Below are 230686 nucleotides of genomic sequence, written 5' to 3' on the forward strand. Positions count from 1 at the left end.
TGCCTCATCGCTGGGCGCCGATCACCGCCTGATCGCTGGTAGGCACTCCCCAGGGTGCCATTGCCGGGCGCTTACGCTATGGCGACCTTCACCGCGGTTGAGCTGCGTCAACGTACCTCTGCGCTTGGCTTCGTCGTCGATATAGGTCAGCGTGTGCAGGGTCTTGTCGATGCGACCGAACTCGGCGACGGCTTGCGCGAGTCGGGTCGGTCGGTCGCCAACCTGGAGCGTGCGCATGATGCCCGCGGCAGACACCCGGCCGAGCTTGAGCGAGCCGGCCAGGCGCAGCATGTCATCCCAATGCGGCTCGATCTTCTGCAGGCTGAGGTGATGCGCAGAGATTGGATTGAGCAGGCCGTAATCCGCCTGTGCGTCAAGCCGCCAGAAGCGTGTGCCGCCGACGTCGGCAAGGCGCGGGCTGAATCGGTAGCCGAGCAGGCGGAACAGCCCGAACACCACGTCGCTGTAGGCGCCGGTGTCCGTCATGATCTGCGTCGGCTGGAGGTCTGTCTGCTGGTCGAGCACCACGGCCAGCAAGATCAGGCTGTCGCGCAGCGTGCCGGGCACGGTAATGTCGTTCAGGCCCGAGAACTGGTTCGACAGCAGGTTGTACCAGGTGATGCCTCGGCCGACGCCGAAGTATTTGGGGTTGGGGCCGGCATGTACCGTGCGTACCGGGACCACGAAACGCATGCCGTCGGCCGAGGCTACTTCGCCTCCACCCCATAAATTGGCCAGCGCAAGACGACTTTGCGCGGCGACCAGCGTCGCGTTGGCGGCGGTCAGCGTGTCGTCGCGCAGGTAGTTCTGGTCCACCCAGGACAGCCGATCGCGCCTGACCGCCGGCACGTCGTTGCGAACCAGCGGCTCCAGCCCGGTGTTGAAGGCCTCGGCCATCAGCACCGCGCACAGGCTGATGTGCAGGTCGGTCGCGCGCGCGGTGCGTTCCGAGATGTGGGTAAAGGCGTCGGTGACGCCGGTGCGCGACGCAATCTCCAGAATCAGTTCCGGCAGATCCACGCGCGGCAGCATGCCGGCCACCTTCTCGCGCAATTCGAGCAGCGAGGCTGGCTCGTCCAGTTTGTCCAGCGGACTGAGCACCAGTTCGCGCTTGTCGCCCGCCACGTCGAAGCGTACTGCAGGGTTGTCGGGCAATCTCGCTGCCACCGCCCGGTAGGTACGGTCCAGCTCGGAGGCCAGGGCGGTCAGCGTCGGTTCGGGGTCGGCCGACAGGCCCAGGGTCCGGCAGATGATCGGTCGGGTAGCGTCCCATTCAACGCCGTCGAGCAGACCGGTGCGCGGATCGGCATAGCGCCAGCTCGGTGCCACGAACACGTCGCGCCGCTTCAGGGCAATCTGTAGTTCTTCCAGCACGCAGAAGGTGTACGCGTGGAAATCGACGGCGCCGTCTTCGTTCACAACATGCCGCTGCCATGACTTGCCGACGATTTCGCGCGGAGCGTCGTTGCCAGGCTTCTTCCGTGTGATGTTGGCCTGCAGCCATTCGAAGGCGGCGACCACCGGCTTGCCTTCAGCATTCGCGCCGAAACGGATATGTTCGACCAACGCCGGCAGGTAGTGGCGCACGGTCCTGTATCTGGCATCCAGCTCCCGGAAGTATACGTTGTCAGCGGGCCGGATCAGGGCGTTGACACCTTCGAGTGCGCGCGTGAGGGTATCCCGCGGAATCCTCTCAAACAACGTGATGCGCAGCGCGGCATCCGGCACGCTCGTATCCAGCAGCAGTTGACACGCGTGGGCCAGGGTCGCCGCTGCCTGATCCAGATCCTTAAGCGTGCGCAGTCGTGCTTTTTTGTCGGCCTTGATGGCGTCGCCGAACAGTTCGCGCAGGAGCGCTTCAAGCACTTCAAGGGCGTCGTCCTGCGCAGTCGCTTCCAGGCAGTGCGCGAAGGCAACCAGCGTGGCCAAGCGGCGCGGATTCGGCAAGCGCAGAACGGCACTCGCCTTGGCGGCGCCAGCGAACCGCGCCAAAGCCGCCACACGAGTCGCAGGGATGCGCGCGGCGGCTGGCAGCTTGATGCCCAGTTCGCGTACCGAGCGCAGCCGCACCAGGGCCTGGACCAGCGATGGACCGCTGACTGTCACGGGCCCCGTGCGCAGGCGATCCAGTTGCGAGCTGCGGCTGCCGGAGGGCACGGCCAGCAGGCCTTCCAGCCTTGCCTGCTGTTCACTGCCGATACCGTGGGCGAGCGAGCGCCACAGCCTTTCCTCCACCCGGCTGCGCAGGCGCGCGATGTAGCGTTCGAGAGTGCTGCAACCGGGCAGCAGCACCTTGTGCGTCACCAGCCATGCAGTCGCCCGCTCGAACAATACACTTGGCCGGTCGGTGCCGGTCCAGCACAACGCGTATAGCCAGCGGGTAAGGCGAAAGCCAGCCCGGAGCTCGGTAATCTCGACGTAGCCGTAAGCGGCGCGGATTTCGATCGCGTGTTCCCAGCGCTGCTCGCCGGTGCTGTAGTCGCGTGTGCCGTCGATCACCTCGATTCGCAATTGCCTGGCCAGGGTATGCAGTACCGGCGCGGGCACCGCGAGCGGGTCGTCAAGGAAAGTACCGAGATACCGCACTGTGCCGAGCTGCGCGGCGAAACCGAGCCGGTTGTGCTCGCCGCGCTTCTTCGCGATCAGCGCATGGTCGGTATCGTCCAGGTGAAAGTAACGGGTCAGGTCGTGCGGCGACGGCACTCCGGTATAGCGGCCGTAGTTCTTGCGCTGTTCGTCAGAGAGGAAGCTGACGGGCACCGGCGTTACCTTTTCCCTGAGGGGGCATTGTCCCCTGCGTCGTTCGCGTGGTCGGAATTGGCCAGATGGATTGCCCAGATCCGTTTTACCTGGCTCTCGCTGCACCCGGTCAACTCGGCGGTTCGCTTGATGGTCTGACCGGTGCCACGAAGCGCGACGATACGCTGATGCGTCGCGGTGTCGGCCACGCGGCCGACGTACTTGCCCGCGGCCTTGGCGAGCTGAACGCCCTGGCGTTGCCGCTCGCGCCGCGTCTCTTGTCGGGATCAGAGGTGAGACGCAAGTCCGGGCGACTTCGGAATTCGGACAATAAAGCGCACTAACGTAGCCGCGCGCGGCAGCCGAGGCGCGGCCAAGGAGATAGCGACCTACTGGTTTGAATGACGCTGATCGACCCGAAAGCGACGGCGACCGCAGTGCATTGAAAGGCCATTGCCAGCGAATAGCGGCCGATTACCCCGCCGCGTGGTCGCGACTCGGTGCCGTCACTCCGTTGACTAATCGTTCTCCCGCGAGACCCTGCGACTACCATAGCTCGCTATGCAGCAAGCGCAATGGCAAGCATTTTCTGCCACGTGTTGACTGACGTGCACGCGGCAATGAGCCGAACTGATGGCGTAAAGTGGAGGCCAATAAACGTTGATCGCCGAAGGCTCGGCCTCACTCAATGATCAGAAGTTATGGATCAGGCCGATGCCCGCACCGAACTGGCTACGCGATGACGACGGCGAGTTGTTGAAACCGTTGCCGATCGATGCCGTTGCGTCGATGATCTCCCCGCCATTGAGCGTCATGCCGTTTGCGCGCTGGTAAGCCTCGACTGCGTAGAGGCCCGTGCGCTTCGACAGGTTGTAGAACTGTGACAGCGTGAACTGGTGGTACTGCGCTGCGCTCGTGATGCCGTTCGACCGGGTTGCGCGTGTGTAGCTGTAGCCACCCGCGAGGGCCCACTGGCCCACAGGCTTCCATCGAACCACGGCGCCTGCCGTGTTGAATGTCGCCTGGTTGCGGAATGTCGAGCCGACGCCCGGGATGTACTGCACGTTCGAGTACGACGCGGTGATGTCCCACTCGGATGTGAGGTAGCCCGCCGTCACAGCCACGCGCTGCTGCGCTTGCGCCGTCTTATACCCGTTGTTGATCGCCGACACGGCTGTCTGAGCGCCGCCGTTCGACAATGTGGATTCCGCCCCCCAGACACCGCCGCCCGGCGTCGAGTTATTCACACGCTGGAAGCCCGCAGCGATGCCATAGGGGCCGTGGACATACCGGACGCCCGCGCTCCAGTTCGAGCCGGCGTTCAGGCTGCCCGGCACGCCACCGAACGCGTACGATCCTCCGACGGTGAAGCCGTAAAACTCCGGCGACATGTAGACGAGCGAATTGTTAGCGCGGTAGTCGACGTCGAGCGCGTCGATGTCGCCAGGGTGCGCGCCGAAGTAGCCGGTCAGCCAGTTGTTCGGAGTGTACGGCGACAGCAGCGTGTAGTACGCCGTGTACTGGCGGCCTGCCGTCAGCACGCCGTAGCGCGGGTCGGACAGTCCCACCCACGATTGACGCGTGAACATGCCGCCGCTGAATTGCGAGGTACCGTTATTGGTGTTCACGCCCGCTTCGAGTTGAAAGATGGCCTTCAAGCCACCGCCCAGGTCCTCAGCACCCTTCAGACCGAACCGGCTTCCTAGCCAGACGCCCGTCGACATCTTCACCGCCGAGCGACCGCCGGTCGTCGAGCCGAGCGACGTGCTACTGCTTTGATAGGTGATGCCGTTATCGACGAGCCCGTAGAGGACCACGCTGCTTTGAGCGCAAACAGTGCCGGACGCAAGACCTGCGGCCGTCATGGCGATCGCGACGCATTTCTTCATCGATTTTCTCCGTCTTCAAATTCTTCCTTGACGCGGCCATACAACCAGGACATGAGACCAAAGCCTCAACGTGGTACCGCTTGCACGCTAGCCCTGCTCCTTTCTGGCAAGGAACAGCCCGACGGCGATGAGCACCGGTGGCACGGCAAAACTCCAGTGACCGGCAAGCCGGAACATGCCTGCTGCCGCACCGCATCCTGTTGCGAAGCTCGCGACACTTTCCGCCATCCGCACGAGCGGCGACGGTCCGCCGGACGCCGCAGGCTGAACCTTCCAGAAGCGGTCAGCCAGCTGCAGCATGAACTGGGTGACGGTACCCGTCATGAGCGTCGATGGCGGCGCATCCGACAGATGGGGCCGGTGCAGCGCATTCTGAATCGACATTGCGGCGACAAGCGTAAGGCCAGTAGCGACTGCCGTCCAGTCGTCTCCGTCGGTGAGCGGACCAAGCCGGATCGCCATCGCCGCGCCGAGCGCGAGCAACAGCACCTGAACGCCGAGCATCACGCGCAGTACCGGCGCGCCGGCCTCCGACAGCCGATAGCTCATAGCGCCCGCCAGCATGACCGTCAGGCAAAACACCGGCAACGCTAGCAGTTTCGCGACGGCGCCCGTCGTGCCAAAAGCGAACGTTGCCCCCAACGTGACGAAGTTTCCGGTCACGTGCGCCGTAAACAGGCCATGCGGCGCGAGAAAGCCTGCCGTGTCGACATAGCCTCCGTTAAAGCTCAGCAACGCCGGTAAATTCCGCCTCATCGAGCGATCCTTCATGATCTTTCGCAATCGCCGCGAGCATTGCATGCGAACAGCTTCTCCGCTAGCGATGGCATAGCGTGAATCGGGCTCACCTGGCTGGCAGATCCATCAATTGTGAAGCCATACCCTTTCGGCAACAGCAGACCGTGAACGAGTCCTTGCCCCTGCCGACGGCGCCGGTGTGCAATACAGGTTCAGCAGGCGCCGGCGCGTCGAATCGTGGTTATCGCGGCAACTACGCTGAGCGCTGCCGCGAGAAGGATGGATCAAATTTGCATTGAGCGCACTCCGCTGAGAATTATCAGTCTTGCCGTGCATCGGGCCGACGGACACGCTTGTCGGCGAAGTCGTGCCAGGCGACCAGCAGAAATCCGCCCACGAGACCGAGGTGTTCGAAGAACGCATTAGCTGTCGGCGTACGGTTGGGTGGCGCCATTTCCCAGAACCGGTTGACGAGGAACGTCGCCATCAGCGTGAACGCAGCCAGCGCGAGCGCACCGAGCCAGCGAAAACGGCCTGTGAGGATCGCGAGCGGCGCGGCCAACTCCAGCACGATGGTCGCGGCGGCCAACGGTGCGGCAGGCGCAAGTCCGGCATGAGCCATCTCCGCCACCGCCCCGCTGAAATCCAGGGCCTTCACAAGGCCGCCCTGCAGATAGGCCGAGCAAAGCCCGAGCAATGCGATCCATCTCACCGCAAGGACGCTCTTTGACGAGCGTGTCCATTCGACGGACGTTGAGCCGGAGCGCCGCGTCCTTGCCTCTTCGTCGCGCTCCATCTCATACCGCCCAGCAAGCGCATCCGAGCGCACCCCAGAACTCTTTCAGATCCGACGCCGGAATCTTGCTTGACCACGCACGCGCGTGCGAGTGGCCGTGCACGCTACATGCGCTCGCGCAGCCGCAAAGCTGCGCAGCGACGCGCTGCAGCGGTGCACCATTGCCGCCTTGCGGCGCGCCCCAGCCGGCGTAGCCGCCGTACGTACGCACCGGCGACCAGTCGGGCATGGCAGGCGGTACCGGTGAATCAAACTCCGCAAAAGGTCCGGCAGCAAACACGATCTTGCCGCCTACCAGAGTCAGCAGCGACGTCGTGTCGGGGATGTCGGCTTCGGGGCACGACATGTAGTCGCGATCTGGCACGATCAGGTCCGCGAACTGCCCGGCTTCGATTCGGCCTTTCCTGCCTTCTTCGTTCGAGAACCACGTGACGTTATCGGTCCACATGCGCAGGGCAGTCTCACGGTCAAGGCAGTTACGTTGCGGGTAGAGCCTCATGCCCGCCACGGTCCGTCCCGTTACGAGCCAGGCAAGCGACACCCACGGGTTGTACGAGGCGACACGCGTCGCGTCGGTGCCCGCCGACACCCTGACACCCTTTTCAATCATGCGTGCAATCGGTGGCGTTGCCTCGGCTGCCTGCGCGCCGTAACGTTCGACGAAGTATTCACCCTGGTACGCCATCCGATGCTGCACCGCAATGCCACCACCGAGGGCGGCGATGCGGTCCATTGAGCGTTCCGAGATTGTTTCCGCATGGTCGAAGAACCAGTTCAGGCCTGCGAGCGGAGTATCGCTGTTCACGCGCTCATACACATCGAGGGCACGGCTGATCGTTTCGTCGTAGGTGGCGTGCAGGCGCCACGGCCAGCGGTTCTGCGCAAGGATGCGCACGACTTCTTCCAGTTCGCCTTCCATCTCGGCAGGCATGTCCGGGCGCGGCTGGCGAAAGTCCTCGAAATCGGCAGCGGAAAACACGAGCATTTCGCCCGCACCGTTATGCCTGAAGTAGTCGTTGCCCTGCTTGTAGCTCGAGGTCTTCGTCCAGTTCAGGAAATCTTCCTTCTCGCCTTTGGGCTTTTGCGTGAAAAGGTTATAGGCGAGCCGGATGGTGAGCTGGCCGTCGTCGGAAAGCTTCTGGATAACCGCGTAGTCGTCCGGATAGTTCTGGAAGCCGCCGCCGGCGTCGATCGCGCCAGTCACGCCCAGGCGGTTCAGTTCCCGCATGAAATGGCGCGTGGAATTGAGCTGGTACTCGAATGGCAGCTTCGGGCCTTTGGCAAGCGTTGCGTACAGAATGGCGGCGTTGGGTTTGGCGAGCAGCAGGCCTGTCGGATTGCCAGCCCGGTCGCGCACAATTTCGCCTCCCGGTGGCTCGGGTGTGTCCTTCGTGTAGCCCACCACGCGCAGCGCCGCAGCATTGAGGATCGCGCGATCATACAGATGCAGGATGAACACTGGCGTGTCCGGTGCAATAGCGTTGATCTCGTCGATCGTGGGAAGGCGCTTTTCATCGAACTGATGCTCCGTGAAGCCACCCACCACGCGCACCCACTGCGGCGGCGGGGTGATCGCCACCTGGTGCTTGAGCATCGCCATGGCCGTGGCGAGCGAGCGCACGCCGTCCCAGCGCAACTCCATGTTGAAGTTCAGGCCGCCGCGAATGATATGAAGGTGGTTGTCGATGAGCCCCGGCAGCACGGGCTGTCCCTGCAGGTCGATCACCTGTGTGGCATCGCCGGCAAGCGGCAAAATATCCGCGTCGCCGCCTACCGCCGTGAAGACACCATCCCGGATCGCCACCGCGCTTGCCAGCGGGCTTTGCCGGTCCAGTGTCGTGAAGCGGCCATGGTGAAGGATCAGATCGGGGGCGTTCGTTGCGGGGCGGCTCATGAGCGTTTCTCCGGTAGGTTCGCGGAGGCGACACGCGTGGTATCGCCCGTATTGCGGCCAGGCAGGGAGCCGAACATGTGCTGGGTGCACTTCGACTGTTGCCAGGCAGTGTGAAAGGCGCTACCCGAGAGCATTTGTTTGGCAACCGGGACGATCTGCTCGCCGGCGAGAATGCCGAGTAGCCCCACCAGCGCGACGAGCGGTGGTGCTGGCGAGCGCACGTGAAGCAGGCTATAGATCACGCCGACCACCACACCGGCGAGCAGGGAAAAGAGATAGAGCTTCATCGGCTTGCCTCCTTGACGTTGCGCCTGCGAAGGACAGCGAGCGCATCTGATAGAACAGGGTTGCGCTCCAACATCCCAGCACGACGGTGGGTTGAAAAATCAGGAGAAGGCGGCCACCAGGTGGATGGGGCGGTGGGCGGAAAGCCATGGCCAAAGGTCTGCGGTACGCCGCATAAGCATGAATGAAAAGTAGTTCATTTGGAACGGTCCCGCCAGAAATTTGGACAGCCACCGCGTCCGCCCGGGATTCCTGATATCGGGAATCACTTGATTTTTCGCTGCTCGATTTATAGGCTTGTTCGTAGACTCGCCATGCTGCCGATAGCGTTCCCGCACGTTGATCCTGTCGACTCGACTCGAGCGGTGCAACATTCGCGTTTTCTCATCGATGTGGCCTTTACGCCCGGCGCTTAATTCAAAGTGCCGTTCATGATCGGATGTCTGGCCATTTGAAGATGTCCGAATTATCGACAGATTGGATGGATCAAACCATGAGCAATCCTAAACTTGAAGTACTGACACCTGAAAACTGTCAGCTGATTTTTATCGATCAACAGCCGCAGATGGCATTCGGCGTCCAGTCGATCGACCGCCAGGTGTTGAAGAACAATGTCGTGGCCCTTGCCAAGGCGGCAAAAGTCTTCAACATTCCGACCACCATCACGACAGTGGAGTCTGAGAGCTTCTCCGGCTTCACGTACCCGGAACTTCTGGATGTGTTCCCGGGGCAGAAGGTGCTCGAACGCACGTCGATGAATTCGTGGGATGACCAGAAGGTGCGTGACGCGCTGGCCGGCAATGGACGCAAGAAAGTCGTAGTCTCGGGCCTGTGGACCGAGGTCTGCAACAACACTTTCGCGTTGTGCGCGATGGACGAAGGCGGCTATGAAATCTATATGGTGGCCGACGCGTCAGGCGGCACCTCGAAAGACGCACACGACTTTGCGATGCAGCGCATGATCCAGGCGGGCGTCGTACCGATGACGTGGCAGCAGGTGTTGCTGGAGTGGCAACGCGACTGGGCGCGCAAGGAGACATACGACGCGGTGATGGCCATCGTCAGGGAGCATTCCGGCGCGTACGGCATGGGCGTGGACTATGCCTACACGATGGTTCACAAGGCGCCGCAGCGCACCGCAGGTGCGCATGAGGCACTTGCACCCGTGCACGCCGGATAGCCTGTCGCAAACGCGCTTCACCATACTGGGTCACGCCGGATATCTGGCGCCAGCTGTTCCGGCTTGCCTCAGCACAAAATGACGTTGGTCCGTGGACGGCGCTGAGAGGCGCGCGGCCGCGCCCGACTTGTTGCGCACGGCGGTGGGCGAAGTAAGACAGGCCGGTGTGTGTGGTCCTCGTCACGCACCGGCGCGCCGCACGGGACGGATCTTTCCGCCCGTCGTTCCGGAGCGATTCGATTGGGCAACATCAAAGCGACACCGCCGTCGGAGGGCGCCGCGGCTGGCGGCCCAAGCACACCGCGTGCGCCCTTCGGCTACCGGACCTTCACCGTGCTGTGGCTTGCCACGGTACTTTCCAATATCGGTACATGGATGCACGATGCTGGGGCCGGCTGGTTGATGACCAGCCTGTCGCCATCACCGGTATGGGTGGCGCTCGTGCAGACGGCGACTACGCTGCCAGTGTTCCTGCTGGCGCTTCCCGCTGGAGCGCTCGCCGACATCGTCGACCGGCGCAGACAGCTGCTCGTCGTGCAGTGCGTGCTCGCGATCGTCGCCGGCACACTTGGCACTGTAGTTTACCTTGGGGTCGCCAGCCCGTTGCTGCTGCTCTCCTTCACCTTCGCGATGGGCGTCGGCACTGCGGTCACGGCGCCCGCATGGCAAGCCATCGTGCCCGACCTCGTGCCACGCGACGTGCTGCAGCAGGCGGTGGCGACCAACAGCGTGGGCGTGAACATCAGCCGTGCGATCGGCCCCGCACTCGGCGGCTACGTTATCACCGTGATCGGTCAGGCAGCGCCGTTTCTGATCAACGCCACGAGTTACGCGCTCGTGGTTGCCGCGCTCACATGGTGGCAGCCTCAGCCGAAACCTGCGCGCAGGCTGCCGCCTGAGGACCTGCTGGGTGCGATGGTGGGAGGCCTGCGGTACGCGTGGCACAGCCGTCCATTGAAGGCCACCCTGACACGGGCCGCAGGCTTCTTCCTGTTCGCGAGCGCATACTGGGCCATGTTGCCGTTGGTTGCACGCAAGGTGCTCGGCGGCGGCGCCGAACTCTATGGCATCCTGCTTGGAAGCGTCGGCGTCGGGGCAGTGCTGGGAGCCTTCGCGCTACCGGCGCTGCGTCGCTCGCTGAACCCGGACAGGGTGGTTGCGCTCGGCACGCTCGGTACGACGCTCGCGCTGATGGCGTTTGCCGCCGTTCGCAATCCGGCGCTGGCGAGCGCTGCCAGCTTCATCGCAGGCGCATCGTGGCTTGCCGTGCTGACCACGCTCAACCTTTCCGTTCAGGTGAGTTTGCCCGAATGGGTGCGAGCACGGGGACTTTCGATCTTTGTGATGGTCTTCTTCGGCTCGATGAGCGCGGGCAGCGTGGTGTGGGGTCAGGTGGCGAGTCATCTCGGGATTCCTGTTGCCCTGTTCGCAGCGAGCGCGGGTGCACTGCTCGCCATTCCCGTGACGTGGCGCTTCAAGTTGCAGCAGGGCGATTCGCGCGGCCTCGCGCCCTCGATGCACTGGCCCGAGCCAATCGTCAACGCGACGGTAAACCACGACCGCGGTCCCGTGATGGTGACGATCGAATATCGCATCGACGCGTCGCGTGTAGGTGACTTCGTTGCGACACTCGATCAACTGAGCCAGGCGCGCCGGCGGGATGGCGCGTACGCGTGGGGCCTTTTCGAAGATGCTGCACAGCCGGGCCGCTTTCTGGAGTATTTCCTCGTTATGTCGTGGCTTGAACACCTGCGTCAGCACGAACGCTCCACGCTCGCCGACCGCGACGTGCAGCAACAGGCTCTGGCGTTTCACATCGGTGATTCGCCCCCCGTTGTTAACCATTTTCTTGCTCCGGTCGAGGTGCGAGACAGGCACGACGAGTCGTCCCCCTTGTCAACTTCAGCGAACTGAGGGTGCCTGGATCGCTTTCTCGTCGCTGGTTCCCAGCATTGCTGCTCCCTGTTCGGCGAATGTCCGAAAGGCATGAAACGACCCGTCCAGACTTTCCCGCTTGCTCATCACCGGCCATCAATTTCTTTGTTCCCCCAAAACCCTGGGCGATGCGCCGCCCGCGTTTGAGCCAGAACCGCATCAAGGGTATTCGCAAGCGAAGTCGTCCCGTCGGTGAAGAATGACGTCGCTATCACCGCACTCCACGGGGTCTGTTCGCGGCTCCAGGCAAAAGCCAGTCTGAGCGTGCGATGCACAAGGGACCATTTCGACCGGACCTGCTGCCACCAGCCGCCCTTTACGCCGGGACGGCAGGCATCGTTTCCTTAAGTCACGAATGGCAACACACACCCGAACCCGACAATTGCCGGCGCCGTGCCGGGTGTAGACGCACCCAACCATGTCGTCGATCTCAACGCGGGCACCCATAGCCTGCTGGGCGATGAGAGACCGCACGAATGCGGCCAGAATCGTGGGGTCGTTCCTTGTTCCTTTCGGGTTTGTGCTCGCCGTTGTCGCGGCGTGCACGGCGGCGACGCTCAGAATTTACATACGGCAAAAAGACTGGCCGCCCGGCCGTATCGCTGTCGATATGGAATTGCGCATGGAACCGGGATCGTGACCAATATATCCCGCGTGTGGTGTCCGTCGATGCGCCATCGATGGCAGTCAGCGAGCCCGTCTCGCCGAAATTTGCGAGAAAACACCCGTCACGCTGTTTATCAAGCAAGGTACGCGCATCGACACCACCACGCGACCATAGCCCGAAACCGACGGCGAACGTACAACAAATGTCCTGATCCGTTGCACGCACAATTCGGCGCGCTGCGTGCTCGGCGAGGCGATGTTCAGCAACAGCTTTGCCGGCATCGCACCGGTCAGCGCGCCGGGCTTTGTGCTTGCCGAACTGGTCGGTGCGGCGATCGGTCTGACTCTCCACACTGTTTTTGAATCGGGAGGGCAGCGTAAAGGCCAGCCGAACGTGCCTGAGTCTTCGGGAGAGAAAAAGAAGATTTACTGATGCGCGGCTTTGGGCACTCGCTCGCGAGCAGAGACGTAGCAGGCGCGGCACGAATGTCTGCGGCCAGCTTGCAAGCGGACATTTTCAGATCTAGTTCGAACGTCCTGTGGCCGGTTTGCGACGATGCTTTCCTACTGAACTGCGCTGGGCAGTGCTGCTGGCGCTTTATTGTCCGTGTTCTCAAATCTGAAGCCGGCGCAAACCCTGTCCGAGTTACCCGAATTCCCGCCGCACGCGGCGAACACTCACGCTTAACCCGGTTTTCCGTTCCACTGCGCCTCAAACCCCGTTTACGGCGCCGAAAAACCAGCGTGCCCCTTGAAATGGCGCATGAACACAGCGGTTCAGTTCCTGCCCGGTCGAAGCGTATTTGCAATCAGGCCGTAGCCGTCAAACCGGCCGGTCAGTTCGCCGCCCCAGGTCACCGCACCCCTACGGTAGTGCGGCGGAAGGCGACGCATACATCGTCGCCTTACAAATCTTTCGAGAAAATTAAGCCCGTCTCCGCACCGGCATCTGGTGCGACATACCCGCAGTAAAGCGATCGAGCCGTTCACTGGCATCGGTGATCGCCCAAAGCGGCGCGCGGTGCAGTTGCTGGTCATAATTCGTCGCGATTGTTGCGAACAATTCGAATGCTGCACTATCCAGCCGCCACGCGCCGGTCTCCCGGCCGATATCGAAAACCGCCGACACCGCACGCTCGGCCGCCTGCAACTGCTCGCTGGTTGCGGAGCCGAAGCCAGATTCAGCCAGAAAACCGCTCAGCAGCATGATTTGCGTGAGCGTCTGCGCATCGGTCACACTGCCGGTGCCACGCCGCAATGCGTCGAGCGCCAGATGGACACGCAGCGCGAGCTCATCGGCGATCTGCCGGGCGATCGGCAACAGCATCACCTTTGCATGCCGCGCACGCGCAGCACCGGTGTGACGGGAAAACGGAATAGCTTGTGCCATGAAGGTCCACTGTTTGTGCCTTTGCAGATGCAATAACGGCGCGCGCGGTAAAAGGTTGAGCCCTTTGGCGTACCTTGGCCGGCGATAGCTCGATTCTCCCGCCCAACCGCCCGATTGGCGTCGTGCAGGGCGCGCTCGGGCAACGCTGGTACGACGTCACGGTGCACGGCATGGAAAGCGCACGCGGGGCCCACGCCGATGGAACTGCGTCGCGATGCGCAGCTGGTCGCGGCCGATCTGATTCATACTGTCAATCGCACCGCACTCGATCGCGCGCCGCAGCCGTTCGCCGCGAAACTGGTCGAAGCGGTTCAGCAGGGCGCGGATGCGTTCGCGCTCGGTTTTTCGTCGATGGATGTCATTAGCGGTGCAGGTCATGACGCCGTCTATCTCGCGCGAGCCGCGCTGGCGGCGATGATTTTCGTGCCGTGCAAAGACGGCATCGGTCACAATGAAATCGAGGACGCGCGCGCCGACCATCTGGAAGCCTATCGCAGCGCGCTGCTACAGGCGATGCTGAATGCCGCGCAAACGGCAGGGAGCGCTAAGACATGAAAATCCTGATTGCAAGGATGAACCACGAGACCAACACCTTCTCGCCGGTCGACACACCGCTCGCAGCGTTTGGCCGCAACGGCCCGAGCTATGGCGAAGACGCGTTCAAAGAGAACAAAGGCATGCAGACGGCAATGGCCGCGTTCATCGACGCAGCCGAGCGTGAGAACGCGGAAATCGTGACGCCGATTTCCGCATCGGGGAATCCGAGCGGTCCGGTCGCCGTCGCTGCCTATGACGCAATTTGCAACGCGATCGTGGCGGCTGCATTCGGCTGCGACGCAGTCATGCTCGATCTGCACGGTGCGATGGTCGCGGAGAATTCGAACGACGGCGAGGGTGATCTTCTCGAGCGCGTGCGCGCCGCGTTGCCCGACGCACCGATCGCAGTCGCGCTCGATCTGCACGGCAACGTCACGCAGAAAATGATCGACAACGCCGATGTGATCGTCAGCTTCAAGACCTATCCGCATGTCGATATGTATGAGACCGGCGCGCATGCGGCGCGTCTGATGTTCGACCTGGTTCATGGCAAGGCGCAGCCGGTGATGGCATGGCGTCAGCCGCCGCTGCTCACGCATACGCTGCGCAGTGCGACAGCCGAAGGTGCGATGAAACGCGCCGTCGATGCCGCGCGTGCGGCCGAGGCCGACGGCATGCTCGCGGTGTCGGTGCTGTCCGGCTTCTCGCTCGCCGATATCGAGGCGCCGTGCATCAGCGTTGTCGTCGTGGCAAATGGCGATCGCGCGAAGGCGGAAGCGGTGGCTGAGCGCATCGCGCGGCAGATCTGGGACGAACGCGAAGATTTCGTTTACCGCAGCGCACCGCTCGCGGAGTCGGTCGCGCAGGCGGCGGCGCTCGCGCAGGGTGCCGACAAGCCGGTGCTGCTGCTCGATCACGGCGACAACTGCATGTCGGGCGGCACGTGCGACACGATGGATCTGTTCGAGGAAGCGCTGAAGCAAAATCTCGAAGGCGTCGTAAGCGGACCGTTGTGCGATCCGCAAGCGGTCGCGGCACTGATGGTGGCGGGCGTCGGCAGCACGGTGACGGTGACGATCGGCAATAAGCTCTTCGGTAAAGCAGTGGTGCCAAAGCCGCCGGTTGCCGTAACCGGCGTAGTGCGCGCGCTGACCGACGGCGAATACGTGATCAGCGGTCCGACCTACACCGGCCAGCGTGCATTCATGGGGCGCGCGGCGGTGCTCGACACCGGCACGGCGAAGCTCGTGATGACTGAACGTACGCACGAACCGTGGGACCTCGGTGTGTTCGAGAGCGTCGGTATCGATCCGCGCCGCGCGCGTTTTCTGTTGCTCAAGTCGCGGATGTATTGCCGGCCGGTTTTCGTGCCGATCGCCGCGGCGCTGGTGGAATGCGATAGCCGCGGCGTGACGAGCTCGGACTTCGGACTCTTTGCGTTCGAGCATGTCAGGCGGCCGGTCTATCCGTTGGATGCGCGGGCCGAATGGTCGCCACCGCGTTGAACAAGACACACGCCAGCGAGTAAGAAAGAGGGCTTGTGCTACGCGTACCGAGTCTCTATAATTCGCGCCTCTAAAGGCTCGTAGCTCAGTTGGTTAGAGCACCACCTTGACATGGTGGGGGTCGTTGGTTCGAATCCAATCGAGCCTACCAACGCATATGTGACGTAGACGGAAGCGACCCAGCTTTCGTCTACTGTCATGTTCTCGCATCGCATCGGCGCACATCGTCATCATCGTGCGTTCGTCCCGTCAGTGCTCTCCTTTTGTATTTCCTCGCAGCCTGTCTCGCTCGCTTATGCATTTGCACGAGCAGGGGCAAGCGCGTCACGTCATGTCCAGAAATGCCGGATGCGCGTCGCGCTCGCGCGTGCGGACGTCGGCGTGACCGGACTTGCCGAAAGTCAGGCGCTCTGCTGACCGATTTCGTGATTGGCGAGTATTTCGAGTGCGCGCACCATCGCGGAGTGGTCCCATGCTTTGCCGCCGTGCGCGACGCATGCGTTAAAGAGCGCCTGGCAGGTGGCGGTATTGGGCAAGGACACACCGAGCGCTTGCGCCGTGGAGAGCGCGAGATTCAGGTCCTTCTGGTGAAGTTCGATCCTGAACCCCGGGTCGAACGTGCGTTTCGTCATCCGCTCGCCGTGCACTTCGAGGATGCGCGACGATGCAAACCCCCCCATCAGCGCTTCGCGCACGCGCGCCGGATCGACACCTGCCCTGGAGGCGAGCAGCAGGGCCTCGCCGACCGCCTCGATCGTCGCCGCGACGATGACCTGGTTGGCCACTTTACACACCTGTCCGGCACCGACATCGCCGATCAGCGTGACGTTCTTGCCCATCATGTCGAACAGCGGCTTGACGTTGCCGAAGGCGGTTGTCGTGCCGCCGACCATGATGGTCAACGAACCGGTTTTTGCACCGACCTCGCCGCCTGAAACCGGCGCGTCCAGATATTCCGCGCCGCGTTCGCGCACACGTGCGGCGAAGTCCCGGGTGGCCATCGGCGAAATCGAACTCATGTCGACGACGGTTTGCCCCGCGCGTAACGCGCCGGCGAGTCCCTGCTCGCCGAACAGAACGCGCTCGACGTCCGGCGTGTCCGGCACCATGATGAAGATCACGTCGGCTTGCTCTGCAACCGCTGCCGGGCTATCGCATGCAATTGCGCCTGCCTGCTTGAGATCGTCGGGTACGCCGCTGCGCGTGAATGCGGCGAGGGTGACGCCATTCTTGAGGAGGTTGGCGGCCATGGGCTTGCCCATGATGCCGAGTCCGATAAAGCCTGCTTTTTGCATGATGTTCTCCGGGGATGTGATGGCGGCCGCGGTTGCCGGCCCGCTCATTTCTGCATGAAGTGTTTTTGAACCGTCTGCGCCGCGCCTTTCAGCAGTCCCATGTCCGCGCAGACCGCGACTACGCGGCAGCCCATCGAGATATAGCGCTCCGCATCCGTCTGAACGGGCGCGAGGATTCCGCTCGCCTTGCCGGCGGCCTGCGCACGTTCGAACACGCGCGCGATCGCCTGTTGCACGTCGGGATGGCCGGCGTTGCCGATGTGGCCGTAAGCGGCGGCGAGATCGGATGGTCCGACGAAAACGGCATCGACTCCGTCGACGGCGAGGATCTCGTCGATCGCCTCGACTGCTTTGCGGCTCTCAATCTGGACGATGACGCAGACATTGTCGTTAGCGATGTCGAAGTAGTTCGGCACGCTCGCGTAGCGATTGCCCCGTTGGCTCACCGAGACGCCGCGAATGCCCTGCGGTGGGTAGCGGGTTGCCGAGACGGCGCGGGCCGCGTCCTCGGCGCTGTCGACAAACGGCACGAGGAAGTTCGAAAAGCCGCTATCGAGCAGCCGCTTGATGAAGACGCTGTCATTGGCCGGCGGCCGGACGACGGGCGCGCTCGGGCTGTCCTTGAGCGCCATCAGTTGGGGAATCAGCGTCAGCACGTCGTTTGGCGCATGCTCGGCATCCAGCAGCAACCAGTCGAAGCCGATAATGCCGAGCAGTTCAGTGGTGATCGGACTCGCTAGCGAGGCCCAGCAGCCGACCAGGGTTTCGCCGCCGCAGACCGCGCGGCGGAAGGTGTTGGGTAAGGGCTGATATGGCGTTGCGGCTGTCATGGCTGTGTTCCTCAAACTGCGATTGATGGGGACAAGCTCCGACGTGTATCTCAATTATATGTTATAGGTCGTCGTATGTCTTAATCAAGATTAGCACCATGCAGGATTCGTGCGGCAGGCGCGTAAACCCGGATCCAAACAAAGCGCACGCGAGGCAGGTTGCGGCTGTGCTGTTTATGTTATAGGATGACCGATATCAAACGCAGTCATCCAAGGAAGCGAAATGTCTATCACCGGCGAAATGCTGATTGGCCGCAGGGCGGTACGCGGCGACGAAAAACCATTGCGTGCGTTCAATCCGACCACGGGCGCCGAGATCGCCGAGCCGGTCTTCGCTTCGGGCGCGGTCGCGAATGTGGACCTCGCCTGCGAACTCGCGCAGAAAGCATTCGACCCTTGCCGGCAACTGCCGCTCACGGTGCGCGCCGAGTTTCTCGAGCGCATCGCCGACGGCATCATGGCGCTCGGTGACGCATTGATCCAGCGCGCGCACGAAGAGTCCGGTTTGCCGAAGGCGCGTCTCGAAGGCGAGCGTGGTCGTACGACGGGGCAGCTCAAGCTGTTTGCGCAAGTCATACGGGCGGGGCAATGGCTCGCTGCAACGCTCGATTCGCCGTTGCCGGAGCGCAAGCCGTTACCGCGCTCGGACCTGCGTATGCAGAAGATTCCGCTGGGCCCGGTCGCTGTGTTCGGGGCCAGCAATTTTCCGCTCGCGTTTTCGGTGGCGGGTGGCGATACGGCCGCGGCACTCGCGGCAGGTTGCCCGGTGGTGGTGAAGGCGCATCGGGCCCACCTCGGCACGTCGGAGATGGTCGGCCGCGTGATTCAGCGCGTCGCACTGGAAATGGGCTTGCCGGAGGGCGTCTTCTCGATGATTGTCGGCGCCGGCAATTCGGTCGGTGAAGCGCTGGTCGCGCATCCGGCGATCAAGGCGGTGGGCTTCACGGGTTCGCGCGCCGGTGGTACCTCGTTGATGCGCGTGGCAGCCGCTCGTGCCGAGCCGATTCCGGTCTACGCCGAAATGAGCAGCATCAATCCGGTTTTCCTTCTGCCGAACGCACTTTCTTCGCGCGGCGAGGGGATCGCGCGTGGCTTTGTCGATTCGCTCGTGCTTGGCGCAGGGCAGTTCTGTACCAACCCGGGTCTCGCGATTGCCGTCGACAGCGATGCACTCAAAGGCTTTGTTGCAACGGCATCCGATGCGCTGAATTCCAAGCCTGCGCAGACTATGCTCACCGCGGGTATTCATGCCGCCTATGAAGAGGGTGAAGGCAAGCTGGCGGCTACCAGGGGTGTCGAGGCGGTTGCGCGCGGCATTGACACCACGGGCCCGACGCAAGCACGCGCCGCGCTGTTCGTGACCGACGCTCAAACGTTCCTCGCGACGCCCGAACTGGAAGACGAAGTCTTCGGCCCCGCGTCGACCATCGTGCGCTGCAAGGACGAACAGGAAATGCTGGCGGTGGCCGAGCACTTTGCCGGCCAGCTCACCGCCACGCTGCAGATGGACAGCGGTGATCTGTCGACGGCGAAAAAGCTGGTCCCGATCCTCGAGCGCAAAGCCGGGCGGATTCTGGTCAATGGTTTCCCGACGGGTGTCGAGGTTTCGCACGCGATGGTGCATGGCGGACCGTTCCCGGCCACATCCGATAGCCGTGCCACGTCGGTCGGTACGACATCCATCGAACGCTTCCTGCGTCCGGTGTGCTATCAGGATTTCCCGGCCGACCTGTTGCCCGAGTCGTTGGCAGACAGCAATCCACTGGACCTGTGGCGTCGCCGCGATGGCGAGATGACGCGCAGCTAAGCAGCGAGTTGGATAAAAAAATGGCCGGGGATTCCCGGCCATTTTTCTTGAGCGGCGACAGTTCGAATCAGCTGTTCGCTTCAGCAGCGTCGTTGGCGCGCCTCAGCCGCTCGCGGCTATTGGACAGGTGCATGCGCATCGCCGCGCGCGCGCCTTCCGCATCGTGCCGTGTGATCGCCTCGAGGATGCTTTCGTGTTCGAGGTTCACGAGCGACAGGTAAGCGTCCGGGTCCGCATGCGCGATTCCCGCCGAGTCGAGCCGGTTGCGCGGAATGAGCGCGCTGCCCATCTGCGTGAGGATGTCGACGAAATACCGGTTACCGGTTGCGCGAGCTACGGAGATATGGAACTGGAGGTCGGCATCGACGCTGTCGCGCCCATTGCGGCGGGTCGCCTCGATCGCGTCGAGCGCGGCGCGCATGCGTGCGAGGTCATCCGGTTTGGCGCGTTGCGCTGCCAGACCCGCGCACTCCGTTTCGAGGCTGATGCGCAGTTCGAGTATCGACAGGACGTCGCGCAAGGTGGTGGCCGGCACCATGTCGATACCCAGTTTTTCGCGCGGCGGCTCCAGCACGAAGCTGCCGATGCCGTGCCGCGTCTCGATGATCTTGCCCGCCTGCAAGCGCGAAATGGCCTCGCGGATGACGGTGCGGCTCACGCTCAGCGTGACCATCAACTGCGATTCCGTCGGTAGTTTGTCGCCGGGCTTCAAGGCGTTGGACGTAATCTGTTCAGTCACGTAGCTGACGACAAACTCGGCGAGATTACGAGCGCGTCGCGGCTGTGCTGCGGAAGCCATGGGTGTAGCCATCGAAAACGCCCCTCAAATCAAATAGTTGCAGACACTCTTTGCGTTTCATTATAGCGTTGTCTGACGACTGATTATACAAGCGCGCGATCATTTTCGACGCCGGCGCATGGCATCGCATGCGCCGGCTGCACGCTAGCGCCGGCGCAACTCGACCCGTTTGATGTCTTTCACGATCACGAGGTAGCTGAACACGGTCAGCAATGCATTCAGGCCCACGAAGACCAGCGCGCCATTGAACGATCCGGACTTCGCGACGAGATAGCCGATCACGATGGGCGTCACGATGCCGGCCACGTTGCCGAACATGTTGAAGATGGCGCCCGAAAGGCCGAGGGCTTCTTTAGGCGACGTATCGGCGACGACAGCCCAGCCGAGCGCGCCGAGGCCTTTGCCGAAGAATGCGAGTGACATGAGCGCGACGACGAGCCAGTCGGCGCTCACGTAGTTGCAGCCGATGATGCACACCGACAGCAGCATGCCGCCGACGATCGGCGCCTTGCGCGCGATCGTGAGCGAATGGCCGCGCCGGATCAGCGAGTCGGACAGGATGCCGCCGAGTACGCCGCCGGAGAATCCGCAGATGGCAGGCAGCGATGCCACCAGGCCGGCCTGCAGAATCGTCATGCCGCGAGCCTGCACGAGGTAGATCGGAAACCAGGTCAGGAAGAAGTAGGTCAGCACGTTGATGCAGTACTGGGCGAGATAGACGCCGAGCAGCATGCGATTGGTCAGCAACTGGCGCACGAGAAACCAGCCCCCGGCGCTGGCGACGTCGGCGGGTTGGGCCCTCTTGTGTCCGTTGACCACGCCGCCGCCCTGTTCGATGTGCTCCAGTTCGGCGCGCGAGACGCGTGGGTGGTCGGCGGGATTCTTCATCACCTTCAGCCAGGTGAGGGCAAGTATGAACCCGGCCACGCCCATCACGATGTAGACCTGATGCCAGCCGAATGCGTGAGTGAGCCAGGCCATCAGCGGCGTGAAAATAACCGCTGCGAAGTATTGGGCCGAATTGAAAATGGCGGATGCCGTTCCGCGTTCGGTCGTCGGGAACCAGCTGGCGACGACCTTGGCATTGGCGGGAAACGCCGGCGATTCGGCGGCGCCCATGGCGAAGCGCAGCACGAACAGCGCCGTGACCGCGGCGGCGGCACTTCCCAGCAAACCGATCGAGCTTTGCAGCAGCGTAAACAGCGACCACAGGAAAATGCTCGCTGCGTAGACGCGCCGCGCGCCGAACCGGTCGAGCAGCAAGCCGGCCGGCAGTTGCGACAGAACGTACGCCCAGCTGAACGCGGAGAAGATGTATCCCATCCTGATCGCGTCGAAGCCGAACTCGGCGCGCATCGCGGAGCCGGTCACGGAGAGCGTTGCGCGGTCCGCGTAATTGAACGTCGTGATGATGAAGACCAGCAGCAGAATCGTGTAGCGGACTCTGGTGCGCTTCGCGGCGTGAGCGGGACTCGCCGTGCGGCTCATTTCCATGGTCATCTCCTGAATCTTGTGCAGGGGAGAGGGCTCCCAGGCTTTGTGGTGCAGTCAGCCGCGGCGGTTCTTGCCGATCAACCGGATCGGCCGGTGCTTCGCGGGAAGCGTCAGGTGGCGATCCGGCGCTTTAAAGAACGCCCGGCGACGTTGCCGTCCCGGGCGCTATGGGCGGTGCCATGTGCGCGACCAGGCTCGCACGGTGCGCAGGGCGCTTACTGCGAGCCGAGCTTCTTGATGAGCGCGTCGAGCTGGCTCATTTCTTCTTCGGTCAGATCGGTCAGCGGCGCGCGCACCGGGCCGGCGCTATGGCCGACCAGCTTCGCGCCGGCCTTCACGATGCTGACCGCGTAGCCCGCGCGATGATTGCGGATCGCCAGATACGGCAGGAAGAATTCGTCGATCAGCTTGCCCACCGTGGCGTGATCGTCCGCGGCGATTGCGCGGTAGAAGTCCATCGCCGTCTTCGGGATGAAGTTGAACACCGCCGACGAGTACACCGGCACGCCCAGCGCCTTGTAAGCGGCTGCGTAGACTTCGGCCGTCGGCAACCCGCCGAGGTACGAGAAGCGGTCGCCCAGGCGGCGGCGGATCGACACCATGTTCTCGATTTCACCGACGCCGTCCTTGAAACCGATCAGGTTGGGGCAGCGTTCGGCGAGGCCTTCGAGCATGTCGGCGTTAAGCCTGGAATTCGCGCGGTTGTAGATGATCACGCCCATGTTCGGCACGGACTTGCACACCTCTTCAGCGTGCGCCGCGATGCCCTCCTGGCAGGCTTCGGTCAGATAGTGCGGCATCAACAGGATGCCGTTCGCGCCGTGACGCTCGGCTTCCTGCGCGTAGGCGATCGCCACGCGCGTCGGACCGCCCGCGCCGGCGAGGATCGGCACCTTGCCCTTGCAGACTTCGGTTGCCGTGCGCACAACGTTCGAATAGTCGTTGTGTGTCAGCGAAAAAAATTCGCCCGTGCCGCCTGCGACGAACAGCGCCGAGGCGCCGTAAGGAGCAAGCCATTCGAGGCGCTCGGCGTAAGTGTCGGCGCGAAAATCGCCCTGTTCGTCGAAGTCGGTCACGGGGAAGGAGAGAAGGCCTTCCGAAACGATCTGCTTCAGTTCCTGCGGTGTCGTCATGATGAGTATCCTGGGCGTTAAGTCTTGGAAATGGAGATTTCTTATATGTCATCGTACAACAAGAAATCGGCTAACTCAACGGTGATTTCGCGGCATAATGCAGGTTATAGGGTAAATACGGAACGCCTGCTTAAGCTTTCATGTTGTAGGATGACGTATGAATTTGGCATGATAGGCGTGAAATCGCCGCAAGGATCGATGCAATGGAACATTCCCCGCTCTACATTCGCGTTCATCCCAACGACAACGTCGCGATCGTCGTCAACGACGGCGGCCTGGGTGAGGGCGCTGTATTTCCCGATGGCCTGGTGCTGCGCGAGCGTGTGCCGCAAGGGCACAAAGTGGCGCTTGCGGATCTCCTGGAAGGCGACGAAGTCATTCGCTATAACGTGGTGATCGGCTACGCGCTCAAGGCTTTGCCGAAGGGAAGCTGGATCAACGAACACGTGATCCGGATGCCGAGTCCGCCCGGACTCGAAGATCTGCCGATCGCGACCATCAAGGCGCCGGACATGCCGCCGCTCGAGGGTTTCACGTTCGAGGGCTACCGCAATGCAGACGGCTCGGTCGGCTCGCGCAACATTCTGGCGATTACGACCACGGTGCAATGCGTGGCCGACGTGGTAACGCACGCAGTGACGCGGATCAAGGCCGAGTTGTTGCCGAAGTACCCCAATGTCGACGATGTCGTCGGTCTGGGCCACACCTATGGTTGCGGCGTCGCGATCGACGCGCCTGATGCGATGGTGCCGATCCGCACCGTGCGCAACATCAGTCTGAACCCGAATTTCGGCGGCGAAGTGATGATGGTCAGTCTCGGCTGCGAGAAATTGCAGCCGGAGCGTTTGATGCCGCCTGGCACGATCCCCATTGCTGCGGCCGCCAATGTCGCTGAAGTCGCTGACATTGGCGACGTTGAGGCGGACCTGAACGGCGACGTCGTCGTGCTTCAGGACGAAGCGCACGTCGGCTTCCAGTCGATGATCGAGTCGATCATGAGAATGGCCGAAGGGCATCTGAAGCGGCTGAACAATCGCCGTCGCGAGACCTGCCCGGCTTCCGACCTCGTGATCGGCGTGCAGTGCGGCGGCAGCGACGCTTTTTCCGGGTTGACCGCGAATCCCGCGGTGGGCTTCGCGACGGACTTGCTGGTGCGCGCCGGTGCGACGGTGATGTTCTCCGAAGTCACCGAAGTGCGCGACGGTGTCGATCAACTGACGGCACGCGCGGCAAACCCGGAGGTCGCCGCGGCGATCATCCGCGAGATGCAGTGGTACGACGATTATCTGAAGCGCGGCGGCGCTGACCGCAGCGCCAACACGACGCCGGGCAACAAGAAAGGCGGCTTGTCGAACATCGTCGAAAAAGCGATGGGCTCGATCATCAAGTCAGGCAACTCGGCGATCTCGGGCGTGCTGTCGCCGGGCGAAAAGGTCCGGCAGAAAGGCCTGATTTACGCGGCAACGCCCGCGAGCGATTTCATTTGCGGCACGCTGCAAGTCGCCGCGGGTATCAACCTTCACGTGTTCACGACCGGCCGCGGCACGCCGTACAGTCTCGCGGAAGTACCCGTCATCAAGGTGGCGACGCGCTCGGATCTCGCCCGCCGCTGGCACGACCTGATGGATATCAACGCCGGCACCATTGCAACCGGCGAGGCAACCATCGAAGACGTGGGTTGGGCGCTGTTCCGCCTGATGCTCGACGTGGCGAGCGGCCGCAAGCAAACCTGCGCGGAGAAACTCAAGCTTCACAACGCGTTGACGTTGTTCAATCCGGCGCCGGTGACCTGATTGCCGTATCGGTGTACGCACGGCCGGTATTTGCCACTCGAAGCAAATACGGAATCAAGCATGCAGGCCGCGCCGGTAGTCAGGTAGCGAGCAAAAAGTAATCACAAAACAGACAAAGACATGACCGATTCGACTCTTGAGCGCCCCGTGACGCAAAAACCCTTCCGGCGTCTTCTGCTAACCGGCGCGGCCGGAAATCTGGGGCAGCAGTTGCGCGGCGCGCTCGCCGCGTGGGCCGACATCGTGCGTGTGACCGACATCGCGCCGCTTGGCGACACGGCCGCGCATGAAGAAGCATCGATCGTCGACCTCGCAGATGAGAAGGCCGTTCACGCGCTGCTGGAAGGCGTCGACGCCGTCGTTCATCTTGGCGGCATTTCCGTCGAGGCGCCGTTCGAAGATCTGCTCGAAGCGAACATACGTGGCCTGTACAACCTCTATTCGGCCGCGCAGAAGCAGGGCGTGAAGCGCGTCGTGTATGCCAGTTCGAACCACGCGGTGGGGTTTCATCCGGTGACGTCGGTGCTCGATATCGACGCGCCGCTGCGCCCCGACAGCCTGTATGGCGTGACCAAGTGCTTCGGCGAATCGTTGTCGCGCTATTACTTCGACCGCTTCGGTCTCGAGACGGTGTGTCTGCGGATCGGCTCGTCGTTCGAGCAGCCGAAAAATCCGCGCATGCTCGTAACCTTTCTGAGCTATCGCGACCTGATCGAACTGGTGCGCTGCTCGCTGTTCACCAACCGGGTGGGGCACGCGATCGTCTATGGCGTGTCGGACAACCGGACCAGGTGGGTGGACAACACCAAGGCGGCGTTCCTCGGCTTTCGCCCGCAGGACAGTTCGGTCGAGTTCGAGCACCTCTTTCCGGCCAATGCGCCCACAGCGGACCTGGATGACCCGGCGCAGCGTTTTCAGGGCGGCCCGTTCGTGCTTGCTGGTCCGATGGAACCGAAACGGTGAGCGCGATGGAAAACGCACGAGCGGAGAGGGTCGAGGCAGCAGGGCAGTTGCCAGCACTGGTCGGCGAGAGCCCGGTGTGGCGCGCGGCGGAACAGGCGCTGTACTGGGTGGATATCCCCGCGCAGAAGATCGTGCGGTTGCGTCTCGACGCGGGCGAGCGGTCCGAATGGGTATTGCCGGAGAAGGTGGCGTGTCTCGCGTTCGATCATCGCGGTACGGTGCTGGCCGGCTGCGAGACGGGGCTCTTTGCGATCAGGTTGATTGAAAGCGCAGCCGGCGGTGAGCCGGTTGCGGTGACGGGAAACAAGCTTGCCGCGCCGGTCTTTCCGCTTGCCGGCATGCGTTTTAACGACGGCCGCTGTGATCGCCAGGGGCGCTTCTGGTCCGGCACGATGGTGCAGGACATGGCGGCGGCCAACCCTGCCGGTGCGCTGTATCGTTTCGATGCGCGCGGGGTGCTGTCGGCGCCGGTCGTCGACGCGCTGATCGTGCAGAACGGTCTTGCGTGGTCTCCCGAGGGCACGACGATGTATCTGTCCGACTCGCACCCTTCGCGCCGGCTGATCTGGGCCTTCGATTACGACATGGAGACAGGCGAGCCGCGCAACCGGCGTGTGTTTGCCGATCTGCATCGCTATTGCGGCCGTCCTGACGGCGCAGCTGTGGATGCCGACGGTTGCTACTGGATTTGCGCGAACGACGCCGGCCTGCTGTTGCGCTTCACACCGCAAGGCAAGCTGGACCGGCAGATTGCCGTACCGGCCGCGAAACCGTCGATGTGTGCATTCGGTGGCCGCGATATGGATACGTTATTCGTGACGTCGATCCGTCCCGCTGCGGGCGCGACCGAACACGACGGACATCTGTTTGCGGTTCGTCCTGGCGTGACCGGAATGACCGAGCCCGAATACGCAGGCAAACTATGAAACGCCGAGTAAACAGGGCGCCGGTCGTTGCCGCATTAAAGTGTTCGCGGCAAGTCGGGTCGGATATCAAGAAAACTCAAATTGGCCCAGCGCTTTTTTTCAATTTCTTTTAGATCACTATTTTGAACGCTTTTAGCGTCGCATTCTCGGCGGTTCTCAATAAATGAAATTGCGGGCCGGCGGCAGGGTTGATTTGTTTGCTCGGGCAATCTCGCGACGCCTTTCTCGACGGTCGTTCAAGTCCTCCGTTTCGTCGAATATCTAATTATTCATCACTTGTCGTACAACTTAACGGAAGCCGACGCCACTGTGCGGTCTCGACTGGATCTACGAAAAAATAGAGTATTCAGCGCACCTGGCGGGCTTGACGATCGACGCAGCACGCCTGCTGTCCCATGGCAGCATGCTGCCAATTCATCTTGCAGAACGCTTACCGTGCGGGTAAATACCGTCTGTACAACGACAACCTGGTTTTATAGACTTCATACGTCGTCGTACAACAAGCCGGTTTGGTGTTTCTTATCTCAAAAGTGTTTGAGCTGCTGAACAGGTGGGTAGTGCGCGTGTGTCCGCGATGTCGAACACGTCGACACGGCAAAGACCTCGTCACCCGAGAAGGTGGCGATCGTATGGCTGATAAAACAAAAAGCGGATTTTTCTGAGACCGAAATACGCGTTAAAAACCATCCCGCAGCATACGTAATCGATCGGATGGTCTATTTTTCAAGGAATGTCACAATGAAAAAGAAGTTTGCCTCTTCCCATGTTCCGATGATCATCGCGGCCTCTGTGCTGGCATTCAGTACCGCGTCGGCACACGCGCGTGTGTTCCGCGTGTCGGACGTGCATGGCGACACTTATCCGACCAACATGGCCGTGAAGTACATGGGCGAAGAGATCAGCAAGGCGACCGGTGGCAAGGATTCGGTGAAGGTCTTCGGCAATAGCGCTCTGGGTTCCGAAAACGATACGATCGATCAGGTGCGCATTGGCGCACTGGACATGGCCCGCTGCAATGGTGCAGCGTTCAACGAGATCGTTCCCGAGTCGATGATTCCGTCGCTCCCCTTCCTGTTTCGCGACATCGACCATTTCCGCAAGGTGATGTACGGCCCGGAAGGGCAGAAAATTCTCGACGCCTTCAAGGCGAAAGGCATGATCGCGCTGACGTTCTACGAGAGCGGCGCGCGTTCGATCTACACCAAGAAAGCCATCCACTCGCCGGCCGACATGAAGGGCCTCAAGGTGCGCGTTCAGCCGTCTGACCTGATGGTCGACGAGATCAAGGCGATGGGCGGCACCCCGACGCCGATGCCGTTCGCCGAGGTTTATACGGGATTGAAGACGGGGCTGGTCGATGCAGCGGAAAACAACCTCCCGTCTTACGAAGAGACCAAGCACTTCGAAGTAGCCCCCGTGTATTCCGAGACCCAGCATTCGATGACCCCGGAAGTACTGGTGTTCTCCAAAAAGGTCTGGGATACGTTGGCGCCTCAGGAACAGGACGTCATCAAAAAGGCCGCGGCCGACTCCGTGCCGTACTACGTCAAGTTGTGGACCGCGCGCGAAAACGATGCGAGCAAGACCGTCACCAAGGGCGGTGCGACGATCCTCGCGGCGTCGCAGATCGATCGTGCTGCTTTCGTCAAGGTCATGCAGCCGGTATGGGCCAAGTACGAAAAGACGCCGCAGATGAAGCAGCTTGTCGACGAAATCCAGGCGGTCAAATAAGGTTCGGAAACCAGGTGGCGGTGAACAGGCCGGCAGAATGATCTGCCGGCCTGTTCACCGCGCGGTTTCATGAATCGATGAAGTAGAACAGGATTCCTGAAGATTAAGGATAAGTCCGTTGTTTGCAAGGATGGGGTCAATGAGATTCATGAAACGCCCAAACGATTTTCTCGTCCGCGTGCTGGGTATCGTCGCGTCGGTAAGCCTGGCCGCGCTCTGCCTGCTTGTCGTCTACAGCGTCGTGATGCGCTATGTCTTCAGCGATGCACCGGATTTCGTCGAACCCATTGCCTTGCTGCTGGTGATCGTCATCGCCATGTTCGGCGCCGCGCTCAAAGTTCGCGAGAGCGGCCATATCGGGCTCGACTCGCTCGTCAAGAAATTGCCGCCGAAAGGTCAGGTCATCGCGGAGGCCTTCCAGCAGATTTGCCTGATCGCATTGTCCGTGGCAATTTTCCTGGGCTGTTTGCAGATGGCGGAAACCACGCTGGAAGACCGGATCCCGATTCTGGGCTTGCCCGAAGCTCTGCGGTACTTCATTCCGGTCATTGCCAGCGCCTGTATCGCGCTGTTCTCGTTCGAGCACCTTCTGGCGCTTTTCGCACGGAAACAAAAATAGAACATCATGGAACTTGCCATCCTCTCCGTCAGCTTCCTCGTTTTCCTCGTTTTCGGGGTTCCTGTTTCTTTCGCGTTGGGATTGTCGTGTGTCCTGACCTATCTGTATGAAGGCCTGCCGGCTGCCACGGCGATGCAGTCGATGATTTCGGGCATGAACGCGTTTTCGTTCCTCGCGGTCCCGTTCTTCATTTTCTCCGGCGAGTTGATGTTGCACGGTGGCATCGCCGATCGCATCCTGCGTTTCGCGCAGGCCACGGTGGGGCACTTTCGCGGTGGCCTCGGCATGGCCAACGTGGTCGCGTGCACGCTGTTCGGCGGCGTGTCCGGTTCGCCTACCGCGGATACGTCCGCGATGGGCGGCGTCGTGATTCCGCTGATGAAGCGGGAAGGCTATAGCGCAGCTTATGCGGTCAATGTCACCACGCACTCGTCGCTGGCCGGCGCGCTGATGCCGACGTCGACGAACATGATCATCTATGCGTTCGCCGCCCAAGGGATCACGGGAACCTTGAACGGGCACCCGATGAGCGGCGTCTCGATCGGCGATCTGCTGTTCTCCGGCCTGCTGCCGGTGCTGTGGGTGATGGGCTTCGTGCTGATTGCCGCTTACTGGCAAGCGGTTCGCTACGGCTATCCGCGACGCCCCGACGGCTCGACCGAATTGCAACGGTTTCCGGGCTGGTTCGCGGTGGGCCGCACATTCCTCGGCGCATTGCCCGGCCTGATGGTGATCGCGATCATCCTGGTCTGCGTGGCCAGAGGTATTGCGACCGCGACGGAGGCGGCAGCGATTGCCGTGGCTTACTCGCTGGTATTGACCATCATCGTTTATCGCACGATGACGCTGAAAAAGCTGTTCGTGGCGCTCTCCAAGGCGGCTAAAACCACTGGCGTGGTGCTGCTGCTGATCGGCGTGTCGAATATGCTGCGCTACCAGATGGCGTATCTGGAGATTCCCGACGCCATCGAACGTCTGCTCGACGGCGCGACGACCATCCCCTGGCTGATGCTGTTGTACATCAACATCATTCAGATTTTTCTCGGCACGTTTGTCGACATGGCGGCGCACATCCTGATCACCACGCCGTTGTTCCTGCCGATGGCGATGCATAGCGGCGTAGGCCCCGTGCAGTTCGGCATCATGATTCTGCTGAACTGTGCGTTGGGGCTCGTTCATCCGCCCATCGGGTCGGTGCAGTTCATCGGCTGTGCAATCGGCAATGTGTCGATTGGTGAAACTACCAAGGTGGCATGGCCGTATTACCTGGCTATCTTCAGCGCGATCAACATCGTGACCTATGTTCCGATGTTTTCAACGTGGTTGCCCAGCCTGATCAATGGACATCCGGTGTTTTGACGCGCGGATCTGGAATCGGCGATGTCGAGACAACGCCAGAGATGAACAATAAGTTTTTTAAAGAGGAGCAGAAATGAAAAAGGCATTGGCAACCTCCGCCCTGGGATTGGTCGCCCTCGGTGCGCACGCTCAGAGCAGCGTGACACTGTACGGGATCGTCGATACGGGGATCGGCTATCAGAGCAGCCAGACCTCGCTCGGTTCGACCTCGGGCGGCCGCTCGGTCGTCAAGATGGTCAACGGCATTTGGGCCGGCAGCCGCTTCGGCCTGAAGGGCGGCGAGGACCTGGGCGGCGGCACGAAAGCGATTTTCCAGTTGGAAGAGGGCTTTAACAGCGCGACCGGCGCACAGTCCGTTTCCGGTCTGGCGTTCAACCGTCAAGCGTATGTCGGTGTGACCAATACCACCTACGGTACGCTGACGGCAGGCCGCCAGTACACGTCGTACTACACGCTGCTGTCGCCGTATAGCCCGACCACGTGGCTGACCGGCGCGTACGGCGCACACCCGGGCGATATCGATTCGCTCGATACGCTGTACCGCGTGAACAATTCGCTGGTGTACACGTCCCCGAGCCTGCACGGCCTGACCGTGAGCGGATCGTATGCGCTAGGCGGCGTGGCGGGCAGCACGAATGCCGGTTCGACGTGGAGCGCGGCAGTGCAGTACCTGAACGGTCCGTTCGGTATCGCGGCAGGCTTCCAGCGCATCAATAACTCGACGCCGGGCGGCGGCGCGTGGGGCGCGGACTCCACCGCGTCGAATGCGGGCGCGCAGCCGGGTGTGTCGGGGATTAACAACGGCTACCAGACCGCGCAGGCGCAACAACGCGTCGCAGTGACGGGTGGTTATGCATTCTCTTCGCAATGGGACGTCTCGTTCTCGTATTCGAACGTGCAATACATCCCGGGCATCCACTCGGCGTTCCACAACGAGGCGATCTTCAACACCGCCGGCGCGGTGCTGCACTTCAAGCCGATCACGGTGCTGGATCTCGCCGCGGGCTATAGCTATACGCGTGCAACGCAGTCGAACGGCATCTCGAGTTCGGCTCGCTATCAGCAGTTCAACCTCTCGCAGTACTACAGCCTGTCCAAGCGTACCGGTCTGTATGCGCTGGAGGCCTATCAACGTGCGAGCGGCCAGACCCTGGTCCCGAACAAGGCCGGTACAGCCACGAGCATCATCAACGCAACTGCGGATATCGGCGATGGCCAGAACAGCGCGCCGTCGTCGTCACGCAGTCAGTTTGCTGCGGGTGTAGGCATCATTCACCGGTTCTAATCGGGTAGTGTGGTGGCGGCGTCTATTGACGCCGCCACGTTCAGGCGAACCGCTCCCTGCGCTTGCTTTAGGGGCGGAACAGATCGAAGCCGGCCAGCGCGACGACCCCACTTACGACGATCATCGACACCGAGTGCTGCCCGAAGTAAAGAATGGCCGCGGCCGACCAGGCCGCGATAGAGAAAGCTGCGATGTGTTTCATGAGATCAAAACCCCAAGGCTATCGCCAATAATCCACTCACGATCCCGCAAGCGACCACCGCCAACGCCACCACGGTCAACACGCGCTTGGGGAACGAACGCCCGAGCATAGCCATAGACGGCACGCTGATCAAAGGCAGCGTCATGAGCAAGGCGCCAGCCGGGCCGGCCGCCATGCCGAAGGCAAGCATCGCCTGAATGATCGGCACTTCGCCCGCAGTCGGAATCACAAACAATGTCCCTGCGATGGCGAGCCCGACGATCCACAGCAGACTGTTATCGATGTCCGGTCCAATGTGCGGAAACAGCCACGTCCGCGCGGCGCCCAGAATCAACACCAGCACGATGTATTCAGGAACCAGCCGGATCGTCATTCTTCCGAGGATTTTCACCCAGCGCGTGAAAGCGGTACCGGGATCGTCGTTCGCAACGAGTTGTGCCATGGCTTCGCGCGATGCCTGGGCTTCCTTCGGCGTGACCATTCTGTTCACGAGGTAGCCGAGGCCGAACACCATCACGAGGCCCAGCGCCAGCCGCAAGCCCATCCATTGCCAGCCGAGCACGAAGCCCATGAAGATCAGCGTGGCCGGATTGAGCGCTGTATTGCCAAGCCAGAATGCGATTGCAGCGCCCGGCGCAGCCTGACGGGCGCGCAAGCCCGCTACGACCGGTGCCGCGCAGCACGTACACATCATGCCGGGCAAGGACATCAGCCCGCCGTTGACCACGCTGCTGAAATCAGTGCGGCCGAGCACGCGCGCAACCCACTGCGGCGGAATCAGCGCCTGCACGGCCGAGCCCAGCAGAAGCCCCAGCACCATCGCTTGCCAGATCGCCTTGCCGTAGGCCAGCGCGTAATCGATGGCGGCCTGCCACGATGCCGCCGGCGCGCTCGACGACGTGCCCATCAGGATCGACTTGCCGATGGCGTGCTGGCTCGCGGCGACGAAAGCGCGGTTGTAGTAAGGGAACCACTTCACATAGAAGAGGCCGATCACGGCGATCAACAGGAACACGATCCAGCCGAGCGCGACACGGGGTTGCCGAAGCGTTGTTTGCATAGGGGCGTTCACTATAAATTTGAATCAGATCGAGGCGAGGGCGCTGCTGTCCAGCCGGGCAAGGAGTGCCTTCGCCTGTTCAACGACGTCGGCGTCATTGGGCCGAAAATTCATTTGCATCGCGTGCGGCAGTTGCACGAAATGTTGGTGGCTGCTGCGCGCGTACGCCGGATCGTAATGCCGTTCGATCAACTCGCTAGCGAGGTCGGCGCGCCTGTTTTCGTCGACGAGCTGCTGCCAGCTCGTCACACGCTCGCGGCTGTGCAGCCCGATCAGTTTTTGAAGCTGTCCTTTCAGCGATTCGGGATTGTCGAACAGATGCGCATAGTCATGCAGCAGAAATGCCGCACGATCTTCACGGTTCGACAACACCTCGATGCATGCACCCTGATGAAACGTCTCAAGGAGCGCGGGCGGCAACGTAATTGAACCGATCCGCCGGCTCTCCGCTTCGACGAACACCGGCTGCTCGGGATCGAACGCGCGCAGTGCAGTCACCAGCAGCGTATCGAAGCGCTTTTGCGAAGGCTGTGGGACGCCCGCCAAGGCGCCGAGCACGGACCCACGGTGCGAAGCCAGCGCTTCGAGGTCCAGCGTTTGAGCGCCAGCCTGGCTCAACGCGTCGAGCAGGCGGGTCTTGCCGCTGCCGGTCGGGCCCACCAGCGCGATATATTTGAACGTCTTCGGTAACGAGGCAAGGGTGTCGAGCGTTGCCCGTCGATAAGCCTTGTAGCCGCCGTCGAGCTGCCGCGCCGGCCAGCCGATCATGTTGAAGAGCGTCGTGACCGAACCGGAACGCTTGCCGCCGCGCCAGCAATAGATCAACGGCCGCCAGTTGCGCGGCCGGTCGGCGAAGGTCGTTTCCAGATGCCGCGCGATATTGCGTGCCACCAGCGCCGCGCCTACCCGGGTGGCTTCGAAAGGCGACACCTGTTTATACATGGTGCCGACCAGCACACGCTCTTCGTTACTCAGCACAGGCGCGTTCAGCGCGCCTGGAATGTGGTCTTCAGCAAATTCAAGGGGCGTGCGCACATCGATGATTTCATCGAAATCACCTGATTTATCGAGGCTGACGAGAAGATTTTTCAAGGGGAATACGGTCGATGCAGGCCGGCGGGCGGAGTCAAATTATCGCACGCGGCGTCATTGCCGCCGCGAAGCGCCAAAAGGAGCAGCGCCGGACCGGCAGCGCGCATCACCCGTCGCCCGTGACGGGCGCTTGCTCAGATCACTTCGACGCGGCTTGCGCCGTCGACCATCTCGCCGATGACGCACGCTTGACCGAATCCATCGGCGCGGAAGATGGCAAGAACGTCGTCGACCGCTTCCGCTGCGCACGAAACCAGCAGGCCGCCGGAGGTTTGCGGATCGGTGAGCAGGGTGCGGGCCGTCGGCGGCAAGGACGATGTCAAGGCGATAGCGTCTCCGTACGCAGCCCAGTTGCGTCCCGAAGCGCCGGTGAAAATCCCGGCCTCCGCGAACTCGACCACGTCGGGCAGCCAGGGTAAGTCTGCATAGCACACGCGCGCGGTCAGATTCGATCCGCGGGCCAGCTCCAGCGTATGGCCCAGCAGGCCAAAACCGGTGATGTCGGTGAGGGCATGGACGCCGTCCAGCGCTGCCAGCTCGGCGCCCGGCCGGTTGAGTTTGGTCGTGGCCGCGATCATGGCGGCGTAGCCATTTGAATCGAGCCGGTCTTTTTTCAATGCGGCCGACAGCACACCCACGCCCAGCGGCTTGCCGAGAATCAGCACATCGCCCGCCTGAGCCGCTGCGTTGCGTTTGACGCGCTGGGGATGAACCACGCCGAGCGCAACCAGGCCATAGATGGGTTCCACCGAATCGATGGAATGGCCGCCCGCGAGCGGAATGCCGGCTTCGGCGCACACGGATTCGCCGCCTTTCAGCACAGCCGCGATCACGTCGTGCGGCAAGACGTTGATCGGCATGCCGACGATCGCCAGCGCCATGATGGGCTTGCCGCCCATCGCGTAAACGTCGGACAGGGCATTGGTCGCGGCGATACGGCCGAAGTCGAACGGGTCGTCGACGATCGGCATGAAAAAGTCGGTCGTGGCGACGATCGCCTGCTCGTCGTTGAGCTTGTAGACGGCGGCGTCGTCGGCGGTATCGTTGCCGACCAGCAAGTCGGGGAAGAAGGGCAGTGGTGCGCTGCGCTTGAGCAGGTCGGCGAGCAGGCCGGGGGCGATCTTGCAGCCGCAGCCTCCGCCATGTGAAAGGCTGGTCAGGCGCGGGGAATGGGTCGCGTTTGCGGTGGTATCGGTCATTGGTGCGGATTTCGGGCGTGGTAGGACCACATTATGATGGTTGTTTCGGCCCGGCGCAGGGGTGGCGGACATACGTCGCCGGGCAATTCAGCAAAATACAGCAATACAGTCATGCGGCAATTCAGCTTCAAGTGCCCAAGGGGTTCGCTGCACAATTCGACATGGAACCCCATAATCAATTTCAGTACCTCAAAAAGCCGAGGCCATCAATGTCCCACATGTCCCGGCGACAGTTTCTGAAAGTCTCCGCCACCACGCTCGCCGGATCGAGTTTGGCCCTGATGGGCTTCTCACCGGCACCCGCGTTGGCGGAAGTCCGTCAATACAAACTGTCGCGCACAACTGAAACCCGCAATACTTGCCCGTACTGTTCGGTCGGTTGCGGCATCCTGATGTATGGGCTCGGCGACAACGCCAAGAACGCCAGGTCCAGCATCATCCATATCGAAGGCGATCCCGATCATCCGGTGAATCGCGGCACCTTGTGCCCGAAGGGCGCGAGCCTGATCGACTTCATTCATAGTCCGAGCCGTTTGAAGTATCCGGAATATCGCGCGGCTGGGTCGAAAGAATGGACGCGGATTTCGTGGGACGACGCGCTCGATCGCATCGCCAAACTGATGAAGGAAGACCGCGACGCCAATTTCGTCGAGACGACGGAAGACGGCAAGAAGGTCAACCGCTGGCTGACCACCGGCATGCTCGCCGCATCGGCCGGCAGTAACGAAGTAGGCTATTTGACGCACAAGACTGTCCGCAGTCTTGGCATGCTCGCATTCGACAATCAGGCACGTGTCTGACATGGCCCGACGGTGGCAGGTCTTGCCCCGACGTTTGGCCGTGGCGCGATGACGAACCATTGGGTCGACATCAAGAACGCGGACGTGATTCTGGTAATGGGCGGCAATGCGGCCGAGGCGCATCCGTGCGGTTTCAAGTGGGTCACGGAAGCGAAGGCGCATCGCAAGGCAAGGTTGATCGTGGTCGATCCGCGCTTTACGCGGACGGCATCGGTTGCGGATTATTACGCGCAGATCCGGACCGGCTCGGACATCGTGTTCCTCGGCGGGGTGATCAACTATTTGCTCACCAACGACAAGATCCAGCACGAGTACGTCAAGAATTACACGGACATGCCGTTCATCGTCCGCGAGGATTTCTCGTTCACGGATGGCCTGTATTCCGGCTACGACGCCGACAAGCGCAGCTACGACAAGAGCTCGTGGGACTACGAACGCGGCGACGACGGCTTTGCGAAAGTCGATCCGACGCTGCAGCATCCGCGCTGCGTCTATCAGTTGATGAAGCAGCATTACTCGCGCTATACGCCCGAGCAGGTTGAAAGGATCTGCGGCACGCCCAGGGACAAGTTCCTGAAGGTTTGCGAGATGCTCGCGTCGACGGCCGTTCCCGGACGCGCCGGCACGATCCTGTACGCGCTCGGCTGGACGCATCATTCGGTCGGCTCGCAGATTATCCGCACCGGCGCGATGGTGCAGTTGCTGTTGGGCAATATCGGCATTGCGGGCGGCGGCATGAATGCGCTGCGCGGTCACTCGAACATTCAGGGGCTGACCGACCTCGGCTTGATGTCGAACCTGTTGCCGGGCTATATGACGCTGCCGATGGAAGCGGAGCAAGACTTCGACGCCTTCATCAAGAAGCGCGCGAGCCAGCCGCTGCGGCCGAACCAGCTCAGCTACTGGCGCAACTATCGCGCGTTCCATGTCAGCTTCATGAAGTCATGGTGGGGCGATAACGCAACCGCCGAGAACAACTTCGGTTTCGACTATCTGCCGAAGCTCGACAAATCGTACGACATGCTGCAGGTTTTCGAACTGATGAACCAGGGCAAGATGACCGGCTATATCGCGCAGGGCTTCAACCCGCTCGCCGCGGCGCCGAACAAGGCGAAGATCGGCGCGAGCCTGGCCAAGCTGAAGTGGCTCGTCATCATGGATCCGCTCGCCACCGAAACGTCCGAGTTCTGGAAGAATTTCGGCGAGTTCAACGACGTCGACTCGTCGTCGATCCAGACGGAAGTCTTCCGTCTGCCGACCACGTGTTTCGCGGAAGAGCGCGGCTCGCTGGTCAGCTCGAGCCGGGTGCTGCAGTGGCACTGGCAGGGCGCGGCTGGCCCGGGCGAATCGAAGAGCGATCTGGAAATCATGTCGGGGCTGTGGCTGCGCATCCGCAAGGCTTATAAGGAGAAAGGCGGCAAGTATCCCGATCCGATTCTCAATATGAGCTGGCCTTATGCGGACCCGGAAAGCCCGACGCCTGAAGAAATCGCCATGGAGTTCAACGGCAAGGCGCTCGCCGACGTCACCGATCCAGTCGACAAAACCAAAGTGCTCGCTAAAAAAGGCGAACAGTTGCCGGGCTTCGCGCTGTTGCGCGACGACGGCAGCACGGCGAGCGGCTGCTGGATCTTCTGCGGAGCGTGGACCCAGGCGGGCAACCAGATGGGCCGGCGCGACAACGCCGACCCGACGGGCATCGGGCAGACGCTCGGCTGGGCATGGGCATGGCCGGCAAACCGGCGCATTCTGTACAACCGGGCGTCATGCGACGTCAGCGGCAAGCCGTTCGATCCCACCCGCAAGCTGATCGCGTGGAACGGCAAGACGTGGACAGGGGCGGACATTCCGGACTTCAAGGTCGATGAACCGCCGGAAAACGGCATGAATCCGTTCATCATGAATCCGGAGGGCGTCGCGCGTTTCTTCTCGCGCGACGGTCTGGTGGAAGGACCGTTCCCCGAGCACTACGAACCGTTTGAAACGCCGCTCGGCTACAACCCGCTGCATCCGGACAACAAGGCAGTCGTCAGCAATCCGGCGGCGCGCGTGTTTCCGGACGACCGTGCCGCGTTCGGCACGCACGAGAACTTTCCGCATACGGCCACCACCTATCGTCTGACCGAACATTTCCACTACTGGACCAAGCACGCGCGCCTGAACGCGATCGTGCAGCCGCAGCAATTCGTGGAAATCGGCGAGGATCTGGCGAAGGATATCGGCGTGGTCGCGGGGGATCGCATCAAGGTGTCGTCCAATCGCGGGCATATCGTGGCTGTCGCGCTGGTGACCAAGCGCATCAAACCGCTGATGATCGAGGGGAAAAAAGTCCAGACAGTCGGGTTGCCGTTGCATTGGGGCTTCAAGGGACTCACGAAACCGGGCTATCTCGTCAATACGCTCACGCCTTCCGTGGGCGACGGGAATTCGCAGACACCCGAATTCAAGTCGTTCCTCGTCAAGGTCGAAAAGGCTTAGGGAGCTGAGATGGCACTGCAATCACTGGATATCAAACGCCTCTCGGCCACCACCCTGCCGGAGCCGCAAGTCCGCGAGCCGGCTACAGGGACGGTCGCCAAGCTCATCGATGTTTCGAAGTGCATCGGCTGCAAGGCGTGTCAGACGGCGTGTATGGAATGGAACGATCTGCGCGATGAAGTGGGTGAAACCACCGGCATCTACGACAACCCGCGCGATCTGAGCGAGCATTCGTGGACCGTCATGCGCTTTTCGGAGTATGAGAACACGGAAGGCGATCTCGAATGGCTGATCCGCAAGGACGGCTGCATGCATTGCGAGGATCCCGGCTGTCTGAAGGCCTGTCCTTCGCCGGGCGCGATCGTGCAGTACACCAACGGCATCGTGGATTTTCACGAGGAAAACTGCATCGGCTGCGGCTATTGCGTGACCGGCTGCCCGTTCAACGTGCCGCGCATTTCGAAGAAGGACAATCGCGCGTACAAGTGCACGCTGTGTTCGGACCGTGTGGCTGTCGGCCAGGAACCTGCTTGCGTGAAGACCTGCCCGACCGGCGCGATCATGTTCGGTACCAAGGAGGACATGAAGCAGCAGGCGGCGGATCGGATTGTCGATCTGAAGGAACGGGGTTTCCAGAACGCGGGCCTGTACGACCCGGCCGGGGTGGGCGGCACGCATGTGATGTACGTGCTGCATCACGCCGATAAGGCGAACCTCTATCACGGCTTGCCGCAGAATCCGAAGATCAGTCCGATGGTTATGCTCTGGAAGGGGCTCGCGAAACCGCTGGCGCTGGCAGGCATCGCGCTTGCGGCCGTGGCGGGTTTCTTCCACTACACGCGCGTGGGTCCGAACGAGGTGACCGAGGCGGAAGAAGCCGAAGCCCAGCGCGAAGCCGACGAAGCACGCCGTTCCCGGGAGTCGTCTGATGAAACACACTGACCTGAAAGACGTGAAGGGCAACAGCCGGATCGTGCGCTACACGCCGAATGAGCGTACGAATCACTGGATCACCGCCATCACGTTCATTTTGCTGGCGCTCTCCGGACTCGCCATGTTTCATCCGGCGATGTCCTGGCTCTACGCGATCTTCGGTGGCGGGCAATGGACGCGGATCTTGCATCCGTTCGTCGGTTGCGTGATGTTCATCTCGTTCCTGATTCTTGCGCTGCGCTTCTGGCATCACAACTACCTCGACCGCGCCGACATTCAGTGGATGAAACAGATCGGCGACGTGCTCAACAATCGCGAGGAAAAACTCCCGGCGATCGGAAAGTACAATGCCGGTCAAAAGCTGCTATTTTTCACTATGGTGGTCTGTTTGCTGCTGTTGCTGGCAAGCGGCATCGTGATCTGGCGGCGGTATTTCTCGATCTATTTTCCGATCGATATCATCCGCTTCGCGGCAGTTGTGCACGCGGCGGCTGCGTTCGTGCTGATTGTCGGCATCGTCGTGCATATTTATGCGGCCTTGTGGGTCAAGGGATCGGTCGGCGCGATGACACGCGGCACCGTGACGTACGGCTGGGCGAGAAAGCATCATCCGAACTGGTTCAAGGAGATAATCGGCAAGTAGCGCTGCGCGTTTTTTACCGCACTGCAACCGGGCCGCCGTCTTTGTTCGATGAACTGCGGCGGCTCTTCAGTTTTCAGAGGTCGATACTTTGGTTCAACGCATCCTTGAAGCCGGCGATATCGAGTCGCTCGATCACTCGGCCATTCCTCGCATTCGTACACCTGAGCGCCTGGCGGTATTTTCGGCTCGTGCCGCGCGGCTGCGCCAGCTGGCGGCGCTCGGCAATCCGATCGCCGGCTACTTGCGGCTGATGGCCGCGCTTGCCGACGCGCAGCAAGCAGTCATGACAGGCTTCAAGGCAAAGCCGCCCGGCGCCGAATTGATCGCGAGCGCGCAACAGCATTCGATGCCGCTGATACCGGCGCTGTCCGGTGTGCGCGATCCGGCGTGGCACGAGGTTCTGATTCAGTTGCTCGACAAGCTGCAAGCCGCCGGCCCGCTCACGCCACCGCTCGAAGCGCTCATCGCAAAGCTTAGAACGCTCGATGCCGCCACGCTCGAATCCCAGGCTGACGCGATCTTCGCGCAGCGTTTCGCCGAAGTCGATCCGGCGAGTGCGCCGTTCATCATGGCCGCGCTCCAGGTGGTCTGGACCGACCTCGCTGCCGATATCGACAAACGCGACGTCCCGTACCTCGAAACGCTCGGTCTGTGTCCCGTTTGCGGCGCTCATCCGGTGGCGAGCACGGTTCGGATAGGCGGCGCTTACGACAACTACCGCTACCTGCAATGCGGCCTGTGCGCTACCGAATGGCACATGGTCCGGACGAAATGTTCGAATTGCGACTCGACCAAGGGCATTGCGTATCACACGCTCGGGTCGCCGGACGCCGATGCCGCCACGAAAGAAGCCGAATCCGGCAAAGCGGCTTTGAAGGCGGAATCGTGTGACGAATGCCATACTTACCGGAAGATTGGCTATCAGTCGAAGGACTACGATTTCGATCCTTTCGCGGACGATCTCGCCAGCCTCACGCTGGACTTGCTGATGGGAGAGGAAGGTTACAGGCGGGCGTCGCCGCACCCGTGGCTCTGGCCGGAACAGGCCGACACCGCTGCCGACCCTTCCAGCGAGTCCGACTAGAAACAGGATGATCTTGTGAGCGATGTAACGAGCGCTGAATTGCGGGCACTGATGGGTCGTGTGCCATCGGTGGAGAAGGTGATGGCGTCGGCCGAGTTTGCGCCGCTCGTGGTCGAGTTCGGCCGCTCGCAGGTTTTGAATGCGTTGCGTCACGCGCTCGACAGCTGGCGCGCGAGCGTGCAGTCGGGAGACGCGTCGGTCAGCGCGCTCGATGCGGCGCAACTCGCGATGTCGGTCAAGGGGGCGCTTCGCAAGCGCAACCAGGCCCGCTTGCGCAGCGTCTTCAATCTGACCGGCACGGTGCTGCATACCAATCTCGGCCGCGCGTTGCTGCCTGACGAAGCGGTGCACGCCGTCGTGAAGGCGCTCACGCAACCCGCCAACCTCGAGTTCGATCTTGCGACAGGCAAGCGCGGCGATCGCGACGATCTGATCGACGAACTCATCTGCGAACTGACCGGCGCGGAAGCGGCGACCGTGGTCAACAACAACGCCGCGGCTGTGTTGCTCACGTTGTCGGCGCTCGCGTCGAAGAAAGAAGTGATCGTGTCGCGTGGCGAGCTGGTTGAAATCGGCGGCGCGTTTCGCATTCCCGACATCATGAGCCGCGCGGGCGCGAAGCTGCGCGAAGTCGGCACCACGAATCGCACGCATCTGAAGGATTACGAAGAAGCAATCAGCCCGCGCACCGCGCTGCTGATGAAAGTCCACACGAGCAACTACGCGATCAACGGCTTCACCAAAGAGGTCGGTGTCGGTGAAATCGCGCCGCTCGCCCATTCGCGAGGTCTTGCCGTTGCCGTGGATCTCGGCAGCGGCACGCTGGTCGATCTGGCGCAATGGGACTTGCCGCGCGAAACCACGGTACGGGAGACCATCGAAGCCGGCGCCGACCTCGTCACGTTCAGCGGCGATAAATTGCTCGGCGGCCCACAAGCCGGCTTGATCGTCGGCCGGCGCGACCTGATCGCGCGAATCAAGAAGCATCCTCTCAAACGTGCTCTGCGGGTCGGCAAACTGACGCTTGCAGCGTTGGAGCCGGTGCTGCAACTCTATCGCGCGCCGGAGCGGCTCGCTGAACGGTTGACTACGCTGCGCTTGCTCACACGTCCCGCCGACGATATCCGGCTTGTGGCGGAACGCATGCAACCCGCGTTGCAGCGTGCAATCGGCGAGCGCTACGCGGTGGCGGCGGAACCGATGTTCAGCCAGATCGGCAGCGGCGCGTTGCCTGTCGACGTGCTGGCGAGCTATGGCCTTGTCGTGAGGATGGCTGATGGAAGGCGCGGCGGCCGTCAGTTGCTCGCGCTGGAGAAGGTGCTGCGCGAGATGGCGCGGCCCGTCATCGGCCGAATCGCGGTCGACGCGTTGCGCCTCGATCTGCGTTGTCTCGAAGCCGCCGATGAAGCGCAACTACTCGAGCAACTGCTTGAGCAATCGAAGGGCGCGCGCGCATGATCGTCGGTACGGCGGGACATATCGATCACGGCAAGACGAGTCTGGTAAGAGTGCTTTCCGGCGTCGATACCGATCGGTTGAAGGAAGAAAAGGCGCGCGGCATTTCGATCGAACTTGGCTATGCGTACGTGCCGCTCGAGAACGGCGACGTGCTCGGCCTGATCGATGTTCCGGGTCACGAAAAACTCGTCCACACGATGACCGCCGGCGCGAGCGGTATCGATTTCGCGCTGCTCGTGATCGCCGCCGACGACGGCGTGATGCCGCAAACGCGCGAACATCTGGCCATTGTGCAACTGCTCGGCATCGAGCGTGGCGCGATAGCGTTGACAAAGGTCGATCGCGTGGACGCGCAGCGGTTGCAGGACGTGCGTCGGGAAATCGCGGCGTTTCTGCGCGGCAGCGTGCTGCAGGACGCGCCTGTTTTCGACACCTGCGCGATGCGTGCCGACGATTCCGGCGTCGCTTCGTTGAAGGCACATCTGCTCGCTGCCGCCGCGGACTGGCGGATGAAACGCGACGATGGCCTGTTCCGTCTCGCGGTCGACCGGGTCTTCACGCTCGCGGGGCAAGGGACGATCGTGACGGGGACGGTAGTGGCGGGGCGCGTCGATGTCGGCGATACGATGCTGCTCGCGCCAAAAAATCAGCCCGTGCGCGTGCGCAGTATTCATTCGCAGAATCGTCCGGCCACAGCCGGGCGGGCCGGGGAGCGCTGCGCGCTGAATCTTGCGGGCATCGAAAAGAGCGCGATCGATCGCGGCGACTGGATCGTCGATCTGCGTCTGTCGCAGGCGTCGGAACGTATCGATGCGATGTTGACGCTGCTTGCCGATGCGCCGTTCACGCTGGAGCACTGGGCGCCGTTGCACGTGCATCTGGGCACGCAGCATCAGGTTGCGCATGTCGCGTTGCTCGACAGTGCGACGCTTGCCGCCGGTCAGCGCGGGCGTGTGCAATTCGTGTTCGAGCGCCCGGTTTGCGCGCTTCCCGGTGACCGCTTCGTCGTGAGGAATGCGCAGGCTAGTCGCACCATCGGCGGCGGTCATGTGCTCGATCCGTTTGCGCCGGCGCGCAAGCGTCGTTCCGCTGAACGCCTCGCATGGCTCGATGCGATGCAGGCCATGCTGGAGACTGGAACGCTCGACGCCATGTTTGCTTGCGCACCTCACGGCCTGTCACGCTCCTTGCTGGAGCGTTTAACGGGCATGCCGGCCGCGGCGCTTGATTTGCCGCTCGACACACGCGTGGTCGAGCTTCCCGGCGACGCCGCGTTGCTCGTCGCAAACGCCGCATGGCAAGCGCTGGCTGCGCGATTGACTGCGGCGCTGAAGCAATACCATGAACGCGTGCCTGACGAACCAGGCCCGGATGCATCGCGCCTGCGGCGGATGGCGGCGCCTCTCGTCGACGAGGCGGTGTGGCGCGCGCTAGTCGACGATGCCGGGGGGCGCGGCGCGATCGTCAGACGCGGGCCCTGGTTGTGTCTCCCGGACCACGCGGTGACGCTCGACGACGCCGATCGCGCGCTCGCGGCGGCGCTGCTGCCGGCTGTGAAAGAAGGGCGCTTCGATCCTCCCTGGGTCCGCGATCTGGCGAGCGCGCATGACGTATCCGAGGACCGCGTGCGTCAGTTGATGCGCAAGCTAGCGCAGCAGGGAGAGATTTTTCAGGTCGTGCACGACCTCTTTTACCATCCTGATGCGATTCGCGAACTGGCCTCGATTGCGGTCGCCGAAGCCCATAAGAACGCAGGGACAGTGGCTGCCGCGCCGTTTCGCGATGCCACCGGTCTTGGACGAAAGCGTGCGATTCAGCTCTTAGAGTTTTTCGACCGGGTTGGTTATACTCGCTTCCACCGTGGGCTGCATCTGATGCGCACGGATAGTCGTTGGCTCGATCTGCTCTGATTCGCAACGAATGATCTGATCACCGTAGGAAGGCATCCGTATCCGGTGGTACGGCTGGGCTTCAAACCCAGTTGAGGGCGTCAGCCGCTCTCAGGTCGGTTCGACTCCGGCTGCCTTCCGCCCCAGGTTTTACGGGGTTTTCATGGCAATCGCGAATATCACCGGATGCCAGTCATTCCCCTTGGTGCGGGGGTCGTGGAAGATCGCCTTCCGTGCCTTGAATGTGTGCTCCGCGACGAGTTCGCTGGTGCGTAGCCCGGACCAGATAGCGAACTGCAAGAAGTTTCGAAATTGCGGAGCGGCAACGGCGAGAAGTTTCACCTGCTCCTCCGATGTGAAGGGGCCGACACGCTGTGATCGAGCGGCGTGGAGTCGCGGGGACCCTAAGCGCTCCCGTTGGGTTGCGCCAGCTTGCTGTGCAACTCCAGCGTCAACGCCTCGATACGTTCACTCATCTGCTTTGTCATTGCGGTGAGCTGCGTGTTCTGCTCGAGCAATGCAACAAGCTGCTCGGTCTGCCTGGCCGCCAGCACCTGGCGCTGTTCGCTCGCCAGCGCGAGGTCTTCGCGGTGGCGAGCGTCGGCATCAGCATGAACCTTGTCGCGATCCGCCTGACGTGTTTGTGCGAGCAGAATCAGCGGCGCGGCGTACGCTGCCTGAAGGCTGAAGGCAAGATTCAGAAGGATGAAAGGATAAACGTCGAACTTGGTCAAACCGAGCATGTTCACGGCAATCCAGACCGCAACGATAGCCGTCTGCGCAATCAGGAAGGTTGGTGTTCCAAAGAAACGCGCGAAGCTTTCGGCCTTGAGCGCAAACCAGTCGTCGCCGAACACCGAGCTGAGATGGACGTGCGGCATGTGGAACCGATAATGATGATCGGCGTTCGCCTTAGCTTCGTGGAGTGGGGCGTGTTTGTGATTCGCGTCGCTCATGGTGGTGACCTGTTGATTAAAGGTTGGGGGTAGGCTTCGGTTCTCACCGGCGAATTTTTATGTAAGAGCCCTAAGGAGTAGCTGCGAGGGGGAGCGGAGCCAAAGTGTTGACGTCGAACAGAGTCCCTTGGCGCGGTCAGGGATGACCATTCCTCGTCCGAAACATCCGTTGGGTATGGCTTGCGAACTGTCATCCCGCCAGGTTACCAGGTCTGACAGAAAGGATCACGGACAGAACCGCCTGCAGACGGGATGCGGCCTGTGGCTGCGCGACCGTATGCACGGCTGGCTGATCGCGGCGGCCATCATGCAGCGCAACTTTCCATTTCGCAGTTGCCAGCTCAAGCGACACCGCCAGTACAACGTCCTCGGCGCACGGCCTGGAGACCTGTTGTGTGTGCATGATGCTCTCCCTTGAGCAAGCCTTGACAAGCTGATTTTACGGATCAGCTCGCCGGCCTTCCTGCTGCATTGGATCTAACCCGCTCTAGCGGGGTAGTAGGCCGGCCCGTTGCGCAGCCACCTGGATAGCATAAACAGCGGAAGCCGTTATCACACCTGTCACCAGCACGCCGAGCAGTCCAAGCAATATTGCGACGATCCGACCAAGCATGGTAGTCGGTACCACGTCGCCGTAGCCGATGGTCAGCGCCGTGACCGCGCAAAAGTAGGCGGTTTGACCTAGCGATGACTGCGTTCGCGTGGATGCATCGACGGTCCCACCAACGTAATACATCGCGACCGACAGAATGAGGAAAAGCATCAGCAGAATCGCCAGAATCGCGCGCAGATGCCAGAGCACCATAGCAAACTCGGCAATCGCACGGCGCGGTTGGATCCGGGCGCGAACAGTATCCTTGGCGGCATTATCCATGTCGTGAACCCCTTAGACAATTGAAAAGCGAACTGCGACGATATCTGCCGGTGGAAGTTGGACGCTTTCGACATGCAGAGGCTTGGTTAGCCCTCTTTTGGTCGTTGCTGCGACAGCTTACTACTGGTCGTGTTGTCGGTCTCTCGCAGCGCCGCGTTGGCCGTGACTAACAATGCTGCATCATGGTCACGCAGCACTGCTTCGGCTGCGTCGAAAGCCTTCGTCAGCTCCTTCTGCCCAGGCTTCGTCGCGTTGCCGCCTTCCGCAATGGCATCAGCCTCCTTCTTCAATCGTTTTACGAGTTTCGCAGCAAACCGGCTATCTAGCGACCCATCCTGGACTAGCTCCTTGACCTGTAGTGTCAACGCCACCAACGCCTGTCCAGTTGTTTCATTCGAGTCGCTGGCATCATCAGAAAACGATTTCTTGCTCATCAAAATTCTCCAAAGTGTATTTACTCTCGTTGGCGACCGGCCGTATCCAGCTCGAGGAACCTGTGGCTGATCCGACGACCGTTTTCAAGTCCAAAATCGAATGCAACAGGACCTATCCGGCCCAATTGAATTTTTCAGGTGCGACCCATTAAGGCGTGTTTCCCCATATGGCTGGCACTAGCGTCGCGCCAGTCTTTGCTGAATTTGAGTGAAGAGCCAACTGACGAGTAGCGTGGAAACCGTGCCTAGGACGACCTGCACGAGCCGGAACAACGGCACGCCCCATAGCGGCCCTTGCGCGGGAACCAGCAGCACGATAGTCGCAGTGATGGCGCCAAGGCGCGCTGCGCTGCCCACGTTCACGCACCAGCAGACGACGATTACCGCGGCAATTGTCGTCGCGTAGCCCAGCATCTCGTGCGTGCCAGCGCCGAACGACGCGCCGACGAAACCGAAGAGGCCACCCACCATGGCCCCGATGAACTGGTCGCGCGAGAGGTTGCGGGTATCCGCGTAGCTGTGCTGTGTGACCGCGATAGCCGTAATTGCGGCCCAGAAAGCCTGGTCAGTGTGCAGCGCACAGGCGATGCCGTAGGCGAGACATGCGCCGCAGACGGCCTGCAGCGCCGTCAGGCTGCCCTCGGCGAGCCGGTCGCGAAACGGCAGGCTCTTGAGCAGGCCGATCAATATGTCGGCGGCGCGGATGCGCGCTTCGTTTCGCGTTTCTTTCGTTTCAGTCATGCGCTACACCGCACAATACCGAGAATCCGCTGCACCACGTCATGACGTCGCCCGCAAAGCGGCCATTGACGACCGGCAGCCCTTTGACCAGTGCGCCGACCATTGCACCCTGCATGAAGGCGGCGACGACCGAACCCACCACGAAGCCCACGTTCCAGATCACCCGCGTACGGCGCGCCATACCCCGAAATTCGAAGGCGACGCCGCGAAAGATCAGCCCGGTGAGCATCAGGATCACGGGCACATAGAACGCTGAGATCAGCAACGAGTAGACCGGCGAGAAAGCGCCCCACAACACGACACCGGCCACGATCAGCCAGGTTTTCCGCCGAGAGGAGATAGAGCCCCGGCTTCACCCTGTTCCTGCCGAACAGCAGCACACCGAAGAACGATGCCTCGAGCATGAAGGCCGTGAAGGTCTCATAGGACAGCAGCGGTCCCTGAATCGGCCCGGAAAGGCGTGACAGTTCGCTCCAGTTCGTGCCGAACTCGAAGGCCAGTACGATTCCGGAGACCACGCCCATGCCGAATGCGATCCCGAATATCTTCAGCCAGAAGTCGAAGACGCGGCGGTACACGGGTCGCCGGGTAATCAGATGCAGCGCTTCCAGTACCGTCAGCCACGCAGCCAGACCGATGGTGAACGACGGAAAGATGACGTGAAACGATACCGTGAAAGCGAACTGCAATCGCGACAGCATGAGCGCAGTAGTGTCCATACCGCTCCCCTAAGGACAGAGGTTGGTTTGCGCAACCGAGACACGTTGCTGAATCGGTGGCCGTGAATTGCCCGGCAGGACGTTCATCAGGCCCACGGTCACATTGAGGTCCGCAGTGCAGTCACCAGGCCGTAGTGACTGAACTGAACGGTTCATGCTTCCAGGTGCTTGATGATACCTGGCGGGGCGAAGGACTGCTATTACATGAATCTGGAATCAGCCCGGCGATGCCATGGGCGCTCGGCGCTTGCTGAGCAGCGAGGACAGGGAATCAGGACGACTTGTGCGCAATGGCGACCGGCTTCCTCGGCAAACAGACTGAGTGTGTCGCCCACGATGTCATAGCAGCGCTTTACGCCCACTCGTTCGAGGACTTCGACATTCCGTAATTTTCTTGCCCATGTACATCTCCGACACGTGAGGTGATGGGATGAATGCCCTGTGGGATACGCGCAGGATTCAGGTTCGCGCGTCGGGCTGCTTCAGTACGTAGCGTGACAGTGGTGTGGTTTTGCTGTTTTCTGGTACGAACGGTAACTTTTCGTTTCGCACGATGATTCTTCCCCGCCAGGAGTCGTCGGTCGGTATTTCGCATCGCGGCCCAGGCGGGACGCTCAGCCGCAGCGGAAGTGATCGATGCTCTGGCCTGCGGCCACTGCGCGGCGCAGCCACTCAGGCATCTCGCCGAGACCTGTCCACGCATTGCCGTATGCATCGCGATAGCGAATCATCTGATCATCCTCGACATCGCGATTGAGCGCGTGTTCCAGCGCTTCGATCGTGATCCCGGATTTCATCATGCGACGCCTGAGCCAACAGATCAGGCGCTCGCGCGCTTCTCCTTCAAGACGCTCAATGAACGTCGACATAGGTCGCTCCCGGGCGTGAATTTCATTGTGCGGATCAAAGGGTGTGGGCTACGGCTTTCGACTTGGCATGCCGTTCGCGTGCGACCCTTTCATGAACCCCGCGCGTCAATGTTTCGGTCCGCTCGGGGACGTCGCTGCGCGGGAAGAGGTTGGGTTGCTTCGTGCATGACGCTCTTGTCGGTTGAATGTGTTATCGATGTTGCAAATGTAGCGGCTTCGCCCTAAGCGTCGTTTAGCGAAGGCACGCTCGACTTCCAATACGCACGACGGGCAGCGGCAGGCAGGCGAACTCGACACACCACCCGGGGCCGCGACATGTGCAACCCCGTCGCACGAAAGGAGTCCCGCTGCGCGGTCACTATCCGGGCCCGGGCGCGCAGCGACTGCGCCCAGCAAGGCCGCATATGGGTGGGCAGTCTGTCCCGCCGCTTTTCCGCCTGTTTTGCGACTCCCCCGGGAGGGTTGACCGCATGGTTTGCGGGCGCGTTCGCCGGCCTTGTATTGATGAATGTGCCGGGACCGGTGCAGTCGTTCTCCGCGCCAGCGAGCTTTGTCGTGCCCTGGCTTGTGTATCGGGGCATGCTCAATTCGGCTAAACGAACGTGGTTCGTGCGTGGCTAGAACGTAGACAGACACCGAAGGTGGCGAGCCGCCTTTCAGGATCTTATATCTCCGGTCCATACAGGGTACCTAGTCGCCGGGAACAGGTAACAGCAGGCGGAGCGGCGCTGGTCCAGCGCCGGTTTGTGTTTTTGTACGCTGTCAGGAAGTCTTACAGCCGGCGCAGGTCCGAACATCCATTTGTTTCAAAGCAGATGCAGAATCCCGCCGTTGTCGCCTGCAATTGGCGACCAGTCACACGGGACATCGTTTTTGAGTGGCAAAAATAATTCCTGCATGGGGTGGAGGTGTTCAGAACTTCAAATCCTCTCTCCCGGGTTTCCGCCCGTGCGAATCAAGGAGCCGATAGCGGGCGTGCATCAAGGAGAAAGGCGAGGGAGGGGTGCGGGCAACACGGTCCCTCGCCCCTTGATGCCCGCCCGCTATCGGCTACGGTCGCGGGTCAAGATCGCACATCCTTTCAAGACGCTATCGCTTGCATGGGATGCCGAGTCAGAGATCCTGCAGCTTGATGCCCTCCAGTGGCAATTCTGCCCATTACCAGCGCGGACGCTTTGCACGGGCTGTCATGACATTCTCGTGAAACCCAAGTCCTATTCGTGCCCGCGCTCCGCTCAAGTATTAGCCATGCTCATACAAGAATCCGCCATGCATATACTTGGTTGCTTCGGCGCCCAGCGTGAGCACGCGGGTGCCGCTCGGCAATCCGCGCGCTCGTAGTTGAGAAAGCGCCAGCCAAATCGCTGCAGATCCTGTATTACCAATTTGATGCGCGTTGACGAATATCTTGTTAAGTGGAATGTCGAAATGCGCTGCAAGCTGCACGCCAATGCGCCCGTTTGCTTGATGCGGAATGATCCAGTCAACCGTGCCTGGCGTAACCCCTTGGCAAGCCGCCGCGGCCAGACCTTCTTCGAACAGCCCTACTCCAGTCTCCGCAATCCGGCCGTAATCATGGCTGAAGCTGAGCGGCGAAGAGGCAGACGCGGCACAATCGGAGCCGCCAGTGCGCATCTCGAGCCCAGGGGACTTGCCCAAACCAATGGAGCCGAACCAACTTGCCCGCAATCGATGCGGCCCCCGATCCGAAGGCGCCAACACGATCGCTGCCGCGCCGTCGCCCATTTGGACGAGACTGACTCGCTGGTCCCGGTCAGTCGCAGCGCGGGCCGGATCAAAGAAGAGCGAGCCGGTCTCCGACCCCACAATTGCCACCGGTCGCGCACCTGCGGGCGCCAGCAGCCCGAAGGCGATCACCAGTGCGTTTGCGAATCCCGTGCACGCCTGGCGCAGTTCGAGATGAGGCCCAGCGTAGCCAAGTTCATCCGCCACCAGCGCGATATTGGACGGCAATGGCTGCGCCGGCGTGGCAGTATGGCCGATTAAATAACCGAGATCACCGGCTGTAAGGCCTGCCTCGTCGAGTGCGATGCGTATGGCGTTTGCCGCAAGCTCGGGGTTGCGTGCGCCAGGTACAGGAGCCTCGACGCGGGCCCGGAACGCACGGCTGATATGACGCGTCTCAATTGCCAGCCGCCGCGCCGTTGCGCTTATCGCGCGCAAAGACAGTCCAGGTGAGAAAGGGGCCACCAAGTCAAATAATTGTTCGTTACCGACCGGTGGCCCAGGTAAAGAAACGCCTGTGCCCAGAACAGCAACACTGCCGTTCGCGTACCAATTCCGGGTGGATGCTGTAGTCATAGCAAGCCATTCGGCAAGCGCGCGACATGGCGGATGAGCGCGTCTGGATCAATACGAAGTCCTTCGAATGCCGCGCCTCGCAGGCGCAATAAATCCGCGAGCGACAGCCGTGCGACCGCGGCAGCGTGGTGCATTCGATCGCTTGTTCCGAGTGCGTGGACCAGGGTTTTCGCCACTGCAACATGACGCGCCTCATCATGACGAATACGCTGAAACAGTTGGACGATCACTGCATCATGCGAGAGCGCTGCGCGAGACGCGATCAGGCGTGACAGAATTGTACAAGCGGCCGCATCGATCGCCGCAATCCGCGCGAGATGCAGCGCCGGCCCTTGGGCTGCCAGGTGGATATGGAATCGACGCGCGGCGCGGCGGAGTTCTGCCGCATCTTTGGACGGTGGCAGCATGACAGTGAGTTGCTGCAATAGCGATTCGTGAACACGTTCCTCCATTTCAATTCGCCGCAACGCCATAGTCGTTTCAGTGTCGCTGCCCGCTTGATCGGCCAGCCGATGAAAGGCGATCGTCGCAGCTTCCTCGCCGCAGCTAAGCAATGGCAAAACATCTGCCAGGGCTTGTGCGGTGGCCTCATCGAGGCGCGGCGCAGCCACAAATGGTACCGGTAGGGCATCTGCTGGGCGCGACAAGACAAAGCACACGCCTGATGCGGAACTCACGGCAACCTGTTCCACCTTGTCCACAATAAGGCGCATTTGCAACTTCCTGTCGAAAATTGGCTGACCTGACGGTCTGACGTACTTAGTCGCCTCAATTGGAACGACACCGTTCGGAACCTTTTTATAATTTCTGGATATGAAAGCCGAGGTTCGTCTGTCGAGAAGTCCGGAAAGATTTAAATCCTTCAAAATCGGGCGACCAGATCAGTCAGCCATTGCGGCGAGATAGCGAGAGCGACTCCTTCAAGTTGGTGATCAAGCCCCGTAATGACTAGCAAACCAACCGCGATCAGCAAGCCGCCGAGTATCTGCTTACTGCTTCCTCCAACACGCATCAATCTGCCGCGCCACCGACTCAACATGCTACGTGCCGCGACTGCGATGGCGAGCAATGTCGACGCGATTCCAAGTCCAAAGGCCAGCATCACTAAAGCGGCTTCGCTCAGATTCTTTCCCTGACTGGCAAGTACCGTCGCTGCACCGAGCGTTGGCCCGACACAAGGACTCCAAACCAAGCCAAGCAACGCCCCGATCGCCGCTTGGCCGATGAGGCCATAGCGGTCCAATGCCGTCTGGCTGTGGCTCGCCCAGTCGGCGATCGGTGCGACGATCCGGTTGAACAAAACTTGGGCGCGATCGACCAACGTCACAATCCCGATCAGGATCAAAGCTACTGCGCCGATGGAACGGACGAGATCGGCGTCTGGGGCATTGGAGACTCCTGATGCCGCAAGAGTGAGACCCAACAACGTGAATGACAGGACCAGTCCGCCCGTGAGCGCGAACGGGCCGAAGCGGCTTTTTTGCGCCGCACTCCCCAGCACGATTGGCACGAGCGGGAGCACGCACGGCGAAAGGATTGTCAGTGCGCCTGCCGCAAAGCCCAGCGGCAGCAGGTCTAGAGCCGCGGACATAGCTACTGCACAGCACTTGTGAGCAAAGTTTGGATCTTCCCGGGATCTGTCTGGAAGATTAAGCGACCCGTCTCGGTCGCGCCCTTGAACGCAATTAACGTACCCTGTTTAGAAACACCGAAGCGTTTCAACTCGGACTTTTGACGATCGTAATTGAGCTCGAAAACGACGAGCTTGTCGTACGCCGGCGCGGCGACAATCTTCTTGATCGTATGTCTTTGTGATGCACATACAGGGCACCACCACGCCCGAACGTCAATAAGCACCGGCTCGCCAGCAGCTTGAGCGGAAGCGAATGCCGCGCTATCGAATTCGTGAAATTCGGCAGCTTGAATTGCTGTAGAAAGTAACATTGCCATGCTCAATGCGGCTGCGGGGCGAAAGATGTTCATGGGGACACTCCCTGGGGCATTGCACTGTTAATCCGGAGTGATTGGTCTGCCTGTCACTTCGTCCGTGGACGCTGACACGGTCGCTCCGGCTTCTAAAATGGACCAACGGCGGCTTTGATTGGTAATTCGCCATACCTTCGGCGTCGGTTACAGCAGTTCGACTATTTTTATGCTTCTTTTACGCTGTAGAGTGTTCTCGCACGATGCGCGGGCGCCGCTCTGCATCGGTCCCGTCCGGTCCTGTCGGCCCGGACGCGCAAGGCGTACCCGGCAAGAGTTGGCAGTCAGGTGTAACCGAACGCGGCCGCCAACCGAACTAGTTCTAGAGTCAATGCAGGTAGAACGATATGGAAACCGGCCGTCTGGTCTCGCTGCTAGCCGCCGACGTCACGCCCGTCGATCCGCATGCGGGTGCACGGCGTTTCAGCTGGGCGCTGCTCGCTGGCGCGATCGGCGCAACGCTGCTCGTGTTGATCTTCTACGGTCCTCGGCCCGATCTGCGCGAGATGCCCGTCACGCCGCTCTTCTGGGCCAAGCTGGCGTTCCCGGTCGCGCTCGCCGCAGGCTCGCTTCTCGTCACCGCGCGTCTTTCGCGGCCCGGCGCTGCCGTGCGCGCGGCATGGGCAGGGATTGCCGTTCCCGTCGGCGTCGTCTGGCTTGCGGGCCTGGCCGTGTTTTGGCTCGCGCCTTCCGCGCAGCGCGCCGAGCTGCTCTTTGGCCATACGTGGCGCACTTGCCCGTTGAACATCGCCGTCCTTTCGGTACCCGGCTTCGCTGCGGCGCTTTGGGCCGTGCGCGGGCTCGCGCCGACGCGGCTGCGGCTCGCGGGCGCGGCCGCCGGCGCGCTCGGAAGCGCTACCGGGACCGTTGCCTATTGCCTCCATTGTCCGGAAATGGGGGTGCCGTTCTGGGCCGTCTGGTACGTCATCGGCATGGCGCTTCCCGTCGTGGCGGGCGCGCTTCTCGGGCCGCGATGCTTGCGATGGTAGAAGGCCGACCGACCGTGCATTCGACAGAGACGCGAATGAGAGCCCTGCTCATCAGCAGCATGAGCGGCGACGCCGTGGCCTATCACACTTTCCTGAGCGAGCTGACGCGCCACTTGCGCGGCTACCTGCGCAAACGCATTCCTCAGCTCACGGACGACGTCGAGGACCTCGTCCAGGAGATCCTGCTTGCCGTCCACAACGGGCGGCACACTTACCGGCCCGAGGAGCCGCTGACGGCGTGGGTTCACGCGATCGCGCGCTACAAGCTGATGGATTTCTTCAGGGCACGGGCGCGCCGCGAATCGCTGCACGATTCCATCGACGATCACTTCGACATCTTCTGCGCGTCGGACGACGAACCATTGGCGGCACGCCGCGACATCGGCAAGCTGCTCGATCAGCTGCCCGACAAGCAGCGCTTGCCGATTCTGCATGTGAAGCTCGAGGGTCTGTCGGTCGCCGAAACCGCGCAGCTGACAGGGCTCTCGGAATCGGCCGTCAAGGTCGGCGTGCATCGCGGCCTCAAGGCACTCGCGGCCAGGCTGCGCGGGGTTGCTTAAGTAGTTGGGTGCCTGAAGCCAGCAACTCTCCTTCACCCCCGACACCTGCACTGCAACCTCACGAATTAAAGAATTGGGTTCGCTGTAACCAGTCGTTGATATCCGGCGAATTAACTGGCGTATCCACCACGGATACCTTCCATTCTTACTCTTGGAGAGATTTCATGTCCGCAAAGATCAATGTCAGTGCTGCCCTGCTCGCCGGCGCAGTTGCAAGCCTTCTCGCATCGGCGGCGCATGCCGCGCCGCTCACCAAGGCGGAAGAAAGTGCCGCTCTCGCGGCTCACAAGGAAAAGTGCTATGGCGTCGCGTTGAAGGGGCAAAACGATTGCGCGGCCGGCCCGGGCACGACCTGCCAGGGTACGTCGGCGGTCGATTTCCAGGGCAACTCGTGGAAGTTCGTTCAGGGTGGCACGTGCACGAGCATTCAGGTGCCGGGCGGCGGCCACGGCTCGCTCACGCCGACCTGATCGCGCAAACGACAAGAGGGACGGGACGACCATGAGCGATTCCAAGAGATCAGCGGCGGCGAATTCGCTTGGCCGTCCCCATCGTTCGGCGCCCGGCGCAACCGGGCTTGCCGGCACCAGCTTCAAGCACGCACACCTCGCCGCAATTCTCGAAGACGGCCTGCAAGACGGGTTCTTCGAGGTTCACGCCGAGAACTACATGGGCGCGGGCGGACCGCCGCATCGGGCGCTTGCCGCGATCCGCGAGCGCTACCCGATCTCGCTTCACGGCGTATGCATGTCGATCGGCGGGCCGGATACGCTCGACGTCCGTCACCTTGCGCGCTTTCGCGAGCTGGTGGATCGCTACGAACCTGCGCTCGTTTCCGAACATCTCGCCTGGTCCTCGCACGGCGGGACGTTCTTCAACGACCTCCTGCCCCTGCCCTACACGAAAGCCACGCTCGACAAGGTGTGTGAGCACATCGACCAGGTTCAGGAAACCATCCGTCGTCCGATGCTGCTCGAAAACCCGTCCACCTATGTCGCGTTTGCGTCGTCGATCATGAGCGAGCCGGATTTCATCCGCGCAGTCGCGCAACGGACGGGTTGCGGTCTGCTGCTGGACGTCAACAACGTTTTCGTCTCCGCGGTCAATCACGGTTATTCGGCCCGCGCATATCTCACGGAATTTCCGCTTCAATATGTGGGCGAAATTCATTTGGCCGGCCACAGCGAGCAGCATGACGACGAGAACGCAATGCTGCTCATCGACAGTCACGACCGGGCCATCGCTGTCCCGGTCTGGGATCTTTACCGGCATGTCGTGGTACGCACCGGGCCAATACCGACGCTGATCGAGTGGGACAGCCATCTCCCCGAGTGGCCCGAGTTGCGTGCGCTGGCGCTGGCGGCTCGACGGATCGTCTCGGAGCACGAAACGTTACTCGTGGAGAACGCCGGCCATGAAGCCTGAGTATTGTCCTCTCGAATATGCGGCGGCGTTCGCGCCGGGTCTGACGAATCCGGGGACGGCCGCGCCCGAAGACGTCGTGGCCGCGCGCGGAAAAGGCGTGGTCAAGCGATACAACGTTTATCGCAACAACGTCACGGTCAACCTCATCGACGCGCTGGCCGCCATCTATCCCGCCGTCCAGCGCATCACGGGCGTCGAGTTCTTCCGCGCGATGGCGCGCTCTCACGTCCGCGCCACGCCGCCGGTTTCGCAGCTGTTATTCGAGTACGGGCGGGATTTCCCCTCGTTCATCGAGTCGTACGAGTATGCGCGCGACATGCCCTGGCTCGCGGATACGGCGTACATCGAACGCGCCTGGCTGGACGCGTATCACGCGGCGGACGCCGCGACGCTCAAGGCTGAGACTTTGGCGAGCGTCGATCCGTCATCGTTGGCGCAGGTGCGATTCGTCCCCCACCCCGCCGCGCGAATCGTGCGGTCGCGCTACCCGGCCGTCGCGATCTTCGCGATGAACCGCACGGATGGCCCCGTTTCCCCGCTTTGTTCGAGCGATGCGGAAGACGCGCTCGTCACGCGGCCGGACGAGGACGTGATTGTTTCGCGCCTGCCCGCCGGTGGCGCCGCCTTCCTCATCGCGCTCATCGAGGGCGAGCCGCTCGGCGCCGCGGCCGAAGCGGCGTTCGCAGAGACCGAATCCTTCGACCTGCCGGCCAATCTGGCAGCGATGATTTCAGCTGGCGTGTTTACCGGCATCCAACAGGGGGAGTAATCAAGATGTCGACTCGACAAGACACACGACTGTCCTTCCCGCGCATCGTCGCGAATGCAATCGTGCGCGCGCAACGCCTCGTCGAACGGCTCGCGCAACCGTGGTTCGTGCAACTTGTGCTGCGCATTGCGCTGGCCGTTCCGTTCTGGAAATCGGGTATCCTCAAATGGCACGGTTTCCTGCAACTCAACGATACGGCCATCGACCTCTTCACCGATGAATTCAGGCTGCATCTGCCGGGCGGCCCGTATCCGTTTCCGGCTCCGGCCGTCTTCGCCTTCCTTTCCGCTTGCGGAGAGGTCACGTTTCCGGTGCTGCTCGTGCTCGGCCTCGGCACGCGGTTCGCCGCCGCGGGTCTGCTACTGATGACTTGCATCATCGAATTGACCGTGCCGGACGGCTGGCCGATTCACATCACCTGGGCGGCCATGGCGCTTGGCATCGCTGCTTGGGGACCGGGCCTGATTTCGATCGACTATCTGCTTGGAGACCGTGCGAACAGGTCATGAAAACGCGAGATCTGGTCGCCCGGCTAGCCAGGGACATCTCGCCGGTCGAGCGCAGCGCCGTCCCCAAGCTGCTCAATCGCGCGCTGATCCTCGGCCTTGCCGGCAGCACGGTCCTGCTGGTCGCGCTGTACGGTGTCCGAAGCGACATGCCGGAGCTGATCCTCACGACGATGTTCTGGGTGCGCCTAGTCTTCCCGCTTGCGATTGTCGCTGCGGCCATGAAGCTCGCGGAGCGGCTGGGACGCCCCGGCGCGCCGCTCAAATTCGCCTGGTTCGCGGTCGCGCTGCCCATCGTCACGATGCTGCTCGCCGCCGGAGGCATTCTGATGGCAACGCCGCCGGGCTACCGGCTTCAACTGATGCTCGGCACGACATGGCGCACCACGACGGCGAGCGTCGTGGTGCTGTCTTTTCCGTCGCTCACCGCCATGATGCACGCCATGAAGCAGCTCGCGCCTACCCGCCTCGCGCTGGCCGGCGCGGGCGCGGGCCTGCTGGCCGGCGCACAGGGGCTGCTCGTTTACTCGCTGTATTGCTCGGAGATGGCCGTGCCGTTCTGGGGCGTCTGGTACGTGCTCGCGATCGCCATTACCACCACCATCGGTGCGGCCATCGCGCCGCATTGGCTACGTTGGTGACGTTCGCGGTTTCTGATGGATTCGGCACATTCGCCGCCCGATTGGGTTCGCGCCGTTAGAGTCGAGGACCGGTTCGCCCGTCGAGCCGGTCTCGTCGGTTCGGCTTTCGAGAATGGCCTACAACGGCTTGGTGGCTTGCCGGGAAGGGTAAAGTGACCCTTCAAAACCTTGAGCTTTTGCGTTTTGACACACCCTCGGCCGATCCCGGTCCGACGCAGACCTAGATCGATCGCCGGTCGCAGAGAATATGCGAAAGGCATAAGCCGACCCACTGCAGCCGGTCGCGCGGTCCGGCATCAAAGGGCAGCTAGCAGAGTGGTCCGGCCATCCACACCCGTTTCTCGGGGACAGCAGTTCGGCCGAAGCGGTCACTCACGAAAGCAGGATTTCGCCGGTCTCACAGACAGCAGTGAAACAAATCTACAGCTATTAAGCTGACAATAAGCTTGGGTCTCTTATCCTGATGACGCGAAAGCAATTCGCTCACTTCCTTTTTTTGAATGGAGGCCTGACATGTTGCGTCACATTACTGCCACTACCCGAACCGTTCTTGCCATCACCACCCTGACTGGCCTCGTTGCCATCGATCAGGCCGTCACATCACACGGCAGTCCCGTAAGTGCGCCCAAGCAGACGCAGACGACTCTCACGGATGACGCTTCGGGATCGCCAATGGACACGGGCAATGCGCCGCTGTCCTCGCTGCAGCTCGCGGTGTTGCTTGAAGGATTCAACTGGCAGGCGCTCAACGATGCCGCACAATCTGCATACGGGCGCACTCCGTAACGTCAGGGGGCTCGCCGCACGGCGGGCCTTTTTCACTATTTCACTGCATACCCGTCAGTGCATGACGCGCTGTCGTCTGCGCGCGTTCACGGCATTCGCGATTTCGCCTGTCGGGGTTGAATGCGTTGCGCCAGGTGAACAGCCGATAAGCGACGTCATAACCGCCTCAGGCATGTCGTCGGTCGCGAGAGCGCGATCGAGACGATTTCCTCGAAGCTTCTCGACGGGCGTGTCGTCACGATCGTCGGGCCCGGTGGAATCGGCAAGACGACCGTTGCGGTGGCCGTTGCGCACAAACGCCGGGCCGACGCGAGCGGGCTGGTGAGCTTTGTCGATCTCGCACCACTGAATGCCGCGTCGCTAGTGCCGAGCGCTCTCGCCACGGCGCTCGGCAGCGGCGTCCGGTCCGAGAATCCGATTCCGAGCCTCGTTGCGTGGCTTTCCGGCAAGCGCATGCTGATCGATCCCCCGCCTCGTCGCCCTAAAACGAGCCTCGTTTTTCTTTCTGTGTTGACCGTTACAATAATCTGATTGACACCAAAGATCAAATTCGTCCACCATTATGTACCGCTCAACACAGAATGGTGGACGGAGGTTCTCCACGAGAGCAGGCTCTCGCTGAAGGAACTGAAATCAGTACGTCGATTGAGAAAACCAGGCAGCAGCCAGCGCCGACGATGCGTTCAAGTTCACAGATCGTCAGGCCACGACGCTGACATGGTTGGAACGTTGAGATGACGTGCTGTCGCTGCTTCGCTTTTTGCGACGAGCAGCGACTATTAAACCCGCCGACTGCAAGGTTGGCAAACACGCCAAGTAAGGAAGACCCCATGTCCAAAGTTGTTCTCATCACCGGTACGTCGAGCGGATTCGGCAAAGACACTGCCGAGACCCTCGCCAAGACTGGTCACAAGGTGTACGCCACGATGCGCGGCATCACGGGCAAGCATGCCGCCCATGCGAAGGAGTTGGAGGCCAAGGGCATCCAGGTACTCGAGATGGACGTGCAGAACGACGCGAGCGTCGAGGCCGCGTTCAAGGCCTTGTTCCAGCTGACCGGCGGCAAGCTCGACATCCTCGTGAACAACGCAGGCTTCATGGTCCAGGGGATCTCGGAGTCGATCACCACCGAGCACACCAGCCAGATGTTCGATGTGAACGTGATCGGCATTCAACGCGTCTTGCGCGCAGCGCTGCCGCAGCTCCGCAAGAACGGCTCTGGCCTGGTCATTAACGTCGGCTCGATCCTCGGTCGCGTCACCATCCCGTTCATGAGCCTCTATGGCGCGACCAAGTTCGCGGTGGAAGCCCTGACCGAAGGCTATCGCTACGAGCTCTCGCAGCTCGGTATCGACGTCGTGCTGGTGCAACCCGGTGCGTATCCGACCGGCCTCTACGGCCACCTCAACGGCGGGGAAGCTGACCGCACGAAGGCGTACGGCGAGGTCTCGAACGCCCAGGACGGGCTCCTGCAGATCATGCAAGGCATGTTCGGCGGTGCCGAAGCACCAAATCCGCACGACGTGGCCGAAGCCATCGCCAAGCTAGCGGCAACGCCGGCCGGTCAGCGTCCGGAGCGTGTCGTCGTGGGCAACGGGTTCGGGGCCGACGCGGTCAACGCAGCCGTCCGGCCGATCCAGAGCAGCATGATCGGCGGCCTCGGCATGTCGGGCCTGGAGAAGTTGAGGATCGCTTAAACGCGGTCGCCTGTTCCTTTCCGGCTTGGCTGGGTTACTGATGGGTTTGTTCGGGACTGAAGGAACAGGAAGAGAGGCTCCGTGAGGAGCCTCCCTCGTTTTCAAGGGATGAATCTTGCGGCGAGATCACGCGCTGACAAAGGCCAGCGTCGCGAGCAGCAAGCTAACGGGGTGACCAGGGCTCACTAGCGCTGCCTGGAGAGGGTGTGCCCAGTTGATTTTTGGCGCCATATCGATTACTGTGTCGCATGACACAGAAAGCCGATACGGCGCCGACGATCGGGCGCCCGAGAGAATTTGATCGTGATGCCGCCCTCCGGGCCGCCATGCTGGTGTTCTGGCGCAAGGGATTTCTCGCGACGTCGATGAACGACCTTTGCGATGCGATGGGCATCCGCTCCCCGAGTCTGTACGCGGCCTTCGGCAGCAAGGAGAAGGTCTATGTGGAAGCCATTGGGCTCTACAGCTCGATCGCGAATTCGCTGATCTGGACTCATATCAATGACGGACCTACCGCCCGCGAGAGCATTCACAAGGTGCTGCTGGCTGCGGCCAACGTGCTTCCTGGGTTCGAAGGTAAGCCGGCGGGCTGCATGGTCAACCTGGCGACGCTGGGAGACGAAATCCCCGGGTCGATCCCGCAGACCGTTCGGCAGGTACGCACAGATTCGCTGACCGTGATGCGCTCGGGTCTCGAACGTGGGGTCGCCGCTGGCGAGCTTCCAAAGTCAACGAATATCGACCGCCTGAGCAGGTTTTATCTTGGCGTGGTTCAAGGAATGGCGGTTCAAGCCTACGACGGAGCCACCCAGGAAGATCTGGTGAGCATGGCGGACGCGGCAATCGCCGCTTGGCCGGTCAAACACTAGGCTTCGACCAGGTCGATCTTTCCCCAGAAATCCATTTTTCCGACGTCGACGCCATACTGTCGCCAGTGCCGGCACCTAGGGCGTCGGAGTCGCGCAAGCCTGCGGTCATCGCATAGTCCTGGAGTCAAACCTCGCATTGAGGTCAGAGGCGCGCCGTGCGAAGCTGCCTCTGGTGCGAAAGCGGTCGATGACCACTGCCCGCTTCTGGCCGCGCCCGGGCGTATGCAACAGGCATATCGTTTTACATACACCACGGTGTTCTCCAGAAACGGGGACAGCGAATAACTCACGAATACCGCGCCTGATTGACGCCGTCTTACTTCAACCTTCGATCAAGCTTCATCCGCGGCCGCCGGGCGGCACAAAGCCGCCTGCGACGGTGACACGGGCGAAGCTCAGCGCTCCGCGAACGCTAGCAGCGGTTTGGCGTCGTGTGCGGCGCTCTCCGCGGCCGTGAAGGCTTCGAGTGCGCGATCAACGTGGTAGCGGCGCGCTGCCGGCGGCTTTAAGCTGCCGGCAGCCATGCGGTCGAGCAGGCTGCGCAGCGCCTGGCTGCTTTCGCTCAGCCCCTTGCGTGCAAGCCACGAGAAGATAAGCCAGCCGCGCACCTCGGCAGTTGAGTAGACAAGCGCCGGGGCGAAAATCGGCATCTCGAAGGCCGCCGGGTCTGTCTGGCGGTGCGACGACAAGGCTCCATAGACGAGCAGGCATCCGTTCGGGGCCAGCTGACGCGCGAGCGTAGCGCCCGTGCGGCCGGCGACGCAGTCAATCGCGTTCACGATGCCATTGCCGCCAGTGGCCTTCATCAGCTGCTCGGGCCAGCTTTCGTCCGCGGTGCATAGCACGACGTCACCGCCAAGCGCCTGGATCTCGGCGACCTGCTCTTCACGGCGTACGAGGCTGATGGTGCGAAACCCCTCCGCTTTCGCGATCTGCAGCACGAGGCGACCGACCGTCGAGCCGGCTGCGCTCTGGACAAGCCAGTCGCCGCGTCCGAGCTGGTGCTCCGACATCGTCATTGCCCATGCCGTCATCGGGTTGATGAGAGCCTGTGCGGCGTCCTCGTCGGAGATCGCCGCCGGTACAGGTATCGCCCGCTCAGCCGGACTGATGACCTGCTCTCTCCAGGTTCCGGGCACGTTCAGTAAAACGACGCGCTCTCCGATTCGCGTGCGCGGCACGTCGCTGCCCACGGCGTCGATGATTCCGACGCCCTCGGACCCGGGCGAGGCGGGCAGTTCGGGCTGACGCTGACGCGCGAAACGTCCACGGATGACGTGCAGGTCGGACGGGTGCACGGGCGCCAGCAGCATCCTCACGCGCACTTCAGCTGGCCCGGGTGTCGGCTCGGGCAAATCACGCCAGTGGACTACCTCTGACGGCTCGCCGTTCTGTTCGATGATCAGGGCCTTCATGTGCTTTCTCCTTCGCTCGAGTTGCGGTGTTAATCATGCCCCCACGGAAAACGATTGTCCAAAGCTATGAACGCACGATGTCTGCCGATGACTGGAGCGACCGACCGTAGGCAGCCAGCAGGTAGGGAGAGACTGCGGTGAAAGCCCGGCTTTCACCGCAGTCGGTTGAGTTCAGCCTCCGAGTCGTTTCAGGCGTGACTGATCGATTCAACCTTCGCTCGGATCATATGGCGACGCCCGGTTTTCGAGCTTCCATTTCTTCTCAGCTTCCGTATCAGGCCGAGGTGGTCGAATGCCGTCGATCAACCACAGTTCTTGCGGCGTTTCTCCGACATGCAACTCGTAGTGATAGCCTCGATCCTGGACAAATGGCGCAATCGCGGCGTTCGCCTTGCGGAGCCAGGACTTCGTCCATTCGACATCCTTGGCGATGTGTCTGGCGAAATGGTCTAACCTGATTCTGACAAAATCGCCTCGCGACTCCCCTCCCATGAAGAAGGAGTCTTTCGGCTGTTCATGAAACAGAACGCCTACATAGAAGGGAGGAATGATGTAAATGTCGGTGATTCGCCTGGCCATCTCCTGCTTGTCATCTGCCGTGTAGGCGCCAACCGGATGATAGATATTCCACAAAGGCATTTTTGTCTCCATGCATCAATAAATGCCGCGTTTCTTATGCCGGAACATCCAGGTCTCTTGCAGGAAAAGGATGAACCAGACATGAGTGAGGCGGCGGTATAGGTAGCCCAAGGATAGGCTACCGGTTAAAAAAACCAATGCGCTTCGCAACGTAGCGTTCTTAGGGAAGGCGGTCCCGCTCTCCACCCGCTCTATTGGCGACCGGGAAGGCCGAGTATGCTGCGAGCCTCGTCAGGCGTTGCCACGTCTGCGCCGATGCTTTTGACGATACTGACCGCACGTTTGACCAGCGCTGCGTTGCCTGGCGCCAGTTCCCCTTTGGCAAGATAAAGATTGTCCTCGAGGCCGACGCGGACATGCCCGCCAAGAATCACGCTTTGCGCCACGATCGGAAATTGGGCGCGCGAGATGCCGAACGCCGACCAACGGGCGTTCTCGGGCAGGTAGCGCGTCATCTGAAGAAGGCTCTCAGTGTCAGCGGACGCTCCCCATGGCACGCCAAGACATAACTGGAACAGCGGAGCCTGCAGAATCCCTTGCGTTTCGATCAGGTGGCGCGCGAGGCGCACGTGCCCGAGATCGAATACCTCAATCTCCGGCTTCACGCCAGCTTCCTCGATCAAGGTTGCCATCTTGATCAGATGGTCGGGCACGTTCACGAATGCGCGACTGCCGAAGTTCATGGTTGCGACATCCAGGGTGCAGATCTCGGGACGCAACTCGAGCACATGCCGTACCCGCGCCTCGGGCGTCATCATCGTACTAAGTTCACTTCCCCGGTTCGGGTCTTCGTCGCTGGGGACGAAACGTGCGCCAGGGCCGGTCGTCAGATTGATCAGAATCGGGCATCCGCTATCGCGGATACGCGAAACAACTTCTCTGTAGAGCGACAGCTCGGTACTTGGAGCACCGGTCCTGGGGTCCCGTACGTGAATGTGTGCGATGCTCGCGCCGGCATCACATGCAGCCATGGCCTCATTGGCGATCTGCTCGGGCGTAACCGGCACTGCAGGGTTCAGCCGCTGCGTATCGTCGCTTCCAGTGAGTGCGCAACTGATAATCGTCTTGCTTGTCATAGCGTTCCTTCAAAGGAAATATGAACGAAGCGCCACGATTGCGCGCTTCGTCTTGTGACCGGTTCAGGCCCGTCAACGGACATGGCAATGAGCGGACGGCATGCCGTGCTCCATTCAGGCGGCTTGCGCGGGGCCGAACGGTGCCGCTCCGACGGGGGCAACCCTGATCAGCTTTTTGTTGACGAATTCGTCAAAGCCCATCTGAGACAACTCCCGGCCAAACCCTGAACGCTTGACGCCACCAAACGGTAGTTCCGCCGCCGTGCCGAACGGCTGATTGATAAACACCATACCGCTGTCGATCTGCGCGGCGAGTCGCTCGCCGCGTTCGGTATCCGCAGTGAACACCGACGCGCCGAGACCGTATGGCGTACCGTTGGCGAGCGCAATCGCGGCAGCTTCGTCCTCGACGCCGTAGAACGCTGCGACGGGGCCGAACAGCTCTTCGGCAAAGACGGGATTCTGCGGCGAGATGTCGGTCAGAACAGTCGGTTGCAAGTAGAAGCCCGGGCGCTCAACGCGCTTTCCGCCACACACAATGCGTGCGCCGTGCGAAACCGCGCGATCGATCTGCTCAAGCAGCAACGTCAACGCGCGCTCGGACGAAAGCGGGGCGACGGCGGTCGCAGGATCGGCCGGGTCGCCTGTCTCGAGCGCAGCCATCCGCTGCGCGAAGCGTTCGAGAAAAGCGCCGCCGCGCGTCTTGCCGACCACGATGATGCGCTTCGAACCCACGCAGCATTGACCCGCATTGAGCATGCGGCCCGCCACCGCGCTCTGGACCGCCCAGTCAAGCGGCGCATCTTCCAGCACGATGAGCGGATCGCTTCCGCCCAGTTCGAGCACGACCTTCTTCACATTGCGGCCGGCACGCTCGGCGACGGCGGCGCCGGCCCGTTCGCTGCCCGTCAGGGTCACCCCTTGGACCCGCGGGTCTTCGATGACGCGGCCGGCTTGCTGGATTGAAATAAACAGATTCGTATACACGCCTTCGGGCGCGCCTGCTTCCTCGAACAAGCGAGCAAAGGCCAACGCCGATTGCGGCACACTTTCCGCATGCTTGAGCAGCAGGACGTTGCCCACCATTAATTGCGGACCGGCTACGCGCGCGATCTGATAATACGGAAAATTCCATGGCTCGATGCCGAAGAGCACGCCGATTGGCTCAATGTGCACGGTTGCGCCTGGCGCCTCCGCAAGCGGGCGCGGTTGCAGATATGCGTGCGCGTGCTTTGCGTAGTAGTCCAGGATGTTCGCCGACGATTCCACTTCTTTGCGTGCTTCGGCGCTGCGTTTGCCCATTTCCAGTGTCAGATAGCCCGCGTATTCGTCAGCCTTCTCGCGCAATAGCGCCGCCGCACGCGACACAATGCGCGCCCGGTCGCTGACCGGACGATGGCGCCAGTCGGTTTCAAAAGCGCGCTGCGCTGCAACCAGCTTCGCTTCGAGCAACGGGTCGGATATTTCGTCGTAGGTGGCGAGCAGGTCGCCGGTAGCGGGATTGATCGTCGTGTACGGCATGAATTTCTCCACGAAAGGTTGGCATCCAGTCATTGCGTTGGCTAATGTTAACACCGTTATCACCTCCTTTGACCAGCTTTTCGAGATCGGGAATAACCCGCATTGAATATTCATGTTAACGCCGTTAGCATGCTCATGTATCTTTCAACCGGAGCGAACGACATGGCAAAGGGATATTGGGTGGCGGCGTATCGGGCGGTCTATGACGCAAGCAAGCTCGCGGCGTACGGCGTCCTCGCGACACAGGTGGTGAGAGCGGCAGGTGGAAAATTTCTGGTGCGAGGCGGTGAAGTCGTTGCGTTCCAGGCGGGTCTCAAGGAACGGACGGTCGTGGTCGAATTCCCGAGTTTCGAGCAGGCACTCGCGACATTTCAGAGTGAGGCCTATCAGAATGCCTTGGCCGTGCTGGGAGATGGAGCGGAAAGAGATGCGCGCGTAGTGGCAGGCCTCGATGACTGAGATGCTCGCAGGTGCTTAAGCCAACGGAGAACGCTGGCACCGCTGTGTTATCCATATGTTAATGCCATTAACATTAAACTGAAGAATATTTGAATCTGACAAAACGGAGCAATAATGGACGAAGCAATTGTTCTGAAAGAACTCAAAGGTCATGTGACGGTTCTTACGATGAACCGTCGCCCACATAACCTGATGGGTCCGACGCTGTATCGCGCGCTACTCGACGAATTCGACGAGGCAGTGAGACGTGGCTCCCGAGCGATCCTGCTGCGCAGTGGTCTTCGGCACTTCTCGGCCGGTGCCGAGGTAGCACTTTTTCCGGATCGCATTGCCAAGCAAGGAAAGGCGCTAGTGGATCCGCTCGAGGTGCTTCGTGGCTTCGAGACACTACCGATCCCGATCGTCGTCGCGGTGAACGGCACATGCCTCGGCGGCGGCTTCGAAGTGGCGCTTGCCTGTGACTTCAGCGTAGTTGCCGAATCGGCCAAGATCGGTTCGGTCGAGGTCGCGCTCGGTTTGCATCCGCTGCTCGGTGGCATCCAGCGTCAGGTGATGCGAGCCGGCCCAGCTCGTGCGAAAGAACTCGCGTTGCTCGGTCGCCGTTACGACGCGGCCACGCTCGAACGCTGGGGCCTGATCAATCTCGTTGTGGCTGACGACAAGCTCGATGAAGTGGCGCTCTCAATTGCGCAAGAACTGGCGGCCGGTCCAACCATCGCGCATGCCGCCACGAAGCGGCTCGTACAGGTCGCGGTCAACGAAGGCGTCGCTGCCGCCGACGAGGCGATGTTCGAACTGCAGAAGCCGATCTGGGCATCGCAGGATATTAAGCGTGGACTGGAGGCCTTCGATAAGGCTGGCCCGGGTACTGCCATTTTCGAAGGGAATTGACATGGCCGGACCACTTGAAGGACTGAAGGTCGTCGATTTTTCCCGCGTGCTGGCCGGTCCCCTGTGCGCGCGGACGCTAGCCGATCTCGGCGCCGACGTAATCAAGATCGAGCCGCCGCGGCCCGATGTGTCGCGTGCCGCGTTCCCGAATCGCGACGGTATGTCGGGCTACTATGCGCAACAGAATAGTGGCAAACGTAACGTCAGCATCGATTTGAACGTGCCGCGCGCACGCGAGCTTGTGCTACGCCTGTGCGACGAAGCAGACATCATCGTCGAGAATTTTCGGGCCGGCACGCTCAAGGGCTTTGGACTCGACTACGACACGCTCTCCCGGCGCAACCCAAAACTGGTCTACGTATCAATCACGGGCTATGGCCAGCGCGGCCCGTGGGCATCGCGCATGGCATATGCTCCGACTGTGCAGGCAGAAACGGGCTTCACGCACAACACGCTGCGCCATTTCGACGGCGCGGACGAGGGCCGCAGATGGACCGACCCTCTATCACACGCGGACGTCTATGCGGGACTGCAAGCAACGATCGCCGTGCTCGCGGCAGTGCGCAAACGTGAAGTAACCGGACGCGGCCAATACATCGATGTCGCGATGGCTGCTGTGATGCTGTCGATCAACGAACGCGCTCACCTTGATCTGGCGGGTGTCGATACGGGCGCCGAACCGGGCATCCTCGGTGCTGCTGACGGCCCCCACTTCGTCGGCCCCGACGGCGAAGAGTTCGTGGCGGCGCAAAGCATCGTCGGCAGCAACACGTTTCCGAACTACTTGCGCGCCATGCGCCGTATGGACCTTGCGCAGGATCCGCGCTTCAGCACGGCTGATCGCCGTCTGCAGAACTACAAGGCACTGCACGCAGTGATCCAGACGTGGATGCTCTCATTCCGCGATCTCAAGACGCTCGACGCGCAGCTCGACGAGGCGAAGATCGCGATAGGCCAGATCCGTACGCTGAAGGAATTGGCCGAGACCGATTGGGCAAAGCAGTGGGGTGCGGTGCACGAGATTCCGGATCGCCGCGGCGGCTCGTATCTGATACACGGCTATCCATGGCACTTTTCCGATGACGAGCTTGGAATGCGCAGCGCACCCGCGTTTCGTGGCGAGCACAACGAGCAGGTGTTCCGCGAAGCGGGTCTGGCGGATATCGACATTCGCAATGCGGTCGACACAGGCATTCTGGTCGGTGGACCGCCGCCGTCCACCAAGACGATCGACACTGCCGCTCTCGCGGAAGCGAGTATGTCGCACAAAGTGACGGACGATCTTTGATCACCGCAATACGCCTTGTATTACCGGTATCAACACAGGACATCGGAGGACCGAATGGAAGCGGTGAAGCAAGTGTTCGAGGCCGGCTTCTACCCGGGCGTGGTGTTGTACTTCAATGCATTCGATGCAGCCCGAAACCAGGCAGTGCCACCAAGCCGCTAGAATGGTGCAGCGACACACGCTTGTTTAACCCGTGATCCCGCGATATTGTGTGCTTCTTTGCGCAGAATTTATAATCGATCCCTTGTTTTGCCCCACGAACGAAGGTCAAGTGAGTCCTAAGTCATCTATCGCGAAGAATGCGGATTACCACCACGGCAATCTGCGCAACGCGCTCATCGAAGCTGGGCGCAGCGCGCTCATGGATGTATCGGCGCAAGACCTGAGCCTGCGTTACCTCGCGCGCATGGTTGGAGTGTCAGAAGCCGCGCCGTCGCGACATTTTTCGGGTATCGACGAACTGCTGGCCACGATCGCGGCGAGTGGTTATCGTGACCTCGCTGCGCTGCGCGTTGCGATCCGCGAGAGCGAAGATACGGCGCTTGCCAAAGCGTACCGGATGATGCGGGTGTATGTTGAGTTCGCGCAGCGCCACAATGGGCTCTTCGGTCTGATGATCGGGCCTCGCATCGTGGCGCATCAGGCGTATCCAGAACTCGCCGAGGAAAGTAACAGGTCTTTTGGGTTGTTTTCCGAGACGATTGAGGCGTTAGCCATCGAAAGTGGCTGGTCCCATGCCGATCTCAAACTCGTGACCCATGCCGCGTGGAGCATGGAACATGGTCTCGCAACGCTGATTCTGGCGAACCGCGCGCCGCGGGCGGACACCAAAGTCGCGATCCCAAAGTTGATCGACTTCGTCGTGATGACGCTACTTGGCGCCATCACGGCGGGTCCGGATCATCTCCAGAGCGTGATTCAGCAATGCGCGCCCTCTCAGAAGCCAGTGGTTACGCGCACAGCTCGAAAGCGCGCCAAAGCGTAGTCGTCGTCCGCTTTATTGACCTGAGGTCAGCGCAGCGTCCGGAAACTCACGCGAACTTCTTCCGTGAAGGCCTGCGGTTGCTCCCAGGCCGCGAAGTGCCCGCCCTTCGGAAGGCGGTTGTAGTGAATCAGCTTCGGATACGCCTTCTCGGTCCAACTCCGCGGGGCCGCGTAGATCTCATCCGGAAACACGCTGACGGCAACGGGAATCGCAACGTGCTTCGGCGCAAAGAAGTTGAGCTTGTTTTCCCAATACAGCCGCGCCGACGAAACACCCGTATTCGTCAGCCAATAGAGCGTGACATTGTCGAGCACGTCGGCTCGCGACAGTCCCTCGGGCTGGCCGTCAAAGACGCGGGCAATCATCGCCTGACTGGCTGCGTCGTGATCGAGCATCCATGCGGCGAGGCCGATCGGCGAATCTTCGATTCCATACAGCGTCTGCGGACGGTTCGCCATCTCTTGCGCGTAGCCGAGGCCATGCTTGTAGAAATAGTCGAGTTGATCGAACGCGTGCTGTTCATCGGTAGTAAGACCGGCCGGCGGCGGGTTTCCGTACTTGAGCGCGTTGGCAACATCGTCCGGTACGGTGGCGGGCATGTTGGTGTGAATGCCAAGCAGTTCCGGCGGCGCGATGAGCGCCATCTGTTCCGTGACCGCGTTGCCCCAGTCGCCGCCTTGCGCCACGTAGCGCGTGTATCCAAGGCGCGTCATCAATACGATCCAGGCGCGCGCGATACGTGCAGGATCCCAGCCCGTCGTGGTCGGTTTGCCTGAGAAGCCGTAGCCCGGCAGCGAAGGAATCACTACGTCGAAAGCGTCCGAAGCATTTCCACCATGAGCCGTTGGGTTGGTCAGCGGATCGATGATCTTCAACTGCTCGATGATCGAGCCAGGCCATCCGTGCGTGACGATGAGGGGTAACGCATTCTGATGTTTCGAGCGAACGTGGATGAAATGGATGTCGAGCCCATCGATCTCGGTGACGAATTGCGGCAGCGCGTTCAGTCTCGCTTCGACCTTGCGCCAGTTGTAATCTGTCGACCAATACCGCGCGAGCTTTTGCATCGTCGCAAGCTGCACGCCTTGCGATGCATCCGTGACGGTTTCGCGTTCCGGCCAACGTGTCGACTTGACGCGCCTGCGCAAATCGACAAGTAGCGATTCCGGCACGTGCACACGAAGCGGACGGATCGCGGCTTTGTCGCCGCCCCCCGGTGGGGCAACTTCAGTAATGGATTGACTCGTTTCCGCAAAGGCGTACCGGCTCAATGAGGTTGCAGCAAGGGACGCCATTGCCACACCAATAAAGCGACGGCGCGACGGCGCATGGGGGTCGATAGTGTTTAACACACAAACTCCTACAAGAATTTAGTAATCTTAACGAGAGCGCAGGATTGAAACGGAGAGTCCAAGAGCGAACAGAAGGAGACCAAGGGTAGCGGTACAGGCCAGTGCGGTGCTATTCATTGGATACCCCTCGCGTGGCACGGAAGCAAGCGCTGCAAGTTAGATCTGCGGTTGGCCAGGTTTTCTGGGTTTGTGTGCATATGCATATATAGACAGGAGCAGTTCAAGAATGGTTCAAGCCGGGTTCGGAGGGGGAGACGAGCGCCATTCCTCCGCCTATCCCACGGCCATCCCCAGACACTGGTGAAACTCGGGTCGTAGGAGGGGTGCGCGAAGACGAGTCGCCAGCGCCTGCAGGCGCTGCTCGTTGCGAGCAACGAGCACCATGTCATATCCGCGCCTGGTCAGGCGATCGGCATACACGGCTCCGATCCCGGACGATGCACCGGTAACAACGGCGGTGCCCTTGGACTGCTTCTGAGTCATGTGAAATCTCCTTGGAAGACATACACTCTTTCTGCATGCCCATGGTGAGGCTTTGGGGGATGGCTTAAAAGACATAAATCCAATGTTTTGGGACAACCAGCGCTTCTGGACAGGTCCCAGAATTGCATCGCTACTGGAGCGGGGCTATGCTTGGCTGAAATCGCCGACATCTGCGTTTTGGGACATTCTATGAAGACCGTTGCCTTGTTGATCTTCCCGGGGTTCGAGATCCTCGACCTCGCCGTCATTGCCGTGTTCGAGTCGGCGAACAGGGAGCTCGGGTACGAGTCCTATCGGCAAGTCCGGCTGTCCGAAGTAGGGGGGCCGGTTCCAAGCTACTCGGGCGCGACGGTGGACTCGCGCAAGTTCGGGAGCGCGGCGTTCGATACGCTGCTCGTCCTCGGTTCCATCCAGGCTCCGACTTCCACACCGAGGATGAGGTCATTCCTGAAGCGCGCCGCGCAGGCTTGCAGGCGAGTGGGCAGCATCTGCACCGGCGCGTTCATTCTCGCGGAAGCTGGGGTCCTCGACGGCCGCCGTGCAACTACTCACTGGTCTGCGGCTCAGGAGCTTCAGCGGCGACACCCAGGCGTGAAGGTTTTGCCGGACCGAATCTTCACGAACGACGGCGGCGTGTGGACATCGGCTGGCATGACCGCGTGCATCGACCTGGCTTTGGCCATGGTCGAGGAAGACCATGGAGCGGAGGTGGCGAAGGCCGTGGCGAAGAAGCTGGTGGTCTACCACCGGCGCACCAGTGGCCAGTCCCAGTTTTCGGCACTGCTGGAGCTTCAGCCCAGGTCGGACCGCATACAAAAGGTGCTTTCCTTCGTCAGGGGCAATCTTCACAAGAATCTTTCCGTGGAAGTCATCGCTGACCTCGCGCACGTGAGCCCAAGGCAACTGAGCCGAATCTTCAAGGTTGAGACCGGACAGTCTCCTGCTCAGGCGGTGGAGAAGCTGCGCGTCGATGCCGCTCGCAGCCTCGTCGACGCCGGGGAGCTCTCACTTGCAGTGATCGCCAGGGAGACCGGTTTCGGCGACACCGAAAGGATGCGCAGTGCATTCGTCAGGACGCTGGGCCAACCTCCCCAAACCATCCGACGGGTTGCCAGGCAGCAAGCTGCCTAGCCGGTCAGAAGGTCTGGTCGGCGATAACGCTGGACACTGTTTCCAGTGATCGCCTGAGCGTGGCCAGGTCGACAGACCCAATCGCCAATCGAATGGCGTGAGGCACGTGAGTCGACGTCGAGAACGGAAGGGCTGTCGACACTGAAATCCCCTCGCGCACCAACGCCATCGCAATTGCATCCGCGCGAACCTCCTGTGCCAGAGGAATCCAGACGAAGTACGACGCAGGATGGCTGATCCTCTTGAGCTGGCCCAGAACCTCGGCGACCAGGTCCTGACGCATTGTGGCATCCCGCCGCTTGTCCTCTTCAAGCCGGGCTACTGTGCCGTCCTCCATCCAGCTGCAGGCGATGGCCGTCATGGTCGCCGGGGTATTCCAGGTCGTCGCCCGGATCGCTTGTTCGAACCTCGGAATCCATTCGCGCGGTGCACAGACGAAACCGACGCGCAGACCTGTCGCGACACTCTTCGACAAGCTCGACACATAGACCGTCGTCTCCGGAGCCAGCGATGCCAACGGAGGCGGCGCACCTTCAGCGAGGAATGCGTAGGCCGCGTCCTCGATGAGGACCAGTCCATGTTGTCGAGCGATGGTGACAAGTTCCCTACGTCGGCTCGTGCTCATCACCCAGCCGAGCGGGTTGTGCAGCGTCGGCATCGCGTAGACGGCACGCACGCGTCGTCGCTTGCACAGGGCCGCCAATGCGTCCAGATCAGGGCCGCGCCCAGCGGCCGGGATCGGCGCGAGTTCCAGTCGAGCGGCCTCGGCAGCAAGCTTGAATCCCGGGTAAGTCAGCGCGTCCACAGCCACCACGTCGCCGGGTTCGAGTAACGCCATGGCGGTCGTCGTCAGTCCATGCTGCGCGCCGCTCACGAGCAAGGTGGTTTCGAGCGTTGCCGCCAGGCCCCCGCTGGCCAGGTGGCGTGCCGCCGTTACCCGCTCGTGCTCGCGCCCGCCGTGGGGCTGGTATCGAAGCAAGGACTCCAGGTCACCTGCCGACGCGAGCTGGCGCAGCGCTGCCCTGAGAAGATCGGTCTGGCCCGGTGAAGACGGATAGTTGAAGCTCAGGTCTACCGTGTCCGCACTCCACGAATGCAGGTCAATGCCTTGACCGCGGGGGAGAGGCTCCTTAACAAATGTGCCGCGGCCGGTTTCGCCGCTCACCAGACCCATCGCTTGCAGCTCCGCGTAGACACGCGTGGCCGTGACCAGCGCCAGGCCCTCGCGAGTAGCCAGAGCACGGTGTGTCGGCAGACGCGTCCCGGGACGCAGGCGGCCGGCACGGATGTCGGCCGCGAGGCTGTCGACCACTTGTTTGTAGCGGGGCTCAGGCATGTCTCAATGTATCCATGACAATTATTTGATTGTATTGATTATCGGCTCTACCATGACTCAACACAACCTCTCGACCCCGCACGAGGACGCCATGCACATCGCCATTCTGACCTTTGAGGGCTTTAACGAACTCGACTCGCTGATCGCGCTCAACATCCTCAACCGCGTCAAGAAGCCCGGCTGGCGGGTTTCGATCGCCAGCCCGGCGGACAGGGTGCGTTCGATGAACGGCGTGGTGCTGGAGGCGCAAGCGTCGCTGAACGACGCGTGTCAGGCCGACGTGGTGCTGGTCGGCAGTGGGACAAAGACCCGGGACGTCGTCGCCGATGCCGCGTTGATGTCGCAGTTGAGGCTCGACCCGACGCGTCAGATGCTCGGCGCGCAGTGCTCGGGCACACTGATACTCGCGAAGCTAGGCTTGCTGGACGGCGTCCCGGCCTGTACGGACGTGACCACCAAACCGTGGGTCGAAGAAGCCGGCGTGGCGGTGCTAAACCAGCCGTTCGTGGCGAAGCGGAACGTCGCGACCGCAGGCGGGTGCCTGGCGTCGCAGTATCTGGCGGCCTGGTTAATCGCGCGTCTGGAAAGTGTCGATGCTGCACGCAGCGCGATTCACTATGTCGCCCCAGTGGGGGAGAAGGAGACCTACGTGACGCGCGCGATGGCGAACATTTCGCAGTTTCTCTAAGGGGAACAGATCGGCCATTCAAGGTTGAGTATCCTGGCTGTGTCGCGTGACCAGCATAGAAAACCCCGCCTGCCTTCCGTTTCTCTACCGGCGCGCTGATGACAATGCGGCCCACCTCCCGTCTCAATATTGAGACAGGTTTTGCGGCACTTCGATTCTTGTTCGTTGGCCTCTGGCTGCGCCTGAATATTCGATACGAACCCTCGCTCCAGCCTTATGCACGCTGGACACGTGGGGTGGCATGGACGTGACCGCCTACATACGAAACGATCATTTCCAACCCGGTCAAGTCTCTGACATGTAACGGTTGCGAAACATTAGGCGCCTGTCTGGCACTCGTCGATCGCACTGGAACAACGCCGCTTGTCGCGTAGCAAGCGTTTGCGCCCTCATGGCACGGTCATTGCGGTATGAGCGTCACAAGCGAGTCTGTTGCGGCCGAAATCAAGCCTGAAACAATCCACGGAAGCGATACCAGCAGAACCTCGCACGCGTGATCGTGGAAAGGCCAATGCGCTTTCGACGCAAGCGGCGGGGCCATCGAAAAAATCCATAAAAGTCGGACCTATATTTCGCATTACATATTAATAGTCACTGGTGAAAGCGACTGGTCATGGTGTTTTCATCTGGAGGGGAAGCTCATGAGCGCGATATATCGTGCCGGCATTGCTCGTGCAACGCTCGTGGTGACTTGTGCGCTGTCTTTACCCGCACAGGCCGCCCTTGGCGAAAGAGTTAGCAGCGTAGGCAGCGACCAGGTTCGCATGCATGCCACGGCACACAGCGCCACATCGCAAACCGCGTACACGGTGCATCTGATTACGCTGCCGTCGGGCACCGTGGTGCGCGAGTATGTCGCGGCGAACGGAATCGTGTTCGGCGTCGCGTGGGAAGGCCCGACCTTGCCGAACCTGAAGGCTGCACTGGGCGAGGCCTTCGATCAATACGTCGCGGCCACCGCGACGCGTCGGGCAACCCCGCTTGCCGTCTCGAACGATGCGCTGGTGGTGTTCTCGGGCGGTCATTTACGTGCGTTCGCGGGTTACGCGTATCTGCCGCAAGCGCTCCCCGCTGGCGTCGACGCCAGCGTCATTCAATAGCGGAGCTATCATGCGCGCTCCGGGTTTGCTCCTTAATTCGGATTGGCATTTAAAGCTGCTCGCCGCCACATTGCTTGTAGCGTTGGTGGTCGGATGCGGCGGTGGTGGTGGGAGCGGCAGTTCATCCGGCACGTCGGCACCCGCGCAATCGCTCACGAATATATCCACCGCGCCCCAAGCGCTAGCCTCTAACGCAGCAGCGGTGACCGTCGATTTCGGCGTAATCGGTGTGCCGAATATACCCTTCGTCAGCGTTACGCTGTGCGTGCCGGGCACGACGCAGTGTCAAACCATTGATCACGTGCAAGTCGACACGGGCTCCTCGGGGCTGCGGGTGTTCGCCACTCAATTGCCGGTGTCTTTGGCACTGCCGCAGGAGCGGGATGGCGCGGGCAATCCGCTTGCCGAATGCATGCAGTTCTTCGACGGTTATACATGGGGCTCGGTGCGGCTTGCCGATGTACAGATCGCCGGTGAAAAAGCCGCGTCGCTGCCGATTCAGGTGATCGATCAGGGCTATAGCGCAACGCCGTCGGACTGCAGCAGTGTCGGCGCATCGCGGAACACCCCTACGAGTCTGGCGGCCAACGGAGTGCTCGGCATTGGCGTGTTCAAGCACGATTGCGGTCCGGCCTGCGTGCAGAATGCAGTGCCGGCGACCTACTACAGTTGCGTCGGGACCAGTTGCACGTCGATCGCCGTCGCCGAAAACGTGCAGGTCGCCAATCCGGTTCCCTATTTCGCGACCGATAACAACGGTTCGATTTTGCTGTTGCCAGCCGCATCGTCAAGCGGCGAAGCCTCGCTCAGCGGGCAACTGGTGTTTGGGATTGGCACGCAGAGCAATAACGGCTTGGGCAGCGCGCAGGTGATCGGGGTCAGTCCGTCCACCGGCACGTTCAGCACAGTGCAAAATGGCACGACCTACTCGAGGAGCGTCATGGACAGCGGCTCGAGCGGGCTCTTCTTTCGAACCAGCGCGCTACCGATCTGCGCGACGCCAAACAACTCGTTTTACTGCCCTGCATCGACCCAGCAGTTGAGCGCAATGATTGAAGGTGTGAATGGTGCGATCAGTGCGGTCTCATTTGCTGTCGGCAATGCCGCGGAGCTCAGGCTGAATGATGCCGGCGATTCGGTGATGCCACTGCTTGCCGGTCCGGCATTCGGCACCCCGACGATGTTCGTCTGGGGCATGCCATTTTTCTACGGGCGTAACATCTATGCTGCCGTCGAGCAACAATCGACGCCTGGAGGAAAGGGGCCATATATTGCGTACTGAGATACGCCGCGTCGAACTCACAGTCGTGAATACGCGTGGCGCGCATCAAGTGAATTTCGGCGGAATCCGTCAATGTTTCGGCTGACGCAGCTAAATCGGACGGAGGATTATCGGTCTTGGGATCTCTGATCTCTTGTGGCGTTAACCAGATGCGGCCGCCTGCGTGACAGGGACGGCCGCTCTTTTTGCGCTCATGCCGGGCGACGTCGCGCCCATTACCTATAACGGTATGACTCCGTCTGCACACCCAATCCATCATGACTCGGCTGCTTGATTTCGACCTGGTAGCGCGCACGGAGCTGCTGACCTATCTCGTTGCTTCGCAATTGGCAATGCGTGAGAAGACCGGGCGATGGCTCAAGGTCGAGCACCTTGTCGAGCGTACACATCTCTGGCTGCGGGTAAACGGTCGCAAAGCTGACTGGCTGCAGCGCGTGACGCTGGCCTGCCGTGCGCAATATCTGGCGGAAAATGTGGCATGGACCTCACAACGAAGGTACGACGCGAAAACTGTGGCAGGCGCGTTTTTCGGTGGCCTGCGCCTCGACTTCCGGTCTCCAGCGGTGATCGAAATCTTTATCGCCTGCGCAGCCAACCTCCCTGGGCAGTTAACCTTCCCTGGCAAGTCGAGCATTGCCTGACGTTCGGTTTTCTTCAGTTTACTGTCCGCCGCACGGGTCAGGAAGCGACACGGCCGAAGTCTCGTTCTTCTTGAGTTTAATCCGCGTCGCGCTCGCGGCGCGAGGGAGGCTGCGAGCGCTAGATTGCGAAAGTGGATAGGCCTGTGCGCGGCCGTGGCATCGCCTATCGGTATCGCGTCGGCCATGGCGTCCGTCGGTGCGTTCTACCGTATCGCCATACACGTATCGGGCGTCAGACCGGGAACGTCATAGTGAATATGGCGCCATCTGCTAATCTGTCACACGTTCAATCAGACATGTGCACGAAATGTGGAATGCGATCAGCAACTTCGGCGATGCTGCCGTTACCCTTCCGCTGGCACTGGCCTGCGCGATATGGATCGCCTCATCGAATCGACTTGCGGCAGCTTACTGGCTGTTTCTTCTGTCAGCGGGGATGGCGATCGTCGGAGCAACGAAGATCCTGTACGCCGGCTGCGGCATTGAGATTAGCGAAATAGGATTCCGCGTTGTTAGCGGGCACACAATGCTCTCGTCAGCGGTATGGACGACTTGCATCGCGTTGTTTCTCCGCCGTACCGGGCATATGTCCATCGGCATAGCTCTGGGTCTCGCGAGTGGCGCTCTCATTGGTGCTGCTCGCATGTTTGAAGAAGCGCACACACTGTCGGAGGTCATTGCTGGTTGGGCACTTGGCTCAACCGTCGCATTGGTCTTTGTGCGCGTGCTCGACAAATCACACGTTGAACTGCGAGGCACCGCTGTCGCAGCTGCCTCACTTCTGCTGGTATCTGGGATCGCCTACGGACACCACGCGCCCTTTCAATCTTTGATCGAACGGTACTCACCCGGCGTCTGCGCGCGCTTCCTATAGCCCTCTGCTAGCCCGTCTCCTCGGCGGATAACGCCACAACATTGGCGATTAACATTCTGCGTCCAAACATAAACTCTACAAATCCAGATTACATTCCGTTCGTACTGCCGGACGGTACACAGGACGCAGATTCGCATGGTAATCGCTCTTTCGGTTCTATCGAGACTTTGTTTCGTCTGGATCATTGTCTATCTGATTTTCAGTTTCCATTCCTCCATATCGGTCGGTACACGACATAGCCAGAGACTCGTCTTTCTTGAGTTTCAGCCGTATCGTGCGCGTGACACAAGGGAGATCGCCAAGGCCAGCTTGTTGCAGGGAATGGCGCTGTGCGCGGCCTTGGCATTGACTTTGGGTATCGCGACATTCGTCGTCGGCGCGGTGATTTCATAGAGATTCATGACGGTGGAATCGATCAGGCCAGCTAGGGAACAATCGGGGGGCGATGTATTTTGCCGGCTATGAAATGCGCGAGAAGTGTCCTCGTGAAGAGTTGCTCCTGACATTTCTTAACAATTTTGTCGAGTGTTTTCGCGTAGACTCGGCCGTCAAAGTGCATTCGACCACACAGGCGCTGCCTATCAATTCACCGGCCTGCTCGCCGCCGATCACTCTCGTCGCTCTCCCCGCAAGCGCACCTGTTCACATGAGAATCGCCATCCTAGAATCCGATGCCACAGCACTTGACTGCGCGCTCGAAATCCTGTCGTCCGCTGGGCATCTCTGTTTTGGCGCGCTATGCGACAAAACATTGCACGGACTGCTCAAACAGGTGCCCGTCGATCTGGTGATACTCGATTGGGTGGCGCCAGATGCACTCCGATACGATACGTTGCGCTGCCTGTGCAGACGTGGATCCGTGATCCCCGTTGTTCTGTGCGTGACGCCGCGCACATCGCACCAAGTGATCGCCACGGGGCTGAAGAGTGGCGCAAACATCTGCATCGAGAAGCCACTCGACAGCTCGCAGTCGCTTGCGCACATTCACGCTTTTGGGGCGTCGTAGCTATCCTTCTTCCAAAGTCTTTTCAACCAGACTCATGTCTCAGGATCGCGCGAGCAAGCTGTAGTCGATCGAATCGGGGGCACGGCTGATTTTCAGTTACGTCAGCGCGGTAGGAGTGTTCGCCGACTTGACCAATCTTCGAGGCCCGCCTCAACTTGCCTGCCGCAGACTGCGCTGCATTGCGCGCCGCCGATCGCAGCTAACGATCCAACCGGTTCAACATTATCTGTCTATGTGAAGCGTCTCGCATCTTCGCGCTGGAGCAACGGCGCGTATTCGTGCAATTCCCGTGGTGCGATGTCGAAGGCGCGTCGGAATGCACGCGTAAAGCCCGACGCATCATTGAAACCCAACCCCGAGGCAATGTCCTGTACCTCCATATGCGGAAAGCGCACCAGTTCATCGGCCGCCATTCGCAACCTGCGGCTGCGGATATAAGCGGCCAGGCCACCTTCATGCTCAAATATGCGATACACGCTGGCACGCGAGAGATGCAGCGATGCCAACACGCTGTCAGGCGACAAATCCGGATCGTGCAAATGGGTCTCGACATGCCGCCGCACCTGTCCATAGACGGCAGCACGTAGCGCCGCGCGGCCATTGCCGGAAAGACCTGCTTGCCGGCTGAAAGCGGCGACAAGTAGCTCTGCCGCGGTAAGAAAGCGCTGACGGGCTTCCTCCCGGTCGAGCCCGGCGATTTGTCGATTTAACGCAACAACATGCTCAATCATCAGGCGTGTCAATGGGTTGGTGGCATGAATCCAGCGGCCATGCAGCGAGGCGGCATCAGGGAACGACCTTTCCACCAACATGCGCGGCAAAAAAAGGAGCAGTATCCGACCATGAAAACTCCGGATTTCGCACGGCTGATCCATGTCAAGCGCGAGGATACTTGGCACTTGCGGTATGTGAGGAGCGTCGGGCCGTGGTTTGCTGCCCAGGAATTGCGCCGGTTGCCCTTCAAGGAACACGCTAAAGCTGATGTCGCGAACACTTTCGGTCGAAACCCGACCCAATGACCGCACGGCCAGGTTCGGCCCGGTGCGGAAGTCAAATAAGCTCAGATTGTCGATCGTATAACGGGACAGCGATGCATCGAACGTATCCTCAGCCTGCTTTGACGAAGGCCGTATGTCGTAGACAGGACTCATACGCTCCTGCCAGGCCAGGAAGCTTTGACGGGCGTTGCCTTGAACGCTGAAATTACTGTGCACGATGCCAGGAGCAAGCGTCGGTGGCTCCGGCGGCAACAACAAGCGGCTTGGCGGCATAGCAGTGTGTAGCGGGTCGTCGTTCAATGCAGTGCTCGTCGTCGATTTTCGTCCAGTTTTGATCCGCCCCATGCGGCTGAACTTTATGTTGAGCCACTAGCCCGCTCGGAGCACGCTAGTGTTGGTTGCCAAGCATACCAGTACTTGCTTTGCCGTACAGCACAGCGAACGACTCACTGGCAAATCGATCGTTTCGTTACTCGGAAACCACACACGCTCTTGATCAGACCGACTATAGGTGGCTGCATCACATTTCCGTTTCGGCTTGTTGGAATGATCGCTTTCGGGGAAGGCCAGCCTTCGTGCGCGACTCGCGAGCAGCACTTTTATGCACCTCGATGATGACGACCATACGGTGCGCTGCGAATTTACAGATATTTAATATAAATATGCTAATCGACTATTTTTTTTGTGCGATGTCTTTTGAAATGTTTTTTTTCATTAAAACCGGTAATTTCTCATGGCGGAAAGTTGGGCCTCGTGTGGCGGCTAATGAATTGATCGCGGCCGCCAACATGTTGTTCGATTCGGCCAGGTAAATACGTCGCAAACCATCCTTATGTACGATTGGTCCCAGCAAGTAATCCGGCTCAAAGCAAGCTGGAACAGGCAACTAATTTCCGGGGAAAATCAGATGGGGTGCCCTTCAGTCCTTTACCGCAACAGCGCAATGCCGCCCCACGTTTCGCCTGAGACTGGCATCGTGAGGCGCATTGGCATAGTTCTGTTTGGCGGCTTTGCCCTTCCGGAGGCTGCAGCGGTCGTGGAGGTATTCCAGTCGGTGAATGCGCTCACTGAAGGCGAACGGCGCGACGGAATGCGTTACGACGTAAGTCTGTTGTCGGTGGCGGGAGGCAGGATCGTCAGTTCTTCATCGGTATTCGTCTGGACCGAAGGCATCGAGGCGCGGCGCGACTCAGAGCGCTTTCACGCTTTGTTCATTGCGGGCGGCGCAGGGGTGAACGATGCGCTACACGATGAACGCCTGATTGCCTGGCTGCGTCGGACGCATCCGCGCAGCGACTTGGTGTTCCCGATCGGCGAAGGACAATTGCTGCTAGACGTCGCCGGATTCGGGCAGGCCACCGGTGTTAAGCGCTACGGCAAACACACGGGCGAAATGAGGCAGATCGGCGCCGGTAATGGACCTTCGAGCGTCGCAGCCAGCCCGTTGCAAACAGCCATCGCAGTTGTGGAAAAGGATTTCGGTAGCGAAATTGCGCGTCAGATCGCTGACTGGGTCGAACCATCTACGGATAACCGGTTTACTGCAATTGTGCGCAAGAATGCTTCGGTAGGTGTGAGCGAGAATATCAAGGCGTCGGCGAAATGGCTGGAAGTGAACGGTCACCGCCAGATCTCGATCGACGCCGCCGCGCAGATCGCCGGCATGAGCGAGCGCAATTTCCTCAGGCGTTTCAAGATTGAAATGGGTGTGACGCCGTCTGACTATTTGCTGTACGTGCGGCTTGATATGAGCTGTCGCCTGCTTGTTGAAACCGTCCTGCCGGTCGACAAGGTGGCGCGTCATTGTGGCATTGGATGTGGCGGTCGGCTCGCGAAACTCTTCCGCAAGCATCTTGCGACGACACCTACCGAGTATCGCGCGAGCAAGCGGCCATGAGTGGCCAATAGCCGTGGGTGCATTTCGGACATGGCTCGCTTCGCTAATTGCCATCGGGTTGAAAGCCGGTCGAATCGCTTGTCACGAAAGCGTAGAAATTCTTTCGTGCCATTTGGCTACAATTTTTTAACGATGGTTTTAGCTATTCGGATTGGCGGAATCACGTCTGATAGTCGATGAATAGGTCCCTGCATACAGAATTCGTCAAAATTTTGACGCTAAAGAACGCGACATTCGGCCAGCGATTCGTGGCATATGAAAGAAGATCAACAACATTCTTACATTTATATAGGATGCCGAATAAAGTATTGAAAGATGATCGAATGATCGTGAACCGGACATCCGCTGCTGAAGCTTCTGCCTGAATGCTGCAATCGGTCCGTGACCGCCAACTTATTATCCTGTTCGGCCAACCAGCGATCTTATGCGTGCCGCTTGTGTACGATTGTCGAGACAGTTAAAACGGCTTAAATGTAGCCGTAGGAGGCCACTTATCTTCGGGGGGATGGCTGGATGGCAGGTTTTTTTGCCCGCAGTAGTCGTGATGCGACTCAGTCTCGGGTGTTTCATGACGTTCGCTCCGTAAGACGTATAGGCATTGCACTGTTCGACGGTTTCTCGCTACCAGAAGCAGCCACGGTAGTGGAGATTTTCCAGTCAGCCAATGCGTTCTGTATGTCCTCGCGCATAGGTGGGCCGCGCTACGACGTTCATCTCGTGTCGGTCAGTGGCGGCAAGATAGCGAGTTCGTCATCGGTGTTTGTTTGGACCGACAGTATCAAATCACGTGGTCATGCCGACGATTTTCATGCGCTCTTTATCGCTGGAGGTGCAGGCGTCCACAGTGTGTTGAGTGAAGAACACCTGATTGCCTGGCTGAGCCAACTCGACTTGCGCAGCGAACGGATTTTTGCAATTTCCGAAAGACGCTTGCTACTGGATGTCGCTGAATCATCGAATACTTCCCGAAAATTACGCCGAGGCGAAGGTGCTCATGAGGCCGCATGGAACGGACTGAAAGTGTCTACTTCCCAGCGATCAAACACTCCGCTGCGAGCCGCACTAGCGCTGATTGAAGAAGATCTCGGCTCGGAAATCGCATGGGAGATCGCCGGCTCTCTAAGGTTGCGCTATGACGAACAGTTTACTTCCATTCCAAAGAAGGACACGTCCGGAGCTGTGAGCGAAAAGATTCGGTCGTCGGCACAATGGTTGGACATGAACTGCGGAAGAACGATCACGATTGAAGAAGCGGCGCAATTCGTCGCGATGAGTGAGCGGAATTTCTTGCGCCGCTTCAAGATGGAAATGGGTGTGACGCCGTCCGACTACCTCTTATACGTTCGAATTGACAAGTGCTGCCATCTCCTTTCCGAAACTGACCTTCCGGTCGACAAGATCGCGCGGCGATGCGGAATCGGAAGTGGCGGACAGCTTTCAAAAGTATTTCGCAAATACCTTGGAGTGACGCCGACAGAGTACCGTGCAAGCAAAAGGTCGTTTAGTTAGGTGCGTCGACAAATGCTATAAAAAAGTATTCGTGGGGTACATCGTCGAATGACATGCAGTCGAATCAACGGATGCATGTCCGACCGTGAGTGGGGATTGCGATCAGTAAACCTCGGCAACGCTGAAACTCGTACCCACCGCATCACGCGCGGATGTGATTGGCGCCTTGTCCAGATCCCAGGCAATCGCGATATCGGGATCGTCCCACTGCAACGTGCGTTCATGCTCGACAAAGCCACGCTCGGTTGTCTTGCAAAGTACCTCTGCGACATCCGACAACACGAGGAAACCATGCGCAAACCCCGGCGGAATCCATAGCTGATGGCAGTTGGATGCCGATAGCCGTGCACTGATCCAGCGCCCGAACGTGGGCGACAAACGTCGCAAGTCAACTGCCACGTCGACCACTTCACCATTCACTACACGCACTAGTTTCCCCTGCGGACGCAGGATCTGATAATGCAGACCACACAGCACGTTGTGGGCGGATACCAAGTGACGCTCCTGCACGAATCGGTAGCCGCGCGCCACATGTTCCTCGAATTCCTCTTGATCGAAGCTGTCAAACGAAACGCCCCGCTTATCGGATTGGATGCATGGTTCGATCAGCTTGACGTCGCGAATTGCCGTGTGCTTAATCTTAATTGTCATCTGTAACGAATAAGATCAGGAATTGAAATTGACTTCGACGTGCTGCGAAACGATTTCAAACCGGTTTTAGCAGCGTTCGGCGAGATGCCGCTCAAGAATACCCATCTTTAGGACCATGAATGATACAAGAATGGGCTTAGCCTATAGCGCCAAAAGATTGGTTCGAGACGCCATCCATCACTCCAACCTCTAACTCCTTGCTATCCAATTGTGTAGCGAGTTGCCGAGAAAATCCGCTCGTGAAAGATCGTGGAAGCACCGCAACCTAAATTCGGCGGAATCCTTTAACATTTTGGCGTATCGGATCAGATACGACGTAGGACCAGTCTTCCATGATGAGCATGGCGTGACGTGAAACTGGTAGGCGGCGGGGTGGCGGCCAGTAGCTACCGGTTCAATTTGGCGTTTGAGTACAAAATTATGTCGGAACGGCGTCGCGGTCTTCGACGAGAATAAACTCCTCTCAAGCCTCCGGCAGTGATCCTCGGAATAGCCGGAAGCTTTTTAAACCGACACCACGTGTCGGTTTTTTTTCGTATTGGGAAAATTAGGCGTGGTCGAAAATCGGAGTATCCATTGGTGTTCACCGTGGCATCGTGATGGTGTTCACCAGAGACCAATCTAGCTGAAACCTTGTATGCGAAGCCGACGGCGTTCGAGAACTGCCTGATTAGCGACACTGATTGGCTGTACACATTGGCGTGAAAAACGCTGGGCGGGGTGGCGGATGTCGCCACATTTCTGACGGCTCTGCGTAAAAAGATTCAGAGAGTACTGCTATGCAGCAAGCGGCGATCTATGGCCGATCACGCCAGGCGTGCTGCCCGACCAATGCCTGGTTCGTGCGACGCACACCATTCCGGAGCGGGGCATACGGTACGTCACATACATCAGCCGGCGAGGCGAAAGACGACGGATAAAGCCAAACGTTTGTCATGAAAAATGCTGCGTTGCACGGTAGGCTCAAGACGTTCTAATTGTTAAATCAAGTGGCGAAATATATGGTGATCGCTCTTTCGATCCTTTCGAAATTTTGCTTCGGCTGGACGCTTGTTTATCTGATCTTCAGCTTGCTTTCCGCTTTGAAGGTCGGGAGGCGGCACCTCCAGCCACTCATCTTTCTTGAGTTCGAGCCGCGTCGCGCGCGCGGCCCTTGGGAAGCTTCAAGGGCTAAGTTGATGAAGCGGATGGGGCTATGCACGATCTTCATAGTGCCCGTCGGCATGGCGTCTTTTATCGTGTCGGAGTTTATTTCGTAGATCTGCATCAGTTCCTATCGAGCGCTGCTAACAACGTCAATGAAAGCTTATATGACATCGCGTTAGCCGGACGTCCTGTCCAAGGTCACAAAAGCAACCACTTGAAGTTACGGACGGACAGTCGCAATTCTCATTGACGATTCCAAAGTGGTAATTGCTCTGCTCATGGGGGGGGCGGCACGCCTCAGATACAGCTTTCTGCACTGGATGACATCATGTCCGTTGTGGCGGCAACAGACCAAAAAATTGGGTGGAATCAGCCAAATACATGGCGCAATTTGCCACGGTATTTTGCTCATATCTTGCTGAACTGGCGCACCTCGTTGACCTGAAGAGCTGCCGCGAATTTGTTCGATAGCATCAGATTGGCGGAGCATGAGTCTTCGGAATCCGCAGGTCGCTTCAACGTATGCAAACGACGTATGGGCTGGCTTTGAATTCGTGCAGATCGTGGACCATCGAAACTGAATGGAATCGGATGCGTCGCATGGGCCCGGATGCCCTTGGGAAGAACGTAGCATTGGAATTGACGCAGCCACCGAGCAGAGTCAGGCAGGCATCACGCAGTCAGATTTTATGAATAGTGAATGCCCAGTCGCGGTCGTGGCTTTTCACCCCAAATCGCGACGTTAATGGGCTGTTGCATGTGGGCAATGCACAACGCACGAGACTCGCGGATAGCCTATTCAGACGCGTCAGACGCGTCAGAAGCGAATGGGCTAAAACGCCAACATGTTGGCGTTTTCCGTCAGTCACATTACGTCTGAAGGTGGCCTATGTATGATGCACTGCAACTGAAGCCGAGGTGGCTCTTTTAAAGATGAGAAGTGGTGCTAGTGTTTGAGATTTAAGCTATCGCAGATCATTTATTCCGGCGCGCGAAGTACGAATCTCATGTCAAGTTAAAACTCCACGCCATTGCTGCGTGTGGGAGCAACGGGCGCCAGTCGTTAACTGCGCCACTCAATTCACTTCGCATCTGTTTGAGACAGACGTTGTAATGTCGGTGGACATGATTTTGGCGAACAGTGTAGGGCCTGTGATCGAAGGAGACATGTCGGGTCGCCGACAGTGTGCGGGGAAATTAAAAGTGCAAGATTTCTGATCCTGTTGGAATGTCGAATAGGAGTGCGTATGGGTTACAAGTCGATGAGTGAGGCGGAATTGAGTGATAGCGATATCAAGATAGTTCCGACGGAAGAGCGAGCCTCTGCAGCGGCTGTGCGACTCGTACCTGTTGTACTTGCGGGGGGAGCAGGTTCGCGACTGTGGCCCATGTCACGGGAACAATATCCCAAACAATTGATTGATGTGCTGGGACCGGATTCGCTACTACAAGCTACCGTGCAACGGATGAAAGGGTTTCATGCCGATGGAGGTATGGTGAGCACGCCGATCATCGTATGCGGCGACGAACACCGCTTCGTTACGTCGGAGCAACTCCGCGCAAGAGGAATCGATGCACGCATCGTGGTTGAACCAGCGCGACGCGACACGGCACCGGCGCTGACGCTCGCCGCTGCTGCGGCGTGTTCGGATGGTGACGACGCGATCATTGTTGCAATGCCGGCAGATCACGCGATCGAGAACGTCAATGCTTTCCAGTCGGCGATCGCGTTGGCAGTGCGGCATGCGCAGCGCGGCGCGATTGTGACATTGGGCGTGCCGCCGACGCGGCCTGATACAGGCTTTGGTTACATCAAGCTTGGTTCTGATCTTAGCGGTGGCGCGCATCGTATTGAGCGATTCGTCGAAAAACCCGCAGCCGAATTGGCTGCGCAGTATCTCGCATCGGGGCAGTACTGGTGGAACAGTGGGATATTCGCCGTGCGGGCGAGCGTCTGGCTCGCTACGCTTAAGCTCATGCAGCCGGCGATGCATGACGCGTGCTTGTTAGCACACGCACAAGGTGCTTGCGACGGGTTGTATTTCCGTCCTGGCGCGGAGGCTTTCAAGTCTTCCCCATCGGACTCGATCGACTACGCGGTGATGGAACGTCTCGGATCGGACGAACTATTCGCGGAAGGCGTGGTGGTGCCGCTTGACGCAGGGTGGTCGGATCTGGGGTCTTGGGACGCGGTATGGGAAGCATTCGACAAGGACGCGGACGGCAACGCCTCGCGCGGCCGGGTCGTGTTCGAAGGGGCGACGTCCAGCTTCGCGCATTCGCAAGGACGTCTCATTGCCTGCGTCGGAGTGACTAATGTGGTCGTTGTGGAGACCGACGACGCGGTGCTGGTCGCCGACCGCTCGCGCGTGCAGGAAGTAAAGAGTGTGGTCGGCCGGATGAGAGCGCTGCAAGCGCCCGAGGCCGACGCGCATCGAAAGGTACGGCGCCCATGGGGTTACTACGATTCAATCGATCGTGGTGAGCGCTTTCAGGTAAAGCGGATCGTCGTGAATCCGGGCGGCCGCCTGTCATTGCAATTACATCACCATCGCGCCGAGCACTGGATCGTGGTGAGCGGAACGGCACTCGTCACACGCGGTAATGAAGAATTCATGCTCAGTGAGAATCAGTCGACGTTTATTCCACTGGGCGTGACGCATCGTCTGGAGAACCCGGGCAAGTTGCCACTCGAACTCATCGAAGTGCAGTCCGGATCGTATCTCGGCGAAGACGACATCGTTCGTTTCGATGACACATACGGGCGCGCGTGACGCGTCGGCATGTTACGCAGTCCAACTTCAGGCGGGGAATCGCGAGATGCTCGGGATACAGGCGTTATTGGCGCGGCTTGTCGATGTTGTCCTCATCGTGGCGGGGGCCATGGTGGCGTCGCATATTCGCTTTGAGGACCTCGGGCAGAGTCGCGGAGACGGCGCGTTCATAACGTTTTCCGTTGCATTCGCGTTGGTATCGTTTCCGGTTTTCGGCTTGTACGAGTCGTGGCGTGGCCGTTCGATGTTGCGATTGACCGGGCAGGTTTCGATAGCGTGGCTGGTGGTGCAGGCGTGCGGTCTGGTACTGATGTTTTCGCTGCATCGCACGGATTTCATCTCGCGCCTGTGGTTCGCCTATTGGACCGCGATCACGGCCGGTTCATTGATCGTATCGCGACTGATGTTACATGCCGTGCTTCGCAGCGTGCGCTATGCCGGGCTGAATTTGCGCAACGTGGCAGTGCTCGGGGTCGGGGCTCATTGCCAGGAAGTGGTGTGCAAGCTCGAGGCGTCCCCTTCCAGCGGTTTTCGTGCATCCGCAGTGTTTGATGTGGGGCCGGGAGGGAGTGTCGCGCTGAACGGCGTGCCGGCGTTCGACGACTTTCACAAGTTTGCCGAACACGTTCGCAGCGCCGGCGTACGGGAAATCTGGCTGGCTTTGCCCTTGGCGGAAGCGTCGACCATGCTGCGCTTCGTCAATGAATTCCGTGACGACCTCGTGAACATCCGCTTCATTCCTGATGTGCGCAGCATGGCGTTATTCGAAGGCGGCGTGATCGACCTGATCGGAGCGCCAGCGATTAGCCTCGTCGCATCGCCTTTGCCAGCACGCGCAATCATGCAGAAGGAAATATTCGATCGCGTATTTGCGGCTCTTGCGTTACTCGCGTTGATACCGTTGTTGACGATCATTGCGGTTGCTGTGAAGTTTTCATCGCGTGGGCCGGTGTTCTTCACGCAGTATCGCAAAGGGGCCGATGGCCGCGTGTTCAAAATTTACAAGTTCCGGACGATGCGTCCACATGCAGAGAAAACAGGTGTGGTCACGCAGGCTACGAAGGGTGACCCGCGCATCACTCGCGTGGGTGCGCTGCTGCGGCGGACAAGCCTTGACGAATTACCGCAGTTTTTCAACGTTCTTCGCGGCGAAATGTCGGTGGTCGGGCCTCGCCCGCACGCGATCGAACACGATGAGCTTTATCAGAAAGTCGTCAACGGTTACATCCATCGCTACCGAATCAAACCGGGCATTACAGGTTGGGCGCAGGTAAACGGATTCCGCGGTGAAACGGACCGGGTCGAGAAGATGCAGAAGCGGGTGGAGCATGACCTTTACTACCTGCGCAACTGGTCGTTCGCATTGGACATGCGGATTGTCGTGACAACGGTAGCGAGGGGACTGGTTAGCAGCAACGCATATTAGCGATCCAGATGAAACACTCAAGCAGTTATTAAATTTCGGAATTGACGCCGTGAACCGTGCCTTCAGGCTTGGCGGCCCGTGAGGCGACGCGTGGCCGATTCCTCCGGAGTGTACGCACACAGACCGCGAGTTCCGCATGGAGAAAGCGCTTGACTCGAGATCTGAGTGCGCATTAGCCGAATCCGGAAAATGGCTTTTCGCCGTTCCCGAGCGGCATGGCAATCGCGATCTGAAAGAAAAGTTGGACGAAATTCGAGGAATAACTGATGGGATTTTCTGGAAAGTGTAGTGGAGACGGAGCGGGACGTCTTGTTCGCCGCTGTACTCGTCTACTGATGAGCGTCACCGCAAGTGCTGTGTTGTCGGCCTGTGCAATGGCTCCTGGAATGCGGATGACTACTCCGGCAACGCTGCCGGTCGCAAGCGGAAACTCAGAGGTGCCGCCGATCGAAATGCAGATTCCGATTGCCGATATCAACGTCGCCTTGACGGAAAGGATGCGCGAGGCGGATGTGAGGGCAAACGCAGTGCAACTGCGTGAGCTGTTGAGTAAGCCGGAGCCGTACACAGTGGGTGCGGGCGACGTCCTGCAGATCACCGTGTGGGATCACCCTGAACTGATGGCGGCGCTGGGAACCCAGACGCAAGCGAACAACCGGCCCTTCGATCCGGCACAAGGGTTCGTGATTGACAGCAACGGGGATGTGCAGATGCCGTATGCGGGTAGCGTTCATGTTGCTGGCCTACGCGTCGATCAGAGTCAGCAGGCGGTGTACGCCGCATTGAGCAGAGTGTTCGTCCGGCCGCAGGTGACGGTGCGTGTAGCTTCGTTTCGTGCCAAGCAGGTGTATGTGGACGGCGAGGTGCGCACGCCGGGCGCTGTTCCGATTAACGATGTTCCATTGACACTGCTCGAAGCCGTCAACCGGGCCGGCGACTTCAGTACGACGGCCGATCAAAGCCGGATGCTCCTCGTGCGGGACGGTGTGTCGTATCGGTTGAATCTCTCAAGCATGCTATCGAGCAATCAGAACTTTTCGAAAATACTGCTAAAGAACGGTGACTTGTTGCGTGTCACTTCGCGCGATGACAACGGCGTATTTGTCATGGGCGAGGTCAACAAGCCTGTAACCGCCATTCCCATGAAGAGCGGCAAGCTGACACTGAGCGATGCCCTATCGCAAGCCGGTAGCGTGAATAGTGCCAGTGCGGACGCAGCGCAGCTCTATGTGATTCGTGGGGCGTCCGACACGACGCCGCGGGTATTCCATCTCGATGCGCGTTCGCCAGTCGCAATGGTGCTGGCGAATCAATTCGAATTGCAACCCAAGGACGTCGTGTATGTCGATGGTAACGGTCTGGTTCGCTTCAGCCGCGTGCTGAATCTGCTGCTGCCCGCGATCAACGCAAGCATGACCGGGGCGATTGTAACGAAATGATAGACAGCATCCTTGTTGTGTGTGAAGGAAACATCTGCCGAAGTCCGATGGCTCAGGCGCTGCTCACAAAGCAGCTGCCCGGCGCCAGTGTGATGTCCGCAGGTTGTGCCGCGGTCGTCGGACGCGGTGCTGATCCCATAGCTGTCGAATTGATGGCGGAGCGTGAGATTGACATCAAAGGTCACATTGCAGTGGACCTGAACCTGCTCCATATGCGCTCGGCAGAACTGGTTCTGTCGATGACGCACGAGCAGCGCAGAAGGATTGAAGCGAACTATCCCTTCGCGAAGGGTAAGGTCTATCGCCTCGGCGACCATGAGGGCATAGACGTACTGGACCCGTACCGCAAAGGACGCGCGGCCTTCGAAACGGCCTTGGCGCAAATCGAGCGTGGCGTGGCGAACTGGCTCGACGCAATGGTTCGACTGACTCACTAATCTATGGCAACCGTAAACCAAAATCGATTCATCGATTCGTCGAATGGCGACGAAATACATCTCTCCGACTACCTTTCGGTTATAGCGGAGAGCTGGAAGCTGATCGTTGCCATTGCGGCGGCCGTGCTGATAATCGGGACTCTCTATGCGTTTATTGCGAGGCCGGTGTATCGAGCCGACGCGATGATCCAGGTTGAAGACAGTGCAAATTCAACCAAGGACGCACTGGGCGAACTGGCTTCGATCTTCGACACCAAGCAGACCGCAGACGCGGAGATCGAGTTGCTCCGATCACGACTCGTGGTCGGCCAGACAGTGCAATCGCTGCACCTCGATATCAGCGCGCAGCCGCGGTATTTCCCGCTCATCGGCGCCGTTCTGGCTCGGCGCGCGGGGCCCAATGAATTGGCGCCGCCTCTGTTTGGTCTCGGGCGTTTTGCGTGGGGCGGCGAGAAGATCGAAGTGTCGCTTTTCAATGTGCCGCGTGAGCAATACGACGTCAGGTACACGGTGGTGGCACGTGGCGGAGACAAATTCGATCTGATCGATCCTGATGGCAGCGTTGTTCTTCACGGGCAGGTGGGCAGCGTGACCCGAGGCGGCGAATCAGCGGGTCCAGTTGAATTGCAGATCTCGCGTCTTGAAGCGCGACCGGGTACGCAATTTTTTCTGACTCGGGCTTCCACGCTCCTCACGATCGATCGGTTGCAGGACGCGCTTGTCATCGCCGAGAAAACCAAGCAGTCCGGGGTGATCGGCGTTTCGCTCGACGGCTCGGACAGCAAGCGCACCGCCGAGATCATCAATACGATCGCAGGGACGTATGTTCAGCAGAACATCGACCGGAAGTCCGCGGAAGCGGAGCACACACTCAGCTTTCTCGACCAGCAATTGCCGCAGCTTCGCAAACAGCTCGATCAGGCAGAGGATCGCTATAACGCTTTTCGCAACCGAAAGGGAACGGTCGATCTGACCGAAGAAAGCCGTCTACTGCTGCAACAGATTGTCGACAGCAAGACCAAACTGGTCGATTTGCAGCAACAGCAGATCGAGATGGCGCAGCGTTTTACACCATCACACCCGGGTGTTGTAGCGCTGGATGCACAGATCGCATCGCTCGAAGCGCAACAGACTCAGTTGAACAAGCGCGTCTCGACTTTGCCGGACACGGAACAGTCCGCCCTGCGCCTACTGCGTGATGTGCGTGTCAACACGGAGTTGTACACGAACCTGCTGGACAGCGCGCAGCAGTTGAAGATCGTCAAGGCGGGTCAGGTCGGCAATGTCCGCGTGGTTGACTTCGCCGTCGCGGGCGAGGTCCCGGTCAAGCCGAAGCGGGCGCTGGTGATCGTGCTGGCGGCGGTGCTGGGACTCATTGCGGGAACGGCGGCGGCATTCGTCAAGAACGCGCTGTTCGGCGGCGTGGAAAACAGCGAGGAAATCGAACAGGCGCTGGGCCTGCCGGTTTACGCAGCCGTGCCGCACAGCGAGACACAGGTGCGTTTGCGTCAAGGCATGCGGCGGGGTCGCACCGGTCATCACGTGCTTGCCTCGATCGCGTCGCACGACGTGGCCATCGAAGGGATTCGGAGTTTGCGCACCGCGCTGCAGTTTGGTCTGCTCGATGCTGCCAATAACGTGATCGTCATTACCGGTCCGCGTCCTGAGGTCGGGAAATCCTTTATGTCAGTGAATCTGGCAGCTGTGCTCGCGAGCGGTGGTAAGCGCATCTTGCTGATCGATGCGGACATGCGGCGCGGTGATTTGCACAGCTATTTCGGTGTGTCCAGACACCCGGGGCTTTCGGATGTCATCGCGGGATTGGACATCGATCGTGCGGTCCTGCGTGAGGTGCTGCCTAACCTCGACGTTCTGCCGAAGGGCTCATTGCCGCCGAATCCGGCCGAACTGCTGATGAGCGAGCGCTTCAAGACATTGCTAGAGCACGTCTCGAGTCTCTACGACATCGTCATTGTCGACACGCCGCCGTTGCTGGCCGTGACCGATGCGGCGCTGATCGGTAAGCACGCCGGCACGACCTTACTGGTGGTGCGTCATGGCCGCCACCCCATGCCGGAAATTCTGGAGTCTGCTAACCGTCTGCGCAATGTCGGTGTCGCCCTCAAGGGCGTGCTGTTTACCGATGTGCCGCAGAGACGTCTTGGCTATGGCACGTATTACTACGGCTACGAAAGCAGTGCGGAATAAGCGTCGCAACACCCGAGCAAGGCGCGAGGACGGTCCCGGCGCATCGATTACGAGGAGCATCACACCATGAGTCACAAAGTTGCCTTGATTACCGGCGTCACAGGTCAGGACGGTTCGTACCTTGCCGAATTACTGTTGAGCAAGGGTTACGAAGTTCACGGCATCAAGCGCCGCTCGTCGCTGTTCAACACAGAACGAATCGATCATCTGTATCAGGACCCGCATGCGTCAGATCGCCGCTTCATCCTGCACCACGGCGATCTGACCGACTCGACCAGCCTCGTGCGGATCATTCAACGCGCGCAGCCTGACGAGATTTATAACCTCGGGGCACAGAGCCACGTCGCAGTCTCATTCGAGGAGCCGGAGTATACGGCGAACGCGGACGGCATCGGCGCGCTGCGGATCCTCGAGGCGATCAGGATTCTCGGTCTCGAAAAGAAGACGCGCTTTTATCAGGCCTCGACGTCTGAACTCTACGGATTGGTACAGGAAATCCCGCAAAAGGAAACCACGCCTTTCTACCCGCGGAGCCCGTATGCGGTGGCCAAGCTGTATGCCTACTGGATCACCGTCAACTATCGCGAAGCTTATGGCATCTACGCGTGCAACGGCATCCTGTTCAATCACGAGTCGCCGGTGCGCGGTGAGACCTTTGTGACGCGCAAAATCACACGAGCGATCTCCCGCATTGCAACGGGCCTACAGGAGTGTCTGTACCTCGGCAACATGTCCGCGCTGCGGGACTGGGGCCACGCGCGCGATTACGTCGAGATGCAATGGTTGATGCTGCAACAGGAACAGCCCGAAGACTTTGTGATTGCGACGGGCGTGCAGTACAGCGTGCGCCAGTTCGTTCAGCAAGCCGCCGCCGAATTAGGTGTTCATTTGCGCTTTGAAGGATCGGGCGTCGACGAGGTAGGCATTGTCGAGCGCGTCGTAGGTGGCGAAGCGAAAGTTGCGCCGGGCGACGTAATCGTGCGTGTCGATCCGCGCTACTTCCGCCCGGCCGAAGTGGAAACGCTGTTGGGTGATCCCACCAAGGCGCACGAAAAGTTGGGCTGGAAACCAGTTACGTCGTTCGAATCGCTGGTCAAGGAAATGGTGCGGGCTGACTACCAGGTCGCGAAGCGGGATGCGTTGGTGACGCTCGCGGGATTCAAGACGTTTGAGTACAACGAGTAAACACCATGGACAAGAGCGCTCGAATCTTCGTCGCCGGACACCGTGGGATGGCCGGCTCGGCCTTGCTACGCAATCTCGCGACCCGTGGTTACTACAACGTGATAACGCGCAGCCGTTCCGAGCTCGACTTGACGAATCAAGCCGCTGTAGAGGAATTTTTTCGTGACGGTGCCATCGACGTGGTCCTGCTTGCCGCCGCCAAGGTCGGCGGCATCCTAGCTAACGAGAGTTACCCTGGGGACTTCCTGTATACGAACCTGATTATCGAGGCCAATGTGATCCACGCGGCCTATCGAGCCGGTGTTCGGAGGCTGGTGTTTCTCGGGTCGTCGTGCATTTATCCACGCGAATGTCAGCAGCCTATCAAAGAAAACTATCTACTGACCGGTCCGCTCGAGAAGACCAACGAGCCCTATGCGATAGCAAAGATCGCGGGTATCAAGTTGTGCGAGGCCTTCAACCATCAATACGGAACGCGATACCTATCGATGATGCCGACCAACCTTTATGGACCAAATGACAACTACGATTTGAAGACTAGCCATGTGTTGCCAGCATTGCTGCGCAAGGCGCACGAAGCGAAAGTCAGTAGAGCAGATAGTATAACGGTCTGGGGTACAGGCCGCGCACGCCGAGAATTCCTGCATGTCGACGACATGGCTGATGCAGCTGTGTTTTTGCTTGAAAGTGAGATCGGTGGAGGCTTGTACAACGTTGGCTGCGGCGCGGACGTCACTATCGAGGAACTGGCGCGTGCGGCAATGCATGCCGTGGACTTCGAAGGTCACATCGAGTTTGACGCCAGCAAACCGGACGGCACACCACAAAAGCTGCTCGACGTTAGCAAGCTCGCTGACCTCGGCTGGCGCGCAAAGATTGGTCTCGAAGACGGATTGGCTACTACATATCGGGATTTCCTGCGACGCTACGAGTCGCAAGTTCTGGAACGGGCCTAGTCGCGTTCCGACAGCATACGAAAATGATCCAATTCTACGGGAGCGGTGCGATGTGGGCTTTGCCGAACAGACCGTGTCGTGCCTGATTGTGATGTGGAAGTTCTTGCTCGCGTGTCTATTGGGGCTGAAATCGATTGGTCTGGTCGCGGCATGCATGATGGTGTCGCGTATTGCAGAGTCGCTAACCACGAAACTTTCTGCCAAGCGCTATTTGAATTTGGATTGCAATATTTTGAGTGGTGAAGAGTTCGATCGGAATACGTACAGGAGCGCGACATGACCACCCTTATGCTCGTCGAGCCCGAAGCCACGGGTCACCGGATGATTCTGTACGTGCGTCTGATTGTTGCGGAGGCGCTCGCTCGTGGATGGCGGGTGATATTGTTGACTAACGCTTCGGCGACTCTTCATCCCGCTTGTAAAGCAGTCGTATCTGAGTTCGGCGAACGATTGAGAATCGTGTTGATGCCCGACGTAGCGCGTGGAGGCAGTGGCCAACTCGATTTGCTTCGCTCGCAATACTTATCAATTCGCGCGTTCCAGGCCGGGTATCGGGCGGTTTCGCGGCACGATCGTGTCGATTTCGTTTACGTACCCTATTTTAACTATATCGATAAGGTTGTGGGCTGGTACGGATCGCCGTTTGGCGATGTACTTTTCGGCGGAATGATGGTTGCCGCGAAGTTTCACCACTACAAATGTGGTATCGCCGGAGTGAGCGGCAAGCAGGACAAGATCAATGAGTTGTTGTTTCGTCTTGCGCTGCGTGTGCCGAATCTCGGATTGTTGACGTCGATCGACGAACCGCTGGAGACTTACGTACATCACGCGATACCACGCCATTCCAGAAAATTTTGCTACGTTCCGGATGTCTCGTCTATTCGGCAACCTTGCGAACGAATCAGCGCGCGTGCTACGTATGGGTTTTCCGCAACCGATTTTGTTGTCGTGTCATATGGTTCTTTAAGTCCGCGCAAAGGGCTGGCGAAATTGTTGACCTTGTTCGGGGCACCGGATCTTCCGTCGCATTTTCGGTTGTTGCTAGTGGGATCGCAGGACGCTGATGCGCAACGTATGGTTAGCGAATTTCTCTTTCGTCATCCAGAACGCGAAATGCAGCTAGTTATCGTCGACCGCTTTGTTACCGAAGTGGTGGAGGGGCAGGTATTTGCTTGCGCCGACGTCGTCTGGCTTTGTTATGAAAACTTCAGTGGCATGAGCGGCGTACTGATTCAATCTGCACAGGCAGGTGTTCCGGTGGTCACAGCTGGCTATGGTTTGATTGAACGCAACCGTAAGAAGCACGCGCTCGGAATCCAGTGGGACGAGTTCGCAATCGCGGATAGCGCTGGTATGCGTTTCGACTGGTCGCGGCTGATCAACTCGGTCTCCGCAATGAGTGGCTCCTCGTCGTTACGCGAGTTCGCTGGGGCGCATGCGCCGCAAGCGTTCGGGCGTAACGTCATCGATGCGATTGCCGCCGCCCGCATCCGGTGCGCTGCTTCGGAGCAGTGCCCTGTTTCTTGATTTTTTCGGAAGTGTGGAGCGTGCATGGTGAGTAAAGAAGTCATGTCGGAGCCGAGCAGCGAAGGTGCCGCAGCAGCCGGTCGGTTTGCGGCGAAACGTACGGTCTTCTATGTGCAACCTTTAATTGCACGGTACCGCATGGAGGTGGTTGCCGCATTGGGGCGGATTTTCAAGGTAAAGGTATTCGCCAGTTCACACGGGGTCGAGTCGCGCGGATTTTCGAGAGAGGAGCCGGTGTGTGAGGAGTTCGTTGAGACTGGCATTACTCGTCTACTTTCGCAGCGAATCAAGATCCAGAACAAGGTATTCGGGCGTATTGTGCGCGAACGCCCCGCCGCTGTTTTGATTTTCGCGGACGTGACGTACCTCTCGTTGTGGCTCGCGCTTGCTTCCGGGCGCGCGTTGAGAGTTCCCGTGGTGATTCATGGTCAGGGGCTCTACCGGTACGCGAAACCGGGTTTGGCGCGAGTTCTTTGCTATCGGGCAGCAGTTGGGTTGTCGACTCAATATGTTTGCTACTCCGAAGCTTCGAGACGTTCGCTTGAGCGAATCGGTTGCCCGAGTTCGAAACTAGTTGTGGCCAGTAATTCGCTCACCGTCACGCAGACTGTAGATCCTTCAGAGAAGACGGGCGCGGAGCATGGCGTGTTGTTTCTCGGGCGCTTGCGCGATGGCTCTAACGTTGAATATCTCATCGAGGCGGTGGCGCAGATGCGAAACGCAGGCCATGCAATCGTTCTGCATGTGGTGGGCGATGGAGAACTGCGTGATCGACTGAAGAATACGTATTCGCATTGCACCTATCTCTTTTGGCACGGCGCAGTCTTCGACGACAAGGAAATTGCAGCGATCAGCCGGGCATGCCGAATCGGATGTTATCCAGGCGCTGCGGGTTTGAGCGTCGTACACATGTTCGGATTAAGTTTGCCTCCGCTGGTACATGACCAGTTACCGCTGCACATGGGTCCCGAACCAGAGTATGTAGAAGATGGCCAAACCGGGTTTCTGTACTCTCGGGAAGGCGGAGCAAATTCATTGGCCGCGTCCCTTAGTAATATCTGGGCTCGTCCCCCGGAAGCAATACAGGCAATTGCCACGTGCGCCTTTTCGAAATATCAGCAACTCAATTCACCGACGTTGGGCCGGAGGTTGGCCGACATCATTGATAGGGCGCTTGAACGATGAAATCTGAACCATTTGCCACGGAGGACGCTGCGCAAGCGGCAACGGAGCGGACGTTCCAGGACTTGCGCCAGTTTTCAATGCCGGGCGGATTCAGGGGGCGTAATGCATTAGTCGTCCAGTTATGGTGGATTTGCTGGACGCTGCTATTTCGCGCGTCGCCTCAGTTCTTGTATGGCTGGCGCCGCTTTTTGCTGCGCGCGTTCGGCGCACGCGTTGGCAAAGGAGTGTTGCTTAGGCCGACGGTCGTAGTGACCTATCCATGGAAAGTGACGTTCGGGGAATACAGTTGGATCGGCGACGATGCAGTGCTTTACAGCCTTGGCCCTATCGAGATAGGAGCACATGCGGTGGTTTCTCAACGTTCCTATCTGTGCGGCGGTGATCATGATCCGGCGCGCGTCGATTTTGCGATACGCGGCAAGCCTATCCATATCGGTGAACAGGCTTGGGTGGCGGCAGAGGTATTTATCGCGCCGGGGGTGACGATCGGCCGCGGCGCACTGATTGGCGCGCGCAGTTCGGTGTTCGCCGATATGCCGGCGGGAACGGTTTGTTTAGGCCACCCGTGTCGTCCAATAAAGCGTAGGGAAACCGCATGAAGATCCTGATCTATGGCATGAACTACGCGCCGGAATTGACGGGTATTGGTAAGTATTCGGCAGAGATGGCCGAATCACTTGTGGCTTTGGGACACGACGTGCGCGTGGTGTGCGCCCCCCCTTACTACCCCGATTGGCGTGTGGCGCAGGGCTTCAGCGGCTGGCGATACAGTCGTCAGGCGCAAGCAGGTGTGGATGTTTGGCGCGGCCCAGTCTGGGTGCCCAAAACTCCGGGTGGCGCCACGCGTATGGTGCACCTCGTCAGCTTCGCAATATCGAGTTTTCCGGTGGTTTTGCGCCAGGTGCTCTGGCGACCGGACGCCGTCGTAGCTGTTGCGCCCAGTTTGATGAATGCCCCGGTCGCTTGGTTCAGCGCGCGACTAGCACGCGCGAGCGCTTGGCTTCATATCCAGGACTTCGAAGTCGATGCTGCGTTCGGACTTGGGATGTTGAAGGGGGGGCGACTCAAGCGAGTTGCGCTATCTATCGAGCGTCTGCTGATGCAGCGCTTTGACGTAGTCTCGACGATTTCGAGAAAGATGATCGAGCGCGCCGCGAGCAAGGGCGTTTCCCCAAGAAAGCTGTTCGCGTTTCCGAACTGGGTTGATATCGACACAATTTTTCCGCTTGAAAAGCCAAGCGAAATGCGTATTGAACTTGACATACCAACGTCGGCAACGGTCGTACTGTATTCAGGCAACATGGGGGCCAAGCAGGGACTCGAGGTGCTTGCGGCAGCTGCAGTGTCGCTCGCGAATCGGGAGGATATTGTGTTTGTTTTCTGCGGCAATGGACCGACGAAGAAAGTGCTGATGAACCAATGCGAGGGTTTGAGGAACTGCCGCTTCGTGTCGCTACAACCGATCGAACGTCTGAACACGCTTCTGAACCTTGCCGACATTCATGTGCTGCCGCAACGCGCAGATGCAGCAGATCTCGTCATGCCGTCGAAGCTCACAGGCATGCTCGCGAGTGGTCGCGCGATTGTTGCCATGGCGCAGGCGGGAACGGAGTTGCACGACGTAGTAGCACCCCGTGGCGTGGTTGTGCCGCCAGAGCAGCTCGAACCGCTAGCCAACGCGCTCATTGCACTGGCGTCGGATTCCGCGAGGCGCGCCAAGCTCGGGGAGGAAGCGCGTGCCTATGCGGTATCGGCGCTGTCCCGAGATGCGGTGATAGGCGACTTCGATGCGAGACTGCGCGCCTTGCATCCAGAATACACGCGGCAAATGGAGAGGGAAGGTGGCGACCAACAGCAGACGCGGAAGCCGACGGCGGTGGCCTTGCACGCTGACAGGAGCGACCGGTAACGGGTGCTTTCGTAAGGGTCAGAAATCTGCTGTCACTACAAACAAATTGACGGAAGTCGAGTGGGATGATCGAGGGCCTGCGTGAACGAAGCGTCGATGTGGGAGCGTAAGGTTCAAGCCATTGCACCACGGCAGACTTGCTATACCGGATGTCGACGCCATGCGAGTGGGTGAACCAAAGGTTGCGGTAGTGGGAAACATGGGCGAACTGCGCCGTCGCTAGGCCCAGAGCCGGGCAAGAGTGTCTAAACCAATGGCACGTGTATGTCAGTACATTTGGGGCAATCGTGGTCAGGATGCATTTGTTGTCGCGATCCGTGGTACGAGGCGCATGCCTTGATTGGGAACCTACGGATCTGGGCTCCGGCGGCGTTGAGGCAGTAATACTTGAGCGGACTTGTGTGACATGAGGCAGGCTCAGTCAATTCGCATGGCTTATGTTCTCGTCGATAAATTATTTTCACATTTACAAATGAAACAGATCGCAGCATTCGTCTCCAACATCTTTTTGCCGAGCCGGTTTGATTCGTCGACTGAGCAAGGACGATCACGTGAAAGGGAGCGGAGGATCATGCTGTCGAGCATGGCTGCGATTTTGGCGAAGTTTCTTTCCGCAGCCGTGGGCTTGATGACAGTGCCTATTACTCTTAAATATTTGGGTTCTGAGCGGTACGGATTGTGGATGACCATATCTTCCATCGTCGCAATGCTCGGGTTTGCGGATCTTGGAATGGGTAACGGTTTGCTCAACGTTGTGGCGAGGGCGCATGGGGGGGGGGACACCAAAGCAATAAAAAGAAGCTTTGCAAGTGCCGGCATTTTTTTGTCCTGTATCGCATGCGCCATTCTTGCGGTCTTCGCTCTGATATATCCAGCAGCGCCATGGGCAGATTGGTTGAACGTGCGTACCTCATTGGCTGTATCGGAGTCGGGTCAGGCAGTAGGAGCATTTGTAGTTTGCTTTGCTTTTAATATACCCGCAAATCTCGTTCAGCGATTGCAACTAGGCCTTCAGATGGGGTTTGTTGCGAATTTGTGGCAGATGGTGGGGAGTATTTTTGCATTTATTGCGGTTCTTGTGGCGGTGCATTATGAAGCGGGGCTTCCATGGTTAGTTTTTGCGCTGAGTGGCGCGCCAGTTCTGGCGGCGCTATTGAATGGAATAATCTTTTTCCTTGTTGTTCGTCCAGATTTGATTCCGAAACTTTCGGACGCTTCGTGGGATGACGCGGCGCGCGTTGGAAAAACTGGCGTGTTATTCGTATTTTTACAGTTAATCGCTGCCGCTGCATTTGCTTCAGATAATTTTATCATAGGCAGGATACTTGGGATGGGTGCTGTATCCCAGTATGCGGTCATCGCGAAGATGTTCAGTGTCATCCCGTTGATATTGTCTACCTTGCTGACACCATTGTGGCCCGCGTACGGTGAGGCGTTGGCTCGAAATGATACAGATTGGGCCGTGCGCGTGCTTAAGAAGTCACTGAAAATGGCCCTTCTCGGAACACTTGCGCTTTCTTCGTTCCTTGTGTTGTTTGGAAATCAAATAATGGAAGCATGGGTCGGTAAAACGATAACCCCATCGTTGGCTATATTGAGTAGCTTTGCTATCTGGAAAATTCTGGAGGCCGTTGGTAGTACGTTTGCAGTTTTCTTGAACGGGGCAAATATCATTCGAACCCAGTTGATATTGGGTTTTGTAACTGCGTGCTCGGCAGTCGCATTAAAAATATTTTTAACGAGAGAGATTGGATTTATTGGGGTAATTTTTGGAACGTCCATTAGTTATGCAGTGTTTTCAATCACCCCCTACTGTTTTTTATTTTGGCGATTTATTCGAGTTGGGAAGATAAAATTTTGATTTATTGATTTTGTTGTGATCTATATGCGAAAGTTTGAGATTGATTTGTGCGGCCCGTATCTAGTGGATATTTTATGAAAATCTCCTCCCTGATTGGCAGCTTTGCCAGAAATTTTTTGCCTCCAAAAATATACTTCAAATTCTATAGATTTGTAAAACGAAGTAGATTGAAGGTGGGTGCGGGGTCATTCGTGCATGATACTGTACAAATAATCGGGCAATCGAACGTTGCTATAGATCGGAACGTTGTGATCGGTGAGAGTGGTTGGTTTAATGTGAACCATAGAGAGGTTGGAAAGTCGGCTATTTTGATTGGAGATAACTGCTTTTTTGGCAGAAGAAGTTTCCTTTCTAGTGGGGACAAAATTCAGTTCGGAGAGTATTGCCTGACAGCTGCAGATTGCAGGTTCCTTGGCAGTTCGCATGAGATATCCGATCCGTCGATGCCTTATGTTACGACAGGAACAACACGGGGCGATTCTATCGTTATTGGACATAAATTGTTCTTCGGTTATGGGTCGGTCGTTTTAGGAAATGTCACGATAGGGTCAGGGTCCGTGATTGGGGCGGGTGCTCTAATCTTAGAGGACGTTCCATCTTTTAGCATGGTGGTTGGTAATCCTGGAAAAGTTGTCCGGAGATACAGTTTTTCACAAAAGGCATGGATTCCAATCGGTATTTTATGTCCGTCAGATCTGGATGAAAATCCCTCGGACGTTGCTTTTTTAGCAATGCTTCGTCGAAGAGGTGGTACGCCTAGTTTGCCAATAATTGCAGCTGGATCAGATATGGGTAATTTATGAGAGGCAAAACTGCGCTGGTTACTGGCGCCAACGGTTTCCTTGGGCGGCACGTTAGCCGGAATTTATCTGAGTCGGGATGGGATGTCCTAGGTTTGGGACACGGCACATGGGCGCCGAAGGAAGCAAACCGTTGGGGAGTGGCAGAATGGTTTTCGAATGATGTCACATTGGCCGCTCTGCAAGATATGAATGCACGCCCCCAAGTGATAGTTCATTGTGCTGGTAGCGGCTCGGTGTCGTATTCGTTGATGCGGCCGTTGCTCGATTTTTCGCGGACGGCTTTAACTTTAGCAGCAGTCTTGGAATATGCACGGACGCATGTGCCGGAAGCGGTGGTGGTATATCCATCGAGCGCCGCCGTCTATGGCAACGCTGTTTCACTACCGATTGAAGAGCGCACACCACTGTTACCAGAATCACCCTACGGCGTACATAAGGTAATAGCAGAGCAGCTTTGTTCATCCTATGCAAGAAATTTTAACATCGCAACGGTAGTGATTCGATTTTTCTCGATTTACGGAGAAGAATTGAGAAAGCAACTGATTTGGGATGCTTGTAAGAAAATTTACAGTGGAGATTTCAAATTTTTCGGAACCGGTGAGGAAACCAGGGACTGGTTGCACGTTGAGGATGCTGCAAATCTTATTCGTGCAGCTATTGTGCATGCGACACCTGAGTGTCCCATCGTAAATGGGGCATCTGGCCGCGCAACCTCAGTTAGCGAAATTTTAAAAGAATTGTTTTTGAACATCGCTCCGCATCATGCCCCAAGCTTTTCTCGTCAGGAAAAACCAGGTGATCCGAAGCATTTTCAGGGGGATGTTTCTGCAGCGCTAAAATGGGGCTGGTCACCATCGATTGGCATAAATGACGGGCTGCATCAGTATGTGAAATGGTTTAAGGGGGAGGTTGTATGATAAAGGTGGCATTTGTTTTTGGTTTTCGGAATGAAAATTGGCTGGGTGGAATTAATTACTATAGAAATTTGATTTCAGCAATTAAATCATTGCCTGACAGAAAAATCGATCCTGTCATTTTGATTGGTACCCGAGGCTCTGAAGATTTGCTTCGAGATTTTCCCCAGCTCGAGGTGGTAAAAACAACACTGTTGGATCGACGTCATCCTTCGTGGTTTTTCAGAAAATTATTATATCGGATATCGGGACGTGACATCGTCTTTGAAAAATTTTTGATTAAAAATGGCGTTTCCGTTCTTTCACATCATCATCCTCTGGGGAAGCGGGCGAGGGTGCCGGTTATGGGCTGGATTCCGGATTTCCAGCACAAACATTTACCGGAGCTATTTTCGGAGATCGAATTGAAATCTCGAGATAAATGGTACGGCGAGATTGCTTCCCAATGCTCAAGGATTATTGTCAGTAGCGATCACGCGCGAAAGGATCTGGAAAAATATTTTCAAGTGGAAGCGCGACGCATAAGCGTGCTTAAATTCGTGGTTGATTATCCGAAAGATCTTGATTTATTGGATCGTGCCGCCCTTGAGGAGAAATTCTCCTTTGAGGGGGGATATTTTCATCTGCCGAATCAATTTTGGCAACACAAAAACCACGAGATTGTTGTGGATGCGTTAAAAATATTGAAGGACAAGGGGCAGAAGGTTGTTGTTTTGGCGACGGGGAATACCGTTGACTACAGAAAAAAGGATCATTTTAATTGGTTGTGTAAAAAAATTGAGGAGGCTGGGGTCGCGGATGGATTTAGGATACTTGGGGTGGTCTCATATGGCGATCTCGTTTCACTTATGGTTCATTCTGCGGCAGTCATAAATCCATCTCGATTTGAAGGTTGGAGTACCACTGTGGAAGAGGCGAAAACACTTGATAAACCGGTAATTTTATCAAGAATTGAAGTTCATCAGGAGCAAGCCCCGAAAAACGCATTGTACTTCGATCCAAAAAACGCTAGTGAGCTAGCGGATTGTATCTCGAAAGCGTTGTTATGTGATACTCGAGGCAAAGGCGGTGGGTTTCCATTGAATGATCTGGCGGTTTCAAATAATTTTGCACAGCGAATTGCGTTTGCGAACGAGTTTCAGGAGGCTGTACTGGCGGCTGCGTATCCGCAGGAAAAAGTTCATTCCCCGATGCTATGAACGGCACTTTATACTGGTACGGCCTATTCATCTGAATCTTAATGTAGTCGGTCCGATATATTTTAAGCATGTTGTTTATTTGATTTCCGGATTGGGTCATGCACGGGAGTTCTCGCCGAATGCTCACGTTTCCGCAAGTGATCCAGACGATTCTGTGCAAGGATGTTTATGAATCTACGGTATCTGGTCTCGATCACAATCCTTGCTACGGTAACGAGTTCGTTAAGTGCGGTGAGGAACGATGCGACGCAAGGCCATGTGCACGCTGGACGCATTTTGTGCTGGGGAGATTCTCTAACTGCGGGTGCGGGCGGAGAGGGAGTGACTTTCCCTGAGGTACTGTCGCAAATTTTGGGTGAGGAAGTAAAAAATGATGGAGTTGGAGGCCAAACATCTTCGCAAATTGCGCAGCGTGTAGGTGCTATACCTATTATTGTGTCGGTTATTGGCGACCACATTCCAGGAAATGGGGCCGTAGAGCTAGTAAAAATCTTGAATGCACCCGTCAGCAAAAACGCTACGTTGCCGGGCAAATTGCTACACATCAACGGCCTATTAATTAGGGATGTTAATGAAAAATTCACTTTTGAAAGGTTAGCGTCTGGTAATCCAGTTAAAGTTATAGGTGGCGCGGAGTTCGAGGCCAATGTGGATGTCGATGCGAATGATCGAGTCATTATTTGGGCCGGTCGCAATGATCGTACGCAGGTGGAAATGGTTGAGGCGAACGTTGCCGATATGGTGCGTTTGGTTCGCTCGAAGGGCGCCGATTTCATCGTGATTTCCATCTTGAATGGTATCTGGGAGCCTAGAGGTTCCGTTGGGTATCGGCAAATCAGCGAGATAAATGACTCGTTTGCGCATACCTACGGAGATCATTATCTTGATGTACGAGAATGGCTGGTCTCCCAGTTCGACCGGCGCAACCTAGGAGACAATCTAGATCATGACGCGGACATCCCACCACGAAGCCTGCGGTCCGACGGTTTGCACTTGAATGCGATTGGCTATTCGCGGCTTGGCGCCTTTCTCGCATCGCGATTGGAAGAGTCGCCTTCGGCAATGCGGCGCTAACATATGAAAATGTCGAAACTGTTAATCTCAGCACACCTGCAGCGGTCTATCTCTATCACGGTATTGGGAATAGTGCTTGCTATGTCCAGTCCGCCAGTGCTGGCGAAAAACGCATGCGTCACGACTGATTTGGAAAAAATTTCCTCAGCCGACCGATCATATTGCGGTCCGAACATTTTCTTGTCTTTGGAAGATGCCGTTTCTGCTTTGGCGGGTAAATCGAAAGACACGAATGCCGGCGACGAGATCGTGATCTATCCAGGTACGTATCGATTGGCTCGGACGCTGGTGATCGACGGAGCGTCGTTCCCGGATGGTCTTGTCGTCCGGGCAAAGAAGGCGGGGACGGTATGGATATCAGGCGGCGCGCCGTTGTCGCCCTTGGAGGAGTTAAGCCCGTCTGAGCGAGACTCGCTACCTGCACCTGCCAACAGCCTCGCCAAGGTGGCGCGACTGTCTGGTGGTCGAGCAATGCTGTCGAGTGATTTCCAAACGCCGGTGGCTGCTGCGCTATTTTTCAAAAGTGCAGCTCTGCCAATTTCGCGTTGGCCGGAGGAAGGATTTGGCGTAACCAATTCTGTTGCTAGCGATCACCAAAGTTTTGGCGTCGATCCCGCGCCTCCGCCACTATACGGAAACTGGGATAATGTCTGGGCTAACGGGTATTGGGGAACTGACTGGGCTGACCAGCTTACGCGGATCATAGTGGGGCGCAACGGGATTAGGTTCTCCGTCGCTCATCCGCTTAAATATTCGATGTCAGAAGGACGGAGGGTGGTCCTCTATAACTCTCCTTCGCTAATGTTTCAACCCGGACAATGGAGCGTTAATGCGCGAGGTGACAAATATCTTGTAATCCCTCCTACTGACTATCGGAGCGGGGAGGAAATCACTGTTCCAGTCGTGGACGTGCTATTCAACATTCTTGGAGCTAGGGATGTGGTCCTTGAGGGGCTGTCGTGGGAGGAAGCTAGCTCTTCCGCTATCGTCGCTCGAAATGTCTACGGGCTGCGAATCGAAAGCTGCAAAATTCGCAATATTGGTGGGACGGCTATTGTTTTGCAGGGTATGGACAGTTACATTCGGCGCTGTGAGATCGCTGATGTAGGTGCGGGCGGCATCGATCTTGAAGGAGGCGATAGGCAAACCCTCAAGCCAGGTAGGATTTACGTTGAGAATTCGAAGCTTTACCAATTTAATCAGTGGTCTTGGACCTATTCGCCTGCAATATTGATTAAAGGGGTTGGTAACGCCGTACGTGACAGTACAATTTCAGGCGGTACTCACAGCGCTATTATTTTTTATGGGAATGATCATGTGATAGAAAACAACGATATATCGCACGTGGTTATGGAGACGGGTGACGCAGGTGCGATTTACACAGGCCGTGACACCACGGCCCGCGGAAATATCGTACGTAATAATTTCCTGCACGATATAGTCGGCGTCGGTAGCAAGGGTGCTACCGCTGTTTATCTTGATGATCAAGCTGCAGGTAATTCTGTTTTCAAAAATGTCTTCCTTAGAGTGCACCGCGGCGTATTAATCGGAGGCGGGCGTGATAACGACGTGGAAAACAACATTTTTCTAGCCAGTAAAAGTGCTATTTATATGGACGCGAGAGGGTTGAGCTGGCAGAAAGGCGCTTTGCTCGACAGGAGCAATCGGTTGGCGCAAGAACTCGCACGAATACCTTACCAATCGACGCAGTACGCGAAATATCCGCACCTCGCCAACATACTGGTAGATGAGCCGGGGGCGCCCATTTATAATATAGTTCGCAACAACGTTGTTATTGGTGGTGACTTGCTTGATCAAGATAATAACAGGAAAATGGACGCCACCCGATGGCTATTCTTGAGCAACAATGCTCTCGGCGAGAGGTGTAAAGTGGACATTGAATCTGATGCGTTGCTTCCCCTTGTGTTCGTTGCGCTACGCCGTTGTGTGCAATTCCCAGCTGGCTTCAAGGAAATTCACGCGCCTATGGGGATGCGAAACTAATAAGTGATCGGACGCACGCTGATCAAGTTGTTCGGGGTGCTCTGAGCAATGAACGTGTCTATCGCTTACATGTCTATATAAATAGGCTCGCTCATTAGTCTGTTGGTGCGTGCGAGTCAAAACTAATAATCACTTTGAAAATAACGAAAAAATTAGGGTTTCGGATGTTTAAGTCAAATTTTGATCCATGTATCTTCCGCAGGCACAATTGCGGCAGAGGTGTGTGGGCGGAATAACGAAAAAATCGCTAAAGAAACTCGTGACGAAATTTGCTTTTTTAAAAGTGGAGTTGTTCTCTATGAAATTGCGCCCCTCGACGCTGATCGAATTTTCCATGATGTTGGTAGTCGTAGGTTCTTCGTTGAGAAACGTAACTTCTGCTGAATTTGATGGAGTTGTCTATTCCGCGTTAGGTAATTTTCTTCGAGAGGCAGCTTTCCCTCTTGCAATTGTTGGTTTTGTTATCCTTCTGGTGCGTTTTGTTATAATAAAAGGAGATATTCGTGCCAATTGGAGTGCGCCCGCAGTTCTGCTGTTATGTTTTCAGGTCGGATTGATTTTTCGAACCGGACTTTTGGATGAAATGGACGTTCGCCTAGTGTTGGGGCTTGTATTGCAGTGCTTGATAGTGTTGATTTTTTCGATAGGCCTGCCTACTATCAGAAAAAATGGAGGGTGGCTCAAAGAATTGACTGTTGGAGCTGCTTTCGCTTGTTGTTTATATGTATTAGAGAATGTATATGAATTTATTTTAAATGGGGCTGCTACAACCTGGAAGGGGCGTTTTTTGGGTCTAACGAATCATCCAAATTTTTTGGGGGTTTCCGCAGCCCATTCTTGTGTTTTATTATTTGCATTTGTTCTGGATGCTAAAATTCAGAAGAGGGTCAGATTTGTTTTCGGATTTCTTGCTCTAGGGGCCGGGTGGCTAGTTTTTGCTTCTGGATCGCGAACTGCATTTATTAGTTGTATTTTTGGCTTGTTGCTTCTCGCTTTTATATCTGGCGGAAAGAAAGCTATTCGTTATGTTTTTATGCTTTCACCGTTTCTCTTGGTGGGTGCGGTAATTTATTTTTCTTCCGGGACGAGCGATTATGATGTAAATTCGTACCGATTTGCGTCAACGCAGAATACTCGCAGCGAAACTTGGTCGGCGCTACTTGATAATTTCAATGGTAGTCCTTTTTGGGGGGTTGGGTATCAAACCGCGGGGACAGCAAGTTCGTATCTTCGTGCGTTGGCGTCCTCGGGAATATTCGGATGCGTACCTTTGGCATTTGCATTGGTCATTATTTTAGCAAAATGGTGCAGGCTCGTTTTGTTTGTGAAGAGGAATGCTTACGATTTTCGTTTTGCTGCGATTCCTCTCCTTCTGACGACGCTAACTGGAGCCGTTACGGAGGGTTATCTTCTCGATCTTTTTACGCTTCCGCTGCTTTTGTTTTATATGGAAATGTTTTCAATAGCGTATCTCGATAGATTGGTGGCTAAGCCCATCTGGTTATACGGAAGTGAAGACGCGACATCGACCCTGCGTAGTCGGAACTCGAAGAAATCTGGGCACAAGGGGTTGCCCCCGGTGTCACAATAGATATCGGTGTGCCAAGAAGGAAAGCGATGGTATGTCGCCGAACATGCTGTATCCGTGATGAGGGCAGGCCCCAATTCGCTTTGGGACTGCGTGACCGACCGGATTTCATGCAGCAGTCAAATTCCCCTTCTGTCTCACCTCGTCGAACACACATCGTTCGCTCTGCTTGAGCAGCACGCCACCGTTCGCCCCAATGCTCTCAACTTAAGCCCGAAAGGGCTTGTATACGGGGCGTTAGACCTGTAAACTTCATCGCATAACTGATTGATAATTAAACGATATGAACTCAAATACCAGCGTCTTCCCAACTCCTGGCTGAGTTCTGCGATTTTCTGTCCGATCCGGCGCTCGCTGAACGCGTGCGCCGATCTCCCTCCGCCTTCACCCGCAATCGCACCCTGACGTTGCCGCGCATGTGCGCGAGCGTGCAGGCCCGAACTCGATAGCCTGTTCGGCGTACTGGACGGGCGCGGCGTGCGCACCCGCGCGGTCAGTGCACAGGCCTTCAGCAAGGCGCGCAGGGGACTGTCGGCCGAGCTGTTCGAGCTGGCCCGCGCACGTCTGATTGAACTCGCCCAGCCCCGCATCGACGCGATGCGCTGGAACGGTCTGAGGCCGGTCGCCGCGGATGGTAGCCGCCTGCGTGTAGGCACGCGTCGCGGCCATGAACTGCGTGCCGATCACTACGCCTTTGCCCTGTTCCTGCCGGGCCCGGAACTGACTCTGCACGCCGCGCTTCATCCCGCCGACGGCGCCGAACGGTAGATGCTGTTCGAAGCGCTCGATGTGCTGCAGCCCCATACCGACCTGCTGCTGCTCGATCGTGGCTATATCGGCAATATGATGGTGGCCGCCCTTGCGCAGCGTGAAATCCACTTCTGTCTGCGCGTCGATACCCGCGGCTGGACCTGCGTGAAAGAGTTCGCGCACAGCGGCCAGGCCGAGCGCATCGTGACGCTGCCGGCGCCCAACTCGGACGACGCCCGCGACTATGAACTGACGCGCACGCCTACTACCGTGCGCCTGATCCGCGATGTCACGCCCAGCGGCCGGGTGCGCGTGCTGATGACCTCGCTGCTGGACGGCCAACGCTACCCGGCTGTCACCTTTCGGCGTAATGGAGCCAGGCATTTTCGCCGTAATGACGCCACTGGAAACGAGCAAATCGAGGGCTCGAACGGGGATCAAGGTTGCTTGATTTTGCCTCCTTTTGCAAGCTCGGTTCTGAATGTTTCGACGCCCGGTTTTAGTCCGCGATAGCTCTCGCCGTCGAGGACGATTTTGTGAGCGCCATGACGCAAGCGGTCGAGGGTTGCAGCGCCGATCATCTTGTTTCCTGGGAATGCTTCCCCCCATTCTGGGAAGTCCAAATTCGACGTTAAAATCGTTGCTGCGCGCTCATAACGCTCGGCGATCAGGTCGTGGAAGTCTTCATCGTCTGGCGAACGCAGTGGCTTAAGACCAAAGTCGTCAATGATCAGAAGTGGAAGCTTGGCGAGATACTGGAAACGACGGTCGTAAGTGCCCACGGCTGCCGCGCTGCGCAGGCTTGCTAATAGTTGGCTTTGTGTTGAGAACAGCACATCGTGTCCTTGCCGAGCTGCAGCGTGTCCGAGGGCTTGCGCAAGATGGCTTTTCCCCGTTCCGCAAGGCCCGGCAATCAGGACCGCCACCTTCTCGTCAATAAATCGGCACGTGGCGAGATCATGGATAGCGGATCGATTCAGCCCTGGTAGCCGGTCGAAGTCGAATCCTTCGAGCGTCTTCTGGCTACGGAAGTTGGCGCGTCGCATGCGCAGGCTGAGCTTCTTGTTATCGCGCCGGGCTACTTCGTCGTGAATGAGCAGCGAAAGGAATTCGGTGAAGGCGAGCTTGCGATCGATGGCCTCGCGGTTTCGCGCTTCCAGCGAATCGAGGATGCCGGACAAGCGCAGCTGCTTAAGCAGTGGAGTCAATTCAGGAATGGGATGCATGGCCGGCCTTATTGGAGAATGGTTTGTGTGTTGCGGCAGAAACGGCCGCCTTCGGTGTAGGTGCTCGCCAGCGCATCAAAGGCGTTTAACAGCGTCAGCTGATCCAATCCCTTTTGCAGAATGGTTTTAACGGCCGTGTAGTGCGGCGTGCCGTAGTGGTTGGCGCGCGAGCATGCTGCTTCAAGGCGGACTGCTCCGTATTTCTGTTTGAGCCGCAAAACGCCTTGCACCGAGCGCATCTTGATTAAGACTTTGTCGCCGAAGAGCGCCTGCACCAGGGCATAGCAGGCAGGCCCGATCTGCTCAGCAGCTGCCAAACACCACTGGGTGTCCTGCAGTTGCCACGCCTGGGCAGCGGATGGCAGATGATCGTCTACCGTGCGACGGTCGCCTGCGCGAGTTAGGCGGGCGTGGGCTGCGACCGATTCCTGCCCGCGATACAGCGTCACCATGGTGTCGGTCGCCTTGAGCCACAGTTCCTGGCCGACCAGCCTATACGGGACCGAGTAAAAACTCTGCTCGAACTGGACATGAGCGTCGCGGTGCACCTTGGCCTTCGCCCACACGGCGAGCTCCGGCGGCACGTCCGGCAAGCTGATCAGCAGGCTTCGTTCAACTTCCGCGAAGCGCTTGAGCGGCATGTCGCGAGTCGTACCGTGAATGCGGTTGCCGGCTTCGTTCATCACCCACGCGTGTACCTGGCGATTGGCGTCAGCCACGCCACGAAACTCGCGTAAGGGCAAGAAGCCTCGCTTCACAAATTTGACGCCCGATTCCACGATTCCCTTTTTTTGCGGATCCCTTGGCGGACAAGCATCAATCTTGAAACCGTATCCTTCTGCGCACTCGCCGTACGCGCGTTGCACCTCGGGCTCGTAATAGCACGCGCGCGTGATCGCACATTTGCAATTGTCGATGATGACCCGAGCCGGCACACCACCAAATGCCTCGAACGCGCGCCGGTGACATCCCAGCCAGGTTGCTACCGTCTGGTCTCGGACAAACTCAACATATTGGTGGCGCGACCAGGCTAGGGTCATGACGAAGAACCATGTCTTGTGGATCTCGCCGGTGAGCGCGTCGGTCATCATCGGACCGGCGCCGAAATCAACCTGGGCCGCTTCGGCCGGCTTGAATTCCAGGCGCAGCGGCACGTCGGGCGTGTGCGATGCATCTATATGCAGAAGGAAACGATAGACCGACGAATAGCTGCCGCCGTATCCGTGGTTGCGAACGAGCGTGGAGTGGATCGTCGTGCATTGAACTCCGGTTGCCCGCCACTTGGTGATCTGCTCCCGCCACGGTTCCAACGTTGAGACGCAGCTCGACGGTAGCGGCGCCTCTTTGCGATCCAGGAAAGCGGCCATTACGTGTTCGTCGGGCAAAACCGCTTCACGCGCCAACCATCCGTTCCTGGCGGCAATCTCCCGCACCTGCGCGATCTTCTTGCGCCCCATGGTCTTCGATCGTGCGATATCCCGGTCGGAGTCGCCTCGGCGCATGCGCACTAGGATCTGTCGGTACTGGTACATCTCGAACCTCCGATTGGCCACGGCCTCTCCCGGCAAAAGGCCGGGAGTCTAGCCGATCAATGAAGTTCGAACCCTCGCTGCTCGTCATCTGGGTGGCGCCATTACGCCGAAAAACTACTGGCGCCTTTACGCCGAAAACGCCCTGGCTCCATTACGCCGGAAATCCGGTGGCGCCATTACGCCGAAAACGAAATGGCGCCTATATGCCGGAAATTCACACCGGCAGCCGCTTTCGGCGCGCTCTATCACCAGCGCTGGCGCATCGAGGAAGCGTTCAAACGACTGAAGCACCGGTTGCGGCTTGAGGCTGTTACAGGGCTCGATTACCTGGCGCTGCAGCAGGACTTCGGCGCAAAAATTGTTGCCGACAACCTACGCTGCTCAGCGATATTGACAGGCCGCGTGATGATGAACCTGCCAGTCGCCCGAACCGGCTTTACGCCATCGGTGCACTTAAACCTATCCTCGGTGGGTGCCTTCTGCGCATTGGATTATGTCTCGGGAAGCTGGCCGATATGCTTGAGCTTATCCACCAGACCCGATCTCGTGTCCAGCCCTCACGCTCTTACCCTCGACCACCCAGAAAAGCCAAACCCCATCTCCATCTCGCGTACAAGCTCGCTTGATGTGATGGGGCTTAAGTTGAGAGCATTGCCGTTCGCCCAGGGTGATCGAGAAGTTAAAAAGTGCTGAACTCGGGCGATATCTATTTCGCCACCTTTATCGCGCTGGCGCCGCCATCTGCATCAAGATCTGTTGCTCGTTGCGTCAGCGAGTCTAAACACATCCCCGCTGCTGCATCCTCACCGTAATCCTAACTCGAAAGGAGCTGCGCTAGCGGTGTGTCATCGGGCCGCAGGAAAGGGTGCAATCCGACTGTGTCTGCCGTCGTACAAGGGCTATAAGCGAAGATGAAGTACCTTCAGGATTTAGAGGGCGAAACAGACGCGGTAGACGACCCGCTTGCATGTGGCAAGCCAGTCAAATCGGCCTGCAGAACATTCAGAAAATCTTTCGCCATTGCCTGAACGGTGAAGCGTGAATTGAACGTTTTGACAGCTTGTGTCCCCATCTGCGTGCGCAATATTGGCTCAAGCGCGAGCCAACGGCGCAGATTCTGCTCGGTGCCGGCGATTGTATCCTGCGCGATGAACCCCGCGCAGTCGGCCTGAACTTCGCGCCAGATGTTTACCTTACTCGAGATCAGTACGGGGACGCCGCAGGCGAGCGCCTCGGCAACCGCAATGCCGAAATTCTCTTGATGCGATGGCAGAATGAATGCGTCGCTCGCGTAGAACGCGCCCCACTTCAAATCGCCTCGCAGCATACCGGGCCACGTGATACGGTGGGCGATACCGAGTTCTTCGGCCAACGCTTTCAACGTGGTCATCCAGCCCGTGCTGTCGGGCCCGGCGATGACAAGGTGCGCAGCGTTGTCCAGATTAGCGACCTTCGCGAATGCGCGGATCAGCAAATCGCAGCCTTTCTTCGGGTGAATCCGGCCGAGGAACAGAATTAGGCGTTTGTTCTTCAGTGCCGGGTAGGTCATCCAAAACTGCTCGCGCAGATGCGCGGCGTTCGCGGGTGGCGCGCTGGTTCCAAAGGATACGACTCGTTCATTCGCTCGATAGAGCCAGAATGACTGGCGCGCGAGGAACCGTTCGTCCTCCGTCGTGAAGAGGACCGCGCGTGCATCGCGCAGCACGCGATACTCCGCCCACGGCCAATAGAGCCATTTCTTCAGATGCTTGAGCGGATACGCGTGCTTGAACCACGGGTCGAGCATGCCATGCGCGAACACGTAGTAGCGGACGTCAAGGTCCCGCAACGCCTTCCACGCACCGAAACCAAGGTATTGCCACAACCCATTGATGACCACTGCGTCGAAATCCGGCGCATGCTTGTGCAGCCACGGCACAAGGAGCGGCGTGTATCCATAATTGCGGTGCGTCGGTCCCAACGCATGCGTGGGCAGCGGAAATGCGGGAATAAATGGCGCGTTGGGCGCATCAAGTGACGCCACCTCGACTTCATGCCCCATCGACACCATCTCGATGCCGCTCTGGCGCACACTCTCGGTTGGCCCGCCGGCTCTCGGGTCGAGCGTCGCGAGTAAATGCAGAATTTTCATCGAAGTAAGCTGCTTTTAGGGAATGCGGGTTGCACGATAGACTTCATCAAACATTGGCTCGCAAAGCGCCCCGCGACGAGGACGAGTATCACGCCTACGGCAAGCGAAATCTGCGTAATGGGACTCGACATTTCATCGGCTGCCGTGTTGCCCATCGCGAACAGACACGGTAGGAGGAGGTTGCTTGATACTGCGAGCGGTGCGCTGAAAGCAACTCCGCTAAACCGGAGATCCAGCTTCATACCTGAACTATTCCGCGAACAATCGATTTACCATGGCGGCCTGTAGATCGTGCTCGCAGGATGCGAAACGGTGGTACCACTGAGTGAATCGTGTTGCGAGGCAGAAGTCGATGTCGGGGTAAGGGTAGTAGCCGGTTCGAATTCGTGGGATTCATGGCGTTCACCTGCGACGCGAGTGCCAACTGCATTGTGATGCGATGTTGCTCCTTCAGCGGAAGCGTTCCCGCCCCTGGCAGCCTGCTCTTCGGGTCCGTAGCCGAGGCTAGAAATGTAGCTATCCTCGTAGTCCTCCGGGGCACCCAACAGAGGACTTAACGCGGAATCCGGGTGGGACTGTGCCTTGCGTGTCTGGTTGCTTCGCGTCGAAGCGTGGTCCTGCGCCGGACTTGAGGCGCGGGTGTCGGGCAGATAGGTTTCCGAGCCGTCCTGCGGCGCCCCCAACAGGGGGCTCAGGGGTGACGCTGAAGCGGAATGTGCGTTGTTCCGTTGACTGTGGGACGAAGTGTGATCGTGCACCGAATTCAAGCTGATTTGTGCGCTGGCCGACGCACAGGCGAGGGCTGTCACCGCCGGCGCTAACGCCATTAACAAGGTTTTCATTTTCATACGCGACTCATGCATATCCAGGTCGATCCAACAGCTAGATTGCCGTTGTCTGCGCCGAACCACAACCAATCAAAGCCCCTCGCCTCGTTGGCGAAGGGCGTGCGCGGGCAATGAATGCCAATGAGAGATTCCCGAGCACCTTCAACTCATCACGCACGATATGAAGGCTTGGCGCGTAGCGCTGCGGGTATGCGGCCAATTCGTCACCACGACGCAGTGCGGGCCGCATCGCGGCCAATCGTATAGTACGTCCAGCCGCTATCCCGCATCGCACCGGGATCGTATAGATTGCGTCCGTCAAATACGACCGTGTCCTTGAGTGCCGACTTCACCTGCTCGAAATCCGGGCTGCGGAATTCCTTCCATTCGGTCAGGATCACCAGCGCGTCAGCATTTCGGAGCGCCACGTCGCGTTCTTTTGCAAAGGTCACGTGCTCGTAATGGTCCGGACCGAGGTCTTCCGCCAGCCGCCGCCGGGCTTCGTCGAGCGCAACAGGATCGTACACGCTGACCGACGCGCCCGCGCGAATCAATGCTGCGATCAGTTGCCGGCTGGTTGCCGCTCGCATATCGTCGGTGTTCGGCTTGAAAGCGAGGCCCCAAATGGCAAAGTGCTTGCCATTAAGTGCGTCGTTGAAGTGCTGTTTGATCTTGTCGAACAGCACCGTCTTTTGCAGGGTGTTCACATACTCGACCGAAGCCAGGACGTTCAGCTCCATGCCGTGTTCGTTGGCGGTGTGCATCAGCGCCTGCACGTCCTTTGGAAAGCAGGAGCCACCGTATCCACAACCGGCGTACAGGAAGCTGTAACCGATGCGTGGATCAGAACCAATGCCGCGCCGGACATGTTCGATATCCGCGCCAACGCGGTCCGCCAGGTTCGCAAGTTCATTGATGAAGGATATCCGTGTGGCGAGCATTGCATTGGCCGCGTACTTGGTGAACTCGGCCGATCGCACGTCCATGCACAGGGTGCGTTGATGATTGCGGTTAAACGGTGCATAGAGCTGTTCCATCAGACTCTTCCCGCGCAACCCCGGGACGTCGGAATCGTATCCCAATACGATACGATCAGGGCGCATGAAGTCCTCTACCGCAGCGCCTTCCTTGAGAAACTCCGGGTTTGAGACCACGGCGAACTGTGCGTCGCTGCCACGTGCCGCTAATTCCTCCAAGATCGCATCACGCACCTTGTCTGCGGTACCCACCGGTACGGTTGACTTATCAACAATGACCTTGAATGAGTCCATGTGCTGGCCTATGCTGCGCGCGGCAGCAAGCACGTACTTCAAGTCTGCGGAGCCGTCCTCATCGGGTGGGGTTCCGACCGCGATGAACTGAATATCGCCGTGTGCAACCCCCTTCGCGATGTCGGTGGAAAACGTCAGACGACCGGCGTCGCGATTACGCGTGATCACTTCCGATAGACCAGGTTCGTAGATGGGTACGCCTCCGCTGTTTAGCTTTTCAATCTTCGCTGCATCAACATCGAGACACAGCACATCATTACCCAACTCCGCGAGGCATGCTCCGGTGACAAGACCGACATAACCTGTTCCGACGATAGTGACTTTCATGGATTCTGGTGCGCGTAGAAAGTGGAAATATTCTGCGAGTCGGCACACAAATGCACGCCTGGTCGGCTTGTCCGAAGGCGTAACGGTCCGACGAGTTCGAATCTTTACTCAACGAAACCTGTTTCGGGAATATCTGGCGCAAGGCGACAAGGTAATTTCTCTTTCCGTCAAGGTTTGATCGGCATGGCGAGCGTGGCGGATGCGCGGTGAGAGTGTCGGCTTCGCTAGTAGGAAGTCGACGGTTGGAAGATTCCGGTGAATGAAGGGTGGTTTGCAGCAGTGGTGCCTCTATACGGAGGCACCGCTCTCTCTTTCACGATGCTGTTGCATTGATTGTCAGAAGTTCGCATATCAAGCATATCCGAGGTACTTTCGCGTACTTCTATGAGACTGCGCTTGACATTCACTGCATAACGCGGCGTCGTATTTCGTTACGTGAGTAGCGTAGCGATGCATTGACGAGATAAGCGACGAGAAGACGGCGGATAAGTTCCCAAGATTGTCGGACAGAGATAAATCTTGCAACGTACACTTGCTGGGATACGCACGTCTTCGGTGAGCGAAATTATGCGTACGATGTCTATCTCAAAGACATATCGGCACGGGGTACGCGCATTGATCGATGCTTTTTCCCGCGATCTGTCATGGGTTTCTCACACGTAACAACATTCTTTTTGATCATTTCCTGCTGAATGACCATGCTTCCAACTCTTATGTTCTTGAATGTCGTCGATGCAACACCATTGGTAGCCATCGACCTTATCATTGAGAACGAGATGGGCGGTTATCTTCTCGGGCGTCGCGTCAACAAACCCGCTCAGGGTTTCTGGTTTGTCCCGGGCGGTCGCATTCGCAAGAACGAGCGCCTTGACGACGCCTTTCACCGGATCGCAAGCGAGGAACTGGGTCGAGCCGACCTCAGACGGGCCGACGCTGATCTTCTTGGCGTGTACGAACATCTGTACGAGGACAATTTTAGTGGTGAATCCGGCATCTCGACTCATTACGTTGTACTCGGGTACAAACTGCGGGGCACTATTGACCTTGCGAGCCTGCCCGACCTGCAACACACGGCGTACCGTTGGGCCACGAAAGAAGAGATCACGACCGATGCGGAGGTTCATCTGAACACGCAAGCTTATTTCGGTGGTCCCGCGCTACGATGAGGAGGTCGTTTTTCAGTATGACTGGACGCTTTCCTCGAACCCGGGGCCGACTGTTTTGCCAAGCGCGAATACGTTGGCAAAATGGTTAGCCCGCGCATGCACGCGGCGGAGGATTAAAGAATTATCGTGTCCGTTAACGTCAGAGGTTGGTTGGTATCTGCCAACCGGTCTCCATGCACGCCGGTGCTCGCTCATACTTCCGTTGCTTATTGGCCTTGGTTAGCGTTTCCGCGCCTTCGAAACCTCGTGTTTCCCACCAATTCAATACTTGAGCGCTTGTTTTGATTCCTCGAGATGTCGGACGGGGACAGACAACACGCCTCTCGAAATACGTGCGTGGTCAGGCGTTGGAATTGGCGCGCAATGGAACTCGCAATAGCGTTAGAGGCCGTTGGGCCGGTGGCGGAGCCCACTTCAACGGACGGCACGGCGAACCCCTGGCGCCGGCCGTCAAGGAATGACACGAACACCGCAAAGGGTTGAAGCGTACTGGTAGCGCACAGGATGCACAGGCGCGGGATTAATTGGAAACGGGGTTGGTAAGGGGGAGTGATCGATGACGGAGAATGAAATCATCCAGGAGTCGGCCGCGCTGCGTGGCCAAGGCAAATATCGGGAAGCGATCGACCTCATTGAGGCGAACCTTCCGAACATTGAGGGGGGCATCCGACTCAATGCCCAACTCGAGGCATTCCGGGCCGCAGTAGAAGCAGGGGATGCCGAAACGGCGCACGAGTATGCGACAACGATCGCGGCCGAAGAACCGGGTCGGCCGAGCATCCTAGCCGTTGCGCTGACCAACGGCGTATTAATGTGGTCGATCAGGCCGGAAACGGTAGCACGGGGCGGCCACGCCTAAGTGGACCGAAGCGCGGCGCGTCATGGCAGCGGACACTGGACGGCTGCGCGGCGTCTCACCGTGCAGTGCGCGAAATGAAGGGCGATGGCTTGCGCTGCATTTTATTCCCGGCAACGGGACGTCGTCGCCGTCATCGGTATTCCTGTCCAACATCTACTTGCTCGCTTAGCCGCATGGCGTGGCCGTCGATCGATTGTGGCGAGATCATCCGCTACGAGAGAGTGGGCAGGGGCAGCTTGAAGTGCTCGCAATCGCGTACGTGAAGGCAGGGAAATAAAAAGAAGCCCGCCGGACAAGGTGTCGGCGGGCAAAAAGAATCGAGGGTGTCGTTGGACCAGAATGACCCCCCAGTCGCTAGTATTGAGCGATAAAAATGGCGCGATGCACAAGTGGCGGTGATAGTTAAGATTTTGTCCGAATCGGGCATTCGCTGCCATTACGCAGGCTGGATGCAAGCCTGGTAGTCATGCAAAACAATGATCTGCGAGTGGCTCGCCTGTGACAGACTGTGGCGAAACCATCCGCAGTGCGTGCCCGGCTCTGCACGCTGATCGGTTGGCGGCGGACGTTTAATGAAGGCAGAAATAGCCGGCTGATGGAGGCCGGTGGGCCGAAAAGGTCCTTAGAGGGGAGAGATTAGCCCGAGATGGGCATAAGCTGAAGAAGCTTATGCGTACTTGTCGGAGTGCAAGGCATAGATCCAATCTTGAAGACTCACCTCCGATCCATCCGCATAGAGTGGAAAAATGGAGTATTCGGCCAACATGTTAGCTTTTTCCGTCAGCGGCATTCCGCTATGCAGCAATCTGGATATGATGCACTGCAATCTAAATAGATTTTTCTCTGCGCTGTAACGAATCGTGGAAGTCGCTGTGTCAGGCAGTTCAATATTCTTTGCTGCTCAACGTCAAATCGGCAATTTTGGTGCGTAAGTTGATACATCATATTGAAATAAACAAATAGCATCGTCGCAATTAATTCGGCATACTTATTTATGAAAGCGGCAGATTTGCCTAATATCCGAGGGAGACTTTTCTAACGCGATCCAGTCGTGGGGTTTTGTGAAAAGCGCGTGGCGTGAAAAGAGAGGCATCGTCCAGAATTAGCGAAAGACAACACGAGGCGGCTGAACTGGACGTGGGCGTGACGTATCAGCGAGCGGGCTGTTGATGGATACGTCGAGTATCAAACATCAAGATATGCTGATAATCGCCGCGATCGCGACGGGTTGGTCGACAGCAACGCGAACTGATACAAACAATTAGAAATATGACTCGAAATTTACGCGGACAACCACTCCGATCGGCGCCGCGCGCGCTGGCGCTTGCTGCGGCTTTAGCTTTCTCCGCTTCAGCGCAAGCGATCGACCCTGCGCTCAATGCGCTCGGGCAGGCGGGTGGCTTGGTGATTCCCTATGCGTTTGCACTGCCCGAAGGGACAGTGGAGGCGCAGTACAACAACTACATCGACCCGCGCTACGGAAAGCGGGCGACGGGCGCGCAAATGTACTGGGGCGCGGTGGGTTTGTTGCCTTATGTCGAGGTGTCTGGCGGACTCGCCAATTACCCGGCTGATGTCCCGGCGCCATTCAGCGGCGCCGACCACTTCCTGTTTCGCCACCTGATGGCTGACGTCAAGCTCGAAGTACCGAAGTTCTTCAAGTATCAGCCGAGCATTGCGTTCGGTATTAGCGACATTGGCGGTCAGACACATTTCTTCCGTTCGAAATACGGGGTGGTGTCGCAGGCATTTGGACCGGTGACGTTGACTGCCGGTTACGGACAGGGCGATCGCCTTGATGGTTTCTTCGGCGGCGCGCAGGTCTCGCTGTGGAACACGGGTTTGTCTCTTCTCGCGGAAGACGATTCGAAGACGCCCTATGCAGGTGTGCGCTATCAGTCTCCGCGGATTAGCTGGCTAGCCGATGCGAACGTGATCGGCACGGTCATGCGGTCGATCCGATCGACGGATGGGGTGTCGCCGCGAATGTCGTTCTCGGTGGGGATTCAGATTCCGCTGGGCAAGCGCTTTAGCAGTGCGCGTTGTGCAACCGGCTTGTGCGAGGGCCCGCAAGTGCCGGCCGCCCAGACCGCGGATGCCGGCGATGACGGCCCGATCCGCCTCGCGAGCCTGCAACCGGTGGACACGCGCGCCGCTATTGGTAACAACAACGCGCTGGCCGCCGCGCCGATTACGTATGTGCCGCCGCTGCAGTCGTATGCGTCTGTGATGCTGAGTGACGTGACGGCGGCTAAATCGTCGGATGCGCAGTCTCCCGCTATTCCGGAAGCGCTGGATACCTCAGCGCTCGACGAAATCGCCGCGCAACTGTTTGTCGCCGGCCTCGAGCGCGTGCGTGTTGGGATGAGCGGTCGTGATCTGGTGGTCGAGTACGAAAACCATCGCTACAACCAGAACGAAGCTGACGCACTCGGCATTGTGCTCGGTGTGGCGAGCGTGAATGCGCCGCACGGCACCGACAAGATTCACGTGGTCATCAAGAAGGCCAATGAGCCGTTAGGCGAGGTCATTGTCGATCGTGACGCGTTTGCGCAGTTCGTTGCCGGCGGTGCGCCGACGGGCGCAAGCGCCTCACTGACAATGCGCACGCGTCCGACATACGACGCGGATTCGATCGTATGGTATGGCAACGAGCACGCTCATGGGCTCACGCGAATTCAGATTGAGCCGATCGTCAGTTACTTGTACGGAACCGAGTACGGCAACTTCGACATCTCGCTCGGCGCCAACATTGAAGGGTTCGTGCCGCTGTGGCGTGGCGCGGAGTTGTACGCGAGTTATATCGCTCCGATCTACAACACGAAGAACATGGACGAAGGCCGCGTATTTAGCAACTATCGCCTGCGCGGCGGTCTGAATGCGGTCGCATTGGCACAAAGCTTCTGGATCGTGCCGCAAGTGTTCAACGTGGCATCGGTCGGCAAGTTCGATTACTCATATGTTGGCGTGCAAAACGAAACGACGGTGTTCGTGCCGGGTCGCCCCGATCTGATTCGCTTGCGGCTTGCCTATTTGCGCCATGAACCAGGCCATGACGCATTGCCGAGTGAGAAGAATGCCCAACTGACATACCGCTGGGTGCAGCCGTCCTGGAAGTTGTGGATCGAAGCGGGCGTGGCGCGCTTTGTTGGCGGAGACAAGGGGCCGGTCGCGACGCTGACGCGCTGGTTCGACGACGTATCGGTGAGTGTGCATGGCGAGCATAGTGGTCAGGGCACGTTTGTGGGCGCTGCAATCAGCTTCCCGCTGACGTTGCGCCAGGGCATGAAGCCCGGGATCAGTCAGGTGTACGGCTCTGAACAGTTCCAGCTCGACTTCCGCACGCGAGTTGGTTCGACGAATTATCTGACGACCAATGCGGCGGAGAACATGACGTTCCCGTATAGCACGCAGCAGTTCCTGCTGAATCAGGGCCGCTTTAGCGGCGAGTACTTCTCGACTCAGCTTTACCGGATGCGTGATGCGTATCTGCGTTACGGGCGGCCCGGTAAGGACGAAATGAAACCGAAGCCGCAAGCGAGTGTGTCTGCTGTCTCAACGGGCGCCGCGCTTTCACATGGCGTCTGCGGAAACAGTTTGCAGGGTGTAAGCGACGGACCGGCGTTGGTGCCAGTCAATTGTGAATGACTTTCTTTGGAGATAGGCGATGAAGCTTCTAAACGGCGCCACGCTGCGCACGCTGCAGTTCGGATCGATAGTGCTTGCGACCAGTGCGCTGGTTGCATGTGGCGGCAGCGGCGACTCGCCGGGTGCGACGGTGAGCGGTACGGCTGCGGTGGGCGCAGCAATGGCAAACGCAAGCATTGTCCTGACTTGCAAGAACGGTACGGGCAGTGCGACGGCTAACTCAAACGGCGCGTATTCGGCGACCTTTCACTTTGACGGACCGTGTGCGATCACTGCGTCGAGCGGCGCCACCACGCTCCATGCGTTTGCGGCCGGCGCGGGCACCTACAACGTGAGTCCCTTGACCGAATTGCTTTTGAGCTATTTGGCCGGGCAGCTTGGAACCACGGTTAGCGGGCTGCTGTCGGGAATCACGAGCAATGCAACATTTCAGAGCGCGCTGTCCAACAGCACGGTGATCGCGAACGCAGAGGTGGCCGTCGCCCAGTTGATCAAGACCCAGTACGGGATAACGCTTTCGTCATCGTCGTTCTTGACGGTTTCGTTCACGCCAGGGCAGCCCGGCCCGGATGCAGATCTGGACACTTTGCAGACTGCTGGCGCGATTACCGCGAATGGTCAGCCGGCGGCGTCGTTGACAACCGCTGCCACGGCGGCGGGGGCGGCAGCGCCGATCTCCGGCGGCGGCAATGGCGGTGGAGCAACCGGCGGAACGGGCGGCACCGGCGGCACGGGAACCAACACGAAATAGCGTTCACGTGCGGAAGCGGAAAATCGAGCTGCCGGACCGGTTCAGGTTCCCAACGGAACTGGGCCGGCCGCTCGCTAATGTACCTTTGTACAACACGAAATCGCTCTAATAAGCCTGAAGAGTATTTGAGGCTTCGGTCGCGATGGTTTGAATGGGATAACGATGATCTTTGCGATTCAGCCGCGAAGATCCATGAGCGGAACAACAGGGGCTTGGGACGCGAAGGGCAACTATTCGTAGCCGAGCGTGTGACTCAGAATGGGCGCAAAAAAGAGTGCAATCGCAGCGCCCGCCGCCTTACCCTCGAACTCCGCCGCCGCAGCAGCGGCCCGCATTCCGTACAGGTACGTGGACAGATCGAATAGCTGAGGTAGGCAGTAGAGCACCGCGATCACAATGCAATAAGTTTGCATGACCGACATGCGCCAGCCTTTCTCGAAAGCGACAGCAGCGGCGACAATGCGCAGAACGCTGAATAATACAAGCGCACCCACAGCCGCCTGTTCGCGGAGCAGATACTCTGGAATAAACTCGCCCATAACTTCCCGTTCACCTGGTACGTTAACCCACCTGAACCACCTGAAATTGAAAGCCGCCCATTCGAACATTGCCATCGGATGCCGGCCGCTTCGGGACAATCGGTCTTCGGAATTGAGGAACGAGTTGACCGGTTTTGATGTTACCGAAACTGAACCCGGGCAATGAAAGCGCGGCTGAATGAACCACAATGTTGGCCGATATAGTCAAGCGCCGCGCTCCGTAAAATGGGCGGGCGCTATCCATGCGCGGCTCTTCTTTTCAAGATCCGCGGTCGTGTTGGCCGTGTCTGCTTTGACTGGCAACGCGACTGCGAAGGGACTCATTCGTCTCGGCAGACTGTCAAGGGTAGTAATTGGGGAGGGCAATCTGTGACGCACGCCTGAGGTAGGGGCTGCCGCGGTGCCCCCCCGGATTGGACTCGTGCCGTTGATCCGGCACCTATGCTTGAGGCACTTCTAGAGTGCCACTTCGTTGCGCATCCGATAGTCCGTCGGTGTTGTCGCCAGATATTTTCTGAATAGCTTCGACAACTGCCCGCCGCTGCCGATACCACAGCGGCGCGCGATCTTGTCGACCGGCAAACGCGATTCAATGAGCATCCGACAACTCATCTTTAATCGTGCGCGAAGCAGATAGTCGGAGGGCGTCATGCCGATCTCGCTCTTGAAGCGGCGCAGGAAGTTGCGCTCGCTCATCGCCGCGACCTGCGCAGCATCGTCGATTGAGATGGGACGATCGACGTTCGCTTCCAGCCAGCGCGCCGACGCCAGGATCTTCTCGCTGACTTGCGGCGCCGCGCCAAGCGTGACTGACGAGGTGAGCGGTGTATTGGATTGCGGCGCGATCGACTCTGCTACCTGCTGCGCCAAATCGGCCCCGAGATCCTCTTCGACGATGCGTAACGCCGTGGATACGGCGCCCGGCGCTTCCGTCAGTGACCGCGTTGGACGCAGACCGTGCGCTTCGTTACCGCCATAGGGAAGCGGGCAGTAGCGACTGGGCAGCCCGGCTGCTTGCAGCAGCAACTGGCCTTCCGCGATCGGATGCACGATCTCGCTGAATGGATGCCTGCGGCGTAGCCAGTTGCTCAACCGCTCGTCGCGACATGCCTGCTGTGCGCCCGCACCGCCGGCAATGAACAACAGATGTGTCTCGTTCGTGCCTCGGTGCGACTGGACGTCGTCGGTCCAGACAAATACCGAGGACGAACTGGCGATGCGCCCACCCGCGGCGGAAAGCAGCGAGACGTCGTAGCGTGCACGGCCCGATCGCTGTGCGGCGACGAGCGCGTTTGCCTTCTGGAAGATCTCAATGATTGCTGCGACCGTAGGCAGTGCAAACCCATTGAACAGCGCGATGTCGATGCGAGTCAGCGCGTTCGTTTGCATCGGCACGGCACTTTGCCGCGCGCTGAGCGGCAGAGTATGTACCAAATCCATTTAGTTTTCCCCGGAAATGTGTGGTCTGCAAAGTCTTCTCCCCAAGACTCTGTCTTTTTCTTATATGAGCATGCTATGCATACGATTCTCTTGTCAGTATTTAATGGCCGAATTAGCCAACACATTGGCTGTTGAGGACACTGAGCAGCGAGATAGCGGGCAGCCGTTCAGGTCTTATGATTCTACCCCGCGAACTGGTAAGATTTCGAATGCCCAGTGCATATTCCAACAAATTGAGACGGAATGTATAGCGCATCTTTTTTATATTTATATACTGTGGCGAATAATTGTTTGTCAATATCGATGAATTGATCATTACAAGCGACATATCTCGTCAGTAATACAGTTTGGGGCTATGTTGACCTAACCTAGTGCATTCGCTACGCCGCGCCGCACGCTTTCACAAAGCGTCACCGCCGATGCCGGGTTCGTGGGACTCGGCGTCGGTCGGGCTGCAGGCTTTGGACGTGCCGATCGCTTTGCGGATTGCTCAATACGCTAGAGTCACGCCAGCCGCCGAATGGTGGCGCGGGGGATAAAAAATTTTTTAGCAAACGATTGCGCGTGAACCTAAATAAGCTCTGCGCGCGACCGTTAACGGGTTCATGCACAAACAAGACATTCAGACAATTGTTTCCGCGGCTCACGAAACGGCCGATTCGATCGTCGGTGCGCGCGCGTGGAAGACGGCCGAAGATGCCAGCGCGATGCACGATGTGATCTTCTGGGACATGCTTGCCAAGCGATTGCCTAACACGAACATCGCCGATCTGCTGTCAATGTTCGATTAGACGGCGTCGTCGACACGGCTCAGGCGAGGCATCTCCACAGCTCGCGGCACAAGGCAGCGTGGCGCGCGATTGCGGACGTATCCGACGTCCGTTCCTGGTTTCGGTTGACGCTCACCCTGTTGCTGAATGAAGACTTGCATTGCGCGCATCATCTCTTGACTCGACGGTCATCAAGCAATTTTTTATTGCGGTCCGCATGCGAATTTGATCGGTCTGCCTGCCTTGCGACATACCTAGCCACTGACCCGCAACCCGACGGGCTTGTTCACCTACTTTTCCTCCTGGGTCAACGTTCGCAAGCTGATGGCGCCGCATGGCATCCGTGCACGGCACAAGCGCAAGTACATCGCGACGACAAACTCGAATCACAACCTGCCGGTTGCCCCGAACCTGCTGGAGCGCAACTTCACGGCGTCGGCCCCAAACCGAACCACCATCATTCACTCGCGTGACGAAAATATCACGGTCGGCGAATCGTTCCGACGGCGAAGGATCACGCATTTTTTTATGCTTAATTACACGATTTCGCCAATTTTAAACTGAGAAAAATTTATAATGTCAATGTAAATTTTATGAGCAAGTCACTAAATTCACTTCTGGTTTTCACAAAACAGGTGCATGCTCGTTCGTGCACTGTAATTATGCGGTGTAGTTAGAAATGGTTGTATCCGCCAACATGTTGGCCTATTCAGTCAGTGACATTACGACGCGTGCGATCTTTATGTACGATTGATTCCATCAATGAATTCAGCTCAAAGCAAGCTGGAACGGCCCACTTAAATTCCGGGGAACGTGAGATGGAGAGCTTTGTAGAGGCGCGCCATAACAGCGCGGTGCCGCCGCTCGTTTTGCCAGACGTGCGCGCGGTGAGAAATATTGGCGTAGTTTTGTCAAGCGGCTTTGCGTTACCGGAGGCAGCCTCGATCCTCGAGATATTCGAATCGGTGAATGCGCTCATCGATTCCGGGGCGATACCGAGCGACAGAATACATTATAACGTTTGCCTCCTATCTGCTGGTGGCGGCAGAGTCGCCAGTTCGTCTTCTGTGTTCGTCTGGACCGAAAGCGTCGAAGCCCGCCGCTGCACCGACAATTTCCACGCGCTATTTATTGGCGCCGGCGAGGGGGGGCGCAATGGCGTTCGGGACGAACGCTTGACTACCTGGCTGCGTCGCGCGTGCCCACGCAGTGCGTTGGTATTCCCGATCGGCGACGGACGCTTGCTCCTCGAAGCCATCGGATTCGGAAACGCGGCCAGCGGCCAGCGCTTCGGCGAGCACGCCCGAGAAATCTCAAAGAACTGGCCCGGTGTAGGCTTCTCGACGGTCTCCGTCAGCCCATTCCGCAATGCATTGGCGGTCGTTCAGGAAGATTTCGGTGCTGAAATCGCCCGCCAGATTGCCGATCGTGTCGCACCGCAGCCTCAGCAGAAGCGCTTCACCCCCACCATCGGCGAGAACGCGTCTGCTTACGTTAGCGAACAGATTCGGGCCTCTGCCAAGTGGCTGGAGGCGAACGGCGACCGGGAGATCGCCATTGATGAGGCGGCGCAGGTCGCCGCCATGAGTGAGCGGAATTTCCTGCGGCGCTTCAAGATCGAAATGGGCGTCACGCCGTCAGAGTATCTGTTGTCGGTGCGGCTCGACATGTGCTGCCGCCTTCTTGTTGAAACCAATCTACCGATCGACAAGATTGCGCGTCGTTGTGGGCTCGGGGGAGGTGGCTGGCTCGCGAAACTCTTCCGCAAGCATCTCGCGACAACGCCAACCGAGTATCGCGCCAGTAAGCGGCCCATCAGCACATCGTAGCAACGGGCGTAGGTCATCAGTCATGTTTTGTAATTGCGCCGCATAAGCGTTCAGTCATCGGTGATGCATATGGCATCACCGATTCGATGACGGATAACAGGCAGCGTTATAACGACCGAATCGATAACCAATTTTTGTTGCTTAAATGCAATTTGATAATTTTAGACTTGTAATTTCTGGAAATCAGGAGGCTATACACGTCATAAACCTATTGAATTGACAGCCACGAGAAAAGAAGGTGTTAGCCTCGCGAGTCGATCGCAAACGCTTGCGACGTCTGTAAAAACGATTGCTATCTGCAAGAAGTGAATAGTTTCGGTGTGTCGCTTTGGATTTCTATCAATGGAACAGTGAATAGTCCAGGTTGTGCTGTGACAGAAGCACTCTTTCGCGTCTTTTTCTGAAAAAATCCGGATCCTTGCTCTCCGTCGCTCGCACTTCAAACGAATGCCATAGCGCTCGAAGCCCGCGCTCTTTGTGCGGACAAGCCGCCTGCGGCCGGGCGGGAAGCTGACGTCCGCCGGCAGCCGTCGATGCGGAACTTCGGCACCGAACCCATCAATGACATTCGGGATCTCTCATGCTGAAAGTTACAAAAGCGGTATTTCCGGTAGCCGGTCTCGGCACCCGGTTCCTCCCTGCCACGAAGGCAAGCCCGAAGGAGATGCTGCCGATCGTCGACAAGCCGCTGATCCAGTATGCGGTGGAAGAGGCGATGGCAGCAGGCATCACCGAAATGATCTTCGTCACGGGTCGCAGCAAGCGCGCGATCGAGGACCACTTCGATAAATCCTATGAAATCGAAGCGGAACTGGAAGCCCGCGGCAAGGCCAAGCTGCTGGAACTGGTGCGCAGCATCAAGCCGAGCCACGTTGACTGCTTCTATGTGCGCCAGCCAGAAGCGCTCGGCCTCGGCCATGCGGTGATGTGCGCCGAAAAAATGGTGGGCGACAACCCGTTTGCCGTGATTCTCGCTGACGACCTGCTGTACGGCATGCCGCCGGTGATGACGCAGATGATCCGGGTGTTCGACCACTATCACAGCTCGGTCATCGGTGTGGAAGAGATCCCAGCGCAAGAGACGAAGTCGTACGGCATCGTCGACGGAAAGAAATGGGAAGACTCGATCATCAAGATGTCGGGCATTGTCGAAAAGCCGGCGCCGGAAGTCGCGCCGTCGAATCTCGGCGTGGTGGGTCGCTATGTGCTCAAGCCGCGGATTTTCGAACATCTGCGCGCGTTGAAGCCGGGCGCAGGCGGCGAATTGCAACTGACGGACGCGATTCAATCGCTGCTCGCCGACGAACAGGTGCTGGCGTACAAGTACCACGGCACGCGGTTCGACTGCGGCAGCAAGCTCGGTTACCTGAAGGCGACGGTGGAATTCGCGCTGAGGCACCCGGAAGTAAGCGTTGAGTTTCGGGCATACCTGGATGAGCATCTATCCCTCTTGCCGGTGGGCTAAGCGGTGGACTTTAGTCACCGCTCGTCCAAGACAAGCCAGCGATTTTCCGGGGTTCGCCAGGAGTTACACGGCTTGTCCGCTGCCACATAACTTTCCGCGGGTCCCCCGTGCACGGTCGTAACGACACGACTCGCGCTTTACCTGCAACGCTTTCGGGTGGGCTTTCGCGAAGCGAACGTGGTGGGTGGCGCGCAGTACAAACGGGGGCATCACCGACAAGGTGTCGTATTCGCTGACCGTCGCACGCCGCGCGGTCACCGATAGCTTGCTGTCCTACTCCGGCGCGCGCAACGAGGCGTCCGGCCTCGAATGGGGCGGCGTGACGTCCAACGGCGGCGCCTTGCCAGCCTTGCGTGAGACGACGGCACGAGGGGCCTGTACACGAACGCCTCCTACCAGGTGTTCACGGGCGACCGCGTGCCGACCAACAACCGGCGTGTCGTATTCGCTGAGCGCGGTGGGCGAATATCAGCCGGCGCCGCTCAGTTCGCCGTATCTGTCGCGATCGAATTGACGTGATGTGAAGCCTGCGAAGTCGCGATCCAGAACTGATGTAAAAAAAGCCCACTCGTCCGGGGAGAGGAGCAGGCAAAAATCCGAGGAGTTACGGGGTTGATCTGCCTACCCCTCGGAGGACCAAGCGATAGCTTAGCTATTCGAAGTGCATCGGGGAGAGAGTGGCGGACAAGACTAAGCTTTTGACGCCATTCAACGCTACTTCGTCTACTTCCCCGTTCCAGACCCGCCAGTGGCACCCGTTGTAGTACCTGTCCCGCCACCAGAAATCGGTGCCGCAGTTCCCGCCGCCGTAGCGGCAGTAGCCAACGAAGCCGCCGATATCGGTCACGAGCGAGTTCAGTGCTGAGTCGATAGCGTGAGCCGACGCCGAGAATGCCAGTGCGGCGCCGAGCGCAAGCGCTTGTGGGGCGAATCCAGGTTGTTTCACGCGCAATTTGCTGAGCCTTTTTTATATGTCGGGTGTCGGGAAGCCGTTCGCTTCGTCGAGCGGAACATAGACGGGAGCTTGTATGGGTATCGCTTTTTTGACGCTTTCCAGACTTTGCTTCGCGTGGATCATTGTCTATCTGATTTTCGGTTTTCTGAACTCCACATGGATCGTGACACAGCATCTCGACAGACTCGTTCGTACTGAATTTCGTTCGCGTCGTGTATGCGGATCAATGGGCGCGGCCTGGCGGCGCGTATTGAAGCAAATGAGACGGTACACGGCTGTCGTGCTTCGAGTCGGCATCATGTCGTATTGCGTCTCTGTGTTTCTATCGTAGGCCGTGTTTCGGGTAAAGTTACGATGCTTCCATTCGACATGCGCTCTGTTGTCGCGTTCGGTCAACACCGTGTCTCGATCCGCCAATCGCGTCCGCGATATATGCCTGTCAACCTATGATCTCACCTGGCCTTCCGAGGGGAGGTCAAGCGGACCCTCGGAACCCCTCGGAATTTCGAGCCTGCGCGCCCGGCGCGAGCAGGCTCCTTTTTCTCCACACGGCATCATCAAGTATCTGCGCGTAAAACGCGGCCCCGCTATTGGTTACGCTTTGTTGGCCACAAAATAAAATAAGACAGTATTGCTAAACTAAATAGTACCAGGTCGAAACTGACAAAAATACTGCGTTCAAAAGGTCGGAACAGAGAAATAGCGTACGCTGCTAATATCTTCCGCATTCCGTCGTGCAATCTTCGGAGAGCCACACGAAATGACATCCCACTGTCTGCCTAAGTACCGGGCTACGCATCTTGGTGGCAATAGTAATGAGACCATTGTCATCGGTACCGCGGCGTCTGTTTTTGAGGAAGTCGTACGGATGGCCGCCACGATTTGTCAAGTGCCGATCGCCGCGGTGAGTTTGCCGGACCCGGACTCGAAGTGGCTTCATTCAGATGTCGAGTTATCCGCGGAAGAGTGGACGGCCACTGAAGCGGCGTTCTGCCTGTTCGTCCCAGGCGACCATCACGGAATAGAGGTGATCGACACGGCTGACGATCCGCGCCTTGCCCAGAATCCGTTCATCTTCGATAGACTTGAGATTCGGTTCTATGCGAATGCCCCGATCGTTCTCCCGACGGGGCACTGCATTGGTGTGCTATCGGTGGCGGCACGCGAGCCCCGACAACTGACTCCTATCCAACGAGCTGCATTGGACGGCCTGGCTCACATTGTCAGCACGTGCCTGCTCAACTCCTCTACGGGTGCTCTCGCCGGCTCATTGTCCGGAAATGGATTCAATCGGAACGCACTGCCGGAACAGGAGGCAGACCTGGTCGTACTGGCGGGTTCTGGTGGAGAGATTGGCTACATTAGCGACGCCTTCGCACGCTATATGGACGGCTCCTCGCAGAGCCTTGCGGGTGCCAACCTGCTTGATACCGTTGCCGATAAAGACCGCGCATCGGCGGCTGCGGTTCTGCGCGACGTGATGACAAGTCGATCAAGCGCGACGCTGGTCGCCCGTGTGGCGTCAGTGAATAATGTCGAGCGATGGGTGCATTGGAACTATCGGCCGATGACAGACATCGCTGGACGGATCGTAGCGATCTATGCGGTGGGGCGCGATGTCAGTGAACGCAGGCGAGTCGAACAGGCGTTGACCGAAAGCGAGCGGAGGTATCGCGAACTCTACGAACGCACCCCGGCGATGCTTCACTCGATTGATGTGCAAGGCAGGCTCATTAGCGTGAGCGACCTATGGCTTCGCACGCTCCGGTATAGTCGGGCCGAGGTACTTGGGAGGCCCTCATCCGATTTCCTGACGCCCGCGTCGCGCGAATATGCCCGTGAGGTAGTGCTTCCGGAGTTCTTCCGCATCGGCCATTGCCGCGATGTCGAATACGAAATGGTGCGGAAGGACGGTGAAGTGATCCACGTATCGTTGTCTGCCTTTCTCGAAAGGCAGAGCGACGGCACACCATGGCGGTCCATGGCAGTTATCGACGATATCACTGACCGCAGGAAGATCGAGGCAACCCTACTCGAGAGCGAGCACCGGTATCGCGCGCTTTTTGAACACATGCAGGTAGGCTTCGTATTGCTGGATATTGTTAGCGACGCGAGCGTGAAGGTTGTCGACTTCCGGTTCATTGCGGCAAACCCCGCAATCGCGAGGACGAGCCATATTCCGTCCGAGCTCATGATCGGCAAGAAGGTCTCCGAGGTGTTCGCGGGGCCGGCAGACGAGGGATGGGACTGGCTCGGCACGCTAACTTCGGTTGTACTCACTGGCGATCCAGTTGCACGACAGGACCTCCCCGCAGCGGGAGGCGGCTGGTTTGACATGGTGGCATATCGCCCCGGCCCCGGTCAGTGTGCTGTTCTTGTCCTCGAGACGACTGAGCGAAAACGGATGCAGGCGACCTTGGCCGAACAGCATGAATTTCTCCAGGTAACGTTGCATTCAATCGATGACGGCGTCGTCACAACCGATCCGGATGGTCGCGTCACATACCTGAATCCGGCGGCGGAGCGGCTAACGGGCTGGCCCGTTGCCCAGGCGCGCGGCCGCGACCTGAAGGACGTATTCGATGCCCGCAACGAGTCAACCCGAGTACACGCCTCGAATCCGGTTACGCAATGTTTGGCCGAGAACCGCGTCGTGAGTAGCACCGACGATACTGTCCTGATATCACGGGGCGGCGCAGAAAACGCGATCAAGGATTCCGCTGCCCCGATCATCAGTACGAGCGGCGAAGTCCTAGGTGTCGTACTGGTTTTTCACGACGTAACCGAAGAACGTCGGCTCGCCAAAGAAATGACCTACCGTGCCACGCACGACGCCCTAACCGGGTTGCTAAATCGCTCGGAGTTCGAAACGCAACTTAGCCGTGTGCTTTCCCATGCACGCGAGGCGGGTAGCAGACATGCTGTGCTGTACATCGACCTGGACCAATTCAAGGTCGTGAACGATACCTTCGGTCATATCGCCGGTGATCAACTGCTGCAGCAAGTGACGGAGCAGTTGGGCCAGTGTATTCGGGCAACCGACACACTGGCCCGGCTAGGAGGCGACGAGTTTGGTGTCATCCTGGAACAGTGTGACACCGAGCGGGCCCGTCGGATCGCTTCCCAGATCTGTGAGCGCCTCGACGAATTTCGATTTGCTTACAACGGGCGGCGCTTCCATATTGGTGCAAGCATTGGTCTGGTGCCAATTGACGATCGTTGGCCGACGACGGCGGCTGTGCTCCAGGCTGCCGATAGTGCATGCTATGCCGCCAAGGACGCTGGACGTAATCAGGTGCACTCGTGGTTTGACGCGGACCAGGTTGTACTTGCACGACGCGGCGAGATGCAGTGGATCGCACGTCTGGAGCAAGCACTTGACGAAGACCGTTTCGAGCTATATGCCCAGCGCATACGGGCACTTGGTCGCGAGGAGAAGAACCTCGTCCGGTGCGAATTCCTGTTGCGTCTGCGCGAGCCAGATGGGAGTCTGGTACTGCCCGGTGTCTTTTTATCAGCGGCTGAACGTTTCCACATGGTCTCACGCATCGATCGCTGGGTGGTCAAATACGTATTCGCGTGGATGACGCACCATCGCGACCAGTTGGCCCACGTTGAAAGCATCGCGGTGAACCTCTCCGGCCAGTCCATTGGCGACCGCGCCTTTCATCGATACGTATGGGATCTGGCTGACGCTTTGCAATTTGACACGCATAAGCTCTGCTTTGAGGTCACAGAGACGGCGGCGATCACGAATCTGTCAGTTGCAACTGAATTCATCCAGTCGCTGCGATTGCGGGGCATACACTTCGCTCTGGACGATTTCGGAAGTGGCGCATCATCGTTCGGTTATCTTAAAGCGCTACCCGTGGACTATCTGAAGATCGACGGGCAGTTCATTACCAATCTGGAACATGACGCCATTGATCAGGCAATGGTCCGGTGTATTTGCGATGTGGCAAAAGCCGTTGGCAAGCGAACGATTGCGGAATTCGTCGAAACATCAGCCGTCGCGGTACTGCTGCAAGAGCTGGGAGTTGACTATATTCAGGGGTACTTCGTCCATGTGCCTGCCCCTATGGAGGAGATTCTTGTCAGCGAAATTGATGCACGTAGTTGATAAACGGCGCGGACGTTGCGCCCCGGCGCATCTGTGGCAGCGGCTTAGGTCTCTTTTAGACCGAAAGCATCGGTAATTGTCGTATGGCCGCTAGCTCGTTTCATTGCCGCTCTCAGCCAATTCCGTGGCCTTGTCCGCCACTCTGACCGCCATAAATGGCTGTCGGTTTATGATCGTGACCAATCATCTCTGGGGATTCACTCTCGTTGAGCGCTCAGAGATTTGACTTGCCGCCTCGCGAGCGCGAGCAGGCCTTTTTTATTCTTCAGTTGAGTTCGTGCGTGGGCGCGATCTGCCTAGTGCTATATGAACGATTCTGACTTGGTATGCCTCACAATTGCAGTGATTCTGGTGGTGACATGGATTTGTCACTAGGGCACGCTTGCGTCGCAATCCCGCTGCGGCGAAGCGCGGCGAATGCCGCGAACGTAGAAAATCATGAATGAAATCGTTGACCTCCTGAATGAGTACATGGCGATCCCTGATAGGGAGTCGCTGTACGCACGCGTGCTGATGTCCTTTATTGCCGAGCGTGAACCGTGCGTGCGGCATGACCTGGAGAGACAAATCGAAGCGACCACGAGCGATCAAGGGCACCGCGAACAGTTACAACATTTCGCGCGAACTGCTCCGCTCGAACGCCTCGCCGAGCTATATGAAGAGAATCGTGCTGGGCGCAATGAAACAGCGTGATGCTTGTAGGTGAGACCGTCCTGTGCCACTCATAACCCTCAGGCGGCGTGCCGCCGGAGCGGTGATGACGCTTGAGTTCAACGAGATAGCGCTGAATCGAATCGAGTCGGCGTGGCGCTAGTTGTTGAGTTCGTCTCGACGTGTGACCGATACGCCGACTGTTTAGACATCAGCGACTAGTGAGAGTGACAAATGACTAAGATCGATCCTGTCGAAATCGCATCCGGGGTACTGGCAGCGAGGAGATTCATACAGATGATTGAGTGCATTGTGAAATCCGGTCGAGACAACGAGCGCGGCGACTTCGACATTACCGCCATAGCGAAGCTACTTGAAAGCGATGAGTTCACGTCGGACCTTCGACATCGTCGTGGCTTCGCTCTGGCTTTGGCAGACGCTCTCAGCTCCGCTATCGAAGTGGGTAATATCGATTCCACGATGTTGAATCCGATGGAGCGGTTGGAAGCTTTCGATCGGGCCTCAGGGTTGGGGGGCTACCCTCGCATCTGCTCGCCGAGCGTTGATATCCGCAGCTAGATCGACCATATGCCGGGGCATTGGCAGGTGTGACGCCGTGCTTCCGGTCTTTGATGAAATTGTCAACGTTCGGTAGCTGCATGCTTTCCCCGAAAGCGTCGTGCGATTCTCCCGCCGAAACTGATCGTCCATCGCCGTGGACGGCAGTCGCACTCGTTGACGAACCAGAGCGTGTGCCGGCCTGACCACCCCGCTTCCTGAGCGACAGTATCTCCGGTGTTTCGCGAACCTCCACACGAGTAGTTCCCGACGTCATCCATACCGCCTGGTATAGAAGAGGTCCACGAAAAAGAACCTGCCGCCCATGGGAGCGGCAGGCTAAAAGATCGAGGGGCGGGGTTGCCTCAGAGAGGCCCCCTCGAAAGACCGAAGGGGAGCTTATTTGATCGGAACATGTGGCAGACGCAAGCGGCGGATTTGGTCAACATGTTGACTGAACAGCACATGAAAGCGGGTTCGTTCTGACGAGAGGTAACCAAATGCTCCCTCATCAGAGTGCCTTGCTAAAACGGTAGGCGCCGATTTTCCGATTGACCGGCAACGATTCGACCCACGCAGCGCTATACCGGGCTGGTTTCAATCGTGGCTTTCCAGCGAATGACACTGTAATGCCACTCAGGGCCGCAGAACCCTTGCAGGACGGGCAAAAAGACCGGGCTTCAAACCCGGTTGAGGGCGTCAGCCGCTCTCAGGTCGGTTCGACTCCGGCTGCCTTCCGCCCGTGTCCAGCAAGGCTTTCAAGCATGAGCGATTTTACTCATGCCCCTCTGGATCGCAGGAATGAGGCTGGAATGACACTCAAATGCCACGCCTTGCGAAAACATGGTGATGGTTCGGGACCCACACCGCGATCTGCTTCCGGCATCCACCGACCATAGACGCGCTAGATGATCGTTTGATCGGCATGTCCTATCTGCTTCAATACCCACATCGGATGCTCTCCAGCGGAGAGCATCATCGACGCGAACGTGCGTTTGGTAAGGGTTCCGGTAAGGGACCTTCGCCTTCTTGATGAGGGATTGCGACCGAACCCACACCTTGGTGTGGCCGGCCCATCGCTGATTGGTATGGAGGGTGGTCGATCAGCCTTATCTGCTCTGGAGACCGGTCGATCATCACGGCACCGGACTACGACGGGCCGCCCGCGTCCGCCTTGACCCTGCGGGATGTGTTGCGCTCCAGTTTCATGTACAGGTTCGCCGCCACGATACCGAAGACGATGTGAACGAACAGGCTGGCCAAGTTGCGCGCTTCTGCGAACCACGGAAAAAACCGTGTCATGCCGTAGAAATTAATCAGGTAAACGGCTGCAGCGAAAGCGCCACCCGCCAGTGAAGCCATCCCCATGCTCGAGTCAAGGTTGAATGACGTCATGATCAGACCGAGGATAAGCGCCAATACGATGGCAAGGGCAAAATGCACCACAAAGGCCGCGAGCACGATGCCAATTGAGAATGCTTGCGGCGATTGCAATGCGCCTCGTCCCAGCATGATCGCGGCGACCATGCGTGGGGGCTCCAGCAGACTTCCGCCCGTCGTCAGCGCCATCAGGATAACCCCTAACGCCAGGAACACAGCGCCCGCGATGACGCCTGCCAGCACGGCTGCCCGCCAGTCGGGCTGGCCGTGTGTGAAATGATGGGAATCCATGTGAAGTTGCACAATTTCTCTCCCAATTAATTCGGATAATTCATTCTAGTCCTCCAGCTCGCGAGACTGATAGCGCCGCATGGCTATCGCCAACCCGACGGATGATCCTCGTTCTGGCGACGACGTGCCGTGATGAACTGTACGTGCAAGAGACCCTTGCTTCAGCAAGCCAACGCGTCAAGGCTCTAAACATTAAACCCGCTGTTGCGCTTCACCCTTGAAACCGTCCATTTGAAATGCCTGCGTGCCGCTGGATCCATCGCGCGGTTCCCTCCACGGGGCATAGACCGCGGCAGCGGCGAACCCGATTCATGCAGTGAACTGCACGCATGGGCATCGATCTGGCTTATCGAATGCGCCGAAGCCGGGGCTTTGTCCATCCGCCATATGGAGCCAACGGTGAACTGATTGAGCGAGCGCCGGGCCTGTATAACGTGGGGCTAAACCCGGCTGAGGCGGTATACGGTTTATACGGCGTGCCGCACTGATCTCCGGTCGATGCCGTCGCTCCAGGTCGGCCCCCGCGGAACACATCCGGGCGGCCTCGGGTTAAACACGCAGGTCGCTCAATTGTCGTCTGATCTGCTCGGTTGATGCTCGTGCGGGACCGGTTCAGCTTCCGCGGCATCAGGAACATCACCCGGAGTGCCCGGCGTGGCTTTCGGCGCCGGCGACTTGGTGCTTGGCGTAACGCCGTGGACGGGGTGGTCCGGAAGCCCGGGCCGGTGAATCGGTCGTGTGGTCGGGTCTGAGGGCATGATTTCCTCCTATGCTGACTTGACCGGCAACCACCATCTTACTTCTATCGGAGACGCAGGACGTACCGTTTCAAGCCCAGTATCTGGCTGCCTTCAGCGAAACCGCAGACTGCTGACGTGGCCCGCCGAGCGCGACCGAACAGACGTACCTCCCGCAGGTGGGAGATTCGCCTCCGGCAACACGCCGGGCACAGCGCAAAATGTATCGAGCCGATTGCGATCGCGCCAGCTACGCCCCCACAGCAGATCGGTACGCCGGTGGAATTGCCAATGCATCGGCGCGTCGCTTTCCGCGCGCTTCTGTGTGTGGGCATATTTTTTGCGGACCAAGTAGGGAGACGAAGGAAACATGCGGTGTCAGGCGCCCGCTCCCGGCGCCCATTCCGCGCTGGAATCCGCCTTAATGGCTGCTTTCGACAACGGCCGCAATCGTATCCGTTCGGTTTGCGCGGAAGCGATAGACCAGAACGGCGGCAAAGGCGTAGTGTTACATAGCGGACTGTTCAGAGTGGACGGCATGGAACCCGATCGCGGCACCACGGCATAGTCCCGGCGCGTGCCACCGCATGCACCTGTGCCTGGGCGCGGGTGAGGTGGGGCGGCATAGTCTGCAACCGCTAGTCAACGATGGAAGGAGGCCACATGTCACTCATCGTCGCAGCACGCTTTACGACATTCACCGCCGCTGAAGACGCGGCGCAACGGCTCTTCAATGCCGGTTTCGTCGAGGAGGACGTCACCCTGTTTTTCGTCAATCCGCCCGGCCAGCACGCCCGTTTTCGGCCCGGCGGCGATACCAGCGCCGACACAAACGCGAGGGGGGCGCCGAAGGGTGCCGAGATAGGCATCACGATTGGCGCAGCGGTTGGCGCCGTGGTCGGCGTCGGGATCTTCGCGGCGTTTTCGGCGCCGCTTATCGTGTCGCTGATCGCGGCCGGGGTGAGTGCGTATGTCGGTTCATTGGTCGGCGCGATGGTGCGCACGCTTGAAACCAGCAACGAAGAAATCCGTGATTCCGGCGTGCTGGTGGCCGTACACGTGTCGTCGGACAGCCAGTTGGACGCTGCACGGGTGCTGCGCGATGCGGGAGGCGCGGCGATCGAACGCGCGACCGGCCGCTGGCAACAAGGGCGGTGGGCCGACTTCGATCCGCTCAAGCAGCCTGTGCCGCTCAACGAATTCAGTGAGAAGCACGCCTGATTTGAAGGTGTTTTTCGCTGAGATTTTCAGCGAGCCAGGAAACAAAAACGGCCCGGCATTTGTCGGGTCGTTTTGTGTTGTGCGCCCAGCATGGGCGCACTCCTGTGGGTGCAAGGGTGCGGCAACCGTCGACGAAGACGGAGGCAGGCGTGGCAAACTCCACTAGGCTCGAGCTGTTTTGTCGGTTATTCCTTGGTCTCTTTGTGGGGTTTTTTTGCATAACAACCGCCCTTTTCGTGCGTTACATGTCGGCGAACCAACTGCCGCAAATAACCGTCGTGCAGTTGAAAAGCGCATCACAAGCCTTGTCGGGAAGCGCCCCGCCAGTCCCATTCTCATCCGCTTCCCAATACCAACCGACAACGCCTTCGCTAGATTCCGAGGAAAAGACACTCATTGTGTCGTCGGCCTCCACTATCGTCACGTTCATTGTGGCTGCGGTGACTAACTTCCTAAGCTGGCGGAAGGACAAGGCGACGGCGACCAAAGAAAAACGGGACGCGTCCCGCTAGTCCCTTGAACTGGAGAGGTTGCGACTCGATCCGCGCGCCGTCAGCCGTGAGACCTGGTACGCATGCCGCCCACGCCGACCTTGCCACGCCCGACACGGCCGCTTTTGCTATGCACCGAACTGCCAGGGCGCAGCTTCTTCCTGGAGACGGCCGTGAACGTCATCTGATCTGCAGGGAAGTAAGTCGCCCTGTGCACCGCTGCGTGATAGGCGGGATGGACCGGGTTGAGGGCGAGCTTGACGGATTTCACGCCGTAAAATTTTCCACTGCCCTTGATTACGTCCCCCAGCGGAACCGACAGCGATTTGCCACACGGCGCAGGGGCGTTCCCGACGACGGCTCCGCCCGCAATTGCGAGCTCCGCGGGAGGAAACACCGGTGCCGCGAGGCCGAGAAGCGCACCGGTCGAACCGCCGAGCGCCACGCCGCGTTCGAGCGAGTGCACGACGTCGCTGCTTTGCAGCAAGGATGCCTCGGGTAACTGTTCGAGTGCGACACTGTGATTCGCGAGGACATGGATAGGTCGCCATGCGATCCGCGCCCGCAGCAAGTCGTCTACGATCGCCTTCGCCGTCGTCGTGTCAGGTACGAGGAAATGAAGACGTCTCATGTCGGCTCTCCATCAATCAAGCATTCCCCAACGGGTCGATGCTGTTTATCGTACGCCTGCCGCAGGCAATCAGGGGTGTAGGTGACCTGCCCTGGAATTTTTGGACCAGCGTAAATCCGACACCAGACGGCCGCCTCGGCAACCAATACTGGAGGCGGCCGTTTTGCATTGCACCGCAGCAAGTGACTCCTCCATTCGCGCGATACGTATATGGCACGCTTCCCCCTTGCGCTGCCTTGCACGATGCAGAGGAGAGGACTACCTTTCTCTATAGACGTGCCGGCGCAGACAATACCGAAGTGCGGCATGGCCGCACAACGACGCCAGGAGCGTTTTGTTAGCGGCTCCAGCGAGTGACACGCAGCGAGGTGGCCTATGCCGCTTGCGATTGCCCTGATCCTGATCATCGTATTGGCGGTGGGGTTTCACTTTGCCAGTCCCTGGTGGATCACGCCGATCGCCTCGAACTGGGTGCGCATGGACGACATGCTGACGATCACGATCGTCATTACCGGCGCGTTTTTCATCGCGATCAACCTGTTCATCGTGATCGCACTGGTGCGCTACCGCCACCGCAGGGGTCATCGCGCTGCTCACGAGCCGCACAACAAGCGGCTGGAATGGTGGCTGATCGGCCTGACCTCTGTCGGCGTGGCAGCGTTGCTAGCACCGGGGCTCTTCGTCTACGCGGACTACATACGGCCGCCGCCCAACGTGCTGCGGATGGAAGTGCTCGCCCAGCAATGGCAATGGCGCTTCCGCTTTGCCGGCCCCGGTGGCAAGCTGGGCACGACGGACGTGCGCTACATCAGCAACGACAACCCCTTCGGCCTGAACCCCGGCGACCCCAACGGCCGTGACAACTACCTGATCGAGACGCCCGAGGTGCACCTGCCGCTCAACCGGCCGATCCAGGTCCTGACACGGTCGCGCGACGTGCTGCACGACTTCTACGTGCCGCCGTTCCGTGCGCGCATGAACATAGTGCCTGGCATGGTGACCACCTTCTGGTTCACGCCGACCAAGGCAGGGCGTTACGACATCCTGTGCGCGCAGCTTTGCGGTATCGGGCACTCCAACATGCGCGGCGTGGTGGTGGTGGAAGACGAAGCATCGTTCTCGCGCTGGCTGGCGCAGCAGAGCACGTTCGCGCAGCGGCAGCAGGCCAAGGTGCAGGCCGCACCCGCCGCTGCAGGCGGCAGCGCCCAGGCGCTCGCTGACCAGGGCAAGGCGCTCGCAGAGGCCAAGGGCTGCGTCGCCTGCCATACCGTGGACGGCAGTCCGCGCGTGGGCCCCACCTGGAAGGGCCTGTACGGCAAGACCGAAACGATGGCCGACGGCAGCACCGCGAAGGTGGACGAAGCCTATCTGCGCGCCTTCATCCGCAACCCGAAGGCCCGCGTCGTGAAAGGCTTCGCACCCATCATGCCGAACTTCGACCTGAGCGAGCAGGAGCTGACCGCGCTGGTGACCTACATCGAATCGCAAGGCGGCCCGGCCGCCAGCAGCGCAGCCCAACCCTAGCGGAGCAGACGCAATGTCCTACGCGCACACCGACCACGTCCCGCAAAGCTTCTGGACCCGCTATGTCTGGAGCCAGGACCACAAGGTCATCGCCGTGCAGTATTCGCTGACGGCCATCGCCGTCGGCCTGGTCGGCCTTGTGTTGTCGGACCTGATGCGGTTGCAGCTCGGCTTTCCGGGCAAGTTCAGTTTCATCGACGCCAACCACTACTACCAGTTCGTCACCATGCACGGGATGATCATGGTGATCTACCTGCTGACGGCGCTGTTTCTGGGCGGCTTCGGCAACTACCTGATCCCGCTGATGCTGGGCGCCCGCGACATGGTGTTCCCGTTTCTCAACATGCTGAGCTACTGGGTCTACCTGCTGGCCGTGCTGGTGCTGATGGCGAGCTTCTTCGTGCCAGGCGGGCCGACCGGCGCGGGCTGGACGCTGTATCCACCCCAGGCCATCCTGCCGGGCACACCGGGCGTGGAATGGGGCATCGTGTTGATGCTGGTGTCGCTGGCGATCTTCATCGTCGCGACAACGATGGGCGGCTTGAATTACGTCACCACCACGCTGCAGGCGCGCACGCGCGGCATGACGCTCATGCGCATGCCGCTCACGGTGTGGGGCATCTTCGTGGCGACCATCATGGCGCTGCTGGCATTTCCGGCGCTGTTCGTGTCGGCGGTGATGATGCTGCTCGACAAGACACTCGGCACCAGCTTCTTCATACCGGCCGTGGTGTCGATGGGGCAGACGCTCAAGCATGCCGGCGGCAGCCCGCTGCTGTTCCAGCACCTGTTCTGGTTCTTCGGGCATCCGGAGGTCTACATCGTCGCGCTGCCGGCCTTTGGCATCGTGTCGGACCTCATCAGCACGCACGCGCGCAAGAGCATCTTCGGCTACAAGATGATGGTGTGGGCCATCGTCATCATCGGTGCGTTGAGCTTCGTGGTCTGGGCGCACCACATGTTCATCGCCGGCATGAATCCGTACTTCGGCTTCTTCTTTGCCACCACCACGCTCATCATCGCCGTCCCGACCGCCCTCAAGGTCTACAACTGGGTGCTGACGCTGTGGCGCGGCGATATCCACCTGAGCGTGCCGATGCTGTTTGCCATCGGCTTCATCAGCACCTTCGTCCTGGGTGGGCTGACCGGGCTCTACCTCGGCAACGTGAGCGTGGACATTCCGCTGTCGAACACGTACTTCGTGGTGGCGCACTTCCATATGGTGATGGCCGTGTCGCCGATCCTTGTGGTGTTTGGCGGCATCTACCACTGGTATCCGAAGGTGACGGGCCGCATGCTCAACGACACGCTCGGGCACGTGCACTTCTGGGTTACCTTCCTCGGCACCTATGCGATCTACTTCCCGATGCACTATCTCGGCATCCTGGGCATGCCGCGGCGGTATTACGCGTATGACGGCTACAGCTTCATTCCATCTTCGGCGCAGACACTCAACACGTTCATCACCGTCATTGCGCTGATCGTTGCAGTGGCGCAGTTGCTGTTCCTGTACAACCTGGCGTGGAGCCTGGCGCGCGGCAAGCGTGCCGGCAGCAACCCTTGGCGGGCCACCACGCTGGAATGGCAGACGCCGCAAACGCCGCCAGTGCATGGCAACTGGGGCGCCGCGCCGCCCGTCGTATACCGCTGGGCGTACGAATACAGCCCGCCGGGGCAGGAGGAAGACTTCGTCCCGCAAAACCAGCCGCCTGCGACGGCGCCTGAACCGGCCGCCCACCCGACGCTTCAACCCGGAGAGGCACGCGAATGACCACACTGCCCCGCTCCTTCGTTCCTGGCGCGCCACCTGTTTCGCCGAATGCGAGCCGCATCGGCCTGACCGTCTTCATGGCGGTGGCAACGACATTGTTTTCACTGCTGCTGTTCGCCTATGCAATGCGTATGCGCGAGCCCGACTGGCAGCCGATCCCGCATCCGTCGCTGCTGTGGTGGAACACCGGCGCGCTGGTGCTGGCAAGCATTGCCATGCAGCGTGCCCGGCAGATAACCTTGCACCGGGCGGCGTGGCTTGTGTCCAGCGGTGTGCTGGCGGCCGTGTTCGTGATCGGACAACTGACCGTCTGGCGCATGCTGTCGGCGGCCGGGCAGACCGTCACCGTCAATCCTTCCAATAGCTTCCTCTACCTGCTCACTGGCCTGCACGGGTTGCATGTGCTGGGCGGGCTGGTGGCCTGGGCGGTGACGATCGCGCGTCTCCAGCGCGGGGACCCCTTCCGAGCCCAGCGCGCCATCGCGCTGTGCGCCATCTACTGGCATTTCCTGCTGGCTGTCTGGCTCGTGCTGCTGGCGGCGATGTGGTGGATCACCCCTGGGTTCGTCGCCGCCATCTGCGGGCCGCTGTATGGAGCCGCGCCATGACCACGCCCACGCTCCCGACCGAATCCGCTGCCACCACCACGCCCACCGACGCCGGGCCTGACGGCTGGCGCGGCATCGTCACGGACTGGTCGGCCGACCGCCAAGCCTTCAAGGTGCCGTGGGGCAAGGCGATGATGTGGATCTTCCTGCTGTCGGACACCTTCATCTTCAGCAGCTTCCTGATCGGCTACATGACGGTGCGCATGTCGACCACGGTGCCGTGGCCTGACCCTTCCAAGGTGTTCGCGCTCACTGTGGGCGGCGTGGATGTGCCCTTGCTGCTGATCGCCATCATGACGTTCATCCTGATCAGCAGCAGCGGCACCATGGCGATGGCTGTCAACTTTGGCTACCGGCGCAACGCAAAGCGCGCCGCTGCACTGTTGCTGGCGACTGCGCTCCTAGGCGCGACCTTCGTGTCGATGCAGGCCTTCGAATGGACCAAACTGATCGCCCATGAAGGTATCCGCCCCTGGGGCAACCCGATGGGCGCGGCGCAGTTTGGCGCGTGCTTCTTCATGATCACCGGGTTCCACGGCTTTCACGTGAGCTGCGGTGTGATCTACCTGCTGCTGATCGCACGCAAGATCCTGCAGCCGGGGTTCACCGAACACGGCAACTTCCAGATCGTGGAGATTGCCGGCTTGTACTGGCACTTCGTCGACCTGGTGTGGGTGTTCATCTTTGCGCTGTTCTATTTGTGGTGAGGCAGACCATGGACCACACCGATTCCGCCCATCGACCCGACGCCGCGCACGGCCAGCAGCATCCGATCGGCATCTACCTGAAGATCTGGGGCCTGCTGTTCGTACTGAGCACGATGTCGTACATGGTGGATTACTTCCACGTGCAGGGCCTGCTGCGCTGGGCGCTGATCGTCGTGCTCATGATCGCCAAGGCCGGGCTGATCGTGTCGATTTTCATGCACATGATGTGGGAGCGGCTGGCGCTGGTGTACGCCATCCTGATACCGCCCCTGTGCCTGCTGGTGCTGCTGGTGCTGATGGCTGCCGAAGCGCATCACACCTTCGGCATGCGGGAACTCTTCTTCCACTGACAGTTATCAATGTTTTGCGTGCAATCGGATATTCAGCGGTATCCGTCGCCAGCCCCCCTGGCGCTTGCGTCGCGCGAGACGTCCAGCCTGAACATTGAAACGGCTGTTCTCAGATCGTTCGCCTGCGACTCGAGCGCACCGGCGGCGGCCGCCGCCTGTTCGACCAGGGCCGCGTTCTGCTGCGTGACTTCGTCCATCTGCGTGACGGCCTGGTTGACCTGGCCAATGCCCTTGCTTTGTTCCTGCGAGGCGGCGGTGATCTCACCCATGATGTCTGTCACGCGCCTGATCTCGCGGGTGATCTCGTGCATCTTCGTTCCGGCTTCCTGTACATGGCTGGCGCCTGTCCGGACCCGCTCCACGGAATCGTGGATCAGCTCCTTGATTTCCTTGGCCGCCGCTGACGAACGCTGCGCCAGCGAACGCACCTCCGAGGCCACCACTGCAAAACCCCGTCCCTGCTCTCCCGCACGGGCCGCTTCGACAGCTGCATTCAGCGCGAGGATATTGGTCTGGAAGGCGATACCCTCGATGATGCCGACAATATTGGCAATCTTGTCCGAGCTGGCGTTGATGCCCTCCATGGTTTCGACCACGCGCGAAACCACAGTGCCGCCCTGTTCTGCCACCTGGGCGGCCTGTGCCGCAAGCTGGTTGGCCTGACTGGCATTGTCGGCGTTCTGGGTGACGGTCGAGGTCAGCTGTTCCATGCTGGACGCCGTTTCCTCGAGCGAGGCGGCCTGCTCTTCGGTGCGCTGCGACAGATCCTGGTTGCCCGCCGCAATCTGGTGCGTGGCGGTGGCAATCGATTCGGCCGAAGTCTTGATCGTGCCGATCGTCTGCGTGAGTTGTTCCTGCATGCGCTTCATTGAAAAGAGCAGGCTCGAGCGGTCATCCGGTGCCGTCTTCACCACGGCAGTCAGATCGTTATTGGCAATCTGGTTGGCGATTTCGGCGGCATAGGACGGCTCGCCGCCCAGTGAGCGGAGGATGCCGCGGTTGAGCAGCACCACAACAGCCGACAGGGCCCCGGCCAGTACCACCAGAATCCCCAGGCTCTGGTATAGCGTCGAGCGGAAGGCCGCGTCGATATCGTCGACATAGAGCCCCGTCGAGAGAATCCAGTCCCACGGCTGGTAGGTCACGTTGTAGGCGATTTTCGGAGAGGCTCCGGTGGCTCCCGGCTTAGAAGCGCCATATGCGGTAAAGCCCTTGCCGTCGCGCTTGATGAGCGCAACGATATCCCTGAAGACGTAAACGCCGTTCGGATCCTTGTAGTCGCCGACGTCCTTGCCATTCATCTCCGCTCGCGTCGGATGCATCAGGACCCTCGGCTGGGAATTGAGAATCTGGAAATAGCCGTCCTCGCCGTACCGCATGTTCCGAATGCGGGCCATAGCCCGCTTCTGGGCTTCCGCCAAAGGCATGGCGCCGGCGGCCGCATCGTCGCCAGAGGTCTTGACGACACTCAGGGCGATCTCCGATGCGTGTATCAGGTCGGCCTTCCGCTCTGCCAGTCGCATTTCCCTCGTCTGGTAAGCGTTGTAGATCGATATTCCAGCGAGACACAGCAGGCTCAGGATCAGCGGCAGCCAGAGCTTCTGGACAAAAGACAGCTTCATTTCTATGGATCCCTTGCATTGAACATGTCACGAGCAGGCAATTGCCGCCCGTATAGAGCTTGGACGCTGCTGCGGCAAGCAGCCAGTACTAGCCATTTATTCTTTCGACGTGAAGCTGAAATCTTGTGCCGCCAAGGCGGCTATGCATGCGAGGCAAACTTCATACATACATCGGCTCAGGATGGCCGGCATTGAGCCGAAAACGAATTTATTAACAAGTGCATGTTTATCGGTTAAAACCGAGCGGACTTTATTCGAAAAAGCGCAATCAAGGATTGACAAAAAAAGGGCGCTGGCGAGCGTGTACCCGTGATACGAAGATTCGCGGAAGGGATCGGCCACGACTACGATGCTGACACCAGGAGGAAGGGTGGGCCAGTTTTACATCGGTGTTATCAAAACTGTAATCGCACGGTTCGCTTTGCGTCAGCTTGTCGGAGGTAAGTTAGTGAAGTGAGCCCCCATCTTATGCATAGTCGCCATGAACCAGCTTGCCGCCATGCGTATGTTCGCAAAAGTCGCCGAATCGCTGAGCTTTGCGGCTGCGGCGAAGCAACTCGGCGTATCCAGTGCCGTCGTGACACGAGGCATTGCGACGCTAGAGGCGCACCTCGACACACGCCTGCTCAACCGGATGAAGCGGCGTATATCGCTTACCGAGGCGGGTCAAGCCTACTTGCAAGGATGCGCAGAGCTGTTATCGCAACTCGACATGTTGGATGCGAGCGTCTCGTCCGCGACGCAGGAGTCGGTCGGCTCGCTGAAGATAGCGGCTTCGGAGTTCTTTGCTGCCACCTACCTCAGCGATTTACTGACCGCATATCACGCGGCAGAACCGGGCGTGAGATTCGAAATGACGGTCTTCGCAAGCACGCAGGATCTTGACGGCAACGATCATGACGTGTGGTTCAGTGCCGAACGCCGGCTGCGAGATTCGTCGCTGGTGTGCCGCCCGCTAACGCAGTGTCGCGACGTGATCGTGGCGTCGCCAACGTACCTTGCGCGGCGCGGTCCGCCAGAGGTCCCGCAGAACCTGCCTGACCATAACGTTCTGCTCGCGTCGAACGTAGCGACTCGCCACTGGGAATTCCGCGATGCTCACGGTCCCCGTCGAGTCGCCGTGCATCCGATCTTCACTTCGCCCAATCTGATGGCGGTAAAACGGGCAGCATTGGCGGGCCTCGGCGTTGCGCGCCTGCCGCGGCCGCTGATCGAGTCGCAACTGCGCGCGGGCGCGCTCAAGCTGCTGCTTGACCGTTTCGATCTCGAAGGCGACGAGCGCACTATGTGGATGCTCTATTCGGGGCCTCGTTACATAACGCAACGCGTGCGAAGTTTTGTCGATTTCGTTGTCGCTCGCTATCGGGAGCCGGCGATCCTCTGATAGCAGCCACCATCGTCGCAAAGGCTTCGGGTTGTTTGAGTAAGTGTTCAGGAGATAGAGTATTCAAACTGTGTGGGATAGCTACCCAGGTGAACCATGAATCGAGTACTTCAATGCGAGAGTAGCGCACGCGCGAGCTGTCCCAAGCGCTGAATGCCGTTTTTGATTCGGTCATTCCACTCGTAGCCGGCGCTCAGGCGTAGGCAATTTCGAAATCGGCGGCTGGCAGAGAAGACATCGCCAGGTGCAAAGCAAATACCTTGCTCAAGCGCTTCGTCGAAGAGCGCGCGCGAATCGAATCGCCTTGGCAGTTCGAGCCAGAGCATGAATCCGCCAGCTGGCCGGCTCACTTTCGTGTCAGCCGGAAAGCTTGCTTCGATCGCGCGCGTCATGCGGGCGAGGTTTTCTTCGAAGAGGTGGCGGATGCGGCGCAGATGTGCATCATAAGCACCACTCGCCAGGAAATCCGCGAGCGCGACTTGAGGTAAGACGGGGCTGCATAGGCTGAACGCCAGCTTGCGCTCCATCACCTGCTGAGTATATGCACCCGCTGCAATCCAGCCGATCCGGTATCCCGGCGCGAGGCTTTTCGAGAACGAGCTGCAATAGATCGTATTGGCGCCGTCGCCGAGCGCGATGAATGGCTTCGGCCGTTCGCGACCGAAATGGATGTCGCCGTAGACATCGTCCTCGATCAACGGCACAGCATGTCGCGCGAGTAACGCGAGGAGCGCCCGCTTGTCGGCTTCGGCCATTGTCGAGCCGAGCGGATTGCTGAAATTCGACGACAGTACGCAAGCCGCCACTGTTTCTGTAGCTAGCAAGCGTGCGAGCGCGCCAATATCGATTCCGCGAGCAGGATCGGTCGGCAGCTCGAAAGCCTTCAGGCCGAGCATTTCGAGCGTGTGCAGAAGCCCAAAGTATGTGGGGGATTCGACGGCGATCGTATCGCCGCGACTGGCGACTGCTGTCAGTGCAAGCGTCAGCGCTTCGGTGCAACCGTTCGTTATGAGTACATCGTCGGGCGACAGCGCATGCCCGAACCGCATCGCCCGCCTGGCGATTTCCTGGCGCAGGCGTGGCTCACCGTGTGGCGGGCAATAGACGTTATAGCGCGCGCCGTGTTGACGAGCCGCACGCGCGAGCGCCAGGTCGAGCCGCTTCGATTGCAGTACTCCCCCGTCGGGCACGGCGCAGCCAAGCGGAACGAGTGCGGAGTTCGACGCATGTTCGAGCAGCGTGGCAACGGCGCCACTGATCGACACGGTTGACGCCCTCGCTCGCGCGCGCGAAGTCGACGGCAACGCGAGCATGCCGCGGCGCGCTACCGCGACGTAAAAGCCCGACTGCGGCCGCGCGACGAGGATGCCGCGATCTTCGAGCAGACGGTACGCCTGTAACGCCGTGGAGATGCTGATGCGATGTTGCTCGCTGACGGCGCGCACGGATGGCAGACGCATGCCTGGCGCGAGCGCGCCATTGTCGATCATGCCAACGATGAGGTCGGCCAACTGCTCGTAACGGTACGGAGTATGCGTGTCCACGGGGGCACTCGTGACGGAGGATTTCACCATTATCTGGCTGGCACCCCCAGTTCGCCAAGTAAAACTGTGATGGTCAAATTAGCGGAAAATTGTGACTGTTATGGTCGACTGGTGAACGCTACGATGTGTGTATTCCAGTCGCAGCCGAAGGAGCCCAGATGTCCGTCCCCAGTAACGCCCCGCAAGCGGGCCTGAGTTCAGCCAAGACTGTGCCAGGACAGTCGCCCGAAGAGAAACGGTCTGGTTCCAGCGAACTGGATACCCGGGAGTGGCGTGGCAGATTTCCCTACAACGAGATCATCTCGCTGCTCGACGTGAACCGGCCGCTTAACCTCGCGGAGAGCACCTCCCAGGACCTGACGGTTGGCGAACTCCTGGATCTCGCCGGCCTTGAGCGTATCCGGGAACTGAAGCTCGGCTATGGCAGATCCGCAGGGGCGATCGAGCTCCGTGAGGCAATTGCGGACGTCTGCAAAGTGCCGGCCGAGCAGATCATCACGACACAGGGTACCGCGCTCGGGCTCTTCCTTCTCGCGTTCGAAGTCTGCCGACCGGGTGACGAGGCTGTGCTCGCGACACCATGCTTTCCGCCGAGCCGCGACAGCCTGCTCGGTGTCGGCGTCAACGTCCGTGAAGTCCGGCTGTCATTCGAAAACGGCTATCGGTTGGACCTGGCGCAGATTGAGGCGAATCTGTCACCGAAAACCAGACTGGTCAGTATCGCTTCACCGCAGAATCCAAGCGGCGTTCAGGTCTCGCGTACTGATATCGAGAAGCTTCTTGCCTTGCTGGCAAGGCGTTCCCCGGAAGCGTTACTTTTCATCGACGAGACCTATCGCGAAGCGACCTACGGCGACAATGCCGCAGTCGACAGCTTTGCCGGATTCGACCCGCGCATCGTCACCGGCGCATCGGTATCCAAGGCGCTCGGCGCGCCGGGCTTGCGGACAGGCTGGCTCACGGTCGCAGACGCTGACCTTCGGTCACGTCTGACAGTCGCCAAGATGAATACCGTCATCTCGGGTTCGGTACTCGATGAGACGCTCGCCGCAGTTCTGCTGCGTCGCCGGGAAAGTGTGCTCGTGTCGCGACGTCGGCTGCTTGCCGGCGCTCTCGAGGAACTGGCCGCCTGGTGCAAGAGTGAACACAAACGCATCGAGTGGCTGCGGCCTGATGCCGGTGCGCTGTGCTGCCTGCGTTTGCGTTCCGATGCATTCGACGATACAGCTGTCTCGCGGTTCTGGGACCTGTTGCCTGACTACGACCTGCAACTCGCGTCAGGGGCATGGTTTGGCGAAAGCAGTCGCGTGTTCCGGCTTGGCTTTGGTTACCTGCCACTTGAGCGCCTCGGCTCCGCACTGTCTGCGCTTTCGTCGGCGCTGGACGCGGCTGCGTCCTGATCGATGGGCTCGGTGCGCAACGTTGCATTGTCCAGGCGGCGACCAGTGCGAAGCTCGGCGAAGAAGTAGTGTAGATGAGGGCTGCCAGATCAACACGTGGAGTAAAGCTATGAAATTAAGAGTCGCATATATCGAAGAGCCGCCTTTCTACTGGACTGGAGAAGATCATTCGCCGACAGGCGCGGACATCGAACTGGCCGAGGTGGTGCTCCGTGCGATCGGTGTCACGTCCATCGAATATCAGCTGACCTCGTTCGGGGAGTTTCTGCCGGGCGTGCAGGAAGGCCGCTGGGACATGAACGTGCCCATTTTCGCGACCGCTGAACGTGCGCAGCACGTCGCATTCAGCGTGCCGGTCTGGTCGCTGGGCGACGGATTCGTCGTGCATCGGGGCAATCCGAAAGCACTGACGAGCTATGTGGCAGTGGCAGCACGAAGCGACGCGCGGCTGGGGCTTATTCCTGGGCAGATACAATTTGACGCCGCCAGGTCGGCGGGCGTGAGCGACAGCCAGATCGTGACGTTCAGGGACCAGCCGGATGCAATCGCCGCGCTGCTCGCAGGAAAGATCGATGCATTTGCGGCCACGGCAGTGGGGAACCGGGTCACTGCGAGCGCCAACAAGGAGCTCGAAGCCGTTGCACATGAGGTGAGCAAGGCAGGGAACGCACCTGTCGGCGCTTTCTCGTTCAGCAAGAGCAATCACAGCCTTCTACAGGCTGTGAATGAGCAACTTCGCAAGTACCTCGGTTCGGCCGATCACCGCACCCGTATGGGAAAATACGGTATCACGCACACCGAGATCGATGGCGTGGTGGCGGGCAAGGAGTGAGAACGGCGAGCATGTTGAACAGAGGCCAGCATGAAGCGACCCTACAAGGTAGTTGACGTCTTTACTTCACGACCGCTTCGAGGCAACCCTGTGGCCGTGATACTGGATGCAGAGGGATTGACCACTGACGAGATGCAGACCATCGCGGGGTGGACGAATCTCTCTGAAACGACATTCGTCCTCGCGCCCACGATAGCCGCGGCCGACTATCAGCTGCGGATTTTTACGCCGCGCAGTGAGCTCTCCTTCGCCGGGCATCCCACGCTGGGGAGTGCTCACGCGATCCTGGAAGCAGGGGGCGTCGCACTTCGTCAAGGTGGCCGGTTGGTCCAGCAATGCAATATCGGCCTCGTCGAACTGACGGTCGAAGGGCAAGGCCGAGATCGTCAGCTGACTTTTGACCTCCCGTCTTCGAAAATGGAGCCGCTGCACGCAGCTGATATTGCAGATCTGGAACTCATCCTTGGCTGTAAGGTGTCCGTACAGACCGCGCCGGCCATCGTCAACGTCGGTCCTGTCTGGGTCATTGCGCAGTTGAACGATGCGACTTCCGTGCTCGATCTGCGACCGGACTTCACGAGACTGGCGCAGTTCGAGCGTCGCCTCAGCGTCACGGGCGTGACGGTATTCGGTGCTCACGCGCACGGAGACGCGGCGATAGAGGTGCGCACCTTCGCGCCGTCCTGTGGGGTCGAGGAAGATCCTGTCTGCGGAAGCGGCAACGCCAGTGTGGCTGTCTTCCAGTGGGAGCGCGGCCTGTTATCGCCCGGTGGCACGGACTACGTCGCTACCCAGGGGCGCTGTGTCGGTCGGGACGGGCGCATAAAGGTGAACGTGGATGCGAACGGGAAGGTACGTGTCGGCGGCTCATGCGTCACCTGCGTAGAGGGCTCACTGACTTTTTAGAAGCCCGACGCGTCCGTGCTGCGACGGGGCGCTGGATGTCCAGGTTGTTGACAGCAGAAAATACGGCCGGAGGCTATCCGAACGCTATTCCACTCAGCGACTCACAGTCCTGCCAGAGTCGCCGTGCATCGGTTTCGTTTCTTGCCTGACCGGCGACCTTCGCCGGTCCCACGACTTCGCCGCGCGTTTCGAACAATCCGAGCGGACCATAGTAGCCGCCGTCGACGACATCGGCCGCTGTGGCGGCGTAGAGCGTTGGAAGCGCGCCAGCCTGGTCACTGTTCAACAGCGTATCGATCAAGACGCTTAGCGCAGACCGGACCATCCGGCTTGCGGCAAAATGGTCGCCACGGAACAAATTCGTATTGGCAACGCCGGGATGCGCGGCAACCGACATCACGCGCGATCGCACGGCGCGCAAGCGGCGGTCGAGTTCGAATGCGAACATGAGGTTGGCGAGTTTCGACTGTCGATAGGCGGTCATCGGCCTGTAGCGACGCGTTGCCTGAAGGTCGCCGAAGTCGAGTCGCCCGGTCTTGTGTGCGATAGAGGCGACCGTTACCACGCGCGGCCGCGCGGGGGACGTTCCCGCCGCCATCTCGAGCGCAGGTAACAGCATGCCCGTCAGCGCGAAATGCCCGAGTACGTTGGTGCCGAACTGTAATTCGAAACCGTCGACCGTTTCGAGGCGTCGGCGAGGCGCCATGACGCCCGCGTTGTTGATGAGGATGTCGAGCGGCCGGCATTGCGCGAGCTCGCGCTCGCAAAAGGCGCGAACCGAAGCAAGGCTTGCGAGATCGAGCCGTTCGAGCTGCAATCGGGCGTCGGGCATTTCCTTCCGCAGGCGGGCGAGCGCATCGGCGCCGCGCTGTTCGTCGCGGCAGGCGAGCACGACCTCCGCGCCGTTGCGAGCCAGTATTGCAGCGGTGTGATAGCCGATGCCGCTGTTGGCTCCGGTGATGATGACGCGCGCGCCATTCTGAGGCGCGATGTCATCGATGCTCAACTGTTTGTTCAGGTTCATTGGCGATTGTCGAGGGCAGGGCGTTAGTCAGGAAAACTGCTGGCGTAACTTCGACCGCGACGCGGATAAACCGTTCGACAAAGCTTTGCCAGCCCGATCCACCGTCATGACATCTTTGTAACCTTGCGTCCATCTCGGCGCAAGCGGCATCTCTCCATACTTGTCCTTCCTACTGTTTTCGGCGAGTTAAGGAGAAGATTATGAAGTGGCCAGCATTCGCATTTGGTGTAATGAGCCTTGCCGCAACAAGCATGGTTGCTGCGCAAGAAACGCAGGCCAGTCATGGTAAGACCCGGGAGCAGGTGCGCGAAGAACTTGTTCAGGCCTACCGCGATGGATTGTTGCCATACAAGCGGCATGAGTATCCTCCGAGCGCTGACACCATCGCAAGAAACAAGGCGCTTTACGCAATCACTCATCCCGAAGATGCTGCAGTGAAAGAAGCTTCCAAAGGAACCAATTGAGTGATTCCAAGGCGCTACATGCAGCTGTTCGCCCGAGGATTTAACGCTGTCCAGGGCGGCCCGTCTGCTGGCGCATTCGGAAGAGTATCCAGGCGCATCAGGCGTTTCCGAACTTCGCTTGTTAGCAACGACGGTGACCGACCTTTTTCACGGCTCGCTGTCAGCATCATTCGAGAGAAAAATGTTTAAGTTGATTGCGTTGCTCGGCGCGGCAGCGAGCTTGGGTGGTTGCGCTATAGCACCAGAATATGGATACGCCCAGCAGTACGATTCGGTGTACGGCTATCCCATCTACGGACCGGAGCATGCGACCTGCGGTGTTTGGGGCGACTGCGGCGGTTGGGGCGGCTATTACTGGCACGGCGACCGTTGGCACGGCGGATGGCACGGCGACCGTTGGCACGGCGGACACGGAGGCGGAGGCGGACATGGAGGCGGAGGCGGACATGGAGGCGGCCGCTGACACGTTTCCCTAGTCGGACTCTATGCGGCCGCTCACAGATTTCTCGCTTAACGGCGGGTTGCACATGGGTTAAGGAAGCGTCAACGTATGCGGCCGCGCAAAGCTGCGCGTCGCAAGCCCGGCACCAGCTGGCATCTGGATTGCCTGGTGCGGGAGTCCGTCGTCGTCAACCGGGCAGCTTCGCTGTATGAGGTTGCCAGTCGGCCTGCAGTGCCAGGGCACGCGCGTAGACCTTCTCCATCTCCGCGCGCAGCGGCGCGACGGATTCATCCGCGAGGTCGAACTCCGTGCCCAGTGTCTGGTAAGCGGCGTTGATCTCCCGCAGCAGCGCGCCTTCATCGACGCGCGTGAGTCGTCCGTTCCGCATGACTGCCTCGCCCGCGACAAACACGCTGTCGATAGCGGCGCCGCGTTCGGCATACACCAGTTGCCGCACCGGATCGGCTAACGGCGTGAAGCTGATCGCGTCAGTCCGGTAAGCGACCAGGTCGGCGCGATAACCCGGCTCGATTGCACCGAGCTGGCTTCCCAGTCCGAGCGCCGTCGCGCCGCCAATTGTCCCCGCATGCAGCGCTTCGGCTGCGGACAACCAGCGCGAATAATCGTCGCCGCGTATCTTCGACACCGCTGCGGCGCTGCCAAGCACGTTGAGCATATTGGCGGTGACCGTCGACGCGCAGCCATCGGATCCGAGACTCACGTTGACGCCCGCATCGAGCAGCGCTCGCACCGGTTGAATGCCCGAGCCGAGCATCAGATTGCTCCATGGATTGTGCTGCACGCTCGCACCCGATTGAGCCAGACACGCGATCTCCGCATCCGACAACCAGACCGCGTGGATCAGCGACGTGCCTGGCCGCAGAAATTCCAGTTCGGCAAGGCGCATTACCATGGACTTGCCGTAGAAGGCTTGCGCCGTTACCACCTGCAAGCGGGTTTCCTGAACGTGAATGATGACCGGCAGATCATGCGTGTCGGCGAATTCGCGGCAACGCGCGAGAAATTCTGGCGTGCAGCGCTGCGGTGCGGAAGGGGCGATCAGCATGCCCACCCGATCATGCTGGGGATGGTGATGCGCCAACTCGCTTTCCAGCAGTGCGAAGAACGCATCGGGAGAGGGGCGCGGCTGCACACGTAGTTGCGCAAGCAGCGCGGGCGGGAAAATGCTGTCGACCTCCGGGAAGTTATCGACGATCGCGCGATCCATCATCGAGAACCCCACAAGCGCGCGAATCCCCGCGTCCTCGTAGGCCTGGAAGATCGCGTCGACGGCGGCGGGGTCAATGGCCTGACCGAGGCTCACGTCGTCGACGAGCGTGGTTGTGCCGCTGCGCAGCGATTCGAGCGCGCCAATCAACGTTCGCAGATAGACCTGGCGCGGCGTCAGCTTCACGGGGCGCGGCGCGCGCACGTAGTGCATCCATAACTCGAGCGGCAGGTTTTCGAGCCGTCCCTTGTGAAAATGCTCGTGCGAATGTTGATGGCCGTTGATGAGCCCCGGCACCAGCAGGCAGTCGTCGAGCGGTATGCATTCGCCGTCGGTCGCGCTGCCGCCCGGCACGATAGCGGCGATGCGCTCGCCTTCGATCACGACGTCGACGCGTCGCGGCTCATAATGCTGTTCGGTGCCGTGTAGCGCCCTGACGTTGGAGAGTATCTTGCGCACGGTTCTGCCTGATCGAAGGATGGGGTTGACTGCGGCGGCTAGCGAAACTGCCGCGACAAGCCGGCGAGCCGCTCCATCAGCAGCATGGAAATCAAGGTGGCGATAATCAGCACGCCAGAGGCCGCGGCCGCCCGCACGTCGAGGCTGTCCTCGATGATATGCCACAGGTGGATGGGCAACACTTCAGATCGCGCGTCCGACAGGAACAGCGACAGCGCGACGTTATCGAACGAATTCATGAACGCAATGAACGCTCCCGACGCAATGCCTGGCACCAGCGCCGGCAGTACGACGCGGCGGAACGTGAACCAGCCGCCCGCGCCGAGGCATGTCGAGCTGTCGAGCAGCGCAGGATCGAGCTGCGCATAACTGGCCGATGTCGTGTACAGCACATACGGTGCGCACAGCGCGATATGTCCGGCGAGCAGACTGTAGAACGAGAGCCCCGCGCTTTCGAGGTTGAACAGGATCAGGATGCCCAACCCCAGCGCGAGCGACGGAATGGTCAGCGGCGCCATGAAAAACGAATCGAGCAGTCGCGCGGCGAACGTGCGGCGGCGCGCGAGCGTCACCGCAGCGGCGACCGCCAGCACGGTCGCGCAGGCGGTCGCAGCGGCAGCGAGCTTCAGGCTCAACAGCAGGTCGTCGATGATCTCCGGCGAATCGAAGATCAGCGCCTGATACCAGCGCAATGACAGTCCCGGCGGCGGAAACTTCAACGAGTAGCCCGACGTGAGCGACGTCACCAGTACGATCAGCGTGGGCCCGATCAGCATCGACAGCCCGATCCCGCCCATCAAGCCCATCACCGCATTGAAAGACAGGCGACCCGGCTGGGTGCGGCGCGCCGGCATGACGCCCGGCACGGCAAGTGTGGATTTAGCCATGGACAAACCCTCTGGTCTTGCGGCCGAAATAGTTGAGCAAGGTCACCACGACCAGCACGCTCACCAGCAGAATCACGGCAAGCGTCGCCGCAAACGGATAGTTCTGCGTCTGAATGGCCTGTTCATAGATATAGAACGGCACGTACATCAACTGGCCGCCGCCCACCAGGGTTTGAACCACGAACGCGCTGACCGCGCCGGTAAACACCAGCAGGGTTCCGCTGAGCAAACCCGGCATCGCAAGCGGCACCGTGATCTTCCACCAGGTGCGCCAGCTGCTGGCGCCCAGCGCATGCGACGCCTCGGGCAAGCGCGTATCGAGCGAACCGAGCGCGGTGACGAGCGGCAACACCATCAACGGCAATTCGATCTGCGCAAGCGAGAGGATCACCGCCAGCGGCGTGTACAGGAGCTTGACCGGTTGCCCCGTGTGCCCGAGCGCCATCAGCAGCGCGTTGACCAGCCCTTCATTGCCGAGAATCACGACCCACGCAAACGTGCGCACCACCGAACTGGTCAGAAGCGGCAGCAGGATCAGCACGATCAGCACACGCCGCCAGCGCGGCGAGCTCACCACGTACAGGTGCGCCACCGGATAGCCGAGCACGATCGTCACCAGCGTGGTCGCCACACCAAGCCAGAGCGTTTGCCAGAGGATGCCGCGGTTATAGCTGTCGCCAAAGAAAACCATGTATTGGCGAATGCCGAAATGCGTCATGGCTGTGTCGTTGTGCAGGCTGATCAGCGCGACGAGCAAGAGCGGCACGCCCACAAACGCGATGAAGAACAGGCCCAGTGGCAGCACGAGCAGCCAGTCGCGCGGCATCCGGTGAGTCGTGTTCATGATGCGTCAGACCTTGACCAGACGGTTGAAGCGGTCGATATACTCAGCGCGGCGCGGATTGATGCGTGCCCAGTCGACCTGCACGAACGACGTCATGTCACCGGCGTTATGAGCGACAGCGGCGAGCGCTGCACCGAACGGCACCTTCGTGTTGGTAGGCGCGACGTAGTAGGGCGCGCTCGTCATCTGCTGCTGCACTTCGACGCTCAACGCGGTGTTGATATACGCCGCGGCGAGATCCGCCGCCTGGGTGTTCTTCACGATATTCATCGTGCTGCGCACCATGCCCCAGTTGCTTGCGGGGCGCGCGAGCGCCACCGGCACGCCTTTCGCCTTCAGCGATTCCACGTTGTTGATGTAGTGGCAGGCAATATCCACCTGACCTTGCTGGAACAGCGTGCCGAGTGCGCCCGGATTGGCGGCAACCGCGCCGACGTTCGGCATCAGCCGCTTGATGTAATCGAACGCCGGGTCCATGTGATCTTCGTCGCCGCCCAGCATCTTGGCGAGCGCCACCATCCATACCGTGCCCAAGGTGGAGTCGAGACTCACGAGGCCGACGCGGCCCTTGAATTCCGGCTTGAGCAGATCATTCCAGGATTTCGGCGCGGTCTTCACGCGCTCTGTGTTGTACGCGATGCCATAGACCTGCGCGGACACATAGGCGCCCAGACCCTTCGGGTCGATGAAGTGCGCGGGCAGATTCGCCAGGTTCGGCACCCGGGCGGCCGGAATGGGCTCGAACACGCCTTGCGCGATGCCCTGCAGGTAGGGGCCCTCGTCCATCATGACCACGTCGAACGGCGGGTTGTTGCGCGCGGCCACCAGCTTGGTCAGCGTGTCGACCGCTTGCGATGCGGTGAGCACGGCGCTCACGCCCGCAGCCTTGCGAAACGCGGGCAACAGGATCTTGCGTTGCGACTCTTCCCACGCACCGGGAAACGTGGTGGCGGCGAGGGATTCGGACGCAGCCATGGCAAGCGGGCTGCCGAGCGACAGGCCGACAGCCCCCGCTGCGCCCATCAGTTGCAGGAGCTTGCGACGTTGGTGATCGATCAGCGACATAGGACCTCTGGATGGATAGTTGAACAGGATGAACCGGCGATAACGAAGCGGGCGGCGCGTTGGACCAGGACGATCGTGACCATGCGCTAAACACCTGCGGTACTGGGTTGCGCCGCCTTGAACGTGCGCACCCGCGCACCCGGCTTGAAATCGAGCGCGACGCGCAAGCCAGGGCGCAAGTCGGCACCCTCGGCGCGCGGCACGGAAATTTTCACGGTCTGTCCGGCATCGGTCTGCAGATCGACCACCAGCGTGGGACCGATCGGCATCGCCAGTTGCACTGTAGCCAGCAGCTGACGCGCGCTGGCACCGGATTGGGGCAACTGCCACGCCCATTGCTCGGGGCGAACCGCCAGCATCGCCGCACCGGCGTCACGCCACGGGCCGGGCTGAGCAACGGCCAGCACGGCGCCGTCGTCGAAGTTTGCCAGGCACTGGCTGCCTTGCACGCGCAAGGTGACCGGCAGCAGATTCGCCGTGCCGACGAAGGTGGCGACGAAGGGGGTTGCGGGCTGATCGTAGATCGCGACCGCCGAGTCGTATTGTTCGAGCCGCCCGCGATTGAGCACCGCAACCCGGTCGGCCATGCTCATCGCCTCTTCCTGATCGTGCGTCACCATCACCGTCGTGATATTCAATTCGCGCTGCAGACGGCGGATTTCGATCTGCATATCGAGCCGCAGGTTTTTGTCGAGCGCCGCAAAAGGCTCGTCCAGCAGCAGGATGCGCGGCTCGACGGCAAGCGTACGGGCCAGTGCCACACGTTGCTGCTGACCGCCCGACAACTCGCGCGGATAGCGCTTCGCAAATGCCTGCATGCGTACCATCTCGAGCATCTGCGTGGCCTTGTGAGCAGCATCACGACGCGCGACGCCGTTGGCTTCCAGGCCGTAGGCGACGTTGGCGGCGACCGTCATGTGCGGAAACAGCGCGTAGTTCTGGAAGACGATGCCCACGCCACGTTGGCGCGGCGCGAGGCCGTCCACGCGTTGACCGCCGATACGCACTTCGCCCTCGGACTGCACCTGCAGACCGGCGAGGATGCGCAACAGGGTGCTCTTGCCACAGCCCGATGGGCCGAGCAACGCAACCAGCTCGCCTGCGGCAATTTCAAGCGTGACGTCTTCGATCACCGGCACGGCGGCAAAACGATGCCGGATGCCGCGCATCTGCACGGCGGCACCGGTTTGCGAGGCGCTTGCTTGCGAAGCCGCAAGGCCGGCGCCCGCTGCGCCGTGCTTCGACTGCGAATCGATACTGTGCGGGGTGCTCATGCGCCAGCCCTCTTCCATAGTTGCGTGGCGGCGTGCTTTCCAGCCGCAATGACGGCATCGGCGTCGCAACGGGTGGGCGCGCCGCCGTCTACCACAATCTCCCCGTCCACGATGACCATCTCGACATCGCGCCCAAGTCCCGTGTGCACCAGCGTGCCCAACGGATTGGGGTGCGGAGTCAGATGCGCGCGCTGGAAATCGAATATGGCGAGGTCGGCGAGCCAGCCTGTCTTGAGGCAGCCGAGTTCGTCGCCAAGCCCCATGGCGTGCGCGCCGTTGAGCGTCGCCATGGTGAGCGCATCGGCGGGTTGCCAATCCGCAGCGACTTCGCCCAACTGGATGCGCGCGATGGCCAGCGCCCAGCGCATGACCTCGGTCATATCCGCGTGCATGTTGTCGGTGCCCAATGCAATGCGCGCGCCGGCGGCGCGCAGACGCGGCGTGGGCGCCATCGTGCCGCCCGTCGCGTTGCCTTTGGGGATGTGCGCCACCGTGATGCCGGCCCGTCCGACGCGCGCGATGTCGTTGTCGTCCAGATACAGACAGTGCGCTGCCACGAGTCTTTCATTGAGCAGCCCGACCTCGTCTAGCAACTGCGCGGGGCTCTTGCCCGAACGCTGCTTCACCACGTCGACTTCGGTGCGGCTTTGCGCGAGGTGAGTCGTCACGCCGAGGTCATGCGTACGTGCCGCCTCGGCGATCAGACGCAGAAAGTCGTCGGAGCAGGTATCGGGCGCATGAACGGTGAGTTGGACGCCCGTGCGGGCGTTGTGCTTACGATGCCAGCGCCCGGCCAGCACCAGTGCGTCGTTGAGCGTGCGCTCGCCGGTCGCGGCATGGTATTCCCAACGCCCGTCCGCGACGCCGGAAAAATCGACGTCGTGCAGGCGGCCGCATGAATACACCCGCAAGCCGAGGTCGGCCATGGCCTCCATGGTCAGATCGGCGTGGACGTAGCTGTCGTTGATCAGCGTCGAGCCGAACAGCATCGCTTCGAGCGCGCCGAGACGCGCCAGCGCGATAGCTTCGTCTGGGCGCACGTCATGGCCGTGAGGAATCCCTGGCGTGTAGGCGGGCGCGAAGCCGAGGTCTTCGGCGACGCCGCGCACCATTGTCAGAATGGCGTGGGTATGGACGTTCACGTAGCCGGGCACGATCACGCGTCCGGCAAGCCGGCGCGTGGTCCGCGCGCGTGTCCGCACCGGCAGATCCTGCGCGCGGCCGACAAAGGCGAGCCGGTTGCCGCGAATGCCGATGGCCGCGTCGTGCAACAGCGGTTGAGCCGGGTCCATCGTCACGACGGTGGCGCCCAGTAGCAACAGGTCAAGGTCAAGCTCGATAGGTGGGGCAGTCATCAGCCAGGTGGTCCGGTTTAGTTCAGGTGTGCAGGTGCTGAAGGAAACGCCGCGTGCGCTCTTCGCGCGGACGGCCGAAGACGTCGCCGGGTGTGCCTTGTTCGACGATGGCGCCGGCGTCCATGAAGACCACCCGATGCGCGACGTTGCGCGCGAAGCTCATTTCGTGTGTCACGACCATCATCGTCATTCGGGCTGCGGCGAGATCGCGCATCACGTCGAGCACTTCGTTGACGAGTTCCGGGTCGAGCGCCGAGGTCGGCTCGTCGAACAGGATCATCTGCGGCTCCATCGCGAGTGCGCGGGCAATCGCCACGCGTTGCTGCTGGCCGCCCGAGAGTTGCGCGGGCCGCTTGTCGACGTGCTGCGCGAGGTGGACTTTTTCCAGGGCAACTCGTGCGCGAGCGCGGGCCGCGTCGCGCGAGAGTCCCAGCACACGCTGCGGGCCGGCGGCGACGTTATCCAGCGCACTTAGATGCGCGAACAGGTTGAAGCGCTGAAACACGAAGCCGAAGCGGCTGCGTTGCCGCGCCAGTTCGGCTTCGGGCAGCGCGCGGCCTTGCTCCGACAACCCGATACGCTGGCCGCCAAGGCGGATCGTGCCGCCGTCCGGTCTCTCCAGGAAGTTGAGACAGCGCAGGAGCGTGGTCTTGCCCGAACCCGACGGCCCGATCAGTACCACGGTCTCGCCGTGCCCGACCTCCAGCGAGACGGAGGGCAGGATGACCTTGTCGCCGAAGCGCTTGTGCAGCCCTTCTATGGACAGCAGCGTTGCAGCGCCGCCTTCATGCACGTGCGCGGCGGCGTCCATAGCGGACGCTGCGGGCAGATCGGAGACGGTAACGGTGGAAGACATGCTGGAACCCGTGCTCATGAAGTCAGTATTGCGGCAGCCGCCGCTCGAGGTAGCGCGACAGCCACGCTAGCGCCGAGATCAACGCGTAGTAGTAGAGGGCGATCAGCAGGAAAATCTCGAAAGGCGAAAAATACGTTGCGATGATTTCCTGACCGGCGTGCGTGAGTTCATACACGGAGATCGCGGACAGCAGCGCCGAACCCTTGATCAGCGAGATCAGTTCGTTGGTGAGCGGCGGCAGGATGCGCCGCCACGCTTGCGGAAAAAGCACGTGCAGAACGATCTGGCCGTGACGCATGCCGATGGATTGCGCGGCTTCAGTCTGGCCGCGATCGACCGACTGCATGCTGGCGCGCACGATCTCGCAGATGAAGCCGCCTGCGTTCAGACTGAGCGCGATGACGCCGGCCCAGTACTCGTTGAAGTTGATGCCGATGACGGGCAGCGCAAAATAGACGAGAAAGATCTGCACGAGCAGCGGTGTGCCGCGCACGAAATCCACATACGCCAGTACGGCGATGCGAACCGCCCTGAAGCGGCTGAGCGCACCGAAACCCAACGCGAAGCCGAGCACGATACCGATCGCGATGGCCGCGAGGCAAACCTTCAGCGTGGCGAGCAGGCCGACCGCGAGGATCGGCAACGCCATGACGATAATGCTCCAGTCCATGGACGCCGCGCTCTCAGGACAGCACCGGAATCGCATCCGGCAGGTTCATGTCGAAACCAAACCACTTCTGCTGCAGCGTATGCAACGTGCCGTCTGTTCTGAACTTGCGCAGTTGCTGGTCGATAAAGCCGATCAGCGCGGTGTCATCCGTGCGTGCTGCGATGCCCGCCCAGTTATCCGCGCCGATGCCCTTGACGATAGCGTATTTGCCCGGCGCATTCTTCAGGACGAGCGAAAGCGTCGGCAATGTGTTGAGCACGCCGTCCACTTTGCCTTCCGCCAGCGCGATATAGGCGGCCGGATGGTCGTCGAAGGTTTTCACTTCCTTGAAACCCGCACCGCCCGCTGCTTTCAATTGCGCATCGAGCTTCGGTTCGAGTATCTGACCCGGCGAGCCGAGCTTGAGTCCAAGCACCTTGCCGTTCATGCCGTTGAGGCTGTTGACGCTGTTCCGATCCGCCGCGCGAATCAGCAGTGCCTGGGACGCCTCGACGTAAGGCACGGAAAAGTCCACGTGTTTTTCGCGCTCGGCCGTGTAACTCAGGCTGCTCATCACCAGATCGAACTTCTTCGTGTAGAGCGACGGAATCACGCCCGACCAGACCGTGTCGATGAACTGCGCCTTGACGCCGAGATTGCGGCAAAACGCGTTGGCGAGATCCACGTCGTAGCCGATCATCGCGCCGCCCGCGTCGCGATACGTCAGCGGCGGATAGCTCGCTTCGCAGCCGATGCGCAGCACGCCGGTCTTCTTGATCTCGTCAAGCGTGAGCCCGGCGGCCATCGCAAAGCGGGGCAGGCAAATCGACACCAGGGCTGCACCCGCGCCAGCGCGCTGCAGGAATTGACGACGCGAAAATCGTTCGGACATCAGGCTCTCCAGAGTAAATCACGGTACGTACGTTATAAAGACAGCGTGTAAAGCGGCGCGGAAGGTGCTGAATGCACTGCACGTTCCGCGCGAGCCCGCAAAGCGCTTCCTACTCGCGATAGACGGCGGGAAAGGCAAAGCGCGGCAGCACACGGTGAGCGTCGATGCGTTGGTTCAACGGCCGATGCGGTTGCGCCGGTTGCGGGCGCAAGGCCGGCAGGAACTCGCCGCGGCCGCGCGTGCCACCGGGTTGCACGCCGTCCCACACTACGTCGCCGCGCGACAGCGTCAGCGCTGGCCACGCTTTCATCTGCCAACCCTCGTACGGCGTGTAGTCGACGTTGTGGTGCAACGCATCGTTGGTGAGCGTGAAGGCACGATCTGTGTCCCAGATCACCAGATCGGCGTCGCCGCCGATTGCGATTGAACCCTTGCGCGGATAAAGGCCGTAGAGCTTCGCGGCGTTGGTCGCGGTCAATGCGACGAAGGCATGAATGTCGATGCGTCCGTTCATCACGCCTTCGGACATCAGCAAGGCCATGCGCGTTTCGAGACCCGGTATGCCGTTGGGCACCTGATCGAAGCTCGGGTTTTCGCCGGCCACCTGCTTACCGTGCGGACCGTCGAAGCGGAACGGCGCATGGTCGGAGGAGAGCACCTGAAACGTACCGTTCACGAGACCGTCCCAGACGGCCTGGCGGTTGCCTTCGTCGCGCGGCGGCGGACTGCAGATGCATTGATAGCCGCGAGGGCCATCTTCGAGCATGTCTTCGGTCAGCAGCAGATAGTGCGGACATGTCTCGGCGTAGACGGCGAGGCCATGTCCTTGCGCCCAGCGAATCTGCTCGATCGCTTCGCGGCCGGAGACGTGCACGATCAGCACGGGCGTGTCGACCAGCTGCGCGAGACTGATGGCACGATGCGTCGCTTCGCGCTCGACCAGCATCGGGCGGGACAGCGCATGACCGATCGGCGCGGTAATGCCCTTCTCCAGCAGCGCTTCGGTGAGCCACGCAATGCAATCGGCGTTTTCGGCATGAATCATCACCATGGCGCCGTGGACGCGGGCCAATGCGAGCAGTTCGATTATCTGACGGTCGTTCAGCTTGAGCGCGTCATACGTCATGTAGATCTTGAACGACGTATAACCCTCTTCGATCAGTTGCGGCAGCTCCTGTTCGAGCACATGCGGCGTGGGATCGGTGACGATCAGATGGAAGGCGTAGTCGATCACCGCGCGGGCGTTGGCGCGTCGGTGGTACGTATCGATCGCCGCACGCAGCGTTTTTCCCTTCTGCTGGCACGCAAACGGGATCACCGTGGTGGTGCCGCCGCAGGCAGCGGAAACCGTGCCGCTCAGGAAGTCGTCGGCCATCACGCTGTCGTCGCCGGTGTCCTGATCCAGGTGGCAGTGGCTGTCCACGCCGCCTGGCGTGACGAGGCGGCCGCCTGCAACGATCTCGCTGGCGCCCCGAGCCAGTCTTCTGCCCAGCGCGACGATGCGCCCGTCGCGTACGCCGATGTCGGCGGTGAAGCGGTCGGCCGCCGTGGCGATATCCGCGTCGCGGATCACGAGGTCGAAGGCCGCCGCGTCGCTCATGCGACCTCCCGGAACAGGCTGCCCCAGCCGGTGACGCGCGACGTATCGATGCCGCTCATCCGCAGCGCTTTCCAGACCACCGTCGAGATGGTGTCGTACACCGGAATGCCGAGTTCGGCTTCGAGCTCTTCAGCGAGCGGCGCGCCGCGCAAATTGGTGCAGAAAATCGTAATCGCGTCGGGTTTGCTCTTTGCGACTTCACGCGCCATCTCACGCAACGTGTCCGCACTGACTTCCGAAAACGAAAAATTGTCCTGCTTGTTCAGATGACGTTCACCGACACATTCAAAGCCCGCGCTGCCATACGTTGAGATGACCTTTGCCTGCACGTCGTCGCGATATGGCGTGACCAGACCGAAGCGACGCACGCCCGTCATGGCGAAAATCTCGTTGAGCGCGAGCACCGAGGTGCAGGCGGCAATGCCGGTGCGTTCCGTGATGCTGCGGCACAGACGCTCGTCTGCGTCAAACCCGAGCCAGCCCGACGATGTCCCGTTCCAGCCGATTACGTCCAGCTTCGCGTCGGCGAGCAACCCTGCCGCACCGAGAATCTCCTCGTCGTCGAACTGGGCCAGCGCCTGTTCGGACAATGCGATCTGGGTCACCCGGAAGCGGCCGAAATGCGCACTGACGTCGGGCAGGCCCGCGAGCATCGCCGAAGTGACCGGTTCGAGAACCGTGTTGGAAGACGGGGTTAACATGCCAATCAGAGTGCGTTGCGTCATGATTTCCATATCAAGGGTAGCTTCTGGCGGGCCGCGCCGGAAAAAGATGCTTGGTGGATTCTCCTAATGCAAACTTTATGCCAACATAAATCTACATATTTGTACGCAATAAAAATGGGATTGTATGCAATGGTGGATGCGCGTTCGATAGCGGACACGGCTGCTTCCTGAGCACCTTTCTCTGGAACGAACGTCAGTGGATCATGGCGGAAACTAGGGTAAGCACGCGTGCATGAAGATGGTGCGCAGGCGCACCAAAATCGAATCATCGGCACCAGATGAGGGTTGTTGCGCGGGCCAGAAGGCACCTGCGAAAGCGGTCTCCAGGTTGTCAGGATCGACAAGCGGCAATGAACGTTTGCATACAATAAAATTGCAGTTTCCTCCGTTGGAACATGGTTTCGATGCGAACGCTTCGTCGAATTTTTCGTGTACAAAAACGCTCTTGATTGCTCTATCATCGATTTATTTCCCAGTTGCGAGAAACCCTTTGAGCCGAGCCTCTTCCATGCCTACCAGTAAAGTTGCCGCGCCCAAGGCGCCGTTTACGAACGAGGAAATCTACGGCCGCATCCAGAAGGCGGTGCTTGAACATCGCCTTGCACCCGGGACAAAATTGATTGAGGAGCGGCTCGCGGAAGTCTCAGGCGTGAGCCGGACCAAGATTCGCGAAGTGCTCAACAAGCTTGCCCATGAAGGGCTGGTCGAGTTGGTGCCGAATCGCGGAGCGTTTATCGCCAGTCCGAGCGTCCAGCAGGCGCGAGACGTATTTGTCACGCGGAGCATGATCGAGCCGGAAATGGCCAGGCTGTTGAGCCGCAGCGCGACATCGGCGCAAGTGCGTGCGTTACGCAAGCACGTGCGGCAGGAAAGCGACGCGCGCAAGCAGAATGACCGGCCCGCCATCATCCGGCTGTCAGGCGAGTTTCATGTGCTGATCGCGGAGATGATCGGCAACGAAATCCTGTTGCGGATGATGCGAGAACTCGCGCCGTTGACGTGCCTCGTCATCACGCTTTACGACAAGCCCAACGCCCCGGCGTGCCCGCATCACGAGCACGGTGATCTGATCGATGCAATCGAAGCGCATGACGAAGCAAAGGCTGCGGCGAGCATGCTGGAACACCTGCAGCATATCGAAGCGACACTGAACTTCGACGAGGTGAAAGACGCGTCGCCGGATATCGAAGCGATCTTTTCCTGAGTTAGCCCAACGTCGTTCTATCGTACCCGCCTGACGCAGCGCATCTGCCGCCGTATTGCACTGTGCGATAGCCATTTGCAGTGCGGTGCTGCCGCGCGCATCCACATCGTTCGCATTTGCGCCGTGCGTCGCTTGATCGGCGCGACGGACGGACACGTTCCTGCGACCTGATCCGGGCGAAAAAAAAGCCGACCGGGTTAGGGTCGGCGAAGGATTCTGGCCGTTACGAGGGCGTGCCAGAACCTGAGAGAGCTGCATCATGCCAGAAATTGGCACACCAGAAGCTGCGCATCCAGCAGCATGACTGCTCGGTCGCGCGCAGTCATGTCGGCGTTTATTGCGGGGGCTGCAACGGAAGGGACGGAAGCTGCGGAGGAAACTGCGGCCGTTGCTGCGAGGAGGGCTGCTGCGAGGAGGATTGCTGCGAGGAGGGCTGCTGCGAGGAGGATTGCTGCGATGCGAGTTGCTGCGCGGAGGACTGTTGCGAGGCGGATTGCTGCGATGCGAACTGCTGCGAGGAGGGCAGTTGCGAGGAGGACTGCTGGGATGCGAACTGCTGCAATGAGGGCTGCTGCGATGAGGATTGCTGGGATGAGAGCTGCTGCAATGCGAGCTGCTGCTGCGATGAGAGTTGCTGGGATGGGGGCTGCTGCGAAGCGAGTTGCTTCAGCAGTTCGCTTTGCGCAAACACGGGTGTAGTCACAAAAAGCGCGAGCATTGCTAGATAAATGCGTGTCATATGATTTCTCTTGGGTTGGTGGTTGGTCTGCGGGGTTTGGGAGTAACGGGCCATATCGGGGAATCGACAAGCCGCGCCGACGCCGCCAGCATGTTGCAAGCCGGACGACTTGCGAGCGACCGGCCGCTGCTGCTGGCCAATCAGTTGCCGAAGTAGATCGACTTATCCGAAGCGTGAGCGGCGAACGAACCGTTCACGCCGCCGTAGTTTGCGAACGCCTGCTGCTGAGCCGCCGCGCTCTTTAGGGTAGCCAGGAGATTCGCCCGATATTGAGTCGCGCCGGTTGTGCGGTCGTAGTCCGCCTGCTGCAGTTGGGCCAGTTCCGCGCGCGTTTGCTCACGCGTCAATGGATCGTTGCCTTGAGCGAACGTGAACGTCGGGATGGCGAGGTCCGACGCGATAACGACAACAGGAATAAATGCCTTAGCCATGATGAGACCTTCAATATCGAGCGCCTGGTACAACGAACGCTGGGTTAGTGAAACAACGGCTTGGCGGGGAGCCTGTATGCCACGTCGTTGAGCGCCAGTTTATCCACTTGCTATCCGCGTACAAGCGCCTTGGCGGCAACGAATAATTCCCGTTGCTGCAACGTGCAGGGCCGCCGCGGGAAGCTGTCCTCCTATATCTAATGCCTCTGTGTAGCGTGACACGCACCTCACGCACCTCGTCGGTATAGCTCCGAGGTGAGCGGATCGAGATGTGTGAAAACGCATTGATCGCCTAAACTGAATCAACGCACTGAGACCGGGCGGCTCATGAAGCGGTTCGCTGAACGCGATGACCGTAAGCAGGTCGCACGACTTCCCGAATGCGCCGATGACTACATCGGACAGGACAGTCCGGTCAGGGTCATGAATGTCTTCGTCGACGAACTGGACCTTGTTGAAGTGGGATTCAACGGTACCGTGCCGGCCGCATCGTCGAATCGTGTCATGGACTGAAGCTGCTATCTGGCGACACGGTGGCCATCGACGGCAGCAAGTTAAAAGTTCGGTCTGCGATGTTAAACGACGCGTGTCGGCCGACACAGACGTTAAATCGGGTCATTGAGACTGACTTTCTCGCTCCAGATGGCGACAATCCGATCTGGCCGTCGCCACGTTCAGGCGAAGGCGACGATTGGCGGCCCACAGCACACCGCATGCTAAAAAAGCGACCAGGAGCAGCGCGCCCAGCGCTGCGTATGCGATCAGCCCGACTCCAGGCAAGGCAACTGCAGGCTGCGATGCGGCGTTTTGCTTCGCAGGTTCTGCTGCCGCGATGTCCGACGCCGCTTTCGGCGCAACGGCCTGTTGCACGACTGCGGACGCTGCAGGGCTCGATGCCGCATGCGACGGGGTGTGCCGGCGCGTCTTGGGCTTCGGCGTCGGCGCTGCGGTATGCGGCGCCGCGGCCACGACGGATTGAGGCGGCGCGGGGAGGGTCGGGGAGCGTGATGCGTCAGCCGCCATTGGCGGGCCCGGCTGCGTGGACGCCGCCGGGCCTGACATGGCCGGAGGGGTCGGCATGGCCTGAGCGGGGCCGGGCGGGGGCGCCCCGAAGAACGGAGGTGGCGGAGGCGGCGGTATTGGAACGACGATACCGACGCTCGTATGGGCCGATGCCGTGTAAGCAGCCAGTCCGGAGACCGCCAGGGTTGCAAGAAGGAAAAGCCTTTGCGGTCTCATCGCTGGTAATTCACCTCTGGGTCGCTCGCCGGGGAGCGAGTCACTTCATGACGCTTTGTCTACCGGCTTCGGTGGGCTGGCGAACAAAAACGATATAATAATCGTATATGATTTTATAATCAATTAAGTGTCGTCGGCTCGCATCGCGAGTGAGCACCCCGTGACCTCAAATGCGACTCCGTGATTGCGGCGCCATGGCGCTGCGTGCCAGTCAGCTATCGAAGCGAACCGGGTTATCCGAAGCCACGTGAGCTGGCGAACCCGCAGTCGACGAACTGGTCGCGCCGCCGTAGCTTTCAAACGCTTGCCGTTGAGCCGCCACGCGCGCTAGCGCGGCCTGGAAGTTCATCGAGAATTGCGTATCGGCGCTCGAGCGGTCGTAATAGCCCGTCCGTTGCAGTTGAACCTGTTCCGCACGCACTTGCTCAAGCGTTAGCGGACCGCTGCTGTAAGCGAACGCGACCGCGGGGATGCAGAGCACCGACGCGACAACGGGAGCGGGGATGAATGCCTTAGCCTTAGCCATGATGAAACCTCCATATCGAGCGTCGGATACAACGGACGCGGGGTTTGTGAACAACGGCCTGGCGGCGCGGAAGCCCGGGCGCCAGTTCATTGAGGGCCAGTTTATCCACTTACTATCTGCTCGCAAGCGCCTGGGCGGCAACGAACAGTTCCCGTTGCTGCAACGTCGTGGGCCAATCGTGTGAAACCGTCCTCACTTTTTGGATATGCCGGCGGAAAGGTGCAGAGCGATGCATACCTGCTTTCTTCTGTGCCGTTCGGCAATGGTGACGATCAATCTGTGAGAGCGTCAACGGATGCGTTGCGAGTAGGTCCAGATAACCTGGTCGTCCTGACGTCGTCGAGGTGGATGAACTCAACGCTGAGCCGACGAATCTGGGGCAGTCGCGTTAGTTGTGTGAAATTCGGGAATAAGGCAGACCGTCTATTGACGATACTGCAACTAATAGTTGTGAGGGTCGAATGGCTGCGTGGTGTGCGTATACTGCATCCCGCACCTGAGACAGCAGGTGCCCGGCTAACAGACGGGTTCACGCAAGTGCAACGGCCACAAGTTCCGCTTTTTGTTGCTGTCCCGAGTACCTCTTTCCGCGGGCAGGCCAAGGTGACGGAATCTTCGCGCTCGCCGGGTGCTTGTGTGACCGGTCTGTCAACGTTACCGTGCGCCTGCCTATCCGACAGTGGGATGCAGGCTGCGTCATTCACACAGGAGTATTTATGGCACAGCAACTCACGTCCCAGATCGGGCAATCGAAAACAGAAGTGGTCCACGAGATCGTGCAGCACGCGCTGCGCAGTGCTGCTACAGCTTCCACCTCTAACGGTGCCATCGACGCGCTCGGCGACGCACTGCTCCAGCTTGAGCGCCTGGTGACGCACAGGAGCGTTTGGACGCACAGAGCCCCTCCAGTGGCCCTGTACAAACGCGTCCAACCGAGTCGTAAAACAATGCCTGATTTAAAGTGGAGATCACACAATGAAGAAGTGGTTTGCCGCACTGCTGGTTTCGCTCGTGACCAGCTCGCATGCGTCTAGTGATTCGTCAATCGATGCAACCGTTGAGAGTGCCGCGGGAATGAATGAAAACGGCGGATTTGTGGTGCTACGGTCGACCGACGGAACGTGCCGCTATTACGGCGTACTTCAGGAGACGGCTCGAGCGCCCCGTAAGACCGTTGAACGAATGATGGCGCTGACAAGCGGGGGGAAGGTGTACGACTGGATGACGGTCATCAGCTATTCGGCATGTTTGCAGCGTGACGGAAATTACGTTAAGCAGCGTATTTCACTGGTTTCGCCCGGCGGGCAGCGGCTCCGCATCGGAGATGGCGTAGTCCTGCGGTCGTCCATCTAGCGAGGGGCGGCGCGGTGTTCATCCCGCCCACCTCCCGAGAGCGACGGAGACCGTTTCTTGTCATGATTGACTAATAGCGCAATTATGATGATAATATCATCAATCGTGGCGCCCGGCGTCGTACTGTTATCGCGCGTCCGGCGATGCCTGCGCCGGTGATCGTGCTGCCTGCGCCCAGTTTTACTGGAGCTGCCCGAATCTGCTGTCGGCGGCCGCTGCAATAAAGCAGAGGGCAAGCAGGAGCAGCGCTGCATCAACTACCGTAAAGGTTGACGGATGATTTTCCACTGCAAACGAAATGATTCGCCGGATCGGTGGCGAGAATGAAGCGACGCGCGCTCTTTGTCTTGACCTGCCTGTGCGTTTTCTCTATCGCGGCGATGGTCAGCGGTTGCTCGACGACGGTCACACCTACGCCTCGTGTCATAGCGATCGTCGTTCCAGTGATGCCCCTACCTCCAGTGGTGGCGCCTGCTGCTCCAGCATATCGGATTGCTCCTCCATGGTTGATTGAAGTCACCGGTCCATCCGATGGCCAATCCAATGACCGAGGCCGACACATACCCGGGATCTTTTCCCCGATGCAACACGAGTCGCTCGATCAGTTTTCCAAAAAGACGTGCTTATGACTGTCTACCATCGCCAATCTCTGTTCTGGGGTGCCATAGCGCTAGCGGCCGGCATCTTGCTGTGGAACCTACGTCCCGTTCTCACGCCGTTTCTGCTTGGCGCGCTCATCGCGTACGTTTTGCAGCCGGGGGTGGAGTGGCTGGTACGCCATCACATGCCGCGTGGACTGGCGGCGCTGGTGATGATCTCCTTCTTTGCGTCGGTCGTCGCGCTGCTAGCGCTGCTGGTGTTCGCCGTGATCCAGAAGGAAGGGCCTGAACTCACGAGACAGATTCCCTTCATGGTAGCGAAGCTCGATGCATGGCTGAGCCCTCGGCTGGCTTTCATGGGCCTTAGTTATTCGCTCGATTTGACCGGTATCCGTGACGCGCTGGCTGCGCATCTCAAAGCGAGCGAACAGGGGGCTGTTCTTGCTGCGTGGCAGTACCTGCGCACGAGCGGTGACATGATGATCAGCGTCGTGGGCAATACGGTGCTGGTGCCGCTTGTTCTCTTCTATCTTCTCTACGATAGGCACGAGGCGTTCGAGCGCATGGAGAGCTTCGTGCCACGGCGCTGGCTCGGCAAGACGCGGGAATTGGCGACGGAGATCGATCACATGATGTCGCAGTACCTGCGCGGGCAACTGCTCGTGATGGCAGTGCTAGCCGCGTTCTACCCGACTGCACTGATGATCGCGGGGTTCGAAATCGCGCTGCCTGTCGGTCTCCTCACGGCACTCGCCGTGTTCATCCCGTACATTGGCTTTGCGACCGGGCTCGCATTTGCGCTCCTCGCGGCGCTACTCCAGTTCGGTAACTGGTATGGGTTCGGTGCGGTGATCGTTGTGTACGGTATTGGCCAGATCGTCGAAAGCGTTGTTCTTACACCGAGACTCGTCGGCGAGCGCATCGGCCTGCATCCGCTCGCGGTAATTTTCGCGTTGCTGGCTTTTGGCCGACTGTTCGGGTTCTTCGGCGTGCTCCTTGCGCTGCCGATCAGCGCCATCTTCGCCTCGGCACTGCGGGAATTGCGCCGCCGTTATCTGGCGAGTGCGCTTTACAGAAACTGACTGTATCCCTGTGGTGCGGACAGATATTGGAACCTTTATGCCGCATACCCGTGAACCCGACATCACCAAACGCGCCACGTCGGCGGCGCTGACTTCGCCCGGCGCGGCAGAAGTCATCGCTGTCGCCGTGCGTCATACGTTTACGCGTGCAACGCGTGAGCCGTTGACGCTGCGTGCCGGCACGCTATGCGCGATGTCCGCCTGCTCCCTGCTAACGGACTAATGGCCCTTCTCAACCGGTCTTGACGTCGGAGCCTGCGGGCAGCGGACGTTGTGCGATTCTCTCGGCCTCCACGCGTTTGAGACCGAACGCCTGCAACACAATTGCCGCCGTGCGCTCGGCAAACCTTGCTTCGCTGGAACGAAGCACCTTTCGCGCGCGGACCGTCCGCTTCGATGAGGCAGCGAAGTGCAGTTCAGCAGCAATTCCCGCGAGGATGGTGCCGATAGCGGAGATGAGGCACATGAGCGGGTCTGCGACAACAAAGCGTCTCTCTGAAATCCCTCTCTCGCTATCTCGCAGCAGTCGCTGACCGAGACCCCTGCTCAGCGCGCGCGCTGAAAACCCTTCGCGTATCAGGAGTTGCCCCCACACCGGCTCCCGGTAGGCGCGCATCAGCGTATGACGCACGGAGACAGCGATCACTTCCGCCGGATCGGACAAGTCGCTGGCGAGGCCATCGAGCGTATTCGCGAATTCCTCGAACAGCCATTCGACGAGCGCGGCGAAGAGCCCTTCCTTCGATTCGAAGTGGTTGTAAAACGAGCCGAACCCGACGTCGGCTGCCTCCGTGATGTCGTTAATGGTTACGCCGTCCATGCCCTTTTCCGCCACTAGTGCAAACGCAGCATCGAGCAGACGGGCGCGCGTCTCCCGCTTGCGTCGGGCACCGCGCGTATGGCGTCGATTGATAGTTTCCCGGGGCGCGACAGGCGCCTTGAGGGCGCCTCGGCGACTCGCGCGCGGGTTCGGTGCGTCTGGCATGGCGGCTCCCCAATTATTGTACGGATCGATTCTAGATTCAAACGTCATGGTTGACAAGTTAATCAGTAATGGTTTTAATGTCACCTGTGCGGATGCGTAATGCAAGATGTCGCATGCCGCCGGCATGCAGCGAGGTGCCGGGAACCGACGGGCACCGGTGCATGCAAGCGGCTGACGGGTAAGGGAGTTGTGTCGCGCGCCATGACCGGACTGAAGCCCGCCCATTGTTAATCCGGCGATAAGCAGCATCGCCAACGTATCAAGAAAGCTTGTTTTTGTGCGTCCGCGCTGATGGCGAACCGTGCTTCACGGCACGCCGGGTTTCCACAGCATCGGGCAACTTTTTACCTGGTTCATCACCTGCCTTGTGAACATCGTGAAACACTCCGGTCTTAAGGCGCAGACGCCTGCGCATCCCTTCCAGTCGTCCGTCGCCCGGCCATCCCTTCGAGGACGGCTTCTCATCGCGGCTTGCGGTGCGATCCTGCTCTCGGCCTGCCACCAGCGCGAAGCGGCTCCGCCGGAACCCAAACCTGTTGTCGCTCTCGCGATCCATCCCGATGGGCGCGCAGCGAGTGCCTCGTTGCCGGCCCAGGTAGAGGCGCGGTACTCCACGCCCCTTTCGTTCAGGGTGGGCGGCAAGGTCATCGAGCGGATGGTTCGTCTCGGCGATACCGTCAAGGCGGGACAAACCGTTGCGCTGCTCGACCCTACCGATCTGCGCAATAACCTCGTCAATGCGCGCGCGCAACTCGACGCCGCCGAACATCGTCTCGTGTACGCCAGGCAGCAGCTCGATCGCGATCACGCTCAGGCGCAGGCAAACCTGATTGCACCCGCGCAGATGGAGCAGACCCAGGACGCGTACGCCACGGCACTCGCGCAGCGCGATTCGGCGCTTGCCCAAATGGCGCTCGCCACCGATCACCTGCGCTACGCCACGCTCGCGGCAGATCACGACGGCGTCATCACGTCGGAGGACGCCGACACCGGCCAGAACGTTCAGGCAGCTCAAGCCGTCTATCACCTCGACTGGACGGGGGACGTGGATATCGTCTGTGACGCGCCCGAGCGGACGCTTGGCACATTGACCGTCGGCGGTAAGGCGAGCGTGAGCTTGTCCGCGCTGCCCGGAAAGACCTTCGAGGCGCGTGTGCGCGAGGTATCGCCCGCCGCCGACCCGCAAAGCCGCACCTGGCGCGTGAAGCTGACGCTGGCCGCGCCGAGCCCGGAAGTTCGCCTCGGCATGACGGCCAATGTTGCGTTCGACGCCGTCGGCGACGCGACCGCGGCGCGTCCGTTCGCGCTGCCGGTGACGGCGCTCTTTCACAAAGGCGAGGACCCTGCCGTGTGGGTAGTGCGCGCCGGCAGCGACACGCTCGAGCTGCGCCCTGTCAGCATCGCGCGCTACGACGAGCGCACGGTTTCCGTCACTGGCGGCCTGCACGACGGCGACCGCATCGTCATGCAAGGCGTGCACGCAGTGACCGCGAACCAGCATGTGCAAGTGGTGGCTCCGTTGCATCCCGAGGATTTTTCGTCATGAACGCCCGAGATCGTGAAACCGCGCGCGACAGCGCACCCGTCACCCCGTCCGGCGCCGAGGCACATGGCGAAGACGGCTTCAATCTGTCCGCATGGGCGTTGCGCCATCAGCAGCTCGTGATTTTCCTGATCGGGCTTGCAACCCTGTTCGGCGTGATCGGTTATACGCAGCTCGCTCAGTCTGAGGACCCGCCGTTCACGTTCCGTACCATGGTGGTCAAGACTTACTGGCCGGGCGCGACCGCCCGCGAGGTACAGGAACAGATCACGGACCGGATCGGCCGTCAGTTGCAGGCGGCGCCGTATGTCGATAACGTCAAGAGCTACTCGCGGCCCGGCGAGTCGATGATCTTCTTCGCCATGAAGGACTCGGCCCCGGTCAAGGAGGTCCCGGAGACCTGGTACCAGGTGCGCAAGAAAGTGGGCGACATCGCGGCGACGCTGCCCAAGGGGACGGTTGGACCGTTCTTCAACGACGAGTTCGGCGACGTCTACACGAACATCTATGCGCTTGAAGGCGACGGCTTTACACCTGCGCAACTGCACGACTACGCGGATCAGTTGCGCACGGTCCTGCTGCGCGTGCCCGGTGTCGCCAAGGTCGACTACTTTGGCGACCCGGACCAGCACATCTTCGTCGAGATATCGAATGCGGCGCTGACGCGGCTTTCCATCACGCCGCAGCAGCTCGCCCAGGCCATCGACGCACAGAATACCGTGGCGCCGGTCGGCACCATTACGACGGCGGACGATCGTGTGTTCGTGCGACCGAGCGGCGCGTTCAAGGACGTGCAGGCGCTCGCCGACACGCTCATCACCGTGAACAAACGTTCGTTCCGGCTCGGTGACATCGCGAAGATCACGCGCGGCTATGACGATCCGCCCGTCACCCAGATGCGCGTCGGGGGGCAGGCAGTGCTCGGCATCGGCCTGACGATGCAAAAGGGCGGCGACGTGGTCAGCCTCGGCAAGGCGCTCGACGCGAAAGCCGCCGAACTGCAGGCGACGCTGCCGGCCGGGCTCAAGCTGGCTCCCGTGTCGAGCATGCCTCACGCGGTGAAGCACTCGGTGGACGAGTTCGTCAGGTCGGTCGGCGAAGCGGTAGCGATCGTGCTCGTCGTCAGCCTCGTTTCGCTCGGTCTGCGCACCGGCATGATCGTCGTGATCACGATTCCGATCGTGCTCGCCATGACGGCGCTGTGCATGCATGTGTTCAATATCGGCCTGGACAAGGTCTCGCTCGGCACGCTCGTGCTCGCGCTGGGCTTGCTCGTCGACGACGCGATCATTGCGGTCGAAATGATGGCCGTGAAGCTCGAGCAGGGCTGGAGCCGCATGCGCGCGGCGGCGTTCGCGTATTCAAGCACGGCATTTCCGATGTTAACCGGCACCCTCGTGACGGTATCGGGTTTCCTGCCGATCGCGCTCGCGAAGTCGAGCACAGGCGAATATACGCGCTCGATCTTCGAAGTGTCGGCTATTTCGCTGATCGTTTCGTGGTTCGCTGCTGTCGTGCTGGTCCCGTTGCTGGGCTACCACATGCTGCCCGAGCGCAAGGGCCAGGAAGGTGGCGGACATCACCACGAGCACGATGTTTACAACACCGGTTTCTACCAGCGTCTTTCGGGTTGGGTCACGTGGTGTATCGAGCGTCGCTGGGCCGTGCTCGGCGTCACCGCCGTGCTCTTCGCGTTCGCGATGGCGGCCTTCACGCGCGTGCCGCAACAATTCTTCCCGAACTCGGAACGGCCTGAGCTGCTCGTGGACCTGCGACTGCCGGAAGGCGCCTCGTTCCAGGCGACGCTGCGTGAAGCGAAGCGCCTGGAAAAGGCGCTCGACGGCAAGCCCGAGATCGAGCACTTTGTCGACTTTGTGGGCACTGGCGCACCGCGCTTTTATCTGCCGCTCGATCAGCAGCTTCAGCAGCCTAACTTCGCGCAGTTCGTGATCACGGCCAAAAGCGTCGAAAACCGTGACGAGTTGATGCACTGGCTCGATGCCAAACTCGGGAAAGAGTTCTCCGGCGTGCGCACGCGTGTGGCGCGGCTCGAGAATGGTCCGCCCGTGGGTTTCCCGATCAAGTTCCGGGTGAGCGGCAGCGATATAGCGACCGTGCGCTCGATTGCCGAAAAGGTCGCCGACAAGGTCCGTGCCGATTCCCGCACGCGCGACGTCCAGTTCGACTGGGACGAGCCGGCGGAACGGTCGATCTCGTTCGAGATCGATCAGAACAGGGCGCGCCAGCTTGGCGTCTCGTCGCAGGACGTATCGAACTTCCTGGCCATGACGCTCTCCGGATACACGGTTACACAGTTCCGTGAGCGCGACAAGCTGATCAACGTCGATCTGCGTGCGCCGAAGAGCGAGCGTGTCGATCCGGCGAAGCTCACGAGCCTCGCGATTCCAACGCCGAACGGCCCGGTACCGCTCGGCTCTCTCGGACACGTTCGGAACACGCTCGAATACGGCGTGATCTGGCAGCGCGACCGGCAGCCGACGATCACGGTGCAGGCCGACCTTCGGGGCGACGCGCAGGGCATCGACGTCACCCGCGATATCGAGCACGCGCTTGCCGGGGAACAAGCCCGGTTGCCGGTCGGCTATCGTATCGCGGTGGGTGGCGCGGTCGAAGAAAGCGTGAAAGGCCAGACCTCGATCAACGCCGAGATGCCGCTGATGATCATCGCCGTGTTGACGCTGCTGATGATCCAGCTGAAGAGCTTCTCGCGGACTTTTATCGTCGTGCTGACAGCGCCGCTCGGGCTGATCGGCGTCGTCGCCGCGCTGCTCCTGTTCGGCAAGCCGTTTGGTTTCGTCGCGTTGCTCGGCGTGATTGCCATGTTCGGCATCATCATGCGTAACTCCGTGATTCTGGTCGACCAGATCGACCAGGATATCGCGGCGGGGCACGCGCGCTTCGACGCGATCATCGGTGCAACGGTGAGGCGCTTCAGGCCGATCATGCTGACGGCCGCCGCCGCCGTGCTCGCGCTGATTCCGCTCTTGCGCTCGGCGTTCTTCGGGCCCATGGCAACCGCGCTGATGGGGGGTATCACAATCGCCACGGTCCTGACCATTTTCTTCCTGCCGGCGCTCTATGCGACGTGCTTCAGGGTCCGGCGCGACGAGCGCGGGATGCAACAGGTCGTCGTCGAGCGTACGGAGATTTGATCATGAACCTTGCCTATAAGACATCCGTTCTCGCCGTGGCTACGGCACTCGCACTGACGGCCTGCTCGTTCGGCCCCGGCGGCGAACCGCCGGCGATGCCTTCGCCCGAGCATTACGGCGCACAGGCGCAACCCTCGAAGACTGTTGCCGCGGGCGGTGTCGCGCAGCAGTTCGATATCGGCGCCACGTCGGTGCCGCAATGGTGGCGGCTTTACCGGTCCGACGCGCTCGATGCGCTCGTCGACGAAGGCTTGCGCAACAGCCCGACGCTTGCAGGTGCGCAGCGAACCCTTGCGGCCGCGCAAGAGGAACTGCGCGCGCAGGTCGGCGCCTCCACGCTGCCTTCAATCGACGGTGCCGCCCAGGTCGAACGCGCGCGTTCGCCGGTCGCGCCGGGGATCGGCCCTCAGGAGGTGCAATACAACTTTTTCGCCGGACAGCTTCAGGCGCACTACACGTTCGACCTCTTCGGCCAGACGCGTTACACGAACTCGGCGAGCGCCGCTCGCGTGAACGTGCAGGCGTATGAACTGGAAGCGGCCCGGCGCGCGCTCGCCGCCAACATCGTCGGCACGGCGATCAATGTGGCGGCGCTCGACCGGCAGATCGCGCTCACCGAACGGCTCGTCGCCGTGGCCAATGAGGCTGCCGGCGAGGACCAGCAGCGGTACGCGCTCGGCTCAGTGTCGCGCGCGCAGGCGTTCGCGTCGACGCAGGACGCTGCTTCCGTAGCGGCGACGCTGCCGGGTTTGCGTCAGCAGCGCGCCTGCGCGATCCACGCGCTAGCGGTGTTGATGGGCCGCACGCCGGATAACGCCCCGGGCGTTCCCGCACTCGACAGCCTGTCGTTGCCCGATCATGTGCCGGTCGCCGTGCCGTCGGATCTTTTGCGTTCGCGTCCGGACATTCAGGCGGCCGACGCCGCCGTGAAGGCCGCCGCTGCCGACGTTGGGGCCGCGACCGCGCAGATGTTTCCGAGCCTGTCGCTGACGGGCTCGATGGGCCGCGGCGGCTTCAGCTGGCCCGCGGTGCTCTCGGGCGCGGGCGGGCTCTGGGCGATCGGTGCGAGCCTGTCGCAGCCGATCTTCCATGGCGGCGCGTTGTTCGCGCAGCGCAGAGCCTCGATCGATGCCTACGATGCGGCGGTTCTGCACTACAAGTCGACGGTGCTGTCGGCGTTCCAGGATGTCGCGAATTCGCTGGCCGGACTGGATAACGACGCGCAGACGCTGGCATCTACCGAAACAGCGGCACAGGCGGCGCAAGCGGCATTCGACGATACGGCGTCGCGCCGCCGCATGGGCTCCCTGCCTTCAACGGCAGAGCATGCCAGCGAGCAGCGGTTTCTCAGTGCACAGATCAACGCCGTCCGCGCAGCAAGCCAGCGCATGAGCGATACCGCCGCGCTGTTCCAGGCGATGGGCGAACTGCCTGCCGGTCAGCCGCAAGCAACGCTAAAGGAATGATCGTGCGTCGATGAGTGCCGGTTGAGCGGCCCGGTGAATCGGGTCGCTCTCCCTGACCGGCTGTGCGAAAAGTCAGACGGTGTTAGTTCGGTATCCGAAAAACCGAGCCGTCATTTCATCTACGTCGAATGACACCGGAACTTCATCTTCGTCGGTTCCCCGTATGGAATATCAGAAACTGATTGCCTGCCACGAATGCGACTTGCTGTTTCGCAAGCCGCCGGGTGTGACAGGACAGGTTGCGTGTTGTTCGCGCTGTGGCGCGAGCCTGAAAGGAATACACGGCGCCGGCCTGCCGCTCGACTGGATTTGCGCGGTGGCCGTTGCAGCGTTGATTACCTTTTTTATAGCGCAGGCTTTCCCCGTCATAGCACTCAAGGCTAACGGAATGGCGTCCGAGGCCACGCTGTTCGGCGCCGTGCGGTCGTTGTGGACAGATCATATGCGCCTCGTCGCAATGATGGTGTTCTGCTCGGCCATCCTGTTCCCGCTGATTGAACTGCTCGCCTTTCTCTATGTGCTGGTTCCGCTTCGCATCGGCAAGCTTCCGCCTCACTTCAACAGGATGCTTCGCGTCGTGCAACTGGTTCGGCCATGGGGCATGGTCGAGGTGTTCATGCTGGGCGTGCTCATCACGATCGTAAAAATGGTGAGCATCGCCCAGGTGATTCCCGGCACAGGACTCTTCGCCTTTGGTGCGCTGACCTTGATGCTCGGCATTGTCGCCGCGTTCGACCCGGGCAGGCTCTGGGAAATTCGCGACGAAATGAAGCTTCGCGGACCGGCCGGCGTTCGTTGGGCGAGGGTAAGTCATAGGCGCGCCGGTCTGGGCCGGGCGTCCGATGCGTGGAAAAACCGCTCAGTGGTTCACACCACGGCAAAACATGCCGGCCTTATTGCCTGTCATACCTGTGGCCTTATCCAGACGCATATCGGGCGTCAGCCACACCCACGCTGCTCGCGATGCGAATCCGTGCTGCACGAGCGGCGTCCGGATAGCTTGACGCGCACCTTGAGTCTGCTTCTTGCCGCCGCGCTTCTCTACGTTCCGGCGAATCTCTTGCCGATCATGCACGCCTCGTCACTGGGCCGCTCCGAGGACGACACGATTCTTGGTGGTGTCGCGTACTTCTGGACATCGGGAGACTGGCCGCTGGCTGTCGTCGTCTTCGTTGCCAGTGTCGTGGTGCCGATGCTCAAGCTCGCCATTCTCACGCTGCAGACCGTGGCCGCTTGCCGGGAGTCTGCCTGGCAGCCGCTTGAACGCGCAAGGCTGCACCGGCTCGTCGAACGCATTGGCCGCTGGTCGATGCTCGATGTCTTCGTTGTAGCACTGACGGTCGCGCTGGTGCACTTTGGCTCGTTTGCCGTCATCACAGCGGGTCCGGGCGCGCTCGCTTTCGGAGCGGTGGTGATCCTGACCATGCTCGCGTCGCATCAGTTTGATCCGCGGCTGATCTGGGACAACGTTAAGTCCCGGACGGCGAGTCCTTCACGACACGAATGAAAGCAGCTTCGCGGCTCCAACGCCTCCAATAAACTGAAACCTGTGGAATAGTCCCCGAACGATGCATTTTCTCAATCCCCCCGGCCCTGAAATCAAGCCGCGAAAACGTTGGCTTCCCTCCCTGATCTGGTTAGTCCCGCTGATCTCCGCGCTGATTGGCATAGCGCTGGTGGTCAAATCCGTTACCGAAAAAGGACCGACGGTGACCGTCATATTCGATAACGCAGAGGGCATGGAGGCGGGCAAGACGAAGGTCAAATACAAGGATGTCGAAATCGGCTCGATACAGGCCATTACGCTGTCAAAGGATCTCCGGCATGTCATCGTGAACGTCCAGCTCGCCAGGGACGCCGAAAAATTCGCCACCCGCGGCGCGCGCTTCTGGGTCGTTCGCCCGCGGGTGGGCGCTAACGGCATCTCGGGCCTCGGTACGTTGCTCTCCGGCGCGTATATCGGCGTTGACATCGGGCGATCGACAGAAAGGCAAACCGCGTTTGTCGGCCTCGAAAATCCGCCCATCGTCACTTCCGGCCAGCCGGGGCATCAGTACACGTTGCGAGGGGAGTCATTGGGCTCGATCGATATCGGCGCCCCCATTTTCTACCATCGCATCCAGGTGGGGCAGGTGGTTGGCTTCTCTCTCGATCCGCACGGCGCCGGTGTAATCGTCAATGTTTTCGTCAAGGCCCCGTTCGACCAGTACGTCGGGACCAATGCGCGGTGGTGGCATGCGAGCGGCGTCGATCTTCGTCTCGACTCGAATGGACTGAAGCTCAATACGCAATCTCTGGCGACGGTGCTCGTCGGAGGCCTGGCGTTCCAGTCGCCACCAGGCCAGGACGCCGGACAACCGGCCGCTGACAAGGCCGTGTTTCGACTCGCACCGGACGAGCCGGATGCGATGCGCGAGCCCGACGGCATGCCGCTCAATGTGGTGATGAGGTTCAACCAGTCGCTGCGTGGACTGTCCGTCGGCGCACCTGTCGACCTTCGCGGGATCGCGCTGGGGCAAGTGACGGATATCGGTATCGAGTACAACGAAAAGGAAAAGAGTTTCAGCATGAAGGTGTCCATGGCGCTTTATCCCGATCGACTCAGCCGGCGCTCCAGCGAGGCGCTGCCCGCTCCGGACACGCCGGGCGGGCACGAGATGCTGCAACACCTCGTCATGGAAGGGCTGCGCGGCCAGTTGCGAACCGGAAACCTCTTGACCGGGCAGCTTTATGTGGCGCTTGACATGTTCCCGAAAGCGCCTCGGGCAACCTTCGATGTCCACAAAAACCCGATCGTACTGCCGACCGTGCCCAACACGCTCGATGAACTGCAGGTGCAGATCGCGGACATTGCCAGGAAACTGAATCAGGTGCCGTTCGACAAAATCGGAGCCAACCTGAATGGCGCACTGGAAAACGCCAACAAGCTGTTCGGGCACCTGGACACGGAGGTCGTTCCGCAGGCTCGCGACACGCTGGCAGCGGCGCAACGAACCTTCGGCACTGCTGAAGCGACGCTCCAGCAGGCCGCACCCATGCAGTCGGATGTGCAGGATGCAATGCAGGAACTGACGCGCACCCTGCAATCCCTCAACGCGCTCGCGGACTATCTTGAACGTCATCCGCAGGCGCTGCTGTTCGGCAAGAAAGGAGACATGCCGTGAAACTGATTCAATCCCGCTCGTGGCGCGCGATGGTGCGGATGGTGTCGGGCATCGCTCTGGCTGTGCTGACAGCGTGTGCTTCCCCGCCGGCGCGCTTCTATACACTTGGCACAGACAGCGATTCGACAATTGGAAACCGTACGGCGAGCCCCGCCTTTCTGATTGACATGCGCCCGGTCAAGGTGCCCGTTGCGGTGGCGAGGAGCCAGCTCGTGGTACAGCTGAATGCGGCCCAGGTGAAGGTATTGGAGGACGACCGATGGGCGTCGCCGCTTCCCGATGAAATCCGCAATGCGCTGCTGGCTGCCCTGACACGGCAGGCAAGCGCGCTTGACGTACACGAGGTCGCACCGCCCGTGTATCAGGTTTCCGTCGACGTACAGCGTTTCGAATCGTGGCCGGGCTCACGCGCGCTGATTGATGCCGTATGGAGCGTGCGCAGGTCGGATGACCGGGAAACGTTGACCTGCCACAGCATAGTCAGTCAGCCCGTGTCGGCGGGCTACAACGCGGTCGTCGATGGCCATCGACAAGCAATAAGAAGAATCGCGGCGCAAATTGCCGAGGGCGTCCGGGAATTTTCAGCGGCGTCGACAGTACGCCCGATTCGGCTCGCCGGCACGCCCGGCACAACGAGGAAGGCGACGTTGTCGTGCCCGTCGCTGGCGGGTGGATCTGATACCGGAATGAATGTGCCGGTTCTCGGCCCGGCGCGATGAACCATTCACCGGGTCGTCTGTTGGGTATGCGCGGTTTGCGATCCAGGCTCAATCCGCTTCGATGGCCTCCTCGACGACGGGCAGCGGACGCGCTGCAATCTTCTCCGCCTCCGCGCGCTTGAGCCCGAGTGTCTGCAGCAGCATGGCTGCAGTACGCTCGGGGAAATGCTCTCCGCTAAAGCCCAGCTCCTTGAGTGCCCCTGCCGCCGGTGCGCCCGGAACGACGAAGTTCAGCTCGGCAGCAATGGCAGAGAGGACCGTGCCGCCCACCGAAAGAAAACCGATGAACGGGTCGGCGACCACGAAGCGCTTCGCGGCAATACCGGTGCCGATATCGCGTAACAGCCGCTGGCCCAGTCCGCGGCTCATCGCGCGCGCCGAAAACCCTTCACGTATCAGGAAACGTCCCCACACGGGGTCGCGCCGCGCACGCATCACGGTATGGCGCACCGAGACGGCGATCACCTCGGCCGGGTCGGAAAGGCCAACGGCAAGGCGATCCAGCGTGTCCGCGAAATCCTCGAACACGTCATCGACAAGCGTCGCGTAAATCGCCTCCTTCGATTCGAAATGGTTGTAGAACGAGCCAAAGCCCACGTCGGCGGCCTCGGTGATTTCGTTGATCGCTACACCCTCCATACCCTTTTCCGCCATCAGCCTGAGCGCAGCGTCGAGCAGGCGGGCGCGCGTTTCGCGCTTGCGGCGCGCACCGCGCGGCTCGCGTTCTTCAGGAACGGCAACCGGGGAGACTGGGGCCGCATGGGTAGGACGCTTTGCGGTCCGGCGATTTGGAGTGTTCGGCATGATCGGTCCAGATTTGGTCATACCCGAGTATAGATTCAAATGTCTATATTGACAAAATGCTCAGCGATGACTTTAATGTCATTAACGGCGGACGAGCTGCCGGTCTAACAAAACAACAGATGGAGTGACTGTGGAGACAGCAGGAAACAATGGTGCCGTGCGTCACAGCCGGCATGGCGAGGAGCGTGCGCCGATCGAGGCATTGCCGCCGGCGGTGGATGTTTTATTGGTGGGTTGCGGACCGGTGGGTGCAACGATTGCCAATCTGCTTGCAAGGCATGGCGTCAAGGTCATGGTGGTAGACAAGTCGCGTGAAATATTCATGGCGCCGCGTGCGATCGCGCTCGATAACGAGGCGCTGCGCATCCTTCAGCTTGCCGGGATTGCCGAGCGCGATTTCGAGACGGTCGCCATACCGTACGTCCGCATGATGTCGCCTATGCTGGGCCTGTTCGGCAGGGTGAATTCGCTGGGCAGCCTGGATGGCCATCCGAAGCTTGTCACCTTCTACCAGCCGGATCTCGAGCGGTGCCTGCGCGATCGACTGAAGACATATGACTGCGCGCATATCGCGCTGGGAGTCGAACTCCAGGGCTTCACGGAGGAGGACGATCACGTACGCGTAACGCTGAACCTTGGGCACGGGTGTACTCATGTGGTTCAGGCTCGCTACCTGGTCGGTGCGGACGGTGCGAATTCGCTGGTGAGGCAGCTCATTGGGCAGGAATTCAAAGGCAAGACGTTCGCCGAAGACTGGCTGATCGTCGATGCCCGCCACGTACCTCGTCCGATCGATCACATCGAGTTCATCTGCGATCACCGTCGACCGATCCCGCATATGGTGGCGCCTGGCAGCCGCGAACGCTGGGAATTCATGCTGCAGCCCGGCGAGCGCCGCGAGGACATGGAATCCGAGTCGCGCATCCGGGAGTTGCTCTCTCCATGGGGCAACGTCGAAGACATGATCATCGAGCGCAAGGCCGTGTATCGCTTCCATGCGCGCACCGTCGACGCATTCAGCAAGGGGCGCGTGTTTCTCGCTGGCGACGCGGCCCACATCACGCCGCCATTCGTCGGGCAGGGGCTGGTAGCAGGTCTTCGGGACGCCGCCAATCTTTGCTGGAAATTGGCATGGGTGGTGCACGGACATGCCGACCCAAGGATTCTCGACACCTATGACGAGGAGCGGCGCCCGCATGCGAAGGCGATGATCAACCTCGCAAAATTCATGGGCCGGCTCGTCATGCCGCGAAGTGGCGCCGTTGCGCTGTTCACTCATGGGTTGATGCGCCTGACGAGACTGGTGCCTCGCCTGCGTGCGCAATTCGAGGAACTGCAGATCAAGCCGAAGAACGCATTTCGCAGCGGGCTGTTCGTCAAGGGCCGCTCGTCGACCAGGCTGGTTCGCGGTGCTGTCGTCGCGCAAGGCTGGGTGAGGGGTTCCGATAGCGCCATGCGTCTCTCCGACGACGTGTTCGGGCAGGGCCTCACGCTGATCGGGTTTGGCGTGGATGCGGCGGCTGTGCTCGAGCACGCGACGGCCGCAGCGTTTGCGCGTGCCGGAGGGCGCGTCGTGCAGATTGCCCATCGGGGGCAACGGCTGCATCTTGCCCCGCGCGACAGCTGGGAAGACCTCGAAGGCGTATTTCTTCCGGGGCTGGTGCCCGTCGGGTGGGTTGCGGTAGTCCGGCCCGACAAGACGATCGTCCACGACGGTGCGGCTACCGACGTGAACCGTATCGTGCGCGAGAGTCTTGCCTTGCTGGGTAATCCCGTGAGCGCGCCGGCAGTGGAAGCCGAGACCGCTATTCGAACCGCCTGATTTTCTTCTCGCCATGAAACTGACTACTGCACAGCCGACCCGCCACCTTGATCCGACGACGAAAGCGTCTGCGTTGGCCTATCTGATATTCGACCGGCCAGATCTCGAGAAAGCCGAGCAATTTCTTAATGACTTCGGGCTCCGAACCGTATCGCGCAGCGAAGCGCTTCTCCTACTGCGGGGAACGGCTGCTTCGCATTTCTGCTACGTCGTCCGAAAGGCGCCGAAACCCCGGTTCGTCGGTTTTGGGCTGCGGGTCGACAGAAGGGCCGATCTCGATGCGCTTGCGAAGGTGCCTGGCGCCTCTGAGGCCGAACGGTCGCACTTGCCCGGCGGCGGCTATATCGTACGGTTGACCGACCCTTCCGGCTTTCGCGTCGATGCAATATGGGGCCAGGCGCCGGCTTCGGCGCTATCCCATCGGCCGCCATTGCCGTTCAACTCCGTGGATGCGGCCGTCCGCATTAACGGGACGCAGCGGCCGCCCGAGTGCGCGCCCGAAGTTATCCGGCTCGGACATGTCGTGCTCGAACTCGCCGACTATCAGGAAACCTGCGCATGGTATACGCGGCATTTCGGCTTCATCCCAAGCGATGTGCAGGTGCTTCCCGATGGCTCGCCCATCGTCGCGTTCATGCGGCTCGACCTCGGCGACAAACCGGCCGATCACCATACGCTGGCGCTTGCACAAGGATTCGCGCCCACCTACAGCCATAGCGCGTACGAAGTCGTCGACGCCGACGCGGTCGGTATGGGCCAGCGCGTCCTGCGCGACAAGGGTTGGACGCACGCGTGGGGAATCGGCCGGCATATCCTGGGCAGCCAGATCTTCGACTACTGGCAGGACCCGTTGGGCGACAAGCACGAGCACTATTGCGACGGCGATCTCTTTACGGTCGATACGCCGGTGGGCGTTCACGCGGTGAGTCGCGAAGCAATGGCGCAATGGGGACCGACGATGCCGCGCAGTTTCACGAAGCCCAGATTCACACCTGCAAGCATCGTCGCGCTGCTCAGGAATCTGCGCCGCAGCCCCGACCTGACGCTGAGCAAGCTGCGCACGCTGGCAAAGCTTTTCGCTTGAACCAAACCCTTCCATAGAATCCGGAGATCTATCAATGGCACTTCACGTTCTGCATTACAGACATCACGGCCGCGCCCAGTGGGGCGTGGTCGCTAATGGCGCTATCACGCCGATTCCCGGCGAGTTCGAGTCGACCGCCGGGTTTATCGAGGCCAATCCGGTTGAGCGGTTGTCCCAGCTGAGCGGTCCTACGCTATCCGAATCGGAGGTGCAATGGCTGTCGCCCGTGACCGCCAATCAGCAGTTCATCTGCCAGGGGGCGAATTACCGCCAGCATATGATCGAGTCCGGCATGGACCCGGATGTGAAGAAATTCAACATGATCTTCACGAAGGCAACGAGCTGCATCGTTCCGGCCGACTCGCCCGTGGTGAAGCCAAACGAGGTGCAGTTCCTCGACTACGAGATCGAACTCGGTCTTGTCCTCAAACGCGACGTCACGTCCCGCGAAACGGTCACCGATGAGAACCTGCATGACTACATCGCCGGTGCCGTAATCGTCAACGATTATTCCGCGCGTGACATCCAGATTCCGCAGATGCAGTTCTACAAGGGCAAGAGCTATCGTACGTTCGGCCCCGTCGGTCCTTACCTTTGCCTCCTTGAGAAACATGATATTTCGAAGTTAAAGGAGCTCGTGCTGACGCTGACGGTAAACGGAACCGTCCGCCAGAACGACTCCACTTCGGGTCTCGTCTACGGTCCGGCAGAGACCTTGACGGAGCTTTCCCGCGTACACGACCTGCGCACCGGGGATCTGCTCGCGACGGGCACGCCCGCCGGCTGTGCACTGAGTATTCCGTCACCCGAAAAGCAGCGCGCCGCGGCGCAACTGCCTGAAGCGGAAAAATGGCGTCTTTTCTTGAAGCTGCAAGAGGAAAGGCCGCAGTACCTGCGGGTGGGCGACGTCGTGGAGGCGCATATCGTCAGCTACGACCGCTCCATCAATCTCGGCGTGCAACGTAACGTCGTCGTGGACGAGGTCGCATGAAAGGCATCGCAACCATAGACGACGTCCTTGCCATCGAAGCGCAAGGGCAGCCAGCGGATCTCCCGTCGAGCACCTACGAGATGATCTGCCGGGGAGCGGCCATCAATCCGTCGGCACCCGCACTTTCGTTCTTTGCAACCGCCGACGACCACCGGGACGCTGAGTGCTGGACGTATAGCGAACTCGTGCGTGATATCACGCGAACCGCGAACATGTTTGCACGCCTGGGCTTACAGCGCGACTCGGTTGTCGCATACGTTCTGCCCAACCTCCCTGAAACGCACTTCGTGATCTGGGGCGGGGAAGCCGCCGGGATTGTCTGCGCGATCAATCCGCTGCTTGAGAGCGAAGCCCTCGGCGAACTGCTCAACGCTTCAGGCGCGAGCGTGCTCGTCACCCTGGCGCCATTCCCCGGCACCGACGTTTGGCAGAAGGTGCAAGCGGTGCTGCACAAGCTCCCTTGCCTGCAGGATCTGGTGCTCGTGAATCCGGCCGACCGCATGCCAGGCGAGCAGCGATTTGCGGCCCGGATGCTTCAACGTGCCGAGTGTTCGAAATTGCATGGGCCCGGCGGCGTTCACAGTGCCGTTCCTTCGCATATCGGCATCCACGATTTCAACACGGCAATCGCGCGGGAGTCCGGGGTAGCGCTCAGCAGCGCGCGTCGAGCGTGCACCGATGATGTATCGTCCTTCTTCAGCACGGGCGGCACCACGGGGCTGCCGAAGATCGCGATTCGCCGGCACGGCAACGAGGTGGCCAATGCGTGCAACGCGGGTCAATTCTTAGGCGAAAGCATTGGTCCGGGGAAAACGATTTTTTGCGGATTGCCGCTTTTCCACGTCAACGCCGTGCTGGTGACAGGTCTGCTGGCGTTCTCGCGTGGTGCCCACATTGTGCTCGGCACACCGCAAGGTTATCGGGGCGAGGGCGTTGTAAAGCGCTTCTGGCAAATTGTCGAGCATTACCGCATCAACTTCTTCAGCGGTGTCCCGACACTCTACGGATCGCTGCTGGACGTTGCGGTCGGCGAGCACGATATCAGCTCGCTCGAGTATGGCCTGTGCGGCGCCGCCCCCATGCCGGTGGAATTACTTCGCACTTTCCAGGACCGTACAGGAATAAGAATCCTTGAAGGCTACGGCCTCACGGAAGGTACCTGCGTTAGCAGCGTGAACCCTCCGCTTGGCGAGCGCAGGGTCGGTTCAATTGGTCTTCGTCTCCCCGGTCAGGCAATGAAAGCCGTGGTGGTCGATGAAGCCGGCCGGTATGTACGGGATTGCGCTGCGGATGAGGTCGGCCAGCTGGTTATCTCCGGCCCGAACGTGTTCGTTGGCTATACCCGGCCGGAGCAGAACAGTGGCATCTGGATGGAACCTGGTGACGGCGGGCGCTGGCTCAATACCGGCGATCTCGGACGCTGCGACGCCGACGGTTACTTCTGGCTTACCGGCCGGAAGAAGGAGTTGATTATCCGCGGCGGACATAACATCGACCCTGCGGCAATCGAAGAACCACTGCATCGCCATCCCGCGGTCCAGATCGCCGCTGCTGTAGGGCGCCCCGATATGCATGCGGGTGAGTTGCCGGTCGCCTATGTGCAGTTAAAGCCAGGCAAAACCGCAACCGAAGCGGAATTGGCCGAGTTTCTGCGTCACGAGATCAACGAACGCGCCGCGTTTCCAAAGGGGATACGGATCGTGGATGCGATGCCGCTGACGGGCGTCGGCAAGATCTTCAAGCCGGAACTGAAACGGCGCGAAACGGCAGACGCGCTAAGGTGGGCACTCGTGGAGGCGCGCGTCGAGGGTGCAGCCGTCAGCATCACTGAAGATAACGCCCGCGGAGTTTCCATTCACGTCGAACTTCCCGACCCGGCGCTCGTAGCATTGGCGACTTCCGCGCTCGGGCGTTTTCCGTTCGCATTTTCTATCTCCACCGCCGCGACGCCATCACGGGCAGAGCAACCGACGGAGACAGCCCGGCAGCGATAGAGGCGCGCGGCAGGCCAACGTAACACGAGCCACGGCATCAAAGGGGCGTGTTCGGTCATGCGCCCGGATTAAAGGTTAATCACCCGTACGCGCCCCGATGCCGCATTTCAAATGCCTGACGGTGTTTTAAATTTAGTAGACCTGATCTGATGGAGGCATGCGGCATCCATAGCCATACGAAAGGCGGAAAACAATAAATTGAGCAGTTCCAACGGCAACGCCACTGATTCATAAAATTTCCAGACAAAGAGACAGGAAGAGACACATGAGAAATTACACGCGAATGATTAACTCTGTCGGTATGGCGGCTTGTATCGGCTCGATTGCGCTTACCGACAATGCCAATGCGCAGTCGGCTGGAAGCATGACGTTTTCGACAGGATGGCTGCACATTGCGCCACAGGGCCACGCAACGCCGTTAACCGTGGCAAGCGTTGACGGCATGGCGGTGAATCAGCAGCTACCTGGTAGTGGCGCGCAAGCCGGCTCAACGGATACGGTGGGAATTACCACCGAGTACTACGTCACGGACAACATTGGTGTCGCCACGCTTCTGGGACTGCCACTAACGGTAAATCTGATTGGCGAAGGGACACTGCAAAAATATGGCAACCTCGGCTCGACAAGGCCGATGCCGCCCGCCATCGAACTTCGATACCACCTGTTTTCAGCCGAATCGAAATTCCGTCCGTTCCTGGCACTCGGCGTGAACTATACGTGGTTCACCCAGGTTCGGGCGACCAATAAACAGTTCATTACCGATAGCTTTGGGCCAGGCGGCTCGGCACGTGCGACACTCAGTTCATCGTGGAATCCTGTCTTCGAGCTCGGCGCAAATTACGCGATTACAAAACACTGGTCTGTCGGAACCTCCGTCAACTACATGCCGGTGAAGACCAACCTTACGTTATACGGACAGACCGCGACTGGAACGCAGATCGTTTCCAAATCGACGCTTCGGCTCAATCCACTTAGCGTCTTCCTGAACGTCGCCTATACGTTCTAGCGCGCTGCCGAGCTCCAACGGCAACTGCGCAGCCTGCTCGGCCACCGTTTTCGGAATGCAGGGCGGTGTCATGGACGCAGCCACGACGTCAAGCCGTTCGTGGTGTCACTCACTCCTTGGAGCAGTTGGCATGACACCGTCGAACTCGCGCAGCGGTCCCTCCGTTTCGGTGGCACTCGCCTTCCGCCCGCTGTGCGGGCTTTGTTCGACTCACGCGGTACCGCGGATGCCGTTCTGACCAGCACGTTATGCCATGAAGCGGGAACGCCTGACACACGCACAGCGCAGAGAGCAGACGCGAGAGCGTCTGCTTGGGGCTGCGCGGAAGATGTTCGTCAAAAAGGGATTGGCCGCTACAAGCGTGGAGGACATCGCCGAGGCGGCCGGCTACACGCGCGGCGCGTTCTACTCGAACTTCGACGGTAAGCCGGAACTGCTGCTTGAGTTGCTGCGCCGGGACCACGATAGCGCACAGGCCAGTCTGCGGGCGATCGTGGAAGAGGGCGGCGCGCGCGAGCAGATGACGGCGCGCGCCATCGCATACTACAAGCGGTATTTTCACTGCTTTCCGCTTTGGGTCGAGGCCATGCTACTCGCGTGCAGAGACACCGCGTTTCAGGAGCGCTTTAACGCCTTCCGGCATGAAAAGATCGAGCGGGTCAGCACGTACATCCGCACGTTTTCAGTGCGCGACGGCAGTCCATTGCCTCTGCAGGCGGACGCCCTCGCACTCGGCCTGGTGGGCCTGTGCGATGGTGTGCTGCTCTTCAGAATGTGTGATCCGCAGAGGGTGAGCGACGAACCGACAGACCAAACACTGATCGTTTCATGGCGCGATGCGCGCTCCGGACACTACGGTTACCAGACGTGGCGCGCGGTCGTCGCAAAGGTGTCAGGCATCTGTGTGCTGACCGGTCGGCTAATTAAAGTCGGAGACGCCGTCTATAAGCCGCGCTTTATAGGGCAAGCACCGGCTAATGCTGGCGCGATGTTCTGCGCGAAAAGCGTTGACGCATCAAATCAATCAATCTGATCGATGATTATTTATTCCCGGCCGCTCCCGACAGGGCACGAGCGTCAACGGGTTCTGGATCGAAATGACTGACATCATGGCCCGGGAGCGTATCACGCATCCCTTGGACCACCACAGTTCGAGGGTTCGACAGCGAAATCCCGGCGGCACGTAGCCGTTTGAGGATTGCAAATAGCAGTTCGCTCCTGGTGTCGGCGGCGATCCTGGGGCTGCGAACATATCCAGTGACGCTTAGCGTGATGCCGTCGGACGTCAGCTGGCTGAACATGACCGAAGGCGCGGGATGGTCGAGAACCGATGGGTGATCCACGTAGGCATCCAGAAGAATGTCGCGTACCTGCTCAGGATCGATGTCCAGCGCAAACGTGAGCACGAGGGTGGCGACCCCCTGTGTGCAGTTTCCCATCGTCACGTTACGCACATTCTGCGAAATAAGATGCGAATTCGGAACGATCACCGTTGACCTGTCTGCGAGTTGTATTTCGGTTGCGCGTACGCTGATTCGCCGGATGTCTCCTTCGATGCCGGTAATACTGACGATATCGCCTACCTTGACCGGCCGCTCAGCAAGCAGTATCAGCCCGGAGACGAAATTTTTGACGATCTCCTGTAGCCCAAAGCCGATACCTACCGACAATGCGCTGACGATCCACGCCAGGTTGTGCCATCTGACACCGAGCACGGACAGGGTTTGCAACACGACAAGAACATAGCCGACGTTGGCAAACAGCGTCAGTAGCGAGGCCCGCATACCCGAACTCATTTGCGTCTTGGGCAGAAACTCGGTGTCCAGCCATTTGCGCACCGATCGAAGCAGGTACAGGCCGACTCCGCACGCAAGGAGGGCGCTGAGGACATGGGCGGGAACGATATTCAGCGCCCGCAGCCGCTCGCCGCCGAGTACGTTGAGGATGCTATCGATCAGGTCTGCAGGGGTTGTCCCCAAGCCTCCCGTGAGCAGTGCGATGACTGCAGCGAGCATCAATGCGCTGCGGCCGATTCCGGAAATTACCGTTGCCACCTGTTCGAGGTGGACGTCTTCCAGCCCGAACAGATGCTTGATGGTTTTGCCGCTCGCGTGACGCGGCGAAAAGGCGCTTTCGCAGACATCATGCGTAAGCTTCATCAGAAGATAGAGGCTGCACAGCACGATATCGAACCAGACGAGTTCATAAGTCAGGAATCGCGCGACCGAAACGTAGCCGCAGAGTAGTGCAATCAGGGAACCGCCGACGGCGAGGCTGACGGCGGCGTGAATCAGGCCCGCAAGGGTAGAGCGCGCTTCAGGGGGCTCTCCGGCAGCGGCGAGCGCAGTACGTACCCGGTTTGCCCGCAGCAGCGACGCACCGATGGTCAGCGCGACGACCAACGCCACCAGGCCACGAGTAAAAAGCGTAAGTTGCAAGCTGGTATCGACTGCCCTGTTGATTTGTTCGACGGCTCCGCAAAACAGCAGCAGTGTGGCCAGGATCCGCGGAAAAGGGCTCAGCGCGCGAGCGACGGGGTCCGCGATGACCGGCAGGCGCCAGGAAGGATGTCGTGTAGAGAGCAACGCCCGGCCGAGAGCGGCGACCAGCGCGCAGGTCAGAACATGTTTGATAAGTCCATCGGCGAAGCTCTGCAGGGTAGGAGATAAGGTCTGCTGACGGGTGACGACGAAAAATACCAGCTGAACGGCACATACGGCGGTCATCATGGTCGCAAACAGCGTCGATATCGCAATGGCGCTGCGGCGCAACCGGCCTTCGGGAAGGCGGCGCAGGCAAAACGACCCTAAAGCCGCCTCGAGAACGCGAGCGCCAATTGTCGTCACAGCCAGCGCCAGCAGCAGAATCAGCGCGGTCGCGACCCGCTGGTCCGGTTGCAATATCGATTCGATTTGCTTCACGACCTGCTCATTGAAGTCTCGCAGACGTTGACGGTCGGACGCTTCCGGATGGAGCACAGGCGCCCAGAATGCGGCGCTGAGAATGCTGCCTGAGCGAAGCGCCAATTGGCCTTTCAGGTGGTCGTGCAGCAGTCGCGCAATCTGGGCGCTTACGTTGGCGAGGTTCTCCTTGATGGTTCCCGCCTGCTTGAGTTCAGTATCGAGTTGCGCCTGCCGTGCGCCGAGCGTGCTGCGCTGTTGGGTGACCGCGGGCGTTTCCGCATTAGTTTCCGGAGCCGGTGCCGCTCCGAGTACGTCGAGCTGTGCATGCGTTTTCGCGCGATCGGGCTCCAATGACGTGGTTATCAGTCTATCGACGTCTTCGGCAACGCGCCGGCTCAGCTCATCCAGCTCGAGCAGTTGCGCATCGCTTGTCGCGCTCGACGCTCGCTGTCTGATTTCGTCCTGCTCATCCTGAAGCACGTTCAGCACTCTCAATGCATCGGGTTCCTCGGCCGCGGAGGGCGTCTGGTAAGCGGGAGCATGTATGCCCAAGGGCGGCAGCGTCGCTGCGCATAAGGCGGCCGGAATCAGGCTGGGCACGGTCAGCGCGATCAGGCGAAAAATGATCAAGAGTACTAGTCGCATAAGGCAAAGGCGTCGAAGGGCGCGCATTCGAAAGGTCTGGCTCGTGCGCAAGACACCAATGTGCGGTGACGCACCGGGCTTGCGGTCAAGCGGATCCGGGAGCAACGCTCGTAGCCGGAAGTTGATTTGTCATTTCATACATGACAAGTATATCAGTTATGAGTATAATGCCACCATAGATGGGCTTTATGCAAGGTCAATACCTTGCTGCCGCGGATGGGCGACCGCGGTCTCGATGAGCCGAAGAAGTTGGGCCGCGCGACGTACGTGTTGTGACGTCTGGAGCCCGCCGCCATAACGTCGGATAGCAGACGGGACGTGAACCATGGAATATATCGAAAGCTTGCGCCTCTTCCGGACTATCGTCGAAGTCAAAAACTTCAGGCGTGCCGGGGAAATGATGGACCTGTCGCCATCAGTCGTTTCGCGGGCGATCGCCTCGCTGGAGGAGCGCCTGGGCGCGCGACTCTTCCATCGCTCGACCCGGCAGTTTTCGCTGACGGAAGCGGCGGAACGCTTTTACGACGGGTGTTGCCGCATCCTCGACGATCTCGACTGCCTCGAAGCCAGCGCGGCGAGCCATGGTCGACTGCCTACCGGTGTGCTTCGACTGGTCGCGCATACGTCCGCCACGCTGACGTGGCTGGCGCCACTGATCTTGTCCTTCAAACGTAAGCATCCGAAGATCGCCGTGGATGTCACGCTAACCGAGCGGCCCGTCGACCTGACGGCTGACGGTTACGACCTCGGTATCGTCCTGCCTTTCATGCTGGCGACGGATCTGGCTGTGACGCGGCTTCTCCAGCGGTTGCCGCTGGTCGTCGTCACAACGGAAGCTTACCTGAGCAGGCGTCCTCGGCCTCGGCATCCTGCCGACCTGGCGGACCATGTGTTCGTCACCGTTCCTCCTTCGATGCACAAGCCATTCGTCACGTTTCGAATGGAGCAGGAAAGCGTCGCAGTCCCGATCAACTACGAGATTACGTCGAACAACCCCTTTTTCAATCGCGACGTTCTGCTCGAAGGATTTGGTGTCGGCGTACTCCCAATCACCCTTGTTGAGCAGGACATCAAGGCCGGACGGCTCGTTCGTCTGCTGGAAGGATTCGAGATTGCCGACACTGCTGCGGAGGTCCGCCTGGCGTACATCGGACGCGCCCTGCTGCCCGCGAAGGTGAGGGCGTTCATCGACCACACCGCGGCGTTTTTCGAAGGAGGCGCGGAGGCGCCGGCCGCAGGTCGTTAGCGGTCATGCCGCTGGACGGTACACGGAGCTCAGGTGCGTCCCGCCACGTGACTGGGTTTTAACGACGTCAGCTTCCCATCCCGGATCAACACAACTTCTTCCGGAAAGGACTGAACGAGTTCGACGCCTTCGTTCTCAAGACGGTCGAGTAGTTCAGGCAGTCTTTTCAGCGAAGCGTTTTCGATATCGTGCAAGACGACTACCGTCCAGTCCTGTTTGGCAACGTCGGACAAGCAGCGTTCCACCCAATGGTCAGGATCATCCCAGTCGTGCGGCACACTGTTCCATGCCACGCACGTGAAACGGTGCTCCACCAGATAAGCCAGTGCTTCTTCACTAAGAAGATGCGGCCCCAGGAGACCGAAATTGCCAAAAGGGCGAAAAAGCCGTTCCGATATATTTCGTGCGGCAATCAGCGCCTGCGTGTCTCCTATCTCACGCGTCGCATAACCTGACTCGGTGTTATCACCGAACGCGACGGAATGAGTGAACGAGTGATTGCCGACCTTGTGCTCGTGCGCGACTATCCGGTCAAGCAGAGCCGCGCCCTCAGCATTGCCGATGTGGTTCCCAAGCACGAAGAACGTCGATTTGATACCGCGCTCGGCCAGGATGTCCAGAATCGACTCGGTGACGCCTGGGGTCGGACCGTTATCGAACGTAAGGGTAACTTTCTTCATGGTCCATGTTCTGCGCCAAGGAGCGACAAATCATCTGGCACATACGCAATGACGTTGCGTACCGAGTCCGGTTATCGACATCTCGACAATGTCACCCTGCGCCAAATACGTTTGCGGCTTCATGCCGAAGCCAACGCCCGCCGGCGTTCCCGTAATGATGAGAGTTCCCGGGCGCAACGTCATGAACTGGCTGCAATAGCTGACGATCGTATCGATATCGAAAATCATATCGGCCGTATTACCGCGCTGACGCGCGGTGCCGTTCACATCGAGCGCCAGTTCGAGCGACCCGGGCTCGCACAATTCTCCCGCACTGACCAGCCACGGGCCAACCGTCGTGAATGTATCGAAGCTCTTGCCCTTGCTCCATTGACCGCCGCGCTCGATCTGCCATTGCCGTTCGGATACGTCATTGACCATCACGTAGCCGGCAATGCAATTGCGTGCCTCGGTTTTATCGATGCGGGAGGCCGTGCTGCCAATGACAATCCCGAGTTCGATTTCCCAGTCGGTGTTGATGGAGCCCGGTGGCAACAGAATGTCATCGCCGGGCCCGCAAATCGACGAAGTCGATTTAAAGAAGATCACCGGTTCGGAAGGGATCGGCAAGCCGGCCTCCATCGCGTGTTGGCGGTAATTCAGCCCAACTGCGATGATTTCCTTGACGTCGCCAAGTGGCGAGCCGATGCGTCCAGGGGCCTCCACCGTCGGCAGCTTCAATGGATTGAGCGCTTCGAGAAAGCGCATGCCGTCAGCGGAGAGCACGGACTCGTCGATATCTTTGACAATCGGGCTCAAGGCGCGCACTGAGCCATCAGCGGCGAGTATGGCGGGAAGTTCCTGGCCCGGAGGCCCATAGCGAAGTAGTTTCATCGGTACTTTCTTAACCCAGGCGGAAAAATTACTGGCGCACGAACCACGGTTCTTTTTCGATCTGCAACGGCAGAAGAATACGAACGACGCAGTTGTACCAGGCGATTGTCACGAGAAGCTCGAGGCGTTGTTGCGGACCGAGGAACGCGGCAGCATCCCACGTACTGTCTTTGACATGCCCTTCAAGGCTGACTTCTCTCGCCAGACGGATCACGGCCCGTTCTTCGGCGGTGAAGCATTCCGACTCCTCGAAGTCCTGCAGGCTCTCGAGCTGCTCGCGTCGCACGCCCGCGCTCAAAGCCGTATTCCAATGGTGGTCCACCTCATAGGGCGCATTGGCCACGATCCCTACCGTCACGACTGCAAGTTCGCGGAAGACTCTGGGGAAGGAGGTCTGCTTGCGCAGCGCGGTTGCCATTCCGAGAACCGCCTCCGTGAGTGCCGGAGCGTTCGCAAGCGCCAAAAAAATGTGCTCGGGATTGGGACCGCGTTCTGCTATCAGCCGGTCGTAGAGATCGCTTCTGCCGTCCGGTATGGTCTCTCTGCTCACATAGGAGATACGTGCCATATCTAAAAACCTTCATTGCTATCAAATGAGATTGGTCGTTGCTCTCTTGAGCAACGACGGGATATTCAACTATGTCAACTAGATCAGCTCATTCCCAGATAAGCTTCCAGGGATGGCTCCGGCCCGCCTGGCGGCGGGCTTATGCGATCCACCCCACGGAAGGGAGAAGCGTTCTTCAGCCAGGTCAAACGCGGCGGTAGTCCCCACGACTCGGTTACCCGGGAGACGCCGGTCAGGTCATGGACAATTGGCCCGTCTTGCGCATCACCGCAGTAGATCGGGGGCGGCAGCAATTCGATGCGGTGACCGTCCGGATCGAGCAGGTAAACATAGTACGAATGCCCCAGACTGTGCCTGCCCGGCCCGAATTCGACGTTGTCGCCAAAGCCCAGGCTACCCGCGACATCACAAGCCCTCATGATTTCATTGATGCCGTGGACGACGTATGCAAAATGATGCAACTCGGGTCCTGGCCGCTTGATAAAAACGACGTCATATTGGGAATCCTTGCTGTGCAGGAAGACGCCGATGGGCTGGTCTCCGACAACCATATAATCCAGGATTCGAAACCCAAAATCGGCGTAGAAGCTTGCCGCCAGCTGGACGTCGGGAGCAGTGACCTGGTAGTGATCGAAGCGAAGTGCGCCACCGCCCCGAACACTCTCAAACTTCTGGTCGACCCTTTCGACGCGCGGCATGGCGGAGCAAAACTCTAGCGGAGTTCCGCTGATGTCAGAAGCATGCAGGGTGCGTGACTGGTACGGTGCATCGACGAATTCAGCCTTGATTCCACGCTTATCGAAGTAGAACTTCGCTTTATCCAGGTCCTCGTCGTCAAACGTCCTCAGGCCGGTCCTGATGCACGAGGGCGTGTCATTTGTGCGCTTCAGGATCAAGCTATGGTGTGACCGCTCTTCAACGCCTCGTAGATAGATCGTGTCATTGTCCTCATCGCTAACGGCCAGGCCAACGACTTCCGTATAGAAATCGCGGCTGCGCGCCAGGTCACGGACTGCAAAAGTCAGGTGGCTCGCACGAGTCACTTGAAATGGCGCCGGCCGGGCTGTCTTAGGTATCTGGATCATCGCATCTCCTTCGCTTGCTGGTGAATAGTTGGGGCATATTGATTCGAACGGACGCTATGCGGTCATCGGTCATCCGGCACCAGGCAAGCCCGGTATGCTCACACCGAAGGTCTGAAGCAGGAGAATGGTGTTGAGAAACAAAATCACCACGGTGCCTGAAATCGCAGCGACCGACACAAGCCGACTGTTCGCGAACGGTCCCATGATGTCGCGCCGGCGCGTAAAGATCACCAATGCGATCATGGGGACCGGCAACGCGAAGCTCAATACCACCTGGCTATAAACGAGCGCATCCGTTGCGTTGACACCGAACGCTACGACCGCGAACGCCGGCACCATGGTCGCAATCCGGCGCAGCCAGATCGGGATCCGAGACCCGACGAAACCTTGCATGATCATTTGGCCCGCCATCGTTCCGACGACCGAACTCGAAACACCGGAGGCGAGTAGCGCAATCAGGAAGACACCCGCCGCGCCAGCGCCGAGCAAGGGCGTCAAGGTGTGATACGCCGTTTCGATGTCGCCCACGTCGGGATGACCCGCATGAAACGCACCGGAGGCCGTGACGACCATTGCCATGTTGACCAGACCCGCGAGTGTCAGCGCAATCATCACCTCGAGGTTGGAGAAGCGCAGCAGTTTTCTGCGATCGGCATCGGTGCGCGCCGGCGCGCGATTTTGCGTCAGGCCGGAATGCAAATAAATGGCGTGCGGCATCACCGTGGCGCCGAACATGCCGACCGCGACGGTCAGCGCCTCACTGTCAGGCAGGTGCGGCACGAACGTCCCGCGTGCGGCGGCTCCCCACGCTATGTGAACCATGAACAGTTCGGCCAGATAGGACAGTGCAATGGCAGCGACAAGACCGCCGATGATTAACTCGATCGGACGAAATCCGCCCTTTTCGGCCATCAGGATCGCGCACGTAATAACTCCGGTAACCACCATGCCGGCCAGCAACGGCAGATGGAAAAGCAGCGACAAACCTATCGCGCCGCCCAGGAACTCCGCGAGATCCGTTGCCATCGCCGCGATCTCGCTGATCCCCCACATCGCATAAACCAGCGGTGCCGGAAACTGCTCGCGGCACATTTCGGCGAGATTGCGATTCGTGACCATACCCAGTTTGGCCGACAGCGCCTGGAACAGCATCGCGACAACGTTGGCACCCAGCACTACCCAAAGTAGTGCGTAGCCGAATCGGGCACCTGCCTGAAGGTTCGTGGCGAAGTTGCCGGGGTCCATGTAGGCGATCGAAGCGATCACCGCCGGTCCGACAAACAGCAAGTTGCCGCGTCCGGAAGTTCTGCGCCCTGCCAGGACCTCGCCGATAGCCTCAGTAGTCCGTTCCGTGAGCCCCGGTTGTACTTTGACACCATCCATTGCGTCGAATCTTTGAGAGTGCACTTGCGTAAAACCGGTCGATACCAAGAAATTCATAAATCGTACTGACCGGTACTGTTTGGCTAGTATATTAGATGTCGACAATAGAGGCGTGGTATTGGGGTAAACCACGCATTTATGACAGAAAGACGCGTAAAATTGGCTATTGATTAGCAGGGGGGATCCGAGGGCAGGTCGTACCAATTGGTATGATTATGAAAGATCGCGATGACGCTGACGCAAGCGCGACCTTTGCAGGTTTCGCTCTCCTTCCTTCAAAGCGTCCGTCGGAGGAGGCGCGAACCGAGCCGGAGGTTTGAAGCTTCCGCGTCGCTGCTGCGAACGCCTGAACCCAGCAGCAGTGAATGTAAATTGTTCAGGCTTGACTACCGGCGCGCCGGAGATAAGTGGCGTTGGCGCCTGCTAAAATGCAAGTGTTTATACGTGCTGCATCCGTCAGAAGTTCGTTTGAAAACGCAAGGAAGGTTTGCATGCCTCCTAGAAAGACGCCCGCCCAAAAGAAACTGCCATCGCGTCTACCGGTGAGCAGATCGACGCAAAGACGCCGCGAATTACTGACCACCGCAGCCGACATGTTCCTGGCGCGCGGCTACGACGGCGTCACCCTGGATGAGATCGTTGCCGAAGTAGGCGGCTCCAAATCCAACGTCTATAAGCACTTCAAGGGCAAAGAGGGTCTCTTCATCGCTGCGCTTGAAAATCTTGGCAGCGAGATATCCGGGGCAATCCTGGCCTCCGAGGGCTTCTCGCTGCCTCTGCGTCAGGCGTTGACCGTGATCGGGCAAACGTTCTACAAGGCTGTGCTGCATCCCCGAACTATCGCAGTGCAGCGCCTGGCCATTGCCGAATCGAGTCGCTTTCCACAAGTGGGGCAGACGTGGTTCGATCGGGGACCGCGTGTTTTTTACGAGGCAATGACAAAGTTCTTCGAGGAGCGCCAGACGCGCGGGGAACTGCGTGCTTGCGACCCACGGGAAGCTGCCATCCTCTTTCACGACATGATGGCATTCGATTTTCCGCAACAACTCCTGCTTGGAATCATGCGTCCACCGAAGGCGTCGGTCGTCGAGGCAAAGGTTCACTCAGTCGTCGAGGCTTTCCTGAATGGGTTCGCTCACTGCGGGAACAAAACCTTTCGAGCGGCGGACAGCACACCGCGGCGGCGGCCGCACGTCCGGATCAGTTGAAGGTGATGTAGGCGCCCGCGCGCGACGATGTCGCATCGCACACGGGCTATTTCCAGACGGGCGCACTGCGCGCGCCGGTCCTCGATAGCGAGGTCGCGCTTCCTGACGAAGCCAATTCGCTCAGCCTTCGTAGCTGTGCACCGCTTTAACAGATCAGTGGCCGCGCCCACCGACGGGAACGTGGGACAACATATCATCAAGCAATTCGATCCAGTGCCGAACCGGAGTAATGGATGCAGCGGCGAGATGCGAGATGCAGCCGATGTTCGCTGATACGATCACATCCGGCTTCGTCGCTGCCAGCGCGGCCAGCTTGTTGTCGCGCAAACGCGAAGCCAGGACGGGTTGCGAGATCGAATAGGTTCCCGCCGAACCGCAGCAGAGGTGAGCGTCGGACGGAACCTGCACATCAATTTCGAGCGAGCGAAGCAGGCCCTCGACAACGCCTTTTATCCGCTGCCCGTGCTGCAACGTGCACGGCGGGTGAAAAACCACGCGACGCCTGTCATGGGATGCGACCAGGGTCCGCAGCTTGTTCTCCTGAGTGGCGAGGATCTCGGCAAGATCCCTGGTCAGCGTGGCGATCCTGTGAGCCTTCTCGGCGTAAGCCGGATCGTGGCGCAAGAGATGACCGTACTCCTTGACCGTAGCGCCGCAGCCGGATGCGTTCATGACAATGGCTTCAATGCCTTGTTCTACATAGGGCCACCACGCGTCGATGTTTCTGCGCACATCGTCGAGTCCCGAATCCATCCTGGACAGATGCAGGCGAATCGCCCCGCAGCAGCCGGCGCCGACGGGCGAGATCAGCTCTATCTCCAGCGCATCGAGAACCCGTCGGGTGGCGACGTTGATATTCGGTGACATCGATGGCTGCACGCATCCCTCAAGAAACAGCATTTTTCGGACGTGCTTTGTCACGGGTGGAAGGCGGGGAGCTTGACCCAGGGGAATCTTTTCCTTGAGCTTGGCGCCGAGGAAGGGACGGGCGATACGGCCGACCTGCATCGCAGCGTCGAACAGAGGGCGCTCGGGTACGAAGCGCGCCAGGGCATAGCGCAGCACGCGCTGTTTCAGCGGACGCTCGACCTTTGTTTCGATCACACGTCGTCCGATGTCCAGCAGTCGGCTGTACTGAACGCCCGATGGACAGGCGGTCTCACAATTTCGGCACGTCAGGCAACGGTCCAGGTGAAGCTGAGTCTTCCCGGTCACGGGCTGCCCCTCGACCATCTGCTTAATGAGGTAAATCCGGCCGCGGGGGCCGTCGAGCTCATCGCCGAGCAATTGATACGTCGGGCAGGTGGCCGTGCAGAAGCCGCAATGCACACACTTCCCGATGATGGCTTGCGCCTCGTCTCCGTCCTCGGTGCCCAGCATGAAGTCAGCCAACTCGGTTTGCATACGATTATATTCCTTCGAACATACGTCCGTGGTTGAACACGCCCGCCGGGTCGAAGGCGGCTTTAAGACGGTTGTGAATACCCGCTATGGGTGCAGAAAGCGCGGTGAAGACTTCGGCGTTGGGATTTGCGTGCCGGAACTGCGTTGCGTGACCGCCCGAAGCAACTGCGCGCTCGCGCACCCTTTGATCGTTGTCCTGAGAGAAGAGCCACCGCTGGCCGCCGCCCCAATCGATGAGTTGCGCGTCGGCGTCGGGTAGCTGTGCGGGTTCGGTCGTGGTCGGCACACAGATGCGCCACAACGTAGCGCCGGGCGCAGCGCTGCGAAAGAACCTGTGGTGCTGCTCGCGCAACGAATGCCAGTAAACGTCGGCCGCCGTGTTTGTCAGCTTCTCGCCACCCAGCGTGGCGCATGCGGTGCGAACTGCCGCCTGCGCACCCTCGAGGCGAATCGTCAATACGCCTTCATACCAGCAACTCGCCGTTATCGGCAACGGCTGGCCCGCCCAGTGGTTCAGCTTACGCACGGCGTCGCATGCATTCAGCTCCTGCCTGAGTGTGGCCGATGCCGGAGCATTCGGCAGTACCTTGACGGATATGTCCAACAGCAAACCGAGCGTGCCCAACGACCCGGCCATCAGTCGCGCCACGTCATAACCCGCTACGTTCTTCATAACCTGGCCCCCGAATCGGAGATGTTCGCCGCGGCCGGTGAGAATGGATGCGCCGAGCACGAAGTCGCGCACGGCGCCGGCGCTCATGCGGCGCGGTCCCGAGAGCCCCGCCGCGATACAGCCTCCGAACGTCGCGCCTGGTCCGAAGTGTGGTGGCTCGAACGCGAGCATCTGACCATGCGACGAAAGCAACTGTTCGATCTCCGCCAATAGCGTGCCGCTGCGAGCGGTAATGACAAGCTCCGCGGGATCGTACGCAACGATTCCCCGGTATGCGCGGGTGTCGAGCACATCTCCCGTGCGAGATGCGCCATACCAGTCCTTCGAGCCGCCGCCGCGGACACACAGGCTACGGCCGCGGGCGCGGGCTTCCTGAATCGTCGCGATGAACTGTTCTTGCGCGGCCGCGGCGGCGGTATTCAGGTCGCAGGCGGGTCCGGGCGTCGAATCTGCGATGACATCGTTCATCAGAACCTCGGGATATCGGGATGGGGCAGCACGCCGCCGCGCACATGCAGTCGTCCATATTCGGCGCAGCGTGCGCGGGTAGGGATGCCCTTGTCGGGATTGAGAAGCCGTTGCGGGTCGAAGGCATGTTTGACCGCAAAAAACATATCCCGCTCGCCGGGTGAGAACTGCACGCACATCGAGTTGATTTTTTCGATGCCCACGCCGTGCTCGCCCGTGATTGTTCCGCCGAATTCGACGCACGCCTCGAGAATATCCGCCCCGAATTCCTCGGCGCGCAGCCATTCAGCGCGGTCGTTGCCATTGAACAGGATCAACGGGTGCATGTTTCCGTCGCCCGCATGGAATACGTTGATGCAACGCAGCTTGTATCGCGCTTCCATCTCGCTGATACGAAGGAGAAGCCGACCGATGGCGCGGCGCGGAATCGTTCCGTCCATGCAGTAGTAGTCGGGAGAAATTCGTCCCGCCGCTGGAAACGCATTCTTGCGACCCGACCAGAAGCGCAGCCGTTCCGCTTCGGAAGCCGACGTTTCGACATGCGTCGCGCCGCTCTCTTTAAGCAGCCTGGTCAGGCGTTCGATCTCTTCCGCGACTTCATCGGCCGTTCCATCCGACTCGCAAAGAAGGATCGCTGCCGCATCCGTGTCATAGCCTGCGTGCACGAACTCCTCGACTGCCCGAGTCGCCCCGCGATCGAGCATCTCGAGTCCAGCCGGAATGATCCCGGCGGCAATGATCGCCGCAACCGCGTCTCCCCCCGATTCCACGTCGCCGAAACTCGCCATCACCACTCGTGCGACCTGCGGTTTCGGGATCAAGCGGACAGTGACCTCGGTCACGATCGCGAACATGCCTTCACTGCCGATCAGTACTGCCAGCAGATCAAGTCCCGGGGCATCCGGCGCCTCGGAGCCGAATTCGCAGATTTCTCCGTCCATCGTGACGGCACGCACACGTACTACGTTGTTGACGGTGAGACCGTATTTCAAACAGTGAACGCCGCCCGAATTCTCGGCGATGTTTCCGCCGATCGTGCAGGCCACCTGCGATGAGGGATCCGGCGCGTAGTAGAGACCATAAGGTGCGGCAGCCTCGGAAATCGCGAGATTGCGAACTCCCGGCTGCAGCGTCGCCGTGCGGCTGTACGGATCGACAGCGGTGATCTTGCGCATGCGCGCAAGAGACAGCACGACACCTTCACGGATCGGCATGGCTCCGCCGGACAAACCGGTGCCCGCGCCGCGGGGCACTATCGGCACCCCGAGGCGCGCGCAAATACGGAGTACGCCCTGAACCTGCGCTTCCGACTCCGCTAGCACGACGCCCAAAGGCAACTGCCGGTACGCTGCAAGGCCGTCGCACTCGTAAGGCGCGACGTCTTCCTCTTCTGTCAGCAAGGTGCAGCCCGGCACCTCGCGTTCCAACGCTCTTGCAAACTTCTCCACACGCTGGGCTCGGGCAGCTGTTGCCATCGATTCGCCGCTGTCTTCCACGACACTTTCCATTAATTGCTTACCTCGGTTCGGTGATTCGTCGGGGTACTCCGCGCAAAGACTCCTTGACGCATATCATTGTCGCCAGTGTAATATGTTAGTTGGATACAATCAATATTCGGAGGAGATGTGGACATTGCGAAAGCGGGCGAGGGCGAGGCCCTCGTTGTTGCTGTGCATGGTATTCAGGGCACCCGTTCGGTCTGGATGCCGGTCGCTCGCAAGCTGGCGGCCGACGCGACATTCGTCCTGCCGAATCTGAGGGGAAGGGGTGGCGCCGCGCGCGGCTCGTCGGTCGAGGATTACGGCCTCGATGCATTCGCCGACGACCTTTCGGATGCGATCAATATCGCAATCGGAGAGCGGTCCTATTGGCTGGCGGGATGGAGCATGGGCGTCTCGGTTGCGCTCGAATACCTGTCCCGACCGGAGGCGCGTGCGCCGGAAGGCGTCGTCCTGATCTCGGGGACGTCTTCGATACGCGAGGTGCGTTGGCTAGGCGCTGCGGATGGCGAGCCGCTCATGCGGGAAATTGCAGATCGGGAAAAGCGCCTGGAACTGCGCGAGGCGGCCGACCACGATGCAGTTGCGCGGACCTGGGCGGCCGTCCGAAACAGTGACCAAGGTGCGATTCTGGCCTCCCTCGACATCCCGGCGCTGATTCTGCACGGCGCTGACGACACCGATTGCCCGAGTTCATGCGCGCGTTCCCTCGCCGGGAAAATCCGGGGGGCGGACTTGCAGATATTCCCCGGCGCAGGTCATTCGCTGCCGGTGACACACACCGACGCGGTCGCGAACGCCATGCGCGCGTTCCTCAACCGTTAACGCCTAACCGGGAACTCACATGAGAACCGAAGACCTTATCCATTTCTGTCCTCCGGGAAGGCTGATCATCGGCGCTGGCTCGCGCTCGCAACTTCCGGCGCTGGTCGCCCGTCTGGGATATCGCAAAGGCGTGCTCGTTACCGATCCCTTCTTCGTGAAGTCGACACCCTGGGTGGACGAGTACGTGCGATCGGCTTCTTCGCTCGGTATCGAGACAATCGTGTTCGACGGAGGCGAGGCAGACCCCACCACAACGCTTTGCGACAGCGCCACGCAGGCCGTTCGGACCGCCCTGGGAGGCAGCGCACCCGATCACGTCATTGCGCTTGGGGGCGGCAGCAATATTGACCTTGCCAAGGCGCTCTGCATCACTCTGCCGAGTGGCCGGCCAGTGCGCGACTTTGTCGGCGGGCTGACGGCGGCGGACAGGCCGATCCCGTTGATCGCGCTGCCCACCACGGCGGGGACGGGGTCGGAAGCCACTCCCGGAGCCATTCTGGTCGATCCGGGCAATGCGACCAAGGTTGCTGTCATGGACAACTCGCTGCGTCCACACATTGCGCTCATCGATCCCGAGTTCACGTACACCTGCCCACCGCATGTGACCGCGGACGCGGGTATCGATGCATTGACGCATGCAATCGAGTCCTATCTAACGCTCGACTCGGCGCAATACGACCGAGGCGGGCATCCCGACCCGGGATACAGCGGCCGCTCGTCGCTGACGATGCTTTTCGCGCGAGAGGCCATATCGCTGTGCGCACGGTATCTGAAGCGCTGTTACGACAACGGCGCCGACGTGGAAGCGCGCACCGGCATGTGCTACGCGAGCATCTATGCGGCGCTGTCATACGGCAGCGCCGGCCTGAACGCCGTGCACGGCGTTGCCTATGCAGTCGCGGGCATGACGCACCGCTCGCACGGCACCACGAACGCAGTGGTACTTCCCTATGTAGTCGATGCACTTGCTGCTTACCGGCTGACGGAAACCGCAGAGATTGCCCAGATTTTCGGCATCTACGGGGAAAGTCCTGAGCACGCCGTACGCGAATTGACCGAATTCCTGCGCGACCTCGTTGCCAATCTGGGCATCCCGACCACTCTCAAGGATCTGGGAATCGCGCAGGCTTCGCTCGATTCGCTGACCCGTGATGCGCTGGCGGTTACGCGGCTTGCGAAGTCGTTTCCGGTCTGCGATGTCGAGGATGCGTATGGTCGGATTGTACGTAATGCTTACCACGGCCGCCTAGGGAAAGCCCCTACATCGAACAAGTGAAAAGTATCTTTTATTCTACTAACATTCAACTAATATATCAGTACTGGAAGTCAACAAAGGAGAGGCATCGTGATGACCGAACGACAACGGAAGTTCCGTGAGAATTACAAGGCAAACATCAGTCCGCTCTACAACGGGCTGCTGCATATATCCGTGTTGTACCTGGCCGGAGTCGCGGCGATCTACTACTGCCTCACGCAGTTGCACGCGTCGCGATGGGAATGGTTGCTGGTTATTCCGGTTTTCCTGGCCGGGAATTTTGTGGAGTGGGGCATGCACCGCTTCGTCATGCATCGCCGCATCAATGTGTTCGCTCTGCGCGCGATCTATGAACGACACACGCGCGAACATCATCAGTACTTCACCGATCTCGAACCCACGATCGACACTACCCGCGAGTTCCGCATCGTATTTTTCCCGTGGCGCGTTCTGATCACGCTCGGTATCGGCGGCACGGCGCTCGGTTATATCGCGTCGAGGCTGATCAACCTGAATGCCGGCTACATCGTTTTCCTGACGATGGTTGCACAGTACCTGATCTATGAGACGTTCCACTACTGCTGCCATGTCCGCGAAAACTGGTTCGTTCGCAATATGCCGTTCATCAACACCATTCGACGCCACCATACCGCGCATCACAACATGGGAATCATGATGAAGTACAACATGAATCTCACGTTTCCCATTGCGGACTGGGTGATTGGCTCGAGCGACCTGCGCCGGGGTTTGGTGGGAACGCTATTCAACGGATATAGCGACAAATACGTCAAGGAAGAACTGCGGCCGGTGATAGCCAGGTTCCGGAACGATCATTCCCGCGTGACGCTGGACGGTCCCGAACTTTCCGAAGAAGAACGTCGCGTGATGACAACTGTTTGAGAGCGTCCGGCCTGTTCGGGGCCTTGCAGTATCGATAGTCAATTTCGTCGTGTAATGAAAGAGAGAGGAGGTAATCGTTCTGCGATAACTGGCAAGATGTTATGTATATCTAATTAATATATGCCACAAAGCCTGCGAGACAGGTTGGAGAGAGACAATGGAAATGCATACACCGGACGTGGTCAACGTAAGGGACGGCGTGGCGGCACGACTTGAGAGACTGCCGCTTACCCGATATCAAAAACTGGTCTTCTCGGTCATAGCCACGGCTTGGCTGTTCGACTCGATGGATCTCGGCATCATGACGTTCGTGTTGGGTTCGATCAAGACCGAGTTCGGCCTGAGCGCGACGCAGGCCGGGCTATTGGCCAGTTCGAGCTTCCTGGGCATGCTGATCGGCGCGGCGATCGCAGGCATGCTTGCCGACCGGTATGGCCGCAAGCCGGTGTTTCAGGTCAGCATGATATTTTGGGGGCTGGGAAGTCTGCTTTGCGGCTTCGCGCCGAACGTCGAATGGCTGATGGTGTTTCGCGTGTTGCTTGGATTTGGGATGGGAATGGAGTTTCCTATCGGATTGTCCATTGTCTCCGAGATCGTACCAGCCAGGAACCGCGGACGATACCTCGCCATTCTCGAGGGCTTCTGGCCTATCGGATTCATCGCTGCGGGCATTGCTACCTATTTCCTGCTCCCACTGGTTGGCTGGCGTGGCATCTTCATTGCACTCGCGGTGCCGGCGGTTTTTGTATTTGCGGTTCGGTATTGGGTTCCCGAATCTCCGCGGTGGCTGGAAAGTGCGGGGCGCGCGATGGACGCCGACGCAGTTGTCGCGGGCATCGAGGCGAGTGTCAGGAAATGCCTGCGCGGAATGGACCTTCCGCCAGTTTCGGCCGTGTCATCCACTCCGGCCGCTCAGGTCGCAGGCGCTTCACGCTTCGTGCAGTTGTGGACAAACGGATATGGACGCCGCACGTTGATGACATGGTCGCTCTGGTTCTTCGCGTTGCTCGGCTACTACGGTTTGACGACCTGGTTGGGAGCGCTGCTGCAAAGTGCTGGCTACGAGGTTACCAGGTCGGTGTTCTATACCATCGTCATATCGGTCGGAGGAATTCCTGGCTTCATGTGCGCCGCGTGGTTGCTGGAGGCGTGGGGCCGAAAGCCCGCATGCGCGCTCACCTTGCTCGGCAGCGCCGCGTTTGCGTATCTTTACGGACAGGCTGCGGCGACGCATGCGCCGTTGGTCCAATTGATCGGAGCGGGCCTTTGCATGCAGTTCTTTTTCTTCGGGATGTGGTCGGTGCTCTACGCCTATACCCCGGAGCTCTATCCAACGCGTATCCGTGCTACTGGGTCGGGATTCGCGTCATCGATTGGACGGCTTGGTTCGCTGCTAGGCCCCTCCGTTGTCGGGATGGTCTTGCCTCATGCGGGACAGTCGGGGGTTTTTTCGCTCGGCGCCCTGTCCTTTGTGATTGCGGCGGCGGTGGTATTGATTCTGGGTGTCGAGACCAAGGGATGTTCTCTCGAAAGCCTGTCGCGCTAGCGGTCATGCCGGATGCCGCGTGCGTTCGCGTCCGGCCGGTGTGACTCGCGGTCATCGGCGCACGCCCGGACGCGATACGCGCATGGCTTTGTCCCGCGTGGTGGACCGCCGATCGTCAACACTGCGACGCAACTGCTATACAATACGGATATCTCACGCAAGCGATTGTTAGGTATCACTTATGGCCGCACGCACCGTTGCCCCCAAGGCCGCTGCTAAACCCAATACTCCGCGGGCGCGCTCTTCCACGCCCGCTCGCGCCTCGAAGGCGAACGAGGCGTGGCCCGGCCGCAAGGAAAGCCTGACCGAGCAGGCTTACGCTCAGATCGAGGAGGCGATCGTCACGCTGCAGCTTGCGCCGGGCACCATCGTTTCGGAACTGACGCTTAGCGAAATGACGGGGATCGGCCGTACGCCCATCCGCGAGGCGATTCAGCGATTATCGCGAGAGCACCTGATCTTGATCATGCCGCAGCGCGGGCTGTTGGTTCCGGAGATCGACGTCAAGAAGCAGCTCAAGCTGCTGAGGACGCGCAGGGAGGTCGAGCGGCTGGTTTGCAGAAGCGCGGCCAAGAGTGCTACGCCTCAGGAGCGCGATGTGTTCGCGCAGCTCGCTGCGGAGTTCAAGGAGGCGTCAAAGAGAAATGACGACGTCAGCTTTGTGCGGCTTGACCGCGAATTCAACGAACTGTGCCTGATTGCCGCGCGAAATGAATTCGCCGAGGCGGCGATGCGCCTGATGCACGGCCTGGCTCGGCGATTCTGGTACTTCCACTACAAGCAGGCAGCGGACATTCCGGAGATGGCCCGGCTGCACGGCGCGGTCGCGAAGGCGATCGCCGAAGGAGATGTCGATGCCGCCGGAGAGGCGCTCGACGCGCTACTCGATAACATCGAGGCGTTCACTCGGGCGACGCTCGCGGAAGTCTGAGCGTCAATGCGCGTGTCCCGTCCCGGCGCATGAGGCAGATCGGCTCATAAACATCGTGCGCTACTGGACCACGAGATGCACGCGAACGTCTTGATGACTCTCGACAGGCTTGCCGTTCTCCGTGGCGGGGAAGAAACGCCAGTTGTGCAGCGCGGCGAGCAACAACTGGTTCAGACGCGGCTGTTGCGTCGGCTGAAGCAGTTGCACATCGACGGAGCCGTCCGGGTGAATCGAAAAGCGCGCAAGCGCAACGGCGTGATACGCGGATTCTCGCAAGTCGTCCGGGATTTCCGGTAGCGGCTGCGTGATCACGCGAGCACCGGTATGACCGCTGCCCGCGGCGTCGGGCGCGGTTGCCGGGTGATTGGCGTCGCTGGCCAATGACGTCGCCGATGCCGGCGCGGCGGATTGCGCATTGGAAGGCGTCGTGACGGACGAGGGCGCAGCAGGCGGCGTCACCGGCTCGGGTGAAGGTCGCGCCGCGGCCAATGCAGGCGCGGCAGCGTGCCGGGGCGGTTGCTGGTGCACGGGAGCTGCCTGATGCATCGGCGGCGGTGTTGCATGTGCAACGTTCGTTGGCGGTGTCGACGGTACCGGATGCGCCGGCTTTTCCTGTGCAGCCTGCGCTGGCCTGCTGTTGTCCGGCGGAGGCGGCGGGGGCTCCAGCTCAACAAGTTGCGCGTCGAGGTTCGGTGGGGACGGCGGCGTGATCTCAGGCGTGACGAGCAGTCCTCCGAGGAGCACGAGCGCTGCGCACCACAACCCGAACGCGACGGCCGTCGCAACGGCGATGCGTGTCTTCGGTTCGTCCAGCAAGGCCGTGTTGCTGCGGCGGCCAATGTTACTCATGGTGAACGGCGATCAGGAAGTGCTGTACGCCGGCTTTCCGTGCTTCGAGCATCGCCTTGACGACCACGCCGTGCGACGCCGCGTCGTCGGCAGCAACCACCAGGTTGCCGTCCGGTTTCAGCAAGGGCCGCAGTTCGCCCGCTAGCGCCGCGAGCGGCACTGGCTGGCGGTTGACGAAGATGGCATTGACACGCGTGACGGTAAGAGTGAGCGGCGTGTCCGGATTGAGCCGTTGCGCCTGGCCGCCCGGCAAGTCGATCTTCATCGAATCGAGCCGCTGCATCGAAAGCGATGCGAGCATGAACGTTGCCAGCAAAAAGAACATCACGTCGATCATCGGGATGATTTCGATCTTCCCGCGCCGAGCCTGTCTTGAGCGTTTCAGTTTCACGTGCGCGGCCCCGGCGCATGCTCACCGGCGAGCCGCAAGTGCGCCGGCCCTTCCGCGCGCTCCCGGTCGAGCCGGCGTTGCGCTTCTCCTTCCGGATTTTCCTGGTCGAGCCGGCGTTGCCCGATCAGCCGTGTGCCGACCCGCTCGAAGTGATCGAGCAGCTCGCCGACCCGCCGGGAAAAATAATTGAACGCGAAGAGAGCGACAAGAGCGATCACCAGGCCGATCGCGGTGGCGATCAGCGCTTGCGCGACGCCGCCCGTCACGCCGGTCGGATTCACGACGCCCTGTCCGCCGATCAGCCGGAACGAGTGCATCATGCCGATGATCGTGCCGAGCAGTCCCAGCAGAGGTGCGGCCGTCACGATGGTTTCGAGCAGCCACAGCCCGCGGTTCAGCGCACGCTCGATATGCTGCGCGGCGGTCTCGGCACGTGACTCGACCCACCAGATCGGCGCATTGCCGCCGTCGAGAATCGGCGTGGCGAAGCTGCGCAGCGCATGGCGCTCGGGCAGCGCAACGATCTGCGCGCGTGTTTGCGCGAAATCGACGACGGGGGCCTCGATCAGTTGGTCGATGCGGGCTGGAATTCGCGCGAACCGGTGCAGCGAATATGCCTTTTCGAGGATGATCGCAAGGCCGGCCACCGCGAGGACGGTCAACGGGTAGATGACCCATCCGCCCAGGCGCACGGCGAGAAACAGTTCAGAAAAATCGTTCATGATGTCGTGACTTCCTGATCACGTGGCGGCATGCCGCACGGGCAGTTTAAAAGTATTTCGTGATGCCTGCGTAGAAGGCGCGCGTCGGTCCGAACTGCGGGGCGCCAACACCAATTCCGGAACCGTCGCGCAGTTGGTAGCTGCGATTGAGCAGATTGACCACGACCAGGCGTCCATCGAAGTTGCCAATAAGGGGCGCCTGGAAGTGATGGATGACCGCGAGGTTGATATTCAGATAGAACGGCACATGGTCCGTGTTCGCAAAGCCGCTGCGCAGGCCGCTGCCGAAGGTGGTATCCGCGCTGTAGGTCGTGCGCGCAAACGTGTAGGCGATCCCCGCCGAACCGGTGATCAACTGGTCGTGGTCGAGATTGACGGGATGGCTGGCGATGTACGCAAGTTCATCGGGTGAGAAATTGAACTGGCCCGAGACGATGTTTTCGCCAGTTGCACGGCTGAGCGCCAGGTTCGCGTACGCGGAAAAATGCTCGTCCTTATAGTTGGCGGTGAATTCGACGCCGTAATCGTGGCCGGTCTGGTAGTTGAACGGCGTGTTGATCAGGGCGGTGCCGAACTGCCCTTCGTCGAGCAGATCGGTCGCCTTCTTGTAGTAAGCATCCACGCCCACCGTGACGGCGGAGCTGACGCGCTGCGTTACGCCAATATCGAAGTAGTGGCTGCGCTCGGGTCGCACCGGCGAATTTTGCGAACTCGCGGCCTCGTTCGTCGTGTTGTTGAACTGCGCCACCGTGGTCGGCGCGATCAGTTCGAGAGGGGGAGGCGTGAAGTACCGCGCGTAGCCCGCATGCAGCGTGGTGCTCGGCGTCGCCTTGTACACCAGGCCGATGCGCGGGCTCAACTGGCTGGCGTCGACGACTTCGTTCATTTTGTCGTAGCGCAGCCCGTAATTGATGATGAGCTTGTCGTTCACCTTCCACTCGTCTTGCACATAGACGCCGAAGAGCCGGCCGATCGTCGTGCTCGCGCTGTTGATCGTGAAGGGCTGGTCGGAGGACTGTGCGCCATCGACAGTGGGGAACACCGAGACGCTGTCGCTGGCGACCGCGCGGTCCTGTTCGAAATACACGCCGGCGCGCAGCGTGTGCGAACTGTTCAGCCGGTAGGTGGTATCGCCCTGCAGTCCATTGGCCCAATTGCTACGGAAGTCTTCCGAAGCGACGCCGTTAAAGAGCAGATCGCCGATCGGATCGGGGTTGAACTTCGTTCGCGTATAGCGCGTGAAGTACGCGACCTGATAGTCGAGCTTGTCGCCGTTCGTCCCCTGCAACGAGACGGTCGCGAAGTTGTTGAGTTCACTCTGGGTTTCGTTGAGCGCCGCGGAATCGAAATTGGTCTGGCCGTTGAGCACGAATTGGGTCGGTTGCCCTGGTGTATTCGGAATTTCGAACTGGTTGCTCGCGGTGCCAAAGACGACGCTGACCCGGGTGAGGGGGTTAATCAGGTACGACATGTAGCCGAACGCATTGCCTTGCCGGGTGTGATCGTGCAGCGGCGAGCCGTTCGAGGTCGGCGCTTCGATGCCGAGGTCGTTGACCCCGGCCGAACCGCTGAAAAAGTAAGTCAGCGCACCCTGGGTGCCGTACACGTTGCCGCTTGTCTGCGCGGTGCCGTGGCTGCCGCCGTAGATGTCTATCGATCCCCCGTTGCCCGCTTCGCCTGATTTGGTCTTGATATCGACGATGCCGGCGGTCCGCAACCCGTATTGTGCGGGAAGCGCGCCGGTGAGCAGGTCAACCTGGTCGATGATGCGGGTATCGAACGACTGGCCGAAGCCGGAGATCGGTTCCGGAATCATGATGCCGTTGATCCGGTACTGCAGGTTCGCGTGTTCGCCGCGCACGTGGACCATGCCGTACGAATCCTGTGCGACCCCGGGCGCTTGCAGCAGGACCTGGTTGAGCGGCGTCGCTTCACCTTGCGGCATGTTGCGGATGTCCGCGTCGGTCATGCGGTACACGCTGCTGCCGGTTTCCGGCGACAGTCCGTTGCGCGCCTGGTCCAGGCGCTGCGCACTGACCTGCACGTCAATCGCGTCGCTTTTTGTGAGCGCGACGGTAACGGAACTTGCAGTTGCGGGGCTGGTAGTGGCGACGCTGCTCCCGCTAGCAAAGCCCGTCGCGGTAACAACGATCGCATAGGTCCCCGGCGCGACGTCCTGCACTGAGAAGTGCCCGCTTGCATCGGTTTTTGCTGTTCCTGCCGACGCCCCGGTTGCGGTTTGAAGGACCACGTTGGCGTCCGCTACGGGCTTGCCGAGACTATCCGTGACGAGGCCGCCTATTGAGGCGTCGCTCGGCGCCGCACAGACGTGGCCCGCTATTGTTTGCGCGAAGAGCAGCAGCGCCGCGTGAGAGAAAAGTGTGCGATGTTTCATCGATTTAATGCCGTTATTGAATAAGTTGCATCGCACGGCGCAGTTAGTCCCGTGCGTTATCGCTCGCTTGCCCTTGTACGAAGCGATGCCGCAGGGCGCGCTGCTCTATGCCACCGCTATGTCGGGGGGAACTTTTGCGCGGGCAACGTGAAATGCGCTGCAGACGGCAATGTTATAACATTGCAAATTAAAATGAAACAGCCCGGTGTTTGTTTTTTTGCCGCGTTCATCGCTGCATGACGAGCGAAGTACGAAAGTTGACCCAAGGCCCGAGCAGGACTCGCACAACCAATTTCAACACGGCAAGCAAAGTTACTGAATTTAACGTGATGCAGTCGATCGTGAAACGATTCTTGCTGTTTAGGTCAATTGAGTATTCGCAAAAAACGGTCGTACGGTTCGCGCACCCGCAACAGCCGAATCCTTCTCAGCCTGAACTTTTAATGGTTTCAAGGCATTAGCGACCTGATCACTTGCCACGGACGTGCAGGCACTGCGCGTCGAACGGCGCGGTGGAAAGGTAATTGAAGCATTACTGTCTCGCCGTAGTCATGCTCCGTAAGTAAGGTCCGGCAAGGTGGTCAACCTTAATAACGGAGCAGAGATGAGAAAGCACCAAGCGTCCAAACGACGCTATGTTTCAAAAGTTCCAGCCGTTCTCGCGGCATGCGCGGGCGTCGCCGCCCTTGCGTTCGCGGCATCGCCCGGCACCGCCGCGGCGAAAGATCAAGACAACGAATCTTCCACGCAAACGCCAATCAAACATGTAATCGTGATCGTTGGTGAAAACCGCACGTTCGATCACGTGTTTGGCACGTACAAGCCGGCGAACGGGCAGTCGGTGCAAAACCTGCTGTCGCAAGGCATCATTCAAGCAGACGGCTCGCCGGGCCCGAACTTCGCGAAAGCACGCCAATACCAGGCCACCGTGACGGGAACGACACAGTTCTCGTTGGCGCCATCGATCAAGAGCCCCTACAGCACGCTGCCTTCGCCGAACACCGGTGGCACGGCCACCGCGGCGAGCGATACGACCGGCGCTCCATACGCGACGTACAATGCTGCCGCACAGGCCGAGGGCGGATCGCTCGAAGCGTCCGACATCGGCCAGTTGCTGACTGGTGCGTCCGGCTTGCCGACAGGCGCAAAGGATACACGCGTCGCGAACTACAACGCGCTGCAAAGCGGCCCTTACCCGCTGCAATCGCCGCAGCAAACATCGCTGTATGACGAGTACCTGGGCGGTCCGGTGCACCGCTTCTACCAGAACTGGCAGCAGTCCGACTGCGACGTGTCCCACGCCACCCGCGGTAACCCGAGCGGCTGTCTGATGGACCTGTTCGCGTGGGTCGAGACGACCATCGGCGCGGGCAGCAACGGCAATGCACAACCCACGCCGTTCAGCGACCAGACCACGAAGGAAGGTTCAAACGCGCTGGGCTTCCACAACGCGAGCAAGGGCGACATGCCGTATTTCACCCAGCTCGCACGCACCTATACGATCAGCGACAACTATCATCAGCCGGTGATGGGCGGCACGGGCGCGAACAGCATCATGGTCGGCGCCGCCGATGCCTACTACTACACCGACGGCAACGGTAATGCGACGGTGCCGCCGTCGAATCAGATCGAAAATCCGAACCCGCTGGCGGGCACGAACAACTGGTACACGCAGGACGGCTATTCGGGCGGTAGCTATAGCGACTGCTCGGACACGAGCCAGGCGGGTGTCGGGCCGATCAGCAAGTATCTGGCGTCGCTCTCGTACCATCCGAAGATGAACTGCGCGCCGCAACACTACTACCTGCTGAACAACTACAACCCGGGCTATAACGGCGACGGTACGGTGCTCGACAGGACGAAGTCGCCGTTCACGATCCCGCCGTCACCGGTTCGCACGATCGGCGACACGTTGCTCGAACGTCACATTCCGTGGAAGTACTACGGCGAAGGCTGGAACACGTTCGTCAGCAACCCGGCGAACAGCGTCTACTGCAATATCTGCAACCCGTTCCTGTACGAGACGTCGATCATGACGAACCAGCAGGTCCGCGATACGCACCTCGCCGATACAACCGACCTGTATGCGGACATCAGCGCGGGCAACTTGCCGGCGGTATCTTTCGTCAAGCCGGGTGGCAAGCTCGACGGGCATCCGACATCGTCAAAGTTCGGCCTGTATGAGGCGTTCGTGCGAAAGATCGTCGATTCAGTGCAGAGCAATCCGAAGCTTTGGGCCAGTACTGCGATCCTGATTACCGTGGACGAAGGCGGCGGCTACTATGACTCGGGTTATATCCAGCCAGTTGACTTCTTCGGCGATGGCCCGCGCATTCCGATGATCGCAGTGTCGCCTTATTCGCAGGGTGGGCGCGTCGCGCACGGCTATGCCGACCACGCATCGTTGGCGAAGTTTATCGAACGCAACTGGGGGCTGCCACCCATCACCGGGCGCAGCCGCGACAACCTGCCGAATCCGGTCCAGCGGAACGACAACCCGTACGTGCCTGTCAATGCACCGGCGCTCGGCGACCTGTTCGACATGTTCAATTTCGATTCGAATCATGGTCACGGCGGCGATAACCAGCAAAGCAGCAACGCGAATGCTGACGAGCCGAGCGGCGCCAAAGGGGCGATGCCGTTCTGATGGGGCTTGAGCCGCGCGTGTGGCGGGGTCAGGCCACGTACCGCCGCGCGCGGCTATCAGTCGAGTTGGGGGACCCGTTCCAGTGCACATGCTGCGAACGGGTCAATCGAACGGGCCATCGTCAGAAGTTGGCATCCTCGAGCGCGCCGGGAGAGAAACGCGGCGAGCGCCCCTGATGCCCGGACGACCCTGAGTGGCCGTAGAAGCCAGACAACATGTCGACGACCTTGTCCCGATCGCTGCCACAAGCATGCGTGAGCGCACGGGTCGGACCGTGGATGAACTTGTTGGTAAGCGCCTGCGACAGTGCATCGAGCACCGCGGCAGGATCGTCGCCACGCGCGAGCATTTTTGTGCGCGCTCCAGCTCGACTCGCCGTAGCGCGTCGGCCTGCGTGTGCAGATGACGAATCACCGGCACCACGCTGCGCTGTTCGAGCCACTGCATGAATCCCTGAACGCGCGTCTCGATGATCGCTTCGGCTTGCGCAACCGCGGCCTGCCGCATCGCGCCGCCTTCGCGCACGATCGCGCCAAGGTCGTCAACCGTGAACAGGAACACGTCGTTGAGCTGCCCGACTTCCTGCTCGATATCACGCGGCACCGCAAGGTCGAGCATGAAGATCGGTCGGTGTTTGCGTGCCTTGATTGCGCGCTCGACTGCGCCGAGGCCGATGATCGGCAACGAAGAAGCGGTGCACGACACCACGATGTCGAACTCGTGCAGACGCTCGGGCAGGTCCGCAAGCGGCATCGACTGACCGCCGCAGCGTTTGGCGACCCTACTGCCGCGCTCGAGGGTGCGGTTAGCGACCACGAGCGCACGCGGCGCCTGCGCCGCGAAATGGGTCGCGCACAGCTCGATCATCTCGCCCGCGCCGATCAGCAGTACGCGCTGGTTCGCGATCTTGTCAAAGATCCGCTGCGCTAGCCGTACCGCCGCGGCGGCCATCGATACCGAATGCGCGCCGATGTCAGTCTGGCTGCGCACTTCCTTTGCGACCGAAAAGGTGCGCTGGAACATCTGGTTCAGGTAGACGCCCATCGCGCCAACTTCGGACGCGGTGCGCACCGCCTCTTTCATCTGGCCGAGGATCTGCGTTTCACCGAGCGCCATCGAGTCGAGGCCCGACGCAACGCGCATCGCGTGGCGCACCGCCGCCAATTGCGGCAGCGCGTAGACATGCGGCGCGAGTTCATCTGCCGGAACGCCGTGATAAGCGGACAGCCACGCAATTGCGTGCTCAGGTGCGGCGCGGTCATCGGTCGCGCAATAGATTTCAGTGCGATTGCAGGTCGACAGAATCGCCGCTTCTGACAGCGCGTCGCCGGATGCCAGCCGTCCAGTCACCGGCGCCGTATGCGCCGCGCCGCCGCGCGCGCTACTCCGCCCTCGCCACGCGGCTTTCAGCGTCTGCAGCGCGGGCCGGATCTGTTCGAGCGGGAACGCCACGCGTTCGCGCAAGGCGACCGGCGCGGTGTGATGATTGATCCCGATGGAGAGCAGATGCATATAAGGACAATGCGTCGAGGAAAGGACTAGCTACCATGCTATTGTTTGCGGCACACAACTGCCAATGCTTTGTCTTTATCGAATCAATAGACGCGACGTGTACAACGAACGAGACAATTCACCAATTCGAAGTGTCCCTCCCTACGTTAGAAACTCAGCGTTTCGTGTGCCTTGACGATGTCGCCGGCCACCGTCTCGATCTGTTCGCGTTTGAGCATGGCCTTTGAGCGCAGCAGCTGATACGCATCTTCTTCAGACATGCCGCGCGAGTCCATTACGATCCGCGTGGCCTGCTGGATCACCCGAACCTTCGCCTGCTTCTGCTCGAGCCGCTCGATGTATCGCTCACGTGTGCGGGATGCCTTGAATTGCGTGAGCGCGACGGCGATGGCGGTCAATAACCCGAACGAGCGGACCGGCGACGGGATCGTCGCGAACGCATTCAACCGCAGCACCGCTTCGATGGTGAGCGGATTTTCGTAGGTCACGACCGGAATCACCGGCGGCGACGTGCTGGTTCCGAGCCACGGATAATCGACTGACAGCGTCTCAGGACGCATTGCCATGACGACGAGGCCGGTATCGGAAGGCAGGCTGTCGAGGCGCGGCCAGCATACCTGCACGTCACAGCCGATGCGCTGAAGCTGCGCGAGCAACTCTTCGCCGTCCTGATCCTGCGGATGGATCACAACGACTTTTAGCGAACGAAGGTCGCGCAGGATCGTCGGCGTTTGCGCCGTCTGCTTCATCGATCCCCTCCCGGGCGTGCGAGTTCAGGACGCGCGTGCGCGGTCCACGCGGGCGTGCTGTGAGAGACGACGTAGGGATCCGCCTTCACGCGTTCAGGCGCGCGCCCGACGATATCGAAGCGGCCATGCGCGTCGACCCGGCCGATTAACGGATGCAGGTACGTGTGGTTATTGTGCTCGTCGATACGCACGCGGCCCTGCGGCGCGTCGAATTCGAGTCCGGGCAACACGCGCAGCAACAGCGTCGGGTCGTCGGAGCCGACGCGGCGGATCGCATCCGCGAGCAGATGCATCTGGAAATAGGAGGCTTCCCAACACATGTTGGTCGGCTGATCGTCGCCGAAGCGGGCCTGATAGCGGGCGACGGCGCCGAGGTTCGCGGCCGTATCCACACTCTGGAAGTACGCGGCCGAGGTGATGTGTCCTTGTGCGAGGTCGTTTCCCATAACCGCGATTTCGGCTTCACTGGTCATGTGGCTGGCGATAGGCGTACGGTACGGATCGAGCCCGACATGAGCAAACGCACGGTACAGATGCAGAATGCCTTCGCCCACTACCGTGGAGAAAATGAAGTCGGGTGCGAACTGCCTGATCCGCTTTGCGACATCCAGATAACTCTCCCACGGCGCATCGAGCGACAGGTAGGTTTCGTCCACCTTTTCTCCGCCGCGTTCGAGGATCAGATCGCTCATCACGCGATTCGACTCGTAGGGACACACATAGTCTGAACCGATCATGCTCACGCGTGAGCCGAACTGCGTGAGCATGAAACCGGCGAGCGGCAGCGTGTTCTGATTCGGCGCCGCGCCGGTGTAGATCACATTGCGGCTGTATTCGAAGCCTTCATACGGTGTCGCATAGAAGAGCAGCGCATTGTGCCGCTCGACAATCGGAATGACCGCCTTGCGCGTGCTGGACATATAACAGCCGACGATAATCCGAACCCGGTGTTCGAGAATCAGTTGTTCGGCGAGGTCGGCATAACGCCGCGGCTGGCATTGCGGATCGAGACAGACGAGTTCGATCTCGCGGCCGGACACGCCGCCTGCGCGATTGATCTCCTCCGCCGCAAGCATGGTGGCTTGCAGTTGAGTGAGCTCCGCGGCTGAGGTCACGCCTGAGCGTGAGTACAGCACGCCAATTCTGATTGGGTCCGAGGTACCGCGGGCATCAATACGGGTCATTCATCAAAACCGATGGTCGCTACGTTTGGGAAGTGCGCTGTTTGTGCGTGTCGCACGCGGTTGGTGCGCACGCGCACTGTCGTTGTGCGGCGCTGAGCCAGACAGCCGCGCCGACTGCTTTTTTATGATGCCTGCCGTTTCGGCCGGAACGCAACTGATCAATTCGCATCCGCGTCACAAAAGGGTTTTGCGGCACGCATCCCGGTCGGCCGCAAAATCTGGCATAGCCATTGCTTATAGAGTCGTACTGACCCGCCGTGCATAACGGGGAACCACAGTATCCATTTCGCTGTTCGAGACAAAGGCGTCTTGAGCGGCACCGGCCAAAAAAGCCCGAAACCAGCTTGTCTGGTTTCGGGCTTTTTGCGTTTGCGATTTCTAATCCATGTCGGAGTGAAGCAAATGAAAAGACGTACCTTCCTGTCGGCAGTCGGCTCCGGGTTGGTGACCGCTGCGGGCACTGCGCTACCTAAGGCTGCGTTTGCCGCGGGAGCCAGCGATCCGATCAAGCTTGGCCTGCTGTTTTCGCAATCGGGCACGATGGCCAACGGCGAGTCGCTGCTAAAAGATACGGCATTGATGACGATCGATCAGATCAACGCCAAGGGCGGCGTGCTCGGGCGCAAGCTTCAGGGCGTCGTCGTCGATCCGGCGTCGGATTGGCCCATGTATGCGCAGCTTTCGAAGCAACTGATCCTGAGCGACAAATGCGCTGCGCTGTTCGGCTGCTGGACATCGGTGTCGCGCAAGTCGGTGTTGCCGGTGGTCGAGTCGCAGGACAGTCTGCTGTTCTATCCGCTTCACTTCGAAGGCGAAGAGCAGTCGAAGAACGTCGTCTATCTGAACTCGCCGCCGAGTAGCTCGGTGCTCCCGGCAATCGATTACCTGATGAGTGACCAGGGCGGCGGCGCCAGGCGCTTCTATATGATCGGCAGCGACTACGTCTGGCCACGCACGATCAACAAGATGCTCAAGGGTTATCTGAAGACGAAGAACATTCCGGACTCGGCATGGCGTGAACACTACGTCCCATTCGGGCAGTCGAACTTCCAGACCATCGTGCGCGATATCAAGGACTTCGCCGCGCAACCGGGCGGCCAGGCCATCGTCGTGATGACGGTGGTCGGCGATTCGATTCCGGCGATGTTCAAGGAAGCGATCAATCAGGGCGTGCGCGCAACCGATATTCCGATCCTTGGCCTGGACGTGGTCGACAGCGATCTGGAAGGTCTCGACACGAAGTCGCTGGTCGGCCACCTCAGCTGCTGGTGCTACTTTCAGAACGTCGATACGCCGCAGAACCGCCAGTTCAAGAGCGACTGGAAGCGCTACGTCAGCGCGCATAACCTGAAGCATCGGCCGGACATGGTGATCGACCCGATGGTGTCGACCTACCTCGGCATCAATCTGTGGGCGCAGGCTGCCGCGAAAGCGCACTCCACCAGCACGGACGCGGTGCGCAAGGCGCTCGCGGGTCAGTCGATGCTCGATCCGGCGGGTTACACGGTGAAGATGGACGCTTCCACGCAGTACTTGTGGCGTGGCGACATGATCGGCTCGATCAACGCGACTCAGGGCTTCGACATTCTGTGGAAGTCGAAAGACATCGAGAAGCCGGTGGCGTTCAGCCCGTTCATCGGCAAGGCTTGACAGGCCCTGTCGGACCGTCGGGCAGTTGTGGGATCGGTATACGCAAGCATGCCGATCCCCGTAGCAGGATCGAATGGAAACACCCATGATCAATTTCAGGCAGATCTTTCTCGCGATCGCTTGTCTGGCGCTTGTCTGGGCCACTACCGCGAGCGCCGCGCCGGGCCGCGCCGCGATGCTCACGTCGTTCTGCGCGACGAACGGCGATCAGGCCGCTGCGCTAGCGCAACTCGTCGAAACCGGCGTGTCGGACGATACGCATGAGCGTGCGTGGGCGCGTCAGGTCGTCGATGCGATTCGTAACGGCGCGCTGGTGTGCGGCGCCGACGGTCAGGCGACGCTGCAGGGAAACCCTGCGCTCGACGCCGCGACCCTCCAACCGCGCGCCAACGCGCCGGCGGATTCGCCCTATGTGCCGAGCATCGTGATGATGCGCAGGCTCGCGTTGGCGTCGGCGGAAATGGACCTGTTCTCGCCGCAGCCGGACACCCGCGCGACGGCCGCGCGGCAAGTCGACAAGTTCTTTGCATTGCTCGATCCCACTGTCGTCGCCCGTGCGGTCAAGGCGCAGCACGACCCGGATATCGCGACCGTTCTCACGCTGGCGCTGGCTAAGCGCGGGCTGAACAGCAATCTCAAGGCCGACCGCCTGGCGGCGATCAAGGCTGTGGCCGAGGTGCCGAGCGAAACCGCGCGTACTGCGCTGGCGAACTTTGCGGCGCAGGATTCCGTGCGCTCGGATCCCGACGTGCTGGCTGCGGTGCAGGGCGCGATTCGCCACATGGACACGTGGCTGTCGCTCGGCAAGGGCTTGTCGATTCTGTTTAGCGGCTTGAGCTATGCCGGCGTGTTGTTGCTGACGGCGCTCGGCCTGTCGATCGTGTTCGGCCTGATGGGCGTGATCAATCTCGCGCATGGCGAATTCATCATGATCGGCGCGTACGCGACGTATCTCGTCGAACGTTTCATGCAGGCGCATCTGCCGGGCTTGTTCGACGCCTACATTTTCGTTGCGATTCCCGTGGCGTTCGTGATCTGCGCAGCGTGTGGCATGTTGCTCGAATTCTTCGTCATCCGGTTTCTGTATCGCCGGCCGCTGGAGACACTGCTCGCCACCTGGGCGGTCAGCATCGCGTTGATCAAGCTGATTCAGGTGCTGTTCGGCTCACAGAACGTCGAGTTCATCACGCCCGGCTTTCTCAACGGCGGCATGCAGGTCGCGCCCGGCTTTTTCGTGACCTACAACCGCGTGTTTGCAATCGTGCTCGCCGTGTTGATCTTCGCCGCGACCTTCGCCGTGGTCCGCTTCACGAAGCTCGGATTGCTGATGCGCGCCACCACGCAGCTGCGCGATATGGCGCGCTGCCTCGGCGTGCCCGCCGAGCGTGTCGACCGTATCGCTTTCGGCCTGGGTGCCGGCCTCGCGGGACTGGCCGGCGTAGTGTTGACGCAGATTGCCAGTGTCAATCCGTCGATGGGCACGGGCTTCGTCGTCGACTCGTTCATGGTGGTGGTATTAGGCGGTGCGGGCAGTCTCGCGGGGACAGTCGTCTCGTCGCTCGCGCTCGGCGAAATCAACCAGTTTATCGAACCGTTCTACGGAGCAGTTGCCGCCAAGGTGGCCGTGCTTCTGCTGATCGTGCTGATTATCCAGAAGCGCCCGCAAGGACTCTTTGCATTGAAGACCCGCGTATGAACACGTTTTCCGATCCGCGTACCAGCAGGAGATTGACCTTGTCGGCATTTGCAACAAAATGGCTAGGCCAGACCGTAGAGGTCGGCATCGCCCCGGTGCTGGTCCTGGTGGCGCTCTATCTGCCGTTTGCCTATTTTGTGATTCCGGAGTCGAATGCGCTGCATCTGTCGCTGTTCGGCATCAACCTGGTCGGACAGATCATGTGTTTCGCGCTGCTCGCGCTGGCGCTCGATCTGGTCTGGGGCTATGCGGGCATCCTGAGCCTCGGGCACGGCATCTTCTTCGGCATAGGCGGCTATATGATGGCCATCTATCTGCTGAACGGCGCCTACGCCGAAACGCATGTGTTGCCGGACTTCATGCAATACATGGGCGCGAGCGACTTTCCCGCCGTATGGAAGATGCTCTCGCGGCTCGATGTGACGATCCTCGCCACGATCGTCGTCACCGTGCTGGTCGCGGGCGCGTTCGGCTTCGTCACGTTCCGCTCGCGCATCAACGGCGTGTATCTGTCGATCATCACGCAGGCGCTCACGTATGCGCTGATGCTGCTGTTGTTCATCAACGACGTGGGCCTCGGCGGCAACAACGGCATGACCGGCTTCACGAGCCTCGCGGGCCGCAAGCTAGCCGATACGTCCACGCAGATCGGCCTCGCGGTGTGTTCGTGCCTGCTGCTGGTGGTGGCCTATGTCGGCGTGCGCTTTCTCGCGCGCTCCAGTTTTGGCCGGGCGCTAATCGCGGTGCGCGACGACGAAGCGCGGATGCGCTTTCTCGGCTACCGCACGCATACGCTGAAGCTCTTCGCGTGGTGTCTCTCGGCGGTTCTCGCGGCGTTTGCCGGCATGCTGTACGTGCCGCAGGTCGGCATCGTCAACCCGACTATCGTTTCGCCGCAACTGTCCGTCGAGATTGCCGTGTGGGTGGCCATCGGCGGGCGCGGCACCCTGATCGGCGCAATCGTCGGCGCGATCGTGGTCAACGGACTCAAGTTCTGGCTGACCGCGCAACTGCCGGCGGTGTGGCCGTTCATTCTTGCCGGCGTAACGCTCGTGATCGTCGTCTATTTCAGCAACGGCGTGTGGGGCACGCTCAAGGCCGCCGGCAGCGAAAGCAAGGGAGGCGGCCAATGAACCAGCCACAACCGGCCACCGCCATCTACATCAGCGGCTTGTCTGTGAGGTTTTCCGGCTTCGCGGCGATCACCAATCTGTCGATGGAGTTCCGTTACGGTGAGATCCGCGCCATCATCGGTCCGAACGGTGCGGGCAAGACGACCTTGATGGATGTCATCACGGGAAAGACCCGGCCGGCAGAAGGCGAGGTCTTTCTGAACAAGGTCACGAATCTCGCGACGCTCGACGAAACGTCCATCGCGCGACTGGGCATCGGCCGAAAATTCCAGAAGCCGAGCGTGTTCGAAGCGCTGCGGGTCCGCGAAAACCTCGAACTCGCGATTCGCAACGGCCGCGGCTATGCGGACATGGTTCGCTCGCGCCTCGGCGCACAGCAGAACCGGCGCATCGACGAAGTGCTCGAGACGATCGGTCTCGAGGATCAAGGGCATCGGATGGCCGGCACGCTGTCGCACGGCCAGAAGCAGTGGCTCGAAATCGGCATGCTGCTTGTCGCCGATCCGCACGTGATCCTGCTCGACGAACCGGTTGCCGGCATGACCGATCACGAAACCGCACGCACCGCCGAACTGATCGCGCGGCTCAAGTCGCCCGAGCGGGCGGTGGTGGTGATCGAGCACGACATGGATTTTGTCGGCGAGATCGCGGACCTCGTCAGCGTGTTGCATGAAGGGCAACTGCTCGGCGAGGGATCGATGGAGCGCGTGCGCAACGATCCACGCGTGATTCAGGTTTATCTCGGAAGGTGAGCATGCTGAGGATTTCCGCACTCAATCAGTTTTACGGCAGCAGCCACACGTTGCGCGACGTGTCGCTGAACGTAGCCGAAGGCGCCTGCACCGTCGTACTCGGCCGCAACGGCGTAGGCAAGACGACCTTGCTGAAGTGCCTCGTCGGGTTGCTGCCGGTCAAAGGCGGCGAAATCGAACTGGCGGGCCAGCCGCTGACGCGCGCGCCGTCGCACCGCCGCGTGCTGGCGGGTCTCGGCTACGTACCGCAAGGACGCGAGATTTTTCCGCAACTCAGCGTCGAAGAAAATCTGCGCATCGGCGCCTACGCGGGCGAGCGCAATCAGACCGCCAAGGGCAAGCAATTTTCCTTCGACGACGTCTTTCATACCTTTCCGGTGCTCAAGACGATGCGCCGGCGCATCGCGGGCAATCTGTCCGGCGGACAGCAGCAGCAGCTTGCGATTGGACGGGCGCTTCTGACCAATCCGAAGCTGCTGATTCTCGACGAACCGACCGAGGGCATCCAGCCGTCGATCGTGATGGAGATCGAGGCGGTGATCCGTTCGCTGAAAGGATCGCTGTCGATCCTGCTGGTAGAACAATTTTTTGATTTCGCGCAGGCGGTAGCCGACGACTATGTCGTGCTGGTACGCGGCCAGGTCGTGTC

The 230686-nt window shown here is 59.8% G+C and carries 194 protein-coding genes, 3 tRNA genes and 13 pseudogenes (1 of these 210 cut by a window edge); 124 read left to right on the plus strand and 86 right to left on the minus strand.

What is annotated here, in order from left to right:
* Positions 1–54 precede the first annotated feature (54 nt).
* The 7 genes and pseudogenes from SB772_RS11480 to SB772_RS11510 all read right to left on the minus strand — a co-directional run.
* Positions 55–2760 (minus strand): annotated as a pseudogene (locus SB772_RS11480) (Tn3 family transposase); the annotation flags it as partial.
* A gap of 5 nt (positions 2761–2765) precedes the next feature.
* A complete protein-coding gene (locus SB772_RS11485; protein ID WP_410833385.1) occupies positions 2766–2948 on the minus strand; it encodes a helix-turn-helix domain-containing protein in 183 nt (60 codons plus the stop codon).
* Positions 2949–3431: 483 nt separating this feature from the next.
* Positions 3432–4628 carry a porin gene (locus tag SB772_RS11490; protein ID WP_410833386.1) on the minus strand — a complete coding sequence of 399 codons (1197 nt, stop codon included), beginning with the start codon at positions 4626–4628 and terminating at the stop codon, positions 3432–3434.
* 87 nt (positions 4629–4715) lie between these two features.
* On the minus strand, positions 4716–5384 hold the full coding sequence (locus SB772_RS11495; RefSeq protein ID WP_410833387.1) for a YoaK family protein: 669 nt from the start codon (positions 5382–5384) through the stop codon (positions 4716–4718).
* A gap of 301 nt (positions 5385–5685) precedes the next feature.
* The gene (locus SB772_RS11500; protein ID WP_410833388.1) at positions 5686–6078 is read right to left on the minus strand and encodes a DoxX family protein; all 393 of its coding nucleotides are present in this window, start codon (positions 6076–6078) and stop codon (positions 5686–5688) included.
* Between the two features lie 85 nt (positions 6079–6163).
* Positions 6164–8056 carry an amidohydrolase gene (locus tag SB772_RS11505; protein ID WP_410833389.1) on the minus strand — a complete coding sequence of 631 codons (1893 nt, stop codon included), beginning with the start codon at positions 8054–8056 and terminating at the stop codon, positions 6164–6166.
* Complete coding sequence (locus SB772_RS11510) at positions 8053–8343, minus strand: XapX domain-containing protein (protein WP_410833390.1); 291 nt, start codon at positions 8341–8343, stop codon at positions 8053–8055. The genes SB772_RS11505 and SB772_RS11510 overlap by 4 nt, the downstream gene beginning before the upstream one ends.
* A gap of 491 nt (positions 8344–8834) precedes the next feature.
* On the opposite strand from SB772_RS11510, the gene SB772_RS11515 reads away from it, so the two are divergent.
* The 4 genes and pseudogenes from SB772_RS11515 to SB772_RS11530 all read left to right on the plus strand — a co-directional run.
* Complete coding sequence (locus SB772_RS11515; protein WP_410833391.1) at positions 8835–9521, plus strand: hydrolase; 687 nt, start codon at positions 8835–8837, stop codon at positions 9519–9521.
* A 240-nt stretch (positions 9522–9761) separates the two neighbouring features.
* Complete coding sequence (locus SB772_RS11520) at positions 9762–11435, plus strand: MFS transporter (protein ID WP_410833392.1); 1674 nt, start codon at positions 9762–9764, stop codon at positions 11433–11435.
* A 402-nt stretch (positions 11436–11837) separates the two neighbouring features.
* A pseudogene (locus tag SB772_RS11525) lies at positions 11838–12237 on the plus strand (OsmC family protein).
* An 81-nt stretch (positions 12238–12318) separates the two neighbouring features.
* A pseudogene (locus SB772_RS11530) lies at positions 12319–12495 on the plus strand (aquaporin family protein); the annotation flags it as partial.
* Between the two features lie 492 nt (positions 12496–12987).
* Here SB772_RS11530 and SB772_RS11535 read toward each other — a convergent pair.
* Entirely contained in the window at positions 12988–13452 is a 465-nt protein-coding gene (locus SB772_RS11535; protein WP_410833393.1) for a hypothetical protein, read from the minus strand.
* 107 nt (positions 13453–13559) lie between these two features.
* On the opposite strand from SB772_RS11535, the pseudogene SB772_RS11540 reads away from it, so the two are divergent.
* The 3 genes and pseudogenes from SB772_RS11540 to SB772_RS11550 form a co-directional block, all read left to right on the plus strand.
* Positions 13560–14007: pseudogene (locus SB772_RS11540) on the plus strand (M20/M25/M40 family metallo-hydrolase); the annotation flags it as partial.
* On the plus strand, positions 14004–15494 hold the full coding sequence (locus SB772_RS11545; protein WP_410833394.1) for a M81 family metallopeptidase: 1491 nt from the start codon (positions 14004–14006) through the stop codon (positions 15492–15494). The pseudogene SB772_RS11540 and the gene SB772_RS11545, both read left to right, overlap by 4 nt.
* A gap of 74 nt (positions 15495–15568) precedes the next feature.
* Positions 15569–15645, plus strand: a tRNA-Val gene (locus tag SB772_RS11550).
* Between the two features lie 250 nt (positions 15646–15895).
* Here the strand turns inward: SB772_RS11550 and SB772_RS11555 are convergent.
* Together SB772_RS11555 and garL are read right to left on the minus strand one after the other, a co-directional pair.
* On the minus strand, positions 15896–16837 hold the full coding sequence (locus SB772_RS11555) for a 2-hydroxy-3-oxopropionate reductase (protein ID WP_410833395.1): 942 nt from the start codon (positions 16835–16837) through the stop codon (positions 15896–15898).
* Positions 16834–17619 carry a 2-dehydro-3-deoxyglucarate aldolase gene (gene garL / locus SB772_RS11560; RefSeq protein WP_410833396.1) on the minus strand — a complete coding sequence of 262 codons (786 nt, stop codon included), beginning with the start codon at positions 17617–17619 and terminating at the stop codon, positions 16834–16836. The genes SB772_RS11555 and garL overlap by 4 nt, the downstream gene beginning before the upstream one ends.
* Before the next feature lie 223 nt (positions 17620–17842).
* Between garL and SB772_RS11565 the strand changes: the two genes are divergently transcribed.
* Entirely contained in the window at positions 17843–19426 is a 1584-nt protein-coding gene (locus SB772_RS11565; RefSeq protein ID WP_410833397.1) for an aldehyde dehydrogenase (NADP(+)), read from the plus strand.
* A gap of 67 nt (positions 19427–19493) precedes the next feature.
* On the opposite strand, the gene SB772_RS11570 is transcribed toward SB772_RS11565, so the two are convergent.
* From SB772_RS11570 to kdgD, 3 genes are all read right to left on the minus strand, one after another.
* On the minus strand, positions 19494–20237 hold the full coding sequence (locus tag SB772_RS11570) for a FadR/GntR family transcriptional regulator (RefSeq protein ID WP_410833398.1): 744 nt from the start codon (positions 20235–20237) through the stop codon (positions 19494–19496).
* 132 nt (positions 20238–20369) lie between these two features.
* Positions 20370–21719 (minus strand): MFS transporter, encoded by a 1350-nt coding sequence (locus SB772_RS11575; RefSeq protein ID WP_410833399.1) that lies wholly within the window; start codon positions 21717–21719, stop codon positions 20370–20372.
* A 215-nt stretch (positions 21720–21934) separates the two neighbouring features.
* Positions 21935–22852 carry a 5-dehydro-4-deoxyglucarate dehydratase gene (gene kdgD, locus SB772_RS11580; protein ID WP_410833400.1) on the minus strand — a complete coding sequence of 306 codons (918 nt, stop codon included), beginning with the start codon at positions 22850–22852 and terminating at the stop codon, positions 21935–21937.
* A 203-nt stretch (positions 22853–23055) separates the two neighbouring features.
* Between kdgD and garD the strand changes: the two genes are divergently transcribed.
* From garD to SB772_RS11615, 7 genes are all read left to right on the plus strand, one after another.
* Positions 23056–24645: a galactarate dehydratase gene (gene garD / locus SB772_RS11585; protein WP_410833401.1), complete on the plus strand. Its 1590-nt coding sequence runs from the start codon at positions 23056–23058 to the stop codon at positions 24643–24645.
* A gap of 120 nt (positions 24646–24765) precedes the next feature.
* A complete protein-coding gene (locus tag SB772_RS11590; protein ID WP_410833402.1) occupies positions 24766–25608 on the plus strand; it encodes an NAD-dependent epimerase/dehydratase family protein in 843 nt (280 codons plus the stop codon).
* Between the two features lie 5 nt (positions 25609–25613).
* Positions 25614–26534 (plus strand): SMP-30/gluconolactonase/LRE family protein, encoded by a 921-nt coding sequence (locus SB772_RS11595; protein WP_410833403.1) that lies wholly within the window; start codon positions 25614–25616, stop codon positions 26532–26534.
* A 738-nt stretch (positions 26535–27272) separates the two neighbouring features.
* A complete protein-coding gene (locus SB772_RS11600; protein ID WP_410833404.1) occupies positions 27273–28265 on the plus strand; it encodes a TRAP transporter substrate-binding protein in 993 nt (330 codons plus the stop codon).
* 139 nt (positions 28266–28404) lie between these two features.
* Positions 28405–28884: a TRAP transporter small permease gene (locus tag SB772_RS11605; protein WP_410833405.1), complete on the plus strand. Its 480-nt coding sequence runs from the start codon at positions 28405–28407 to the stop codon at positions 28882–28884.
* A 6-nt stretch (positions 28885–28890) separates the two neighbouring features.
* Positions 28891–30243 carry a TRAP transporter large permease gene (locus SB772_RS11610; protein ID WP_410833406.1) on the plus strand — a complete coding sequence of 451 codons (1353 nt, stop codon included), beginning with the start codon at positions 28891–28893 and terminating at the stop codon, positions 30241–30243.
* A gap of 73 nt (positions 30244–30316) precedes the next feature.
* Positions 30317–31528, plus strand: coding sequence for a porin (locus SB772_RS11615; RefSeq protein WP_410833407.1), 1212 nt, complete (start codon positions 30317–30319; stop codon positions 31526–31528).
* Between the two features lie 67 nt (positions 31529–31595).
* Here SB772_RS11615 and SB772_RS11620 read toward each other — a convergent pair whose 3' ends face one another.
* From SB772_RS11620 to selD, 4 genes are all read right to left on the minus strand, one after another.
* The gene (locus SB772_RS11620; protein WP_410833408.1) at positions 31596–31730 is read right to left on the minus strand and encodes a hypothetical protein; all 135 of its coding nucleotides are present in this window, start codon (positions 31728–31730) and stop codon (positions 31596–31598) included.
* A 4-nt stretch (positions 31731–31734) separates the two neighbouring features.
* Positions 31735–32790: a permease gene (locus SB772_RS11625; RefSeq protein WP_410833409.1), complete on the minus strand. Its 1056-nt coding sequence runs from the start codon at positions 32788–32790 to the stop codon at positions 31735–31737.
* Positions 32791–32814: 24 nt separating this feature from the next.
* Entirely contained in the window at positions 32815–33882 is a 1068-nt protein-coding gene (gene mnmH, locus SB772_RS11630) for a tRNA 2-selenouridine(34) synthase MnmH (RefSeq protein ID WP_410833410.1), read from the minus strand.
* A gap of 134 nt (positions 33883–34016) precedes the next feature.
* Positions 34017–35081, minus strand: coding sequence for a selenide, water dikinase SelD (gene selD, locus SB772_RS11635; protein WP_410833700.1), 1065 nt, complete (start codon positions 35079–35081; stop codon positions 34017–34019).
* Positions 35082–35290: 209 nt separating this feature from the next.
* On the opposite strand from selD, the gene fdnG reads away from it, so the two are divergent.
* From fdnG to SB772_RS11670, 7 genes are all read left to right on the plus strand, one after another.
* Positions 35291–38359, plus strand: a complete 3069-nt coding sequence (gene fdnG / locus SB772_RS11640; RefSeq protein WP_410833411.1) for a formate dehydrogenase-N subunit alpha — start codon at positions 35291–35293, stop codon at positions 38357–38359.
* 9 nt (positions 38360–38368) lie between these two features.
* On the plus strand, positions 38369–39301 hold the full coding sequence (gene fdxH / locus SB772_RS11645; RefSeq protein WP_410833412.1) for a formate dehydrogenase subunit beta: 933 nt from the start codon (positions 38369–38371) through the stop codon (positions 39299–39301).
* A complete protein-coding gene (locus SB772_RS11650) occupies positions 39288–39935 on the plus strand; it encodes a formate dehydrogenase subunit gamma (RefSeq protein ID WP_410833413.1) in 648 nt (215 codons plus the stop codon). The genes fdxH and SB772_RS11650 overlap by 14 nt, the downstream gene beginning before the upstream one ends.
* A gap of 88 nt (positions 39936–40023) precedes the next feature.
* The gene (gene fdhE / locus SB772_RS11655; protein WP_410833414.1) at positions 40024–41019 is read left to right on the plus strand and encodes a formate dehydrogenase accessory protein FdhE; all 996 of its coding nucleotides are present in this window, start codon (positions 40024–40026) and stop codon (positions 41017–41019) included.
* A 15-nt stretch (positions 41020–41034) separates the two neighbouring features.
* Complete coding sequence (selA, locus tag SB772_RS11660) at positions 41035–42477, plus strand: L-seryl-tRNA(Sec) selenium transferase (RefSeq protein ID WP_410833415.1); 1443 nt, start codon at positions 41035–41037, stop codon at positions 42475–42477.
* The gene (gene selB, locus SB772_RS11665) at positions 42474–44387 is read left to right on the plus strand and encodes a selenocysteine-specific translation elongation factor (RefSeq protein ID WP_410833416.1); all 1914 of its coding nucleotides are present in this window, start codon (positions 42474–42476) and stop codon (positions 44385–44387) included. Before selA ends, selB begins: the two co-directional genes overlap by 4 nt.
* Positions 44388–44414: 27 nt before the next feature.
* Positions 44415–44507, plus strand: a tRNA-Sec gene (locus SB772_RS11670).
* A 9-nt stretch (positions 44508–44516) separates the two neighbouring features.
* On the opposite strand, the gene SB772_RS11675 is transcribed toward SB772_RS11670, so the two are convergent.
* The 9 genes and pseudogenes from SB772_RS11675 to SB772_RS11715 form a co-directional block, all read right to left on the minus strand.
* The gene (locus SB772_RS11675) at positions 44517–44708 is read right to left on the minus strand and encodes a hypothetical protein (protein WP_410833417.1); all 192 of its coding nucleotides are present in this window, start codon (positions 44706–44708) and stop codon (positions 44517–44519) included.
* A gap of 62 nt (positions 44709–44770) precedes the next feature.
* Entirely contained in the window at positions 44771–45322 is a 552-nt protein-coding gene (locus SB772_RS11680) for a DUF1003 domain-containing protein (protein ID WP_410833418.1), read from the minus strand.
* 223 nt (positions 45323–45545) lie between these two features.
* Positions 45546–45725: pseudogene (locus SB772_RS11685) on the minus strand (IS110 family transposase); the annotation flags it as partial.
* Between the two features lie 84 nt (positions 45726–45809).
* The gene (locus SB772_RS11690) at positions 45810–46196 is read right to left on the minus strand and encodes a potassium channel family protein (protein ID WP_410833419.1); all 387 of its coding nucleotides are present in this window, start codon (positions 46194–46196) and stop codon (positions 45810–45812) included.
* Positions 46197–46282: 86 nt separating this feature from the next.
* Positions 46283–46630, minus strand: coding sequence for a hypothetical protein (locus tag SB772_RS11695; RefSeq protein ID WP_410833420.1), 348 nt, complete (start codon positions 46628–46630; stop codon positions 46283–46285).
* A gap of 177 nt (positions 46631–46807) precedes the next feature.
* Entirely contained in the window at positions 46808–47371 is a 564-nt protein-coding gene (locus SB772_RS11700; RefSeq protein ID WP_410833421.1) for an FUSC family protein, read from the minus strand.
* Positions 47364–47681, minus strand: a complete 318-nt coding sequence (locus SB772_RS11705; protein WP_410833701.1) for a cytochrome d ubiquinol oxidase subunit II — start codon at positions 47679–47681, stop codon at positions 47364–47366. Before SB772_RS11705 ends, SB772_RS11700 begins: the two co-directional genes overlap by 8 nt.
* Before the next feature lie 4 nt (positions 47682–47685).
* A pseudogene (locus SB772_RS11710) lies at positions 47686–48090 on the minus strand (cytochrome ubiquinol oxidase subunit I); the annotation flags it as partial.
* A gap of 614 nt (positions 48091–48704) precedes the next feature.
* Entirely contained in the window at positions 48705–48959 is a 255-nt protein-coding gene (locus SB772_RS11715; RefSeq protein ID WP_410833422.1) for an H-NS family nucleoid-associated regulatory protein, read from the minus strand.
* 453 nt (positions 48960–49412) lie between these two features.
* Here SB772_RS11715 and SB772_RS11720 point away from each other — a divergent pair.
* Positions 49413–49580, plus strand: a pseudogene (locus tag SB772_RS11720) (allantoin permease); the annotation flags it as partial.
* Between the two features lie 621 nt (positions 49581–50201).
* On the opposite strand, the gene SB772_RS11725 reads toward SB772_RS11720, so the two are convergent.
* From SB772_RS11725 to SB772_RS11740, 4 genes are all read right to left on the minus strand, one after another.
* Positions 50202–51281: a 3-oxoacyl-ACP synthase III family protein gene (locus SB772_RS11725; RefSeq protein ID WP_410833423.1), complete on the minus strand. Its 1080-nt coding sequence runs from the start codon at positions 51279–51281 to the stop codon at positions 50202–50204.
* Entirely contained in the window at positions 51278–51994 is a 717-nt protein-coding gene (locus tag SB772_RS11730) for a hypothetical protein (RefSeq protein WP_410833424.1), read from the minus strand. Before SB772_RS11730 ends, SB772_RS11725 begins: the two co-directional genes overlap by 4 nt.
* A 149-nt stretch (positions 51995–52143) precedes the next feature.
* Positions 52144–52872: a cytochrome c biogenesis CcdA family protein gene (locus SB772_RS11735; RefSeq protein ID WP_410833425.1), complete on the minus strand. Its 729-nt coding sequence runs from the start codon at positions 52870–52872 to the stop codon at positions 52144–52146.
* A 2-nt stretch (positions 52873–52874) separates the two neighbouring features.
* Positions 52875–53264 (minus strand): thioredoxin family protein, encoded by a 390-nt coding sequence (locus SB772_RS11740; RefSeq protein WP_410833426.1) that lies wholly within the window; start codon positions 53262–53264, stop codon positions 52875–52877.
* A gap of 347 nt (positions 53265–53611) precedes the next feature.
* Between SB772_RS11740 and SB772_RS11745 the strand changes: the two genes are divergently transcribed.
* The 10 genes from SB772_RS11745 (at position 53612) to SB772_RS11790 (ending at position 61506) form a co-directional block, all read left to right on the plus strand.
* On the plus strand, positions 53612–54253 hold the full coding sequence (locus SB772_RS11745) for a DUF1109 domain-containing protein (protein WP_410833427.1): 642 nt from the start codon (positions 53612–53614) through the stop codon (positions 54251–54253).
* A complete protein-coding gene (locus SB772_RS11750) occupies positions 54247–54813 on the plus strand; it encodes a sigma-70 family RNA polymerase sigma factor (RefSeq protein ID WP_410833428.1) in 567 nt (188 codons plus the stop codon). The genes SB772_RS11745 and SB772_RS11750 overlap by 7 nt, the downstream gene beginning before the upstream one ends.
* Before the next feature lie 164 nt (positions 54814–54977).
* On the plus strand, positions 54978–55283 hold the full coding sequence (locus tag SB772_RS11755; protein WP_410833429.1) for a DUF2282 domain-containing protein: 306 nt from the start codon (positions 54978–54980) through the stop codon (positions 55281–55283).
* Positions 55284–55314: 31 nt separating this feature from the next.
* A complete protein-coding gene (locus tag SB772_RS11760) occupies positions 55315–56238 on the plus strand; it encodes a DUF692 domain-containing protein (RefSeq protein WP_410833430.1) in 924 nt (307 codons plus the stop codon).
* Positions 56228–57007, plus strand: a complete 780-nt coding sequence (locus SB772_RS11765; protein WP_410833702.1) for a putative DNA-binding domain-containing protein — start codon at positions 56228–56230, stop codon at positions 57005–57007. The genes SB772_RS11760 and SB772_RS11765 overlap by 11 nt, the downstream gene beginning before the upstream one ends.
* A gap of 5 nt (positions 57008–57012) precedes the next feature.
* The gene (locus tag SB772_RS11770; RefSeq protein ID WP_410833431.1) at positions 57013–57516 is read left to right on the plus strand and encodes a DoxX family protein; all 504 of its coding nucleotides are present in this window, start codon (positions 57013–57015) and stop codon (positions 57514–57516) included.
* Positions 57513–58154, plus strand: coding sequence for a DUF1109 domain-containing protein (locus tag SB772_RS11775; protein ID WP_410833432.1), 642 nt, complete (start codon positions 57513–57515; stop codon positions 58152–58154). Before SB772_RS11770 ends, SB772_RS11775 begins: the two co-directional genes overlap by 4 nt.
* A 513-nt stretch (positions 58155–58667) precedes the next feature.
* Positions 58668–58940, plus strand: a complete 273-nt coding sequence (locus tag SB772_RS11780) for a hypothetical protein (protein WP_410833433.1) — start codon at positions 58668–58670, stop codon at positions 58938–58940.
* Between the two features lie 830 nt (positions 58941–59770).
* Positions 59771–60637, plus strand: a complete 867-nt coding sequence (locus SB772_RS11785) for an SDR family oxidoreductase (RefSeq protein ID WP_410833434.1) — start codon at positions 59771–59773, stop codon at positions 60635–60637.
* 248 nt (positions 60638–60885) lie between these two features.
* Positions 60886–61506 carry a TetR/AcrR family transcriptional regulator gene (locus SB772_RS11790; protein WP_410833435.1) on the plus strand — a complete coding sequence of 207 codons (621 nt, stop codon included), beginning with the start codon at positions 60886–60888 and terminating at the stop codon, positions 61504–61506.
* A gap of 395 nt (positions 61507–61901) precedes the next feature.
* On the opposite strand, the gene SB772_RS11795 is transcribed toward SB772_RS11790, so the two are convergent.
* From SB772_RS11795 to SB772_RS11810, 4 genes are all read right to left on the minus strand, one after another.
* Positions 61902–62921, minus strand: a complete 1020-nt coding sequence (locus tag SB772_RS11795) for a zinc-dependent alcohol dehydrogenase family protein (protein WP_410833436.1) — start codon at positions 62919–62921, stop codon at positions 61902–61904.
* Between the two features lie 207 nt (positions 62922–63128).
* Positions 63129–63560 (minus strand): tautomerase family protein, encoded by a 432-nt coding sequence (locus SB772_RS11800; protein ID WP_410833437.1) that lies wholly within the window; start codon positions 63558–63560, stop codon positions 63129–63131.
* Positions 63561–63751: 191 nt separating this feature from the next.
* A complete protein-coding gene (locus SB772_RS11805; RefSeq protein WP_410833438.1) occupies positions 63752–64636 on the minus strand; it encodes a 3-keto-5-aminohexanoate cleavage protein in 885 nt (294 codons plus the stop codon).
* Between the two features lie 114 nt (positions 64637–64750).
* The gene (locus SB772_RS11810) at positions 64751–66157 is read right to left on the minus strand and encodes an NAD-dependent succinate-semialdehyde dehydrogenase (RefSeq protein ID WP_410833439.1); all 1407 of its coding nucleotides are present in this window, start codon (positions 66155–66157) and stop codon (positions 64751–64753) included.
* A 162-nt stretch (positions 66158–66319) separates the two neighbouring features.
* Between SB772_RS11810 and SB772_RS11815 the strand changes: the two genes are divergently transcribed.
* The 4 genes from SB772_RS11815 to SB772_RS11830 all read left to right on the plus strand — a co-directional run bounded on the left by SB772_RS11815 (position 66320) and on the right by SB772_RS11830 (position 69780).
* Positions 66320–66616, plus strand: a complete 297-nt coding sequence (locus SB772_RS11815) for a DUF1330 domain-containing protein (RefSeq protein WP_410833440.1) — start codon at positions 66320–66322, stop codon at positions 66614–66616.
* Between the two features lie 114 nt (positions 66617–66730).
* The gene (locus SB772_RS11820) at positions 66731–67507 is read left to right on the plus strand and encodes an enoyl-CoA hydratase/isomerase family protein (RefSeq protein WP_410833441.1); all 777 of its coding nucleotides are present in this window, start codon (positions 66731–66733) and stop codon (positions 67505–67507) included.
* 1 nt (position 67508) lies between these two features.
* Positions 67509–68795: a CaiB/BaiF CoA transferase family protein gene (locus tag SB772_RS11825; RefSeq protein WP_410833442.1), complete on the plus strand. Its 1287-nt coding sequence runs from the start codon at positions 67509–67511 to the stop codon at positions 68793–68795.
* Between the two features lie 193 nt (positions 68796–68988).
* The gene (locus tag SB772_RS11830) at positions 68989–69780 is read left to right on the plus strand and encodes a TetR/AcrR family transcriptional regulator (protein WP_410833443.1); all 792 of its coding nucleotides are present in this window, start codon (positions 68989–68991) and stop codon (positions 69778–69780) included.
* A gap of 26 nt (positions 69781–69806) precedes the next feature.
* Here the strand turns inward: SB772_RS11830 and SB772_RS11835 are convergent, their stop codons facing one another.
* Positions 69807–71075 carry an epoxide hydrolase family protein gene (locus tag SB772_RS11835; RefSeq protein ID WP_410833444.1) on the minus strand — a complete coding sequence of 423 codons (1269 nt, stop codon included), beginning with the start codon at positions 71073–71075 and terminating at the stop codon, positions 69807–69809.
* 387 nt (positions 71076–71462) lie between these two features.
* Positions 71463–71615: pseudogene (locus tag SB772_RS11840) on the minus strand (SDR family NAD(P)-dependent oxidoreductase); the annotation flags it as partial.
* A gap of 189 nt (positions 71616–71804) precedes the next feature.
* Here SB772_RS11840 and SB772_RS11845 point away from each other — a divergent pair.
* The gene (locus SB772_RS11845; protein ID WP_410833703.1) at positions 71805–72746 is read left to right on the plus strand and encodes a GlxA family transcriptional regulator; all 942 of its coding nucleotides are present in this window, start codon (positions 71805–71807) and stop codon (positions 72744–72746) included.
* Positions 72747–72750: 4 nt separating this feature from the next.
* Here the strand turns inward: SB772_RS11845 and SB772_RS11850 are convergent, their stop codons facing one another.
* Positions 72751–74082 (minus strand): PLP-dependent aminotransferase family protein, encoded by a 1332-nt coding sequence (locus tag SB772_RS11850; protein ID WP_410833445.1) that lies wholly within the window; start codon positions 74080–74082, stop codon positions 72751–72753.
* A 91-nt stretch (positions 74083–74173) separates the two neighbouring features.
* On the opposite strand from SB772_RS11850, the gene SB772_RS11855 reads away from it, so the two are divergent.
* From SB772_RS11855 to SB772_RS11875, 5 genes are all read left to right on the plus strand, one after another.
* A complete protein-coding gene (locus tag SB772_RS11855) occupies positions 74174–74770 on the plus strand; it encodes a DJ-1/PfpI family protein (RefSeq protein ID WP_410833704.1) in 597 nt (198 codons plus the stop codon).
* A 641-nt stretch (positions 74771–75411) separates the two neighbouring features.
* Complete coding sequence (locus SB772_RS11860; protein WP_410833446.1) at positions 75412–75870, plus strand: DUF2844 domain-containing protein; 459 nt, start codon at positions 75412–75414, stop codon at positions 75868–75870.
* A gap of 10 nt (positions 75871–75880) precedes the next feature.
* The gene (locus tag SB772_RS11865) at positions 75881–77152 is read left to right on the plus strand and encodes a DUF3443 domain-containing protein (protein WP_410833447.1); all 1272 of its coding nucleotides are present in this window, start codon (positions 75881–75883) and stop codon (positions 77150–77152) included.
* A gap of 257 nt (positions 77153–77409) precedes the next feature.
* A complete protein-coding gene (locus tag SB772_RS11870; RefSeq protein ID WP_410833448.1) occupies positions 77410–77793 on the plus strand; it encodes a hypothetical protein in 384 nt (127 codons plus the stop codon).
* Positions 77794–78100: 307 nt separating this feature from the next.
* A complete protein-coding gene (locus SB772_RS11875) occupies positions 78101–78667 on the plus strand; it encodes a phosphatase PAP2 family protein (protein WP_410833449.1) in 567 nt (188 codons plus the stop codon).
* 263 nt (positions 78668–78930) lie between these two features.
* Here SB772_RS11875 and SB772_RS11880 read toward each other — a convergent pair whose 3' ends face one another.
* Positions 78931–79068: a hypothetical protein gene (locus SB772_RS11880; protein ID WP_410833450.1), complete on the minus strand. Its 138-nt coding sequence runs from the start codon at positions 79066–79068 to the stop codon at positions 78931–78933.
* A 44-nt stretch (positions 79069–79112) separates the two neighbouring features.
* Between SB772_RS11880 and SB772_RS11885 the strand changes: the two genes are divergently transcribed.
* Positions 79113–79673 (plus strand): hypothetical protein, encoded by a 561-nt coding sequence (locus tag SB772_RS11885; protein WP_410833451.1) that lies wholly within the window; start codon positions 79113–79115, stop codon positions 79671–79673.
* A 230-nt stretch (positions 79674–79903) separates the two neighbouring features.
* Here SB772_RS11885 and SB772_RS11890 read toward each other — a convergent pair whose 3' ends face one another.
* Complete coding sequence (locus SB772_RS11890; RefSeq protein WP_410833452.1) at positions 79904–80971, minus strand: helix-turn-helix domain-containing protein; 1068 nt, start codon at positions 80969–80971, stop codon at positions 79904–79906.
* Between the two features lie 607 nt (positions 80972–81578).
* On the opposite strand from SB772_RS11890, the gene SB772_RS11895 reads away from it, so the two are divergent.
* Entirely contained in the window at positions 81579–82568 is a 990-nt protein-coding gene (locus SB772_RS11895) for a GlxA family transcriptional regulator (protein ID WP_410833705.1), read from the plus strand.
* A gap of 513 nt (positions 82569–83081) precedes the next feature.
* Entirely contained in the window at positions 83082–84077 is a 996-nt protein-coding gene (locus SB772_RS11900) for a GlxA family transcriptional regulator (protein ID WP_410833453.1), read from the plus strand.
* 102 nt (positions 84078–84179) lie between these two features.
* On the opposite strand, the gene rfbC is transcribed toward SB772_RS11900, so the two are convergent.
* Positions 84180–84728 carry a dTDP-4-dehydrorhamnose 3,5-epimerase gene (gene rfbC / locus SB772_RS11905; RefSeq protein WP_410833454.1) on the minus strand — a complete coding sequence of 183 codons (549 nt, stop codon included), beginning with the start codon at positions 84726–84728 and terminating at the stop codon, positions 84180–84182.
* 1001 nt (positions 84729–85729) lie between these two features.
* Between rfbC and SB772_RS11910 the strand changes: the two genes are divergently transcribed.
* The 21 genes from SB772_RS11910 to SB772_RS12010 all read left to right on the plus strand — a co-directional run bounded on the left by SB772_RS11910 (position 85730) and on the right by SB772_RS12010 (position 111626).
* A complete protein-coding gene (locus SB772_RS11910) occupies positions 85730–85987 on the plus strand; it encodes a hypothetical protein (protein WP_410833455.1) in 258 nt (85 codons plus the stop codon).
* A 1134-nt stretch (positions 85988–87121) separates the two neighbouring features.
* Positions 87122–88648 (plus strand): mannose-1-phosphate guanylyltransferase/mannose-6-phosphate isomerase, encoded by a 1527-nt coding sequence (locus SB772_RS11915; protein ID WP_410833456.1) that lies wholly within the window; start codon positions 87122–87124, stop codon positions 88646–88648.
* A gap of 46 nt (positions 88649–88694) precedes the next feature.
* Positions 88695–90074 carry an undecaprenyl-phosphate glucose phosphotransferase gene (locus SB772_RS11920; protein WP_410833457.1) on the plus strand — a complete coding sequence of 460 codons (1380 nt, stop codon included), beginning with the start codon at positions 88695–88697 and terminating at the stop codon, positions 90072–90074.
* Positions 90075–90409: 335 nt separating this feature from the next.
* On the plus strand, positions 90410–91513 hold the full coding sequence (locus SB772_RS11925) for a polysaccharide biosynthesis/export family protein (protein WP_410833458.1): 1104 nt from the start codon (positions 90410–90412) through the stop codon (positions 91511–91513).
* Positions 91510–91950, plus strand: coding sequence for a low molecular weight protein-tyrosine-phosphatase (locus SB772_RS11930; protein ID WP_410833459.1), 441 nt, complete (start codon positions 91510–91512; stop codon positions 91948–91950). The genes SB772_RS11925 and SB772_RS11930 overlap by 4 nt, the downstream gene beginning before the upstream one ends.
* A 3-nt stretch (positions 91951–91953) precedes the next feature.
* Positions 91954–94158, plus strand: a complete 2205-nt coding sequence (locus tag SB772_RS11935) for a polysaccharide biosynthesis tyrosine autokinase (protein WP_410833460.1) — start codon at positions 91954–91956, stop codon at positions 94156–94158.
* Positions 94159–94224: 66 nt separating this feature from the next.
* Positions 94225–95343, plus strand: a complete 1119-nt coding sequence (gene gmd, locus SB772_RS11940; protein WP_410833461.1) for a GDP-mannose 4,6-dehydratase — start codon at positions 94225–94227, stop codon at positions 95341–95343.
* Between the two features lie 5 nt (positions 95344–95348).
* A complete protein-coding gene (locus SB772_RS11945; protein WP_410833462.1) occupies positions 95349–96299 on the plus strand; it encodes a GDP-L-fucose synthase family protein in 951 nt (316 codons plus the stop codon).
* A 276-nt stretch (positions 96300–96575) separates the two neighbouring features.
* Positions 96576–97826 carry a hypothetical protein gene (locus SB772_RS11950; RefSeq protein WP_410833463.1) on the plus strand — a complete coding sequence of 417 codons (1251 nt, stop codon included), beginning with the start codon at positions 96576–96578 and terminating at the stop codon, positions 97824–97826.
* 24 nt (positions 97827–97850) lie between these two features.
* A complete protein-coding gene (locus SB772_RS11955; protein WP_410833464.1) occupies positions 97851–99011 on the plus strand; it encodes a glycosyltransferase family 4 protein in 1161 nt (386 codons plus the stop codon).
* Entirely contained in the window at positions 99008–99610 is a 603-nt protein-coding gene (locus SB772_RS11960) for a putative colanic acid biosynthesis acetyltransferase (RefSeq protein WP_410833465.1), read from the plus strand. Before SB772_RS11955 ends, SB772_RS11960 begins: the two co-directional genes overlap by 4 nt.
* Positions 99607–100920, plus strand: coding sequence for a glycosyltransferase WbuB (locus tag SB772_RS11965; RefSeq protein ID WP_410833466.1), 1314 nt, complete (start codon positions 99607–99609; stop codon positions 100918–100920). The genes SB772_RS11960 and SB772_RS11965 overlap by 4 nt, the downstream gene beginning before the upstream one ends.
* A gap of 430 nt (positions 100921–101350) precedes the next feature.
* Positions 101351–102781 carry an oligosaccharide flippase family protein gene (locus tag SB772_RS11970; RefSeq protein WP_410833467.1) on the plus strand — a complete coding sequence of 477 codons (1431 nt, stop codon included), beginning with the start codon at positions 101351–101353 and terminating at the stop codon, positions 102779–102781.
* 74 nt (positions 102782–102855) lie between these two features.
* Entirely contained in the window at positions 102856–103584 is a 729-nt protein-coding gene (locus SB772_RS11975) for an acyltransferase (protein WP_410833468.1), read from the plus strand.
* The gene (locus SB772_RS11980; RefSeq protein WP_410833469.1) at positions 103581–104501 is read left to right on the plus strand and encodes an NAD-dependent epimerase/dehydratase family protein; all 921 of its coding nucleotides are present in this window, start codon (positions 103581–103583) and stop codon (positions 104499–104501) included. Before SB772_RS11975 ends, SB772_RS11980 begins: the two co-directional genes overlap by 4 nt.
* Positions 104498–105697 (plus strand): glycosyltransferase family 4 protein, encoded by a 1200-nt coding sequence (locus tag SB772_RS11985; protein WP_410833470.1) that lies wholly within the window; start codon positions 104498–104500, stop codon positions 105695–105697. The genes SB772_RS11980 and SB772_RS11985 overlap by 4 nt, the downstream gene beginning before the upstream one ends.
* A 168-nt stretch (positions 105698–105865) precedes the next feature.
* Positions 105866–106771, plus strand: coding sequence for an SGNH/GDSL hydrolase family protein (locus SB772_RS11990; protein WP_410833471.1), 906 nt, complete (start codon positions 105866–105868; stop codon positions 106769–106771).
* Positions 106772–106774: 3 nt separating this feature from the next.
* Positions 106775–108775, plus strand: coding sequence for a right-handed parallel beta-helix repeat-containing protein (locus SB772_RS11995; protein WP_410833472.1), 2001 nt, complete (start codon positions 106775–106777; stop codon positions 108773–108775).
* Between the two features lie 298 nt (positions 108776–109073).
* On the plus strand, positions 109074–110366 hold the full coding sequence (locus tag SB772_RS12000; protein ID WP_410833473.1) for an O-antigen ligase family protein: 1293 nt from the start codon (positions 109074–109076) through the stop codon (positions 110364–110366).
* A gap of 474 nt (positions 110367–110840) precedes the next feature.
* Positions 110841–111131, plus strand: coding sequence for a hypothetical protein (locus tag SB772_RS12005; RefSeq protein ID WP_410833474.1), 291 nt, complete (start codon positions 110841–110843; stop codon positions 111129–111131).
* Complete coding sequence (locus SB772_RS12010; RefSeq protein WP_410833475.1) at positions 111132–111626, plus strand: hypothetical protein; 495 nt, start codon at positions 111132–111134, stop codon at positions 111624–111626.
* Here the strand turns inward: SB772_RS12010 and istB are convergent.
* Both istB and istA read right to left on the minus strand, forming a co-directional pair.
* Complete coding sequence (istB, locus tag SB772_RS12015) at positions 111551–112339, minus strand: IS21-like element helper ATPase IstB (protein ID WP_201124243.1); 789 nt, start codon at positions 112337–112339, stop codon at positions 111551–111553. The two genes, SB772_RS12010 and istB, sit on opposite strands and share 76 nt — an antisense overlap.
* Positions 112340–112347: 8 nt before the next feature.
* Positions 112348–113871 carry an IS21 family transposase gene (istA, locus tag SB772_RS12020; protein WP_410833476.1) on the minus strand — a complete coding sequence of 508 codons (1524 nt, stop codon included), beginning with the start codon at positions 113869–113871 and terminating at the stop codon, positions 112348–112350.
* Positions 113872–114063: 192 nt separating this feature from the next.
* Here istA and SB772_RS12025 point away from each other — a divergent pair, with 192 nt between their 5' ends.
* A complete protein-coding gene (locus SB772_RS12025; RefSeq protein WP_410833477.1) occupies positions 114064–114564 on the plus strand; it encodes a transposase in 501 nt (166 codons plus the stop codon).
* Positions 114565–114793: 229 nt separating this feature from the next.
* Here SB772_RS12025 and SB772_RS12030 read toward each other — a convergent pair whose 3' ends face one another.
* The gene (locus SB772_RS12030; RefSeq protein WP_410833478.1) at positions 114794–116002 is read right to left on the minus strand and encodes a glycosyltransferase; all 1209 of its coding nucleotides are present in this window, start codon (positions 116000–116002) and stop codon (positions 114794–114796) included.
* Between the two features lie 1051 nt (positions 116003–117053).
* Positions 117054–118427, minus strand: coding sequence for a UDP-glucose dehydrogenase family protein (locus SB772_RS12035; protein ID WP_410833479.1), 1374 nt, complete (start codon positions 118425–118427; stop codon positions 117054–117056).
* A gap of 698 nt (positions 118428–119125) precedes the next feature.
* On the opposite strand from SB772_RS12035, the gene SB772_RS12040 reads away from it, so the two are divergent.
* The 4 genes from SB772_RS12040 to SB772_RS12055 all read left to right on the plus strand — a co-directional run bounded on the left by SB772_RS12040 (position 119126) and on the right by SB772_RS12055 (position 124851).
* Positions 119126–119593, plus strand: coding sequence for a GDP-mannose mannosyl hydrolase (locus tag SB772_RS12040; RefSeq protein WP_410833480.1), 468 nt, complete (start codon positions 119126–119128; stop codon positions 119591–119593).
* 556 nt (positions 119594–120149) lie between these two features.
* Complete coding sequence (locus SB772_RS12045) at positions 120150–120452, plus strand: hypothetical protein (protein ID WP_410833481.1); 303 nt, start codon at positions 120150–120152, stop codon at positions 120450–120452.
* A gap of 1269 nt (positions 120453–121721) precedes the next feature.
* Positions 121722–124100 carry a YjbH domain-containing protein gene (locus SB772_RS12050; protein ID WP_410833482.1) on the plus strand — a complete coding sequence of 793 codons (2379 nt, stop codon included), beginning with the start codon at positions 121722–121724 and terminating at the stop codon, positions 124098–124100.
* A 19-nt stretch (positions 124101–124119) separates the two neighbouring features.
* On the plus strand, positions 124120–124851 hold the full coding sequence (locus SB772_RS12055; protein WP_410833483.1) for a carboxypeptidase regulatory-like domain-containing protein: 732 nt from the start codon (positions 124120–124122) through the stop codon (positions 124849–124851).
* A gap of 230 nt (positions 124852–125081) precedes the next feature.
* Here the strand turns inward: SB772_RS12055 and SB772_RS12060 are convergent, their stop codons facing one another.
* Both SB772_RS12060 and SB772_RS12065 read right to left on the minus strand, forming a co-directional pair.
* Entirely contained in the window at positions 125082–125390 is a 309-nt protein-coding gene (locus tag SB772_RS12060) for a hypothetical protein (RefSeq protein ID WP_410833706.1), read from the minus strand.
* 456 nt (positions 125391–125846) lie between these two features.
* Positions 125847–126830 (minus strand): GlxA family transcriptional regulator, encoded by a 984-nt coding sequence (locus SB772_RS12065; RefSeq protein ID WP_410833484.1) that lies wholly within the window; start codon positions 126828–126830, stop codon positions 125847–125849.
* Positions 126831–127435: 605 nt separating this feature from the next.
* On the opposite strand from SB772_RS12065, the gene SB772_RS12070 reads away from it, so the two are divergent.
* The 5 genes and pseudogenes from SB772_RS12070 to SB772_RS12090 all read left to right on the plus strand — a co-directional run bounded on the left by SB772_RS12070 (position 127436) and on the right by SB772_RS12090 (position 131408).
* Complete coding sequence (locus SB772_RS12070; protein WP_410833485.1) at positions 127436–127621, plus strand: hypothetical protein; 186 nt, start codon at positions 127436–127438, stop codon at positions 127619–127621.
* Between the two features lie 291 nt (positions 127622–127912).
* A pseudogene (locus tag SB772_RS12075) lies at positions 127913–128050 on the plus strand (IS3 family transposase); the annotation flags it as partial.
* 368 nt (positions 128051–128418) lie between these two features.
* Positions 128419–129429 (plus strand): helix-turn-helix domain-containing protein, encoded by a 1011-nt coding sequence (locus SB772_RS12080; protein ID WP_410833486.1) that lies wholly within the window; start codon positions 128419–128421, stop codon positions 129427–129429.
* A 580-nt stretch (positions 129430–130009) separates the two neighbouring features.
* Positions 130010–130894 (plus strand): UTP--glucose-1-phosphate uridylyltransferase GalU, encoded by an 885-nt coding sequence (gene galU, locus SB772_RS12085; protein ID WP_410833487.1) that lies wholly within the window; start codon positions 130010–130012, stop codon positions 130892–130894.
* 184 nt (positions 130895–131078) lie between these two features.
* The gene (locus tag SB772_RS12090; protein ID WP_410833488.1) at positions 131079–131408 is read left to right on the plus strand and encodes a cellulose synthase subunit BcsC-related outer membrane protein; all 330 of its coding nucleotides are present in this window, start codon (positions 131079–131081) and stop codon (positions 131406–131408) included.
* A gap of 138 nt (positions 131409–131546) precedes the next feature.
* Here SB772_RS12090 and SB772_RS12095 read toward each other — a convergent pair whose 3' ends face one another.
* Complete coding sequence (locus SB772_RS12095) at positions 131547–131840, minus strand: hypothetical protein (protein WP_410833489.1); 294 nt, start codon at positions 131838–131840, stop codon at positions 131547–131549.
* 769 nt (positions 131841–132609) lie between these two features.
* Between SB772_RS12095 and SB772_RS12100 the strand changes: the two genes are divergently transcribed.
* The 4 genes from SB772_RS12100 to SB772_RS12115 all read left to right on the plus strand — a co-directional run bounded on the left by SB772_RS12100 (position 132610) and on the right by SB772_RS12115 (position 137917).
* Complete coding sequence (locus tag SB772_RS12100) at positions 132610–135969, plus strand: EAL domain-containing protein (protein WP_410833490.1); 3360 nt, start codon at positions 132610–132612, stop codon at positions 135967–135969.
* A 438-nt stretch (positions 135970–136407) separates the two neighbouring features.
* Positions 136408–136662 carry a hypothetical protein gene (locus tag SB772_RS12105; RefSeq protein WP_410833491.1) on the plus strand — a complete coding sequence of 85 codons (255 nt, stop codon included), beginning with the start codon at positions 136408–136410 and terminating at the stop codon, positions 136660–136662.
* A gap of 192 nt (positions 136663–136854) precedes the next feature.
* On the plus strand, positions 136855–137199 hold the full coding sequence (locus tag SB772_RS12110; RefSeq protein WP_410833492.1) for a hypothetical protein: 345 nt from the start codon (positions 136855–136857) through the stop codon (positions 137197–137199).
* Between the two features lie 637 nt (positions 137200–137836).
* Positions 137837–137917 (plus strand) — tRNA-OTHER (locus SB772_RS12115).
* Positions 137918–138327: 410 nt separating this feature from the next.
* Here the strand turns inward: SB772_RS12115 and SB772_RS12120 are convergent.
* Complete coding sequence (locus tag SB772_RS12120; RefSeq protein WP_410833493.1) at positions 138328–138849, minus strand: hypothetical protein; 522 nt, start codon at positions 138847–138849, stop codon at positions 138328–138330.
* Positions 138850–139980: 1131 nt separating this feature from the next.
* Between SB772_RS12120 and SB772_RS12125 the strand changes: the two are divergent.
* Positions 139981–140154: pseudogene (locus SB772_RS12125) on the plus strand (DUF1488 domain-containing protein); the annotation flags it as partial.
* A 95-nt stretch (positions 140155–140249) separates the two neighbouring features.
* Positions 140250–140807 (plus strand): hypothetical protein, encoded by a 558-nt coding sequence (locus tag SB772_RS12130; RefSeq protein WP_410833494.1) that lies wholly within the window; start codon positions 140250–140252, stop codon positions 140805–140807.
* Between the two features lie 241 nt (positions 140808–141048).
* On the opposite strand, the gene SB772_RS12135 is transcribed toward SB772_RS12130, so the two are convergent.
* Together SB772_RS12135 and SB772_RS12140 are read right to left on the minus strand one after the other, a co-directional pair.
* A complete protein-coding gene (locus SB772_RS12135; RefSeq protein ID WP_410833495.1) occupies positions 141049–141237 on the minus strand; it encodes a hypothetical protein in 189 nt (62 codons plus the stop codon).
* Between the two features lie 389 nt (positions 141238–141626).
* Positions 141627–141929, minus strand: a pseudogene (locus SB772_RS12140) (DUF1269 domain-containing protein); the annotation flags it as partial.
* A 375-nt stretch (positions 141930–142304) separates the two neighbouring features.
* Here SB772_RS12140 and SB772_RS12145 point away from each other — a divergent pair.
* From SB772_RS12145 to SB772_RS12165, 5 genes are read left to right on the plus strand one after another with little or no spacing between them, the layout of a single operon-like run.
* Positions 142305–143453, plus strand: coding sequence for a c-type cytochrome (locus tag SB772_RS12145; RefSeq protein WP_410833496.1), 1149 nt, complete (start codon positions 142305–142307; stop codon positions 143451–143453).
* 13 nt (positions 143454–143466) lie between these two features.
* The gene (gene ctaD, locus SB772_RS12150) at positions 143467–145224 is read left to right on the plus strand and encodes a cytochrome c oxidase subunit I (protein ID WP_410833497.1); all 1758 of its coding nucleotides are present in this window, start codon (positions 143467–143469) and stop codon (positions 145222–145224) included.
* Entirely contained in the window at positions 145221–145832 is a 612-nt protein-coding gene (locus tag SB772_RS12155) for a cytochrome c oxidase subunit 3 (protein WP_410833498.1), read from the plus strand. The genes ctaD and SB772_RS12155 overlap by 4 nt, the downstream gene beginning before the upstream one ends.
* Positions 145829–146539 (plus strand): heme-copper oxidase subunit III family protein, encoded by a 711-nt coding sequence (locus SB772_RS12160; RefSeq protein ID WP_410833499.1) that lies wholly within the window; start codon positions 145829–145831, stop codon positions 146537–146539. Before SB772_RS12155 ends, SB772_RS12160 begins: the two co-directional genes overlap by 4 nt.
* An 8-nt stretch (positions 146540–146547) precedes the next feature.
* A complete protein-coding gene (locus SB772_RS12165) occupies positions 146548–146889 on the plus strand; it encodes a cytochrome C oxidase subunit IV family protein (protein WP_410833500.1) in 342 nt (113 codons plus the stop codon).
* Between the two features lie 32 nt (positions 146890–146921).
* Here the strand turns inward: SB772_RS12165 and SB772_RS12170 are convergent, their stop codons facing one another.
* Positions 146922–148511, minus strand: a complete 1590-nt coding sequence (locus tag SB772_RS12170; protein ID WP_410833501.1) for a methyl-accepting chemotaxis protein — start codon at positions 148509–148511, stop codon at positions 146922–146924.
* Positions 148512–148992: 481 nt separating this feature from the next.
* Between SB772_RS12170 and SB772_RS12175 the strand changes: the two genes are divergently transcribed.
* On the plus strand, positions 148993–149895 hold the full coding sequence (locus tag SB772_RS12175) for a LysR family transcriptional regulator (RefSeq protein WP_410833502.1): 903 nt from the start codon (positions 148993–148995) through the stop codon (positions 149893–149895).
* A gap of 110 nt (positions 149896–150005) precedes the next feature.
* Here SB772_RS12175 and SB772_RS12180 read toward each other — a convergent pair whose 3' ends face one another.
* The gene (locus SB772_RS12180) at positions 150006–151439 is read right to left on the minus strand and encodes a PLP-dependent aminotransferase family protein (protein WP_410833503.1); all 1434 of its coding nucleotides are present in this window, start codon (positions 151437–151439) and stop codon (positions 150006–150008) included.
* A 158-nt stretch (positions 151440–151597) separates the two neighbouring features.
* Here SB772_RS12180 and SB772_RS12185 point away from each other — a divergent pair, with 158 nt between their 5' ends.
* From SB772_RS12185 to SB772_RS12195, 3 genes are all read left to right on the plus strand, one after another.
* The gene (locus SB772_RS12185) at positions 151598–152839 is read left to right on the plus strand and encodes a pyridoxal phosphate-dependent aminotransferase (protein ID WP_410833504.1); all 1242 of its coding nucleotides are present in this window, start codon (positions 151598–151600) and stop codon (positions 152837–152839) included.
* A 109-nt stretch (positions 152840–152948) separates the two neighbouring features.
* The gene (locus SB772_RS12190; RefSeq protein ID WP_410833505.1) at positions 152949–153671 is read left to right on the plus strand and encodes a transporter substrate-binding domain-containing protein; all 723 of its coding nucleotides are present in this window, start codon (positions 152949–152951) and stop codon (positions 153669–153671) included.
* A 30-nt stretch (positions 153672–153701) separates the two neighbouring features.
* The gene (locus tag SB772_RS12195; RefSeq protein ID WP_410833506.1) at positions 153702–154577 is read left to right on the plus strand and encodes a PhzF family phenazine biosynthesis protein; all 876 of its coding nucleotides are present in this window, start codon (positions 153702–153704) and stop codon (positions 154575–154577) included.
* A 73-nt stretch (positions 154578–154650) separates the two neighbouring features.
* Here the strand turns inward: SB772_RS12195 and SB772_RS12200 are convergent, their stop codons facing one another.
* On the minus strand, positions 154651–155601 hold the full coding sequence (locus tag SB772_RS12200; protein ID WP_410833507.1) for an oxidoreductase: 951 nt from the start codon (positions 155599–155601) through the stop codon (positions 154651–154653).
* A gap of 200 nt (positions 155602–155801) precedes the next feature.
* Here SB772_RS12200 and SB772_RS12205 point away from each other — a divergent pair, with 200 nt between their 5' ends.
* On the plus strand, positions 155802–156065 hold the full coding sequence (locus SB772_RS12205) for a DUF4148 domain-containing protein (RefSeq protein WP_410833508.1): 264 nt from the start codon (positions 155802–155804) through the stop codon (positions 156063–156065).
* A gap of 181 nt (positions 156066–156246) precedes the next feature.
* Positions 156247–156528: a hypothetical protein gene (locus SB772_RS12210; protein ID WP_410833509.1), complete on the plus strand. Its 282-nt coding sequence runs from the start codon at positions 156247–156249 to the stop codon at positions 156526–156528.
* Between the two features lie 166 nt (positions 156529–156694).
* Here the strand turns inward: SB772_RS12210 and SB772_RS12215 are convergent, their stop codons facing one another.
* The 11 genes from SB772_RS12215 to SB772_RS12265 all read right to left on the minus strand — a co-directional run bounded on the left by SB772_RS12215 (position 156695) and on the right by SB772_RS12265 (position 168341).
* Positions 156695–158194, minus strand: a complete 1500-nt coding sequence (locus tag SB772_RS12215; RefSeq protein ID WP_410833510.1) for an amidohydrolase family protein — start codon at positions 158192–158194, stop codon at positions 156695–156697.
* Positions 158195–158232: 38 nt separating this feature from the next.
* Positions 158233–159081 (minus strand): ABC transporter permease, encoded by an 849-nt coding sequence (locus SB772_RS12220; protein WP_410833511.1) that lies wholly within the window; start codon positions 159079–159081, stop codon positions 158233–158235.
* The gene (locus tag SB772_RS12225; protein WP_410833512.1) at positions 159074–159925 is read right to left on the minus strand and encodes an ABC transporter permease; all 852 of its coding nucleotides are present in this window, start codon (positions 159923–159925) and stop codon (positions 159074–159076) included. The genes SB772_RS12220 and SB772_RS12225 overlap by 8 nt, the downstream gene beginning before the upstream one ends.
* A 6-nt stretch (positions 159926–159931) precedes the next feature.
* Positions 159932–160990: an ABC transporter substrate-binding protein gene (locus SB772_RS12230; RefSeq protein WP_410833513.1), complete on the minus strand. Its 1059-nt coding sequence runs from the start codon at positions 160988–160990 to the stop codon at positions 159932–159934.
* Positions 160991–161076: 86 nt separating this feature from the next.
* Positions 161077–162264 carry an ABC transporter ATP-binding protein gene (locus tag SB772_RS12235; RefSeq protein WP_410833514.1) on the minus strand — a complete coding sequence of 396 codons (1188 nt, stop codon included), beginning with the start codon at positions 162262–162264 and terminating at the stop codon, positions 161077–161079.
* Positions 162261–163619: an amidohydrolase family protein gene (locus tag SB772_RS12240; RefSeq protein ID WP_410833515.1), complete on the minus strand. Its 1359-nt coding sequence runs from the start codon at positions 163617–163619 to the stop codon at positions 162261–162263. Before SB772_RS12240 ends, SB772_RS12235 begins: the two co-directional genes overlap by 4 nt.
* 22 nt (positions 163620–163641) lie before the next feature.
* The gene (locus tag SB772_RS12245; RefSeq protein WP_410833707.1) at positions 163642–164430 is read right to left on the minus strand and encodes an amino acid ABC transporter ATP-binding protein; all 789 of its coding nucleotides are present in this window, start codon (positions 164428–164430) and stop codon (positions 163642–163644) included.
* 67 nt (positions 164431–164497) lie between these two features.
* On the minus strand, positions 164498–165145 hold the full coding sequence (locus SB772_RS12250; protein ID WP_154565351.1) for an amino acid ABC transporter permease: 648 nt from the start codon (positions 165143–165145) through the stop codon (positions 164498–164500).
* A gap of 13 nt (positions 165146–165158) precedes the next feature.
* Entirely contained in the window at positions 165159–166016 is an 858-nt protein-coding gene (locus tag SB772_RS12255) for a transporter substrate-binding domain-containing protein (protein ID WP_410833516.1), read from the minus strand.
* Between the two features lie 109 nt (positions 166017–166125).
* Positions 166126–167616, minus strand: a complete 1491-nt coding sequence (gene hydA, locus SB772_RS12260; RefSeq protein WP_410833517.1) for a dihydropyrimidinase — start codon at positions 167614–167616, stop codon at positions 166126–166128.
* Positions 167613–168341, minus strand: a complete 729-nt coding sequence (locus SB772_RS12265; protein WP_410833518.1) for an aspartate/glutamate racemase family protein — start codon at positions 168339–168341, stop codon at positions 167613–167615. Before SB772_RS12265 ends, hydA begins: the two co-directional genes overlap by 4 nt.
* A gap of 508 nt (positions 168342–168849) precedes the next feature.
* Here SB772_RS12265 and SB772_RS12270 point away from each other — a divergent pair.
* Positions 168850–169545 carry a GntR family transcriptional regulator gene (locus tag SB772_RS12270; RefSeq protein WP_410833519.1) on the plus strand — a complete coding sequence of 232 codons (696 nt, stop codon included), beginning with the start codon at positions 168850–168852 and terminating at the stop codon, positions 169543–169545.
* Positions 169546–169879: 334 nt separating this feature from the next.
* Here the strand turns inward: SB772_RS12270 and SB772_RS12275 are convergent, their stop codons facing one another.
* Together SB772_RS12275 and SB772_RS12280 are read right to left on the minus strand one after the other, a co-directional pair.
* The gene (locus SB772_RS12275) at positions 169880–170284 is read right to left on the minus strand and encodes a hypothetical protein (protein ID WP_410833520.1); all 405 of its coding nucleotides are present in this window, start codon (positions 170282–170284) and stop codon (positions 169880–169882) included.
* Between the two features lie 140 nt (positions 170285–170424).
* Positions 170425–170715 (minus strand): DUF4148 domain-containing protein, encoded by a 291-nt coding sequence (locus tag SB772_RS12280; protein ID WP_410833521.1) that lies wholly within the window; start codon positions 170713–170715, stop codon positions 170425–170427.
* 327 nt (positions 170716–171042) lie between these two features.
* On the opposite strand from SB772_RS12280, the pseudogene SB772_RS12285 reads away from it, so the two are divergent.
* Positions 171043–171201, plus strand: a pseudogene (locus SB772_RS12285) (IS5/IS1182 family transposase); the annotation flags it as partial.
* Positions 171202–172165: 964 nt separating this feature from the next.
* Here the strand turns inward: SB772_RS12285 and SB772_RS12290 are convergent.
* Positions 172166–172480 (minus strand): DUF4148 domain-containing protein, encoded by a 315-nt coding sequence (locus tag SB772_RS12290; protein ID WP_410833522.1) that lies wholly within the window; start codon positions 172478–172480, stop codon positions 172166–172168.
* Positions 172481–173455: 975 nt separating this feature from the next.
* Between SB772_RS12290 and SB772_RS12295 the strand changes: the two genes are divergently transcribed.
* Complete coding sequence (locus tag SB772_RS12295; RefSeq protein ID WP_410833523.1) at positions 173456–173833, plus strand: hypothetical protein; 378 nt, start codon at positions 173456–173458, stop codon at positions 173831–173833.
* Between the two features lie 253 nt (positions 173834–174086).
* Here SB772_RS12295 and SB772_RS12300 read toward each other — a convergent pair whose 3' ends face one another.
* A complete protein-coding gene (locus tag SB772_RS12300) occupies positions 174087–174242 on the minus strand; it encodes a hypothetical protein (RefSeq protein ID WP_410833524.1) in 156 nt (51 codons plus the stop codon).
* Positions 174243–174458: 216 nt separating this feature from the next.
* On the opposite strand from SB772_RS12300, the gene SB772_RS12305 reads away from it, so the two are divergent.
* Positions 174459–175514 carry an AI-2E family transporter gene (locus SB772_RS12305; RefSeq protein WP_410833525.1) on the plus strand — a complete coding sequence of 352 codons (1056 nt, stop codon included), beginning with the start codon at positions 174459–174461 and terminating at the stop codon, positions 175512–175514.
* 37 nt (positions 175515–175551) lie between these two features.
* Positions 175552–175737 carry a hypothetical protein gene (locus tag SB772_RS12310; protein ID WP_410833526.1) on the plus strand — a complete coding sequence of 62 codons (186 nt, stop codon included), beginning with the start codon at positions 175552–175554 and terminating at the stop codon, positions 175735–175737.
* A 9-nt stretch (positions 175738–175746) separates the two neighbouring features.
* On the opposite strand, the gene SB772_RS12315 is transcribed toward SB772_RS12310, so the two are convergent.
* A complete protein-coding gene (locus SB772_RS12315) occupies positions 175747–176499 on the minus strand; it encodes a TetR/AcrR family transcriptional regulator (protein WP_410833708.1) in 753 nt (250 codons plus the stop codon).
* A 463-nt stretch (positions 176500–176962) separates the two neighbouring features.
* Here SB772_RS12315 and SB772_RS12320 point away from each other — a divergent pair, with 463 nt between their 5' ends.
* The 6 genes from SB772_RS12320 (at position 176963) to SB772_RS12345 (ending at position 186564) form a co-directional block, all read left to right on the plus strand.
* Entirely contained in the window at positions 176963–178045 is a 1083-nt protein-coding gene (locus tag SB772_RS12320) for an efflux RND transporter periplasmic adaptor subunit (protein WP_410833709.1), read from the plus strand.
* Positions 178042–181215, plus strand: a complete 3174-nt coding sequence (locus SB772_RS12325; protein ID WP_410833527.1) for an efflux RND transporter permease subunit — start codon at positions 178042–178044, stop codon at positions 181213–181215. Before SB772_RS12320 ends, SB772_RS12325 begins: the two co-directional genes overlap by 4 nt.
* A 2-nt stretch (positions 181216–181217) precedes the next feature.
* Positions 181218–182681, plus strand: coding sequence for an efflux transporter outer membrane subunit (locus SB772_RS12330; RefSeq protein WP_410833528.1), 1464 nt, complete (start codon positions 181218–181220; stop codon positions 182679–182681).
* Positions 182682–182844: 163 nt separating this feature from the next.
* Positions 182845–184188, plus strand: a complete 1344-nt coding sequence (locus tag SB772_RS12335; RefSeq protein WP_410833529.1) for a paraquat-inducible protein A — start codon at positions 182845–182847, stop codon at positions 184186–184188.
* A 61-nt stretch (positions 184189–184249) separates the two neighbouring features.
* Positions 184250–185845 carry an intermembrane transport protein PqiB gene (locus SB772_RS12340; RefSeq protein ID WP_410833530.1) on the plus strand — a complete coding sequence of 532 codons (1596 nt, stop codon included), beginning with the start codon at positions 184250–184252 and terminating at the stop codon, positions 185843–185845.
* A complete protein-coding gene (locus SB772_RS12345; RefSeq protein ID WP_410833531.1) occupies positions 185842–186564 on the plus strand; it encodes a membrane integrity-associated transporter subunit PqiC in 723 nt (240 codons plus the stop codon). The genes SB772_RS12340 and SB772_RS12345 overlap by 4 nt, the downstream gene beginning before the upstream one ends.
* A gap of 48 nt (positions 186565–186612) precedes the next feature.
* Here SB772_RS12345 and SB772_RS12350 read toward each other — a convergent pair whose 3' ends face one another.
* Entirely contained in the window at positions 186613–187368 is a 756-nt protein-coding gene (locus SB772_RS12350; RefSeq protein ID WP_410833532.1) for a TetR/AcrR family transcriptional regulator, read from the minus strand.
* A gap of 157 nt (positions 187369–187525) precedes the next feature.
* Here SB772_RS12350 and SB772_RS12355 point away from each other — a divergent pair, with 157 nt between their 5' ends.
* The 6 genes from SB772_RS12355 (at position 187526) to SB772_RS12380 (ending at position 195298) form a co-directional block, all read left to right on the plus strand.
* Positions 187526–189190: a bifunctional 3-(3-hydroxy-phenyl)propionate/3-hydroxycinnamic acid hydroxylase gene (locus SB772_RS12355; protein ID WP_410833710.1), complete on the plus strand. Its 1665-nt coding sequence runs from the start codon at positions 187526–187528 to the stop codon at positions 189188–189190.
* Between the two features lie 13 nt (positions 189191–189203).
* Positions 189204–190274, plus strand: coding sequence for a VOC family protein (locus tag SB772_RS12360; RefSeq protein WP_410833533.1), 1071 nt, complete (start codon positions 189204–189206; stop codon positions 190272–190274).
* Positions 190275–190308: 34 nt separating this feature from the next.
* Positions 190309–191265, plus strand: a complete 957-nt coding sequence (locus SB772_RS12365; RefSeq protein WP_410833534.1) for a fumarylacetoacetate hydrolase family protein — start codon at positions 190309–190311, stop codon at positions 191263–191265.
* Positions 191262–193259 carry an acyl-CoA synthetase gene (locus SB772_RS12370; RefSeq protein ID WP_410833535.1) on the plus strand — a complete coding sequence of 666 codons (1998 nt, stop codon included), beginning with the start codon at positions 191262–191264 and terminating at the stop codon, positions 193257–193259. Before SB772_RS12365 ends, SB772_RS12370 begins: the two co-directional genes overlap by 4 nt.
* Positions 193260–193524: 265 nt before the next feature.
* Complete coding sequence (locus SB772_RS12375) at positions 193525–194265, plus strand: OmpW/AlkL family protein (protein WP_410833536.1); 741 nt, start codon at positions 193525–193527, stop codon at positions 194263–194265.
* 253 nt (positions 194266–194518) lie between these two features.
* Positions 194519–195298 (plus strand): TetR family transcriptional regulator, encoded by a 780-nt coding sequence (locus tag SB772_RS12380; RefSeq protein ID WP_410833537.1) that lies wholly within the window; start codon positions 194519–194521, stop codon positions 195296–195298.
* Between the two features lie 7 nt (positions 195299–195305).
* On the opposite strand, the gene SB772_RS12385 is transcribed toward SB772_RS12380, so the two are convergent.
* Positions 195306–197813 carry a DUF3772 domain-containing protein gene (locus SB772_RS12385; RefSeq protein ID WP_410833538.1) on the minus strand — a complete coding sequence of 836 codons (2508 nt, stop codon included), beginning with the start codon at positions 197811–197813 and terminating at the stop codon, positions 195306–195308.
* Between the two features lie 325 nt (positions 197814–198138).
* On the opposite strand from SB772_RS12385, the gene SB772_RS12390 reads away from it, so the two are divergent.
* On the plus strand, positions 198139–199059 hold the full coding sequence (locus SB772_RS12390; protein WP_410833539.1) for a LysR family transcriptional regulator: 921 nt from the start codon (positions 198139–198141) through the stop codon (positions 199057–199059).
* Between the two features lie 29 nt (positions 199060–199088).
* Here SB772_RS12390 and SB772_RS12395 read toward each other — a convergent pair whose 3' ends face one another.
* The 5 genes from SB772_RS12395 to SB772_RS12415 all read right to left on the minus strand — a co-directional run bounded on the left by SB772_RS12395 (position 199089) and on the right by SB772_RS12415 (position 203648).
* Complete coding sequence (locus tag SB772_RS12395) at positions 199089–199739, minus strand: polysaccharide deacetylase family protein (protein ID WP_410833540.1); 651 nt, start codon at positions 199737–199739, stop codon at positions 199089–199091.
* A 30-nt stretch (positions 199740–199769) separates the two neighbouring features.
* The gene (locus SB772_RS12400) at positions 199770–200612 is read right to left on the minus strand and encodes a fumarylacetoacetate hydrolase family protein (RefSeq protein WP_410833541.1); all 843 of its coding nucleotides are present in this window, start codon (positions 200610–200612) and stop codon (positions 199770–199772) included.
* 28 nt (positions 200613–200640) lie between these two features.
* Complete coding sequence (locus SB772_RS12405; RefSeq protein WP_410833542.1) at positions 200641–201180, minus strand: carboxymuconolactone decarboxylase family protein; 540 nt, start codon at positions 201178–201180, stop codon at positions 200641–200643.
* An 83-nt stretch (positions 201181–201263) separates the two neighbouring features.
* Positions 201264–202265 (minus strand): VOC family protein, encoded by a 1002-nt coding sequence (locus SB772_RS12410; RefSeq protein ID WP_410833543.1) that lies wholly within the window; start codon positions 202263–202265, stop codon positions 201264–201266.
* 69 nt (positions 202266–202334) lie between these two features.
* Positions 202335–203648, minus strand: coding sequence for an Nramp family divalent metal transporter (locus tag SB772_RS12415; protein ID WP_410833711.1), 1314 nt, complete (start codon positions 203646–203648; stop codon positions 202335–202337).
* Between the two features lie 491 nt (positions 203649–204139).
* Here SB772_RS12415 and SB772_RS12420 point away from each other — a divergent pair, with 491 nt between their 5' ends.
* Entirely contained in the window at positions 204140–204856 is a 717-nt protein-coding gene (locus SB772_RS12420; RefSeq protein ID WP_410833544.1) for a TetR/AcrR family transcriptional regulator C-terminal domain-containing protein, read from the plus strand.
* A gap of 153 nt (positions 204857–205009) precedes the next feature.
* On the opposite strand, the gene glcF is transcribed toward SB772_RS12420, so the two are convergent.
* From glcF to SB772_RS12435, 3 genes are read right to left on the minus strand one after another with little or no spacing between them, the layout of a single operon-like run.
* A complete protein-coding gene (glcF, locus tag SB772_RS12425; RefSeq protein ID WP_410833545.1) occupies positions 205010–206260 on the minus strand; it encodes a glycolate oxidase subunit GlcF in 1251 nt (416 codons plus the stop codon).
* 4 nt (positions 206261–206264) lie between these two features.
* Positions 206265–207401, minus strand: coding sequence for a glycolate oxidase subunit GlcE (glcE, locus tag SB772_RS12430; RefSeq protein WP_410833546.1), 1137 nt, complete (start codon positions 207399–207401; stop codon positions 206265–206267).
* Positions 207401–208876: an FAD-linked oxidase C-terminal domain-containing protein gene (locus tag SB772_RS12435; protein WP_410833712.1), complete on the minus strand. Its 1476-nt coding sequence runs from the start codon at positions 208874–208876 to the stop codon at positions 207401–207403. Before SB772_RS12435 ends, glcE begins: the two co-directional genes overlap by 1 nt.
* Positions 208877–209026: 150 nt before the next feature.
* Between SB772_RS12435 and SB772_RS12440 the strand changes: the two genes are divergently transcribed.
* The 5 genes from SB772_RS12440 to SB772_RS12460 all read left to right on the plus strand — a co-directional run bounded on the left by SB772_RS12440 (position 209027) and on the right by SB772_RS12460 (position 214357).
* On the plus strand, positions 209027–209725 hold the full coding sequence (locus SB772_RS12440) for an alpha/beta fold hydrolase (protein ID WP_410833547.1): 699 nt from the start codon (positions 209027–209029) through the stop codon (positions 209723–209725).
* A gap of 19 nt (positions 209726–209744) precedes the next feature.
* Positions 209745–211001, plus strand: coding sequence for an iron-containing alcohol dehydrogenase (locus SB772_RS12445; protein WP_410833548.1), 1257 nt, complete (start codon positions 209745–209747; stop codon positions 210999–211001).
* 69 nt (positions 211002–211070) lie between these two features.
* Positions 211071–211880 (plus strand): sterol desaturase family protein, encoded by an 810-nt coding sequence (locus SB772_RS12450; protein WP_410833549.1) that lies wholly within the window; start codon positions 211071–211073, stop codon positions 211878–211880.
* 157 nt (positions 211881–212037) lie between these two features.
* Entirely contained in the window at positions 212038–213426 is a 1389-nt protein-coding gene (locus tag SB772_RS12455; RefSeq protein ID WP_410833550.1) for an MFS transporter, read from the plus strand.
* Positions 213427–213607: 181 nt separating this feature from the next.
* Positions 213608–214357 carry a GntR family transcriptional regulator gene (locus SB772_RS12460; RefSeq protein ID WP_410833551.1) on the plus strand — a complete coding sequence of 250 codons (750 nt, stop codon included), beginning with the start codon at positions 213608–213610 and terminating at the stop codon, positions 214355–214357.
* Positions 214358–214417: 60 nt separating this feature from the next.
* On the opposite strand, the gene SB772_RS12465 is transcribed toward SB772_RS12460, so the two are convergent.
* Genes SB772_RS12465 through SB772_RS12480 form a run of 4 tightly spaced genes read right to left on the minus strand, consistent with a single transcriptional unit; the run spans position 214418 to position 218714 of the window.
* A complete protein-coding gene (locus SB772_RS12465) occupies positions 214418–215206 on the minus strand; it encodes an energy transducer TonB (protein ID WP_410833552.1) in 789 nt (262 codons plus the stop codon).
* Complete coding sequence (locus SB772_RS12470; RefSeq protein WP_410833553.1) at positions 215199–215597, minus strand: ExbD/TolR family protein; 399 nt, start codon at positions 215595–215597, stop codon at positions 215199–215201. The genes SB772_RS12465 and SB772_RS12470 overlap by 8 nt, the downstream gene beginning before the upstream one ends.
* Entirely contained in the window at positions 215594–216319 is a 726-nt protein-coding gene (locus SB772_RS12475) for a MotA/TolQ/ExbB proton channel family protein (protein ID WP_410833554.1), read from the minus strand. Before SB772_RS12475 ends, SB772_RS12470 begins: the two co-directional genes overlap by 4 nt.
* Positions 216320–216365: 46 nt before the next feature.
* Entirely contained in the window at positions 216366–218714 is a 2349-nt protein-coding gene (locus SB772_RS12480) for a TonB-dependent receptor (protein ID WP_410833555.1), read from the minus strand.
* 604 nt (positions 218715–219318) lie between these two features.
* Here SB772_RS12480 and SB772_RS12485 point away from each other — a divergent pair.
* Positions 219319–221361, plus strand: a complete 2043-nt coding sequence (locus SB772_RS12485; protein ID WP_410833556.1) for an alkaline phosphatase family protein — start codon at positions 219319–219321, stop codon at positions 221359–221361.
* 121 nt (positions 221362–221482) lie between these two features.
* Here SB772_RS12485 and hemA read toward each other — a convergent pair.
* The 3 genes and pseudogenes from hemA to SB772_RS12500 all read right to left on the minus strand — a co-directional run bounded on the left by hemA (position 221483) and on the right by SB772_RS12500 (position 224806).
* A pseudogene (gene hemA, locus SB772_RS12490) lies at positions 221483–222873 on the minus strand (glutamyl-tRNA reductase).
* Between the two features lie 146 nt (positions 222874–223019).
* Positions 223020–223622: an ANTAR domain-containing response regulator gene (locus SB772_RS12495; protein WP_410833557.1), complete on the minus strand. Its 603-nt coding sequence runs from the start codon at positions 223620–223622 to the stop codon at positions 223020–223022.
* Positions 223619–224806 carry a transporter substrate-binding domain-containing protein gene (locus tag SB772_RS12500; RefSeq protein WP_410833558.1) on the minus strand — a complete coding sequence of 396 codons (1188 nt, stop codon included), beginning with the start codon at positions 224804–224806 and terminating at the stop codon, positions 223619–223621. The genes SB772_RS12495 and SB772_RS12500 overlap by 4 nt, the downstream gene beginning before the upstream one ends.
* A 402-nt stretch (positions 224807–225208) precedes the next feature.
* Here SB772_RS12500 and SB772_RS12505 point away from each other — a divergent pair, with 402 nt between their 5' ends.
* From SB772_RS12505 to urtE, 5 genes are all read left to right on the plus strand, one after another.
* Positions 225209–226456 carry an urea ABC transporter substrate-binding protein gene (locus tag SB772_RS12505; RefSeq protein WP_410833559.1) on the plus strand — a complete coding sequence of 416 codons (1248 nt, stop codon included), beginning with the start codon at positions 225209–225211 and terminating at the stop codon, positions 226454–226456.
* Between the two features lie 85 nt (positions 226457–226541).
* On the plus strand, positions 226542–228152 hold the full coding sequence (gene urtB, locus SB772_RS12510; RefSeq protein WP_410833560.1) for an urea ABC transporter permease subunit UrtB: 1611 nt from the start codon (positions 226542–226544) through the stop codon (positions 228150–228152).
* Complete coding sequence (urtC, locus tag SB772_RS12515; protein ID WP_410833561.1) at positions 228149–229285, plus strand: urea ABC transporter permease subunit UrtC; 1137 nt, start codon at positions 228149–228151, stop codon at positions 229283–229285. Before urtB ends, urtC begins: the two co-directional genes overlap by 4 nt.
* Positions 229282–230037: an urea ABC transporter ATP-binding protein UrtD gene (gene urtD, locus SB772_RS12520; RefSeq protein WP_410833562.1), complete on the plus strand. Its 756-nt coding sequence runs from the start codon at positions 229282–229284 to the stop codon at positions 230035–230037. The genes urtC and urtD overlap by 4 nt, the downstream gene beginning before the upstream one ends.
* Before the next feature lie 2 nt (positions 230038–230039).
* On the plus strand, positions 230040–230686 hold the 5' portion of the coding sequence (gene urtE, locus SB772_RS12525; protein ID WP_410833563.1) for an urea ABC transporter ATP-binding subunit UrtE. Its footprint extends 58 nt past the window's final position; 647 of the gene's 705 nt are visible here — the first part of the coding sequence; it begins with the start codon at positions 230040–230042; the stop codon falls past the right edge of the window.

The organism is Paraburkholderia sp. SIMBA_030, assembly GCF_046535245.1.
Lineage (GTDB): Bacteria > Pseudomonadota > Gammaproteobacteria > Burkholderiales > Burkholderiaceae > Paraburkholderia.

Excerpts from the sequence above, each read along its gene's own strand:
- SB772_RS11955 (WP_410833464.1), top strand. The coding sequence starts at position 97,851 with ATGGTGAGTAAAGAAGTCATGTCGGAGCCGAGCAGCGAAGGTGCCGCA.
- SB772_RS11700 (WP_410833421.1), bottom strand. The coding sequence starts at position 47,371 with ATGACTGAAACGAAAGAAACGCGAAACGAAGCGCGCATCCGCGCCGCC.
- gmd (WP_410833461.1), top strand. The coding sequence starts at position 94,225 with ATGAGTCACAAAGTTGCCTTGATTACCGGCGTCACAGGTCAGGACGGT.
- SB772_RS11975 (WP_410833468.1), top strand. The coding sequence starts at position 102,856 with ATGAAAATCTCCTCCCTGATTGGCAGCTTTGCCAGAAATTTTTTGCCT.
- SB772_RS11990 (WP_410833471.1), top strand. The coding sequence starts at position 105,866 with ATGAATCTACGGTATCTGGTCTCGATCACAATCCTTGCTACGGTAACG.
- SB772_RS11815 (WP_410833440.1), top strand. The coding sequence starts at position 66,320 with ATGGCAAAGGGATATTGGGTGGCGGCGTATCGGGCGGTCTATGACGCA.
- SB772_RS11895 (WP_410833705.1), top strand. The coding sequence starts at position 81,579 with ATGGGGTGCCCTTCAGTCCTTTACCGCAACAGCGCAATGCCGCCCCAC.
- SB772_RS12270 (WP_410833519.1), top strand. The coding sequence starts at position 168,850 with ATGCCTACCAGTAAAGTTGCCGCGCCCAAGGCGCCGTTTACGAACGAG.
- SB772_RS11780 (WP_410833433.1), top strand. The coding sequence starts at position 58,668 with ATGTTGCGTCACATTACTGCCACTACCCGAACCGTTCTTGCCATCACC.
- SB772_RS12060 (WP_410833706.1), bottom strand. The coding sequence starts at position 125,390 with ATGGGCGAGTTTATTCCAGAGTATCTGCTCCGCGAACAGGCGGCTGTG.
- SB772_RS11885 (WP_410833451.1), top strand. The coding sequence starts at position 79,113 with ATGTATTTTGCCGGCTATGAAATGCGCGAGAAGTGTCCTCGTGAAGAG.
- SB772_RS11945 (WP_410833462.1), top strand. The coding sequence starts at position 95,349 with ATGGACAAGAGCGCTCGAATCTTCGTCGCCGGACACCGTGGGATGGCC.
- SB772_RS12185 (WP_410833504.1), top strand. The coding sequence starts at position 151,598 with ATGTCCGTCCCCAGTAACGCCCCGCAAGCGGGCCTGAGTTCAGCCAAG.
- SB772_RS11950 (WP_410833463.1), top strand. The coding sequence starts at position 96,576 with ATGACCACCCTTATGCTCGTCGAGCCCGAAGCCACGGGTCACCGGATG.
- SB772_RS11535 (WP_410833393.1), bottom strand. The coding sequence starts at position 13,452 with ATGGCACAAGCTATTCCGTTTTCCCGTCACACCGGTGCTGCGCGTGCG.
- selD (WP_410833700.1), bottom strand. The coding sequence starts at position 35,081 with ATGACCGATACCACCGCAAACGCGACCCATTCCCCGCGCCTGACCAGC.
- SB772_RS11935 (WP_410833460.1), top strand. The coding sequence starts at position 91,954 with ATGGCAACCGTAAACCAAAATCGATTCATCGATTCGTCGAATGGCGAC.
- SB772_RS12330 (WP_410833528.1), top strand. The coding sequence starts at position 181,218 with ATGAACCTTGCCTATAAGACATCCGTTCTCGCCGTGGCTACGGCACTC.
- SB772_RS12460 (WP_410833551.1), top strand. The coding sequence starts at position 213,608 with ATGGCCGCACGCACCGTTGCCCCCAAGGCCGCTGCTAAACCCAATACT.
- SB772_RS11930 (WP_410833459.1), top strand. The coding sequence starts at position 91,510 with ATGATAGACAGCATCCTTGTTGTGTGTGAAGGAAACATCTGCCGAAGT.
- urtC (WP_410833561.1), top strand. The coding sequence starts at position 228,149 with ATGAACACGTTTTCCGATCCGCGTACCAGCAGGAGATTGACCTTGTCG.
- SB772_RS12160 (WP_410833499.1), top strand. The coding sequence starts at position 145,829 with ATGACCACGCCCACGCTCCCGACCGAATCCGCTGCCACCACCACGCCC.
- SB772_RS11805 (WP_410833438.1), bottom strand. The coding sequence starts at position 64,636 with ATGACAAGCAAGACGATTATCAGTTGCGCACTCACTGGAAGCGACGAT.
- SB772_RS12045 (WP_410833481.1), top strand. The coding sequence starts at position 120,150 with ATGACGGAGAATGAAATCATCCAGGAGTCGGCCGCGCTGCGTGGCCAA.
- SB772_RS11850 (WP_410833445.1), bottom strand. The coding sequence starts at position 74,082 with ATGCCTGAGCCCCGCTACAAACAAGTGGTCGACAGCCTCGCGGCCGAC.
- SB772_RS12290 (WP_410833522.1), bottom strand. The coding sequence starts at position 172,480 with ATGGCTAAGGCTAAGGCATTCATCCCCGCTCCCGTTGTCGCGTCGGTG.
- SB772_RS11605 (WP_410833405.1), top strand. The coding sequence starts at position 28,405 with ATGAGATTCATGAAACGCCCAAACGATTTTCTCGTCCGCGTGCTGGGT.
- SB772_RS11995 (WP_410833472.1), top strand. The coding sequence starts at position 106,775 with ATGAAAATGTCGAAACTGTTAATCTCAGCACACCTGCAGCGGTCTATC.
- SB772_RS12010 (WP_410833475.1), top strand. The coding sequence starts at position 111,132 with ATGCTGTTCGAAGCGCTCGATGTGCTGCAGCCCCATACCGACCTGCTG.
- SB772_RS11615 (WP_410833407.1), top strand. The coding sequence starts at position 30,317 with ATGAAAAAGGCATTGGCAACCTCCGCCCTGGGATTGGTCGCCCTCGGT.
- SB772_RS12315 (WP_410833708.1), bottom strand. The coding sequence starts at position 176,499 with ATGCCAGACGCACCGAACCCGCGCGCGAGTCGCCGAGGCGCCCTCAAG.
- SB772_RS12040 (WP_410833480.1), top strand. The coding sequence starts at position 119,126 with ATGCTTCCAACTCTTATGTTCTTGAATGTCGTCGATGCAACACCATTG.
- SB772_RS11650 (WP_410833413.1), top strand. The coding sequence starts at position 39,288 with ATGAAACACACTGACCTGAAAGACGTGAAGGGCAACAGCCGGATCGTG.
- SB772_RS12335 (WP_410833529.1), top strand. The coding sequence starts at position 182,845 with ATGGAATATCAGAAACTGATTGCCTGCCACGAATGCGACTTGCTGTTT.
- SB772_RS12120 (WP_410833493.1), bottom strand. The coding sequence starts at position 138,849 with ATGGATTCCCATCATTTCACACACGGCCAGCCCGACTGGCGGGCAGCC.
- SB772_RS11600 (WP_410833404.1), top strand. The coding sequence starts at position 27,273 with ATGAAAAAGAAGTTTGCCTCTTCCCATGTTCCGATGATCATCGCGGCC.
- istA (WP_410833476.1), bottom strand. The coding sequence starts at position 113,871 with ATGTACCAGTACCGACAGATCCTAGTGCGCATGCGCCGAGGCGACTCC.
- SB772_RS12360 (WP_410833533.1), top strand. The coding sequence starts at position 189,204 with ATGAAACTGACTACTGCACAGCCGACCCGCCACCTTGATCCGACGACG.
- garD (WP_410833401.1), top strand. The coding sequence starts at position 23,056 with ATGGAACATTCCCCGCTCTACATTCGCGTTCATCCCAACGACAACGTC.
- SB772_RS12265 (WP_410833518.1), bottom strand. The coding sequence starts at position 168,341 with ATGACGCAACGCACTCTGATTGGCATGTTAACCCCGTCTTCCAACACG.
- SB772_RS12030 (WP_410833478.1), bottom strand. The coding sequence starts at position 116,002 with ATGAAAATTCTGCATTTACTCGCGACGCTCGACCCGAGAGCCGGCGGG.
- SB772_RS11570 (WP_410833398.1), bottom strand. The coding sequence starts at position 20,237 with ATGGCTACACCCATGGCTTCCGCAGCACAGCCGCGACGCGCTCGTAAT.
- SB772_RS11595 (WP_410833403.1), top strand. The coding sequence starts at position 25,614 with ATGGAAAACGCACGAGCGGAGAGGGTCGAGGCAGCAGGGCAGTTGCCA.
- SB772_RS12035 (WP_410833479.1), bottom strand. The coding sequence starts at position 118,427 with ATGAAAGTCACTATCGTCGGAACAGGTTATGTCGGTCTTGTCACCGGA.
- SB772_RS11795 (WP_410833436.1), bottom strand. The coding sequence starts at position 62,921 with ATGAAGGCCCTGATCATCGAACAGAACGGCGAGCCGTCAGAGGTAGTC.
- ctaD (WP_410833497.1), top strand. The coding sequence starts at position 143,467 with ATGTCCTACGCGCACACCGACCACGTCCCGCAAAGCTTCTGGACCCGC.
- SB772_RS12210 (WP_410833509.1), top strand. The coding sequence starts at position 156,247 with ATGTTTAAGTTGATTGCGTTGCTCGGCGCGGCAGCGAGCTTGGGTGGT.
- SB772_RS11900 (WP_410833453.1), top strand. The coding sequence starts at position 83,082 with ATGGCAGGTTTTTTTGCCCGCAGTAGTCGTGATGCGACTCAGTCTCGG.
- SB772_RS12280 (WP_410833521.1), bottom strand. The coding sequence starts at position 170,715 with ATGGCTAAGGCATTTATTCCTGTTGTCGTTATCGCGTCGGACCTCGCC.
- SB772_RS11725 (WP_410833423.1), bottom strand. The coding sequence starts at position 51,281 with ATGACTACAGCATCCACCCGGAATTGGTACGCGAACGGCAGTGTTGCT.
- SB772_RS11825 (WP_410833442.1), top strand. The coding sequence starts at position 67,509 with ATGGCCGGACCACTTGAAGGACTGAAGGTCGTCGATTTTTCCCGCGTG.
- kdgD (WP_410833400.1), bottom strand. The coding sequence starts at position 22,852 with ATGACGACACCGCAGGAACTGAAGCAGATCGTTTCGGAAGGCCTTCTC.
- SB772_RS12395 (WP_410833540.1), bottom strand. The coding sequence starts at position 199,739 with ATGAAGAAAGTTACCCTTACGTTCGATAACGGTCCGACCCCAGGCGTC.
- SB772_RS11490 (WP_410833386.1), bottom strand. The coding sequence starts at position 4,628 with ATGAAGAAATGCGTCGCGATCGCCATGACGGCCGCAGGTCTTGCGTCC.
- SB772_RS11965 (WP_410833466.1), top strand. The coding sequence starts at position 99,607 with ATGAAGATCCTGATCTATGGCATGAACTACGCGCCGGAATTGACGGGT.
- SB772_RS12500 (WP_410833558.1), bottom strand. The coding sequence starts at position 224,806 with ATGACCCGTATTGATGCCCGCGGTACCTCGGACCCAATCAGAATTGGC.
- SB772_RS11515 (WP_410833391.1), top strand. The coding sequence starts at position 8,835 with ATGAGCAATCCTAAACTTGAAGTACTGACACCTGAAAACTGTCAGCTG.
- SB772_RS11790 (WP_410833435.1), top strand. The coding sequence starts at position 60,886 with ATGACACAGAAAGCCGATACGGCGCCGACGATCGGGCGCCCGAGAGAA.
- SB772_RS11960 (WP_410833465.1), top strand. The coding sequence starts at position 99,008 with ATGAAATCTGAACCATTTGCCACGGAGGACGCTGCGCAAGCGGCAACG.
- SB772_RS12385 (WP_410833538.1), bottom strand. The coding sequence starts at position 197,813 with ATGCGACTAGTACTCTTGATCATTTTTCGCCTGATCGCGCTGACCGTG.
- SB772_RS12135 (WP_410833495.1), bottom strand. The coding sequence starts at position 141,237 with ATGAACGTGACGATAGTGGAGGCCGACGACACAATGAGTGTCTTTTCC.
- SB772_RS11860 (WP_410833446.1), top strand. The coding sequence starts at position 75,412 with ATGAGCGCGATATATCGTGCCGGCATTGCTCGTGCAACGCTCGTGGTG.
- SB772_RS11755 (WP_410833429.1), top strand. The coding sequence starts at position 54,978 with ATGTCCGCAAAGATCAATGTCAGTGCTGCCCTGCTCGCCGGCGCAGTT.
- SB772_RS11715 (WP_410833422.1), bottom strand. The coding sequence starts at position 48,959 with ATGTCGACGTTCATTGAGCGTCTTGAAGGAGAAGCGCGCGAGCGCCTG.
- SB772_RS12245 (WP_410833707.1), bottom strand. The coding sequence starts at position 164,430 with ATGGACGCCGCCGCGCACGTGCATGAAGGCGGCGCTGCAACGCTGCTG.
- SB772_RS12370 (WP_410833535.1), top strand. The coding sequence starts at position 191,262 with ATGAAAGGCATCGCAACCATAGACGACGTCCTTGCCATCGAAGCGCAA.
- SB772_RS11555 (WP_410833395.1), bottom strand. The coding sequence starts at position 16,837 with ATGAGCGGGCCGGCAACCGCGGCCGCCATCACATCCCCGGAGAACATC.
- SB772_RS11985 (WP_410833470.1), top strand. The coding sequence starts at position 104,498 with ATGATAAAGGTGGCATTTGTTTTTGGTTTTCGGAATGAAAATTGGCTG.
- SB772_RS12190 (WP_410833505.1), top strand. The coding sequence starts at position 152,949 with ATGAAATTAAGAGTCGCATATATCGAAGAGCCGCCTTTCTACTGGACT.
- SB772_RS12175 (WP_410833502.1), top strand. The coding sequence starts at position 148,993 with ATGAACCAGCTTGCCGCCATGCGTATGTTCGCAAAAGTCGCCGAATCG.
- SB772_RS12250 (WP_154565351.1), bottom strand. The coding sequence starts at position 165,145 with ATGGACTGGAGCATTATCGTCATGGCGTTGCCGATCCTCGCGGTCGGC.
- SB772_RS12475 (WP_410833554.1), bottom strand. The coding sequence starts at position 216,319 with ATGAACGATTTTTCTGAACTGTTTCTCGCCGTGCGCCTGGGCGGATGG.
- SB772_RS12235 (WP_410833514.1), bottom strand. The coding sequence starts at position 162,264 with ATGAGCACCCCGCACAGTATCGATTCGCAGTCGAAGCACGGCGCAGCG.
- glcF (WP_410833545.1), bottom strand. The coding sequence starts at position 206,260 with ATGCAAACCGAGTTGGCTGACTTCATGCTGGGCACCGAGGACGGAGAC.
- SB772_RS11620 (WP_410833408.1), bottom strand. The coding sequence starts at position 31,730 with ATGAAACACATCGCAGCTTTCTCTATCGCGGCCTGGTCGGCCGCGGCC.
- SB772_RS12065 (WP_410833484.1), bottom strand. The coding sequence starts at position 126,830 with ATGGATTTGGTACATACTCTGCCGCTCAGCGCGCGGCAAAGTGCCGTG.
- istB (WP_201124243.1), bottom strand. The coding sequence starts at position 112,339 with ATGCATCCCATTCCTGAATTGACTCCACTGCTTAAGCAGCTGCGCTTG.
- SB772_RS12000 (WP_410833473.1), top strand. The coding sequence starts at position 109,074 with ATGAAATTGCGCCCCTCGACGCTGATCGAATTTTCCATGATGTTGGTA.
- SB772_RS11925 (WP_410833458.1), top strand. The coding sequence starts at position 90,410 with ATGAGCGTCACCGCAAGTGCTGTGTTGTCGGCCTGTGCAATGGCTCCT.
- SB772_RS11870 (WP_410833448.1), top strand. The coding sequence starts at position 77,410 with ATGACTCGGCTGCTTGATTTCGACCTGGTAGCGCGCACGGAGCTGCTG.
- SB772_RS12220 (WP_410833511.1), bottom strand. The coding sequence starts at position 159,081 with ATGGCTAAATCCACACTTGCCGTGCCGGGCGTCATGCCGGCGCGCCGC.
- SB772_RS11910 (WP_410833455.1), top strand. The coding sequence starts at position 85,730 with ATGGTGATCGCTCTTTCGATCCTTTCGAAATTTTGCTTCGGCTGGACG.
- hydA (WP_410833517.1), bottom strand. The coding sequence starts at position 167,616 with ATGAGCGACGCGGCGGCCTTCGACCTCGTGATCCGCGACGCGGATATC.
- SB772_RS11690 (WP_410833419.1), bottom strand. The coding sequence starts at position 46,196 with ATGGATAATGCCGCCAAGGATACTGTTCGCGCCCGGATCCAACCGCGC.
- SB772_RS12195 (WP_410833506.1), top strand. The coding sequence starts at position 153,702 with ATGAAGCGACCCTACAAGGTAGTTGACGTCTTTACTTCACGACCGCTT.
- SB772_RS12205 (WP_410833508.1), top strand. The coding sequence starts at position 155,802 with ATGAAGTGGCCAGCATTCGCATTTGGTGTAATGAGCCTTGCCGCAACA.
- SB772_RS12405 (WP_410833542.1), bottom strand. The coding sequence starts at position 201,180 with ATGGCACGTATCTCCTATGTGAGCAGAGAGACCATACCGGACGGCAGA.
- SB772_RS12200 (WP_410833507.1), bottom strand. The coding sequence starts at position 155,601 with ATGAACCTGAACAAACAGTTGAGCATCGATGACATCGCGCCTCAGAAT.
- SB772_RS12110 (WP_410833492.1), top strand. The coding sequence starts at position 136,855 with ATGACTAAGATCGATCCTGTCGAAATCGCATCCGGGGTACTGGCAGCG.
- SB772_RS12400 (WP_410833541.1), bottom strand. The coding sequence starts at position 200,612 with ATGAAACTACTTCGCTATGGGCCTCCGGGCCAGGAACTTCCCGCCATA.
- SB772_RS12240 (WP_410833515.1), bottom strand. The coding sequence starts at position 163,619 with ATGACTGCCCCACCTATCGAGCTTGACCTTGACCTGTTGCTACTGGGC.
- SB772_RS11610 (WP_410833406.1), top strand. The coding sequence starts at position 28,891 with ATGGAACTTGCCATCCTCTCCGTCAGCTTCCTCGTTTTCCTCGTTTTC.
- SB772_RS12165 (WP_410833500.1), top strand. The coding sequence starts at position 146,548 with ATGGACCACACCGATTCCGCCCATCGACCCGACGCCGCGCACGGCCAG.
- SB772_RS11880 (WP_410833450.1), bottom strand. The coding sequence starts at position 79,068 with ATGAATCTCTATGAAATCACCGCGCCGACGACGAATGTCGCGATACCC.
- SB772_RS11845 (WP_410833703.1), top strand. The coding sequence starts at position 71,805 with ATGAAGACCGTTGCCTTGTTGATCTTCCCGGGGTTCGAGATCCTCGAC.
- SB772_RS11760 (WP_410833430.1), top strand. The coding sequence starts at position 55,315 with ATGAGCGATTCCAAGAGATCAGCGGCGGCGAATTCGCTTGGCCGTCCC.
- SB772_RS12130 (WP_410833494.1), top strand. The coding sequence starts at position 140,250 with ATGTCACTCATCGTCGCAGCACGCTTTACGACATTCACCGCCGCTGAA.
- SB772_RS12025 (WP_410833477.1), top strand. The coding sequence starts at position 114,064 with ATGGCGCCTATATGCCGGAAATTCACACCGGCAGCCGCTTTCGGCGCG.
- SB772_RS11505 (WP_410833389.1), bottom strand. The coding sequence starts at position 8,056 with ATGAGCCGCCCCGCAACGAACGCCCCCGATCTGATCCTTCACCATGGC.
- SB772_RS11785 (WP_410833434.1), top strand. The coding sequence starts at position 59,771 with ATGTCCAAAGTTGTTCTCATCACCGGTACGTCGAGCGGATTCGGCAAA.
- SB772_RS12305 (WP_410833525.1), top strand. The coding sequence starts at position 174,459 with ATGACTGTCTACCATCGCCAATCTCTGTTCTGGGGTGCCATAGCGCTA.
- SB772_RS12435 (WP_410833712.1), bottom strand. The coding sequence starts at position 208,876 with ATGGCAACAGCTGCCCGAGCCCAGCGTGTGGAGAAGTTTGCAAGAGCG.
- SB772_RS12275 (WP_410833520.1), bottom strand. The coding sequence starts at position 170,284 with ATGACACGCATTTATCTAGCAATGCTCGCGCTTTTTGTGACTACACCC.
- SB772_RS11855 (WP_410833704.1), top strand. The coding sequence starts at position 74,174 with ATGCACATCGCCATTCTGACCTTTGAGGGCTTTAACGAACTCGACTCG.
- SB772_RS12310 (WP_410833526.1), top strand. The coding sequence starts at position 175,552 with ATGCCGCATACCCGTGAACCCGACATCACCAAACGCGCCACGTCGGCG.
- SB772_RS12325 (WP_410833527.1), top strand. The coding sequence starts at position 178,042 with ATGAACGCCCGAGATCGTGAAACCGCGCGCGACAGCGCACCCGTCACC.
- SB772_RS11680 (WP_410833418.1), bottom strand. The coding sequence starts at position 45,322 with ATGAGCGACGCGAATCACAAACACGCCCCACTCCACGAAGCTAAGGCG.
- SB772_RS11565 (WP_410833397.1), top strand. The coding sequence starts at position 17,843 with ATGTCTATCACCGGCGAAATGCTGATTGGCCGCAGGGCGGTACGCGGC.
- SB772_RS11915 (WP_410833456.1), top strand. The coding sequence starts at position 87,122 with ATGGGTTACAAGTCGATGAGTGAGGCGGAATTGAGTGATAGCGATATC.
- SB772_RS11770 (WP_410833431.1), top strand. The coding sequence starts at position 57,013 with ATGTCGACTCGACAAGACACACGACTGTCCTTCCCGCGCATCGTCGCG.
- SB772_RS12380 (WP_410833537.1), top strand. The coding sequence starts at position 194,519 with ATGAAGCGGGAACGCCTGACACACGCACAGCGCAGAGAGCAGACGCGA.
- SB772_RS12485 (WP_410833556.1), top strand. The coding sequence starts at position 219,319 with ATGAGAAAGCACCAAGCGTCCAAACGACGCTATGTTTCAAAAGTTCCA.
- glcE (WP_410833546.1), bottom strand. The coding sequence starts at position 207,401 with ATGAACGATGTCATCGCAGATTCGACGCCCGGACCCGCCTGCGACCTG.
- galU (WP_410833487.1), top strand. The coding sequence starts at position 130,010 with ATGCTGAAAGTTACAAAAGCGGTATTTCCGGTAGCCGGTCTCGGCACC.
- SB772_RS12295 (WP_410833523.1), top strand. The coding sequence starts at position 173,456 with ATGAAGAAGTGGTTTGCCGCACTGCTGGTTTCGCTCGTGACCAGCTCG.
- SB772_RS11800 (WP_410833437.1), bottom strand. The coding sequence starts at position 63,560 with ATGCCTTTGTGGAATATCTATCATCCGGTTGGCGCCTACACGGCAGAT.
- garL (WP_410833396.1), bottom strand. The coding sequence starts at position 17,619 with ATGACAGCCGCAACGCCATATCAGCCCTTACCCAACACCTTCCGCCGC.
- SB772_RS11740 (WP_410833426.1), bottom strand. The coding sequence starts at position 53,264 with ATGAACATCTTTCGCCCCGCAGCCGCATTGAGCATGGCAATGTTACTT.
- SB772_RS12375 (WP_410833536.1), top strand. The coding sequence starts at position 193,525 with ATGAGAAATTACACGCGAATGATTAACTCTGTCGGTATGGCGGCTTGT.
- SB772_RS12100 (WP_410833490.1), top strand. The coding sequence starts at position 132,610 with ATGACATCCCACTGTCTGCCTAAGTACCGGGCTACGCATCTTGGTGGC.
- SB772_RS12155 (WP_410833498.1), top strand. The coding sequence starts at position 145,221 with ATGACCACACTGCCCCGCTCCTTCGTTCCTGGCGCGCCACCTGTTTCG.
- SB772_RS11695 (WP_410833420.1), bottom strand. The coding sequence starts at position 46,630 with ATGAGCAAGAAATCGTTTTCTGATGATGCCAGCGACTCGAATGAAACA.
- SB772_RS11810 (WP_410833439.1), bottom strand. The coding sequence starts at position 66,157 with ATGCCGTACACGACGATCAATCCCGCTACCGGCGACCTGCTCGCCACC.
- SB772_RS12225 (WP_410833512.1), bottom strand. The coding sequence starts at position 159,925 with ATGAACACGACTCACCGGATGCCGCGCGACTGGCTGCTCGTGCTGCCA.
- SB772_RS11575 (WP_410833399.1), bottom strand. The coding sequence starts at position 21,719 with ATGGAAATGAGCCGCACGGCGAGTCCCGCTCACGCCGCGAAGCGCACC.
- SB772_RS11750 (WP_410833428.1), top strand. The coding sequence starts at position 54,247 with ATGGTAGAAGGCCGACCGACCGTGCATTCGACAGAGACGCGAATGAGA.
- SB772_RS11920 (WP_410833457.1), top strand. The coding sequence starts at position 88,695 with ATGCTCGGGATACAGGCGTTATTGGCGCGGCTTGTCGATGTTGTCCTC.
- SB772_RS12340 (WP_410833530.1), top strand. The coding sequence starts at position 184,250 with ATGCATTTTCTCAATCCCCCCGGCCCTGAAATCAAGCCGCGAAAACGT.
- SB772_RS12070 (WP_410833485.1), top strand. The coding sequence starts at position 127,436 with ATGCACAAACAAGACATTCAGACAATTGTTTCCGCGGCTCACGAAACG.
- SB772_RS12455 (WP_410833550.1), top strand. The coding sequence starts at position 212,038 with ATGGAAATGCATACACCGGACGTGGTCAACGTAAGGGACGGCGTGGCG.
- SB772_RS12170 (WP_410833501.1), bottom strand. The coding sequence starts at position 148,511 with ATGAAGCTGTCTTTTGTCCAGAAGCTCTGGCTGCCGCTGATCCTGAGC.
- SB772_RS12420 (WP_410833544.1), top strand. The coding sequence starts at position 204,140 with ATGCCTCCTAGAAAGACGCCCGCCCAAAAGAAACTGCCATCGCGTCTA.
- SB772_RS11775 (WP_410833432.1), top strand. The coding sequence starts at position 57,513 with ATGAAAACGCGAGATCTGGTCGCCCGGCTAGCCAGGGACATCTCGCCG.
- SB772_RS11835 (WP_410833444.1), bottom strand. The coding sequence starts at position 71,075 with ATGGCGTCCCTTGCTGCAACCTCATTGAGCCGGTACGCCTTTGCGGAA.
- SB772_RS12445 (WP_410833548.1), top strand. The coding sequence starts at position 209,745 with ATGAGAACCGAAGACCTTATCCATTTCTGTCCTCCGGGAAGGCTGATC.
- SB772_RS12480 (WP_410833555.1), bottom strand. The coding sequence starts at position 218,714 with ATGAAACATCGCACACTTTTCTCTCACGCGGCGCTGCTGCTCTTCGCG.
- SB772_RS12465 (WP_410833552.1), bottom strand. The coding sequence starts at position 215,206 with ATGAGTAACATTGGCCGCCGCAGCAACACGGCCTTGCTGGACGAACCG.
- SB772_RS12365 (WP_410833534.1), top strand. The coding sequence starts at position 190,309 with ATGGCACTTCACGTTCTGCATTACAGACATCACGGCCGCGCCCAGTGG.
- SB772_RS11970 (WP_410833467.1), top strand. The coding sequence starts at position 101,351 with ATGGCTTATGTTCTCGTCGATAAATTATTTTCACATTTACAAATGAAA.
- SB772_RS12495 (WP_410833557.1), bottom strand. The coding sequence starts at position 223,622 with ATGAAGCAGACGGCGCAAACGCCGACGATCCTGCGCGACCTTCGTTCG.
- SB772_RS12055 (WP_410833483.1), top strand. The coding sequence starts at position 124,120 with ATGAAGCTTCTAAACGGCGCCACGCTGCGCACGCTGCAGTTCGGATCG.
- urtD (WP_410833562.1), top strand. The coding sequence starts at position 229,282 with ATGAACCAGCCACAACCGGCCACCGCCATCTACATCAGCGGCTTGTCT.
- SB772_RS12505 (WP_410833559.1), top strand. The coding sequence starts at position 225,209 with ATGAAAAGACGTACCTTCCTGTCGGCAGTCGGCTCCGGGTTGGTGACC.
- SB772_RS11625 (WP_410833409.1), bottom strand. The coding sequence starts at position 32,790 with ATGCAAACAACGCTTCGGCAACCCCGTGTCGCGCTCGGCTGGATCGTG.
- SB772_RS11495 (WP_410833387.1), bottom strand. The coding sequence starts at position 5,384 with ATGAGGCGGAATTTACCGGCGTTGCTGAGCTTTAACGGAGGCTATGTC.
- SB772_RS12410 (WP_410833543.1), bottom strand. The coding sequence starts at position 202,265 with ATGATCCAGATACCTAAGACAGCCCGGCCGGCGCCATTTCAAGTGACT.
- urtB (WP_410833560.1), top strand. The coding sequence starts at position 226,542 with ATGATCAATTTCAGGCAGATCTTTCTCGCGATCGCTTGTCTGGCGCTT.
- SB772_RS12105 (WP_410833491.1), top strand. The coding sequence starts at position 136,408 with ATGAATGAAATCGTTGACCTCCTGAATGAGTACATGGCGATCCCTGAT.
- SB772_RS12255 (WP_410833516.1), bottom strand. The coding sequence starts at position 166,016 with ATGTCCGAACGATTTTCGCGTCGTCAATTCCTGCAGCGCGCTGGCGCG.
- rfbC (WP_410833454.1), bottom strand. The coding sequence starts at position 84,728 with ATGACAATTAAGATTAAGCACACGGCAATTCGCGACGTCAAGCTGATC.
- selB (WP_410833416.1), top strand. The coding sequence starts at position 42,474 with ATGATCGTCGGTACGGCGGGACATATCGATCACGGCAAGACGAGTCTG.
- SB772_RS12415 (WP_410833711.1), bottom strand. The coding sequence starts at position 203,648 with ATGGATGGTGTCAAAGTACAACCGGGGCTCACGGAACGGACTACTGAG.
- SB772_RS11590 (WP_410833402.1), top strand. The coding sequence starts at position 24,766 with ATGACCGATTCGACTCTTGAGCGCCCCGTGACGCAAAAACCCTTCCGG.
- SB772_RS12080 (WP_410833486.1), top strand. The coding sequence starts at position 128,419 with ATGGAGAGCTTTGTAGAGGCGCGCCATAACAGCGCGGTGCCGCCGCTC.
- fdxH (WP_410833412.1), top strand. The coding sequence starts at position 38,369 with ATGGCACTGCAATCACTGGATATCAAACGCCTCTCGGCCACCACCCTG.
- SB772_RS12390 (WP_410833539.1), top strand. The coding sequence starts at position 198,139 with ATGGAATATATCGAAAGCTTGCGCCTCTTCCGGACTATCGTCGAAGTC.
- SB772_RS11730 (WP_410833424.1), bottom strand. The coding sequence starts at position 51,994 with ATGCGCCTTATTGTGGACAAGGTGGAACAGGTTGCCGTGAGTTCCGCA.
- SB772_RS11820 (WP_410833441.1), top strand. The coding sequence starts at position 66,731 with ATGGACGAAGCAATTGTTCTGAAAGAACTCAAAGGTCATGTGACGGTT.
- SB772_RS11875 (WP_410833449.1), top strand. The coding sequence starts at position 78,101 with ATGTGGAATGCGATCAGCAACTTCGGCGATGCTGCCGTTACCCTTCCG.
- SB772_RS11745 (WP_410833427.1), top strand. The coding sequence starts at position 53,612 with ATGGAAACCGGCCGTCTGGTCTCGCTGCTAGCCGCCGACGTCACGCCC.
- SB772_RS11865 (WP_410833447.1), top strand. The coding sequence starts at position 75,881 with ATGCGCGCTCCGGGTTTGCTCCTTAATTCGGATTGGCATTTAAAGCTG.
- SB772_RS11980 (WP_410833469.1), top strand. The coding sequence starts at position 103,581 with ATGAGAGGCAAAACTGCGCTGGTTACTGGCGCCAACGGTTTCCTTGGG.
- SB772_RS12145 (WP_410833496.1), top strand. The coding sequence starts at position 142,305 with ATGCCGCTTGCGATTGCCCTGATCCTGATCATCGTATTGGCGGTGGGG.
- SB772_RS11765 (WP_410833702.1), top strand. The coding sequence starts at position 56,228 with ATGAAGCCTGAGTATTGTCCTCTCGAATATGCGGCGGCGTTCGCGCCG.
- SB772_RS12230 (WP_410833513.1), bottom strand. The coding sequence starts at position 160,990 with ATGTCGCTGATCGATCACCAACGTCGCAAGCTCCTGCAACTGATGGGC.
- SB772_RS11735 (WP_410833425.1), bottom strand. The coding sequence starts at position 52,872 with ATGTCCGCGGCTCTAGACCTGCTGCCGCTGGGCTTTGCGGCAGGCGCA.
- SB772_RS12050 (WP_410833482.1), top strand. The coding sequence starts at position 121,722 with ATGACTCGAAATTTACGCGGACAACCACTCCGATCGGCGCCGCGCGCG.
- SB772_RS12350 (WP_410833532.1), bottom strand. The coding sequence starts at position 187,368 with ATGCCGAACACTCCAAATCGCCGGACCGCAAAGCGTCCTACCCATGCG.
- SB772_RS11545 (WP_410833394.1), top strand. The coding sequence starts at position 14,004 with ATGAAAATCCTGATTGCAAGGATGAACCACGAGACCAACACCTTCTCG.
- SB772_RS11510 (WP_410833390.1), bottom strand. The coding sequence starts at position 8,343 with ATGAAGCTCTATCTCTTTTCCCTGCTCGCCGGTGTGGTGGTCGGCGTG.